This is a genomic window from Spongiactinospora sp. TRM90649, from assembly GCF_029382225.1.
Classification (GTDB): domain Bacteria; phylum Actinomycetota; class Actinomycetes; order Streptosporangiales; family Streptosporangiaceae; genus Spongiactinospora.
This window is the reverse complement of the sequence record NZ_JARLTC010000008.1, coordinates 114,072-315,263: the sequence shown is the minus strand read 5'-3', so window position 1 is coordinate 315,263 and position 201,192 is coordinate 114,072. Positions and strand designations below refer to the sequence as shown.

The window sequence follows — 201,192 nt, the reverse complement described above, 5'->3', positions numbered from 1 at the left end:
CGCCCCGATGTTCGTGGCCCCGCCCATCGCCACCACGGAGACGGCTTCGGCGTCCAGGTCACGCCCCCGGCGCCGGGGGGGGGGGGGGGGGGGGGGGGGGGGGGCGGGCCCCCCCCCCCCCCCCCCCCCCCCCCCACTCCGGCTAGATCAGCGGAAGGCGGCGCACTCCGGTCAGGGTCGGGGTGGGGATGAAGTCCACGGGGTCTTCCGGGTCGGTGCGCAGCGGGTCGAGCCGGTCGAGCAGGATGTTCATCGCGATACGGCCCTCCAGCCGGGCCAGCGGAGCGCCCAGGCAGAAGTGGATGCCCCGGCCGAACGCCAGATGCGGGTTCGGGTCGCGGTGGGGATCGAACGACTCGGGGGCCGGGAACTGCCGGGGATCCCGGTTGGCCGCCGCGAGCCAGCACATCACGATCTGGTCGGCCGGGATCGTCGCCCCGCCGAGCTCGGTCTCGCGCGTGGTGGCGCGGCCGAGGGCGGCGAACGGGGTGAAGAGCCGCAGCGACTCCTCGATGACGGCCGGGACCGTGGTGCGGTCGGCGCGCACCTTGGCCTGCTGGTCGGGGAAGGCGTCCAGGCAGAGCACCGTGTTGCCGAGCAGCATGGTCGTGGTGATGTGGCCGGCCAGCAGGAGCACGATCGCGAAGTTGACCACCTGGGCGTCGGGGAGGCGCTCGCCGTCCACCTCGGCCTCGACGAGCCTGGTGAGCAGGTCGGCGCGTGGCGAGCGGCGGCGTTCGGCGGTGTGACCGGCCAGGTATTCGGTCATCTCCCGCCACGGTTTCATGGTGGCTTCGCGGGTGGCGCTCAGCTCCTCGTCGGTCTGCTCGAACGACATCTTGGCGTCCCGCTGGAACAGTCCGTCCGCCCACTGCTTGAACAGGGCGCGGTCGCTGCTGGGCACGCCCAGCAGTTCGGCGATGACGATGACCGGCAGCGGGTAGGCCAGGTCGCGCACCAGCTCGAACCGCTCCTGCTCGCGCGCCGCGTCGAGCAGTTCGTGGGTGATCGTGGTGATGCGCGGTTCCAGGTCGGCGACGACCTTGCGGGTGAACGCGCTGCTGACCAGTTTGCGTAGCTTGCCGTGCTCAGGCGGGTCGATCTGGGTGATGAAGCCCTCCAGCGACATCTCCTCGTCCGGCATCATGCGCTGGGGGACCAGGCGCATCGTGTCGGAGGAGAAGGTCGCGGGGTCGCTGAGCACCTCGTGCAGCTCCGGGTAACCGTAGACGTTCCAGATCCCGGCTCGGGCGTCGAACTCCACCGGCGGGCCCGATCGGGGGCCGTGCAGCCAGAAGTGCTGTTTCGGGATTTCGTACCTTTCGACGATGTCGGCCATCGCCTCTCCTTGGTTGAGGATCCCTCTACGAGATGTGTGTCAGGAACGACCTGTCACGCTTGCCGACCAGGTTCCTCCCCACTTCGGGGGCCGGACAGGTCGAATGTCGGCAATCTGGCGGCAGGTTCATGGAGAGGTCCGATAACTCGCGATGCTCGGTGCGCCGCATGACGAGCGTGCCGCCGCAAGCGCGGCGGGAGGCGGGGGTGCCACTGCTGGAACGGACCGGGCGCGGCGTCGCCCTCACCCCGGCCGGGATCGCGCTGGCCGAGCACACCGAGACGCGCTGGTCGCGCTCGGCAGCGACCACCCCGGGCTCGACCCCCGGACGCGCTGCGCGAGCGCCGCGACGTGGAGTGGATCGTCGCCTCCCCGGGCACCCTCTGCCCCACCGTGTGTGGAGGGTGTGCAAAGGGCGTGCACGTGGCGGAGAGATCGAGACTAGGGCGTGGTCGCGAATATCGATTATCGATAGATTTCGGTCGTGGCTCGATCGTTGGGAGAAGCGACGGGGAAGTGGACGGTGCCCGCCTTGCGTGTCGTTCTTGGGGCGTTGTTCGCGGGCTCGGTGGTGGTGCAGACGGTGATGGTGCCGTTGCTGGCGATCGACCTCGACGAGCTCGCCGCCGTGTACTCATACCTGCGGACCCCACTGCTGTTCATCATCGTGCTGGGCATGGTGGCGGGGCAGGTCGTCCTCGTCTGCGTGTGGCGGCTGCTGACGATGGTCCAGCGTTCGACGGTGTTCTCGCACGCGGCCTTCCGCTACGTGGACGTCGTGATCGGCGCGGTCCTGGCCGCCGCGGTGCTGCTGTTCGCGCTCGCCGTCGTGCTCGCGCCCGGTGAGCCCGTTCCGCCTGGCATAGTGCTGCTGCTGTGCGGTGGCGTGGTGGCGACCGTGGGGGTGGGGCTCGTCGTGCTGGTGCTGCGGATGCTGCTCGCCCAGGCCGTCGCCCGTGACGTCGAGGCGGCGCGGATGCGGGCAGAGTTGAACGAGGTGATCTGATGCCGATCGTCGTCGACATCGACGTGATGCCGGCCAAGCGGAAGATGTCCGTGGGCGAGCTGGCCGATCGGGTCGGGATCACGCCCGCCAACCTGGCCGTGCTCAAGAACGGCCGGGCCAAGGCGGTGCGGTTCACGACGCTCGCGGCGCTCTGCGAGGTCCTGGAATGTCAGCCGGGAGACCTGCTGCGCTGGGAGTCCGGCGAACTGCTCGGTGAGGAGAGCGCCTGAGCAAGCGGCGCGGGCCGCTGTCGCGCCCTCGTAAGTGGCTCCTGAGCGGGAAGTGCACGGCTGTATGTTCTCGTGGCCATTTTATTGTGACTTTCCGGCGTGGTTCCATTGGGGACGCCGGAGGTAGACGGGAAAACATCGCGCGCCACGGAGGTCCCCCATGCCGAGTGAAACGGAAATGACCGACGACCCGGGCGCCGACCGGGAATCGTTGTTGTTCCTCGTCGATGAGGCGCTGGGATACCTGTCGTCGGCGGCGCTGCGGGCGGTGGCGTCCGCCGGGGTGGCGGACGCGCTCGCCGATGGGCCACTCACCCTAGCTGAGCTGGGAAAACAGGTTGGCGCCGATCCGAGGGCGCTCTATCGCGTGCTGCGCCTGCTGGCCACCCGGGGGATCTTCGAGGAACTCGGCGACGGGCGTTTCCGGCTCACCGAGCGCGGGCGGGCGCTGCGTTCGGACGGGCCGATGTCGGCACGTGCGGCGATTCTCATGCTGACCCATCGGACGCTCTGGCGGCCCGCCGGAGAGATGGAAGGATGTCTGGAAAAGGGCGCCTCGATATTCAATGACCTGTTTGATATGTCATTCTTTGAATATTTCGCTCAGGACGCCCAGGTCGCGATGACCTTCCACAGCGGCATGGCGGCGATGTCGGACTGGGAGAACGCGCCCATCGCCGCCGCCTGTGACCTGCCGGAGTCGGGGGTCGTGGTCGATCTCGGCGGCGGGCTCGGCGGGCTGCTGCTGGAGGTGCTGCTCCGGCGGCGCTCCCTGTTCGGGGTGCTGTTCGACCAGGCGCATGCGCTGGCGGGGCACCGCCTGGGGGCGCGGGAGACCGACGGCCGCTGGGAGGCGATCCCCGGCGACTTCTTCACCGAGGTGCCGCCCGGCGACGTCTACCTGCTCAAGCGCGTCATGCACGACTGGGACGACGACCAGTGCGTGACCATCCTGACCAACTGCCGCCGCGCGATGGCCGACGGCGGCCGGGTCCTGGTGCTCGACGCGGTCATCCCCCCGGGCAACGAGCCCCACCAGGCCAAGGCGGTCGACCTCATGCTGATGGCCTCCCTCACCGGCCGGGAGCGCACGGCGGACGAGTTCGCCCGGCTCTTCGAGGCGGCGGGCCTGCGCCTCGTCCGTGTGGTCCCCACCGGCACGGCCCTGTCCATCGTCGAGGCGGTCGCGGCGGCGACCTGACCAGGCGGACGGCGCGCACAATACGGCGCGCGGCGCGGCATGGCGTCTCACCGTCCGTAGTCATCCGGTGTCTTTTGAGGTCGTTCGATATTGTCCGGAATCCCGGTGAAAGCTCAACCGGCGAGCAGGACACCCGCGTCGATCACGACGAGCGGCCCGCCCGGCCCGCCGAGCCCGGCGCGATGCTCCCGGCCGTCCCGGTGGCCTGATCGAGCCGGTGCTCTTCGACCTCGGGGTGCTGATCGGCCGGGGGGCGGCACGGCGGACGGGTCAGTCGAGGGTGAGGGTCACGTCGTCGGCGTTGACAAACATTACCCGGTGGCCGAACTGGATCTGGTAGTACCTCAGCTTCCCTCGCACCACCTGGTGCGCGGCGGCGTCGAAGGTCACCGCGCGGTAGTACTCGCTGGTCGCCACGCGCCCCACCGTGTACTTCTGCCCCGCCGCGAACGTGTACTGCAGCGGCGTGATCGGCTGTGGCGGGATCCCCGGCGGGTACGCCTCGGGTTCCGGGTAGGCCCTGCCGTAGACCGGGACGCCGGTCTTGCCGGGCTTGGGGGTGACGAGCATTCCCCGCGACGGCACCGCCGTCCGGGCGCCCGGCGGGTTGTGGAACCACGCCTTCTGGCCGAGGTACCAGATCGCCGTCCAGTCGCCCTCGCGCCCGGCGACGGCGTAGCGCTGCCCGGTGGTGGCGCGGGCGCTGTGGTCGTAGACGCTGTAGAGGGAGTCGCCGGTGGGGTGCTTGCCGATGTCCTTGACCAGCGGGGCGTCCTCGCGCGGTTCGGTGCGCAGCCAGACGGAGGCCGAGCCGTGCGGCGGGCAGGCGGCGGTGGGGGCGGCGGGGTCGCAGCCGTAGTAGTAGGGGCGGTTGCTCTCGTAGCCGGGGCGGATCATGACGGACTCGGCCCGCCGTCCGCCCGAGGCGCGCAGCGGCGCGCCGAGCAGGTCGAAGTAGTGCGCCCAGTCCCAGTAGGGGCCGGGGTCCTCGTGCATCCCCTGGACCGTGCCCGGGACGGTGCCGGGCACGTTGTCGTGGCCGAGGATGTGCGCGCGGTCGAGCGGCACCCGGTGCTTGCGCGCCAGGTGGCGCACCAGCTTGGCCGAGGTCCGGTACATCGCCTCGGTGTACCAGGCTCCGCCCCTGGCCAGGAAGCCCTCGTGTTCCAGGCCGATGGCCTTGGCGTTGACGTACCAGTTCCCGGCGTGCCAGGCGACGTCCTTGGCCCGCACGTGCTGGGCGATGTGGCCGTCCTGTGAGCGCAGCGTGTAGTGCCAGCTCACGTAGGCGGGGTTCTGCACGAGCTGGAGCGTGCGGTCGTAGTACTCCTCGGTGTCGTGGACGACGATGTACTCGATCTTCTGGTTCTTCGGCCGGTCGGACAGGTCGTGGTTGCCGTAGTCGCCGTCGCCCTCGCCGAGCTTCTGGTAGGGGGCGGGGATCCATTCGCAGGAGACCGTCTTGGGGCACTCGACGGGGCCGGGGGCCGGGGCGCGCAGGCCGAGCCGTTCCAGCAGCTCGCGCAGCGGCCGGACATCGGGGGCCGAGGCGAGCCGTACGGGGTGCCCGTCGTCCGTCGTGCGCGCGGCGCCGTCGCGGATCACCTGGTAGACCTCGTCGGCGAACGCCCGGGCGGAGCCCTTGTCCGCGGCCCCGGAATAGCGGGCGACCGCGCCGTACCACTGGGCGGGATCGTCGGACGGCGGAGCGCCGAGCCGCCGTTGGTAATCGGCCAGCAGCGCGGCGCCGCCCAGGATGTTGACGGCCGGGTCGGTGCGCAGCGACTCGGGCGACCGGCCGGTCAGCTCGGCGGCGCGCTCCAGGGTCCGCAGCGACTCGGCGGGGACACCGGGTTCGGGAGCGGGGGCCGGGAGGGCGCGAGGGCGGCGCGAGTCGTCGCCACGAGGATCCTCCCTGGACTCGGAGTGATGGGGGCGGGCGGCGGCCGTCGCGTCGGTCAGGTGCATCGGGCCGAACCCGGCGGAGGTGCTGGGCAGGCCCCGGTTGGCGTCCCAGCGCGACTCCAGGTACGAGACCCCGAGCAGCACGCTCTCCGGCACGCCGTGGGCGCGCGCGGCTTCGGCGTAGTCCCGCTGCCGATCGTCCGCGCCCTTGGAGGGGGCGGCGACCGAAACGGAGGAGGCGGGCGGGAGCGGGGCGGACACGAGCACGACGGCCAGCGCGGCGGCAGTCCACGGGGCGGGGCGGAGTCGCATGATGCTCCTCTGCTGGGGGATGCGAATGATCGACGCCGACCACCAGGGTGGGGAGTCCGCCCGCCGATGTCAACGATTTTCTTCTCGCATTGCCATGAGCAGAAGAATTTTTTCATTCCTTGATTCGGCACGTTCCAGCATCGCTGAGCTGCAACAATTTCATACCTGCTGATAACGCTCTTGACGGTTCGTCAAGGAACTCCAGCGCGTGCCGCTATCGTGACGATCCATGGCCCGGTTAGTAAGGCGGGTGCTGGTCCCCGGGTGGATCCGGCGCGCGGCACAGTCCTGGTTCGATGCCCGATACGTCACTCGCGCTGATCACAAAGACGACATCCGCGACTCGTTGTGGGAGGTCAAGGCCGTCGTACGCGAGCTGGCCGAACTCCGCGGCGAGGTCGAGAAACTCAGTGCGCGAATCGCCAGGAGCGCGCCGGACCAGACCCGGATGACCCGCTGGGACGACGCCCACCGCCTCGCGGGCGAGACCGCCTCGGCCATGGACCGCATCCTGCAGAACGAGGTCCTGCTGTGGCAGGCGGTCGACCGCGTGGAGGCGGCCTGCCGGGACGCCGGGTCCACGAAGGGCGACCGGGAAGGTGCTCGGTGAGGGCCACCTGGGCCCCTGACGGAGACGTCTGGAACCTGGGTTTCCGGCTCGACGCCGAAGACTCCATCACCGGGACGGTCACCGACGGCCAGGCCGTCCGGATGGCCACCAACTCGTGCCGGGTGCGGCTGCCCCGCGTGCTGCCCGATGTGCACGCCGACCTGCTGGCGCTGGCCGCCTGGAGCGTCGTCGCCCCCTGGACGGCCAGGCGCGTCGTCTTCGACCGCCCGGTCTCACGCGGCTTCGCCGCAGCCCTGGAACAGGGCTTCGGGGTCGAGGCCGGGCCGGTCGGCGAGACGCCCCGCTCCGGCTCCCGCCTGGCGATCTCCTACAGCGGCGGGGCCGACTCGGTGGCGGTGGCGGCGATGCTGCCCGACGCCCCGCTCGTCCACTTCCAGCGGGTGCCGCACCACCGGGTGCCCAACCGCTGGACCCACTACCGCTCCGACGTGCTGGCCCGGCTGGCGTCCCGCACCGGCAGGGAGGTGGCGATCGTCAAGTCGGACCTGGAGTTCACCCTGTCCGAGCCAAGGCCGGGCTACCCGGAGCACCACGCGGTGGCCGTGGGAGCGCTGCTGCTGGCCGACGGGCTCGACCTGGGCGGCCTCGCCTTCGGCTACGAGTTGGGCTCGCGCTGGCTGGGCGGGGGCCGTTACGTGCACCGGTACACGCCGCACAACCCGATGTGGTCGCCCGGCGGGCGCTGGGGCCGCCTGTTCGCCGCCGCCGGGCTGCCCATGGTGCTGCCGGTCGGCGGCGTCAGCGAGGCGGTGACCATGCGGCTGGCGCTGGCCTCGCCGCTGCGCGACCAGGTCAGGTGGTGCCTGCGCGGCGACGGCGGGCCGTGCGGGGTGTGCGGGAAGTGCCTGTACAAGGAGCTGATCCAGGCCGCCATCGAGCGCCGTCCGATGCGCACCGCGATCACCGCCGCCCGCCCGGTGGCGGCCAAGTGGCAGAAGCCGCCCCCCTATGGCGGCCAGGAGATGATCGAGTACGGTTGCGCCCACGTGCCCGGCATCGAGACCACCCCCTTCGCCAGGGCCGCCGAGTACCTCCGGGCGACCCGCGAGTCCACCGCCTGGCTGGAGCACTGCTACCGCCCGGCCGTCGAGGAGGTCCCCGACCCCTGGCGCAAACAGGTCGCCGACTTCATGGCCGGGGAGGTCGGCTTCATGACGGAGAGCGAGGCACGGCGAGTGGAGAGCTGGGGTCAGCGGACATGAGGGTCTACCTGTCGGTGGACATGGAAGGCGTGACCGGCCTGACCGACCCCGAGGAGATGCGCGCCGGCGGGCGCGGCTACGAGCGCGGGTGCGAGCTGATGACCGCCGACGCCAACGCCGTGATCGGCGGGGTCTGCGCGGCCGGGGCGCGGACGATCCTGGTCAACGACGCGCACGGGTCCACCAAGAACCTGCGCATCGACCTGCTCGACCCGCGCGCCACGCTGGTGCGCGGCCCGGGCAAGCCGATGCGGATGGGCCAGGGGCTCGACAGCGACCACCGGGCGGCCTGCCTCGTCGGCTACCACGCGATGGCAGGGGTCCGCGACGGCGTGCTCAACCACACGTGGATGGGCAAGGAGATCCAGAACGTCTACCTCAACGGCGAGGTGTGCGGCGAGACGCGTGTCGTGGCCGCATACGCCGGGTTCCTTGGAGTTCCCGTGGCGCTGGTCACCGGTGACGAGGCGGTCTGCGCGGAGGCGCGCGAACTGCTGGGAGACGTCGAGACGGTGGCCGTGAAGAAGGGGGTCGACCGGTTCTCGGCGGAGCTGCTGCCGCCGCGCGTCGCCCACGAGCGGATCCTCGCGGCGGCCTGCCGGGCGCTGGAGCGGGTGGCCGACTTCGCGCCCTACCGGGTCGAGCCGCCGTACACGCTGGGCATCGAGTGGAACTCCACGGCCATCGCCGCCGGGTGCGCGCTGATCCCGGGGGTGCGGTCGGCCGGGCCCCGGCACACCGAGTTCACCACCGGCGACTTCGGTCAGATCATGGCGCTGTTCGGGATCTTCGCGATGATCGGCGGTCAGGTCGCCTGCGGCAGCGGGATCTACGGCTGAGCGATGACCGAGGCACAAGGGCTGACCAGGCGTGCCCTGCTGGTCGGTGTGGGAGCGGCGGGCGGCGCGGGCGCCATGTTCGCCGCGATGGGAGCGCTCGGGCTCGCCCCGGGCGAGGAGACCCCGAAGCCGCGGTTCGAGCCGCCGCAGCGGTCCGACTTCCGGCTGACCGGCAGGGCGGCGGCCAAGGTGATCGTGCTGGGCGCCGGGGTCGCCGGGCTGACCTGCGCCTACGAGCTGGGCAAGGCGGGCTACGACTGCACGGTCCTGGAGGCGCGCGACCGGATCGGCGGGCGCAGCCTGACCCTGCGCGGCGGCGACACGGTCACCGACGCCTCGGGTGAGACCCAGCGGGCCGGGTTCGGCGATGGGGTCTACTTCAACGCCGGGCCTGGCCGGATCGCGCAGTGGATGGTCACCATGGACTACTGCCGCGAGCTGGGCGTGCCGATCGAGACGTTCGTCAACAACAACGCCTCGGCCTACGTCTACAACCAGGGGATGGCGGCCCCGGTCCGGGCGCGCACCGCGCGCGCCGACCTGTACGGGTACATCGCCGAACTGCTGGCCAAGGCCACCGACACCGGCGCGCTGAACCGGCGGCTCGACCGCGACGACCGGGAGCGCCTGGTCGAGTTCCTGCGGCGGTTCGGCGACCTCGGCGAACGCCTCGACTACGAAGGTTCGCCCCGGCGCGGATACACCGTGAACCCGGGCCTGACCGAGGGCACCGCGCTGCCGTCGCCGGGGAGCCTCGCCGATGTGCTGGCCGGCGGCATCGGCAGGTCCGTGACCATGGACTTCGGCTACGACCAGGCGACCCCGATGTTCCAGCCGGTCGGCGGCATGGACGGCATCGTGGCCGCCCTCGCCCGGCAGGTCGGCGCGGACCACATCAAGACCGGCATGGCCGTCACCAAGATCACCGATCTGCCGCACGGCGTCGAGGTCGTCTGCGGCCAGACCGTCTTCAAGGCCGACTACTGCGTCGCCGCGCTGCCGCCGAACGTGCTCGCCGGGATCCCGGGAAACCTCGGCGCCGACGTCACCGCCGCGCTGCGCGTGCCCCGCCCGGTCTCGGCCGGCAAGATCGGCCTGGAGTACGGCCGGCGCTGGTGGGAGCTGGACGACCGCATCTACGGCGGCGTAACCGAGACCGACCTCGACATCACCCACATCTGGTACCCCTCGCACGGCTACCACTCGGCCCGGGGCCTGGTCGTCGGCTACTACGCCACCGACGAGAACGCCGTCGCCTACGCCGGGCTGCCGCACCGCGAACGGCTCGCCCGCGCGCTGGCCCAGGGCGAGAAGATCCACGGCCGGAAGTACCGGGAGGAGCTGCTCTCCTCGGTGTCGATCGCCTGGGAGCGCCAGCCGCACATCGGCGGGGGATGGGTGCGCTGGCCGTCGTTCACCGGCGGGTTCGAGCTGCTACGCCGTCCGGCCGGGCGGGTCTACTTCGCGGGAGACTGGCTCACCCACCTCATCGCCTGGCAGGCGGGGGCGATGGAGTCGGCCCGCGCGGTGGTCACCCACCTGCATCGGCGGGTGCTCTCGGCACCTTCCTGAAACCGTGGTGAACCATCCGGGCCTTCTATCCGTTGACTTCACGAGCGGGGGAGCATAGGGAGGGAAAAAGTTCGGTGCTCGTGGGGCGTGGCGACGGCGTAGGGTCATGGCGAGACCTGACGTGGCCGGGCGAGGACGGGGCGGATCCGCGCCGGGGGGCGTGCGGGCGGCGATGCCGCGTGGGCACGCCGCGAATGAACGACGAGAAGGGATGATGTCGCGAGATGGGGCCGGGGAACCTTTCGTGGACATCGGCGGCCGGCAGGACCGACCTGCTGGCCGAGCCGGTGGCCGCCGCCGTCGCGGAACTGGGCGACGAGGTGCGTGTCACCGCGATCGATCCTGAGCTGGCCGACACCGCGGCCTTCTGCGAGCGATACGAGGTCGGCGCCGACGAGTCGGCCAACTGCGTGATCGTCGCGGCCAAGCGCGGCGGCGAGGTCCGTTACGCGGCGTGCCTGGTGCTGGCCACCATGCGGGCCGACGTGAACGGGGTGGTCCGCCGTCACCTGGAGGCGCGCAAGACCTCCTTCGCCCCACAGGACGACGCGGTCCGCCTGACCGGCATGGAGTACGGCGGCATCACCCCGCTGGGGTTGCCCGACGACTGGCCGGTGCTGATCGACGCCGCGGTCGCCGCCCACCCCGATGTGGTCATCGGCAGTGGCCTGCGGCGATCCAAGATCGCCCTGCCGGGGTCCGTGCTCGCCGGGCTGAAATCCGCGGAGGTGCTCGAACTCGCGAACTGAAGCCGTTTCGAGCTTGTCTAATACCTTCGATTGGGAAACCGTTGGGGCCTGCCCGATCGTGGTAATAGCGGGGAATGTGGCCTCGCGGTTCATCTCTGGGGCGGTGTTTGAGCCGGTATGGTGCTTCATGCCATGAATCAGGACGACCGACTAGGACCTTACCGGCTGCTCAGGCGGCTCGGTGAAGGCGGTATGGGTGTTGTCCATCTGGCCGTTGATCGGCAGGGCCGTGAGGTCGCGGTCAAAGCGCTGCGGCCCGAGGTCATGGGCGACGATGTGGCGCGCCGCCGGCTCGCCCGTGAGGTCGAGACCATGCGCCGGGTGCGCAGCGAGTACATCGCCGAGGTCGTCGACGCCGATGTGACCGGTCACCGTCCGTACATCGTGACCCGATACGTTCCCGGGCAGCCGCTCGACGATCTGGTCAAGGAAGAGGGGCCGCTCGGCGCCGCCGCGCTGCTCAAGGTGGCCAGGGGGGTCGCCGTCGCGCTCGCCGCCGTCCACGCGGGCGGCGTCATCCACCGCGACCTCAAGCCGGGCAACGTCATGATCCTCGACGGCGAGCCCGTGCTCATCGACTTCGGCATCGCCCAGGCCGTCGACGCCACCCGGCTGACCCAGACCGGCATGTTCATCGGCACCCCCGGCTACCTCGCCCCGGAGATCATCGAGGGCCAGGAGGCCGGTCCCGAAGTAGACGTGCACGCCTGGGCGGGCACCATGCTGTTCGCGTGCAGCGGCCAGCCGCCCTTCGGCAAGGGCACGCTGGAGATGATCTTCTACAACATCACGGCGGGCAAGGCCAACATCGACGCCGCCCCGCCGGTCATCCAGCCGGTGCTGCGCGCCGCCCTGCAGCGCGACCCGGCCAGGCGTCCCAAGGCCGCCGAACTGGCCGACCAGATCGGCCGGCTGATGCCGAGGGCCGGGGGCCGGCCCCGGATGCCCGACGAGATCACCACGGTCCCCGATGTCACCGCCCGCGACTCCGCCCAGGAAAGGGCACAGGAGCGCAGCCGCGACGTCGCGTGGCGGCCAGGTCAGGGAGAGGGCGACGTTCCCACCCCGCCGGTCGGCCCGTCCCGCTCCCAGGTGCTGCGGCCTGAGCAGGAGCCGCGCAGGCCCGAGCCCTCCCGCGACCACGACTACGTCTCGCTGCTCGGCGAGCAGCCCGGCCCCGACACCGGCGACCCCTTCCCCACCCGGCGCGTGCCGCCGGAGGAGCTGCGCCAGATCCGCCAGGGCGTCGGCGGCCAGGACCGCCCGGCGTGGGACACCCCGACGCAGGGCGACCAGGCGGCCATGCCCACGGGGGCCCAGGGGTGGGACGTTTCCACCCAGGCCGACGCCGCCGCGCGGCCCACCCCGCCACCGGTGGGCACGCCGGTGCCCCCCGGCCGTCCGCATACGCCCGACGGCGATATCCCCACCCAGCGGGTGCGGCCCGGCGACATCCCCGAGTACATCAGGAACTACCCGACCCCCGGGTACAACCAGCCGCAGTACTCCAGCCCGTACGGCCAGCCGAATCCGCAGCCGAATCCGCAACATGGCGCGCAGCCTCCGCAGGGGCCGCCCGGCTACGGCCAGGGCGGATACCCCGGGCAGCAGCAGACGCCCTACGCCCCGCCGTACCCGCAGCAGGGCGGGGCCGGATACCCGGGGCACGGCTCGCAGCAGCCGTCCCAGCAGCCTGTCCAGCAGCAGAGCACCCAGCAGGGCGGTCGTGCGGCGCAGGCCGGGCCCGGCCAGGAGGCCGGGGGGATGCTCCACCCCGGGCAGCGTCCTGGCAACCCGCTGCAACGTTCCCGCGCGTACGGCGTGGCGGCCGTGCTGCTGCTCATCGTGGTGGCGATGGCGGCGATCATCGCCCCGGTGCTGGTCGCGGTGGTGGCCATCCCGATCGCGATCGTGCTGCGCGCCGCCGACATCGCCCAGCCCGCCTTCGGCGACCGCCCGGCAGGGGCGGCGGCGCTCGACGTGGTCCGGGTGTTCACCCAGCCGCTGGCGCTGGCCAAGTCGGCGGGCATCACGCTCGCGCTGGTCCCGTACGCCCTGATCCTGGGCCTTCCGGTGACCCTGCTGCTGACCGTGCTCGTGCAGGGTATGCCTATTGAGAACGCACTGAGCTGGGGCGCGGCGGTCGCGCTCTGGACGATCTGCGCGGGCCCCGGTGTGGAGGGGCCGGGCCGGCAGATGCGCCGCACACTGGCGTCACTGGTCCCGGGGCGGACCCCGGCCACCGTGGTGGCCGGAGTGCTCGCGGGGGTGGCGCTGCTGCTGACCGTGCTGGCGGTCGGCACGGTGAGGGAGGGATCCACGCCCGCGCAGTTCGCACCGATCGGAGTCGACACGGTGACGTCACAACTCAGCGAACTTCGGCACAAGGCGGACCAATGAACTCGGGGGACATCCGCGCACCCGAGATGGTGGGCCGTTACCGGCTGATCCGCAAGATCGGCGAGGGCGGCATGGGCGTCGTCTACCTTGGGGTCGACGACGAAGGCACCGATCTCGCGGTCAAGATCCTGCACCCGCACGTCGCGGCCGACCTCAAGGCCCGCGACCGGCTGACCCGTGAGGTCGAGACCATGCGCCGGGTGCGCAGCCCGCACGTCGCCGAAGTGGTCGACGCGCAGCTCTCGGGGGCGCAGCCGTTCATCGCGACCAGGTTCGCGCCGGGGCGCACGCTGGAGGAGACCGTCCTGACCGACGGCCCCCTGTCGGCCGCCGAGGTCATCCGGCTGGCCAGGGGCCTGTGCGCGGCGCTCGTCGCGATCCACGCGGCCGACGTCATCCACCGCGACCTGAAGCCGGCCAACGTGATCCTGGTCGGCGGCGAGCCGCTGGTCATCGACTTCGGCATCGCCCACCTGGTGAACGCCACCCGGCTGACCCAGACCGGGATGTTCGTCGGCACGCCCGGCTACCTGGCGCCCGAGATCATCCGCGACTCCGAGATCACCCAGGCCGCCGACGTGCACGCGCTGGCCTCCACGGTGTTCTTCGGCGCGACCGGCAAGCCGCCGTTCGGCACCGGCACGTTCGAGTCGGTCTGCTTCAACATCATGAACGGCAACGCGCGGATCGACGACGCGCCTGGCTGGCTGCGCGGCTGGCTGCGCGCGGCGCTGTCGGTGGAGCCGGGCACCCGGCCCTCGGCGCGCGGCCTGCTGCAACTGTCACGTTCCCTGGACCCCACGGTCACCGCGTTCCACGACACCGGGCCGGCGCCGGTGCGCGAGCAGACCCGCGTGCTGGGCGTGGAAGACCCCCGCACCACCGTGGCCCCGCCGCCACCGCCACCGGGCAACGGCACCCGCGTGATCGACCACGAGGACAGCTTCTCCGATCTGCTGCCGCCCGTGGACTACGCGAAGCCGGAACGGCGTCAGAAGGACCGTTCCCAGCGCGCGGCGCCGCCCGCGCCGCCTCCGGCCGCCGTGCCGCCCTACGTCCCGGCGGGAGCGCCGCCGCCCTATCCGGACCAGCGGGTGGCGGGCTACCCGCCGCCGCAGCCGACAGGGCCGCCTCAGCCGTACGTGCCGCCGCCGCAGGCCAAGCCGTACCAGCCGCCGGTCGAGCGACGCCAGCCGTACCGGGTGGGGCATCCGTTGATGGCCGCGCTGCTGCTGGTGAGCCTGGTCGGGGCCGCCCGCATGCTGCCCGTGCTGGTCAGCGCGTTCACGATCGTGCTGGTGCTGTGCCTGCGGGTCGGCGAGCACCTGTTCGGCGACCTCGCCGAGCGGCGCAAGGTGCGCGGCAACAGCGGCGCCGACCCGGTGCTGGCCGTGCTCGGCACTCCCTGGGCGCTGATCAAGGCGGTCTTCGGCACGCTGCTGCACGTGCCGCTGGCGGCGATGTTCGGCATGTGCGTGTGGGGCGTGCTCGCCTACGGCACCGGCATGGGCACCAACCCGTCCGCCGCCTGGGCGGCGAGCGCGTTCTGCGCGGGGCTGTTCGTGCTGCCCGGCGGCGGCAAGCCGCGCAGGGCGGTGGCCAGGGCGCTGACCGGGGTGATCCGCAGCCCCGGGGCCGGCATGGTCGTGGCCATCGCGCTGGGCGCGCTGGCGCTGCTGGTGATGCTCACCGCGTTCGGCACGGCTCCGTCGTTCACGCCGTGGAAGGCGCCCCAGGAGGTCATCGAGAGCCTTCAGGACGAGTTCCGCAGACGCACCGACGGGGCCACGATCGGCGCGGTGGATCTGGTCACCGGCCTGGTCGACGATCTGCTGAGCAGCCTGGGCCTGGGGTTCTTCTCGCCCTGGTCGTGAGACGAGGCCGCGCCCTCCGCCCGAGTCGCGTGCGGCGCGGCCGTATGTGGGGCACGATGAAGATGGCGGAGGGAGTGTCATGGGCGGCCCTGACGGGGAACACCTGGGCGCGTACCGCCTGCTCTCGTCGATCGGAGCGGGCGGGTTCGGAGAGGTCCATCTGGCGCTCGACCCCGAGGGCCGCACGGTGGCGGTGAAGGTCCTGCATCCGCACGTCGCGGCCGACGCGGGCGCGCTGGCGCGGCTGTCGCGCGAGGTGGAGACCATGCGCCGGGTGCGCGGCGACAACGTGGCCGAGGTCCGCGACGCCTCGCTCGGCGGCAGGCGTCCCTATCTCGTCACCCGTTACGTCCAGGGCAGGCCGCTGAGCACGCTGGTCGCCGAGGAGGGGCCGATCGGGGGCGACGGGCTGCTGGCGCTGGCCAGGGGGCTGGCGGCGGCGCTCACGTCCATCCACGGCGCGGGGGTGGTCCACCGCGACCTCAAGCCGGCCAACGTGATCGTCGCGGACGGCGTGCCGGTGGTCATCGACTTCGGCATCGCGCACGCGCTCGACTCCGTGTCGGTCACCGCCTCGGGCGCGGTGCTCGGCACCCCCGGATACCTGGCGCCCGAGGTGATCGAGGGCGCGGAGTCGGGGGCCCCGGCCGACGTGTTCGCGTTCGCGGCGACGCTGGCCTACGCGGCGACGGGGCGCCAGCCGTACGGCATCGGGCCCGCCTCCGCGGTCGCCTACCGGGTGGTCCACCAGGAGCCCGACCTCGACGGCGTGCCCGAGTGGCTCATGCCGCTGCTGCGTGAGTGCCTGGTGCGCGAGCCCGCGATCCGGCCGACGTCGGCCCAGGTCGCCGCGCGCGTGGGCGCCCCGGCCGCGCTCGCCGGAACCCTGGTGGGCGCCGTCCCGCCGGTCGCCTCGGACGGCGGCGGCGGCGCGGGCGCGCCGGGTGTGGCCGAGATCACCGACGTGCACGCGCTGTCCACCCGCCAGGTCGGGCAGGCGCAGCGCCCCGGCCGCACCACGCCGGAAGACGCCAGGGCCAAGCAGGCCGCGAAGGTCCGCACCCGCTGGGTGATCGGGTCGGGCGCGGTGGCGGCGCTGGCCGCGGCGGCGGCGTCGGACAACCTGCCTGAGGTGTCGCTCCTGGTGCTCGCCGCGTACGCGCTCGGGGTGCTCGGCGACGCCGCGGTCGGGCTGCTGTCGCGAGAAGGGCCGCAGCGCAGGCGCGTGGTGATCGACGTCGGCAGCGGGGTCGGCACAGTCCTGCTGTGGCTGGTGCTGAGCAGTGTCTTCAGCACGTTCACGCTGGTGCTGGCGCTCGGCACGGTGGTCTTCGTCCTGCTGGTGCTGGTCCTCGCCGGTTGAGGGCACCCGGTCGCCGTCAGCGGAATAATGTTCGGTATTCTGGTCGTATGTGAGACTGCGCGAGCGGCCTGAACGGTGGGTTTGCCGGGAAGCTACTGCTGGGTAACATAACGGTGGGTGAGGCCGGGGAGCCTACCCGCTGTCGGCCCGCCATTCGTCGCCTGGCAGTCTTGGCAGCGAGAGTGTTGAAGCGCAGCAAACGTGAAAGCGCGAAGTGGGAAATACCGTCCGGAGGCCATGGACCCCATGAACATCGTCGTCTGCGTCAAGCAGGTCCCTGACACGGCGACCGAGCGAAAGCTCAGGTCGGATGACAAGACCCTCGACAGAGACGCCGTGGACGGCGTCATCAACGAGCTCGACGAGTACGCCGTAGAGGAGGCGCTGAAGCTCAAGGAGGCTCACGGCGGCGACACGACGGTGACCGTCCTCACCATGGGGCCCGCCAAGGCGAGCGAGACCATCCGCAAGGCCCTGGCGATGGGCGCCGACAAGGCGGTCCACCTGATCGACGACGCCCTGCACGGCTCGGACGCGTTGTCCACCTCGTATGCGATGGCGCAAGCCCTGGCCAAGACCGGCTTCGACCTGGTCGTGCTGGGCTCGGAGTCCACCGACGCCCGCACCGGCGTGCTGGCCGCGATGCTGGCCGAGCGGCTCGGCGTCCCGCAGCTCACGCTGGCCAAGAAGGTCGAGGTGGACGGCACCGCGATCACCATCGAGCGGGTCGCCGAGTACGGCTACGACAAGGTCCAGGCCACGCTGCCCGCCGTCGTCTCGGTGGTCGAGAAGATCAACGACCCCCGCTACCCGTCCTTCAAGGGCATCATGGCGGCCAAGAAGAAGCCGGTCGAGACGCTCTCCATCGCCGACGCGGACATCGCGGGCGACCAGGTCGGCCTGGCAGGGGCCTGGAGCGAGGTGGCCGAGTTCGCCACCGCCCCGCCGCGCGCGGCGGGCACGATCGTCAAGGACGAGGGCGACGGCGGCACCAAGACCGCCGACTACCTCGCCACCAAGAAGTTCATCTGAGGACGGGGAGTAACGCAACGATGTCGGAGGTTCTCGTTCTCGTCGAGCACGTCGACGGCGAGGTCAAGAAGGTCACCCTCGAACTGCTCGCGCTGGCCCGCACCCAGGGTGAGGCCAGCGCCGTGTGGGCCGGCCCCGGGTACACCCCCGAGGCCCAGGCGAAGCTGGCCGGGCACGGCGCGGAGAAGATCTACGTCGCCGACGCCCAGGAGATCACGGACTTCGTGGTCGCGCCCAAGGCCGAGCTGCTCGCGCAGCTCGTCGCCGAGAAGTCCCCGGCGGGCGTGCTGATCGCCGCCACGCCGGAGGGCAAGGAGATCGCCGGGCGCCTGGCCGTCAAGACCGACTCCGGTGTGCTCACCGACGCGGTGGGGCTCGGCGCGGGCTTCGTCGCCGAGCAGTCCGTGTTCGGCGGCGGCGTCAACGTCAAGTCCAAGGTCGCCAAGGGCACCCCGATCGTCGCTGTCCGGCCCAACTCCGTCGCGCCCGAGCAGGTCGCGGGCGCGGGCGCGGAGGAGCGGGTGAGCGTGGCGCTGTCCGACGCCGCCCGTGGCGCGCGGATCGTGGAACGCGTCAAGGAGGCGAAGGGCGCCCGTCCGGAGCTGACCGAGGCCGCGATCGTGGTCTCCGGTGGCCGTGGCGTCGGCTCCGCCGACGACTTCGCGCTCATCGAGCGCCTCGCCGACGCGCTCGGCGCGGCCGTGGGCGCCTCCAGGGCCGCCACCGACGCCGGCTGGTACCCGCACCAGTTCCAGGTCGGGCAGACCGGCAAGACGGTCTCCCCGCAGCTCTACATCGCGGTGGGCATCTCCGGTGCGATCCAGCACCGCGCCGGCATGCAGACCGCGAAGACGATCGTGGCGATCAACAAGGACGCCGAGGCCCCGATCTTCGAGCTGGCCGACTACGGCGTGGTGGGCGACCTCTTCCAGGTGGTCCCGCAGCTCGCCGACGAGATCGGCAAACGCAAGTAGCTCAGGCCGCCGCCGGTTCCCGCACGGCCTCCGGGCGGGAACCGGCGGCGTCGTCATGCTGAGCGCCGGTCGCGGTGGCCGCCTGCCTGGCGCGCACGCGCGGGAGCAGGCGGGCCGCGACCGCGATCACCACGCCCAGCGCCACCGCCGTGAACAGGGCGGTCCGCAGCGATGCGTGCCCGGACAGGAAGCCGATCACCACCGGCCCGAGCAGCAGGCCCGCGTAGCCCATCGCGCCGGTCTGCGCGATGGCCGGTCCAGGCGAGGTCGTGGCGGTCCCGGCGAGGGACAGCGCGACCGGTGAGATCGTCGCCACCGCGACGCCCACGAACGCCATCCCCGTCAGCGCCAGCGCCGCCGTGGGCGCGCTGATCACAAGTGTGAAGGTGGCCGCCGTCGCGAGCCCGGAGGCCGTCAGCAGGGCGGGTGCGCCGAGGCGGGCGCGGAGCCGGTCACCGGCCAGCCGCCCGGCCAGCATGCCGGCCTCGAAGAGCGGGTAGCCCAGAGCGGCCAGCGCCTCCGGAGCGCCCAGCGAGTCGCGGAGGTACAGCCCGTTCCAGTCGGCGACGGTGCCCTCGACCATGAAGGCGCAGAAGGCGATCACGCCCAGCAGGTAGACCACGGGCGGGACGCGGCGCCTGCCGTCCCTTGAGGGGTCCTTCCGGGCGCGCCGGGGCTCGGCGAGATAGGCGCGGCCCACGATCAGCAGCGGGGGCAGCGTCAGCGCGGCCATCAGGGCCAGGTGCGCGCCGTACGGCAGGCCGGTCCCGATGGCCAGCGTGCCGAGCAGGCCCGCCGAGATCGCGCCCACGCACCAGCCCGCGTGCATGCCGTTCATCAGGTGCCGCCCGGCCGCCCGCTCGACCACCGAGCCCTGCGCGTTCATCGCGATGTCCAGCGTCCCGAAGGCCATGCCGAACGCCGCCGCGGCGGCCAGCAGGGCCGGCAGGTCGGGCGCGAACGCCACGCCGACCAGGGTCGCCGCGCACAGCGGCCCGGCCGCCCGCAGCACCGCGCGGCTGCCCGCGCGGGCCATCACCGAGCGCATCGCCTGCATGGTCACCAGCGCCCCGACACCCCAGGCGAGCAGGACCGCGCCGACCGCTCCCTCGGTCAGCCCGAGCCGATCGGCGAGCGCGGGGATGCGCACGGTGAAGCTGCCGCACAGCAACCCGGCAAGGACGAAGGTGACAATCGCCCCGAAGCGGGCCGTCCTCAGCTCGCGGGTCATCATCGCTCCTTTCCTGAGGTCTTGAAGGTGCTCACGATCGCGTTTCGGCGGTCGTGAAATGGGCACAGAAAAGCAGGTCGCCCGAACGGCCCGGGCCGTGAGGGCGACCACCAATGGGGCGCTCCGACAGTGGGGGTGCTCAGGCGTCAGCCGAGCATCGCCAGCAGGCGCCCCTCAAGATCGCGGTAGTGCTCCGCGGAGTAGAGCTCCGGAGTGTGGGAGGCGACCTCCCAGACCCCCTCGCAGGCCAGCCTGACGACCTCCGACACCGCGGGATCCGGCTCGCCGGCCAGCCCCTCCGAATGCCATCGGGCCATCGCCGCCCGCAGTGGCGCGAGCAGTTCCGGATCACCGGCCGCCCCGGTCACCACCGCCCAGCGGCGCACCCGCCCGGTGCGCAGCACCGCGAACGTCGCGCCCACATAGCGTTTGGTGTAGGTGTCGAGACGGGGAGCCTGCTCGGCCATGAGCTGGTCGAAGTCGGCGATCAGCCGCTCCACCAGGCCCTTGATCAGCGCGTCCTTGCTGTTGAAGTGATAGAGAAGGCCGCCCTTGCTGACGCCGGACGCCTGGGCGACCGCGGCCAGCGTCAGGGCCTGCGCGCCCTGCTCGCCGAGCAGGGCCTCGGCGGCGTCGAGCAGCTCGTTCCTTCTCACCCATTTACTGTACCGTCCGGACGGTACACTAAGCAAACCCGGCAGTTAACCTACGGCTCTTCGCGGCTACTCTTGGGATCGTGCATCTGGCCTATCTCGACCACGCGGCGACCACGCCGATGCGACCCGAAGCGATCGCGGCGATGACCGAGCAGCTTGGGCAGGTCGGCAACGCCTCGTCACTGCACGCCGCCGGGCGGCGCGTCCGCCGGGTCGTCGAGGAGTCCCGGGAGGCCATCGCGCACTCCCTGGGCGCGCGACCCAGCGAGATCGTCTTCACCGCCGGCGGCACCGAGGCCGACAACCTCGCCGTCAAGGGCCTGTACTGGGCCCGCAAGGCCGCCACCGGCGCCGACCGCGTCCTGCTCAGCGCGGTCGAGCACCACGCGGTGCTCGACGGCGCCCAATGGCTCGCCGAGCGCCAGGGGGCCAGGGTGGAACTCCTGGAGGTCGACGCGCTGGGCCGGGTCCACCCCGACACGCTGCGCGCCGCCATCGAGCGCGATCCCGCGAGCGTCGCCATGGTCAGCGTCATGTGGGCCAACAACGAGGTAGGGACGATCCAGCCGCTCCGGGTGCTCGGGGCCATCGCCCACGACCACGGCGTCCCGCTGCACACCGACGCCGTGCAGGCCATCGGCCAGCTCCCCGTGTCGTTCTCCGGCTCAGGAGCCGACGCCCTCACGCTGTCCGGGCACAAGGTGGGCGGTCCGATCGGCGTCGGCGCGCTGTTACTGGCCAGGGGCATCGACCCCGTCCCCGTGCTGCACGGCGGCGGGCAGGAGCGCGACGTGCGCTCCGGCACGCTCGACGCCCCGGCCATCGCCGGACTCGCCGCCGCTGTGACCGCCGCCGTGGCGGGTCAGGAGGAAGAGGCCAAGCGGCTGACCGAGCTGCGCGACGAGCTGATCAGACGGGTGCGCGCGGCCGTCCCCGACGTGGTGCTGAACGGCGACCCCGACGACCGCCTGCCCGGCAACGCCCACTTCTCCTTCCCCGGCTGCGAAGGAGACGCGCTGCTCATGCTCCTCGACGCCAAGGGCGTCGAGTGCTCCACCGGCTCGGCCTGCTCGGCGGGCGTGGCGCAGCCGTCGCACGTGCTGCTGGCCATGGGCACCGGCGCACCGGCCGCGCGCGGCTCGCTGCGCTTCACGCTCGGCCACACCTCCACCGAGGCCGACGTCGACCGCCTGGCCGAGGTCATCGCCCCCGTGGTGGAACGAGCCCGCCGCGCCGGGCTGAGCTGACGCCCAGCCCGCCAGGCCGGAGCGGTCAGGACAGGAACGGGGCGACGGCGGCCCAGCCCGGGTCGTCGTCCACCTCGATCTCGGCCGTGCCCTCCTTCCACGAACTCACCAGCTCACCGGCGCGCTCGGCCACGTCGCTCTCGGAGTCGGTGTAGATGTGCACCTCGCGCTGCCCGCCCGCGGTCACGTGCGCGGCCACGACGGCCGGGCGCTCGGCCAGCGCTTCCGCCAGGCGCTCCTCGAACCCGCGCAGCGCGGCCAGCGACTCGCCCTCAGGCAGCCCGTCGGCGTCGCGGTGCGCGTACGGCAGGCCGATCGCGACGTGCCGGTCGAACAGCGGATGATCGACCTGGCGCAGCGGGTAGCGGACCGTGGCGATCAGCTTGGCGCCGTCGGCCGTGCGGCCCTCCATCAGCGCCCACTGCTCCTCGTCGAACTCGGCGGCCACGTCGGCCACCACGCTCGGCAGGTGCACGGCGGCCACCGCGTCGATCGGCTGGAACGCCGCCGGACGGATCTCGCCCACCCAGCGGGCCACGTCGTCCTCGCCGAGCAGCCAGTCCAGCGCCAGGAGGGTGGCCTCCAGGCGGGTCTCCTCGTCGAGCAGGGTGAAGATCGGGTGGTAGGCGGTGACATCGACCCTCGGCTTGCCGCGCGGGACGTGCAGGCCCATCGTCAGCTTGTCGAAGTCGAACTCGTAGCCGCCGACGTCGACGGACAGCCCGGCGGCCTCCGGGTTGGCCTGCCGGGAGGGATGGAACTCCCACCGCTCGTCGGGCTTCGGCGCGGCCCTGGCCCAGCGGTGCGCCACCGGGCGCACCTCGGGGTCGCCCGCCGCCGTGACCACGAGCGCCTGCTCGGCGTGCCGTCCGGGGGCGATCTCCCACACCAGCCCCGGATGCACCGCCGTCACGGCGGGCGCGATCCGCTCCGCCAGCTTCTCCGAGTCGCCTGCCACCAGCAGCGCGTCGAGCTCAGGACGAGCCGCGTGCCACCAGTCCCAGAATTCGCCGATCGCCTTGGAACGATCGGATCCGGACTCGGACTCCTCGCCCTTGCGGCCGAACAATCGCATGGAGGGAGCCTATCCGCTTTGCATGCGACGCCGGCGCGTCGCGGCTCACCCGCTGGTGACCGGGGTTCTTCCCGACTCGCTCATCCGCTCGTGCCTCGCTCCTTCGCTCCCCGGTCCAGAACCCCGGCGCGGGTTCGCGGTTTGCATGCGACGCCGGCGCGTCGCGGCTCACCCGCTGGTGACCGGGGTTCTTCCCGTCCTGCTCGTTGGAGGGCGGGACCCTTGGGGGGCGGGGGTGGGGATCGGGCGGGTACGCTCGATGGTGTTATGGGACTTCGTGTGCTTGCCGCCATGTCGGGCGGTGTCGATTCGGCGGTGGCCGCCGCGCGTGCGGCGCAGGCCGGGCATGACGTCACCGGTGTGCACCTGGCGCTTTCCGCCAATCCGCAGTCGTACCGCACCGGGGCGCGGGGCTGTTGCACGGTGGAGGACTCCCGCGACGCCCGCAGGGCCGCCGACGTGATCGGGATCCCCTTCTACATCTGGGACATGGCCGAGCGCTTCCACCGCGACGTCGTGGACGACTTCGTGAGCGAGTACGCCGCCGGCCGTACCCCCAACCCCTGCGTGCGCTGCAACGAGAAGATCAAGTTCGCCGCCGTGCTCGACCGGGCACTCGCGCTCGGCTTCGACGCCGTCGTCACCGGGCACCACGCCCGTCTCGCCGACGGCGTGCTGCGGCGCAGCGTGGACGACGGCAAGGACCAGTCGTACGTGCTGGCCGTCCTGACCAGGGAGCAGCTCCGGCACGCCATGTTCCCGCTGGGCGACTCCACCAAGACCGAGGTGCGGGCCGAGGCCGCCGAGCGCGGCCTGACCGTGGCCGACAAGCCCGACAGCCACGACATCTGCTTCATCGCCGACGGCGACACGCGGGGCTTCCTGGCCGAGCGCCTGGGCACCGCCGAGGGCCCCATCGTGGACGCCCTGACCGGGCAGGTCGTAGGCGCCCACAGCGGTGCCTACGCCTACACCGTCGGCCAGCGCAGGGGCCTGGGCATCGACCGGCCCTCCGGCGACGGCCGCCCGCGTTACGTGCTGTCGATCGAGCCGGTCTCCAACACGGTCACCGTGGGGCCGCGCGAGGCGCTGCGGGTCTCTTCGATCGCCTGCGAGCGCCCTGTGTGGAACGGCCCCGAGACGCCCCGCGAGCCCGCCGGGGCGGCCCGGGCGAGTACGGTCCAGCTCCGCGCGCACGGCGAGGTGTACGGCTGCCGCGCCCAGGTCTCCGGCGACACGCTGCACGTCGAGCTGGACACCCCGGCCACGGGCGTCGCCCCCGGCCAGACGGCGGTGCTCTACGACGGCGACACCGTGATCGGCTCGGCGACGATCTCCTCCGCCCTCTGAGGCCCGCCTTCCGGAAGCCCCTAGACGGTCACGCTGTCGCCGAGCTCCAGCCGCCGTAGGTCGGCCTTCTGCTTGTCGGCCTCCATGCCCAGCCAGTTGTCCACCAGTTTCAGGCCGACCTCGCTGTAGAGCGCGTCGTGCGTGGAATACGCGTGCTCGGGGCGGACCTGCCGCAGATAGTTGATCATCTCCGCCAGCTTCAGCCACGGCGCGCCCGTCGGCACGAGCAGCGTGTGCACGTCGGCCCCCGGCGGGGTGAGCGCGTCGCCCGGGTAGAAGACCGCGTCGTCCACGAAGAACCCGACGTTCTGCACCTGCGGCACGTCGGGGTGGTTGACGGCGTGCAGCTCGCCCACCGCCCGCACCCGGAAGCCCGCGGTCTCGAAGGCGTCGCCGTGGCGCACCGCCTGGATCTTCGCCGGGACCTCCGCCTCGGAGAGCTGCCCGGCGACGGCGTCGCACGTCCAGATGGTCAGCTCGGGGTTGGCGCGGGCCGCCGCGCGGAGCCGCTCGGGTTCCATGTGGTCGAAGTGCTCATGGGTGATGAGGACGGCGTCGGCGGCGTCGAGGGCCGACTCCTCGCTGAACGCCCCCGGGTCGATGACCAGGATCTTGCCATCCTTCTCCAGACGCACGCACGCGTGGCCGAACTTCGTTAGTTCCATGGGGCCTACGCTAGCTGCCGTGAGCGACTATCCCTGGAACGAGGCCACGGCGACCGGTGTGGGGTCGCATCCGGGCGAGGATCACCTGGAGGCGATGCGGGTGGTCTTCGGTGAACTGCCCGCGCTGCCGTACCTGCCTGAACTGCCCGAGCGCGGGGTCGGCGCCGACATGGTCGGCCGGGGCGCGTCGATGCTGGTCGAGCTGCCGGTGGAGGTGCAGCCGTCCGGGTGGCGGGTCGCCGACCGGCCGGGGCGCGACGCCCGCAGGGCGCGCGACCATCTGATCAGAGATCTCGACGGCATGGAGGAGGCCGCGCAGGGCTACGTGGGGCCGCTGAAGGTCCAGGTGTGCGGACCATGGACGCTGGCCGCGTCGGTCGAGCTGCGCTACGGCGACAAGATCCTGGCCGACCAGGGGGCGGTGCGCGATCTCTCCGAGTCGCTGGCCGAGGGCGTGGCCGCGCACGTGGCCGACGTCCGCACGCGGGTGCCCGGGGTGACCACGGTGATCGTGCAGCTCGACGAGCCGGGCCTGCCGGGGGTCCTGGCCGGTACGGTCCCCAGCGCCTCCGGCTTCGCCCGGCTGCCCGCCGTCGAGCCCGAGATCGCCGTGCAGCGCCTGGCGACGGTGCTGGCGGCCGCCGGAGACTTCCCGATCGTGCACTGCTGCGCGCCGCGGGTGCCTCTCGGCGTCCTGCGGCGGGCCGGGGCGCGCGGCGTCTCGCTCGACGCCGCGCTGCTGCGGCGGCGCGACGAGGACGAGATCGGCGAGGCCGTGGAGGCCGGCACCGCGCTGTTCCTGGGCGTGGTCCCCGGCACCGACACCCGCCTGCTCGATGTGGGCGTGGTGGCCAAGCCCGCCAGGGAGCTGTGGCGGCGGCTGGGGTTCCCCTCCTCGACGCTGGCCTCCCAGGTCGTGCTGACCCCCGCGTGCGGGCTGGCCGGGGCCTCGCCGCGCTATGCCAGGGCGGCGCTGGCCAAGTGCCGCGAGTCGGCCGTCGTACTCCGCGAAGACCCCGGAGAGTAGCGGCGCGGCGTCCCGGCATTCGCCCAGGGCGCTCGTTGTCGGCGGTCGGCGGTACGTTTCTCCTGTACGTCAGCACAGAGGGGAGTGGTGGCCATGAGCGCCGACGCCGAAGGTGTCGAGACCGGTGCGAGTGCTCCGGCGAGAGAGCGGCACGCCGAGCTGGCCGAGCTGCTCGACGAGGCGAGCTGGCGCTACTACGTGCTCGACGCGCCCACCGCCAGCGACGCCGAGTACGACGGGTGGATGCGTGAGATCCGCGCGCTGGAGGAGGAGCATCCGGCCCTCCGCACCCCCGACTCGCCGACGCAGCGGGTCGGCGCGCCGATCTCCACCGACTTCGCGCCGGTGACCCACCTGCGCCGGATGGAGAGCCTCGACAACGCCTTCACCGCCGACGACCTCGCCGCCTGGACCACCAGGGCGGAGAAGCTGGCCGAGGGCGACGCCGGCCCCTACCTGTGCGAGCTGAAGATCGACGGGCTGGCCGTCGCGCTGGTCTACGAAAAGGGACGGCTGGTCAGGGGCGCCACCCGGGGCGACGGCCGTAGCGGCGAAGACGTCACGCCCAACGTCCGCACCATCCGCGACGTCCCCGACCGGCTGACCGGCCCCGGCGTGCCCGACCTGCTGGAGGTGCGCGGCGAGGTCTTCCTGCCGGTCGAGGGCTTCAAGCGGCTCAACGAGCAGCTCGTCGCGGCGGGCAAGCCGGCGTTCGCCAACCCGCGCAACTCCGGCGCGGGCTCGCTCCGCCAGAAGGACCCGCGCGTCACCGCGCAGCGCGACCTCCGCATGATCGCGCACGGGGTGGGCGTCTGGCAGGGCGGCGAGCCGGAGCCGAGCTCGCAGTCGGAGGTCTATCGGCGGCTGGCCGAGTTCGGGCTGCCGGTCAGCGGCCTCTACCAGGTGGTCACCGGGCTGGCCGAGATCACCGGCTACATCGAGCACTACCGCGAGCACCGCCACGATCCCGAGTACGAGATCGACGGCGTGGTGGTCAAGGCCGACCGGCTCGACGTGCAGCGCGAGCTGGGTTCCACGAGCCGCGCGCCGCGGTGGGCGATCGCGTACAAGTACCCGCCGGAGGAGGTCAACACCGAGCTGCTCGACATCCAGGTGGGGGTGGGGCGCACAGGGCGGGTCACGCCGTACGGCGTGATGAAGGCCGTCGTGGTGTCCGGCTCCACGGTCGAGCGGGCCACGCTGCACAACGCCTCCGAGGTCGTCCGAAAGGGCGTACTGATCGGCGACACCGTGGTGCTGCGCAAGGCGGGCGACGTGATCCCCGAGATCGTCAAGCCGGTGGTCGAGCTGCGCGACGGCACCGAGCGCGAGTTCGTGATGCCCACGCACTGCCCCGAGTGCGGCACCGAGCTGCGCCACATGAAGGAGGCGGACATCGACATCCGCTGCCCCAACGCGCGCTCCTGCCCGGCCCAGTTGCGCGAGCGCATCTTCTTCGCCGCCGGGCGGGGCGCCTTCGACATCGAGTCGCTCGGTTACGTCGCGGCCACCGCGCTCACCCAGCCGCTGCCGCCGGAACGGCCGCCGGTCCGCACCGAGGCCGACCTGTTCGACCTGAAGATCGACGAGCTGCTGCCGATCCGCACCAAGGTCCGCGACGCCCGCACCGGCCTGCCCAAGCTCGACCCGAAGACCGGCGAGGAGAAGGTCGTCACCTTCTTCGCCAACCAGAAGGGCGAGCCCAAGAAGCTCACCGAGGAGCTGATCAAGCAGCTCGACGTCGCCAAGCGGCAGCCGCTGTGGCGGGTGCTGGTGGCGCTGTCGATCCGGCACGTCGGGCCGACCGCCGCGCAGGCCCTCGCCGCCGAGTTCGGCGACCTCGACCGCGTGTTCACCGCCGAGGAGGACGAGATCGCCCGCGTCGACGGCGTCGGCCCGACCATCGCCGCCTCCGTCAAGGAGTGGTACGCGGTCGACTGGCACCGCGAGATCGTGGAGCGGTGGCGGGCGGCCGGGGTGCGGATGGCGGACGACGCCCCCGCCGAACCGGCCGAGCGGCCCGCCCAGATCCTCGCCGGTCTCACGTTCGTCGTCACCGGCACGCTCGCCGACTTCACCCGAGAGGCGGCGGGCGACGCGCTGCGGGCACTCGGCGGCAAGGTCACCGGATCGGTCTCCAAGAAGACGAGTTTCGTCGTCGTCGGCGAGAACGCCGGGTCGAAACAGGAAAAGGCGATCGAGCTGGGCGTGCCCACCCTCGACGAGGCGGCCTTCCGGGTGCTGCTCGCGAAGGGCCCCGATGCCGTCCGGCCCGCGGAGGAGGGCTGACCCACCCCTTTTGGGACGGGTGGTAATAGCGGGGCAATTCTCGCTATCGCGGCTCTGTCTCCGCTTTGCCCCATAAATGTCGCGGCGGGGAGTTATGGTGACCATCATGCGTTTCGGGGGCGCAGGACTTGTGGGACCGCCATCCCATCTCGCCGCCGGGCGGGAACCCCGCGACGGTCATCGAGCGGACAGGAGACAGAGATCGCTTCCATCCATCGCGAGATCGTGATCGACGCTCCACCGGAGACGGTGCAGGGGCGAAGGCGGCGGGTCCCCATATCCTCCGCCGGCACGGCGGGCACTGCCGAAACTTATGGCGACGCCCGAAATAGGTAGACGAAATTTCCGAAATATCAGTCACGCAGCGCAGCCAGTACGTGACGGGATCCGGGTAAATCTCGCTCTCTGTGGGCGGGATATGCGCAAACAGTGACATCCAGGTCAAAAACACCCGTGACTCACCGTACGCAGCCGGTTTCGCGAAGTGGCCCAGAGGTCGTACCCTCCCATAGTGACCTCCTGGGGGTTTCGTTACTCATGACCGACCCGACCGATACACGCGACACCGGACCCCGCGTCGGCTCACCGCTGTGGGCCTACCTGGCGGCCGTCACCACGATCGGCTTCACCACGCTGGCCGTGGCCCTGGCGCTGCTCGAACCCGCGGAGCCGCTGGGGCTCACCGGCGTGCCGCTGTTCTGGGTGCTCAGCGCCCTGGTCGTGCTCGGCGAGCTGCGGCCCGTCGTGGTCTCCTCCTCCTCGGTGGTCAACGGGACGTACCCGTCGGTGATGTTCACCTTCGCGGTGCTGCTGCACTACGGCCTGCCGGTCGCGATGCTGCTGCACGCCGTCGCCGTCCTGGTCAACGGCGTGGTCACCCGCAAGGCCTGGCACCGCGTGATGTTCAACATCGCGCAGGTGACGCTGGCCGGCACGGCCGCCGCCGTGGTGCTGACCACCTTCGGCATCCACCCCGGCCCGATGGCCCCCTACGTGCCCACCGGGGGCGACCTGGGCGTGATCGCCGTCGCCGCCGCCGCCTACTTCCTGGCCCGCGCCATGCTGGTCTGCTGGGCCGTCTCCCTCCACGAGCGGCGTTCGGTGCTGCGCGTGATCAGGGCCACCATCGGCCACCAGGCGCTCGTCTACGCCGGGCTGCTCGGGCTGGCCCCGCTGGTGGTGGTCGTGATGACCCACACGCCCGCGCTGGTCCCGCTGTTCGTCGCGCCGCTGGTCGCGGTCTACTTCACCGCCTCCATGTCGATGCGCCGCGACCACCAGGCCCTGCACGACGGCCTGACCGGCCTGCCCAACCGCAAACTGCTGCTGCTGCGCACCGAGGAGGCCATCGCCGAGGCGCGCGGCGAGGAACGGGTCGGCCTGTTCCTGCTCGACCTCGACCGGTTCAAGGAGGTCAACGACACGCTCGGGCACCCGGTCGGCGACCGCCTGCTGCAGATCGTCGCCCACCGCCTCACCCACAGCGTGCGGCCCGGCGACGTGGTGGCGCGGCTCGGCGGCGACGAGTTCGCGGTGCTGCTGCCGTCGATCAGGGACGCCGCCGCCGCGCGGGAGGTCGCCGCGCGGCTGCGGGTCGCGCTCACCGAGCCGGTGCGGCTGGAGGGCATGACCTTCGACCTCGACGCCTCCGTCGGCATCGCCCTGCACCCCGACCACGCGCCCGACTTCCAGCTCCTGCTGCAACGCGCCGACGTGGCGATGTACCTGGCGAAGGAGGGGCGCACCGGGGTCGAGACCTACGTGGCCGACCGCGACCGCAACTCGCCCGAGCGCCTGCTGCTGCTCGGCGACCTGCGGCGCGGCCTCGACTCCGGCGAGCTGACCTTGCACTACCAGCCCAAGATCGGCCTGGGCACCGGCCGGGTCGTCGGCGTGGAGGCCCTGCTGCGCTGGTCGCACCCGACCCGGGGGCTGATCTCCCCGGCGGACTTCGTCCCGCTCGCCGAACAGTCGTACCTGATGCGGCAGCTCACCCAGTACGTCATCGACGCGGCGCTGAAGCAGGCCGCGCAGTGGTGGGACACCGGGCTCAGGGTGCAGGTCTCGGTCAACGTCTCGGCCCGCGACCTGCTGGACAGCGGCCTGCCCGAGCGCCTGGCCGCCGGTCTCGGCCGGTACGGCCTGCCCCCCACCGCCATCCAGCTTGAGGTCACCGAGCGGATCCTGATGACCGACCAGGCCTACACCGCCGACATGATCCGCGCCCTGGTCGACCTCGGCGTGCCGCTCGCCCTCGACGACTTCGGCACCGGCTACTCCTCGCTGGTGCGGCTGCAGCGGATGGCCGTCTCCGAGGTGAAGATCGACGCCTCGTTCGTGCGCCGCCTGGGCGAGCCCGCCTGCGAGGACACCGCGCGCATCGTGCGCTCGATCATCGACCTGGTGCGCTCGCTCGGCCTGCGCTCGGTGGCCGAAGGGGTGGAGACCGACGAGGTCAGCAGGCGGCTGTCGGAGATGGGCTGCGACGTCGGGCAGGGCTGGTGGTTCTGCGCGGCGATGCCGGCCGCCGACGCCACCGCGTGGCTGCGCAGCCGCCGTACGCTGCTGGCCCCCGCGCAGGGTCCGGCCGCCGTGTTCACCGCCCCGGCGGCCGAGCGGGTCGCCGAACCCGTCGCCGACGGTGAGCCCGCCCGGGCCGCCGTCGCCAAGGCCGGGCTGAACAACGGGCTCACCGACGGCCTGGCCATGGCCGACATCTGGTGAGGCGCCGCCCCGCCTCGCGGTTATCCGGTCGGCCACGGCTGGTCACTGCCCCTAGGATGGCTGTGTCCAATCGCCATTCATGAAACGGGTTAAACGACTTATGTCCGCTATAACCCGCGACGAGGTCGCCCACCTGGCGCGGTTGTCCCGGCTGGCGCTCTCCGATGACGAGCTCGACCACTACGCGTCCCAGCTCGATGCCATCATCGCCGCTGTCGCCAAGGTGCGCGAGGTCGCCGCCGAGGACGTTCCGCCCTCGTCGCACGCGTTGCCGATCACCAACGTCTACCGTCCCGACGAGGTGCGGCCCAGCCTCACGCCCCAACAGGCGCTGTCCGGCGCCCCCGCCGTCGAGGACGACCGATTCCGCGTCCCGCGCATCCTCGGGGAGGAGGCATGAGCCTGATCCGCAAGAGCGCCGCCGAACTCGGCGAGCTGATGGCCGCGGGCGAGGTCTCCGCCGCCGAGGTCACCCGCGCCCACCTCGACCGCATCGAGCAGGTGGACGGCGAGTTGCACGCCTTCCTGCACGTCGCCACCGACGCGGCCCTCGAACAGGCCCGGGCGATCGACGACCGGCGCGCGGCCGGTGAGACCCTCGGTCCGCTGGCGGGCGTGCCCATCGCGCACAAGGACGTCTTCACCACCCGCGACATGCCGACCACGGCCGGGTCGAAGATCCTTGAGGGCTGGCTGCCGCCGTACGACGCGACGGTGACCCGCCGCCTGCGCGAGGCCGGGCTGGTGATCCTGGGCAAGACCAACCTCGATGAGTTCGCGATGGGCTCCTCCACCGAGAACTCCGCCTACGGCGGCAGCCGCAACCCGTGGGACCTCACCCGCGTGCCCGGCGGCTCCTCCGGCGGCTCAAGCGCCGCCGTGGCCGCCTACGCCGCGCCGCTGTCCACCGGCACCGACACCGGCGGCTCCATCCGGCAGCCCGCCGCCGTCACCGGCATCGTGGGCGTGAAGCCGACCTACGGCGGGTCGTCCAGATACGGCGTGATCGCGTTCGCCTCCTCGCTCGACACGCCGGGCCCGTTCGCCCGCAACGTGCTCGACGCCGCGCTGCTGCACGAGGCGTTCTCCGGGCACGACCCGATGGACTCCACCTCCATCGACGCGCCGGTCCCCGGCGTGGTCGAGGCAGCCCGGCGCGGCGACATCGCCGGGCTGCGCGTCGGCGTGGTCAAGGAGCTGGACAACGAGGGCTTCCAGCCCGGCGTCTCGGCCCGGTTCCACGAGACGGTCGAACTGCTGGAGTCGCTCGGCGCGAAGATCGTCGAGCTGTCCTGCCCGTCGTTCACCACGGCGCTGCCCGCCTACTACCTGATCGCGCCGTCGGAGTGCTCCTCCAACCTGGCCCGCTTCGACGCCATGCGCTACGGCCTGCGGGTCGGCGACGACGGCACCCGCAGCGCCGAGGAGGTCATGGCACTCACCCGGGCCGCCGGCTTCGGCTCCGAGGTCAAGCGCCGCATCATGCTCGGCACCTACGCGCTGTCCAGCGGCTACTACGACGCCTACTACGGCCAGGCGCAGAAGGTCCGCACCCTGATCGCCCGCGACTTCGAGGCGGCCTTCCACCAGGTAGACGTCCTGATCTCGCCCACCACGCCCACCACCGCCTTCCCCATCGGCGAACGGGTCGACGACCCCATGGCGATGTACCTGGCCGACCTGTGCACCATCCCGGCCAACCTGGCGGGCAACGCGGCCATCTCCATCCCCTGCGGCCTCGCCGACGAGGACGGCCTGCCGGTCGGCCTCCAGATCATGGCCCCCGTCCTCGGCGACGACCGCTGCTACCGCGTCGGCGCCGCGGTGGAGCGCGCCCTGGAATCCCGCTGGGGAGCACCCCTGCTGGCCAAGGCCCCGGAGCTGAGGAGTTCTCGATGAGCACTGAGACGCTCATGCCGTACGACGAGGCGCTGGGGCGCTTTGAGCCGGTGCTGGGCATGGAGGTCCATGTCGAGCTGGGTACGGCGTCGAAGATGTTCTGCGGGTGCAGGACCGAGTTCGGGGCGGCGCCGAACACGCAGGTGTGCCCGGTGTGCCTGGCGTTGCCCGGGTCGCTGCCGGTGGCGAACGAGAAGGCCATCGAGTCGACGATCAGGATCGGGCTGGCGCTGAACTGCTCGATCGCGTCGTGGTGCAGGTTCGCGAGGAAGAACTACTTCTATCCGGACATGCCGAAGAACTACCAGATCAGCCAGTACGACGAGCCGCTGTGCGTCAACGGTCACCTCGACGTCGACGTGGACGGCAAGGTCGTGCGGGTCGAGATCGAGCGGGTGCACCTGGAGGAGGACACCGGCAAGTCCACCCACATGGGCGGGGCCACCGGTCGCATCCAGGGGGCCGACTACTCGATCGTCGACTACAACCGCGCCGGCATCCCGCTGGTGGAGATCGTCACCAAGCCCATCGAGGGCACCGACCGGCTCGCGCCGGAAATCGCCCGGGCCTACGTGGCCGAGCTGCGCGAGCTGATGCGCGCCCTCGGCGTGTCCGACGTGCGGATGGAGGAGGGCTCGCTGCGGTGTGACGTCAACGTCTCGCTGATGCCGCGCGGCTCCTCCGAGTGGGGCACCCGGACCGAGACCAAGAACGTCAACTCGCTGCGCAGCGTGGATCGCGCGGTCCGGCACGAGATCGAGCGCCAGGCGGCCATCCTCACCGACGGCGGCCGGATCGTGCAGGAGACCCGCCACTTCCACGAGGACACCGGCGGCACGACCTCCGGGCGATCGAAGGAGGAGGCGCAGGACTACCGCTACTTCCCCGAGCCCGACCTGGTGCCGATCGCCCCCGACCCGCAGTGGGTCGAGAGCCTGCGCGAGGGGATGCCCGAGCAGCCCCGGGTGCGCCGGGCGCGGCTCCAGAGCGAGTGGGGCGCCTCCGACCTCGACATGCGGTCGATGCACAACGCCGACGCCATCGACCTGGTCGAGGCGACGGTGGCCGCGGGCGCGCCCGCCGCCGACGCGCGCAAGTGGTGGATGGGCGAGCTGGCCCGCCGCGCCAACGAGGCGGGCACCGGCCTGTCCGAGCTGGCGATCACCCCAGTCCAGGTGGCCAGGGTGTGCGCGCTGGTCGCCGAGGGCGCGGTCAACGACAAGCTGGCCAGGCAGGTGCTCGAAGGCGTGCTGGCCGGCGAGGGCGACCCCGACGAGGTCGTGGAGAGGCGCGGCCTGCGGGTGGTGAGCGACGAGGGCGAGCTGACCGCCATCGTCGACCAGGTCATCGCGGACAACGCGGCCGCGGCCGACAAGGTGCGCGGCGGCAAGATCGCCGCGGTCGGCGCGTTGGTCGGCGGCGTGATGAAGGCCAGCAGGGGCAAGGCCGACGCCGGCCGGGCCCGCCAGCTCATCCTGGAGCGGCTGGGCGTCACCGAGTAGCCCTCTGGGCGGTAAAGGCTGTGGTGGCTCGCCGTACCGCCGGTACGGCGAGCGCCAGCGCCGCTAGGGCCAGGAAGGCCACCGCCACCGGGCTGCCGACCAGCACCGCCGGATCGCCCGCGCCGATGGCCAGCGCCCGGCGGAGCTGGACCTCGGCGAGCGGCCCGAGGATCATCCCGATCACGGCGGGCGCGACCGGCAGCCCGAAGCGCCGCATGCCGTAGCCGATCACGCCGAGCACGTAGAGCACGATCAGGTCCACCCGCGAGGCGTTCAGCGCGTAGACGCCGAGGGCCGCGAACATCACGATCCCCGCGTAGAGGTAGGGGCGCGGCACCCGCAGGACCATCGCCCACGCCGGGGCCAGCGGCAGGTTCAGCACCAGCAGCATCGCGTTGCCCACGAACAGCGAGGCGATCATGCCCCAGACCAGCGCCGGGTCGTGGTCGAAGAGCTGCGGGCCGGGCTGCAGGCCGTACCGCTGGAAGGCGGCGAGCATGATCGCGGCGGTGGCGGAGGTGGGCAGCCCCAGGCTGAGCAGCGGGACGAGCGTGCCCGCCGCCGAGGCGTTGTTGGCGGCCTCCGGCCCCGCGACGCCCTCGATGGCGCCCTTGCCGTACTCCTCGCGGGCGATGCCGCGCGCCAGCCGTCGCTCCGCCGCATACGACAGGAACGTCGGGATCTCCGCGCCGCCGCCCGGCAGCGCGCCGAACGGGAAGCCGAGCACGGTGCCGCGCATCCAGGGCCGCCAGGACCGCGCCCAGTCCGACCGGCCGAGGAACGCGCGGCCCACCGGCACCACGTCGGGCGCGGCGTGACGCAGCCGGGACGCCACGTAGAGCACCTCGCCGACCGCGAACAGCCCCACCGCGACGATCACCACGTCGATGCCGTCGAGAAGCTGCGGGACGCCGAGCGTGAGCCGGGCCTGCCCGGTCTGCTGGTCGATGCCGATCAGGCCGATCGCCAGGCCGACGCCGAGCGAGGCCAGCCCGCGCACGACCGAGCGCGACAGCACCGACGACACGGCGGTGAAGGCGAGGATCGCCAGCGCGAAGTAGTCCTCCGGGCCGAAGGAGATCGCGATGTCCACGACGACCGGGGCGGCGACCACCAGCAGCGCGGTGGCGATGGTCCCGGCCACGAAGGAGCCGATCGCGGCGGTGGCGAGGGCCTGCGCGGCGCGTCCGCGCCTGGCCATCTTGTTGCCCTCCAGCGCGGTGATCATGGACGCGCTCTCGCCGGGCGTGTTGAGCAGGATCGATGTGGTGGAACCGCCGTACATGCCGCCGTAGTAGATCCCCGCGAACATGATGAACGCGCTGGCCGGGGGCACGGTGAAGGTGATCGGCAGCAGGAGCGCCACGGTCATCGCCGGGCCGATGCCGGGCAGCACCCCGACGAGCGTGCCCAGCGTCACCCCGGCGAGGGCGTAGAGCAGGTTGACGGGGGTGAGCGCGGTGGCGAACCCGTCGATCAGCAGGCCGAAGGAGTCCACTAGAGCACCCCCGAGAGCAGCCCGGCGGGCAGGGTCACGCCGAGCCCTTCGACGAAGGCGACGTGCGTGACCACGGAGAGGACGACGGCGAGACCGGCGGCACGGGCACGGCGACGCGCGCCGAGGACGACGGCCAGGCCGAAGAAGAGCAACGCGCCCCCGATGATCCAGCCGAGCAGATCGAGCGTGACGGCGAAGCCCAGGAAGATGCCACTGGTCAGGGCGACGGCCCGAAGGTCGCCGGGGGCGGAGGAGTCCATATCCTCCCCGTGCTCAGGGTCTCCCCGGCCACCGCGCAGCACGTCGATGACATAACAGACCCCGGTCAGCACGAGGGCCACCCCGACGACGACGGGAAAGAACCGGGGCCCGGGCCCAAGCGCGGCCGATGCGGTACCGACCCCTGCGGTACCGACGATCACATAAACCCCAAGCCCCAGCACCCCCACCGCCGGAACCACCTCCACGGCCCACCCCCCACCCCAGAGCGACGGCCGCCACCGCCGGCCCCCCTCGGCCATCCCAGAAGACCCTCCCGGCGCGAGGCCGGGCGCTCCGGAGCGGTCTGGCCCTCTTCCCGGGGGCGGGGAAGAAATTTTGCCGTGTGCCGCTCTCCCCGGCAGGGCGGGAGGGTCTTCGGGGGTGGGGGGCATCAGGAGGCCAGGCCCATTTCGGTGATGATGGTCTTGACCCTCGCCTGTTCGGTGGTGAGGTAGTCGGCGAAGGGGCGGCCGGTTTGGAAGGAGTCGATCCAGCCGTTCTTGCGGATCGCGTTTTGCCAGGTGGGGGAGGCATGCATGCGGGTGACGGCGTCTGTGAGGGACTTGGTCTGGGCTTCGTTCAGGCCGGAGGGGGCGACGAAGCCGCGCCAGTTGGCGAGGATCACGTTGAGGCCGCCCTCCTGGAGGGTGGGGGCGTCCACGTTGGCCAGGCGGGATGGGGAGCTGACCGCGAGTGCGCGCAGGCGTCCTGAGCGCACATGGTCGGCGAACTCGCCGATGCCCGACACCCCGGCCCCGACCTTTTCGCCGAGCAGGGCGTTCAGTGCCTCGCCGCCGCCCGAGTGCGCGATGTAGTTGACCTGTTTCGGGTCGATGCCCGCCGCCTTGGCCATCAGTCCGGCCAGGATGTGGTCGGTGCCGCCCGCCGAGCCGCCCGCGATCGGGACCTTGGCCGGGTCGGCCTTCCAGGCGGCCACCAGGTCGGCCAGCGTCCGGTGCGGCGAGGACGCCGGGACGACCACGATCTCGTACTCCTCGGTCAGCTTGGCGATCGGCGTGGTCTCGGCGAGGGTGACCTTGGACCTGTTCTGCTCGATGGCCCCGACCATCACCAGGCCCATGGTCATCAGCAGCCCGCCGTCGCCCTTCTCGCCCGCGAGCCGGGCCAGGCCGATGGTGCCTCCGGCCCCCGGCACGTTGAACACCTCGACCTTGCGGCCGGGGTCGGCGGCCTTGAGGGCCTGTTCCGCCGTGCGGGAGGTCTGGTCCCAGCCGCCGCCGGGGGCGGCCGGGGCCATGATCCGCAGCGCGGTCGGGCTCCCCGCGCCCTCCGGACGGGCTCCGCACGCGGAAAGGGCCAGTACGGCGAGCGCCAGCGCGGCGAGCCTGCGAATACGCATGGAAACTCCATCGGCGATTGTGCGAATGTGGTGTGGATGCTGAGCGCCGAAGGGGAAACCGTCGAGCCTTTGCGTGTTTGGCGTCGTATTGGCCTTATTGGTCATGAATAGGAGCTATTGGTCGTCGATCGATGCTGCCCATTGCGACGTGGTCGTTATATCCCGCTGCTTGCATGAGAACGGTGGTAGGTGGAGCGCTGCGGCGCGTGCTCAACGCGTCGCTCGGCACGCAACTCTTCTTGCTCCAGATGGTGATCGTCATCATCGCGGTGGGCGGTACCGCCGCGGTCTGGGTGCGGCACACCCGCGACCAGCTCGACCGCCAGTACGAGCAGCGGGCCCTGGCCATCGCCGAGTCGGTGGCGGGGCTGCCCGAGGTACGGGCGGCCTTCGCCGCGCCCCGGCCCGAGACGATCCTGCAGCCGATCGCCGAGGGGGTGCGGCGCGAGACCGGCGCCGACTACGTGGTGATCGCCAACAGCCGGCAGATCCGCTACGCCCACCCCAACCCGGCGCTGATCGGCAAGCGGCTGTCCACCGACGGCTCCCAGGTGCTCACCACGGGGGAGGGCTGGACCGGCATCGAGACCGGCACGCTGGGCCGGTCGGTGCGCGGCAAGGCGCCGATCTTCGACTCGGGCGGCCGGGTGATCGGGCTGGCGTCGGTGGGGGTACTGGAGGCGGAGGTCGCCGACCAGCTCGCCGCCGCGCTGCCGCCGCTGCTGTGGACGGTGCTCGCCGTCCTGGCAGCAGGGTCGGGGGCGGCGGCGCTGATCACCCAGCGGGTCCGCCGTCAGACCTTCGGCCTGGAGCCGCGTGAGATCGCCGCGCTGCTCGAACAGCGCGAGGGGATGCTGCACGGCGTCAAGGAGGGCGTGCTCGCCCTCGACCTGTCTGCCAGGGTGACGCTGGTCAACGACGCGGCCAGGGATCTGCTCGGCCTCGCGGGCGACCCGGTCGGGCGCACGCTGGAGGAGATCCCGCTGTCCGACCGCATCCGCGACGTGCTCGGCGGCGACGATCCCGGCGAGGACCGCCTGGTGCTGCGCCGTGGCCGGGTGCTGGTGCTCAACCGCACGGAGGTGGTCGTGCGCGGGCAGCACCGGGGGTGGGTGGTGACGCTGCGGGACCGCACCGAGCTGGTGCGCCTGGCCGGTGAACTAGACCAGGCGAGCAGCACCACCGAGGCGCTGCGGGCCCAGGCGCACGAGTTCGCCAACCGCATGCACACCGTGGTCGGGCTGCTCGAACTCGGCGAGCACGAGGCCGCCGTCCGGTACATCACCCAGACCACCGAGGCGTACAGCGAGTACGCCGCCGGCATCCGCGAGCGGGTGGCCGAGCCGACGCTGGCCGCGCTGCTGCTGGCCAAGTCCGCCGAGGCGGCGGAGCGCGGGGCGCGGCTGCTGGTCACCGCCGACTCGCGGGTGGAGGAGGACGCCATCGGCGATCCGCACGACGCCGTCCTCGTGGTCGGCAACCTGGTCGCCAACGCGCTGGACGCGCTGGAGACCGCCGGTGATCCGGGCACCGTCGAGGTCTTCGTCCGCACCGACGCCGACGGCCTGCACGTCAGGGTCCGCGACTCCGGCCCCGGCGTCCGCCCGGAGCTCGCCGAGGAAGTGTTCCGAGACGGTTTCACCACCAAGGCCGCCAACTCCGGGCCGCGCGGCCTGGGCCTGGCGCTGACCCGGTCCACGTGCCTGCGCCGGGGCGGCTGGGTACGGGTCCACAACGCCGACGGCGCCGTGTTCACCGCGCTGCTGCCGGTGGCCGAGAGGGAGGCGGCTCGATGATCCGGGTGCTGGTCGTGGACGACGACTTCATGGTGGCCAGGATCCACGCGGGATACGTCGGCAGGCTGGCCGGTTTCACGGTCGCGGCCTGCGCGCACACCGGGCGGGCGGCCATCGCGGCGGTCGAGGAGCACCGGCCCGAGCTGGTGCTCCTCGACATCTACCTGCCCGACATGTCCGGGCTCGACGTGCTGAAGGCGCTGCGCGGGATGGCCCGCCCGGTGGACGTCCTGGTGATCACCGCCGCCCGCGACGTGTCCACCGTGCAGGCGGCCATGCGGGGCGGCGCGGTGAACTATCTGATCAAGCCGTTCACCGCGGCGGCACTGAACGACCGGCTGACCCAGTACGCCGACACCCGGAGGCGGCTGACCGCGCTCGGCCCGGAGGCCGGTCAGGAGGAGGTCGATCGCCTCTTCGGGGCCTCGCGCCCGACCGCCCCGGCCCGTGGCCGGACGGTCTCCGGCGGCCGGGCGGTCCCCGGCCTCCCCAAGGGACTGTCCGCCGCGACCTGCGCACTCGTCGCCGCCGCGCTGCGCGGCAACGGCCCCGACCTGTCCGCCGCTGAAGCCGCCGCGCTGACCGGTCTTTCGCGAGTGAGCGCCCGCCGATACCTTGAGTATCTATGCGTCACGGGACGGGCCGAACTACGCCCGAAGTACGGCACCGCCGGGCGTCCGGAACACCGATACCGTTGGACCGGATGACCCGGCCCAACGTCGTTGATCAATGTCGCTTTTCTGTGACATCAGAGGACAGCCGTGCCGTAGGGTTGCGTGAGGAGAGGCCACGAAGCGAGAGGACGGGGGCGTGCGGAACGCCGGAGCGTCGATAGACCCGCCGACGGACCCGTTCGCTGCTATTCCCCTGCCGACCCCACCGGTCACCAAGGGCAAGTCCGCGAAGGGCGGGAAGGCGAGAGCCTCCAAGCAGCGTCCCGGTGAGTCCGGCACAGGTGGCAACGGCAACGGCCGGAAATTGCCGCCCGGGGTCTCCCCGGACATCTTCGGCCCGTCCGATTCACCGTCGGCCGGCGGCCCGGGCTCCGACGCCCCGGCCGGATCCGGCCTTCCGCCGGTGCCGCCGCCCGCCCAGCCGTGGCCGACCTCGGGCCCGCCCGAGCGCCGTCACCCCGTCCCGCTGCCCGGCTCGTCGAACGGCGCGGAGGAGCCCGGCTCGTTCGGCGGCGGGCCGTCCGTGGAGATCCCGCATCCGGGGCCGCCGCGCCGCAGGCCGCGCCGGGTCGGGTTCGTGGTCGCGGCCGTGGTGCTGCTGCTGGGGCTGGCCTACGCCGTACCCGCGGTGATCATGTCGGGCGCGATCCTGCCGGGCACCACGGTCCTGGGCGTCGATCTCGGCGGCCTCACCGTCAGCCAGGCGGCGGATCGGGTGCGCGAGCGGCTTGAGGAACGCAGCAAGAGGGAGATCCCGGCGCGGGCGCTCGGCGTGCCGTACGAGATCATCCCGGAGCGCGCCGGGCTCGAACTCGACATCGCCAGCACCGTCGGGCAGGCCCCGAGCGGCTTCCCAGGCCCGCTGGAGGTCTGGCGCGGGCTGACCGGCACGACCGAGATCGATCCCAAGGTGACGGTCGACGAGGTGCGGCTGACCGAGGCGGTGGAGGGGCTCGCCAAGAAGATCGACCGCCCGGTGCGCGAGGGCGAGATCCGCTACGAGGGGATCAAACCCAAGATCGAGGTGCCCCGCGACGGCACCGCGCTGGAGCTGAACGCCGCCGCCACCGCGATCAAGGACGGTTACCTCTCCGCCACCCCCGGCCCGATCGATCTGCCGGTCACCGTGGTGCGCCCCAAGGTCACCGCCGAGGAGTTCAAGACCACCGCCGGCATGGCCCGCAAGGCGGTCGCCGCGCCGATCGTGCTCAGCGTGGGCGGCAAGCGCGCCAGGATCCCGGTCACCGTGCTGGCCGCCAACCTCGCCTTCGAGCCCGACAAGCAGGGCGAGCTGCGCCCCTCCTTCGACGCCGAGAAGGCGCTGGCCACGGTCGAGTCCCGGCTGGTCGATCCGTCGAAGGCCCCCGTCGAGGCCCGCTACGACATCGTGGGCGGCGCACCGAAGCTGATCCCCGGCAAGCCGGGCATGGGCGTCGACGCCGACAAGCTCGCCGACGACGTCGAGACGGTCGTCCGCGAGGGCGGCAGCCGTACGATCCCGGTCACGCTCGTCGAGATCGAGCCGAGGGTCAGCGAGGCCGAGGTGCGCAAGCTCGGCATCAAGGAGAAGATCAGCGAGGCCACCACGAACCACCCCTGCTGCGCGCCCAGGGTGACGAACATCCAGACCATCGCCAAGCTCCTGGACGGTCACCTCGTCAAGCCCGGCGAGACGTTCTCACTGAACGAGATCATCGGGCGCCGCGACACGGCGCGCGGCTTCGTGATGGCTCCGCAGATCATGGCGGGACGCCTGGTCAACGATGTCGGCGGGGGCATCTCCCAGTTCGTCACCACGATGTACAACGCGGTGTTCTTCGCCGGGCTGAAAGACGTCAAGCACACGCCGCACGAGTTCTACATCTCCCGCTACCCGGCCGGGCTGGAGTCCACGGTCTCCTACCCGCAGCCTGACTTCCAGTGGCAGAACAACTCCAAGCACGGCGTGCTGATCAAGACCAGCTTCACCTCGACGTCGATCACCGTGACCTTCTGGGGCACCAAGCGCTACGACAAGATCAAGGCGATCTCCTCAGAGCGGCACAGCTTCACCGACTTCACCCGCGAGACCGACGACAAGCCGGGCTGCATTCCGATGGTCGGCCAGCGCGGCTTCACCATCGAGGTCACCCGGGTCTTCTACCAGGGCGACAAGGTGATCAAGCGCGATCCCGCGATCCGCACCGTCTACCGGCCGGAGACCGACGTCAAGTGCACGAGCGCGTCGGGTTCGTCGGGCTCGGCGCCCGACGAACCCGAGCGGACCCAGGAGACCAAGGAGACCGACGACGGCCGCTGAGGTCCGTCCGGCGCTCCGGTCAGCCCGCGGTGGGAACGACCAGGATTCGGTCGTCGTCTCCGGCGGGTGAGCCCCTGCCGTCCTTGTTGCTGGTGCCGATCCACAGCGAGCCGTCCGGGGCGGCGGCGACCGCGCGCAGCCTGCCGTACTCCCCGTCGAAGCGGGCCATCGGCTTGCCCATCGTGCCGTCGGACGCGACCGGGATCTGCCACAGCCGCTGCCCGCGCAGCGCCCCCGCCCACAGCGAGCCGTCCGCGTAGGCCAGCCCGGACGGAGACGCCTCGGAGGTCGACCAGGTCAGCACCGGGTCCACGAACCGGTCCTGCCCGCCGACGCCCTCGACCTCCGGCCAGCCGTAGTTGGCGCCCTTGCGGATCAGGTTGACCTCGTCGAAGGTGTTGGCGCCGAACTCGGTCGCGAACAGCCGGCCGTCCGGATCCCAGGCGAGGCCCTGGACGTTGCGGTGCCCGTAGCTCCAGACCACCGAGCCCTCGAACGGGTTGCCGGGGGCGGGACGCCCGTCCACGGTCATCCGCAGGATCTTCCCGGCGAGCGAGGCCCGGTCCTGGGCCAGCGGACGGTCGCCGACCTCGCCCGTCGTGGCGTAGAGCTGCTTGTCGGGGCCGAACGCCAGGCGTCCGCCGTTGTGGATGCCGCCCTTGGGGATGCCGGACAGGATCACCTTGCGGTCGGAGAGCGAGTCGCCGCTCAGCCGGTAGCGGACGATCCGGTTGTCCTCGGCGGCGGTGAAATAGGCGAACACGTAGCCGTCGGCCGCGAACCCGGGCGAGACCGCCACGCCCATCAAGCCGCCCTCCCCGGAGGCGGAGACGTCCTCGATCGTGCCCAGCGGCTTCACCTCGCCCCGCGGCGTCACCCGCAGCAGCCGCGCCGAGTCTCGTTCGGTCACCAGGGCGTCGCCATCGGGCAGGAACGCGATCGCCCACGGCACGGCCAGCCCGCCGACGAGGGTCTTCACCTCGCCCGGCGACGCCCGCGGGCTCTCCGCGGGTGAGCTCGGCGACGCGGGTGGAGACGGTGTCCTGCCCGTTCCCACCTGTTCCGCCGGGGCGGCCGAACACGCCCCCGCCAACGCCACGGTGGCCACGGCCACCGCGGCACGCATGCCAACGGTCATCGGGGTACCTCCAAGCTCGCATCATTCGCCCAGGTCATACCCGAGGTGCGGGAACCCGGTCCCCCTTCTACGTCTACCGCGCCGGGCAGGTTCCCGTGAGGATCAGCCGCCGGGATTGACCTTTCCGCTGCGTCAACTCCTACGGTCGGAGACAGGACGGCAGGACATTACGGAAAGGAGCATGGCGTGGGGTGGTCGATCGCACAGGTCGCGCGGATGTCGGGGGTGACGTCCCGGACGCTGCGCCACTACCACGAGGTCGGGCTGCTGGAGCCCGCGTGGATCGGCGAGAACGGCTACCGCTTCTACGAGGAGGACCAGTTGCTCCGCCTGCAGCGCATCCTCGTGCTGCGCGAGCTGGGCATGGGCCTCTCGGAGATCGCGGGGATCATGGGCCGGCACACCGACCCGATCGAGGCGCTGCGCGACCACCGTGAACGGCTGCTCGCCCGGCGCGACCACCTCGCGACGGTCATCGCCCGGGTCGAGCACACCATCAGCGAGCTTCAGGAGAGCAAGGAGAAGGGATCCATGCGGAAGATCGAACGACCGGAGAACCTGTTCAGCGGAATCGACGGCGCCCGCTACGCCGAGGAGGCCACCGAGCGGTACGGCGAGCACTGGGCGAACGCCGGGCAGCGCGACCTGGTGGAGTCCGCCTCGCCGGAGGAGATGGAGCGGATGCAGCGGGAGGCGACCGCGGCCATGATCCGGATGGCGGAGCTGATGGTGGCGGGCACCCCGGTGGACGACCCCGCGGTTTTCGCCGAGCTCGACGGTCACTACGCGGCGCTGTCGCGGTCCTGGACGCCCAGCGTGGAGGAGTACACCCGGTTCGGCGAGATGCAGGCCGAGGACGAGTGGTTCCGGCAGGCGTACGAGCAGATCGCGGCGGGTCTCGCGGAGTACCAGCGCGATGCCATGGCCGCCTACGCGAGGGCCCGGCTGAGCTGACGCGGGCCCGCGCCGCCTCGCCGTACGAACCTTGACGGGGGCCGGGGCGGGGTAGGCATGCGGACACGGCGACATGTCCACGTCGCCCGGGGGAGGAGCGAGGCGATGCGGGCCGACATGTGGGCCGACATGGTGGTCAGTGGCATTCCGCTGGCGGAGAAGGCGATCCGCACCATCGTGGTCTACCTGTGCATCGTGTTCCTCCTCCGGGTCGTCGGCAAGCGCGATCTCGCCCAGCTCAACAACCTCGACCTGGTCGTGATGCTGCTGCTGTCGAACGTGGTGCAGAACGCCATCATCGGCAACGACAACTCGGTGACCGGCGCGATCTTCGGGGCGGCGGTCCTGCTGGCGGCCAACACGGCGCTGGCGCGGGCGGCGGCCAGATGGGACCGGCTGGCCGGGCTGCTGGAGGGCCAGGCCACGACGCTCGCCCGCAACGGCCACTACGACATCGACGCGGTGCAGCGGCTCGGGCTGCGGCTCGCCGACCTGGAGGTGGCGATCAAGAAGCAGGGCGGCGGTCACGTGCGCGACACCACGAACGTCACCCTGGAGCCCGGCGGCGCGGTCCTGGTCCGGCTGCGGCCGGAGGAGGAGAGTGCGTCGTCCGGTGACATCGCCGGGCTGGAGGCACGCCTGGATCGCATCGAGCGCCTGCTCGGCGTGCTGGCCGCCCGTCCCCGCTGAGCGTTCCTGGCCGCGCGGAGGAGTGGTCTTCGGATCCCGACATCTGAGAGCTGCTCAGGTTATGCGACCACGACGCCGTATCGCACGGCTATGGTGTGCCTCATGATGATCTGGGTGCCTTCGGTGGAGATAGCCGAAGCAGTGACGGACATCCCCGGCGTGGAGTGCAGGGTCCACGACGGCCGAGACCCGATGCCGCCAGGGGCGGAAGAGGTCGAGGTGCTGGTGCCGCCGCTGATCGCGCTCGCCGACATCCCCGGCATGTTCGCCGCGATGCCCAAGCTCCGGATGGTCCAGACCGTCTCTGCGGGCGTCGAGCCGTACCTGCCGCACATCCCGGACGGTGTGCTGCTGTGCAACGCCAGGGGCGCGCACGACGCGGGGACGGCCGAGTGGGCGGTCGGGGCGATGCTCGCCGTACTGCGGGAGTTCCCCGGCTTCGCCGTCGCGCAGCGCGCGGGGGAATGGACCTACCACCACACCGGGACGCTGGCCGACTCCACCGTGCTGATCGTCGGCTACGGCTCGATCGGCGCGGCCCTGGAACGACGGCTGGCCGGATTCGAGGTCGAGCTGATCCGCGTGGCGCGGACGCCGCGCGAGATGGCCGGGCCCGGCGGCGAGCCGGTTCCGGTGCACGGCGAGGCCGAACTGCCCCGGCTGGTGCCCCGGGCGGACGTCGTGGTGCTGCTGGTGCCCTCGACGCCCGCGACCGCCGCGATGGTGGACGCGGCGTTCCTCGCCCGGATGCGCGACGGCGCGCTGCTCGTCAACGCGGCGCGGGGCCCGGTCGTGGACACCGGCGCGCTGCTGGCCGAGCTGAGATCCGGACGGCTGCGCGCCGCACTCGACGTGACCGAGCCGGAACCACTGCCGCGCGGCCACCCGCTGTGGTCCGCGCCTGGCGTGTTCATCACCCCGCACGTCGCGGGCAGCACGCCCGCCTCGCTGCGCAGGGTGAAAGATCTCGTGTACGCGCAGGTCGCACGGTATGCGGCGGGCGAAAGACCGGTCAACGTGATCACCGGCGCGTACTGAATGGGAATCGGGGCGCTCTCGGCTGAGAATGGATTCCGGACCGTGGCTGCCTCGTGACCTGGAATGCGTACCGTGGCCTTGAAAGTCAGTAAGCAGCGTAGTGAAGCCGCCCGCGGTGTCACACGCGTCGCGGCAGGGCGACGCGACGACGACCGGTCGGCCGGGCTGGTTATCAGATCGGTGACAACTGAACGGTTGTCGCGTCCCGCGTCGGCGGGAGCGCACACACTGTCGATGAGTTGTCGTGGCGTGTTCGACGGCGAGCGCCCCGCGACAGGCCGGCCGAGCTGACCGACCGGAAACAGCCGAACGCAGCCGACCAGACTCCATACACGCGGAACACATTCGGAACACATTCGGATTGGCAGGAACCTTGAGCCGCTGGCGAGATCCACGGGTGCCGCTCACCTCAGCCGCTGTGGCGGGTGCGGCGGGATTCGCGGCCGCGCTCGCGACCGGCGCGTCCGCGGTGGTCGTCGGGGCCGCCGCCGGCGTCACGGCCGCGCTGCTGGCCGTGGTCTCGCTCGTGGTGGCCGCCGGGCGGATCGCCCCTCGCCGCGGCGCGGTGGCGGCCTGGCGCTGGCTGGCCGCCGGCGCGCTCGCCTGGCTGATCGGCGTCGGCCTGCGGCCGGTCGCCGACGACGTGGCCTTCGCCGTCACGTTCGCCGATCTACCCGTACTCGTGGGCACGGTGCTGCTCGCGGGCGGGGCCTGGCTGGCCGCAGGCGCCCGGCCGCAGGGGCACGCGCTGCTGCGCTACATCACCGACTCCTACCTGTGCGCCGCGTCGTTGTTCGTGCTCGCCTGGGTGGTCGTGCTCGGGCCGGTCTACCGCGAGATCGACGACTCGTCGGCGTTCGTCGTGCCGTTGCTGGCGCCCATGGTGTGCCTGGTCGCGGCGTGCGCGGTCGGTCCCGCCGTGGTCGCGGCCCGCGCCCCCGGCTGGCCCGTCGGGCTGGCCGGTCTGGCCGTGCTGGCCGCGACCACCGGCGGCGAGCTGGCCACCGGCGTGGCCAGGCTCGCGGGGGAGGACCCGCCGATCGCCGCGGTGTGGCTCGCGCCGGTGGCGTTCCTGCTGCTGGCCGCGGCCCCGTGGAGCGGCGGCCGGGTGCGCTCGGTCGATGCCCTGGCCGCGCCCGACCCCGAGGCCGTCCCCGACCCCGAGGGCGACAACGACGGCGTGCGGGCCACCGCCGGTCCGGTGGTGGCCGGGCTGGTCGCCGGGGCGCCGCTCACCCTGGTCGCGCTGGCCACCGGCTTCGTGCTCTCCGACGTGATCCGCGGCGGGGTGGAGGCGCCCGTCCCGCTGATCTCCACGGTGATCGCCTCCGTGGTGCTGGTGCTGCTGCTGCGCCTGTTCGTGCTGCTCGCCGAGGGCGCGCGGCTGCGCAGGCTGGTCCGGCTGGGCGAACGGCAACTGCGCGAGCTGGCCGAGAGCACCGGCGACGTGGTGCTGCTCTGCGACCACGAGGGCGTGATCAGCGAGATCGGCGACGCGGTAGAGACCGTGTACGGCTACCGGCCCGCCGATCTCCTGGGCGGCTCGATCTTCGACTACATCCACCCGGAGGACGCCCCGGCCATCCGCGCCGCGCTGCGCGACCTCGAACTCGACGACGACCCCCCCGAGCAGAGCGACGCCTGCCTGATCGCCTGCCGGGTGCGCGCCGCCGACGGCACCTGGCGGCCGACCGAGTCGGTCGCCACCCGCCACCTGCGCGGCGAAGACCTGCTGATGATCAGCGCGCGCGACATCAGCGACCAGGAGGCGCTGCGCAACCAGGTCGCGCACCTGACCTTCCACGACGGCGTGACCGGCCTGCCCAACCGCGCCTACTTCGAGGAACGCACCCGGGAGGTGCTCGCGGGGCGCTCCACCGGGCGCAGCGCGGTGATCTTCCTGGACCTCGACGGCTTCACCGCGGTCAACGACTCGGTCGGCCACGCAAGCGGCGACTACCTGCTCGGGCAGGCCGCGCGGCGGCTGCGCTCGGCCGTCCGCTCCGACGACACGCTGGCCCGCTGGGGCGGCGACGAGTTCGCGGTGCTGGTCGAGTCGAACCTGGAGGCGCAGGCGGTGGTCGATCTGGCGGAGCGGCTGGTGCGTGCGGTGTCGCAGGAGCCGTTCCGGGTCGCCGACCGCGACATCGCGCTGACCGGGAGCGTCGGCGTGGCCTTCGCCGAGGACGGCGTGCCGTCCGCCGACCTGATCCGCAACGCCGACGTCGCCATGGCGCGGGCCAAGGAACAGGGCGGGCGCCGGGTGGAGGTGTTCGCCGCGCACATGCACGCCGACGTGGTCCGCCGTCTGGAACTCGCCGCCGACCTGCAGCGGGCGCTGCTCGACCGGCAGTTCGCGGTGGAGTACCAGCCGATCGTGGACCTGGCGACCTCCCGCGTCACCGCCGTCGAGGCGCTGGTGCGCTGGTGGCGGGGCAGCACGTTCGTGCCGCCTGAGCAGTTCCTCGGCCCCGCCGAGGACACCGGGCTGATCGTGCCGCTGAGCGAGTGGATCCTCCGCGAGTCGTGCCGCGAGGTGGCCGCCTGGCGCGCGTCGTCGTGGGACATCGGCCTGTCGGTGAACCTGTCCGCCCGGCAGATCACCGCGCCCCGGTTCGTGGAGACGGTCTCGGAGGCGCTGGCCGAGAGCGGGCTGCCGCCGAGCGCGCTCACCCTCGAAGTGATCGAGGAGATGCTGGTCGAGGACGCCGAGGAGACCATCACCCGGCTGTCGGAGCTGCGCGAGCTGGGCGTGCGCCTGGCGATCGACGACTTCGGCACCGGATACGCCTCCCTGGCGTACCTGCGGCAGCTCCCCGTGGACATGATCAAGATCGATCCGTCGTTCGTCTCCGGGCTCGGCCGCGACGACACGCTCAGCCTGCTGACCCGCACCATCGTGCGGCTGGGCCACGACCTCGGGCTGATCGTGGTGGCCGAGGGCATCGAGCGTCCCGAGCAGCTCGAACTGCTCCGTGAGATGGGCTGCACCCGGGGCCAGGGCTACCTGGTGGCGCGCCCGATGGCGGCCAGGGGAGTGGCCTCGCTGATCCGCACCAGCCTGCAGAGCACGGCGTGAAATGAAACACCGGTCCGAATGGTGAGACAACTGTCCCACTAAGTTGACATTCTGGTCGCGGGAGCGGCTATGGTAGTTGGCATGCTTCGCAGGAACATTCTCGTAGTACTTCGCTGGCGCGCAGGCCACTAGCGAAGCACTTCGACCTGCGCGCCGCCCCAGCTCCGCCACTCGGTGGATGGGGCGTTTTTTATGCGATCACTCATGCCAAAGATGCTCAGCCACGCAAGGAACGAGCCGATGACCGAACGGATGACAGGTGCGCAGGCCCTCGTGAGGGCGCTGGAGCACGTCGGAGTCGACACGGTGTTCGGGATCCCAGGCGGCGCGGTTCTCCCCGCCTACGATCCGCTGTACGACTCGACCAAGGTCCGGCATGTGCTCGTAAGGCACGAGCAGGGAGCCGGACACGCCGCCGAAGGTTACGCGCAGGCGACCGGCAAGGTCGGCGTCTGCATGGCGACCAGCGGTCCGGGCGCGACCAACCTGGTCACCCCGATCGCCGACGCCTACATGGACTCGGTGCCGATCGTCGCCATCACCGGGCAGGTCGCCAGTCCGCTGATCGGCACGGACGCCTTCCAGGAGGCGGACATCTCGGGCATCACCATGCCGATCACCAAGCACAACTTCCTGATCACCGAGGCGGAGGACATCCCCCGCACGATCGCCGAGGCGTTCCATATCGCCTCCACCGGGCGCCCCGGGCCGGTCCTCGTCGACATCTCCAAGGACGCGCTCCAGGCCACGATGTCCTTCTCTTGGCCGCCGGTCCTGCAGCTCCCCGGCTACCGGCCGGTGACCCGGCCGCACTCCAAGCAGATCCGCGAGGCGGCGAAGCTGATCGTCGAGTCGCGCCGTCCGGTGCTGTACGTCGGCGGCGGCGTGCACAAGGCGCGGGCGTCGGCCGAGCTGTTCCGGCTGGCCGAGCTGACCGGCATCCCGGTCATCACCACCCTGATGGCCAGGGGCACCTTCCCCGACAGCCACCCGCAGCACCTCGGCATGCCGGGCATGCACGGCAGCGTGGCCGCGGTGGGCTCGCTGCAGCGCAGCGACCTGATGATCGCGTTGGGCACCCGCTTCGACGACCGGGTGACCGGCCAGCTCGCCAGCTTCGCCCCGCACGCCAAGGTGGTCCACGCCGACATCGACCCGGCGGAGATCTCCAAGAACCGCCACGCCGACGTCCCGATCGTGGGCGACTGCCGTGAGGTGATCACCGAGCTGATCAACGCGGTGGAGAACGAGTACCGCGACGGCCGCCGCGGCGACTACTCCGCCTGGTGGACCCAGCTCAACGGCTACAAGACCACCTACGCCCTCGGTTACGACGACCCCCACGACGGCACCCTCGCCCCGCAGTTCGTGATGGAGCGGCTGAGCGCGCTGGTCGGCCCCGACGCCTACTACGTCGCGGGCGTCGGGCAGCACCAGATGTGGGCCGCCCAGTTCGTCGGCTACGAGAAGCCTGGGTCGTTCATCAACTCCGGCGGCGCGGGCACGATGGGCTTCGCCGTCCCGGCCGCGATGGGCGCCAAGATGGGCCGCCCCGAGTCGGTGGTCTGGGCCATCGACGGCGACGGCTGCTTCCAGATGACCAACCAGGAGCTGGCCACCTGCGCCCTGGAGGGCGCGCCGATCAAGGTCGCCGTGATCAACAACGGTAACCTGGGCATGGTCCGCCAGTGGCAGACGCTCTTCTACGACAAGCGTTACTCCAACACCGGCCTGCAGGCTCCCAAGCGGATTCCGGACTTCGTGAAGCTCGCCGAGGCGTACGGTTGTGTCGGTCTGCGTTGCGAGCGTGCCGAAGACGTCGACGCCACCATCCAGAAGGCCATGGAGATCAACGACGTGCCCGTCGTGATCGACTTCGTCGTCCACGAGGACGCCATGGTCTGGCCGATGGTCGCGGCGGGCACCAGCAACGACGACATCAAGGTGGCCCGTGACATGGCGCCTGTCTGGGACGCGGAGGAATAGGGATATGAGCAGGCACACGCTCTCGGTGCTGGTGGAGAACAGGCCGGGCGTGCTGGCCCGGGTGGCCGCGCTGTTCAGCCGCCGGGGTTTCAACATCGACTCTCTCGCGGTCGGGCCGACCGAGCACGACGACATCTCCCGGATGACCATCGTGGTCAACGTCGAGGATCTTCCCCTTGAGCAGGTGACCAAGCAGCTCAACAAGCTGGTCAATGTTCTCAAGATCGTTGAGCTGGACACTTCCCAGTCGGTGCAGCGCGAGCTCATGCTCATCAAGGTGCGCGCCGACGGGGAGACCCGCTCGCACGTGCTGGAACTCGTCCAGCTCTTCCGCGCCCGGTGCGTCGACGTCGTGTCGGACGCGGTGACCATCGAGGTCACCGGCACACCCGACAAGCTCGGCGCGTTCATCCGGGTGCTGGAGCCGTTCGGGATCAAGGAGCTGGTGCAGTCGGGCATGGTGGCCATCGGCCGCGGCGCCCGCTCCATCACCGATCGTTCCCTGCGTGCCCTGGACCGCAGCGCGTAGGGCTTGGGGCCCACCGCCCTTCCGCAGTGAAATATGAAAGGTAGTCAATTGACCGAGATCTTCTATGACGACCAGGCCGACCTGTCGATCGTCCAGGGCCGGCACGTGGCCGTCCTGGGATACGGCAGCCAGGGCCACGCCCACGCGCTGTCGTTGCGCGACTCGGGCGTGGACGTGCGGGTGGGCCTGCCGGAAGGCTCCAAGAGCAAGGAGAAGGCCGAGAACGACGGCCTGCGGGTGCTCACCCCCGGCGAGGCGGCCGAGGAGGCCGACCTCATCATGATCCTCGCGCCCGACCACCTCCAGCGCGGTCTTTACGAGGAGCACGTCGCGCCGAACCTGGTCGAGGGCGACGCGCTGTTCTTCGGTCACGGCCTCAACATCCGCTACGGCCTGATCACCCCGCCCGAGGGCGTCGACGTCGCCATGGTCGCCCCCAAGGGCCCCGGCCACCTGGTGCGCCGGCAGTTCTCCGCAGGCCGGGGCGTGCCCTGCCTGGTCGCCGTGGAGAAGGACGCCAGCGGCAACGCCTGGAACCTCGCCCTGTCCTACGCCAAGGGCATCGGCGGCACCCGCGCGGGCGCGCTGAAGACCACCTTCACCGAGGAGACCGAGACCGACCTGTTCGGTGAGCAGGCCGTGCTCTGCGGCGGCGTGTCCGAGCTGATCAAGGCGGGCTTCGAGACCCTGATCGAGGCCGGCTACCAGCCGGAGGTCGCCTACTTCGAGTGCCTGCACGAGATGAAGCTGATCGTCGACCTCATGTACGAGGGCGGCGTCTCCAAGATGTACTGGTCGGTCTCCGACACCGCGGAGTACGGCGGCTACACCCGCGGCCCGCGCGTGGTCAACGCCGAGACCAAGAAGGAGATGCAGCGCATTCTGGGCGAGGTGCAGGACGGCACCTTCGCGCGTCAGCTCGTCGAGGAGTTCGACGGCGGCCAGAAGCAGTTCCGCAGGTTCCGCGAGGAGCTGGCCGAGCACCCGATCGAGAAGACCGGTGCCGAGCTGCGGCCGATGATGAGCTGGCTCAAGGAGAAGTAGAACCGGCTTCCGGGCGTCTCGGGACGCCCGTTGAGTCATACGTACGGCCGGCGCCCTCGACGGGAGGCGCCGGCCGTACGCGTTGGACGCGGCGTCAGTGGCGGGCGAACGCCTGCGTCCAGTAGATGCCACGCGCGCCCTTGACCGCTCCACTGCCGATGTGGGTGAAGGAGCAGTTCTCGATGTTGGCGCGGTGGCCGGGGGAGTTCAGCCAGCCCTTGACGACGGCGGCGGGGGTCGGCTGGCCCATGGCGATGTTCTCGCCCCAGGCCCGCATCGGGGAGAACCCGGCCGCCTTCATGCGGTCGCCGGGGTTCCTGCCGTCCTTGGAAGTGTGCGAGAAGTAGTTCGTCTCGGCCATGTCGGCGGAGTGCCCGCTCGCGGCGACGTGCAGCTTGGCGTCGTGCACCAGCGGCTTGCAACCGGCGGTCTTGCGGGCCTCGTTGGTGAGCCGGACCACCTCTTCCTCGATGGCGGTGCCCACCGAGCCGGACGGCGGAGCGGGCCGGGGGGTCGGCGCGGCCGGGGGAGCGCACCGCAGCCGGGCGCCGCGGGACTTCGCGACGTTGCCCTCCGCGTCGGTGACCACGGTGTAGTAGGTCCGCGCGGTCTTCGAGCAGCGCACGGCGGCGGCGAGCTTGCCGTTGCGCAGGGTCTTGCGCTCACGATCAAGAACGGGGTCGCGCCCTTCGCGGGCCCAGTTGATCTGGACGCGCAGCCGGGAACTGTCCGTGCAGCCGGTGCGGACGCCGACGGCGTGCACCGAGTTCTTCTTCAGAACGGGCTTCACCGCTTTGACGCGGCAGGGGTCGTATCCGGTGGCCTGCGCGGGGGTCGCGGCGGCCTGGGCCGGGGTCGTGCTCAGTACTGCGAGACCGCCGAGGCACGCGAGTGCCCGGATGAGTCTACGCATATGTTCCCTCCAGGTGGTTGACGCCTGTTGGAAACCGCATTCTGGCCTGCGACAAACCGGACATGCTAGGAAATTTGAGAGAATATTGGGGCTCCAGGTAAACCTGTGCACGTCGTCAGGAGTCCCGAACCCCAGGGGACCGCGGCCGCCGTGGCGGCCGGATCCCCGTGCTCATAGGGCCTGCGGGCTCGGCGAGCCCGCGGTCGTGGCGCGATCGGCAGGGCGAGGTGAGCTCAGCAGCGAACCGGTTTCACCCATGAGCATTCGAGATCGCCGGTCTTGTCGTCCAGGCGACGCGCCGGAGCGGCGGGTAGGTCGGTGGGTGTGGTGCGGCTGAACATGGCCAGCCGAACCGCGATGGCGTCTTCAAGATCCTTCGGCGCGCCGGAGAGGTACTGGTTCAGCAGCACCGAGAACACCCGCGGCTCGCCGTCCGCGCTGGTCACGTAGCCGGACAGGGCGGTCAGGCCGCCCGGTGGCGACGGTACCGGTGATCTCGACGACGTTGCCGCCGTGCCGCCGCCGCACCGTCACGTCGGTCGTCGCGCCGGTGGTCGCGCGGTTGACGATCTCGATGTGCCCGGTCTCCGGCGTGGTGGAGACCTCGGCGGGCTTGCCCGCCCCGGAGCCCGGCGCGACCGAGACGATCACCGAGCCCGCGTCGTAGTCGGTGCTCCTCGGGCTCCACGGGAGGATGCGGACATCGCCCGTCAGGCGGCGAGCTGCGGGGGAGAGACGAGGAAGCAGCAGTCGCCGAAGGAGATCTCGTCGCCGGGGCGGACCCTGGCCGGGCCGACCAGGCGCCAGCCGTTCAGCCTGGTGCCGTTGAGCGAGCCGAGGTCGATCAGCATCCACTCGCCCTCACTTTCGCGGCGCAGTTCGGCGTGGACGCGTGAGACGGTCAGGTCGGAGAGCACCAGGTCACAGGCCGAGCCCCGGCCGACGACGTAACGCGGGCGCTCGTCGTCGGGCAGCAGCAGCCGCTGCAGGCGCGGACGCCGCCAGGCGCGCTGCATGCGCGAGGTGAAGTCGGAGGCGGCCCCCACCATGTCGGTGATCACCCGCCGCAGTTTGCCGCGCGGGGGGAGATCGGCGACCAGTTCGTCCAGTTCGCCGCGGCTGCGGGCGCGCAACGCCATGTCCACGCGACCGAGGAACGTGTCGTGGGACAACCGCCCCTCGGCCACACGATCCCGCAACTCGTTGATCGCGCGGTCGCGATCACCGTCGGACGCGCGGGACGAGGGCGGCGTCGAGCTCATGCTCAAAAGTATCGGCCCACGCGGGGTTTCGTGTCCAGAACAACGCCCTGGAGTGGCCTGGCTCGCGGGGTTCAGCGGGCATTCAACCGGATTAAGTGTGGATTCAGGCCGGGTTTAGGTGGTGGCGGCATCACGGTAGGTAACTAGTGACGGGGGTAAATGCGTGAGCTTGTGGGAGTATGTCACGGATCGTGGGGATTTGATCCTTTTCGAGGCGGCGCAGCTCGCCGGCATGGTCGCGCAGTGCGTTCTGGTCGCCACCGTGGTCGGAGTGCTCGCCGGAGTCGTGGCACATCGGCGGCGACCATCCCGCCCGGCCGTCGCCACGGTGGTGGTGCTGTGCGCCGTACCGGCGTTCGTCCTGCTCGGCGTGCTGCTCGTGCTGCCCGGCGCCGCGCCGGGCGTCGCCGTCGTCGCGGTCTACGCCCTCCCGCCGATCGTCCGCAACACCGTCACCGGCCTGTCCGGCGTCGATCCGGCGCTCGTGGACGCCGCGCGCGGGCTGGGCATGAGCAGACGCCGCACGCTGCTGCGCGTGGAGCTGCCGCTGGCCTGGCCGGTGATCCTCGGCGGCATCCGCGTCGCCACCCGGCTGGCCATCGTGGTCGGCGCGGTCGCCGCCTACGCGTCCGGCTCGGGGCTGGGCGAGCGGATCGGCGCCGGGCTCGCCGGCCCGCGCGGCGCGGACACCGCCAACGTCACGGTCAACGTCACGGTCAACGTCACGGTCAACGCCACCCTCACCGGCATGATCGGCATCGCCCTGGCGGCCCTGCTCTTCGAGGCCGGCTACCTGCTGATCGGGCGGCTGACCATTCCCGGAGGAGCCCGTGCGTGAGCGGACGCGGGGGGTGCCGGTCGAGCTGCGCGGGATCACCAAGATCTTCGCGGGGGCGGGCGGGCCCGCCGTCCGGGATCTGCACCTGTCCGTCGCCCCCGGCGAGACGGCGGTGCTGCTCGGTCCCTCCGGCTGCGGCAAGACCACCACGCTGCGGATGATCAACCGCCTCGTCGAGCCGACCCGCGGCGACGTCCTGATCGGCGGTCGCGGCGCCCGCGACATCGACCCCGACCGGCTGCGGCGGGGCATCGGCTATGTCGTACGGCGGACCGGGCTGTTCCCGCACATGACGGTCGCCGCCAACATCGCCCAGGTGCCCCGCCTGCTCGGCTGGGACGCCCGCCGGATCGCCCAGCGGGTGGACGAACTGCTCGCCCTGGTCGGCCTGGAACCCGCCGCGTTCCGTGACCGCTACCCCCGCCTGCTGTCCGGAGGCCAGCGGCGTCGCGTCGGCGTGGCCAGGGCCCTGGCCGCCGATCCGCCGCTGCTGCTCATGGACGACCCGTTCGGCGCGCTCGGCCCGGCCGACCGCCGAAGGCTCCAGGACGAACTGCTCCGCCTCCAGCGCGAGCGCTCCAGGACGATCGTCTTCGCCACCTCCGACGTGGACGAGGCGCTGCGGCTCGGCGACCGGATCGCGGTCATGCGGCGCGAGTCGCGGATCGTGCGCTACGCGCCCCCCTCGGAGATCCTGGCCGACCCCGTGGACGAGTACGTCGAGCGGTTCCTCGGCGGCAGCGCCCCCATGCGGCGGCTCACGTACACCCGGGTCGGCGACATCGACCTCGACCAGGTGCCGCACGGCACTCCCGACACCGACGCCGGACGGCTCCTGCGCGAGGTCGAGGCGGACGGCCGCGGCTACGCGCTGCTCCTCGACGCCGAACGCCGTCCCTGCCGCTGGGTCACCGCCGACGCGCTGCGTGCGTGTGCCGGAGCCCCGGTGGGGGAGGCCCCCGGCGATCCCGGCGTCACCGTGATCAGCGGCGGGACCACCCTCCAGGAGGCCGTCGAGGCCCTGCTCGGCACGAGTGACGAGGTGGTGCCCGTGGTGGGGGGACGGCAGGTCTACGCGGGCGTCGTCTCGCTCGGCAGCGTCCAGCGCGCCATCCGGACGGGCGGCGCCGGTGGTTGGACGGCCGGTGGTTGGACGGCCGGTGGCTAGACGGCCGGGGCGGCCTTGGTCAGCCGGATCTTGGACTGCTTGTGCGGCAGCTTCTCCCAGTCGTCCATGAACCGCCCGGTCAGGTCGTATCGGGCGGCCAGGTCGATCAGCGTCTCGGTGCGGTAATAGAAGTCCTCCCGCAGAACCTGATGCTCCCGGCCCTCCGTGCGGTCGAAGGTGAAGTCGAACCACGCGCCCGGCTTCATGACCCGCCCGACGTGCGCGAAGCACTCCTCGATCACGTGCAGCGGCGAGTGGGAGAAGACGCTGTGCGCGTGCACCACGTCGAAGGTCTCATCGGGCAGGAACGCGAACCGCAGATCCCTGACCGGAGTCAGGTGCGGGAGCTTGTCACGCAGGTCGTACTCGGTCAGCACCTGCTGGGCCGACATCAGGATGTCGGGGGAGATGTCGAGCCCGTAGTAGTTGCCCGGATCGAGGTGCCCGATGAACAACCGCCCCGCCCGCAGGTTGCCGCAGCCGATCTCCAGCATCCGCATGTCGGGCCGCAGGCCGTGCCCCACCAGGTAGTCGAACTGCATCTTCCCCAGCGCCAGCCACCGCTTGTGGGTCTTGCTCCCCACCGCGTCCTCGGGATTGCGGCCCACGTCGGACTTCATGACCGCCCGGTAGTAGCTCACGTGATCGCGGGTCCGCAGCCGCAGCCAGGTGTCCCTGGTGAGACGACGCAGATGCGGCGCGATCTTGCGCGGATTGCGGAACGCGTAGCGGACTTGATGCAGCGGGTTGTTGCGGTTCATGTGCGAACGCCTGTCGTGAGCCGGTGGTGGACGATCGTGAGCACGACCACCACGACCCATCACGCCGGGGACCGGCGGCCAGGGCGGCCGTACCCACAGCGGCATGGTAGGCACGATCACTCCGGTCGGTGGGGCGAATCGCATGCGCTCCGCATTGGGACGGCCCATCGCATATGCCACGAACCCCATCGGCTCCACCAGCCCATACACCCCCTCCGCCGCTCCTCCCCGAACCCCACACCTCCTCCGGCGATTCGATCCACCACCCCACCCCACCCCGCCGAAACCCGTGGTCAGGCCGGGGTTGTAGGTGACGCTGGAGCCGCCGGTGCAGGTGACCGCGTCCGGCACGTACCCGGCCTGGGCGGGCAGCGGCAGCGTGGTGAGTGCGATCCGTTGATGGTGTCGTCGCCGGACGCGCTGGCCGCCGCCGATTCCTATCGCTGCTGGGGGTCGGTGGCGATGGGGGTCAGGACGCCGGTGTGGTGGAGGTGGTCGCGGGCGGCGGAGATGGCCTGCGGCGTGGTGGCGAAGACCCGTCCGGCCTCGTCGAGGCGTTCGATGACGCCGAGGGCGTGCAGGGGACGGTGGTGGCCGTCGCGGATGCCGGAGACGTAGACCAGGATGCCGCGCTGCTGCAACCGTTCGATGGCGTCGCCGAGGACGAGGGCGCCGCTGGCGTCGATGGTGGTGACGCGGGACATGCGGAGGATGATGACGGAGACGTCGGCGACCTTGGAGAGTTCCAGCAGGAAGCGGTGGGCGGCGGCGAAGAAGAGCGGGCCGTCGAGGCGGTAGGCGACGATGTGTTCGGCCAGCAGGTCGTGTTCTTCTTCGGTGTGGCTCTCGGGGAGGTCGGGGCGCAGGGGCATGGCCTCCAAACGGGCGTTGCGGGCGATGGCGCGCAGGGCCAGCACGCCGGCCACGAGGAGGCCGAGGATGACGGCCTGGACCAGGTCGAGTGCCAGGGTGGCGGCGGCGGTCAGGGTCAGGACGATCGCGTCGCCGCGGGTGGAGCGCATCATCGCGAGGACCGAACCGGCCTCGATCATGCGGACGGCGGTGGCGAGGAGCACTCCGGCCAGCGCGGCCAGCGGGATCCTGGCGACCAGGTCGGCGGCGGTGAACACGATCGCGGCCAGGACGGCGGCGTGGGCGAGCGCGGCCAGCCGGGAGGAGGCGCCGGAGCGCACGTTGACGGCGGTGCGGGCGATCGCGCCGGTGGCCGGGACGCCGCCGAACAGTGGCGCGAACAGGTTGGCCAGGCCCTGGCCGAACAGTTCCCGGTCGGGGTCGTGACGGTGGTTGACGCTCATGCCGTCCGCGACCGCCGCCGACAGCAGCGATTCGAGCGCGGCCAGCGCGGCCACCGCGACGGCCGGAGCCAGCAGCGAGCCCAGGGCGTTCATGTCGAGGAAGGACAGCGACGGGGCGGGCAACCCGGCCGGTAGGTGGCCGATCCGCGTCACCGGAAGGTCGGTCAGTTCGGCCAGCACGGTGGCGGTCGCCACGGCGAGCAGGGAGAACGGCACGGTGGGCCGCCAGCGCGCGCCCAGCAGCATCGCACCGGCCACCCCGGCCGCCACCAGCGGCGCCCACAGGCCCGGGTGGGCGGCGAAGTCGAGCACCGCGCGCCAGGCCATCACCACGACCTTCTCGCCGTCCGGGGTCGGCACGCCGAGCGCTGCGGGGATCTGCTGCAGGCCGATCACGCAGGCGATGCCCAGGGTGAAGCCCTCGACCACGGGGGCCGGCACCAGCGCCATGTAGCGGCCGGCCCTGGCCACTGCCAGCACCAGGAGCAGCAGCCCGGCCAGCACGCCGACGGTCAGCACGCCGGAGGCGCCGTGCTCGTGCACGATCGGCACCAGCACCACGGTCATCGCCCCGGTCGGGCCGGACACCTGCAGTCCGGAGCCGCCGAAGACCGCGGCGATCGCGCCGGCGACGACGGCCGTGGCCAGGCCGGCCGCCGCGCCCAGGCCGGAGGAGATGCCGAATCCGAGCGCCAGCGGTAGCGCCACGATCGCGACGGTCAGCCCGGCCAGCAGGTCTCTGCGCGGGTGGTGGGTGATCGAGGCCAGTTCGGCGCGGCCGGGCAGCAGCGCACGCAGGCGGGCGCCGCCCGCCGCGAGGTGGAGGTTCACGCGCCGCGGCTCCCGGCCTGGTCCTGCAGCAGTTCGTCGAGGAGTTCGTGCTGGCCGGTCAGCTTCTCGGTGAGCAGTTCGCGTGCGGCCCGCAGGAGACCGGCGACCCGGCCGCCGGCCAGTGCGTAGACCACCGTCGCGCCGTCGCGCTGTGCGGTCACCATGCCGGAGCGGCGCAGCACCGCCAGATGCTGCGAGAGGCCGGTCGGTTCGACGTCGATCCTGGCCAGCAGGTCGCGCACCGGCATCGGCCCGTCCTGGAGCAGTTCCAGGACCCGGATCCGCACGGGGTGGCCCAGCAGCCGGAACAGCTCGGCCTTGGCCTCGTACAGCGGCACGGACATCATGCCGCTCCGGCTCCCGTTCCCTCTCCCGCCGGGCCGGTGTCGCGGATCTCGGACGGCGACGCCTCCTCGCTCACCACCTGGGCGGCCGTCCTGATGTCCACCCCGTGGGCGGCGGCCAGGCGCCGTACGTCCTCCCACTCACCTTCGGCCACCAGAACCGCGTCGGCGTCGTCGCCCTGGCGGGCGGCCCGCAGCGCCTGCGCGGCCTGCCAGGCCCGCTCCCGGACGGTGGCGGCAAATGCCGTGCTCACGTCACCCCTGCTTTCACCGGCGCCAATGCATCCACGCCAGACGGTCTTGAGCAATTACGATACTTCGCAATTACGATAGCCTCTGGAGCCAGGGGTCGTACAACGGGGGTCCGAGCGGAGCGCAGACCGTTGAGAGCGCAGACCTTGAGAGCGCGCAGCACGACGTTCGCCGTGTCCCGTGCTGGGAGGCGGCGGCGGGCTATGCGTGGCGGGGGCGGGGCGGTACGGGGGTCAGTCGGTGACGTCGGCGCAGACGACGTGGGCGCCGATCTCGATCATGCGGCGTTCGCTGCGCGCGTCCGCCACCCTGGCCATCAGGATCGGGGCCTCGCTGGCGGCGAGTTGCGGCAGCCGGGCGCGGACGCCCCGGTGCAGGTCGCGGACCACGTCCTCGGCCGCCGACATGTGCACCTTGACGTGCAGCATGATGCCCGGCGCGCCCGAGGCGGTGCGCGCCTCGGAGATCCACACGTGGTGGACCAGCGGGTAGTCGGCGAGGATCTGGGCGATCGCCCGGCGCAGCCCTGGCAGGATGGGGTGGGAGCACCGGCGGTAGCCCGGATCGACCTGCTGCATCGGCCCGGACAGGTGCGGGCGCGGCGCCGGGATCCACGACTGGGCGGGCGACGACGTGGACAGCGCGGAGACCGACGCGGGCACCGGTGCGGAGACCGGGGTCTGCGGCGCGCTGTGCACGGTGGCGGCCCGGCTGACCATCGCCATCGCGCCGGTGGCGTAGGCGGTGGGCGCGACGTGCGACATCGCCGGGGTCGGGCCGGTGCGGGTGGCCGCGAGGAAGCGCTGGAGGTCTTCGATCGGGACGGCCGCGGCGGCGGGACCGGCGGCGTCGATCACGACCTCGGCCACCCCGGTGACCCGCTGGATGTCGAGGATCGTGTCGGCGTCGCAGGGGGACAGCGAATGGCTGCCCCGGTGCCGCGCGTAGGTGTGCGGGCTGGTGTAGCCGAGCAGCACGCGATCTCCCGCCTGGGTCGTGCCGAGCACGACAGAGCGGTCAGGGCGTACGGCTACCAGGATTCCGCCATCGGCGAGCGCCGACAGTAGCAGGTGCGGACTGCCGTGCTGGGCGAGCACATCGCCGAGAGTGGGGTTCCCGATGCTCATATGACGAACGATAGGTAGTGAACCACGGCTTATCAGGGTAATCGTGAAGATTCAGTGCGAGCAATACCAAGATAGAGGCTGAACGGGTGGAACGCGGCATCCGTGGGTACGCCCCGTCCCTGTAGCCGCCCCGGCGCGGGCGTACGGCCTGGCCTGCGCGTCTCGGATGCCGGGACTCTCGTGAAAGTGTTCACAAGCGGCGGATAGACTACGTGGCGACCCAAGCCCACCACGCTAAGGACCGTCCTGTGAACAAGCCCGTTGTCCTGGTGGCCGAGGAGCTCTCCCCGGCCGGCATCGCCGTACTCGGTGCGGACTTCGAGGTCCGTCAGACCGACGGAGCCGACCGCTCCCAGCTCCTGCCCGCGCTGGCCGAGGCCGACGCGCTGATCGTGCGAAGCGCCACCCAGGTCGACGCCGAGGCGCTGTCCCACGCGCCCCGGCTGCGCGTCGTCGCACGGGCCGGGGTCGGGCTGGACAACGTCGACGTGGATGCCGCTACCAAGGCGGGCGTCATGGTCGTCAACGCGCCGACCTCCAACATCACCAGCGCCGCCGAGCACACCGTCGCGCTCATCCTGGCCAGCGCCCGCAACGTGGCGCAGGGTCACAGCGCGCTCAAGGGCGGCGAGTGGAAGCGCTCCAAGTACACCGGCGTCGAGCTCGACCAGAAGGTGGTCGGCATTCTCGGCCTCGGCCGGATCGGCCAGCTCGTGGCGCAGCGGCTGCAGCCGTTCGGCGTCGAGCTGATCGCCTACGACCCGTTCCTGCAGCCCGCCCGCGCGGCGCAGATGGGGGTCCGCATGGTGACCCTGGAGGAGCTGCTCGCCGAGTCCGACTTCATCACGGTGCACCTGCCCAAGTCCAAGGAGACCCTGGGCCTGATCGGCGACCGTGAGCTGCATGCCGTCAAGCCCTCGGTGCGCATCGTGAACGTGGCGCGCGGCGGCATCATCGACGAGGCCGCCCTTTACGCCGCGCTGAAGGAGGGCCGGGTCGCCGGGGCGGGCATCGACGTGTTCGCCAAGGAGCCCTGCACCGACAGCCCGCTGTTCGAGCTGGACAGCGTCGTCGTCACGCCGCACCTGGGCGCTTCCACGCACGAGGCCCAGGAGAAGGCGGGCACCCAGGTCGCGCGCAGCGTCAAGCTGGCCCTGTCCGGCGAGTTCGTGCCGGACGCCGTCAACGTCCAGGGCGGGGCCGTCGCCGAGGACGTCAAGCCCGGCCTCCCGCTGGCGGAGAAGCTCGGCCGCGTGTTCACCGCGCTGGCCAGGGAGACCGCCACCAAGCTCGACATCGAGGTGCGCGGCGAGATCGCCGCCCACGACGTGCGGGTGCTGGAGCTGGCCGCGCTCAAGGGCGTGTTCACCGACGTGGTGGAAGAGTCCGTCACCTACGTGAACGCCCCGCTGCTGGCCCAGGAACGGGGCGTGTCGGTCGAGCTGGTCACCAGCATGGAGAGCCCCGACTGGCGCAACGTGGTCACCGTCCGCGGCGTGCTGGCCGACGGCCGCAACGTCTCGGTGTCGGGCACGCTGTCCGGGCCCCGGCAGATCACCAAGATCGTCGAGGTCAACGGCTTCGCCATGGAGATCGAGCCGACCGAGCACCTGGCCTTCTTCGGCTACTTCGACCGGCCGGGCATCGTCGGCATCGTCGGCCGCATCCTGGGCGACCACTCGATCAACATCGCCTCCATGCAGGTCTCCCGTGACGAGAAGGGCGGCCGGGCGCTCATCGCGCTGACGGTGGACACCGCCATCCCGGACGACCTGCTCCCGGCGATGATGTCCGAGATCGGCGCCGACAGCGCCCGTACGGTGGACCTCGCCGACTGACCGCTCGTCCGGGATCGGCTGAGATATCGCTCACAGGGGCGTGCCCGCGCAAGGGCGCGCCCCTGCGTGTTTCAGCCGATGAGCGCGTCCCACTATGTGAGATGTTAGGACATCCAACGAGACGACCCCGGAAACGCGGGGTACTGTTGTCTGGTAATGCGCCAGGTATTCGTAATCCTTACCTGCCGCGACGGGGCCTGATCGAGGCAGGCCGGCGACCCGTCGCGGTGCGCGCGCATGCCGGCCGTCGACCCGCGCGGGGGTCCGTGATCCGGATCCCGCCCCTCGGGCCGGCATCGGGTTCGTGAACTGAACCCGCCTCCCCATCTTTTCCGTCAGTGCCACTTCCGCCAGTGCCGGGGTGCGCTTCGCCGTGCGCCCGGCCGGCCCACACGAGATCGAGAACACGCGATGTACGAGATGTATCCCTGGAACCGTGCCGACGAGGACGACGACGAGGCCACGGACGCGCTGCAGTTCGCCCTGGACCGCCGTGACAACGGGGGTGCCCCCGCACGTTGACCCGTCGCCCGCAACGGGCATGATGGTTTCCCTGTGTACCTCGGACACGGGGGGCGCGGTGTGACACGATGCGTGCAGGCGCGCATCGCTATCGTGAACCGCTGGACTCGATGAGGAGTCAGGACCGATGGACTCACGTACCCATCAGTGGAAGAAGAGCTCCCGCAGCGACACTGCCTGCGTCGAGGTCACCGCCGTGGACTCGGGAGGCTCCAGCCATGACAAGGCCGCCGAGGGCGAGCAGCTCTTCCTGCTCCGCGACTCCAAGAACCCGGACGGCCCGGTCCTCACCTTCACCCCGGCCGAGTGGCACGCGTTCGTGGCCGGAGTGAAGGACGGCGAGTTCGACATCTGACCCTCCCCGCACGGTCCCCGGGCGGCCCCTGAGCGGCCCCTGAGTGGCACCGCACGCGGGTCGGACCCCGCGTCGCGAGGGGCCGGGCTCTAGAGTGGCCTGGTGATCCCGTGGAACGAGGAGGCCCGATGGCATCGGTCGTGAAGATCAACGTCCTGACCGTCCCCGACGACATGCGCCAGGAGCTTGAGCGCAGGTTCGCCGGACGCGCGGGCATGGTCGAAGCGTCCGACGGCTTCGAGTGGTTCGAACTGCTGCGCCCGGTCGACGGCACCGACCGCTACCTCGTCTACACCCGCTGGCGCAGTGAGGACGACTTCCAGCGCTGGCAGAACAGCCAGGCGTTCCAGCGCGGCCACGCCCAGGCGGCCGGGCAGCGCGAGGGCGAGGGGCAGCCCAAGGGGCAGGGCCACGGACCGGCCGCGGCGGGCTCCGAGATCTGGTCCTTCGAAGTCATCGAGACCGCGGGCCCCAAGCCGGCCTGATCTTCTGACACCGAAGCCACCGCACACCCGGCGAAACGGTGGGCCACCTGGGAGCCTGATAACGATGTGGGTGGATTGACGCATGTGACTTGACCGGGGATGTCGGGGTTGGAAAGCATGATCCGCCCCCTTCGTCCGGTCTTGGAAGGAATTGGCGTGTCCCGCCGAACCTTTGCCCTCGTGCTGTCAGCCGCCCTGTTGGTGTCCAGCGGTGGGCCGGTGGTGAGCACAGCGCAGGCGGCGGTCGTGAAACGCACGTCGGAATGCCAGGGCGACTGGCTGCCCGCCACGCCCACCTCCGAGGACGTCATGGCGGGGGAGGTGTCCTTTCTCGGCCTGTCCCCGGTGAAGGTCGGCAAGGACGTCAACTGGCGGTCGGATCCCTACAAAAACCGCTCGTGGAGCATGGTCTTCCACTCGCTGCGCTGGATGGGCAGGCTCGTCGCCGACTACGAGACCAACGGGAACGAGGCCTACCTGCGGCGGGCCCGCGAGATCGCCAAGGACTGGGTGCGGGACAACCCGCGCGGCGGCAGGACCACCAGCCCCTTCGCCTGGCAGGAGCACCCGATCGCGCTGCGCGCGCCCGCGCTGGTGTGCCTGAGCAAGCACGTCAAGGAGGACTGGCTCACCAAGAGCCTGGCCGAGCACGCCCGGATGCTGGCCGACCCCCGGCTGTACGAGAAGGGGCACAACCACGGCATCGACCAGGACATCGCGCTGCTCGGCATCGGCTGCCGCTACGGCCGTTCCGAGTGGTCGAACCTGGCGGTCAAGCGGCTGATCGAGACCGTGGAACTCGACGTGGACGCCCAGGGGGCGCTGCGCGAGCAGGCCCCGCGCTACGCGACCTACGTCCACCAGCGGCTGAAGGTCGCCATCGACGACATCAAGGCGTGCGACCGGAAGGTCCCCTCCCGGATCAGCACCCGGTGGCAGTCGCTTGAGTCGTTCATCGCGCACGCGACGCAGCCCAACGGCTACATGGTGCCGATCGGCGACGGCGGTGCCGACGTGCGCCCGGTGGGCTACGACGATCCTTCGCAGAAGGTGAAGGTCTTCGGCGGGGCCGGATACGTGTTCGGGCGCAGCGCGTGGGACAAGAAGGAGGCGTCCTACTACTCGATCCGGTTCGGCCCGGGCATGAAGTACCACGGGCACGAGGACCACCTCGGCGTGACCTACTACGCGCAGGGCCGAGACGTGCTGGTGGACGTGGGCTTCGACTCCTACGAGAACACGCCCTACCGGCGCTGGACGATGTCGCCCGAGGCGCACAACGTGCCGGTGGTCGCGGGTGCGCCCTTCCGTGGCCGGATGCCGTCCAAGCTGGTCAAGTCCACCACGGGCGGGGACCGGCAGAGCTACCGGCTCACCGACAAGGCGTACGGCGTGGGCCGTACTCGCTCGGTGCTCGTCAACCACGGCGAGGACCTGATGGCGGTGCTGGACCGCGCGGACGGCAAGGGCAAGATCAGCAACATCTGGCACTTCGCCGCCGGGCTCACCGCCGCGCAGCCGAAGAACGGCAGGGTCGTGCTGCGGGAGAAGGGCTTCAAGGCCACGCTGGTGCAGCTCGCGCTGCCGTCCTGCCGTCCGGTGAACGGGCTGCGGGTGGTCAAGGGCGCGACCAGTCCCATCCAGGGCTGGGTCTCGCCGTCGTATCTGAAGAAGACGCCCGCCCCCGCGGTGCTCTCGCCCGCCTCCGCGGACCCGCTGCTCACGATCGTGGTGCCGGGCACGGCCGACCCCGAGGTCTCGTGCTCGGGCGGTAAGGTCAAGGTCGAGACGGCCGACGGGCCGGTGACCTTCACGGCCACCCCCGCCGGCGCGCTCTCCTGAGCGGGGCCGTCGCCCGCTCAGGTACGCCCGTCAGATCACCGGTCAGTCGCCGTCACGGCCGGCGCGGAGCAGCCCGTACGTGACGGCTTGGTCGAGCGCCTGCCAGGACGCCTCGATGATGTTCTCGTCGACGCCGACGGTGGACCACTCGCCGGAGTCGTCGCTGGAGGTGATCAGCACGCGGGTGATCGCGTGGGTGCCGTGGGTGCCCTCCAGGATGCGCACCTTGAAGTCGGTCAGCTCCAGCCTGGCCAGCTCGGGGTAGAGCTGTTCGAGCGCCACCCGGACCGCCTTGTCCAGCGCGTTGACCGGGCCGTTGCCCTCGCCGGTGGCCACGATCCGCTCGCCCTTGGCGTGCAGCTTGACGGTGGCCTCGCTGACGACGTCGCCCCCTGGGCGGCGCTCCACGATGACCCGCCAGGACTCGACCTCGAAGTGACGGCGGCGCCCGCCGCCCACCGTGTCTCGCAGCAGCAGCTCGAAGGAGGCGTCGGCGGCCTCGAAGGTGTAGCCCTTGGCCTCCAGCTCCTTGACCCGGTCGACCAGCTCGCGGGAGTCCTGCGGGGTGAGGGTGTAGCCCAGCTCGCGGCCCTTCAGCTCCACCGACGCCCGGCCCGCCATGTCGGAGACCAGCATGCGCATGTCGTTGCCGACCTCGGAGGGGTCGATGTGCTGGTAAAGGTTGGGATCGACCTTGATCGCACTGGCGTGCAGGCCCGCCTTGTGGGCGAAGGCCGACACCCCGACGTAGGGCTGGTGGGAGTTGGGGGTGACGTTGGTGACCTCGGTGATCGCGTGCGCGACGCGGGTCATGTCGGCCAGCGCCTCGCGCGGCACGAGGTCGAAGCCCCGCTTGAGCTGCAGGTTGGCCACCACGGTGAACAGGTTGGCGTTACCGGACCGCTCGCCGTAGCCGTTGGCGCAGCCCTGCACGTGGGTGGCGCCGGCCTTGACCGCGGCCAGCGTGTTGGCCACCGCGCAGCCGGTGTCGTCGTGGCAGTGGATGCCCACCCGGGCGGAGGTCGCCGCGGCGGCCAGCACGACCTCGGCCAGCTCGTCGGGGAGCATGCCGCCGTTGGTGTCGCACAGCGCCACCACGTCGGCTCCGGCCTCGGCCGCGGTGCGGATGACCTCCAGCGCGTAGGCTGGGTTGGACTTGTAACCGTCGAAGAAGTGCTCGGCGTCGAGGAAGACCCGCTGACCCTCCGCACGAAGGTGAGAAACCGTGTCGCGGATCATCGCGAGGTTCTCCGTGAGAGTCGTGCGAAGGGCCAGCTCCACGTGCCGGTCGTGACTCTTGGCGACAAGGGTCACGACCGGCGCGCCGGATTCGCGCAAGGCGGCTACCAATGGGTCGTCGGCGGCCTTCACTCCGGCCCGGCGGGTCGCGCCGAACGCGGCGAGTTGCGCGTGCTTCAGGTCGAGCTCTGTTCGAGCCCGCCGGAAGAACTCTGTGTCCTTGGGGTTGGCGCCCGGCCAGCCCCCCTCGATGAAGCCGACGCCCAGGCCGTCCAGGTGCCGCGCGACGGTGAGCTTGTCGGCCACCGTGAGGTTCAGGCCCTCCTGCTGGGCCCCGTCGCGCAGGGTCGTGTCATAGACGTGGAATCGGTCGTCGGCCATCGGTTTCGTCTCCTGACGGTCTATGTGTGTCGGGTCTTGATCGCCGCGCGCACGCTCCGGCCAAACAAAAAGACCCCTCACGGACGTGAGAGGTCTGCGCGCCGGCGTGTCCTGATTACGTGCCGGCGCGCCTGCCGATAATGAGCAGACCGTTCTTCATGGTGCTTAGCAGTCTGCCACACTCACCGTCATCTGGCACATTGATCTCGGAATCCGAGACGGCACCGCCGTTCACGAGCCCAGATACGCCAGCCGTACTCTGAGTCTCCGCTCCCACATTCGCCGCGCGCAGCGGACTGCCTGGCCAGCCAGGACAAAGACCGCCGTGGCCGCCGTCAGGACCACGCCGCTGAACAGGCCGTAGGCCAGACGCGAGCGGGTGACGGGCTGCCGTGCCTCCGCCCATACGCGTGCGCGCGGGCCGAGCCCGCCCAGCAGCGCCGACGCGATCCCCGCCGCGCCCATCGTCTGCAGCCTCGGCTGCTGGATCACCAGCAGGCTGGACAGCGCCGCCGCGACGGTCAGCGCGCTGAACATCACCGTCCGCCCGGCCGTCGCCCAGGCCCCGCGAACCGCCTCCTGCCTGTCGTGCCCGGCAGCGAGTTCCTCCCTGTACCGGGCGACCAGCAGCAGGCCGTAGTCGATGGAGAGCCCGAGCCCCAGGAGGTCGACCACGCTGAGCACGGTGTTGTCGATCCGCAGCACCGTGGTCGCCGGCAGCATCAGGCCGAACGACGACGCGATGGTCGCGACCGCCGTGATCACCGGAATTGGTCTCGGCGTCTGTAACGCCCGTCGCCGTTTCCAGGTGGTACTAGGTACAGCCCGGACCAGGGCGAACGACGGCGTGCGGCCGGGGAGCGGTGTGGTTCCCCGGCCGCCGGGCCGTGGTCAGCAGATCTTGTGGACCCAGTCGTGGGCGTCGGGGCGGGAGCCGTACTGGATGCCGACCAGCTCGTCGCGGATCTTGAGGGTCACCGGGCCAGAGCCGCCGTCGCCGACGGTCCAGGCACGGTCGGCGCCCTTCACCGAGCCGACCGGCGTGACCACGGCGGCGGTGCCGCAGGCGAAGACCTCGGTCAGCTCGCCGGACTCGCAGCCCGCCTGCCACTCCTCGATCGAGATGCGGCCCTCCTCGACCCGCAGGCCGAGTTCGCCCGCCATCGCGATGATCGAGTCGCGGGTGATGCCCGGCAGCAGGGTGCCGGTCAGGGCCGGGGTGACCAGCCGGTCGCCGAAGACGAAGAACAGGTTCATCCCGCCCATCTCCTCGACGAAGCGGTGTTCCACCGCGTCGAGCCAGACGACCTGGTCACAGCCCTGCGCCACGGCCTGCCGCTGGGCGACGAACGCCGCCGCGTAGTTGCCACCGCACTTGGCGAACCCGGTGCCGCCGGGGGCCGCGCGGGTGTACTCGGTGGACAGCCACACCGAGACCGGCTTGACGCCGCCGGAGAAGTAGGAGGCGGCGGGGGAGGCGATGACCATGTACTTGTAGTCGCGGGAGGGGTAGTTGACGCCCAGTGCGGGCTGTGTGGCGATCATGAAGGGGCGCAGGTAGAGGCTGTGTCCCTCGGTGGTCGGCACCCAGTCCTTGTCGGCCTGCACGAGCAGTTCGAGCGACTCGACGAAGGCGTCCTCGGGCAGCTCGGGCATGGCCATGCGCAGCGCCGAGGCGTTGAACCTGGCCGCGTTCGCGTACGGACGGAAGGTCGCGATAGAGCCGTTGACCTGCCGGTACGCCTTCAGGCCCTCGAACAGCTCCTGGGCGTAGTGGAAAACGGAGGTCGCGGGGTCGAGGGTGAGCGGGCCGTACGGCATGAGCCGCGCGTCGTGCCAGCCCTCGCCCTCGGTGTAGTCCACGGAGATCATGTGGTCGGTGAAGCTCTGGCCGAACCCGGGGTTCGCCAGTACCTGCTCGCGCTCGGCTACGGTGCGAGCATGGTCTGAGAGCTGCACGTCAAAGCTGAGCTTTTGAGCGGTGGTCATTGGCGAAGGTCCTTCTCTTCGGTGTGGTGTGCCCTGGCTCCATTGTGCGACGGGCCAGGTAACGGGAAACTACTGCATCAACAGGACATCCGGCAGAGCCTGGGCGTGCAGGTTCCGCTGGCCTCGTGGCAGGGGTTCCCGCTCGTGGCGGTGCCCTTGTCGGCCCTTGTCGGCCCTTGTCGGCCTCTGTCGGCCCTTGTCGTTCGCGACGCCGGCCGGTTTCACGGGGTCGTGTCCCGGACGGCAGGTCATCTTTGCCGCTGTCGTGTGCGCGCCGTCGTGCTCGTGCTCGCACGTTCATGCTCGCACGTTCATGCGCTGACATGCGAACGCGCATGGCACCCCTGCCGGGTCGCCATGCGCGTCGGAGAGCGGCCCGGGATTACCCGGCTACTCGGGCGGTGATGTCGTCGCCGATCTGGCGGGTGCCGCGCACGGTGGCGCCGCGCTCGGCGAGGTCGTCCGCCACCGCGCGCTCGACCCTGCTCGCGGCCTCGGCCAGGCCCAGGTGGTCGAGCAGCATGCCGATGGACAGGATGGTGGCGGTGGGGTCGGCCTTGCCCTGGCCCGCGATGTCGGGCGCGCTGCCGTGGACCGGCTCGAACATGCTCGGCGCGGTGCGGTCGGGGTTGACGTTGCCGCTGGCCGCCAGGCCGATGCCGCCCGCGATGGCGGCGCCGATGTCGGTGAGGATGTCGCCGAACAGGTTGTCGGTGACGATCACGTCGAAGCGCTCGGGCTGGGTGACGAAGAACATCGAGGCCGCGTCGACGTGGCAGTAGTCGGTGGTGACGTCAGGGAACTCGGCGGCGACTCGGTCGAACGTGCGCGCCCAGAGGTCGCCCGCGTAGGTGAGCACGTTGGTCTTGTGGACCAGCGTGAGTTTCTTGCGGTCGCGCCCGCGCGCCTTGTCGAACGCGTAACGGATCACGCGCTCCACGCCGTAGGCGGTGTTGAAGGACTCCTGCGTGGCGATCTCGTGCGGCGTGCCGCGCCGCATGGTGCCGCCCGCCCCGGCGTAGGGGCCCTCGGTGCCCTCGCGGATGACGACCATGTCGATGTCGGCCGGGGAGGAGGAGCCCAGCGGGGTCGAGACGCCGGGGAACAGCTTGACCGGCCGCAGGTTGACGTAGTGGTCGAGCTCGAAGCGCAGGCGCAGCAGCAGGTCGCGCTCCAGCACGCCGGGCGGGACGCTGGGGTCGCCCACCGCGCCCAGCAGGATCGCGTCGTAGCCGCGCAGCTCGGCCAGCACCTCGTCGGGCAGGGTCTCACCGGTGGCGTTGTAGCGCCGTGCGCCGAGGTCGTAAGTGGTGGTCTCGACCTTGAGGCCGACCGCCTGGAGCACCTTGAGGCCCTCTTCGACGACCTCGGTGCCGATCCCGTCGCCCGGGATGACCGCCAGGCTGATGCTGCGAGCTTCCATGCCAGTACCATACCGGGTCCGTCTCGCGTCGCGGGCATCTCATCTCACCCTTCGGGACGGAAACCTCGGTGGTTCCTGGCGGTCACCGCACGGGGCGCGGGCGTGACGACGGCTCCTCCAGTTTGAGCCTGACCACCGCGGGCAGGTGCTCCACCTCCAGCGCGTCGCGCATCCTCGGGACGGCGTGCGCGCCCAGATGCCCGCGCAGCTCGTCCAGCCGGGACGTCTCGTCGGCCACCAGCGCCAGCCGTACGCCCGGCGTCCGTTTCGATCCGGTGAGGATGGCCTTGGCGCGGAGCACGGACGGATGGTCGGCCAGCTCCGACTCCAGTGCCCTGGTGATGCCGTCGGCCTCGACGTCCGTCGTGCCCGTGGGCCCTTTGGCGAGACGCAGCCCCGACAGCGTGTCCTTGCGCGCCTGAGCCAGCAGCCAGCGCAGCCCGAGCAGCGCGGCCACGATCGAGATCGCGGCGAGCACCCACCAGGCCCATGGATCGGCCGTGAAGAAGCCCGCCGTCCCGGCGCTGATGATGTACTCGCCGCGCGCCCTGGAACCGAACAGGCCGAGCCCTCTGGCCAGCGCGTACAGCCCCGGGAGCAGCAGCACCAGGCCGCACAGGATGAGGCCCAGGCGGTTGCCCCTGGCGGTCTTACGTTCCATGGCCGCGGCCCTCCCGACGCCTTCCGTGCACCGACACCCTGACGTCGGGCGCGGGCACGGGGGCCAGCGCCGCGATCTTGGCGGTGACGGCCTGCCGTACCACCCGCTCCAGGCGGGGCGCGGCGGTCTGCAACGAGGTCGTGGCGGTGACGTGGACGCGTCCGCGCCGCAGGTGCGCCCGCGCGCCGCCGATCCCGTCCACGCTCTCGGCCGCGCGCTCGATCGCGTGCACGAAGCTGCGCCGCTGCATCCCGATGATCAGATCCCGGTCGCCGGTGCGCAGCGGGACGAACCTCGGCCGCCCCGGGACCAGCGCGATCAGCAGCAGGATCAGGCCGAGCACGGCGGCTATGGCGGCCCCGGTGAGCATCCTCGGGTCGCTCCACGGCGTCCCGGCCGCCCACCGTCCGAACGCCTGGTACGGCACGATGCGCGCCGGATGGCCGGCCAGCGCGGAGATGATCTCGATGGCGGCGATCAGCCCGATGGCCAGGAGCAGCGCGGACACGATGATCGCGGGCCAGACGCGCCGGGGCCGGAACACGTGCGCGGCGGCGCGGTCGGCACGCCTGGACTTCGGCGGCCTGTGCGCCGCGTCAGACGTCTCGGACGTCCCGGACGTCTTTGGGCCGCGTTCCTCGACGGCGGTCATCGCCGCGCTCCTTCGGCGAGTTCCGTGGTTCGCGCGGGGCGCTGCCCGGGGACCATCGAGGTCACCTCGATGTCCACGTGCCCGACGGCCAGGCCGGTCAGGTAGTGCACCCTGGCCGCCACGTGGTTGCGGATCCGGTCCGTGAGCGTGCGCAGCGGGGCCGGATAGGCCACCGACACGTCGAGGCTGAGCATGGCCAGGCCGCCGTCCACGTCGGCCCTGGACCGCTCGTTCCACGGGACGACGCCGCGCCGCCGTACGTCGAGCACGCCCTCGACCTCACGCGCGGCGCCCGCCGCGATCCGCGCCACCACCGCCTCCGGGATGATCGTCCTGCCGCGCCGCTCGGGCGGGACGTCCGTCGCCGGCGTCGCGCTCGTTCGCGTTGTTCGTGCCGTCGCCGTTTGTGTCATCGCCGTCTCACGGCGAACTGCGACAGGTCCACCCGGCCGCCCTCCAGCAGGTGCCCGATCAGCAGGCCGACCGCGCCCAGGACCAGCACCAGTAGGAACGCGCCGAGACCGCCGAACGCTCCGGCGAAGCCGAGCGCCATGCCAACGGCGAGGCCGAGGATCGGCCACAACGGAAATGTGTCCATCTCTGCTCCCTTGAGCGTTCGTTGATGTGTGTGGAAGTCAGGTGGTGACGGTCAGCCGGTCGATGGTCACGTTCACCGGACGGTCCCCGGCCGCGTCCCCGACGGCGCTGCGCACCCGGTCGGCGATCTCCGGCAGCGGCGTGCCGTAGCGGGCGGCGATGGCGATCTCCAACTCGTCGTCGCGCAGGGCCACGCCTCTGATCCGGCCGCCCGGCAGGTAGGTGGCGACGGTGCCGAACGGCCCTCCGGTCAGCTCGGCCACATCCGGCACGTCCAGCACTCGCCGGGCGATGTCCCGGACCACCCGATTGCGCTGATCCGATGCCTCGGACCTGTGCGAACCGGCGAGCCCGGCCTCCGGCGTACGACTGGACGTCGCGGCGACGCCCTGTGCCGACGAGCCCTGTGCCGATGAGCTCTGTGCCGATGAGCTCTGTGCCGGTGACGGGCCGCCCGGTCTGCCCGCCGTCGACGATCGCTCTACCGCGCCTCGTCCCGCCGAGCCGCTCACGTTCACCGGACCCGTGGCTCTTCCTGCTGGTCCCGCTTGCTCTTCTGGTCGGTGTCCGGCTTGTCGTCGCCCGGCATGTGCACGTCGTCCACCCTGATGTTCACCTCGGTGACCTCAAGGCCGCACATGCGCTCGATGGCGGTGATCACGTTCCGGCGCACCGCCGACGCCATGTCCGGGATGGCGACCCCGTAGTCCGCCACCACGTTGACGTCCACGGCCGCCTGCCGTTCGCCGACCTCGACGGCCACCCCCTGGGTCATGGGCCGGTCACCGCCCACCATGCCGCGCACGGCGTTCAGCGCGCGTCCGGCGGATCCGCCCATCTCGTGCACACCGGACACGTCACGCGCCGCCATGGCGGCGATCTTGGCGACGACGGTGTCGGCGATGGTGGTCTTTCCCTTGCCCGACTGCAGCGGCCCGGACTGGCCGGCGTCCTCGCTACGGGCGCGCGGCACCGTTGCTTCTCTCTGCGTGGTCTCGGACACGTCGGTTCCCCCCGGTTCGTGGTGCTTCCCCGGCGCTCTCCAGGCATCCCAAAAAGCGATATATTCACCTATTGCCGCAGCTCACCGCCACAATCCGTACTTGGGGGCATTTTTTCCGCCCCTTTCCATGTCATTTCCCATGAATCAAGCCGGACGAGAATCCATCGGAAACCACGGGTGCCCTGATGGCGGAAAGCACTTGGCGGGATCAGTAGGCTCGTGCCGTACGGCATCCGACTCTGCAGGGACAATCACCAGTGCGCATAGCGAGGTTCACCGCCGGAGAAGGCGTGATGTTCGGCGTGGTCGAGGGGCCGCCCGGCGAGGAGTTCGTCGCGGCCGTCGCGGGCCACCCCTTCGGCACGGTCCAGTTCACCGGCGAACGCCACCCCCTCGCCGACGTACGCCTGGTCGCGCCCATCCTGCCCAGCAAGGTGATCGCGATCGGGAAGAACTACGCCGACCACGCCCGCGAGATGGGGGGCGAGCCCCCGGCCGAGCCGGTGATCTTCAGCAAGCCGTCCACCTCGGTGATCGGCCCCGGCGAGGGCATCGTCTACCCCGGCAAGCTCACCGAGCGGGTCGACTTCGAAGGCGAGCTCGCCGTGGTGATCGGACGGCTGTGCCGCGAGGTGCCCGTCGAGCGCGCCACCGAGGTGATCTTCGGATACACCTGCGCCAACGACGTCACCGCCCGCGACCTGCAGAAGAAGGACGGGCAGTGGACCAGGGCGAAGGGCTTCGACACCTTCTGCCCGCTCGGTCCGTGGATCCAGACCGACCTGGACCCATCCGACCTGGCGATCACCACGACGGTCAACGGGGAGATCCGCCAGAGCGCCCGCACCTCACAGCTCCTGCACGACATTCCCGCGCTCATCTCCTACGTGACCGCGGTCATGACGCTCATCCCCGGCGACGTCATCCTGACCGGCACGCCAGCGGGCGTCGGCCCGCTCGGCGTCGGTGACGAGGTCGGCGTCGGCATCGAAGGAATCGGCACTCTCAGCAACCGGGTGGTCTCCCGTGATTAGGGTTCGTTTCGCCCCGTCTCCTACAGGCATGTTCCACGTCGGCGGCGCCCGTTCCGCGCTGTTCAACTGGGCCCTGGCCCAGCGCGACGGCGGGCGGTTCGTGCTGCGCGTCGAGGACACCGACGCGGCCCGCAACCGGCCGGAATGGACCGAGGGCATCATCTCCGCCCTCGCCTGGATCGGCATCCACGGCGAGAATCCGGTGTTCGAGGGGCCGTACTTCCAGTCGGCCTACGAGCCGCAGCACCGCGAGGCCGTCGCCAAACTGCTCGCCGACGGCAAGGCGTACCACTGCGACTGCACCCGCGAACAGCTCCAGGCCCGCACCGGCTCCGAGCACCGCGGCTACGACGGCCACTGCCGCGAGCGGGGCCTGACCGAGGGAGCCGTCCGCTTCCGCACGCCCGACGAGGGCGTCACCGTCGTCGAGGACGTGATCCGCGGCCGGGTCGAGTTCCCCAACGACGCGCAGGAAGACTTCGTCATCGCGCGCTCCGACGGCTCGCCGCTGTACGTGCTGGCCAACGCCGTCGACGACATCACCCAGTCGATCACCCACGTGATCCGCGGCGAGGAGCACCTGTCCAACGCCGCCCGCCAGCAGTTGCTGTGGCCCGCCCTCGGCGCCACGCCGCCCGTGTGGGCCCACCTGCCGGTGATCGTCAACGAGCAGCGCAAGAAGCTCTCCAAGCGCCGCGACAAGGTCGCGCTGGAGTCCTACCGCGACGAGGGCTACCTCGCCGAGGCGATGGTCAACTATCTGATGCTGCTGGGGTGGGGTCCGGGCGACGACCGCGAGATCATGCCGTGGCCTGCGATGGTGCCGCTCTTCCGCCTGGAAGACGTCAACTCCGCCTCTGCCTTCTTCGACGAGAAGAAGCTCCGCGCCTTCAACGGCGAGTACATCCGGGCCCTGCCGCTGGACGATTTCATCGCCCGCTGCCGCCCCTTCCTCGACCCCTCATGGGACCTCAAGGTCTTCGCCGACATCGCGCCCCTGGCCCAGACCCGCGTCGCGGTCCTCTCGGAGATCCGCGCCAACGTCGACTTCCTGTTCCTCGACGAGCCCGTCTTCGACCAGGCGAGCTGGGACAAGGCCATGAAGAACTCCCCGAGAGAGATCCTCGGCGGTTACCTGGAGCGGCTGGAATCCGTCCCCTTCGACCCCGAGTCCCTCAAAACCGCCCTGGAGGAGGTCGGCGAACAGCACGGCCTCAAGTTGAGCAAGTCCCAGGCCCCGGTCCGCGTAGCCCTCACCGGCCGCACCGTCGGCCTCCCCCTCTTCGAATCCATCCAGGCCCTAGGCCGCCCCCGCACCACCACCCGCCTCCGCACAGCCCTGGCCCGCCTCACCCCCTAACCGTCAAGCGACGGCATGGACCGGGCTACCGCCACTGAGCGTAGAGGCACGCTGGGCGTTCGCGCGGGGCTGGCCGGAGGGGGGCACGAGCAGGGATACCGCACCGGCTCCGTCATCCCCGGCCGGCCGTTGGTGGGGACGCTCGCCGTACATGGGGCACGGCACGTCCTGAATCCAGGGCGGCGACGGGGGCTGGGCGATTTCGGCCGGGGCGTGGTCACCGGCCGGTCTGCTCGGTATCGGCGCTTTCCGCGGGAAGGGCGCGCTGCGCGTGCCCTTTGTGAGGCCGGTCGCCGTACGGCGAGGCGGCCGTCACTTCCACCTCGCCGCCGGGGTGACGCCTTGCGTGCCATACGGCGGGCGGGCGCGCAGCGGTGCGGGTGGGCCTTGCTGGAGGGGAAGACCTGGTGGGCTCATCCGGGGCAGGTCCGGCGTCGACGCCCACCAGGTCGGGCTCAAAAATTCGCGTCAGCCTACCTTGTTCACCCAGATCCGCTTGACGGGCCACGGGGTCAGCCGCACGGACGAGATCTCGCCGGCGGGCCTCCAGTCGCCGGTCATCAGGATCGGGCCCGCGAGCGGGTGCGACTGCTCGACCGCGACGCCGTGCAGACCGGTCCCCCCTGTGCACAGGCTGTAGGCCACGCCGCTGGTGATCCAGGTGGTGCAGCCGGTCGGGGCGGCCATGGCGGAGGAGGGGGCGAGTGCGGCCGCGCCGAGGCAGAGGACCGCCGACCCGGCCACGGTGGCGAGCTGACGACGAAAGCTCATAAAGGGCTCCCTAGAGCAATGGGGGGTGAAGCGAAGGCACGCCTTCTTTTAGGAAAGTTTCCTAAAAAAAGGCTAGATCGCAAGCTCCCGTGAGTCAATGGCCGATCCCTCGGTGACCACTGGGACCGCCAATAGTCATGAACGCCGGTCACCATCGGCCGTCGGCCGGCAGGAGACTCCAACCGAACCGGGCTCAGCGGGGCGGGTTCGTGGCGAAGGGCCAGTCCAGGCCGCCCTTGCCGGGCATACCGAGTCGTGCGATCCGCGCCAGACCGGCACGTACGGTCACGCGCTGCAAGGCGATGTCGGCAGACCGCCGCCTATGCGGCCTCGAATCGGTAGAAGCGATCGAGCACGCTCATCCCGTTTCCCGGTCACCGTTCCGAGCCACGACGACGAGCGTGCGGCCAGCGGCTCATCGCCCGCATGACCTTGATCATCTACGCGGGCATGGCAGCCGCGGCCCTCGCGGGGGCGTGGTGGTACCGGACAGGGAGGGCCGTCCGGTACTCCGCGCCAGGGGTGTGTCAGGACAGGCCGCGGCGGGCCAGCAGTGGGGCGATGTCGGGGGAACGGCCGCGGAAGGACTCGAACGCGACCATGGGGTCGAGGCTGCCTCCCCGGCTGAGGAGTTCGCGGCGGAAGGTGTCGCCGTTGCGGCGCAGCAGCCCGCCGTTCTCCTTGAACCACTCCACCGTGTCGGCGTCGAGCACCTCGCTCCAGATGTAGGAGTAGTAGCCGGCGCTGTAGCCGCTGGCCCAGATGTGGGCGAAGTAGGAACTGCGGTAGCGGGGCGGGACCAGCGGGAGATCGACACCGGCCTGGGCGAGGGCCCGCTGCTCGAAGGACTCCCAGTCGGTCACCTCGCTGTCGCCGCCCTCGGTGTGCCAGGCCCAGTCGAGGAGGGTGGCCGCCAGGTATTCGACCGTGGCGAAGCCCTGATTGAAGCGCTCGGCCTCGATCATGCGGTCGACCATGGCCTGCGGCATCGGCTCGCCGGTCTCGTGATGCCTGGCGTAGTTGACCAGGATCTCGGGCCAGACAGCCCACATCTCGTTGACCTGCGAGGGGTACTCCACGAAGTCGCGCGGGACCGAGGTGCCCGAGAAGCGGGGAAAGCGCACGTCGGAGAACAGGCCGTGCAGCGCGTGCCCGAACTCGTGGAACATGGTGTTGACCTCGTTGAAGGTCATCAGGGTGGGCTCGCCGGGCGGCGGTTTGACGATGTTGAGGTTGTTGACCACGACGGGCTTCTCGTCCATCAGGTGCGACTGCTTGACCAGGCTGTTCATCCACGCGCCGCCGCGCTTGGACTCTCTGGCGTAGAAGTCGCCGAGGAACAGGCCGAGCGGTGCGCCGTCCTCCTCGAACACCTCGAACACCCGCACGTCGGGGTGGTAGCCCCGCAGGTCGGGGCGCTCGGTGAAGGACAGGCCGTACAGCTTGCCCGCGGCGTGGAAGACGCCGTCGCGGAGCACCCGGTCGAGCTCGAAGTAGGGACGCATCCGCGCCGTGTCGAGGTCGAAGCGGGCGTTGCGTACCTTCTCCGCGTAGAAGGCCCAGTCCCAGGGTTCCAGGGCGAAGCCCGCCTCGGCCTGCAACGCCTCGGCCTCGGCGTGGGCGTTGGCCACGGCGGGCGGGACGAGGGTGGCGAGCATGTCGGTCACCGCCTGGGGTGACGGGGCCGTCTGGTCGGCCACGACGTAGTCGGCGTGGTCGGCGTAGCCGAGCAGGCGGGCGCGCTCGGCGCGCAGGCGGGCCATGCGCGTGATGATGTCGGCGTTGGCCTGGCCGCCCCGGCCGATGGACGCCTTGTACAGCCGTTCGCGCATGCCGCGGTCGGTCAGCGAGCCGAGGTCGGGCTGACCGGTGGGCAGGACGAGCGAGATCGCGTACTTGTCCGTGAGACCCCGGGCCTTGGCGGTCTCCGCGGCGCTCTCGGCGGAGATGCCGTCGAGCAGGGCCGCGTCGTCCACCACGACGGTGGCCGCGTTGGTCTCGGCCAGCAGGTTCTGCTCGAACGTGGTGCCCAGCCGGGACAGCTCGTCGTTGAGCTCCATCAGGCGCTTCTTGTCGGCCTCGCTCAGCTTGGCCCCGGCGCGCACGAAGTCGGTGTGATAGCGCGTGAGCAGCCACGCCTCGTCGGGGGCGAGGGTGTCGCGCGCGTCGTAGAGCTTCTTGATCCGCGCGAACAGGGCGGGGTCGAGCCTGATCGTGTCGCTGTGCTTGGCGAGGCGGGGCGTGACCTCTTTCTGGATCTCCCGGATGCCGGGCGTGCTGTCGGAGGAGACCTGGTTGAAGAAGACCGTGGAGACCCGGTCGAGTACCTGCCCCGATCGTTCCAGCGCCGCCACGGTGTTGTCGAAGGTGGGCGGCTCGGGATCGGCCGTGATGGCGGCGACCTCGGCGAGCTGCTCCACCATGCCGCGTTCGAAGGCGGGCAGGTAGTGCTCCTCGCCGATCAGCTCGAACGGGGGCAGGTGGTACGGCAGGTCGCTCGGAGTGTAGAAGGGGTTCGCGGTCAAAGTCGGGTCTCCTCACGCGTGTTCCTGGGATCTATCCTTCCTTACCCGGTCGGTCCCGGACGCCATGCGGGTATTCGTTTTGGTCTCCGGAGCGAAGCTGGGCTATCCTTACCGACGTCGCCGCGAGAGATTCCAGCGAGGATCACCGCGCGGTGGGGTATGGTGTAATTGGCAGCACGACTGATTCTGGTTCAGTTAGTCTAGGTTCGAGTCCTGGTACCCCAGCAAGTGTCTTCCAAGGCGGATGTCCCGATGGACAGCCGCCTTTTTCATTTCAGGCCAGGCCGTCGAGGAAATCGACGATCTTCGCCCCCAAGCAGTCGTATCCGCCGGAGTTCAAAGCGGACGCCGTCGCGTTGTACCCGTCCGATCCGGGACGGACGCCGGCCTCGGTGGGGTTCTTGGTGGAGGAAGGCCAGAACCTGTTGTGGTCTGCGGCGGTCGGCTCCGGCGAGGGGTCGTTCGTCCCGGGAGGCCGTGCGTTCGGCGGACTCGGTCTCGCCCGTGGCGGTGGGCCCCGAAGACGGCGCCGCCCGGATGCCGGTGGGCGGGCCCGGATCGGACCCGCCCGCCGTCCTGTCGGCGCCGCTATGCGGCGACGGTGAGGGTGACAGGAATCTTGAGGACCGGCTGCCGTCCGCTGGTGGAGCGGATGAGGAGTTCGCCGGTGCGGGTGTCGCCGGGGGCCAGGCCGGTGGTGTCGACGGTGAGGGTGAGGGTGGCCGAGCCGTTCCTGAGGAGGCCGCCTTCGGCGGGGGAGACGGTCAGCCGGTCTCCTTCGGTGGTGGCCTCGTAGGGGGTGGGCGCGGTGCCGCTGTTGGTGAGGGTGACGGTCGCGGTCCTGGTGGTTCCGGGCGGGGCGGTCACGTTGATCTCGGTGGGCGCGGCGGTGACCTTTCCGGTGATCAGCGCGCTGTCCAGGGTGGTGACGGCCTGGGCGGTGACGGTCACGTCCTTGAAGGTCGTGCCGTAGTGCTCCTTGGACACCCTGGCGGTGTGGTTCCCGGCGCGGATCTGGCCGGTGAAGGTGCCGTCCTCGCCGGTGGTGAGCGTGGCCACGTGGGGGAACTCGACCGTCGCGCCGGATACCGGCTCGCCGTCGTTCGCGTCGGTGATCTTACCGCGCACCACGCCGTACCGCGGCGTGGTGCCCACCGTGGCCGTGTTCGTTCGCTGACCGCTACGTACGGCTCGTCGCCGGTCTCGCACGTGTAGCCGAACTCGTCACTGCGCGGGGGCAGGTCGAAGTTGCTGGTCAGGTCTCCGGCCACGGTGATCTGCTCGGCGGCCTCGGGGAGGCAGAGGGGAAGGCGGATCTCCAGCCGGTAGGAGCCGTGCGGCAGGGTGAAGCGGTAGCGCCCGGCGGTGTCGGTCCGCATCCTGAACGACGTGCCGGACACGGTGACCGTGGCGCCCGGGAGGGGAACGTTGTCCGTGCTGACGGTTCCCGAGACGTCCCCATGGGGCCCCCGCGCCAGGGTGAAGCCGGCGGTCGCGGCCTGGCCGTCCACGACCGTGACCGTCTGGCCGGCGGCGGGCTCGTGGCCGAGCTTGGCCGCGGTCACCTGGTAGACGCCCGGTACGAGGCGCGGCATGGAGTAGGTGCCGTCACCGTGCCGTTGCCCGCCCCCGCCCGCGACCGGATCTCCGCCTGGCTGCCGGCCCGCTGAGTGTGGACGGCGTCACCGAGGTGGTGCTCGCCGCCGGAGCCGACGCGGGCATCACCGGGCTGCGGCCGACCGCGCTGCGGCACACCCACGCCACCCGGCGCGGATGTCCCGATGGACGGCCGCCTCCTTGATTTCAGGCCAGGCCGTCGAGGATATCGACGATCTTCGCCCACGCCGCGCGTGCGGGGGCGTGCGCGCAGCGGACGGTTCGCACGTTGAAGCGATTGCCCGGGGTGAGGGCGTCGGCCTCTCGGATCATCCGGTTCTGCAGGGCGATCGGGATCAGGCGGTCTTCCGAGTGGCGAATGTAGGTGCGCGGCACGCGGCCCCACGCCTCCTTCCGCCCACGGGCGTCGGCCGTCGCGATCAGCGGCGAATCATCGGGAAGTGAGCCGTTGAGCATCGCCATGAACTCGGCGTCGGAGCCGTCGGCCATCAGCGCGGCCTTGACCGGGCCGAGGAACGCGGGGTCGGCGGTGCGCCAGTTGATCCGCACCGCGCCGATCGTCGCGGGGTCGGCGAGCACCCCGGCCAGGAGCGCGCCGACCTGGGTCGGCGAGCCTTCCGGTGTGGACAGGTAGGAGTCGGCGCTGGGCAGCTCGGTGCAGCAGAAGGCCGAGTCGTATACGAGGTGGTCGATCAGGTCGGGGACGGCGTCGGCGGCCTTGGTGATCGTGACGCCGCCCATGCTGCCGCCGACGAGGATCACGGGACCATGGGCCGCCGCTCGCCGCACCGTGGCCACGGTGGCCTTCACATAGTCGTCGAGGGTGACACCGGCCATGATCGATGGCTCGCTCGCCAGAGCTCGCAGGTCTTGCGGCGCCTGATAGGACGCGCGGAACTGAGTGTCGGCGGACCCGTGGCCGGGCAACTCGACCGCGACCGTGCGGTGGCCGCGCAACGCGAGCTCCGAGTCGGCGGAGGTGCCGCCGTTGGCGCCGGTGACGAACACATATGTGGTCACGCGGCGCTTCCGGGACCCGGTCGCCATGCCCCCGGCACCGGCTCCGGCGACACCCGCGACCCCGGCGAAGGCGGAGGACTTCAGCGCATTGCGGCGTGAGAACTCGTTCATGGCTCAAGGCTGGCAAGTGAAGGCCAGAGCGCGGATCGCCTGATCGGTTCATCGATCGGGGAATGGCTTATCCACCGATCGGTGGATAGCCGACATCCACCGATCGATAGGCCCGCTGGGCGATCCGCGATCGGGCCGATCGGCCGCATGCTCAATGGCATGGCGGTCATCGAAGTACGCAATCTACGTAAAGAGTACGGCCGGCAGGTCGCGGTCGACGATGTGTCCTTCACCGTGGAATCCGGAGAGATCTTCGGAATCCTCGGGCCCAATGGCGCGGGAAAGACGACCACCGTCGAATGCGTCGAGGGATTGCGGCGTCCCGACGCGGGCAGGGTGCGGGTCCTCGGCCTCGACCCGGTCACCGAAGGCCGCCGCCTGCGCCGCCGGATCGGGGTGCAACTTCAGGAGAGCCACATCCCCGAGCGTCTGAAGGTCTGGGAGGCCCTCGACCTCTACGGCTCCTTCTACGAGCGGCCTGCCGACTGGCGTCGGCTGCTCGCCGATTGGGGGCTCTCAGGTAAGCGCGACACCCCTTTCGCCAAGCTCTCCGGCGGCCAGAAACAGCGCCTCTTCATCGCCCTCGCGCTGGTGGGCTCACCCGAGCTGGTCGTCCTCGACGAACTGACCACCGGGCTCGATCCCCAGGCCAGGCGTGACACGTGGGATCTGATCGAGCGGATCAGGGCCGCTGGGGTCACGGTCGTGCTGGTGACCCACTTCATGGAGGAGGCCGAGCGGCTGTGCGACCGCCTCATGGTCATCGACGCGGGCCGGGTCGCGGCGATCGACAGCCCCGCGGGGCTGATCTCCCGCTCGGTCCCGGAACAGCGCGTCCGCTTCCGCCCCTCGATCCCGCTCGACGAGCGCCTGCTCACCGCGCTCCCGGAGGTCACCCGGGTCAGCGTCAACGGCCCGCGCGTGGAGGTCTCGGGCACCGGAAACCTCCTCCACGCGGTCACCTCGGTGCTGGCGCGCCACCAGATCATCGCCACCGACCTCCGCGTCGACCAGCCCAGCCTCGACGACGCCTTCGTCGCCCTCACCGGCACCCGCCCGCATCTTTCTGAAGGTCCCGATCCCGGCCCCGAAGGCCCATCGCCGTCCACCGGCCATCCCTCCCGGTAACTGAGGCATTGAGCTCGCGGCCACCCATTACACGGGCACTCAGGTCGGCCGCTCTGCCAGACCTGACAAATGGAGGAAACGAATGACCGTACTGGTGAAATACGAGTGGAAGCTATTTCTCCGCGATCCGGCCGCGACATTGGTGGTGCTGGTTCTACCGGTCGGAATGGTGGCGCTGTTCGGGGCCATCATGGCACCCGATAACGGGCAGGACGGGATCGAGACCTTCTTTCCCTCGGCGGCGATCGCGCTCGGGCTCGCGCAGCTCGGAATGAACCTGCTGCCGACGACCATGGCGAGTTACCGGGAGAAGGGCGTCCTTCGCAGGATGGCGGCCACACCCGTTCACCCGGCCAGGCTGCTCGGCGCTCAGCTCGCCGTCGGCGTGGCGCTGGCGGTGATCTCGATGGCGCTGGTGGTGGTCGTGGGCGTGGCCGGGTTCGGGTTCGATCTGCCGGCGCGGGTCCCGGCGTTCCTGCTCAGCTTCGTGCTCGGGGTCATGTCGCTCTTCGCCGTGGGCCTCCTGGTCGCGGCGCTGGCGCCGAGCGGGCGCGTGGCGACGGGCATCGGCATCGGGCTCTTCTTCCTGAGCATCGTCTTCGGCGGGATCTTCATGCCGGCGGAGAGCCTGCCCCCGTTCATGGTGAGCGTGGGCGACTACACGCCGCTGGGTGCGTTCATGCAGTCGCTTCGGGCGAGTTGGGCGGGGGCCTGGCCCGAGCCGCCGCATCTGGCGGTGATGGCCGCGGTCGTCCTGGTGAGCTCCCTGCTGTCGGCGAAGATGTTCAGGTGGGAGTAACGGCCTGAACGGCACGGCGGGGGTGATGACGTGGGAATGATGGAGATCAGCTGGCTCGGTCCCGACGAGGGGATGGACGAGGACGGCAAGGGGATGTGGGTCTTACTGGCCCTCGCTTACGGCGTCCTGGTCGTCTCCGTCCTCGCCGCGGTGGCGCTAGGACAGGTCGCCGGGCAGACCTGGCCCCTCGTGCTGCTGGCCGCAGCGTGGCTGCCCGGCATGTACTGGCTCTATCCCCGGCGTCGCACGCACCTGGCACTGGCGATCATCCACTACGCGGGCATCCTGGCGATCGGCGCGGCGCTCGTGGCGACCAGCGTGGCGTTCACCCTCTTCCTGTCCATCGGCTACCCGCTGACCAGCGTGCTGTTCCCGAAACGGGCCGTCATGCTGGGGGTCGCCGCGACCGCGATCGTCACGGTCGTCGCGCAGAGCAGCCCGAGCGGCGAAGGGTTCGGGCAGATCGACCTGATCACGGCCCTGCTGGGGTTGTCCCTGCCGCTGCTGTTCGTCGGCTGGCAGGTCGGCCTGGAGAGCGAGCGCCGCAGGAAGGCCAACGAGCGGCTGCAGGCGGCGCTCGCGGAGAACGCCGGGCTGCACGCCCAGCTCGTCACGCAGGCGAGGGAGGCGGGGGTGCTCGACGAGCGGCAACGGCTGGCCAGGGAGATCCACGACACGATCGCCCAGGACCTCGTGGCGCTGATCGGGCAGCTCAGGGCCGCCGACTCCGCCCACGACGATCATGAGCAGTGGCGCAGGCACAGCGACCAGGTCGCGGTCCTCGCCGGACGCGCGCTCACCGAGGCCAGGCGTTCGGTGCGGGCGCTGCGGCCCGAACCGCTGGAGGACGCGCATCTGCCGGAGGCCCTGGCCGACCTCACCGCCCGCTGGGGCCGCGACGCGGGGATCACCCCCGACTTCGAGGTGACCGGTTCACCGGTCAGGCTGGTCGCGGCGATCGAGGTGACCCTGTTCCGGGTCGCCCAGGAGGCCCTGTCCAACATCGCCAAGCACGCGCGGGCCGAGCGGGTCGGGGTCACACTCTCCTACCTGGACGACACGGTCCTTCTGGACATCCGCGACGACGGCACCGGCTTCGACGACCAGACCACGAGCAGAACCGGCTTCGGCCTGAGCAGCATGCGCCAACGCACCCGCGGCGTCGGCGGCACCCTCTCCGTCGAGAGCGCCGCCGCCCAGGGCACGGCCGTCGCCGTCGCCGTACCAGCGATCGCCGCCGATCCGACCGCACCGACGACCACATTGGACCAGGAATGGCAGCCGGCGATGGGCAATCGGCCGCGGTGGTCTCCTCAGCAGTGAACCCGGCCGATCTGGTCGCTTCGGCGATCACGTGGGATCTGGGGTGACGGTTGGTGGCGGCAGACGGGTGCGGGGTGTTCTCCGTGCGGGCGGCCCCGGCTGATCTGGTTGCTTCCTGGGAGCCGTGTTGGGCCGGTGGCGGCCCCATGCTCTCGTCAGTCGGTGGCGGCCTGTCGGGCGAGAGTGGACCGGTCTGCCGTACTGGTGGTGTGTGGCGGGGCGGGTGCTGCGGGGGGCAGGAGTTATGCGGGCGCGGGAGGTTGGGGGGTTCGTAGGGTTGGGGTGGGTGATGGAGAGGGGGGTGAGGGCGTTGGGTGATGAGGTGGCGATTCGGGTTTTGATTGTGGATGATCATCCGATCGTGCGGGATGGGTTGCGGGCGGCGTTCGCGACTGTGGCTGATATCGAGGTGGTGGGGGAGGCCGGGGACGGTGCCGAGGCTGTTCGGGTGGCGGGGGAGCTGGCCGTCGATCTCGTGCTCATGGATCTGCGGATGCCCGGGATGGACGGCGTGCGGGCCACGCGGCGGTTGCGGGAGGCGGTGCCGGGGACGCGGGTGCTGGTGCTGACGACGTTCGACACCGACGCCGACGTGCTGCCCGCGATCGAGGCGGGGGCGACCGGTTACCTGTTGAAGGACGCGCCCACCGAGGATCTGCTGCAGGCCGTACGCGCCTCGTATCGTGGGGAGACGGTGCTCGCGCCGTCCGTGGCCGGGGTTCTCGTGGGGCGGGTGCGCAAGCCGTCCGCCAGCGCGCTGAGCCCCCGGGAGACGCAGGTGCTCAGGCTCGTCGCCGGTGGGGCGACCAACAAGGAGGCCGCCGCCCGGCTGTTCATCAGCGAGGCGAGCATCAAGACCCACCTGCTGCACGTCTACGCCAAGCTCGACGTGCGTGACCGGGCCTCCGCCGTCGCGGAGGCGTATCGGCGGGGGCTGCTGGACTAGATGGATGACGAGATGCGTGCGCCCGTGCAGGAGTTCCGCGTCAACCGCGACTTCGGCAGGTTCGTGCTGCCGTTCGTCGCCCTGCTGGTGATGTTCTTCCTGGTGACGATGCTCCTGGGCGGGATCTTCACGACGACCGCCATCGGGGGCGTGCTGGTCGGGCTGGCGGCGACGGCGGTCCTGGTCCTGGTGCTGAAGGTGAAGTACGACCGGATGGTCGCGGGCACCGTCGTCCGGTTCTCGCCGTCCGGCGTGGAGCTGGAGGACGCCCTCGGGTTCCGCGTGAGCCTGGCCTGGCCGGACATCACGCGGGTGGGGCGGGTGGAGACGCGGATGGCGAGTCCCCGGAAGGTCGGACGCCCCGGCGGCATGCGTGTGCGCGCCGGGGCGACCGAGGCGCTCGGGTTGATCGGCTGGGGCGAGCGCGTCGTTCCGCGCAGGGTTCCCGGCTGGATGCGCGCCCGGCTCGCGGAGGCTCCCGTGGATCCGCGCACCGGTCGTCCTCAGGTCGCCATCCCGCTCGGCGAGCTCGACCCCGCCTGGCAGGAAGGTGAGATGGGAGCCTGGGTCGCCCGTCACCGCCCCGATCTCCTGCCGGTCAGCGCGTGATCAGCGCGGCGGTCCAGTCGATGTAGGCGGTGGGCAGCGCGGCCAGCGACTCGGCGATCTCCCCGCGCGGCAGGTCGGGCAGCGGCGTCTCGGCGGCCATCCGGCGGCAGCGCTCGATGGTCCGCTCTACCAGGTCGCCGCGCCGCAGGGCGTGCAGGATGTGCTCCACCTCCTCCTCGGTGAGGCGGCGGCCGAGCAGTTCGCGCACGCCGTCGAGGCCGGGCTCGGCGAGCGCCCACAGCAGCGGCAGGGTGTAGACGCCGTGCCGGAGGTCGTTTCCGGCCGGCTTGCCGAGGACGGCGGAGTCGGCGGCCAGGTCGAGCAGGTCGTCGAGGATCTGGAAGACCTGGCCGAACCGCTCGCCGTACACCGCGAGGCCCACCCGCTGCTCGGGCGCGGCGTGCGCGCAGTGCGCCGCCACCAGGCAGCTCGCCCGGAACAGCGACGCGGTCTTGCCGGTGATCGACCGCATCGCGTCCTCGGTGGTGCGTTGCGGGTCGAACAGGCCGGCCGTCTCCTGGAACTGTCCCTCGGCCAGTTCGACGGTGGTGTTGGCGAGGGTCTCGGCGACCGGGCGGGACACGGCGGTGAGCGCCGCGAGCCCGGCCCTGGCCAGCATGAAGTCGCCGATCACCAGGGCCCGGGGGGCGCCCAGTTCGGCGTTGAGGGTCTGGGCGCCGCGCCGTTCCACGGCCTCGTCCATCAGGTCGTCGTGGACCAGCGATCCGGCGTGGATCAGTTCGACGCACGCGGCGCCCGTGATCAGCCGCCGGGTCGGGGCGCCGCCGAGCGCCAGGCCGGTGGCCAGGGTCAGCGCGGGCCGCAGCCGTTTGCCGCCCGCCGACGTGATCCGGCCGGTCGCGTCGTTGATCGCCGCCAGCCGCGAGGAGTTGCTGAGCCGGCGGATGGTCGCCTCCACGCGCCGCAGGCCGTCCCGTACGGGCGCGTGCGCGGTGAGGGTGCCGCCGGGGGAGCCGCCCCGGTGCCGTCCCGCGCCCGCGTCCGAGGTGGGCGGTTCGGGGGCTCCCCGGCTCGCGTGGGTCGCGGGCGTGGCGGACCGGTACGCGCCGCCCGTCGTGGACGCCAGGGAAGCGCCGGTCAGGGGTGCTAAGGGACCGCCGGTCGCGGGCGGGAACGCCGATGGCGAGGCCGTGACGGCGTCAGGCGAAGGGCGGCCGGTGGTCCGGGCGAGATTTCCTGTCATGTCCTCCACGGTGCATCGTGGGGGCTGTGTGTGGGCTGAGACCGGCTGAGTCGTTTCTCAGCTCGGCGGACCCTGGCGCTAACCGTTTTGCCCACCACTTGGGGTGCGGTAGAGTTACTGCCGTCGCCAGGGAAACCGAGCGACACGGGGAGGGTCTCAACGCCCTCCCGATGTATGCGGTCCCGTCGTCTAGTGGCCTAGGACGCCGCCCTCTCAAGGCGGTAACGCCGGTTCGAATCCGGTCGGGACTACTCGCAGCAGCAACACCCCTTGGGAGATCTCCCAGGGGGTTTTTCGCGTTTCCGGGCACCATCACTTGACTGGAGAGCGCTACTATCCAATGATTGGAGAGTGACGCTATCTAACGGGATGAAGATGATCACGCTGCTCGCCGACGGACGCGAAGAACGGATCGAGGGGCTCGTGCTGCCGCACGGCGCGCCGGTCCTGGGATGGGAGCGCAAGCCGCACGGCTGGTGCCGTGGAGACGCCTGCGTCCCGGCCTTCAGGGCGGCGGTGGCCGACGTGCCCGCAGAAGACGGCTCAGCGGGCCCGGGAGTGGATCTGACGGCCTTCGCAGGGCTCCTGGGCCGCGAGGTCGTCACGGACGCCGAGGAGGGCGTGGTGGCCGTCGGGGAGCCCGAGGGGCTGTCGGCGGGAGAGGCTCCCGACTTCACCCTCGGAGACTTCACGTTGTCCGCCCGCCGGGGCACGAAGATCGCGCTGGTGTTCTGGGCGTCCTGGTGCGGCTGCCGCTACGACCTGGCCGCGTGGGACGAACTGCACCGCGAGCTGGCCGGGTCCGGCTTCGCCGTGGTCAGCGTGTCGCTGGACCGCCGCGCCGACGACGCCGCGCCGTGGATCGAGGGGCTCGCGCACACCGCGCTGGTGGACACCGAGGGGCGGGTGTCGGAGCTGTTCAACGTGGTCAACGTGCCCACCGTGGTCTGGATCGGCGAGGACGGCCGGATCGCCCGCCCCCAGGACACCATGACCGCGACCGACACCTTCCGGTCGATGAACGGGCTGTCCTCGGACGCCGCGAAGGCGGCGCTGCGCCGGTGGGTGCGGGAGGGCGAGAGCGGGCTGAGCGCGCAGGCCGTACGGGAGCACCTGCGGGCCTCGACCGCCGCCGAGCGGGTGGCCCGGCTGCACGGCCGGATCGCCGCGTGGCTGTTCCGCCAGGGCCGCCGGGCGGCGGCCGAACGCCACCTCGCGGCGGCGGCGGAACTGGCCCCGCACGACGTGTCCATCCGTCGCGGGCTGATGCCGCTCGCGGGGGTGGACCCGTTCGGCGACGAGTACTTCCGGCTGCGCGAGGAGCTGGAGACCAGCGGCGTCGCGATCTACCGCCCGCTCCCCGACTGGCACCAGGCCGGCTGAGGGGCGGGCGCCCGGCGGTCACCGCCGGGGCCGTCCGGCCACGGCAAGCCCCCACCACCCGACGCCCTGCCCAGGCCCGGCCCCGGTGCCCGAGCGCTTCTCAGGCGCGGTCCGCCCGCGCCGTTACGGCACCGGCCAACGGCCGACGCCCAACCCGCCCAACCGTCATGACGCCAAGGGCCGGAACCCCTGGCGCGAAAACGGGCACAGGCGTCGCCGGCCGGAGCGGGCAGGCGGCGTTCAGTTGGCGTTCAGTTGGCGGAGGAGCGGGCCTTGAAGAGGGCGCGCTTGGCGGCCTTGCCGACCTGGCGGTCGGGGTGGGCCTGCCCGATGGCTTCCAGGAGCTCCTCCAGGTGCGGGTGGGGGACCTTCCAGATGACGTCGAGCAGGTTGCACAGGTCGCCCGCCGAACCGATGTCGTGCAGGCTGCTGACGAACTCCTGGCGCCCGAGACCGGCGGAGATGGTCCACATGTCGAGGATCAGCCATTGCGTATCGGCCTGGGTGGGCTCCGGGGCCTCCTCGACCTCAAGCTGCGTCAGGTGGGTCGCGGCGTAGGGGCGCAGCGAGGAGATCTCCAGGGCCTCCTGCCACGCGGGCACCGCCTGATCGCCGAGCGTGCCGACCATGCTGGCCGCCTGGACCCTGATCAGCGCGTCGGCGTCGTCCTCGGCCGCCGCCTGGAGCAGTTCCCTGGCCGCCTGCGCGGGCTCGCGCAGCTTCATCCACGCGGCGAACTCGGCGTCGGCCTCGTCCTCGGGCAGCTCGGCGCTGAAGGACAGCAGGTCGAGCGCGGTCATGGCGTCGATCGCGGGGCGGGCGTCCACCTCGATGTCGGCGTCGTCGACCAGGTGGACCACGCCCTCGAAGCCGAGGGGGGTCAGGCGAACGTCGTCGCCCTCGACGGTCACGATGCGGTATTCCTTGAGCCAGTCGACCACGGTGGCCAGCGCGTCGCCGTTCTGCTCGGTGGCCGCGGCCCAGGCGTCGGCGCCGAGGTCGTCGAGGTCGGACACCGCCTCCTCCAGCTCGGCGCGCAGCTCGTTCAGGTCGCGCGAGCCCTCGGCCACGAGCAGGCGGACCAGCGCCGCCCTGGTGAGGCCGGACAGCGTGAGGGTGAGCTCCTCGTCGTCGAGCTCCGGGTCGCCGTAGTCGACCGACTGGAGGCCGAGCAGCCAGACGTCGAGCACGTCTTCGTCGTCGTCGAACGGCCAGGCGGCGGTGTCGTCGGCCACGCCGACCGTGTCGTCGCCCTGCGGCAGCAGGAACTCCAGATCGACGGCGAGGTTCCAGACGTTCCACAGCGCGGGGACCCGCTGGGCGAGCGGCGCGTCGTCGTCGCCGGTGGCGGGCGGCGGCTCCGGCAGGCCGGTGGCCGCGAGCGCCTCCTTGATCTCGGCGTCGGTGAGCAGGCTCTCCTCGCCGACCTTGCGCGACGGCCCGACCCAGATCGCGAGGTCACGGGTCGTCGTGAGCAGCGGCACCGCGCGCGCCGCCTCGGCCAGCTCGACGTCGGGCCGCAGCCGGATCGTCGGCAGCCCGCCGATGACGTCGGCGAACGGCTCGAAGTCGCCCAGGCTCTCGGCCTCCTCGGCGTCGTCATCGTCGTCGGAGTCGTAGTCGGCGACCTCGTCCATCGCCTCGGTGAACTCCTCCTCCAGCTCCTCCAGCTCGTCTAGCAGCACGTCGAGCTTGTCGGAGCCCTCGGCCAGGCGGCCGGTCTCGGACATGAAGGTGAGGTAGGCCCGCACGGCGGGGATCATGCCGTCGGCCGCCTCCTGCGGGTCTTCGACGACCTGAGGCATGCGGTCGAGCAGGATGGTGCGGAGGTCTTTGCGCCTCCACCTGCCGATATGGGGGGATGCCGCCAGCCGATGCCAGAGTACAGCGGGCCCGACCAGATCGGGATCGCTGTCGGGCGCGTGCTCAGGCGCCCACAGGATGAACTCTTGGAGCAGGGGACGCAGCTCAGCGGCGGCTGCCTCGATGCGATCTGTCACTCGCCCAGGCTAGTCGCACCGAAGAGCGCTTGCCTCCCCATATCCATTGGCGGACGGCGTCAATTGACGCATTGATCCTGCCCGTTGTACCGACGGGCGGAGGCGATGCGCGGCTCGCGTCAGTTGGCGCGGCGCATGGCCTCGGTGATGCGTTCGGCGGCGGTGACCACGGGGGCGGCGTGGAGGCGGCCGGGGGTGCGGGTGAGGCGTTCGATGGGGCCGGACACGGAAACCGCGGCGATCACCTTGCCGCCCGCGCCGCGGACCGCCGCAGAGACGCTGGCCACGCCCTGTTCGCGCTCGCCCACGCTGTGCGCCCAGCCGCGCCTGCGGACGCTGGACAGGGTGGCGGCGGTGAACTTCGCGCCGCGCAGGCCCCGGTGCAGGCGGTCGGGCTCCTCCCAGGCCAGGAGCACCTGGGCGGCCGAGCCGGCCGTCATGGGCAGGGCGGTGCCGACGGGGACGGTGTCGCGCAGGCCGCTGGCGCGCTCGGCGGCGGCCACGCAGACCCGTTCATCGCCCTGCCGCCGGTACAGTTGGGCGCTCTCTCCGGTGAGGTCGCGCAGTTGGGTGAGCACGGGAGAGGCCACGGCGAGCAGCCGGTCCTCGCCGGCGGCCGTGGACAGCTCTGAGAGCCGGGGGCCGAGCACGAAGCGGCCTTGTGTGTCGCGGGTGACGATGCGGTGGTGTTCGAGGGCCACGGCCAGCCGATGGGCCGTCGGCCGGGCGAGACCGGTGGCCTGCACGAGCTGCGCCAGCGACGCGGGGCCGGCTTCGAGGGCATTGAGCACGAGAACGGCCTTGTCCAGTACGCCGACTCCGCTAGAGTTGTCCATAAGCCGATACTGCAGTCTCGCGATATGAGAAGGCAAGTCAGATAAGTGGGAGGCGAGCCAATGGGTCGCACACTGGCCGAGAAGGTCTGGGAGCAGCACGTCGTGCGGCGTGCCGAGGGAGAGCCCGACCTCCTCTACATCGACCTGCACCTGGTCCACGAGGTCACCAGCCCGCAGGCGTTCGACGGCCTTCGCATGGCGGGCCGCAAGGTGCGCCGTCCCGAGCTCACCATCGCGACCGAGGACCACAACGTGCCGACGCTGCTCGGCCCGATCAGCGACCCGGTCTCGCGCACCCAGGTGGAGACGCTGCGCAAGAACTGCGCGCAGTTCGGCATCCGGCTGCACCCGATGGGCGACGCCGGGCAGGGCGTGGTGCACATCATCGGCCCGCAGTTCGGGCTGACCCAGCCGGGCATGACGATCGTGTGCGGCGACTCGCACACCTCCACGCACGGCGCGTTCGGCGGCATCGCCTTCGGCATCGGCACCTCCGAGGTCGAGCACGTGCTGGCCACCCAGACGCTGCCGTCGTACCGTCCCAAGACGATGGCCATCGAGGTCTCCGGCGAGCTGCCCGCGGGCGTCACGGCCAAGGACCTGATCCTGGCCATCATCGCCAAGATCGGCACCGGCGGCGGCCAGGGCTACATCGTGGAATACCGCGGCGAGGCCATCCGCAAGCTCTCCATGGAGGGCCGGATGACCGTCTGCAACATGTCCATCGAGGCCGGGGCCCGCGCGGGCATGATCGCGCCCGACGAGACCACCTTCGAGTACCTCAAGGGCCGCCCGCACGCCCCCTCCGGGGCCGACTGGGACGCCGCGGTGGAGTACTGGAAGTCGCTGCGCACCGACGACGACGCAGTCTTCGACAAGGTCGTCGAGATCGACGCGAGCACGCTCACGCCGTTCGTGACCTGGGGCACCAACCCGGGCCAGGGCGCGCCGCTGAGCGCCGTGGTGCCCGCCCCCGACACGTTCGACGACCCGATCGCCCGCTCCGCCGCCGAGCGCGCCCTGGAGTACATGGGCCTCCAGGCGGGCACGCCGCTGCGCGAGATCGCGGTCGACACCGTCTTCGTCGGCTCCTGCACCAACGGCAGGATCGAGGACCTCCGGGCCGCCGCCGACGTGCTGCGCGGCCGGCAGGTGGTCACCCGCACGCTGATCGTGCCGGGGTCCATGCAGGTCAAGAAGGCCGCCGAGGAGGAGGGCCTGCACGAGGTCTTCACCGCGGCGGGCGCCGAGTGGCGTGAGGCGGGCTGCTCGATGTGCCTGGGGATGAACCCGGACACGCTGTCGCCCGGCGAGCGCAGCGCCTCGACCTCCAACCGCAACTTCGAGGGCAGGCAGGGCAAGGGCGGCAGGACCCACCTGGTCTCGCCCGCCGTGGCCGCCGCCACGGCCGTGACCGGCCGCCTGACCGCCCCCGCCGACCTGTAACGACCGGTAAGGAACGACACCGACGATGGACGCATTCACCACGCACACCGGGCGCGCCGTGCCGCTGCGCCGGAGCAACGTCGACACCGACCAGATCATCCCGGCCGTGTGGCTCAAGCAGGTCAGCCGGACCGGGTTCGAGAAGGGGCTGTTCTCCGCCTGGCGCGAAGACCCCGCCTTCGTGCTGAACGACCCGGTCTACGAGGGGGCCTCGATCCTGGTCACCGGGCCGGAGTTCGGCACCGGGTCCTCCCGCGAGCACGCCGTGTGGGCGCTTCAGCAGTACGGCTTCCGCGCCGTGATCTCGGCGAGGTTCGGCGACATCTTCCGCAGCAACTCCACCAAGATGGGCCTGCTGCCGGTGGTCCTGCCGGGCGAGACCGTGGAGGAGATCCAGGCCGCGGTGGAGGCCGACCCGGCCACCGAGGTGACCGTCGACCTCGGCGAGCGCGAGGTCCGCTGGGCCGGTCGCGCCGCCGGTTTCGAGATCGACGACTACACGCGCTGGCGGCTGATGGAGGGGCTCGACGACATCGGGCTGACCCTGCGTGCGGCCGACCACATCACGACATACGAGAATGGTCGGCAGTCATGGCTGCCGACCACCGTCTGACCGGACCCGACGGCCCGCGGGCTCATCCCGCGGGCCCGTCCACTCCTGCTCTGAACATCCAGCCCGAACTCGCGGCCGAGTTCGAGGGCGGGAACGAGTTCGAGAGCGAGGAGGAACTGGCGCGGCGGCTGCGTGAGACGCATCGCCGCGTCCGCGCGCTCGGGCTGCCGCCGGAGCGGCGGGACCGGCTGGCGCGCCGTCTGCTGGCCATCTGCGACGTCTCCAAGCGGGACCTGGCCCACGCCGGGGCCCGCCTTTCGGTCTTTCTCCGCGATCTGGCCGTGCTGGAATCCGAATCGCACCCCGCGGGAGGGCCGGAGAGCCTATCGGACGGGGCTTCCGACACGCCGAGTAGGCGAAACTTCGCGCATGGTGATTGAGTCCTGGCTCGCCTTCCCCTAATTTCAAGCGAGAAGGGGTTTGGTGAACCGTTGCCTGGTGTGCTGGAACCCCGTGCCGTTACAGGGGGAGCAACCTAGATGAACAAGCGGGAACTCGTCGATGCCATCGCGGATCGGGTCGGCGACAAGAAGACCGCCAATGAGGCGGTGAATGCCGTCCTCGATGCCATTCAGAAAGCGGTCGCGGGCGGGGACAAGGTCTCGATCACCGGTTTCGGCGCCTTTGAGATGGTGCACAAGCCGGCTCGTACGGCAAGGAACCCTTCGACCGGTGCTCCGATCAAGGTGGCCGAGAGCTGGGCTCCGCGGTTCCGCCCGGGTGCGGATTTCAAGGAGCAGGTCAACGCCGGGGGCAAAAGGGTAAAGAAGAAGTAGACCGGCTCGCGGTATGGGCGCCCGGGGCGATCCACGCCCGGGGCGCCCCGCCTTGTTCCTGGCCCGGCTTGTTCCTGGCCCGGCTCGTTCCAGCCGACGCCCGCCGGGCCCGCCCTAGTCGGGTAGGGGGAAGGTGGACAGGGTGATCGCGGTGATCTCGCCGCCGGTCAGCCGGATGTTGACGCGTTGGCCGGAGCGCAGCAGGCGCAGCGGACCGGCGTCGAACGCCTGGGTGCCGAACGTGAGCACGCTGCCGTCGTCGAGGAAGACCGAACCCGATCGGGTCTCTTGATCGTATGTTCGCACTGTCGCCTGCACACGTTCAGCGTAGACCGGTGGGCGGGAATATGAGCCTGGCGACTTCCGCCGTGCGCGGTCCGACGCCGAGCGACAGGGCGTCGGCCAGGTCGGCGGGGGTGTCCACGTCCCGGCGGACCGAGGGGATGTCGTCACGGTCGAGTTCCTTGGCCCCGCGTCCGAGGTGCCTGGCGCGCGACTCGCCGCCGAACCCGGGCGTGAACGGCGTGCCGGGCAGGGTGCCGTAGAAGGTGGTGCCGACTCCGGCGGCGTCCGGCACGAACGACATCTCGAAGTCCTCGGCTGCGGCGAGCGCGGCGTCCAGTTCGGCGGGGCGCAGCGCGGGGAGGTCGGCCTGGAGGGCCCCGACCGCGTCGCCGGGGGCCAGGCGCACGGCTTCGGCCGCGCCGCGGCGCAGGGCCGCGTTCAGGCCCGCTTGGGGATCGTCCACCACGTGGCCGCCCACGTCGCGCAGCGGCCCGGCGGCCTGGGGGTCGCCGGTGACGACCACGACCCGCGCCACGCGCGGGCAGAGCAGCGCCGCCGACACGGTGTCGCAGGCGATCGCGACGGCCAGGGCCGTGCGGTGCGGCCCCGCCGCCTCGGTGAGCCTGGTCTTGGCCGCGACCAGGGTCTTCACCGGGACCACGAGAGACCAGGCGGAACTTTCCGATGCACGCATACCCTTAAGCATCGCGCCTCGACACCCGCGCGCCGCAACCGGGAGACTTGCGGCGTGCGCCGCCCCGCGTGGACAGGAGGAGCCGATGACCCGCCACGATCGACCTTCGCGCTTTTGGGAGTACGTGGCCGTGGTGCTGATGAAGCCACTGTCACTGGCCCTGATGCGGCGCGACTGGCGGGGGAGAGAGCACATTCCGGGCACCGGCGGGGTGATCATCGCGGCCAACCACCTGTCCTGGACCGACCCCGTGCTGCTCGGGCACTACCTCTACGACAACGGGCGCTGGCCCGTGTTCCTGGCCAAGTCGGGCATCTTCGGGGTGCCGGTGCTGGGCAAGATCGTGGCCTGGCTGCGCACGATCCCGGTCTACCGCGACACCGCCGACGCCGCGAACTCGCTCCGGGCGGCCGAGCGGGCGGTCAGGGGCGGCGCGTGCGTGATCTTCTACCCGGAGGGCACCTGCACGCGCGATCCCAACCTGTGGCCGATGAGCGGCAAGACGGGTGCCGCCCGGCTGGCGCTGGCCACGGGCGCGCCGGTCGTGCCGGTGGCCCACTGGGGCGCGCAGGAGCTGCTGCCGTACGGGGCGAAGCGGCCGAGGCCGTTCCCGCGCAAGACGTTCCACATCAAGGCGGGGCCGCCGGTCGATCTGTCGCGATACGCCGGACGGCCGGCGCACACTGACGTGCTGCGCGACGCCACCGCCGACATCATCGCGGCGATCACCGCCCAGCTCGCCGATATCCGCGGGGAGAAGGCGCCTGACGTCCCGTTCGACAGGAACGCGCCCGACCCGGGCGGCGACGCACCCGAGGGTGGCGAGACGGACACCGGAAGACGCTCGGACGGTTGATCGCAGCGTACGGTAATGAAATGAGCAAAGCCGCCGTTTTCGGGACCGGTTCGTGGGGCACCACGTTCGCGACGATTCTCTGCGCCGCAGGAACGCGGACCACCATCTGGGGCCGTCGTGCCGAGGTCGTCGATGAGATCAACCGGCACCACCGCAATTCCGGCTATCTGCCGGGGGTCGTTCTTCCCGACTCGCTGCGCGCCACGACTGATCCGGCGGAGGCTCTGGACGGCGCCGAGTTCGTGGTGCTCGCCGTCCCCTCGCAGTCGCTGCGCGGCAATCTCGCCGAGTGGGCGTCGGCGATCCCGCCCAGGGCGATCCTGGTCAGCCTGATGAAGGGCATCGAGCTGGGCACCACCAAGCGGATGAGCGAGGTGATCAGGGAGGTCGCGGGGGTTCCCGAGGAGCGGGTGGCGGTCGTGTCCGGGCCCAACCTGGCGCCGGAGATCGCCCAGGGGCAGCCGGCGGCCACCGTCGTGGCCTGCACCGACGAGGTCGTGGCGCAGCGGCTCCAGGAGGCGTGCCACGCGCCGCCGTGGTTCCGTCCGTACACCAACACCGACGTGGTCGGGGTGGAACTGGGCGGGGCCGTCAAGAACGTCATCGCGCTGGCCGTTGGCGTCGCGGTGGGGATGGAACTGGGCGACAACGTGCGGGCGATGATGATGACCAGGGGACTGGCGGAGATTTCCCGGTTGGGTGCGGCTCTGGGGGCAGATCAGCATACTTTTGCGGGTTTGGCTGGAATGGGAGACCTTGTAGCGACTTGTGCGTCACCATTGTCCAGGAACCGCACTTTCGGCGAGAATTTGGGTCGCGGAATGACCTTGGCCGAAGTGATCGCGGCCACCAAGCAGACCGCCGAAGGTGTGAAGTCCTGCGAGTCGGTGCTCGAACTGGCGAGGAAACACGACGTGGAGATGCCGATTACCGAGGTGGTGGTGGGTGTCGTGCACGACGGCCTGAGCCCCGGCGAGGCCGCGATGCTGCTGATGTCGCGGTCGCCCAAGCCCGAACGGTACGGAGTGTGACTTCTTAGTGTGACTGGACCACGACGCGCCCGACGCAGACTCGGTGAGAACACCCGTTCCATCCACCTGCCCCCGCCGGAGAGCCCCGCCCAGTCGACCTTCGGCCAGCCGGTCTGGCGGGCCGCGGCGTGGAACTTCCGCGACTCGGCCGAGTACGACGACGCGCTCGGCGACCGCGCCCCCGGCCACACTCACGGGCGCGTCGACAATCCGACCACGGCCTCCTTCGCCGCGGCCGTGGCCTTCCTGGAGGGCGCGGCGGCGCCCGAGGACGTCGCGGGCCAGGCTTTCGCCTCCGGCATGGCGGCCATCCACGGCGTGTTCATGGCGTTCCTGCGCGCCGGATCGCACGTGATCGCCCCGACCCAGTTGTACGGCGGGACGTTCTCGCTGCTCACCAACGTGCTGAGCAGGTTCGGGGTGAGCGCCGACTTCGTGGACCACACCGACCTCACCCGCGTCCACGCCGCCGTCCGGCCCAACACGAAGATCATCTTCGCGGAGACCATGGCCAACCCGACCATGGCGGTGGCCGACCTGCGCGGCCTCTACCGGATCGCCCGCAGCGCGGGGGCGCTCCTCGTCGTGGACTCCACGCTGGCCACCCCGATCGTCTGCCGCCCCCTGGAGCACGGCGCCGACCTGGTCGTCCATTCGGCGACCAAGTACCTCGGCGGCCACGACGACTCCACCGGCGGGGTGGTGGTCGGCCGTCCCGACCTGATCCACCAGCTTCGCGAGGTCCGCGTCGACACCGGCGGCTCGCTGTCGCCCGACGACGCGTTCCTGCTGCGCAGGGGGATGGAGACGCTGACCCTGCGGGTGCGCCGGATGTGCTCGACCGCGATGGTGTTCGCCGCGTCGCTCGCCAAGCACCCGGCCGTCCGCCGGGTCGACTACCCGGGCCTGCCCGGCCATCCGGGCAACCGGCTCGCCCGCCACCTCTTCGACTCCGGCCCCGAGGGCACCCGGTACGGCGCGTGCGTCACCATCACGCCCACCGGCGGCTACGAGGCGGGGGCCGCCCTCGCCGACGCCCTGCGCCTGGCCGGGATCGGCACCTCGGTGGGCGGCACCCACACCAGGGCGGCGCACGTGGCCTCGACCTCGCACCGCCGTCTCGCCGAGGGCGCGCTGGCCGCGTCGGGCATCGACGCCGGGGCGGTTCGCTTCTCGGTCGGGCTGGAGGACGCCGAGGACCTCATCGCCGATGTGACCAGGGCGCTTGATTCCCTTCGCCCGGTAGGAGCCCAGTAGAGGCACAGTAGTTCGGAGACGTGTCGGCTCGCCGGGTCTGACCGTTGAGGCGGTAGATTCGGGCATCATGAACGAGCAGCGGGAGCCCCGTCCACGGGTCGCCATCGTCTTCGGCGGCCGAAACTCCGAGCACGCGGTGTCACTACTCGGAGCGGGAAGCGTGCTTTCCGTCATCGACCGGTCGAAGTACGACGTGGTGCCGGTGGGCATCGCCCAGGACGGCAGGTGGGTGCTCGCGCCGGGAGACCAGCGGTTCGCCATCGAGGCGACCGTTGACGAGTCGGGTACGGCGCTCGCGCTGCCGTCCGGTGAGGCGTCGCTGGTCGCGCTCTCGCCCGGGAGCATCCCCGTCGAGCTGGGCGCGGTGGACGTGGTCTTCCCCGTCCTGCACGGTCCGTTCGGCGAGGACGGCACGATCCAGGGCCTGCTGGAGATGGCGGGGGTGCGATATGTCGGCTCCGGGGTGCTGGCCAGCGCCGTCGGCATGGACAAGGCGTACATGAAGGCGGTGCTCGGCGCGGCCGGGCTGCCGATCGGCGAGTACGTGGTGATCCGTGACCGAGACTGGCGGCTCGACCGCGACCGGGTGCTGAAGGAGGTCCACGAGCTGGGCCTGCCGGTGTTCGTCAAGCCCGCGCGGGCCGGGTCCAGCCAGGGCATCTCCAAGGCGTCCTCCCCTGAGGAGCTGGAGGCGGCCGTCGAGCTGGCCAGGGAGCACGACCCCAAGGTGCTCGTGGAGGCCGCGATCCCGGGGCGCGAGGTCGAGTGCGCGGTGCTGGAGTCGCTGGACGACGCGCCGCCCCGCGCGAGCCGGCCGGGCGAGGTGCGCGTCCGCGACGACCACGAGTTCTACGACTTCACCGCGAAGTACACCGAGGGGCACATCGACCTCGACATCCCGGCCGGGATCCCGGAGGAGGCGGCCGAGGAGCTGCGCGCCATGGCGGTGCGCGCGTTCGAGGCGCTGGGCTGCGAGGGGCTGGCGCGGGTCGACTTCTTCTACACCCCGGACGGCCGGGTCGTGCTCAACGAGATCAACACGATGCCCGGGTTCACGTCCACGTCGGTGGCGCCGCAGCTCTGGGCGGCCACGGGCCTGCCGTACGCGGGGCTGGTGGACCATCTCATCCAGCTCGCCCTGCGCCGCCCGCCGGGACTGCGCTGAGACCGGAACTCAGGCGGGCAGGGTCTTGGCGATCGGGGCGGACAGTGCCCCGAGCACCTCGCCGGGGTCGTGCGTGCGCGCGATGGTGACCTCGACGTAGCCGCTGCCGGTCACGGCGGTGTAGAGGGTGGGGAGCTTCGGATCGGCGAACCAGCCGACGCCGTTGATCTCCGAGAGGCGGTCGGTCGGGGCCATGGCGGCGGGACGCGGGACACCGCAGCGCAGCGCGATCTCTCCCGCGCCCCACACCGCCACGTAGGGCGACTTCGGCTCGGACTCCACTCGCTCGGCTCCGTCGAGAGTGCCCGGCAGCAGGTCGTTCAGCCGTCGGCACGCGGCGGCGGTCTCGCCCTGCGGGACCGGCGGCTCCACCTGCACGGCGCCGCCGCAGGCGGCGAGCGCGAGCACGGCGACGGCCAGTGTCAGGGTGGCTCTCAGCGGCGTTCTCAACGTGCGGGTCCGGTGGTGTTCTCTCGCTAGATGTGGACGATCGGGCAGGTCAGCGTGCGTGTGATGCCCTCGACCGCCTGGATCTGGGCGACCACGAGCTTGCCCAGTTCGTCAACGTTGTTCGCCTCGGCCCGCACGATCACGTCGTACGGCCCCGTGACGTCTTCGGCCTGGGTGACGCCGGCGATCGAGGCGATCTCCGCGGCCACCGCTGCGGCCTTGCCGACCTCGGTCTGGATAAGGATGTACGCCTGCACCATCACGTCCTCCCGGGCGGGCAGAGCTGGTTGGACCAGCGTTAATCACCTTGAATCAGCTTGGATCAGCGCCGAAGGGCCACCGTACCCTGTGTTGCGGTAGGAGGTGCGTCATCACAGTCGGAGATCTCGGCGAATTCAATGTCGTCGCGCGCATCACAGGGCGTTTGCCACAAGGCCGGGCCGTACTGCTCGGCCCCGGTGACGATGCCGCGCTGGTCAGCGCGCCGGATGGGCGGGTCGTCGTGTCGACGGATCTGTTACTTGAGGGTAGGCACTTCCGCCGGGATTGGTCCAGCGGGTACGACATCGGGCGCAAGGCGGCCGCCCAGAACCTCGCCGACATCGCCGCCATGGGCGCGAATCCGACCGTCCTGGTGGTGGGCCTGGGCCTCCCGGCGGAGACCGAGCTGGCGTGGCTGGACGAGCTCAGTGACGGCCTGCGTGACGAGTGCGCCGTGGTGGGCGCGAGCGTCGCGGGTGGCGACATCGCACGGTCGGAGACGGTGGTGCTCGGCATCACGGCCCTCGGTGACCTGGGCGGACGCCCGGCCGTCACCCGCTCGGGGGCGCGTCCCGGCGACGTCGTCGCGGTGACCGGACGGCTCGGCCACGCCGCCGCCGGCCTGGCCCTGCTCATGGCGGCCACCGCGAGCGCCGAAGGGCCGCTCGTGGACGCGCACCGCCGTCCGCTGCCGCCGTACTCCCGTGGGCCGGAGGCGGCCGCCCTCGGCGCGACGGCGATGCTCGACGTGAGCGACGGCCTGCTGTCCGACCTGGGGCACGTCGCGACGGCCAGCGGCGTGCGCGTGGAGCTGGACGCCTCGGCCTTCGCCGTCCCGGCGTCGCTGCGCGAGGCGGGGGAGACGCTGGACGCCGACCCCCTGGAGTGGGTGCTCACCGGTGGTGACGATCACGCGCTGGCCGCGACGTTCCCGGCGGGAACCGCTCTGCCGCCGCACTGGATGGTCGTCGGAGTGGTCGCCGAAGGCGAGGGGATTCGGGTGGACGGACGCGATCGTGGCTCAGGCGGATGGGACCACTTCGCTGGGTAGTCATGTTTGTGACTATTGTGAACTTTGTGACAAAGAAGTGCTGAAGATGTTATGAAGATGGGCGGCCATGGTTCCCGACAGGAAGGGCTGTGATGGGCCGCCACGGCACAGAAGGATCAGAACCCTCGCGCAGGCGGGGTAAACGCAGGTCGCAGGGAGACGATCTGACGCCCCCGGCAGAGGCGACCGGTCCGTACGAGCCCGTGTCTCCACGCAGGCTCCCCCAGGACGACGCCGCCGAGTGGACCGCCGAGTGGCGGCTGCCCGACGACGAGAACTCGTTCGGCGAACCGCCGGGCCGCCACGAGTGGCCGGAGCTCGCCGAGACCCAGACGGGACAGTGGGGTCCCGGCGACCAGGCGGCCCCGGGGCCGTCCGCCACTCCCGACCCGCTCCCCTCGCAGGGATGGCCCGACGTCACCGGGACGGGTCACACCGCGGTTTATCCAGCCCCGCACATGGGACACGATGAACCGGCGGCGCCCGAATCCATCGAAGGCGACGGGTCCTATCCGCCGGACCGGCGCGCGGTGCCGACCGACCGGCTCGTGTACCCGGCCAGGAGCGCCGCGGGCGGCGAGGACGATCAAGCACCCGCGTTCCCCGGCGAAGAGACCGCGGCCCAGCGCACCGGTTTCCTCGGCTCCGGATGGCAGGGCGATTCCACGACCCCCTCTCCAGGGCCCTACAAGGGGTCGTGGGACGGCGAAGGGGTCGCTCCCGAGCCCAGGAAGCGGGGACGGGTCGCGCTGCTCTCCGTGGCAGCGGTGGTCGCCCTGCTCGGCGGCTCGGTCGCCGGAGTGCAGATCATGACGCGGGCGTCGGAGAGTCCGCAGGTCACCAAGCTCGCGGAGGCGCCCAGCCCGTCCGGGAGCGCCGCGCCGCCGCAGGAGACGGAGGCGGATCCGGAATCGGAGGAGCCGGATCCCACCGAATCCGCGGAAACGACCGCTGAGAAGAAGAGGGACCGGGCCACTCCCACCGTCACGCCGACGGCCGCGCCGCGCCGTACCCAGGCTCCGCGCGTCACGGAGGAGCCGCGTCCGAGGAAGACCAAGCCGCCGAGGGACCGTCTCGACGACCAGGACACTCCGCCGCCGGACGTCAAGACGACCCCCAAGCCCACCGACGAACCGCAGTTCCGCGAGGACCAGCGCCGTACGGCACCGCCGACCGAGCGGCCCACCCTCGTGCCCACCGCCCCGCCGGACGAGAACTCCGTGGACAACCTGCTGGAGGTCGAGGTGGACCTGCTCAAGCAGCGGATCGCCGGATACTCCGCGGGCGTCTCGATCGTGAACGGCTCGGCCGGTGAGCTGGCCGGGGTCACGCTCACCCTGCCGGTGAACGGCAAGGTGACCGGGGTCGAGGGCGCCTCCTGGGAGCAGACCGGCGGCAGCCTGGTCATCCGCTACCCCGGACGGCTCGCCCCCGGAGCCCAGATCGAGCTGGGCTTCAGCGCCCTCGGCAAGATCAAGCTCCCGGCCTCCTGCCAGGCGACGGGAGCGACCTGTCAGGTGAAGTGACCGCGCTCGCCGCGACATGGGAAGGGACCCGGGATCGACGGCCCGGGAACCACCAGTTGAGGTCGCCGAGCAGTTCCATCGCCGCCGGCACCAGGACCAGGCGGACCACCGTGGCGTCGATGAGCACCGCCGCGGCCAGGCCCGCGCCCATGGTGCGCAGCGCGCGGTCGTCGAAGGCGGCGAACGCGGCGAAGACGCAGAACATGATCGCGGCGGCGGCGGTGATCACCCGGGCGCTCGCCGCCAGGCCCTCCGCGACGGCGTCGGCGTTGGCGCGCCCTGAGGCGTACTCCTCGCGGATCCGGGACAACAGGAACACCTCGTAGTCCATGGACAGGCCGTAGGTCACCACGAACAGCATCATCGGCACCCAGGCGTCGATCGGGCCGCTCACCCCGGTGCCGAGCACGTCCCACTGGAAGACCGCGACGACCAGGCCGTAGGAGGCCGCGACCGACAGCAGGTTGACCACAATGGCCTTGAGTGGCAGGACCAGGCTGCGAAACAGCGGAATGAGCAGCAGGAACGACGCGAGCAGCACGGCCCCGACCGTCAACGGCAGCCGGTCGAGGGAATGCTCGGCGTAGTCGACGCCGGCCGCTACCCAGCCGGTCACCAGCACCGGAGCCGGTAGTTCGTCGCGCAGCCGGTGGACCAGCTCGGTGGTGCGCTCGTCCTGCGCGGCCGTCGCGGGGATCACCATGCCGGTCGTGGCGTTCAGCTCGATGGCCTCGGCGACGCCGTCCATGGCGGCGGCCTGCCGTACCGCCGGGCCGATCGGCTCACGCGAGGCCAGCAGGACCGGCGCCTCCGCGCCCGGCCCGAACCCCCGCGAGAGCAGGTCGTGCGCGCGGCGCGTGGTGTCGCTCACCGCCCGGTCGGAGGCGTCGGACCAGCCGAAGCGCAGGTCGGCGGCGGGCAGCGCGAGCACGCCGAGCAGCAGCGCGGAGACCACCAGGGCGGGCAGCGGGCGGCGCTGGATGACCCGGCTCCACCGGTAGGAGAGCCGCCGTTCGGGCCGGTCCCGCTCGGCGCGGCGGCGCGGCAGGCCGAACCGGTCGATCCGCGTGCCGATCCGGCTCAGCAGCGCGGGCAGCAGGGTGAGCGCGGCGAGCATCACCATCAGCACGCCGGAGCCCGCGGCGAGGGCCATCCCGCCGCCCAGCTCGGGGCCGAGGAAGAGGATGCCCGAACCGGTCAAGATCACGGTGAACCCGGCGAACAGCACCGAGCGGCCCGCCGTGTTCATCGCGGTCACCACTGCCTCGGGCACGGGCGTACCGGCGGCCAGGGCCGTGCGGAAGCGGGTCACGATGAGCAGCGCGTAGTCGATGCCGACGCCCAGGCCCAGCATGATCGTGAGGAACACCGCGAAGCTCGGCACGGCGGCGAAGTTCTGCAGCAGGGCGAGCAGCGACACCCCGCAGACCACGCCGACGATCCCGACCAGCAGCGGCAGCGCCATCGCGATCAGCGACCTGAAGGCCAGCAGCAGGATCACCGCGGCGGCCAGCAGGCCGATGCCCTCGGTCAGCCCGCCGGGCGTGACACTGGCGAAGTCGTCGCCGGACAGCTCGACCGTCAGCGCGGGGGCCCCGGGCGGGGGGCGGTAGGAGTCGCGCAGGTTTTTGAGGGGGGCGACCACGCCGGTCCCCTCGTACTCCAGCGGGACGAGGGTGACCGTGCCGTCCGCGGAGATCCGCTCCTCACGGGACCGCACGGTCACGCCGGGCACCGCGTCCACGCGGGCGACGAGGTCGGTGACCGCCCGTCTCACGTCGGGGGCGCGCATCCCCCCGGGGGCGGTGAGGACCAGGGAGCCGACGGGTTCGTCCCCGCGATCCCCGATCAGGTCGGCGGCCTGCTGGGTCTCCGAGCCGGGCATGCTGAAGTCGTCGTCGGACGGCCCCGCCGCGACCGCCGCCCCGGCGATCAGACCGGCGGCCAGAGCAGGCCACGCGAGCGCAACGACCCAGCGGTGACGCACACAGAACCACGCGAGCGCGTTCATGAATCTCATGGCCGATGACGCTAGGAACCGGGACCCGTCCGGGGCGTCCACCCGGCGCGGTCCACCCGCTACCGCGAGCGCGGTACGGCAGGGCGTTCAGAGCCAGCCCGGCCGCACCAGGCCGCTCTCGTATCCGATCACCACGAGCTGCGCCCTGTCGTGCACGGCGAGCTTGGCCATCATCCGGTTGACGTGCGTCTTCACCGTGGCCGGGCTCATGTGCAGGCGCTCGCCGATCTGCGCGTTGCTCAGCCCCTCGGAGACCATGGCCAGCACCTCCCGCTCGCGGCCGGTCAGCGGCCTCAGCCGGTCGGTGCCCGGCGGCGCGGACGGCCTGGCCGCGAACTCCTCGATGAGCCGCCGGGTGACGCCAGGGGACAGCAGCGCGTCGCCCCTGGCCGCCACGCGTACGGCATGGCGCAGCTCCGCCGGTTCCGCGTCCTTGACCAGGAAGCCGCTCGCCCCGGCCCGCAGCGCCTCGTAGACGTACTCGTCGAGGTCGAACGTGGTGACCACGACCACCCGCGTGGCCGTGCCCGCCAGCCGCCGGGTGGCCTCCAGGCCGTCCAGCTCCGGCATGCGGATGTCCATCAGCACCACGTCTGGCCGCAACTCACCGGCCAGGCGCAGCGCCTCGCGCCCGTCGGCGGCCTCGCCGACCACGGTCAGGTCGTCCTCGGTGTCGAGCAGCGCCCGCAGGCCCGCCCGCACCAGCGGCTGGTCGTCGGCCAGCAGGACGGTGATCATGGCGTCGGCTCCGGGGAGGCGGGGGCCAGCGGCAGCCAGGCGGCCACCCCGAAGCCGCCGCGCGTGCCGTCGCCGGTGCTGAGTCTGCCGCCCACGGCGGCCACCCGTTCGGCCATGCCGGCGAGCCCGTGCCCGCCGGTGCCGCCGCCGGGCCGTCCGTCGCCGCCGACCAGGCGGGGGAGGAGCCCGCGCCGTTCGCCCCTGCCGTCGTCGTCGATCTGGACCACCAGGCCGTCCGTCTCGAAGCGCAGGGCCACCCACGCCCGGTTCGCGCCCGCGTGCCGGATCGTGTTGGTCAGCGCCTCCTGGATCACCCGGTAGACCGTCAGGTCGATCGCGGCGGGCAGCGGCCGGGCGGCGCCCGTCACGGAGAGCTCCACCGGCAGCCCGGCCCCGGCGACCAGGTCGGGCAGCCTGCCGGTGCCGGGCACGGGACGGCGGGCCGCCTCCTCGCCCTCCGGCCCGCCGCCGTCGGTGCGCAGGATGCTCAGGATGTCCTTCATCTCCGTCAGGGCCTCGCGGCTGGCCGTGCGGATGACCGTCAGCGCCGCCCGCGCCTCCTCGGGCCCGCCCGCGCGTTCCAGGGCCTCGGCCGCGACGGCGGCGTGCAGCGCGATCAGGGACACCGTGTGCGAGGTGACGTCGTGCAGTTCCCTGGCCACCTTCAGCCGCTCCTCCTGGGCCCGCCGAAGCGCGGCCTCCTCACGGGTGCGCTCTGCCTCGCCCGCTCGCCGTTCGACCTCGGCGGTGTAGGCCCGGCGCGCGCTGGACACCTCGGCGAGCTGCACGACCACGACGACCATCAGCCCCCAGATGAGCAGCGCGACCACGTTCTCCACGCTGCCGCCGAAGTCGTCGCCCGGGTGCGCCGCCAGCACGGCCAGGGCCGGGACCCCGACCAGGAACGCGGCGCCCGGCCAGCCCCAGCGCCTGCGGCCCGCCGAGATGACGGTGAAGATCATGATGAGCGCGGGGGCGGGCCAGAACGCGTAGGCGTAGCCCAGCGCGAAATAGGCGGCGGCGGCCGCGCAGCAGACCACCATGCCGATCTCGGCGCGCTCGCGCCGCCAGAGCAGCCCCAGCGCCGTCGCCGCGAGCAGCGCCCAGCCGATCGGATCGAGCGGGCGGGCGTCCGGCTGGTTGCCGTACGCGAGCACGGACGTGCTGATGACGAGTGCGCCGATCACCACGACCAGGGCGTACCTGTTCATCTCCAGCACCCTAATCCGGGCGGATCATCCCCGGGAATCCTCCGCGCGCGGTAGGCGTCTACCGCATGCGCGGTAGACGGGCGGGAACGGCCCCGGACATGACGAACCCGGCGCTCGCGAAGCGGACGCCGGGCGGTGCTGTGGAGCTCGTGCGGGCTAGCGGGTGACCTTGCCGGCCTTGATGCACGAGGTGCAGACGTTGAGGCGCTTCGGGGTGCTCCCGATCTTGGCGCGCACGGTCTGAATGTTCGGGTTCCAGCGGCGGCGGGTACGGCGGTGCGAGTGCGAGATGTTGTTGCCGAACCTCGGCCCCTTGCCGCATACGTCGCAGACGGAAGCCACGGTATCGCTCCTTAGATCAGTCGATAGGCCCGTGCCGCCGCCTGTGGGGCGAGCCGCGGGCGTGCCGGGACGACCGGCCAGCCTGACAAGGGTATCCGATGTTCACGGGTGCCCGCCAACGCGAACGGCTTCGGGGAACCACGCAACAGGGATACTCTCCCGGCAACCGTAGCGTATCGGCGACGGAGGACACGCCAACATGCTCAAGGTTCTCGACCCTCCGGCGGTGCGCAGGTGGGTCCGGCTCTCCGCCGACGCGCTGGGACGCGCCAGGTCCGAGATCGACTCGCTCAACGTCTTCCCGGTGCCCGACGGCGACACCGGCACCAACCTGCATTTGACCATGCTGTCGGCCGCCGAGGCGGTCGAGGTCCTGCCGGGAGACGCGAGCGCCGAGAGCGTCTGGGCGGCCCTTTCCAGGGGCGCGCTGGTGGGCGCGCGCGGCAACTCCGGCGTGATCGTCAGCCAGGCGCTGCGCGGGCTGGCCGAGATCCTGCGGGCCGCCGAGGGAGACGGAGCGGACCTGCGCCGGGCCCTGGCCAGGGCCGCCGAGCTGGCCCGAGACGCCGTGGCCCATCCGGTGGAGGGCACGGTGCTGACCGTGCTCGCCGCCGCCGCGTCGCCGGGCGGCGGGGGAAACCTGGCGGAGGTCGCCAGGTCGGTGGCGGAAAGGGCCGCGAGCGCCGTCCGCCGCACCCCGGACCAGCTCGGCGTCCTGGCGCGCAACGGCGTCGTGGACGCGGGTGGCGCGGGACTCGCGGTGATCCTGGACAGCCTGGCGGCGGTGGTGACCGACGTCTACACCGAGCGGGTGGACATACCCAGGCGCTCTCTGCCGGCCGTACCGGCCGAGGACGCCGAGGGTCGCGGCTACGAGGTGATGTACCTGCTCGACGTGGACCCCGCCGACCACGCCGCCGTGCCCGCGCTGAAGGACCGGCTGGACGCGCTGGGCGACTCGCTGGTGATCGTGGGCGGCGAGGGACTGTGGAACGTGCACGTCCACGTGGACGACGCCGGAGCGGCGATCGAGGCGGGCATGGCGGCGGGCCGGCCCTACCGGATCAAGGTGACGTGGCTGGGCGCGGACGGAGGCCCCCAGCGGCACGCGCGGGAGGGCACGGCGGGGCGGGGCGTGGTCGCGGTGGCGGCGGGCGACGGCCTGGCGGCGCTGTTCGAGCAGGCCGGGGCCGTCGTGGTCAGGAGGGAACCGGGCGGCGGCGTGTCGCTCCCGGCGCTGCGGGAGGCCATCGCGAGGGCCGGGTCCGAGGTGGTGGTGCTGCCCAACGACGTCGCCGTGCGCGAGGTGGCCTCCGCCGCCGCCGTCGAGGCCAGGGAGCGGGGCGTGACGGTCGGCGTGCTGCCCACGAAGGCGTCGGTGCAGGGGCTGGCGGCCCTCGCCGTCCACGACCCGCTGCGGCGCTTCGACGACGACGTGGTGGCCATGGCCGACGCCGCCGGGCATACCAGGCACGGCCACGTCTGGGTGGCCGACAGGGAGGCCGTGACCAGCGCGGGCGTCTGCCGTCCCGGCGACGTCCTCGGGGTGGTGGACGGCGACGTCGCCGTGATCGGGACCGCGCTCGCGCCGACCGCCGTGGAGGTGACCCGCCGGATGCTGTCCTCGGGCAGCGAGCTGGTGACCCTGGTCGCGGGCGAGGACGGCGCACCGCTGGTGACCGCCGTGCGCGACCATCTCGGGGAGATTCGCCCCGATGTGGAGGTCGTGGTCATCGAAGGAGGTCAGGGCGGATACCCCCTGCTGGTCGGCGTCGAATAGCGCGTCGGGTGAAGTTGTCGGCCGGGCACGGTAGAACTGGGTGGCGTGACGCGTTTCGACGAGCCGCTGGGGCGGGCCCTCGATCCGAAGACGGCGAAGCTCTTGGAGAGCTCTCTCGGCCTGTCCACGGTCGGCGACCTGCTGCGCCACTACCCCCGCCGATACGCCGAGCGCGGCGAGCTGACCGAGATCGACGCCCTTGAGGTCGACGAGCACGTCACCATCGTGGGCGAGGTCACGCGCACCATGCGCAAGCCGATGCGCAACAAGTCCGGCACCTGGCTGGAGGTCGAGGTCGCCGACGCCCGGCAGAGCCGCATCTACCTGTCGTTCTTCGGCAAGGCGTCGCACGCCGTCGAGTCGCGGCTGCAACCGGGACGGCGCGGCATGTTCGCCGGGAAGGTCGGCAGGTTCGGCACCCCGGCCAGGCCGCGCTGGCAGCTCGCCCACCCCGACTTCGAGATGTTCGACGAGAGCGAGGGGGAGGCGAGCGCCGAGGAGTTCGCCACCGCGCCGGTGCCGATCTACCCGGCGGGCAAAGACCTCACCTCGTGGGTGATCCGGCGGGCCGTCGGCCTTCTCCTCGACACGCTCGGCCCGCTCCCCGACCCGCTGCCCGCCGAGCTGCGGGCCAGGGAGGGCCTGGCCGGGCTGGCCGAGGCGCTGGTCGCGATCCACCGCCCGCGCGACTTCGCCGACGTCAACCGGGCCCGCAAGCGGCTGAAGTTCGACGAGGCGTTCGTGCTGCAGGCGGTCCTCGTGCGCCGGCGCATGGCCGCCGCCTCGTGGCCTGCCAAGCCGCGCCCCCTCGTGGCCGACGGGCTGCTCGCGGCGTTCGACGAGCGCCTGCCGTTCGCGCTCACCGAGGGGCAGGCCGAGGTCGGCGAGGAGATCGCCGCCGACCTGGCCACCCCGCACCCGATGCACCGGCTGCTGCAGGGCGAGGTCGGCGCGGGCAAGACCGTGGTGGCGCTGCGGGCGATGCTCCAGGTGGTCGACGCGGGCGGCCAGGCCGTCCTGCTCGCGCCCACGGAGGTCCTGGCCCAGCAGCACCACAGGTCGATCGTGGACATGCTCGGCGACCTCTCGGCGGGCGGCCTGCTCGGCGGCACGTCCGTCGCGCTGCTCACCGGGTCGATGGGGGCGCAGGCGCGGCGCACGGCGCTGCTCGACGCCGCCTCCGGCGCGGCGGGCATCGTGATCGGCACCCACGCGGTGCTCCAGGAGCGCGTCCAGTTCGCCGACCTCGGCCTGGTGGTGGTCGACGAGCAGCACCGCTTCGGCGTCGAGCAGCGCGACGCGCTGCGGGAGAAGGCCGGAGACACCCGCCCGCACGTGCTGGTCATGACGGCCACGCCGATCCCGCGCACGGTGGCCATGACCGTCTTCGGCGACCTTGAGGTCTCCACCCTCAGCCAGCTTCCCTCCGGTCGCGCGCCGATCAGCAGCCACGTGGTCCCGGCGGCGGAGAAGCCGCACTACCTCGACCGCACCTGGGAGCGGATCCGCGAGGAGGTCGGCCTGGGCAGGCAGGTCTACATCGTGTGCCCCAGGATCGGCGAGCAGGAGGGCGACGAGGGCGACCTCGCGCCCGCCGACGCCTCCGGCGCGGCCGACGAGCGCCGCCCGCCGCTGGCGGTGACCGAGGTGGCCCCGATGCTGGCCGGCGGCCCGCTGTCGGGCCTGCGCGTGGAGGTCCTGCACGGCCGTCTCGACCCCGAGCTGAAGGACGCGGTGATGCGGTCCTTCACCGACGGCGAGATCGACGTGCTGGTGGCCACGACGGTGATCGAGGTCGGCGTCAACGTCCCCAACGCCTCGGTCATGGTGATCATGGACGCCGACCGCTTCGGGGTGTCCCAGTTGCACCAGCTCCGCGGCCGGGTGGGCCGGGGCGGGCTGCCCGGCCTGTGCCTGCTGGTCTCCGACTCGCCGTCGGGCACTCCCGCGCGGGGCCGTCTCGACGCCGTGGCGGCGACCCTCGACGGTTTCGAGCTGTCCCGCGTCGACCTGGAGCAGCGCCGGGAGGGCGATGTGCTGGGCGTGGCCCAGTCGGGCCGCAAGTCGTCGCTGCGGATGCTCCAGCTCCTGCGCGACGAAGACGTCATCGCCACGGCGCGTGACGGCGCGGTGGCGCTGCTGAGCGACGATCCCGACCTGTCGGGCCATCCGGTGCTCAGGTCCGAGATCGACAAGCTGACCGCGGACGAGCGCGCGGAGTTCCTGGAGAAGACCTGACCGCCCGATCGGGCGAGACGCTACTGCGTGAGAGTGACCCAGGGCCCAGCCGCGGGGACGGCCTCCCCCCGAATGCCGTCCCCGGCTGGGCCCACCCTCGGGTCAGGTGCCGAGGGTACCGGCGTGCGGAAGGGCTCACGATCACGCCGGTCGGCCTCCCCCTGGGTCACCTGAAGGCCGCAGCACTCATCATGCGGGTGACCAGGGCGGATGTGAACGACCCTTGGAGATTCCTCGACGCTCCTTGCGTACTTCATTGCGCTGGGGGGCCCGGTTTTACGACCTCGCGCGGTCCGCTCTCGGCGGGCTTTGCGCCCGGGGCCGCCGGCGGGCCTCGCTAGATTGGGGACCATGATGCGGGTGATCGCGGGAAGCGCCGGTGGCAGGCGGCTGGCCGTCCCCGCGGGCAGGGGGACACGGCCGACGAGCGACCGGGCGCGGGAGGGCATCTTCTCCTCGGTCGGCTCGATGCTCGGCCCGCTCACCGGCGCGCGGGTGCTCGACCTGTACGCCGGATCCGGCGCGGTCGGGCTGGAGGCGCTCTCCCGGGGCGCGTCGCACGCGCTGCTGGTGGAGTCCGACGCCAAGGCCGCCAGGGCGATCAAGGCGAACATCGCGGCGCTCGGGCTGCCGGGGGCGGAGCTGGCGGTGGACAGAGTGGAGCGGGTGGTGGGCCGCGAGTGCGCGGGCGAGCCGTACGACTTCGTGTTCGCCGACCCGCCGTACGCCGTGGGCGGGCAGGAGGTGACCCTGGTCCTGGCGCGGCTCGGCGAGAACGGCTGGCTGGCCCCGGGGGCGCTGATCGCGGTAGAGCGGGAGACACGCGGGCAGGACCTTGAGTGGCCCGCTGACATCGACAAGGAGAGGGCCCGTCGATACGGTGAAGCGACGGTTTGGTACGGTCGCGCAGCCGGGAACCCGTAACCGTGGGGGTGCGCCTTGCGCCGTGTCGTATGTCCGGGGTCGTTCGACCCAGTGACCAACGGTCACCTCGACATCGTCGGCCGCGCGTCACGATTGTACGACGAGGTCGTGGTCGCCGTCCTGATCAACATAGAGAAGAAGAGCCTGTTCACGGTCGAGGAGCGCATCGACATGCTCCAGTCCGTGACCAAGGAGTACGGGAACGTCCGGGTGGACAAGTTCCATGGGCTGCTCGTCGACTACTGCAAGCAACATGAGATCCAGGCCATCGTCAAGGGTCTGCGAGCCATCAGCGACTTCGACTACGAGCTGCAGATGGCGCAGCTCAACTACCGCATGTCGGGTGTGGAGACGCTGTTCATGTCCACCAACCCGGAATTCTCCTTCCTGTCCTCCTCAAGGATCAAGGAGATCGCCCGCTATGGCGGAGATGTATCCGGGCTGGTCCCGGACCTCGTGCACCGGCTCTTGGTGGACCGTCTCAGAGGCTGACCTGCGGCTGGTATTCTTTCTCATCGGCCTTGCACGACGGCGGTGATTCGCCATGCCACATGAGAGCAGGATGACTACCCGCAGCCTCGACCCCCGCGCCCCATGGGTGATCTCTACCCATGACCTGGGCCGGAGGCCGGGTTCCATGCGGAAGTTCACCCGAACTCTGCCGGCTCCGGCGGATCTGGCCATCGACATGATCGGCGTCCCCAAAGACGCCGATGTCGAGCTGGACATCCGGCTCGAAGCGGTTATGGAGGGCGTGCTCGTCACGGGCACCGCGTCGGTCCCCCTCAGCGGGGAGTGCGCACGGTGCCTGGAGCCCCTGACCTCGCGGATCGAGGTCGGGTTCCAGGAGCTGTTCTTCTACTCCGCCGAAGACGCCGCCGAGGACGATTCGCTCCTCGACGGCGTTCTGCTCGACCTTGAGCCGACGTTCCGCGACGCGGTGGTCCTCGCCCTGCCGCTCAGCCCGGTCTGTCAGGAAGACTGCCCGGGGTTGTGCGTGGAGTGCGGGGTCAGGCTGGCCGAGGCCGGTCCCGACCACCGGCACGACGTGATCGACGCCCGCTGGGCGGCGTTGCGGGACCTGGTGCGAGACGACGAGCAAGACCAGCACGACGAGCAAGACCGGCAAGACAGGCAAATCAACGACGATCAGGAGGGCTGACGTGGCCGTCCCCAAGCGGAAGATGTCGAGGAGCAACACTCGCTCCCGCCGCGCCCAGTGGAAGACCACCGCGGTGGCGCTCGTGGACTGCCCGCAGTGCAGGCAGCCCAAGCGTCCCCACATCGCGTGCCCTTCCTGTGGCACCTACAACCGCCGTCAGGTCATCGAACCGTCGGCCTGATCGCCCCATGTGCTGACGCGTGTCGCCGACCGGGAGCCGGACAGAAGGTCTCCGGTCGGCTTCGGCGTCGGCGCGAGCGGTGGCTGACTCGCCCGCGGCCGTGGTGGACGCCGGGGTCTGCCGGATCCCTCCCGGCGCCCACCACGTTCTCGGGCATCCGCTTCCCTCACGCCACCGCGACCCGGATGACGCGACCGTCATCCGGGTGTAACCGGTACCGCGGAGGAGGAAGACGTGGGCGCAGCACCCAAGCCGGTGGCCGTCGAGGTCGCCAGAGACGAACTTGAGCGGGTCCTCGATGTCAGCCTGGACACGGGAGTGCTGGAGCGCGCGCTGACGCACCGCTCCTACGCGTACGAGAACGGCGGGCTCCCCACCAACGAGCGCCTGGAGTTCCTCGGCGACTCGGTGCTCGGCCTGGTCGTGACCGACACGCTGTACCGCAACCACCCCGACCTGCCCGAGGGGCAGCTCGCCAAGCTGCGCGCGGCCGTGGTGAACATGCGCGCGCTCGCCGACGTCGCCCGCGACCTGAAGCTCGGCAGGTTCCTGCGGCTGGGCAGGGGCGAGGAGGGCACCGGCGGGCGGGACAAGTCCTCGATCCTGGCCGACACGCTGGAGGCGCTGATCGGCACGGTCTACGTGGACAAGGGCCTCGACGAGGCGTTCCGCGTGGTGCACCGGCTGTTCGACCCGCTGATCGCACGCTCGGCGTCGCTGGGCGCCGGTCTCGACTGGAAGACCTCGCTGCAGGAGCTGACCGCCTCGGAGGCGCTCGGGGTGCCCGAGTACCACGTCGAGGAGAGCGGCCCCGACCACGCCAAGTCCTTCACCGCCGTGGTGCGGGTCGGCGGCGAGGAGTACGGCTTCGGCTCCGGCCGCAGCAAGAAGGAGGCCGAGCAGCAGGCGGCCGAGGCGGCGTGGAACCGCATCCGGACGCTGCGCCGGCCTCCGGAGCAGGCAGCGGGCTGACCGCGCCCGGCGGCGCGGAGAAAGGGCGCGAGCATGCCCGAGCTACCAGAGGTCGAGGTCGTACGGCGAGGCCTGTCGCGGTGGGTCGCCGGCCGTACGATCTCCTCCGCCGAGGTCCTGCACCCCAGGGCCGTCCGTCGGCACGTCCCCGGCGCGGAGGAGTTCGCCGGGCGCCTGGCGGGCCAGTCGGTGGACGGCGCCGAACGCCGGGGCAAGTACCTCTGGCTGCCGCTCTCCGGCGGCCGTGAGGCGCTCATGGCGCACCTGGGGATGAGCGGGCAGCTTCTGATGACCGACCCCGCCTCGCCCCCGGAGAAGCATCTGAGGGTCCGCGTGGGCTTCGCCGACGACGGTCCCGAGCTGCGGTTCGTCGACCAGCGCACGTTCGGTCACCTGCTGGTCACCGACATGGCGCATCTGGCCAGGCCGGTGCCGTCGCCGATCGTGCACATCGCGCCCGATCCGCTGGAGGAGTCCTTCGACGACGAGGACTTCACCCGCCGCCTGCGGGCCAGGCACACCGAGGTCAAGCGGGCCCTGCTGGACCAGTCGCTGATCAGCGGGGTGGGCAACATCTACGCGGACGAGGCGCTGTGGCGGGCGGGCCTGCACTGGGCGCGGCCGACGGAGCGGCTGACCCGCCCGAAGATCGCGGAACTGCTGCACGCGACACGGGAAGTGATGATCGAGGCCCTGGATCAGGGGGGCACCTCGTTCGACAGTCTCTACGTCAACGTGGACGGCGAGAGCGGCTACTTTGCCAGGTCGCTCGCCGTCTATGGCAGAAGGGATGAGCCCTGCCGGCGCTGCGGCGCGCCGGTGATCCGGGAACCTTTTATGAACCGGTCTTCCTACAGTTGCCCTCGTTGTCAACCCCGGCCCAGGCGGCGCGCATGAGTGACTCGGTGCGACTGACGGCATGGGTCAGAGGCCACGTCCAGGGGGTCGGATTCCGCTGGTGGACGCGCTCGCGCGCGCTGGAACTCGGGCTCAGGGGGCATGCGAGGAACATGCCGGACGGCCGGGTCGAAGTGGTAGCGGAGGGTGATCGGAAGGCGTGCGTCAAGCTGCTGGCGGTGCTCAGGGGTTGCGACACGCCGGGCCGGGTCGATGGAGTGATTGAGCGGTGGAGCGAACCTAGAGGTAGTTCGGTTGGGTTTGAGGAGCGATAGCGCCTTCCGCTATACCCCTCAAATGCGGTACATTTATACGTCGGGAGTGCCCACTGGGGCATGAGGCAGAGCGTTCAACTTGACCGCTCTTCGCACCGGTGCGACTCTTGATAAGAACCACGCGCACCCCTCCCGCGGCATGAAGTGCGCGAACCAGTCTGGTCACTCAGCGTGGAGGACCCTTTACCATGGCGAAGGCTCTACTCGGCCACGTCGGTGGTCCTGATCCTCGAATGGTCTCGGAAGTGCGCCGTCTCCAGCAGCGCATCCGTGACCTGGAGGCAGAGCTCATCCGGCTCCAGGCACAGAACGACGCCCTCTCGGCGCAGTCCCAAGAGGAGGCGTTCACCCGCCTGCAGGATCGCGAACCGGCCCTCACCTGAGAGGTCCGGGGCATCACAAAACCGTCTAGGGACGCCTCGGGGAGGCGTCCCTCGTCATTTCCACCCCCATGAGTCCTCGGCTTCTCGACGGGTAGTGGCGTTTCGGCGCCGAGATCCCCGCCGCGCGGTGCACCATGGAACCCATGCGCCGGGAGACCGGTAGTCTGCCCGCTAGCCGCGGCGAGCCGAGGAGGGGACACCCGGATCCGTGTATCTGAAGACCCTCACCCTGCGCGGCTTCAAGTCCTTCGCCTCCGCCACCGCCCTGCGCTTCGAGCCGGGCATCACCTGTGTGGTCGGCCCCAACGGCTCTGGCAAGTCCAACGTCGTGGACGCGCTGGCCTGGGTGATGGGCGAGCACAGCGCCAAGTCGCTGCGCGGCGGCAAGATGGAAGACGTCATCTTCGCCGGCACCTCCTCGCGGGCCCCGCTGGGCCGCGCCGAGGTCACGCTGACCATCGACAACACCGACGGCGCGCTGCCGATCGACTACACCGAGGTCACGATCAGCCGCCTGATGTTCAGGTCCGGCCAGAGCGAGTACGCCATCAACGGCGACACCTGCCGCCTGCTCGACATCCAGGAGCTCCTGTCCGACTCCGGCATCGGCCGTGAGATGCACGTCATCGTCGGGCAGGGTCAGCTCGACGCGGTGCTGCACGCCGGGCCCGAGGAGCGCAGGGCGTTCATCGAAGAGGCCGCGGGCGTGCTCAAGCACCGCAAGCGCAAGGAGAAGGCGCTCCGCAAGCTCGACGCGATGCAGGCCAACCTGACCCGCGTGCAAGACCTCGCCACCGAGCTGCGCCGCCAGCTCAAGCCGCTGGGCAGGCAGGCCGAGATCGCCAGGAAGGCCGCGGTCATCCAGGCCGACCTGCGCGACGCCCGGCTGCGGCTGCTCGCCGACGACGTGCTGATCCTGCGAGAGACCCTGGAGCGGGAGGCGGCCGACGAGGCGGCGGTGCAGGCCCGCCGTACGCAGGTCGAGACCGAGCTGGCCCAGGGGCAGTTCCAGGAGACCGAGCTGGACGCCGCCGAGAGCGCCGCCCAGCCGCGCCTGCGCACGGCGCAGGAGACCTACTTCCGCCTGTCCTCGCTGAAAGACCGGCTGCGAGGCCTCTCCGGGCTGGCCGCCGAACGCCACCGCCACGCCTCCGACGCCGCCGCCGTGGACCGGCGCGGGCGCGATCCTGAGGACTACGAGCGCGAGGCCGCCGAGATCCGCGAGCACGAGCGCGTGCTGGCCGAGGAGCTGGAGACCGCTCAGGAGGCCCTGGAAGGCGCTGTGGCGCAACGTCAGGCCGCGGAGGGTGCCCTGGCCGCCGAGGAGCGCAGGCTGGCCGACGCGGCCCGTGCGGCGGCAGACAGGCGCGAGGCGCTTGCCAGGCTGCGCGGCCAGGTCGGCGCGGTGCGCAGCCGCGCCGCCGCGGCGAGTGACGAGATCGGCCGGCTGACCGCCGCGCTGGCCGAGGCCGGGCAGCGAGCCGAGCGGGCCCAAGCCGAGCACGACGCCGAGGAACTGGCCCAGCCGGGCGCCGACCCGGAGCTGGCGAGCGAGCTTGAGGTCGCCATGGCCGGGGTCGAGGTGGCGCGCGAGGCCGTCGAGACCGCACAGGAGGCCGTGGCCGGAGCCAGAAGCGGGCTGGAGGCCCCACGGGCCGCCCTCGCCGGGGCCAGGTCCGCCGTCGCCGCCGCCCGCACCGCCGACCAGGAGGCCCAGCGCGCCATCGCCGCGCTCCAGGCCCGCCGCGACGCCCTTGAGCTGGGCCTGGCGCAGGGCGCCGACGGCGCGGGGGCGCTGCTGTCGGCCGGGCTCGACGGCGTGCTCGGCCCGCTCGCCGCGCTGATGACCGTTCGCCAGGGCGCGGAGCCCGCCATCGCCGCCGCCCTCGGCGGGGCGGCCGACGCCGTGGCGCTCGCCTCCCTGCCCGAGGCGATCGGCGCACTCGACTTCCTGCGCTCAGGTGGCGGCGGCCGGTCCACGATGGTCGTCTCCGCCCCGTCCGCCGGGCCGGTCCGCCCGCCGGTGCCCGGCGAGTGGGCGCTCGACCTGGTCACCGTCCCCGACGCGCTGCGCGGCACGATGGCCGCGCTGCTCGGCGACGTCGTGGTGGTGGACGACCTCGCGGCGGCGGGGAAGGTCGTGGAGAGCCGCCCCGAACTGCGCGCGGTGACCCGCGACGGCGATCTCGTCGGCGCCCACCTGGCCAGCGGCGGATCCTCGGTCGGCGGTTCGGCGCTGCAGGTGCGCGCCGTCCTCGACGAGGCCGTGGACGACCTCGAACGCGCGGTCGCCACCGCCGAGACCACCGCCGAGGGCCTGGAGGCGGCGGTCGCCGCCGAGCACGAGGCCCAGGGCGCGGTCGAGGCGGCCGAGGCCCGAGTGACCGACGCGCAGGCCGGGGTGAGCGGGGCCCAGAGCGGCCTCAGCGCCGCCCAGGCGGCGCTCGACACCGTCCGTGGACGGCAGCGGGAGTCCGACCAGCGGGCCGCGGCGGCGGCCAGGAGGCTGGCCCAGCTCGCGGCGGCGGCCGAGGCGGCCCGCGCCGAGAGCACGCGCCTGGCCGGCAGCGTCGGCACGGCCGAGCAGGCCCGCGACCACGAGGCCGCGGGCGTGGCCGAGCTGGAGGAGCGCCTGGCCCAGGCGGAGACGGCCGACGAGTACGAGGTCGAGCCGACCACCGAGATCCGCGACGAGCTGGCCGCCACCTGCGAGGTCGCCAGGCAGACCGAGATGGAGACCCGCCTGACCGTCCGCACGGCAGAGGAGCGGGTGTCCGGCATCGCGGGCCGCGCCGACGCCCTGATGCGCGCCGCCGGACGCGAGCGCGCCGAGCGGGCCAACGCCGCCGCCGAGCGGGCCAGGCGCAGACGCCAGGCGGCGGTCGCCCGGTCCGTGGTCGAGGGCGCCGAAGTGGTCCTGAGCAGGCTGGAGTCGTCCATCGCCCAGGCCGCCGAGGAGCGCGAGGAGGCCGAGCGGGCCAGGGGCGAGATCGACACCGCGCTGAAGGCGGTGCGCCTGCGCGTCCGCGAGCTGGGCGGCGAGCTGGACAAGCTGGTCAACCGGGTGCACGGCAGCGAGGTGGCCCGCACCGAGCAGCGGCTGCGGCTGGAGCAGATGGAGGCGCGGGCGCTTGAGGAGTTCGGCGTCGAGCCCGACTCCCTGGTCGCCGAGTACGGCCCCGCCGTGCCCGTGCCCGCCGATCCCGAGCCGGTGCCCTACGTCCGCGAGGAGCAGGAGAAGCGCGCCAAGGTCGCCGAGCGGCAGATGACCCAGCTCGGCAAGGTCAACCCGCTGGCGCTCGAGGAGTTCGCCGCGCTTGAGGAGCGCCACGCCTTCCTGACCTCCCAGCTCGAAGACCTCAAGAAGACCAGGCGCGACCTGATGCTGGTGGTCAAGGAGGTGGACGAGCGGGTCGAGCAGGTCTTCGCGGCGGCCTACGAAGACGTCGCCCGCGAGTTCGAGACGATCTTCTCCAGGGTCTTCCCCGGCGGCGACGGCAGGCTCATGCTCACCGACCCCACCGACATGCTCACCACGGGCGTCGAGGTCGAGGCCCGCCCGCCGGGCAAGAAGGTCAAGCGGCTGTCGCTGCTGTCGGGCGGCGAGCGGTCGCTGACCGCCGTGGCCTTCCTGATCTCCATCTTCAAGGCGCGTCCCTCGCCGTTCTACGTCATGGACGAGGTCGAGGCGGCCCTCGACGACACCAACACCCAGCGGCTGCTGACCCTGTTCGAGGAGCTGCGCCAGAGCTCCCAGCTCATCGTGATCACCCACCAGAAGCGCACCATGGAGATCGCCGACGCGCTCTACGGCGTCTCCATGCGCGGCGACGGCGTCACGCAGGTGGTCAGCCAGCGTCTCCGCGAGCGCGAACCGGCCTGACCGCCGCCACGTGAAACCAGGCCGCCGCCGTGACAGGGCCGTTTGCACACTCCGAGGACCGTGGCCCCGCTCTCGGCGAGTCCGGCGATGAGATGTCCGCCGAGCTGCCCGCAGGCCCCGGTGACCAGCCGGCGTTCTCGCCCGGGCTCCACGCCCACCTCCTGTTACTCGGCTGTCGGAGGGGAATCGTGTGAATCGCCCGGTCCGATACGTTTCTTCCGGGACCGAGTACGGCCAGCGGCTCCCGCGAGCGGAGTGAGCGCCACGAACAGGGATCTGTAAAACTAGCTGGCGTGGAAGGTTACCTCGGCATCATAGTGATCGTTGTCGTCGTCGCCCTGCTGGCGGCCGGCGGTCTCTTCTTCCTGTTCAAGCCCGGTGGCAAGGGCGCTCCTCCGGCGCCGCCCGCTCCCCCCGAGGAGAAGAGGGAAGAGGAGCGAAAGCCCCCCGCCGCGGTTGAGGAGGGGGCGACCACCACGGTCCCGCCACCCGCCCCCGTGGTGGAGGCGCCACCGCCGGTCAAGCCCGAGGTGGAGGTCCCGCCGCCGTCGGCCGGCCGGATGGTCCGCCTGCGGGCCCGGCTGGCCAGGTCGCAGACCGCGCTGGGCAAGGGCCTGCTGGAGCTGCTCTCCCGCGACCGGCTCGACGACGAGACCTGGGAGGAGATGGAGGACACCCTCATCACCGCCGACGTCGGCGTCGGCCCGGCCAGGGCGATGGTGGAGGAGCTGCGCACCAAGGTCAAGGTGCTCGGCACGCGCACCCCGGCCGAGGTCAAGGCCCTGCTGCGGGAGCAGCTCCTCGACCAGGTGGGCACCGGCCTCGACCGCACCCTGCACACCACGCCGCACGGCGAGCGCCCGGCCGTGGTGCTCGTGGTCGGCGTCAACGGCACCGGCAAGACCACCACGACGGGCAAGCTGGCCCGCGTGCTGGTCGGCGACGGCAAGAAGGTCGTGCTGGGCGCGGCCGACACCTTCCGCGCCGCCGCCGCCGACCAGTTGCAGACCTGGGGCGAGCGGGTAGGCGCCGACGTCGTGCGCGGCCCCGAGGGCGGCGACCCCGCGTCGGTGGCCTTCGACGCCACGGCCAGGGGCATCGAGGAGAAGGCCGACGTGGTGATCGTCGACACGGCAGGCCGCCTGCACACCAAGACCGGCCTGATGGACGAGCTGGGCAAGGTCAAGCGGGTCATCGAGAAGAAGGCCACGGTCGATGAGGTCCTGCTGGTCCTCGACGCCACCACCGGCCAGAACGGCATGCGCCAGGCGCAGGTCTTCGCCGAGGTCGTCGCGGTCAGCGGAATCGCGCTGACCAAGCTCGACGGCACCGCCAAGGGCGGCATCGTCATCTCCGTGCAGCGCGAGCTGGGCGTGCCGGTCAAGCTGGTCGGTCTCGGCGAGGGCGCCGACGACCTGGCCCCGTTCGACCCCGAGGTCTTCGTGGACGCGCTGCTGGGCGACTAGCCGGTCGCCCCCCGCTCAGGTGACCGACGGCGCGGCGTGCCTGACGCCGATCGGCACCACCAGCGGCGTGCCCGCGACCGGGTCCGGGATGACCTTGGCCGCCAGGTCGAAGACGTGCAGCAGCAGCTCTTCGGTGAGCACCTCGTGCGGGTCGCCCGAGGCCACGATCCGGCCGGCGCGCATGGCGACGAGCCGGTCGGCGTAGCGGGCGGCCAGGTTCAGGTCGTGCAGCACCATGACGATGGTGCGGGCGGTGTCGCTGTGCAGCCGCCGCACCAGCTCCAGCACCTCGACCTGGTGCGCCAGGTCGAGGAACGTGGTCGGCTCGTCGAGGAGCAGCAGGTCGGTGCCCTGGGCCAGGGCCATGGAGATCCAGGCCCGCTGGCGCTGCCCGCCGGACAGCTCGTCCAGCGGGCGTTCGGCCAGGTCGAGCAGGCCCGTCATGGCCAGGGCCTCGCTCACCGCCGACTCGTCGTCCGACGACCACTGGCGATACCAGGTCTGGTGCGGGTGGCGTCCCCTGGCGACCAGGTCGGCGACGGTCAGGCCCTCGGGGGCGCTGGGTGACTGCGGCAGCATGCCGAGGATCTTGGCGACCTCGCGGGTGGGGACGCGGTCGATGCGCTTGCCGTCGAGCAGCACCTCGCCGCCGGTCGGCTTGAGCAGCCGGCCCAGCGCGCGCAGCAGGGTCGACTTGCCGCAGCCGTTGGGGCCGATGATCGTGGTGACCGTGCCGGGCTCGATGCCCAGGTCGAGCCCGTCCACCACGACGCGGTCGCCGTAGGCGAGCGTGACCCCCGCGGCCTGAAGTCTCATGTGCGTGCCTCCCGGCGTGCGCGGATCAGCAGGTAGATCAGATAGGGCGCGCCCAGTACGGCGGTCACCACGCCCGCGGGCAGTTCGACGGGGGAGAAGAGGGTCCGGGCGATCAGATCGGCCCCGGTGGCGAGCACGCCGCCGACGACCGCGGAGACCAGCAGCGGCGGCTGGGCCATCCCGGCGAGCCGCAGCGCGATCTGCGGCGAGGCGAGCGCGACGAACGCGATCGGCCCGGCGGAGGCGGTGGCGACCCCGGCCAGCAGCACCGCGGCCAGGATCATCAAGGTCCTGGCCAGGTCGCTGCGCACGCCCAGGCCGACGATCGTCTCGTCGTCGAAGCGCAGCGCGCCAAGCGACCTGGTGCCGAGCAGCGCGGCGGGCACCAGTACGGCCAGCGCCAGCCCGACCGGCGCCACGTGCTCCCAGCCGCGCCCGTGCAGCGAGCCGCTGATCCAGGTCATCGCCCGGGTGCTGTCGTTGACGTCGCCGATGGTCAGCAGCCAGAACTTGAGGTTGGTGAACACCGCCGACACGCCGATGCCGACCAGGACCAGGCGGTAGCCGTCCAGGCCGCCGCGCCAGGCCAGCAGGTAGACGGCGAGCCCGCCGACCAGGCCCCCGGCCAGGGCGACGACGGGGACGCCGACGCCGGCGAGCACGCCGCTGGCCCCGCCGTACATGCTGCCGGTGGCGACCATCACGGCCACCACCGTGACGCTGGCGCCGCCGGTCACGCCGAGGATGTCGGGGCTGGCCAGCGGGTTGCGGGCGATGGCCTGGGTGATCGCGCCGGACATGCCGAGCGCGGCCCCGACCAGCGCCCCGGTGAGCGCGCGGGGGAGCCGCAGCTCCATGATCACGAAGTTCGTGGTGCCGTCGCCGGTGATCCCGCCGATCACCTCGGCCAGGCTCAGCGGCAGGTCGCCGATCCGCATGTTCAGCGCCATCAGCAGCGCGAGCACGGCGAGCCCGGCCAGGGTGACGGCCACGGCGCGGGGGCGCAGCGGGAAGGACGCGCCGCCCACGCGGACGGCCCTTGGGGCGAGGAGGCTCGCCGGTTTCACAGCCGCACCGGCTTCCTGCGCCTGACCAGCGCGATGAAGAACGGGGCCCCGATGAGCGCCAGCACCACGCCGACCTCCAGTTCGCCCGGCCTGGCCACCATGCGCCCGATCACGTCGGCGAACAGCAGCAGGGCCGCGCCGATCAGCCCGGAGTAGGGCAGCAGCCAGCGGTGGTCGGGGCCGGACAGCGGCCTGGCGAGGTGCGGGACGACCAGGCCCACGAAGGCCACGGCCCCGCAGGCCGCCACGGAGGCCCCGGTGAGCAGGGTGACCGCGGCGACGCCGACGGCGCGGGTGAGCGCGATGTTCCGGCCGAGCGCGCGGGCGACGTCCTCGCCGAGGGCGAGCGCGTTCAGGCCGGGCGCGTTGGCCAGCGCGAGGATCAGCCCGGCGGCGATGAACGGCAGGACCTGCCAGACGACGGCGTCGCCGCGCGCGGCGATCGAGCCGGCCTGCCAGAACCGGAAGGTGTCCATGGCCCGCTCGTCGAGCAGCACGATCGAGGAGGTGAGGGCGTACAGGAAGGCGCTGACGGCGGCTCCGGCCAAGGCCAGCGTGACCGGCGTGGGGCCGCCGCGCCCGCCCACCATGCCGAGGGCGAAGACGCCGACGCTGGCCGCCAGGGCTCCGGCGAGGCCGAACCAGATGAAGGCGTACAGGTTGCCGACGCCGAGCCCGACGATGGCCAGGACCATGGCGAAGGCCGCGCCGTGGGTGACGCCGAGCAGCCCGGGATCGGCCAGCGGGTTTCGCGTGTGCCCCTGCATGAGCGCCCCGGCGACGCCGAGCGCGATTCCGGCGAGGACGCCGAGCGCGGTGCGCGGGACGCGCAGGGTGCGGATGACGATATCGTTCTCGCTGCCGCTCGGAGCGGTCAGCGCCCGCAGCGAGTCGGCGAGCGGCACGGTCTTGGCCCCGATGGTGATGCTGAGCACGACCGCGACGGCCAGCGCCGCGAACAGCGCGAGCAGCACGATCGCCCGGCGCCGCCGGATGGCGCGGAGGGGGCGCGCCGGGCTCGCCTGACGCGGCGGCGCGGTGCTGCTCACCCCTTGCTCCTCTCATCCGGACCCCAAGGAGTATGCCAGCTAAGGAAAAGCTAATCTAAATGAGGTTAGCCTTACCTTTGCACTTACCCCGAGAGGAAAAAGCCGATGAGAGTGACACGCGCCCTGGTCGCGTGCCTGACTGGAGTCGTGCTGAGCGCCGGCCTTGCGGCATGCGGATCGAGCACCACCGAGACGGCGTCCACCACCACCCTCGGTCCGACGGCATCCTCCGGAACGGCCGCCGCCTACCCCCGCACCGTGAAGCACGCCATGGGCGAGACCCAGATCCCCGCCCAGCCCAAGCGGGTGGTGGCGCTCGACCAGAGCTTCGTGGACGCGGTGCTGAGCTTGGAGACCGAGGTCGTGGGCTACACGACCTACCGGGCCATCGACGAGAAGCTGCCCGACTACCTCGGCGCCTCCCTGCAGCGCCACGGCAGCGCCGCCAAGGCGGTGGGCACCCTGGAGGCCCCGAGCCTGGAGCAGGTCATCGCGCTGAAGCCGGACCTGATCGTCTCGGCCAAGGTGCGCCACGAGGCGCTCTACGAGAAGCTGTCGAAGATCGCCCCCACCGTGTTCAGCGAGACCACCGGGGCGATCTGGAAGGACAACCTGCGGCTGATGGGCCAGGTCCTCGGCAAGGAGGACCTGGCCGAGACCAAGATCAAGGACTACGAGACCCGGGCCGCCGCGATCGGTGAGTCGATCAAGGCCAAGACCGGCGGCGAGCTGCCGACCGTCTCCGTCGCCCGGTTCGCGGGCGAGCCGACCGTGCGTCTCTATGTGGAGAAGTCCTACTCGGGCGTGGTGCTCAAGGACGTCGGCTTCCCGCGTCCCGCCGACCAGCCCACCAGCGACCAGATCGCGGTCAACCTCAGCCAGGAGAACATCGCCCAGCTCGACGCCGACCACATCTTCGTGACGGTCTATCCCGACCCCGCCGTGGACGAGATCAAGCAGAAGTTCGAGTCGAACCCGCTGTGGGGCAAGCTCAAGGGCGAGAAGCACGAGGTCAACGACCTGACCTGGATGAGCGCGGTGGGCATCCTGGGCGCGGGGACGATCCTGGACGACGTGGCCAAGCTCTTCGAGGTGGACCCGGCCACCAGCGGCTCCCCTAGCGGCTGAGGAAGGCGCGCAGGCGGGTGAGGTGGGGGCGGATGTCGATGCCGCGCGCGGACAGCCAGTCGTCGCTGTCGTAGGAGGCGCGGTAGCGTTCGCCCCCGTCGCAGATCAGCGTGACCACGCTGCCCCGCTCACCCGCCTGCCGCATCTCGTCCAGGATGCCCACGGCGGCGGCCACGTTGGTGCCGGTGGAGCCGCCCACGTCCAGGCCGGTCACCTCGCGGACCCATCGCATGGCCGCGATGGACAGCGCATCGGGCACCTGGATCATGCGGTCGATGACCGAGGGCAGGAACGACGGCTCCACGCGCGGCCTGCCGATGCCCTCGATGCGCGACCCGGCCGCCGTGGTGGAGCGTTCCCCGCTGATCCAGGCGGGGTAGAAGGCCGAGCCCTCAGGGTCCGCCACGGCCAGGCGGGTGGGGTGACGGCGGTAGCGGATGTAGCGCCCGATGGTGGACGAGGTGCCCCCGGTGCCGGCGCCGACCACGATCCAGGCGGGCTCGGGGTGCGGCTCCATCTCCATCTGCTGGAAGATCGACTCGGCGATGTTGTTGTTCCCGCGCCAGTCGGTGGCCCGCTCGGCGTAGGTGAACTGGTCCATGAAGTGGCCGCCTGTCTCCGCGGCCAGTCGGTGCGACTCGTCGTAGATCGCCGACGGGTCCTCGACCAGGTGACACTTGCCGCCGTAGAACTCGATGAGGGCGATCTTCTCCGGTGAGGTCGAGTCCGGCATCACGGCCACGAACGGCAGGCCGAGCAGCCGGGCGAAGTACGCCTCGCTGACGGCGGTCGAGCCGCTGGACGCCTCCACGATCGTGGTCGCCGGACCGATCCAGCCGTTGGCCAGGCCGTACAGGAACAGGGAGCGGGCAAGTCGATGTTTGAGTGAACCCGTTGGGTGGACCGACTCGTCTTTCAGGTAGAGGTTTAGCCCCCAGCGCGCGGGCAGCGGAAAGACGTGGAGGTGAGTATCGCAGCTTCTATGTGCGTCGGCCTCGACCCGCCGGATGGCTTCGGCCATCCATTCGCGGGCCTCGGGGTCATGACGATCGACGTGCTCCATGACGACCACGGTAGCCGTAGTGCAACAGGTGTGATGCTGGCCACACTTTGCACTGAATCGAGTAAAGAGTGTTACTCTAATGAGACTTGCCTGGCCGTGGGCGTGAGTACGACCGCCACGTGCCCGAGTAACGCTAGGCCCCCTGAGCAGGAAAGACTCTTAACAAAGCCGTTACGGCCTGCCTGGGACCATTGCGAAGCAGCCAAAAGGACCGGAGGGCAAGCCATGCCCGAGGCCGGATGGTTACGGGGGGAAGAGTACGAGGGGGATTGAACATGATCTCTATGACCGAAGAGCAGCGCCAGGCGTGGTTCGAACGCGACGTCGTTCCAGTGACCGCGCAGCTCTACGCTTCCGCGATGCGCCTGACCCGCAATTCGGCCGACGCCGAGGATCTCGTCCAGGAGACGGTGGCCAAGGCCTACACCTCGTACCACCAGTTCCGCGAGGGCACCAATCTCAAGGCCTGGCTGCATCGCATCTTGACCAACAACTTCATCAACGACTACCGCAAGAAGCAGCGTTCGCCCAAGCTGTCGGCGACTGAGGACATCGAGGACTGGCAGCTCGCCGCCGCCGAGTCCCACATGTCCACGGGGTTGAAGTCCGCCGAGGCCGAGGCGCTGGACGCGCTGCCGGACAACGTGGTGATGAACGCGCTGCGCTCGCTGCCCGACGACTTTCGCGAGGCGGTCTACCTGGCCGACGTCGAGGGATTCGCCTACAAGGAGATCGCCGAGCGGATGGGCACGCCCATCGGCACCGTGATGTCCCGGCTGCACCGCGGCCGCAGGCAGCTGCGCGGCATGCTGGAGGGCTACGCCCGTGAGGTCGGCGCGCTGCGCGTGCCGGTCGCCGTGGCGTGACCCTCCGGGGGCGGCGGCGTCGCCGCCCCCTCATCAGCGACGATTCGGCAGGATCATGTACAGGCGGACCCGCAGCACCCCATCGGTGATGCGGGTCTCGACCAGGTCGCAGAGCTGACGGCTGATCCACAGGCCGTAGCCGCGCGGCGACTCCGGCCGCGGCGGCAGGAAGCCGGGCAGCGGCACGTCGAGTCGTCCGCCGGGATCGAGCACCTCGCAGATCAGCTCGTCGCCCGAGGCCCAGATCGACACCGAGCCCGTGCCGCCGCCGTGTTCGACGGTGTTGGCGGCGATCTCCGACACGCTGAGCACCAGGGAGCCGACCGTGTCCCGGTCGAGCCCGGCGTTCTCGCCCGCCGCGGCGACGGCCTGCCGGACCATGCTCAGGTCGCGCTCGCCGAACGGGACCGTGATCCGGGCGGGCGGCGGCTCTGTGAAGGGCAGCTCGTCCCCGCTCAGCAGGAAGCTCTTCGGCGGTACGTAGCCCTCACTGGCGCGGAGGCCGTCGCCGCCCAGGGTCCACGGGTGGGCGCGCATGGCGTCGTCCAGCACCTGCGGCGGGGTGGCCAGCCGGTCGTACAGGCACAGGGCCACGATGGGCGCGTCGGCGAAGGCCAGGTTGATCGCGGCCTCGTATCTGACCCACTCCCGCAGGTCGCGGGCGCCCCGGCCGAGCCAGACCGGCTCGCCGATGAGCAGCGTCTGCCGCTTGGCCCACGGTTCGGCGTACTCGTGATAGGCGGTCAGGGTGCGGGCCGGGTGGGTGTACCAGGTGTTCCGCAGCCGCCGATCGACCCGGCCGGCGTCCTCGCCGAGCCGTTCGGTCAGCATGTCGTGCCTGTTCTGCCCGGTCACTACGAGGATGTCGTGGCCCTCGCGCAGCGCCTCGACGATCACCGGCAGGACGAGCCGCAGCCAGCTCTCATCGGAGTCGTACGGCGCGGCGATATGCGCGAACGACCCTGACGCGAAAACTGCCCGTTCGGGCTGCACGGGGATGAACGTAACAAGTGCTGCTAATACTGACAACGTCACCCCCCCTCAGTAGGGGGAGGTCACCCCGCCGCGATCAGGGCGACCGCCGCCAGCGCGGCCACCACGCCCACCGTCTGAGTGGGATGCAGCCGCTCCCGCAGCACGTATCTGGCCAGCAGGATCGTGGTCGCCGGATACAGCGAGACCAGCACCGCGACCAGGCTCAGCAGCCCGCGCTGGGCGGCCAGCAGGTAGAGCACGTTGGCGGCCATGTCCAGGACCCCGGCGACCACGATCGTGGGCACCGCCCCGCCGCCCGGCCGCAGCGTGCGCCCGGTGGCCAGGGCCAGCAGCGCGACCAGGGTGATCGAGGCGAACCTGGCCCCCATCAGCGGCCAGATCCCGGCCTCGGCCGGGGCCTGGGCCAGCAGGATGAAGAACCCGCCGAACCCCGCCCCTGCCGCGAGCGCGGCCAGCAGCGGGCCTGTCGACTCCCGTACGGTGCCGCCGCCGGGGGCACGGCTCACCATCAGCACCGAGACCAGCGCGAGTGCCACCCCCGCGAGCGCGAGCGCCTCCGGCCGCTCGCCGGACAGCAGGCCGAACAGCACGGGCATGGCCGCCGAGGTGGTGGCGGTGGTCGGCGCGACCACGGACATCGTGCCCCGGGCCAGCGCGCGGTAGAACAGCACCAGCCCCGCCGCGCCCATGATGCCCGCCGCCATGCCCCACAGCAGCGCGCCGGCGGACGGCGTGCCGGGCAGCGCGCCCGCCAGGGCCGCGATGAAGCCCAGCCCGGCCACCTGGGACAGCACCACGACGGCGAGCAGGCGGGAGCGCCTGGTGGCCAGCCCGCCGAAGAAGTCGGCGGCACCGTAGACCAGCGCGCACGCCGTGGCCAGGACGACTACGTTCACGAGGGGACTCCGGTTCATTTCATTGCACCGCTAGTACAACGAAGTACACCACCACCGTGCAATCCATTGCAAAGTCTTTTCACTACAATGCACTCATGGCCGACGACAACGGCGCCCTCGCCGCGGCGATCGCCAACAACGTGCGGGCGCAGCGCGCCTATCGCCGGATGACCCTCGACGAGCTCTCGGCCCGGTCGGGGGTGAGCCGCGGCATGCTCGTACAGGTCGAGCAGGCCAGGACCAACCCCAGCGTGTCCACGCTGGCCAGGATCGGCGGCGCGCTCGGCGTCACCGTGGCCCGACTGGTGGAGGTCGCCGACACCCCGGTGGTCCGGGTAGTGGGCGCGTCCGGCGTGGTCACCTTCAAGCACGGCGAGGGGGCGGCGCGGCTGCTGGTCGGCACCGACGCCCCGGCGATCCTCGAACTGTGGGACTGGCGGCTCGCCACGGGGGAGCACCACGACGGCGACGCGCACCCGCCGGGCACCAGGGAGATGCTCACCGTGATCGACGGCGAGCTGGTGCTGACCGTGCTCGGGCAGGAGTACCACCTCGCCACCGACGAGGCCGTGCTGTTCAGCGCCGACCGCCCGCACCGCTACGCGGCGGGGGGCGATTCGGGCTGCCGGTTCATCATGGTCGTCACCGAACCCCCGTCCGACCTGTTCGACCACCGGTGATACCCGTACGCCTGATTACGATCGGATAGCAACCACGTAAGAATGCAGTCATAGGACGCGATGGTGGGTAAATCACTCTCTGTGCAACACGCGGGGACTGGCCGCTGGTGAGTGAAGCCGCCGCGGCGATGGGCAAGCTCCGGGCCGAGCTGACCGGTCTAGGAGTCACCGACGCGTACGAGGTCTGCGACGAGTCCACGCTCTCCGTGTGGATCGGCCTGGTGGTGTGCTTCCGCGACGGCGACTTCCGCTGGCGCGAGGGAACGGTCCGCCACCACCATCCGGGCAGTGATCCGGTCGGATGTGCGGTGCGGGTGGCGCGTCGCTACGCGGAACTGCAGGCCGATGTCCCACCATGGTGGGAAGACCTGGCCAGGATTCTGCGGGGGGAGTCGGCACAGGATTATCCGTGACGCCCCGCCGCGCTTTCCGGGAGAGCCATGCTGCGGGGGATGCTTGTGACGCTGGGGCTCGCCCTGGCGATCTGCGGCCTGGCGGTGGGGAACGTCTCCGAGCCCGCCCGGCCCGTGAGCGGGCGCGGGGGCGGCGGCTCCCTGGGCACCCACCGGCCCGGCGAACTGGCCGAGCAGATCGGCGGGCGGGCGCTGGCGGCCAGACTGGCCCGGGTCCAGCCCGACTGGCCCGCCCGCCGCGCCGTCTTCCGGCCGCGCCCGATCGACTGCGCCGAGCTGAAGTGCGTGGCGCTCACCTTCGACGACGGGCCCTACCGGTACACCGGCAGGCTGCTGGACATGCTGGCCAGGCACGAGGCCAGGGCCACGTTCTTCGTGGTCGGCCGGATGGTCGACGCCGGGGGCGCCGACGACCTGCGGCGCATGGTCGCCGAAGGCCACGAACTGGGCAACCACTCCTGGGACCACGCCATGCTCACCGACATGCGGCGCGAAGGGGTGGAGGCGGAGCTGCAGCGAACCCAGCGGCTGGTCCGGCGGGTCACCGGCACGGACATGCGGATCATGCGTCCGCCGTACGGCGCGACCGACCGCACGGTCTCCCGCGTGGCGCGCGGCTACGGCCTCTCGCAGATCCTGTGGGACGTCGACACGGTGGACTGGCGCGACCGGCAGCCCGCCCTGGTGGCCCGGCGCGTCGGCGCGGCGGGCCCCGGCACCATCGTGCTGCTGCACGACATCCACTCGACCACGGTCCGGGCCGTCCCGCGCGTGCTGGCCAGGCTGGACCACGAGGGCTACACCTTCGTGACCGTGTCGGAACTGCTCGGCGAAGGCGTGCCCGGCCCCGGCGGGCGCTATCCGATGCGGAACGAGGAAGAGCTCAGAAGGGCGGCCAGGCGCTCGTAGCGGGCGGGGCCTGCGGGCGATCTCGGCGTCAGCCGCCGCGCTTGGCCCGCGCCGTCGCCCGCGCCCGCGCCGAAGAGTCGAGGACGACCTTGCGGATACGCACGGTCTCCGGGGTCACCTCCACGCATTCGTCCTCACGGATGAATTCGAGCGCCTGCTCCAGCGACAGCACCCGCGGCGGGATCACCTTCTCGGTCTCCTCCGACGTGGAGGCCCGCATGTTGGTGAGCTTCTTCTCCTTGGTGATGTTGACGTCCATGTCGTCGGCGCGGGAGTTCTCGCCGATGACCATGCCCTCGTAGACGTCCGTGCCCGGCCCGACGAACAGCGAGCCGCGCTCCTGGAGGTTGGTCATCGCGAACGCCGTCACCGACCCCATGCGGTCGGCCACCAGCGAACCGGTGGCGCGGGTGCGCAGCTCGCCGAACCACGGCTCGTAGTCCTCGAAGACGTGGTGGACCAGGCCGGTGCCCCGGGTCTCGGTCAGGAACTCGGTGCGGAAGCCGATCAGGCCGCGCGCCGGGACCAGGAACTCCATCCGGATCCAGCCGGTGCCATGGTTGGTCATGTGCTCCATACGGCCCTTGCGGACCGCCAGGAGCTGCGTGATCGCGCCCAGGTACTCCTCGGGGCAGTCGACCGTGAGGCGCTCGACCGGCTCGTGCACCTTGCCGTCCACGACCCGGGTGACCACCTGCGGCTTGCCGACGGTCAGCTCGTAGCCCTCGCGCCGCATCTGCTCGACCAGGATGGCCAGCGCCAGCTCGCCGCGCCCCTGGACCTCCCAGGTGTCGGGGCGCTCGGTGGGCAGCACCCGCAGGGACACGTTGCCGACCAGCTCGCGGTCGAGGCGGTCCTTGACCATGCGCGCGGTGACCTTGGCGCCCTTGACCCGGCCGACCAGCGGCGAGGTGTTGGTGCCGATGGTCATGGAGATGGCGGGCTCGTCGACCGTGATCAGCGGCAGCGGGCGCGGGTCGTCGGCGTCGGCCAGGGTCTCGCCGATCATGATGTCCGGGATGCCGGCGATCGCGATGATGTCGCCGGGACCGGCCTGCTCGGCGGGCTTGCGCTCCAGCGCCTCGGTCATCATCAGCTCGCTGATCTTGACCCGGTCGACGGAGCCGTCGGTGCGGCACCAGGCGACCTGCTGGCCCTTCTTGATCGTGCCCTGGTGGATGCGGCAGAGCGCGATCCGGCCCAGGTAGCTGGAGGCGTCGAGGTTGGTCACGTGCGCCTGCAGCGGGGCCGCCGGGTCGAACAGCGGCGCCGGGATGGTCTCCATGATCGTGGTGAACAGCGGTTCGAGGTCGGGGGCGTCGGGCATGCCGCCGTCGTCGGGCCGCGTCAGGCTGGCCCGCCCGGCCTTGGCCGAGGCGTAGACGATCGGGAAGTCGATCTGCTCCTCGGTGGCGTCGAGGTCGAGGAACAGCTCGTACGTCTCGTCCACGACCTCCTTGATCCGCGCGTCGGGACGGTCGACCTTGTTCACGCACAGGATGACCGGCAGCTTGGCCGACAGCGCCTTGCGCAGCACGAACCTGGTCTGCGGCAGCGGTCCCTCGGAGGCGTCGACCAGCAGGACCACGCCGTCCACCATGGACAGGCCGCGCTCGACCTCGCCGCCGAAGTCGGCGTGGCCGGGGGTGTCGATGATGTTGATGGTCATGTCGCCATGCCGGACCGCGGTGTTCTTGGCGAGAATGGTGATGCCCTTCTCGCGTTCCAGGTCACCGGAGTCCATGACGCGGTCTTCGACGTCCTGGTTGGCGCGGAACGCCCCGGACTGCCAGAGCATGGCGTCAACCAGTGTGGTCTTGCCGTGGTCGACATGCGCGATGATCGCGATGTTCCGCAGGTCGTCGCGGCTGTTCAAAGGCATGTTGGAGTCTCGCTCTGTGATCGGGAATCGGCCGCGGGCCCGTGCGGCACATCCCATTTTAGTTGATCCCGGCCACAACTTCGGTGCCTGCCGGGGCAGGCCCCCGGCAGGGCGTTCACGGAGGGCCGGTTTCTAGACTCGTTTCATGCCCCTTGCCGCGAACTATCGCGCCATGCTGCGCACCAAGGACGGCGTGCGGCTCGACGCCGCGCACACGCCTGGGGCCTCCGATCTGTGCCTGGTGGTGGCGCACGGATTCACCGGATGCTGGCGGGAGCCCACCGCCCGGGGCATCGCCCACGTGCTCAACAGGTTCGGCGGGGTGTTGTGCTTCGACTTCAGGGGGCACGGCAGGTCGGGCGGCACCTCCACGGTGGGCGACCTTGAGGTGCTCGACGTGGACGCGGCGGTGCGGCACGCGAGGAGCATCGGCTACACGCGGGTCGCGGTGGTCGGGTTCTCGATGGGCGCGGCGGTCGCCGTACGGCACGCGGGCCTGCACGGAGGCGTGCAGGCCGTCGTCGCCGTCAGCGGGCCCGCCCGCTGGTACTACCGGGGCACCCGTCCCATGCGGCAGGTGCACTGGGCCATCGAACGCCCGTTCGGCCGGTTCCTGGCACGTGTCGCGAAACACACCAGGATCGCGCGCGGGCCGTGGGACCCGATCCCGCTCGCGCCGTACGAGGCGGCGGCGCTGATCACCCCCACGCCGCTGCTCGTCGTGCACGGCGACGCCGACTCGTTCTTCCCGGTAGAGCACGCCCACCAGCTCTTCGAAGCGGCGGGCGACCCGAAGGAGCTGTGGATCGAACGCGGCTACGGGCACGCCGAGACCGCGGCCACCCCCGGGCTCATCCGGCGCATCGGCGGATGGATCCGGACGACACTTACCGAGGCTTGAACAACCGGGACGGTTCACTCCACCCGGCTGCGGCAATCCTCACAGGGTTCACCTGGGGAGGGCCGATGCGGAGCATCTACGTTGCGGGGGTCGGCCCGAAGGACGGGCGTGACGTCGTCGAGCTCGGGCTGATGGAACTGCTGTCACACCGCGTGGAGCGGATCGCCGTCAGCCGGCCGATCGCGTGCGCGGGAGATGGCGACGATCGCGGCGTGGAACTGCTCCGCAGCCGCTACCAGGTGGCCGGATACGCCCGGGGCATGACGCGTGAAGAGGCCGCGGAGATCCCCGAGGAGAAGCTGGTCGCCCGCCTCGCCGACGGCGTGCGCACGGCGGGGGAGGGCTGCGACGCGCTGCTGGTGCTGGGCGTCGGCGACGCCGTGCCGGGGCGCGACGACCTGGACGCCTACCTGGCCGCCGAACTGGACGCCCCGGTGGTCGTGGTGATCGGCGGCGGCGGCCTGCGCGCCGAGCAGGTCGCGGCGGCGCTGCGCGCCTCGCACGCGACCTTCGCCAGGCACGGCTGCCGGGTGCTCGCGATGATCGCCAACCGGGTCACCCACGCCGGTTCGATCCCCGCGGACCTGCCGGTGCCCTGGTACGTCATCCCGGAGCACCCCCGCCTGGCCGCGCCCACCGTACGGCAGGCCGCGGAGGCCGCGCGGGCCACCCTGGTGCAGGGCAACGCCGAGGGCATGCTCCGCGACGTGCTCGGCTTCGTCTTCGGCGGCGCGACGCTCCCGGTCTTCCTGGACCACCTGCGCGACGGCTCCCTGGTGATCACCCCGGGCGACCGGGCCGACGTGCTGCTCGGGGCCCTCGCGGCGGGCGCCGCCGGGACCGCCCGCCCGGCCGCGGTGATCCTCACGCTCGGGGAGAAGCCGCCGCCCAACGTGCGCGGCCTGACGGCACGGCTCACGCCCGAGATCCCGGTGCTCTCCGCGCCCACCGACAGCTTCGCGGCGGCGGCGACGCTCTCCGGCCTCACCGGGCGGATCACTCCGGACAACCCGCGCAAGGTCGAGCTGGCGCTCGGGCACTTCACCGCGCACGTGGACACGGCGGCGCTGGCCGCGCGCATGGAACTCGCGCCGACGGGCGGGATCACGCCGCGGATGTTCACGCACCTGCTGGCCGTCCACGCGGCCGAGGTGCGCAGGCACATCGTGCTGCCGGAGGGGGGCGACGAGCGGATCCTGCGGGCGGCCGACGCGGCCGTGCGCCGGAAGATCGCCGAGGTGACCCTGCTGGGCAGGCCGGACGAGATCCGGCGGCGGGCCCGGGTGCTTGGGCTGGACCTGCACGCCGTACGGGTCATCGACCCGGTCACCTCGCCGCTGCGGGAGACCTTCGCCGAGACGTACGGCATGCTGCGCGAGCACAAGGCCATGTCGCACCGCAGGGCCAGGGACGTGCTGAGCGATCCGGTCTTCTTCGGCGCGATGATGGCGCAGACCGGCATGGTCCACGGCATGGTCACGGGGGCCACCCACCCGACGGCGGGCACGCTGACCGCCGCCTTCCAGATCATCCGCACCGAGCCGGGCGCGGGGGCGGTCTCCTCGGTGTGCTTCGCCTGCCTGCCGCGGCAGGTGCTCGTCTACGCCGACTGCGCCATCCATGACGAGCCGGACGACTCACGGCTCGCGGACATCGCGATCGCCTCGGCCGCCACCGCCGCGCGGTTCGGCATCGAGCCGAAGGTCGCCATGCTGTCGTATTCGGCCGGGCCGTACGGGGCGGGCGCGGACGCCGAGAAGGTGCGCAGGGCCACCGAACTGGTGCGGACGCGCGCGCCGGAGCTGTCGGTTGAGGGGCCGCTGCACTTCGACGCGGCCGTGGACGAGCGGGTCGCGGAGGTGAAGGCCCCGGGCTCAGAGGTCGCCGGGCGGGCCAGCGTGCTGGTCTTCCCCGACCTGGACAGCGCGGAGAGCGCCTGTACGGCGGTGCGCCGGTCGGCGGGCGGCCTGGTGATCGGCCCGGTGTTCCAGGGGCTGCGCCAGCCGGTCAACGACCTGCCGCGCAACGCGAGCGTGGACGAGATCGTCAACCTCATTGCGATCACCGCGATCCAGGCTCAGGGTGGTATCCGTAGAAGTACCGATCAATAACACCGAACCTTTTTCGTATTAAGGGCGTCTACCTTCAGCGTACGGAACGAATCCACCGGGAGAACCCGAGAGTGCCGAGGCGGCGAAGCCGCGGCCCCCTGGGGAGATCATGGTGGGGCCGGAGGCCCGAGCCCAGCGTCGCGGGGGCGCGCTGGGTTGGGCTCACCGGTGCGTCCTTGCTGCGGCGCGCGGATCCCCCGTCACTGGTTCCGCGCGCCGCGCTCGGTCATCCGAGCCGCGCGATCGACTTGTACTCCAGGTAGGAGGCCAGGCCCTCGGGGCCGAGCTCGCGGCCGAGCCCGCTGGCCTTGAAGCCGCCGAAGGGCGCGCAGGGGTCGAGGGTGTTCATGATGTTCACGCCGTAGGTGCCCGCGCGGACCCGGCGGGCGATGTCCACGCCGCGCTCGGTATCGGACGTCCACACGGTTCCCGACAAACCGTAGTCACTGTCGTTGGCGATGCGGACGGCGTCGTCCTCGTCGTCGTACGGGATCACCGTGAGCACCGGGCCGAAGATCTCCTCACGGGCGATCCGCATGTCGTTGGAGACCCCCGCGAAAACGGTGGGGGAGACGTACCACCCCCGGCTGTGGCCGGCGAGCCCGCCGGGCCCGCCGACGACCGGCTTGGCGCCCTCCTCGACCCCGGCGCGCAGGTAGCCCTCCACGCGGTCTCGCTGCCGGGCGCTCACCAGCGGCCCGATGCCGGTGACCGGGTCCGCCGGGTCGCCCACCCGCTGTGCGGCCACCATCTCCGCGAAGGCCGAGACCACCTCGTCGTAGCGCCCGCGCGAGGCGAGGACGCGCGTCTGCGCCACGCACGCCTGCCCGTTGTTCATCAAGCAGGCCACGGACAGGAAGCCCATCGCGGACGGCAGGTCGCAGTCGTCGAGCACGATCGCCGCCGACTTGCCACCCAGCTCCAGGCCGCAGCGCTTGAGCCGCTCGCCGCAGATCGCGCCGATCCGCCGCCCGGCGGCGGTGGAGCCGGTGAAGGCCACCTTGTCCACGCCGGGGTGGGACACCAGGTGCTCGCCCGTCTCGCGCCCGGCGGGCACGATGTTGACCACGCCCTCCGGGACACCCGCCGCGATGATCATCTCGGCCAGCAGGTAGGAGTCGAGCGGCGTCTCCGGCGCGGGTTTGACGACCACGGCGCACCCGGCGACGAGGGCCGGGGCGAGCTTGCTCATGATGACGAACTGGGGGACGTTCCACGGGACGATGGCGGCGACCACGCCGACCGGCTCCCGCCGTACGGTCACCGGGCCGAACAGGCCGGGGCGCTCGTCCTCGACCTCGTAGGTCGCGCCGAGGCCGGCGTAGTAGCGGAGCATGCCGAGCGGCTGGGGGGCCTGCGCCATCCGGGAGAAGGTGATCGGCGACCCCATCTCGGAGGTGATCAGGTCGGCCATCTCGCCCTGCCGGGCCTCGTAGAGGTCGGCGAGCCGTCCGACGACGGCCGCGCGCTCGGCCATGGTCATCCTCGGCCAGGGGCCATGGTCGAACGCCCACCTGGCGGCGGCCACCGCCCGGTCGACGTCGGCGGGGGTGCCGTCGGGGACGCGGCCGACGGGCTCCTCCGTGTGCGGGGAGATCACCTCGATGGTGCCCGTGCCCGCCGGGGCCACCCAGTCGCCGCCGATGAAGAGCCGGTCGTGCTGGAGCATGTCTGCCTTCCCTCCTGCGATGGGATGACCGAATCATGTTCTGGGAACGGCGGTCAAGCGGATCCGGAATTCCCGCCAAAGGCGCTCAGACTATGACAAAGCTCTTGATACGGGTCACAGGTTGACCCGTTCAGGTGGCAGCCCTCAAGATCACCTCCTATAGTTTCGGTGCGTCTGCGCGGAAGTCGTTCCCGAGGGGAGGATGGCGTGAAACCAGGCCGCCGTCCCGCCGCACTGACGGCCGTCCTCGTCGCGCTCCTGCTCGCGCTCGCGCCCGCCGCCACCACCGCCGCACGGGTCGCCGAGCCCAAGCCGCAGTCGGACCTCAAGAAGCTCACCGCGCAGGCCGCCGCCCTCAACAAGCGGTACCGGGGGCAGATCCAGGACCTTGAGGAGGTCCGGGTCCAGGCCAAGAAGGCCAACGACAGGGCCGGGGGCCTCAGGCGGAGGCTCGCCGACGCCGAGCGCGAGGTCACCACCATGGCGCAGACCACCTACATGGGCGGCACCCTCGACTCCGCCCGGCTGCTCGGCGCCCCGAACGGCACCTCGTCCGTGCTCGGCCCCGCCGCGATGATGTCCTACCTGGCCAGCGAGCGGGCCAGGAAGCTCGAACGGGTCAAGGAACTGGTCGCCGACTCCAAGAAGGCCAGGAAGGAGGCCGACAAGAAGATCAGCGACCTGGAGGACGAGATCGAGACCCTCAAGCGCAAGCGCAGGTCCATCGAGAAGCTGATGGCCAAGTACGGCTTCCAGACCCCTGGGGGCAGTGAGGGCCTGACCTCCCGGATGACGTCGGTCCGCAACGCCATCCTCGCGGAGTTCCCGATGCCGTACGGCTACGGCTGCCTGCGGCGCGGCGACCCCGGCGAGCACGGCAGCGGCCGGGCGTGCGACTTCATGGTGAGCCGGGGCGTGATGCCCGGGCAGATCGACAGCGAGCGCGGTGACGCGCTGGCCAAGTGGTGCATCGAGAACGGCCCGCGCATCGGCATCATGTACATCATCTGGAAGCAGCGTTACTACGATGTGCGCACAGGTGCCGGCTGGCGTCCCATGTCGGATCGCGGTGGCATCACGCAGAACCACATGGACCATGTACATGTTTCGGTGTTCTAGTCATTTTCGCCAGGATTCTAGGCACTTCTACGTACATTTCGATGGTTTTTCACCCTTGTACGTGACTTCTGGGACACGATGACCCTTTCTACCGACATGATGTCGTCATGACGAACGTCTCCGGAGAAACGTTGCGCCGCCGCCCAGCCCAACGGCGCAGCCTGGAACGCGTGGAGCGGATGCTGGACGAGTGCGCCCGGCTACTCGACGAACAGGGATATGAAGCCCTGACCACCAAGGAGGTCGCCAAGCGGGCCGAAGTGCCGATCGGCACTTTCTACCAGTTCTTTCCTGACAAGCAGGGACTGGTCCGCGCACTCGCGCTCCGCAACCTTGACGCGTTCCTCGACCGGATCACCGCCCGGCTCGCCACCGCCGAGCTGTCCCACTGGACCGACGTGGTCGATCTCGCGATCGACGAGTTCGTCGGCATGAAGCGCACCACCCCCGGCTTCGCCGTCGTGGACTTCGGCGAGGTGCTCGCCGCCCCCGGAGGGCCGGTCCTGCGCGGCACCGAGCGGATGCTCGACGCCGCGCTGGAGAACAACGTCGTCGTGGCCGACCGGCTGCGCTCCCTCACCATCGAACGGGCCGGCGCCCCCGCCGGGCCCAACCTCGACCGCGCCCTGCTGGTCGCCGTCGAGGCCGCCGACACCGTGCTGAAACTCGCCTTCCGCGCCGACCGCGACGGCGACCCCGACCTCATCGCCGAGTGCAAGCACCTGGTCCGCCGCTACCTGTCGGACCATCTGCCCTAGGCGACCGGCTCAGGCCTGGCTCGGGCCGGTTCAGACCGGTTCGTCGAGCCGTGCCCGGATCTTGTCGTCGAGGCGCAGGTCCGCCGCGCCCAGCGCCTCGTCGAGCTGTGCCATCGAACTGACCCCGACGATCGGCACGACCGAGGGCTCCCCGCCCATCAGCCAGGCAAGCACGACCTGATTCGGCGAGGCCCCCAGCTCCCGGGCGGTCTCCCCGAGCACGGCGAGACGGCGGGTGGTGCCCGGATGGTGATAGATCTCCTGCATGGGCCGATCATCCGGACGCGTGTAGGCGCCGCCCAGCAGCGTCGTGTAGGCCCACAGCGTCAGATCGGGCTCCTCACGCACGTAGTCCAGCGTCTCGCTGCTCGCCAGGCGATGCGTGGTGTCGGGAACGACCCCCGGGCGGGGCCGCAGGTAGCTGTAGCGGAGCTGCACGTGGGTGTAGACGGGCCGGCCGTTCGCCCTGGACGACGCCCGCGCCCGCTCCAGCCGCCAGGTGGGCAGATTGCTCGCCCCGATCTCACCCACCTTGCCCTGGACGGCCAGCTCGGCGAACGCCCCCAGCGTCTCCTCCATCGGGACGGACCGGTCCTCGATGTGCGCCCAGTACAGGTCGACCCGATCGGTCCGCAGCCGCCGCAGGCTCCCCTCGATCGCCTTCCTGATCGTGTCCCCGGCCAGCCCCTCGGCCGAGTCGAGCGTCCGATCACCGGGGATCGTCGGCCGCGCCCCGCACTTCGTCCCGAGGACGATCCGGTCCCGGATCCCACGCGACTCCAGCCACGCGCCGATCGTCTCCTCGCTCTCGTCACCGGTACGGCCTTCGTGCCAGAAGGGATAGTTGTTGGCGGTGTCGAGCCTGGTGCCACCCGCTTCGACGAAGCGGTCAAGGATCGCGAACGACTCGTCCCTGCCCACGGTCGTCCCGAACGGAATCGTGCCCAACGCCATCTGGATCTCGGTCATCCCCCAACCCTGACCGCTGGAGCGCCCTCTAGGTCAACCCCCCCAACCTCCGTCGGCAGCCCCCACTCCTCGCCTCACGGGAGGGAGCCGTGACGCGCACGCCCGACCGCCCTCGCTGCGCTCGGACGTACTTCCCAAGCGCGCTCCGCGCGCAAAGGTTTTCGCTTCGCTCGGTCGCCTTTCCGTGCCGGGCTTCGCCCGGCGCTTTCGCCAACAGTCGGCCGCTTAGCGATGAATTCAATCGTTCCAAATTAACGAAAGTAACCGACCAATTCACATGTCATTCAAGGCCCGATATGCCTTCGTAGGCATGTGGCCGTGGATCTACTCGTCTCATGATCCACAGGACTCTCGGTATGCCTCTCGACGGCCGGCCACCTGCCGGGCTTCTACAACGAGTGACGCCCTCGGCGGCGCGCCACCGGCTCGACGGCGCCGGCCGTCCGCCCTCCATCGCCTCCTGGGTTCGCACCGCCTGCCGGCCGGAGCGATCACGCCGAGCGGGTCGCTCCGGCGAAGGGCCTGGCTCCTGCGACCGACCAGAAGATCGTTAGGCCGTGGACGGGCTCTGAGCGTTTCTGGAGCGGTGTGCCGCTACGTTGACCCTGTTCGCGCAGGTCAAGGAACAGAATCTGCGACGCCCGTTGCGTGAGGTGTCGACGTAGACGGTCTCGCAGCCGGTCCTGTCGCAGCGCCCCAGCCGGCGGCCGTCGGAGAACGATATGGCCATGGCCAGTCCGCCCGCCGTGGTGTCCTTGGCCCTGGAGACGATGTCGGCGTCTATGGAGAAGAAGTGCAGGTGCGGCTCGCGGCCGTCGTGCGCGCTCACGTGCGGCTTCGACGCGGTGATCTGCAGCAGATCGTTGATCAGGCGGATCTGGGTGTCCTGGTCGAGTTCACCGAAGACGGGGGCGAGTCTGTGCCGCCACTCACCCAGTTCACGGGCCTGGGCGTGCGTGAGCCTGGTGCGGAGCATGCCGTGCTCCGACAGCGTCACCGCGAGCACCTCCGGGGTGAATTCGGTGGCGTTGACCAGGGCGGCGGCCAGCTCGGCGCCGTTCCCCCCGTAAGCATTGAAATGCATAAGGCCATTACAGCACGTTGGAGTCATGCACTCTGGAGACCAGCACGACCCCATGACTCTCTGCGTCGTCTCATCGCATGTCACCTCCGAAGGCGTGGTCACCTACCTGCGCTGCGAATGCGGTGTGTGGGAGATCCGCACGGCCCGGCAGGAGCTGATCAGAGCCATCTCGTGACCGTGGAGCCCCGCCGGAGGCGGTGAGGGCGGGCACGGTCGACCCGCCCTCACGCCGGCCTCGAAGCGCCCCGAGAACTCCGGAGCCTCAGCCGTTGCCCAGGGTGTGCTCCAGAAGGGGAAGCAGCCGGTCCCAGTGGCGCTTCAGCCCGGCGGCGTTGAACGCGTCGGTGTCGGCCATGGTGAAGCCGTGGACGGTGCCGGGATAGATCTCGGAGGTGTAGCCGACGCCTGCGGCGTCCAGGGCCTGGTTGAGCTCGCCGAGCGCCTCGGGCGTCAGGTCGCCAGTGCCGCTCGCCGCCGTCGGGGAAGGCGGCGAACGCGTCGGCCTGGCCGTCCGCGGTGGGAATCCGCAGCGTCTTGATGGGCATGAACTCTCCTGTCGTGTGGTCGATGTGCCGAGCCTGAGATCAACACGACGGGAGGCGGTGCCCGTGCGGCGGCGCGAGCTCCTCGATCGAACAGCGGGCCCGCACCGGCCCGTACGGCGCTCAGAAGGGCACCGGGTCACCGATCCGTGTGTGGCGCGAAGCCGTCCCGGTAGTCACCCTCCCAACATAGACCACAGCCCCGATCATGCTGATGATCCGGTGATCACCTGGCCGGCGATCCGCAGAACTCTCGGTATGCATCTCGGAGGCCGGCCGCGTCGGCGTCGGCGGAGTCCACTTCCCAGGATGGAAGATCAGCACCGAAGGCGTGGGCGCCGCCTGAGCCCTCGGTGGAGGGGCGAAACACTCGGAGAGGGTGCCGGACATTTATCGGGGTGTTCGGACGCCTTGGTATGAGGAGAGCCATCCGTGAGCCATCCACCGGGAGCGCGAGACCGCTTGGAAGCGATCTACACCGCGCACTACCCGGCCATTCACCATTACGCCGCCCGGCGTACCGACTCGCCCGACGATACGGCGGACGTGATCTCTGAGACGTTTCTCACCGCCTGGCGGCGGATCGCCGAGGTGCCCGAGGGGGAGGCGGCCCGGCTGTGGTTGTACGGCGTGGCGCGCCGCGTTCTCGCCAACCAGCGGCGGGGGGAGTCGCGTAGAGCGGGGCTGGCGGCGCGGCTCAAGGACGAGTTGTCGGCCGCGCGGCCGGCCGCGGCCGTTGAGGACGACGGCCGGCACGACCGAGTACGGGCGGCGTTCGACGAGCTGTCCGCCCGTGATCGGGAGGTGCTCGCGCTGGCCTTCTGGGAGAAGCTGACCGGCCCGGAGATCGGCAAGGTGCTCGGCTGTACGGCGACCGCGGCGCGCATCAGGTTGCACCGGGCGCGCAAGCGGCTGGCCGTCGGGCTGGGGCTGACGGAACAAGGACAGGCGATCGCGGAACCGAGAGGAGAGAGCCTGTGAGCAAGATCGGCCGGATGGTGGGCGCCATCGACCCCGCGCCCCACGCGCCCGAAGCGGGGGAGGGGGCGCGGGAGCTGTTCAACGAGATCGTCGCGACGCCGGTCGAGGCGCGTCGCAGGCCGCGCTGGCCGGTGCTGATCCCCGCCGCCATGGCGCTTGGGACGGCGGCCGCCCTCGCGGTGGCCTTCCTCCCCGCCGACGCGCCGAGCGGCATCGCGCCCCCCGCCGCGCTGGCGTTCCAGCGCTCCGGGGGCGACTGGATCGTCACCGTCAAGGACCTCTACGCCGATCCCGAGCGCTTCACGGCCGAGTTCAAGGCCCGCGGATTCGACGTAGGGCTGTCGGTCGGGCCGGGCTCGCCGAGCATGGCCGGCCAGGTCACGAATCAGGAAATCTCCGAAGGAGCCAACATCGCCGAGGACTCGGTCGACTGCGACCTTCCCGGCGGACGGTGCGTGCTCTCCTTCCGCATCCCCGCCGAGTTCAAGGGCAGCGCGCGGATCTTCTTCGCCCGCCCGGCCAAGCCCGGCGAGCAGTACGAATCCGCCGGTGACGTCGACGCCACAGGCGAACTGCTGCACTGCGTCCCGTTCCGCGGCATGACCGTGGACAAGGTGCGGGCGGCGCTGGCCGAGCGCGACGGCACGATCGAGGAGTTCAGGGTGAGCGACCGGTCCAAGCCCGCCAAGCAGGTCCCGGGCGACTGGTTCGTCATGGACGCGGTGCCGACGGCCCCGGGAAAGGTCATCGTCTGGGCGCAGCCGGAACGGATGAAGTCGTCTCCCGCGCTGTCCGCGCACATCCGGAAGCAGATGACCGGCTGCCCCGCGAACTGACCGAAAACATTCGCCTTTAGTGGAAAATTTCTCCTATAGTGGAGCCATGGATGTCGGTGGGCTCGGGGTTCGGCTGCGGGAGCAGCGGCGGCGGCGCGGGTTGAGTTTGGATGAGCTGGCGGGTCTCAGCGAGATCAGCCGGAGCATGATCTCGGCCGTCGAGCGAGGAACGAAGCTGCCTACCGTGCTGGTCCTGGCCCGGCTGGCCACCGCGCTCGGGGTCACCGTGTCGCGGCTGCTGGGCGAGGAGCAGCCCGACAGGGTGATCACGTTGCGGGCCAGGGAGCAGCCCGCGATTCGTGATGAGACCGGTTGGCAGCGGCGGATCCTGTCGCCGAATCTGCCCGGGGTCGAGTTCGAGTTCATCCGCACCACCGTGCCGCCGGGGGTGCTGGTCGGCGCGTTCGCCGCGCACGCCCCCGGCTCACGTGAATACCTCGCGGTCGAGACGGGACGGCTGACGGTGACGCTCGACGGCGTGACCCACGAGGTCGACACCGGTGACGCCCTCTACTACGCGGGCGACTGCGTGCACGCCTTCGCCAATCCCGGCGACGTCGAGTGCGTCTACTACACCGCGATGCACGTGCCCGTCCACGATCATCACGTAGCGCTGGAGGACCTGTGAGCGAACCGTCCATCCGCCCGCTCGACCCGGAGTTCCTGCCTCAGTCGCCGGGCGACTACACGCACGGCACGCTGGTCACGGGCGCGCGCCGTACGGTGTTCGTGAGCGGACAGGTGCCCTGGGCGGAGGAGGGCAAGGTCCCCGAGGACTTCGAGACGCAGTGCCGGATCGTCTGGCGCAACGTGCTCGGGGTGCTGGCCGAGGCCGGGATGGGGGTGCGCAACCTGGCGAAGGTGACCACCTACCTGTCGGATCGCGAGTACCGAGCGGCGAACGGGCGCATCCGCAAGGAGGTGCTGGGCGACCACACGCCCGCGCTGACCATCATCATCACCGACATCTACTCCGAGGAGTGGCTGCTGGAGATCGAGGCGATCGCCGTCGACTGACGGCACGCGCGGCCGGTGCTGGAGCTTGACCTGGAGCCCACTCCAGGTGCGAAGCTGCCTTGGTGGAGATGTACACACCGGCTCAGGCCGTCGAACGGACCGGGTTCAGCCTCGACACCCTGCGCTACTACGAGCGGATCGGGCTCCTGGAGCCGGTCACCCGCAACGCGGCGGGCCAGCGGCGCTTCTCCGAGCGCGACATCGGCTGGCTGGGCATGGTCAGGTGCCTGCGCGACACCGGGATGCCGATCGCCGAGATGCTCAGGTTCGCCAAGCTGACCCGGGCGGGCGACCACACGATCACCGACCGGGTCGCCGTGCTGGCGGAGCACGACCGGCGGGTGGAGGCGGAGATCGGCAACCTCAGGGACCAGCAGCGGGCCATCCAGAGCAAGATCTCCTGGTATCGCCGGGTGCTGGAACTCGACGGTCCGGAGGAGCACGCCGAGCGGGCAGAGGAGCGCCACGCCGTCCCAGTCTCGTGAACCAGCGCGTGAACAGTGGAGCCGGGGAGCCGGTCTATGAAGAACTGCGGTTCCCGTGCAGGTCGGCGAGGCCGGCCAGGATGCGGTCCAGGCCGAACCGGAAGTCCTCGGCGGTGTAGCCGATGTCGGCGGTGACCGCCTCGTCGGTGAGCAGACGGCAGAAGGCGGGATAGCGGTCCACGGTCATGACGCCGCTCAGCGTCCGGAAGTACTCCGCGCCGGGGAGGGCGATCTCCTGCGCCCAGGGGTGCGCGGTGGCGCTCGCCGCGGCGTTCGCCGTGACGGGCGTCGCGGGCCTGGTCGCCCTGGCCGGGTTCGCGATCGACTCGCCGGAGCTCATGGGCACGGTCGCGCCGGTGGCCTGGGGGCTCGCGCCGATCACCGCCGGGGCGCTGCTGCCCCGCTGGCTGCGGGCCGTCGGCACGCGTTCGTGAACGACGCTTTTGGCGGGGCGGTTACGCGGAGCGGAGGCGGGCTTTTCGGTCGGGTTGTTAGACCAGACCTAATGGGGGGTTAGTGGGCCGGAGGGGGCATGGCGGGGCGGATGGACGTGCCGTTGCGCCGCGTGGTGGTCGGTTGCGCGGTGCTGATGTTCGCGCTCCTCGTCCAGGTGAGCCATCTCCAGACGTTCGGCGCCGACGCGCTCCGCCGTGACCTGCGCAATCTGCGCACGCAGATAGAGCGGTTCGACCAGCCGCGCGGGGAGCTGCTGGCCAGGGGCGGCGGGGTGCTCGCGACGAGCGTGCGCGAGCGCGGGCGGTTCGGATATCGGCGGGTGTATCCCGGCGGCGCGGTCTACGCGCCGGTGACCGGACACCTGTCGCTGTTCGCCGCCACCGGCATGGAGGGGGCGCGCGACGCCGTCCTGTCCGGCGCCGATCCGCGCGTGCACGTGCGGGCGCTGCTCGGCGACCTCGGGCACGCCGCCGCCTCCATCCGGCTGACCGTGGACGAGCGCGCGCAGCGGGCCGCCTACCAGGCGCTGCGCGACACGGGACGCCGTGGGGCGGTCGTCGCCCTGGACCCGGCGACGGGGGCGATCCTGGCGCTGGTCTCCTTCCCCTCCTACGACCCGAACCGGCTGGCCACGCACGATCCGCAGGCGCTCTCCCGGGTGGAGTCGGCGCTGCTGGCGGACGACGCCTCGCCGCTGATGAACCGCGCGCTGAACCGGTCGTATCCCGTCGGACCGGCGCTCGGCATCATCAGCCAGGCGGCGAGACTCACCGGCGGCGCGCTGTGGCGGCAGGCCATGGGGTTCGGGTTCAACTCCGGCGGCCTCTACATCCCGCTGTGGGTGTCGCCCAGCGTGTTCCCGGGGAAGGGGGCCAGGGCGACGCCGCTGGAGATCGCCATGCTGTCGGCGGCGGTGGCCAACGGCGGGGTGCTGATGCGGCCCCATCTGGTGCGCGAGATCCGGATGCACGACGGCACGGTGCTGGAGGAGACCACGCCCATGCTGTACCGGTGGGCGATGCCCGCCAAGGTGGCGCGGGCGGTGGCCCGGACGATGACGCGGAAGGCGAAGCGCGGCGGGCCGGGCACGGCGGCCGTGGAACTGCCGGGGGAACCGGCGGTGGCGACCGGGTTCGCCCCTTCGGGCAAACCGTACGTGGCGGTGGGGGTGACGCTGGAGCCGGAGCGCGAACAGGACACCGCGAGGGCGCGGCGGGACCGGGACGACGCCGCGTCCGTAATCAACGCGGTGCTGGGCGCGATGACGAAAGACTGATGCGGAACGCGGTCACATGGACGGCCGGCCCTCCGATTCGCGACGGGCCGCGTCGGGGGCGTACGCCTGCGCCTGGAGGGTGTAGAGGTCGGCGTAGATGCCGTCGAGGGCCATCAGGTCGGCGTGGGTGCCCTGCTCGGCGACCTTGCCGTGGTCGAGGACATAGATCCGGTCGGCGTAGCGGACGCTGGCCAGCCGGTGGGTGATCAGCAGCACGGTGCGCCCGTCGGCGTGGCGGCGTACCCGTTCGAACAGGGCGTGCTCGGCGCGGGCGTCGAGGGCGGCGGTCGGTTCGTCGCAGATGAGCAGCGCGGCGTCGCGGTGGAAGCCCCTGGCCACCGCGATGCGCTGCCACTGGCCGCCGGACAGCTCCTTGCCGTCCTTGAACCGGCGGTCGAGCAGCGTGGCGTAGCCGGCCGGCAGGTCGGCGATCACCTCGTCGGCCCCGGCGACCTCGGCGGCGGCGAGCAGCGCGGGCTCGCCCTTGTCGGTGCCCATGGTGATGTTGTGCCGGGCGGTCAGCGGCCAGCGGGTGTGGTCCTGGGCGATGACGGCGATGCGGGAGCGCAGCGCGTGCGGTTCGATCAGGGCGAGGTCGGTGTCGTCCCAGCGGACGTGCCCTGAGTCGGGCTCGTAGAGGTTCGCCAGGATCTTGGCGAGGGTGGTCTTGCCCGAGCCGTTCTCGCCGACCAGGGCGACCACCTCGCCCTGGTCGATGTGCACGGACACCCCGCGCAGGGCGGGGACGTCGGCGGCGGGGTAGGTGAACGTGACGTCTTCGACGGAGATCCGCTCGAAGAAGTGCGGGGCGTCGCTGGGGCGCTCCCGCCCGATCCTGGACTCGGCCTCGGCGCAGAAGTCGAGGAAGTCGGTGAAGTAGAGACCCTCCTCGTAGAGCCGGTTCGTGGCGAACATGAGGGTGTTCAGGGAGGACTGGCCGGACCGGATGGCGAGGACGGCGGTGCCCGCCACGGCCAGCGGGACCGCGCCGGCGATCAGCAGCAGGCCGAGCACGACGTAGACGATGCCGGTGCCGATGCCCCCGAGGGCCTCGCCGACCAGGCGGGCCAGCATCTGCTTCCTGGCCAGGCGGAGCATCACGCTCTGCTCGGCCCTGGCGACCGCGTCGTACATGCGCATCAGGAAGCCGCGCATGGTGAACGAGCGGACCTCTGCGGCCGGTTCGCGGTCGGCCAGCAGGGCGGCGATGATCCATTTTCGGCGGTGCGCGGGGATCAGCGCGTACATCGTGGTGTAGCGCATCCGCGCCGAGCGGACGGCGGCCCAGGCGTCGGGCACGACGGCCAGCACCAGCAGCGGCAGCAGCGCGGGGTGCAGCACGCCGAGCACCCCGGCCACGGCGGCGATGCCGATGACGCCGGTGAGCACGTTGATCGTGGTGCCCACGACGGAGTCGGCGGTGCTGACGCCGCGCAGCCGGGCGCGCTGGAGGGAGTCGTGGAAGTCGGGGTCGTCGTAGGCGACCAGATCGACCCGGCTCGTCACGCCGTACAGGCGCTCTTCGGCGATCCGGCTCACCTGCGGGTCGAGCCGGGACTGCGCCCAGCCCGCGCCCGCCTGGAGGGAGGTGCGGATCACGGCGGCCCCGGCGACCATGGCCAGCGCGGGCAGCGCGGCGGTGATGCGCTCGGGGGTGGGGCCCGCGGAGAACAGCGCCTCAAGGACGCCGGTGGTGGCCAGCAGGCCGAACGCGGTGAACACCCCGCCGAGCAGGCTCAGCGCCACGGTGGCGAGGGTGTCGCGGGGGCTGGCCTGCCAGGCCATCCGCACCGCCTGGGCGACCAGGGACGGCAGGCGCCTGGCCACGGTGAGGAAGCCCACCCCCATCATCCGCTCGCCGTGGGCGAACCAGTCGGGGGCGGCCAGTTCGCCGAGCCCATCGATGTGATCAGGGTGATCAGGGGTGTCGGGGTGAGCGGGGCGGACGGCGCCGTCGCTCACGCCGTCTGCTTCGCCATCTCTTTCAGCCGGTTGCGCGGGAGGGCGGCCCATACGCTCAGTGTGACCCGCGTCACCGACAATTCGCCACGCGTTATCGCGGGATCGGTACGGCCGGGCGCGGCGGCCCCATCCACATGGACGGGACGCGCCGGGAGTTCCATGGATGGATCAGGGCAGGCCACGTAGGTCAGCACGACCCGACCCCGGTGTCATATCGCCAGCTCGTGGAGTGCAGCAGCAGATCGTGCTCCCCGGCCCCCGCGAGGGCTCCGGCAGCAGCGTCGGGATGCACCGACGGCGCCAACGGCCCGTGGACGCGCCGATAGGCGATCTCAGCCGGGCCGCCGCCGCTCAGCAGCAGCACCTCCACGACCACTTGCGAGGACATTGCAACAGCATAAGAGACCCACTAGCGGTGGGGTCAGTCGGTGGAGCGGGTCCAGGTGACCGTGAGTTCGTCGCGGTCGCCGAAACGGGCCAGGTGTCTCGCCACCACGTCTTCGACCTTGTCCAGGTCGTCGGGGGTGGGGGCGGCGGCGCGGAGGGCGAGTGAACCGGGGTGGGCCGTCAGTTCGCACTGGCCGTAGGCGAACGTCAGCAGGCCCTCGGTCTCGGTGTGGTCGGCCTGGATCTTGCGGCCCAGGTGAGAGCAGAGCTGCTTCAGGTAACGCTCGGGGCGGTCGGTGGTCACGTTGGCGGTCGATTCCATGGAGATCTCCCCCTGATTCGGCGGTACGAGTCCGACCATATCCGTCGCGCCGTAACCAATCCCCAGGACCCGCGTCCTCCCGCACCGGCCGGCCCGGCCGCCGAGCCCGCGCGCCCGGTCGCGCTGAGGGCGGGGTGAGCGGGATGGAACTGGCACTGATCGGCGGTCCGCCGCCTGCTGTCCACGCTGCGCCGGGCCGACGGCGTGATCCTGGCGACCCCGACCTACCACGGCGGCATGTCGGGGCTGCTGAAGAACGCGCTGGACTACGTCGAGGACATTTCCGCCGACACGCCCGCCTACCTGGAGGGACGTGTCGTCGGGGCGGTGGCGGTGACCAACACCGGGCGGGTGTGCCCGACGCTGGTCGTCCGGTCGAGTCTCAGAGGGCGGTGGCGGGTCCGGCCGCGCGCGTGGCGCGCAGGTCGGCCTCGACGCGGGCGGCCGTGGCCAGCAGCGGCGGCAGCAGGTCGCGGCGGGCGGCCGCAACGCTCGTCCGGCTGGCGTGCGTGGACAGATTGACCGCCGCGACCACCGTGCCCGCCCGGTCTCTGACCGGCGCGGCGATCGACCGCAGTCCCTCCTCCAGCTCCTGGTCCACCAGCGCCCAGCCCTGCTCGCGCACCCGGGCCAGCTCCTCCGCCAGCCCGGCGGGCGAAGTGATGGTCCGCCCGGTCAGCGGGCGCAGGTCGGCGCGGGCCAGCCGCTCCGGCAGGTCGGCCCGCCAGGCCAGCAGCACGCGTCCCATCGAGGTCGCGTGGGCGGGGAAGCGGGTGCCGATGCTGATGGCGACCCGCATGATCCGGCCGGTCGCCACCCTGGCCACGTAGACGACGTCGGCGTCGTCCAGCACGGCCACCGAGGCCGACTCGCGCACCTCGGCGACCAGCCGTTCCAGGTGCGGGGTGGCGACCTCGGGCAGCGACAGCCCGGACAGGTAGGCGTAGCCCAGCTCCAGCACCCGGGGCGACAGCGCGAACACCCGCCCGTCGGTGCGCACGTAGCCGATGTCGACGAGCGTGAGCAGGAACCGCCGGGCCGCGGCGCGGGTCAGCCCGCTGGCGCGGGCCACCTCGCTCAGCGTCAGCTCGGGGGTGTCCGCGCCGAAGGCGCGGATCACCGCGAGCCCGCGCGTGAGCGACTGGACGTGCTCGGGCGCGCGCTCGGCGGCGGCGACGGCGGCGGAGTCAGCCGGATCCGGCATCGGCGTGTTCCGAGAGGACGGCCTGCGCGATGGCGAACGCGCGATTGGCGGTGGGCACCCCCGCGTAGACGCCGGTGTGCAGGAGCACCTCCTTGATCTCGTCGGGCGTCAGCCCGTTGCGCAGCGCCGCCCGCACGTGCATGGCCACCTCGTGCTCGTGGCCGAGCGCGGTGAGCACGGCGAGCGTGACGCAGCTACGGGTGCGGCGGTCCAGCCCGGGGCGGGTCCAGATCTCCCCCCAGGCGTAGCGGGTGATGAAGTCCTGGAAGTCGGCGGTGAACTCGGTGGTGCGGGCGGTGGCCGCGTCCACGTGGTCGTCTCCGAGTACGGCGCGGCGCACCGCCTCGCCCTCGGCCCTGCGGTCGCGGTGATCCATCGTCAGTCCTTTCCGAAGTGGTCGAGCAGGTGCGCCCGCACCTCGTCCGGACGCTCGACGGCGGCCAGGTGCGAGGCGCCGGGCACGGTCACCATCTCGGCGCCCGGCACTCGCCCGGCGATGGCCAGCCCGTGCGAGGGCGGCGTGACCGGGTCCTCCTCGCCGGAGATGACGAGCGTCGGCGCGGTGATCGAGCGCAGGTCGCCGGTGAGGTCCATCTCCCTGATGGCGGCGCAGCAGGCGGCGTAGCCGTCGGCGGGCTGCGCGGCCAGCATCGCCCGGTAGGTCTCGGCCACGTCGGGCCGCCGCTCGCGGAACTCCGGGGTGAACCAGCGGCCGAGCGCGGCGTCCGCGATGGCGGCGGTGCCGTCCGACAGCACGGTGGCGATCCGGTCGGTCCACGTCTCCGGCGGCCCGAGCCGGGCCGAGGTGCACAGCAGCGCCAGGCTCGACACCCGCTCGGGAGCGTGCGCGGCCAGCCACATGCCGGTCATCCCGCCCAGCGACAGGCCCGCGAACCGGACGCGGTCCAGGCCCAGGTGGTCGAGCAGGCCGAGCACGTCGCCGCCGAGGTCGTCCAGCCGGTACGGCCCGGCGGGCACCGGCGAGCGGCCGTGCCCCCGGTGGTCGTATCTGATCACCCAGTAGTGCTCGGCCAGCGCGGGCACGACGGCGTCCCACATGGCCGTGGTGGTGCCGAGCGAACTGGACAGCACGAGGGCCGGAGCCTCCGGGTCGCCCGCCGCTTCGTACCAGGGAATGATCACAGGTTCTCCTTCTCGCCGTGCGCCGCCAGCGCCCGGTCCACGAACACCCCGGCCGAGCCGAGGTAGCCGGCGGGATCGAGCGCGGCGTCGATCTCGCCGGGGGTCAGCGGCACCGCGTCGTCGGCGATCAGGACCTCGCGCAGCGGCGTGCCCTCGGCCAAGGCGCGGGCGCAGGCGGCGTCCACCGCGGCACGGGCGTCCGATCCGCCGCCCAGCCTCGCGACGACGCTCTCGGCCAGGGCGAGCCCGCCCGTGGCCGTCAGGTTGGCGCGCATCCGTTCGGTGTCCACGTGGAGTCCTTCGAGGATCTCGCGCGCCCAGGACGCGGCCGAGCCGGTCAGCCGCAGCAGGTCGGACAGGGTCTCCTGCTCGGCCTGCCAGGTCCCGGCCGCGCGTTCGTGCTCGTGGGCCATCCCGGCCAGCAGCGTGGCGACGAGCCCGGGGACCCGGTGCGAGTTGGCCAGCACGGAGACCGCCCCCACCGGGTTGCGCTTGTGCGGCATCGCGCTGGAGCGGCCCCGGCCCGGCGCGGTCGGCTCCGCGACCTCGGCCACCTCGGTCTGGGCGAGCAGGGTGACATCGGTCGCGATCTTGGCGAGTACCCCGGCCACGGTGCCGAGCGCGCCCGCCAGCTCGGCAACCGGGGTCCGGTCGGTGTGCCAGGGGACGACCGGCTCGTCCAGGTCGAGTTCGGCGGCGAAGGCGGCGATCACCTCGGGGCCGGGAACGGGGAGCGCCGACAGGGTGCCGGCGGCTCCGCCGTACTGGACGGGCAGGCGCGGCGTGGTGAGCCGGGCGCGGGCGGCGTCGAGCGCGGTCAGCCAGCCCGCCGCCTTGAGCCCGAAGGTGGTCGGCACAGCCTGCTGCAGGAGGGTGCGGCCGGGCATCACGGTGTCGCGGTGCCGGGCCGCGAGGACGGCGCAGGCGTCGGCGGCGGCGTCGAGGTCGGCCCGCAGCGGCAGCAGCGCGCCCTTGGCCACCAGCATCGCGGCGGTGTCCAGGATGTCCTGGCTGGTGGCCCCCAGGTGGGCGGCGCCCCGGTGCTCGGCGGGCAGCAGCCCGCGCAGCGCGGCCACCAGCGGGATCACCGGGTTGCCCGCGGGCCCCTCCGCCTCGGCCAGCGCGTGCAGGTCGAACCGTTCAGGACGGCAGGCCCCCGCCACCGCGTCAGCCGCCTCGTCGGACAACAGCCCGATGCGGGCCTGCGCGGCGGCGAGCCCCGCCTCGGCGTCGAGCATCGCGGCCAGCCACGCCGCGCCGGACACCTCGCCGGGAACCCCGCCCCTGGCGAACGTGCCCGCGAAGACCCCTTCCACGTTCAGCAACCCTCCAGCACGACCGCGAGGCCCTGCCCGACGCCGATGCAGATGGCGGCCATGCCGTAGCCGCCGCCCCTGCGGTGCAGCTCCCAGGCCAGCGAGCCGAGGACGCGCGCGCCCGAGCAGCCGAGCGGGTGGCCGATCGCGATCGCCCCGCCGTTCGGGTTGACGATCTCCGGGTCGAGGTCGGGCCATTCGGCCAGGCAGGCCAGGGACTGCGCGGCGAACGCCTCGTTCAGCTCCACCACGGCCAGGTCGGACCACGCCAGACCGGCGCGCTTGAGCGCGGTCCTGGCGGCCTCGACGGGGCCGATGCCGAACAGGTGCGGCTCCACCCCGGCGGCGGCCCGCGAGACGATCCGCGCCAGCGGCCGCTTGCCGGCCCGCGCCGCGCCCGCCTCGTCGCCGAGCAGCAGCGCGGCGGCGCCGTCGTTGAGCGGGGAGGAGTTGCCCGCGGTGACCGTGCCGTCGCGGCGGAACACCGGGCGCAGCCGGGCCAGCGTCTCCATCGTGGAGTCGGGCCGTATGCTCTCGTCTCGGTCGAGGTCGAGGTCGGCGATGGGCACGACCTCGTCGGCGTAGACGCCGCGCTCCCAGGCGTCGGCGGCCCGCCGGTGGCTGCGCACCGCGAAGGCGTCCTGCCGCTCGCGGCTCAGCGAGTAGCGCTCGGCGAGGATCTCGGCGCCCTCGCCGAGGGCGACGGTCCACTGGTCCGGCATCCGCGGGTTGACCATCCGCCAGCCGAGCGCGGTGTCGTGCAGCGTCTGTGGCCCCCGCTCGTACGGCCGCGCGGGCTTGGCCATCACCCACGGCGCGCGGCTCATCGACTCCGAGCCTCCGGCGACGACCAGCGACGCGTCGCCGACCGCGACGGCGCGGGAGGCCGCGATCGCCGCCTCCAGCCCGGACCCGCACAGCCGGTTCACGGTCGTGCCGGGCACCGTGACCGGCAGCCCGGCCAGCAGCACGGCCATCCGCGCGACGTTCCGGTTGTCCTCGCCGGCGGCGTTGCTCGCGCCGAGGAACACGTCGTCGATGGCGGCCGGATCCAGGCTCGGGGCCCGCCCGGCCACCGACCGCACGACGTGCGCCGCCAGGTCGTCGGGCCGCACCCCGGCGAGCGCGCCGGAATGCCTGCCGATGGGCGTGCGTACTGCGTCGAGCACGTAGACGTCTGCGGTCACCGTCGCTCCTCGTTCGTTGTGTGCGCCTGATGAATGATTGTACGGATGCCGAACGGGCCGCCTCTTGGCGGGGTACGGGGCGAGGGCGTGCCCGGAATTCCGTCTGATACAACCACTTCAGTGGATGTCGACCAGGCCGCACCTGCCGCGAACCGGCGAACCGCCGGGACCATCCTGCTGATCGCCGGTCTCCTGCTGGCGTCCGTGAACATGCGCCCCGCCATCGCGGGCGTGTCGCCGCTGCTCGGCGAGATCATGGCCGACCTGGGTCTCACCCCCGCCGCCGGCGGGGCGATCACCACGGTCATGGTCGTCTGCCTCGGCGTGGTCGCGCCGCTGGCCCCGCTGCTCGCCGGGCGGATCGGGCTGGACCGCACGCTGCTGGCCGGGCTGCTGGTACTGACCTTCGGAGTGCTGCTGCGCAGCATGGACGGCACGGTCGCGCTCTACGCGGGCGCGGCCCTCGCGGGCACCGCGATCGCGATCATGAACGTGGTCATGCCTGGCGTGGTCAAACTGCACTTCCCCGACCGCGTCGGCCTGTTCACCTCCCTCTACACCTCCGGGCTCGTGCTGGGCGCCACGGCGGCCTCCGGGCTGATGGTGCCGCTGGAGCACGCCACCGGGGCCGGGTGGCGCGTGGCGGTCGGCTCGGTCGCGGTCCCGGCGATCGTGGCCACGCTGGTCTGGCTGCCGCAGGCCGTCCGGCGCCCGCACCTGTCCGCCCGCCAGGGGCACGGGGGTTACCGCGCGCTGCTCTCCCGCCCGAAGACCTGGTACGTCACCGTCTTCATGGGCCTGCAGTCGCTCACCTTCTACGTGATGCTGGCCTGGCTGCCGACGATCTTCACGGACGCCGGGCTGCCCGCCGACCAGGCCGGATATCTGCTCAGCCTGACGAACCTGGGCCAGGTCATCGCGACGCTGACGGTTCCCGCGCACGCGGGCCGGGCGCGTGGCCAGGTGCCGCACCTCGTGGCGGCCTGCGCGCTGACCATGGCCGGATACCTGGGCGTACTGATCGCCCCGACCACCGTCCCGTGGCTGTGGATGGTCGTGCTGGGGCTCGGCCAGGGCGCGTCGCTCGCGCTGGCCCTGCTGATCATCGCGCTGCGCGCCCCCGACGCCGGATCGGTCACCGCGCTGTCGGCCGTGGCGCAGACCTTCGGCTACGTGCTGGCCGCGCTCGGGCCGCTGCTCATCGGACTGCTCTACCAGGTCTCGGGCGGCTGGACGCTCCCGCTCACCGTGGGAACCGCTGTGGTCGTCGTGCAGCTTGTGGCCGGTGTACTCGCCGGACGGCCGTCCCCGTAGTAACTTAGGAAACGCTTACTAAGGTGAGCCTTTCCTAAAGGTGGGGCGTCTTCCTCGGGGGGATCATGACGGTGACCCTGGCAGAGCCGCTGGCCGGCCTGCGCGAGCTGCTTGAGCTGATGGCGGCGGAGCGCGGCGGCGTGCTCGGCGTGCCGCCCGCCCTGACCGCCGATCCGGCCGAGGAGGGCTGGGTCCCCGCCGCCGCGCTGACCCGCGAGCCGTACGACCGGCTGGCCCGGCTGATCGACGAGGTCGCGGTCGTGTCCAGTGCTCCGCGCCACGTCAAGGCGGCGCTGTTGTGGAAGACCTACGGCTACTGGCACACCGTCCCGATGGCCCTGGGCTGGGCGCTGAACCGGCGGGTGCCGATCATGCCGTTCGACGAGACCTGCTTTCGCGTCTCCGAGGCGGGCGTCACGGTCGCGGCCACCTCGATCCGCACCGCCGTGCTGCCCGGCGACCCGCTGGCGGGCGAGCCGGGCACGATCGTGGTGGACGACCTGGGTGCGGCGATCAGGCAGGCGCTGCTCGACGGGCAGCGGCCGTTGATCAAGGCGATCGGCGGGCTGACCCGGGTGGGGGAGCGCAACCTGTGGGGCTCCACCGCCGAGGCGCTGGCGCACCCGGTGATCGCGTTCGCCAGGGTGCTGCCGCCCACGGCGCGGGCCGCCGACCTGCTCGCCGCGGTGGGCAAGCCGGTGGACGGCCTGCTCGACTTCAGCGGCGACGGTTACCGGCGGCGCACCTGCTGCCTGTGGATCACGCTGCCGGACATCGACGAGCCCTGCGCCACCTGCTGTGTGTCCGCGGGTAGCGCGGAGAACACCTGATCTTCATTCACGGGCCGTACGTTCCCGGCCATGAAGACCCTCAAAGCCCTCGCGGCCGGTGCGCTGGCCGTCCTGCTGGGCGGTAGCGTCGCCGGTGTGCTGCTTCGACCCGAGACCGCCGCCGCCGACCGGCGCGGCCCCGACGCCATCGTCATCGGCCACCGTGGCGCGAGCGCGTTGCGCCCGGAACACACGCTGCTCTCCTACGAGACGGCCATCGCCCTGGGCGCCGACTTCATCGAGCCCGACCTGGTCTCCACCAAGGACGGCGTGCTGGTCGCCCGGCACGAGAACGAGATCTCCGGCACCACCGACGTGGCCGCGCGTCCCGAGTTCGCCCCCCGCAGGGCGACCAAGACGATCGACGGCGTGCCGGTGACCGGCTGGTTCACCGAGGACTTCACCCTGGCCGAGCTGCGCACGCTGCGCGCCAAGGAGCGGCTCCCCGACCTGCGCTCGGGCAACACCGCCTACGACGGCCTGGCCCTGGTGCCGACCTTCGAGGAGGTCATCCGGCTCGCCCAGCGGCACGGCGTCGGGGTCTACCCCGAGACCAAGCACCCGACCTACTTCGACTCCATCGGGCTGTCCCTGGAGGAGCCGCTGCTCGCCACCCTGGCGGCCAACGGCTGGCGCAACGCCAGGGACCGCGTCTACATCCAGTCCTTCGAGACCGCGAACCTGCGCGACCTGCGCAAGAAGACCCGCCTGCCGCTGATCCAGCTCGTGTCCGCGACCGGCGCCCCCTACGACCGGGTGGCGGCGGGCGACCCGCTGACCTATGACCAGCTGCTCACCCCCGCCGGGCTGCGCGACGTCGCCGGCTACGCCGACGGGCTCGGCGTCGACACCCGCAGGATCGTGCCCACCGGGCCGGACGGCCGGCTGCTGCCGCCCACGACCCTGATCCGCGACGCGCACAAGGCGCGGCTGGCCGTCCACACCTGGACGATCCGTGACGAGAACTCCCAGCTCCCGCTCGACCACCGCACCGGCAACCCGGCGAGCCCGGCCTACGCCCGCGCCACCGGCGACGTCACGGGGTGGCTCAACCGCCTGCTCGACCTGGGCGTGGACGGCGTGTTCGCCGACAACCCCGGCACCGCGCGGGCCGTGCTCGCCGCGCGGTCGGCCCGCTGAACGCGACGCTCACGCCACCTGGACGTCGTCCATGGGGCGCAGTTCGTCGGCGTAGCTGACCGACACCCGGCGCATCACGCCGGTGTCGCTGATGGAGTACTGGCCGAGCCGCCACAGCGGCGGGGAGTAGGCGTGGATCGACACGCTGCCGTGCGTCGCGCCGGTCAGACGGTGGATGTGGTCGGGGCCGAACGAGAACGAGGCCCCGGCCGACACCTCCGTCTCCAGATGCTCCCCGCCGATCCTCGGGTTGCACTCCTTCAACGCCCCGGTGACCACGTGCACGGCCCCCGACGAGATGTCGTGGTCGTGCCAGCCGGTGTCGTCCTCAGGTCGCCAGCACAGCAGCCAAACGTCCACATAGGCGTCACGGTGCAGCGAAGCGTAGTGCCGTCCGTCGCCGTCGTCTGGAAAGTCCACATGGGCGGCCCAGGTCGCCGGGTCGGCGGCCAGGGTGTCCACCAGCTCGCGCAGCTCCCTGCGGTCGAGGTTCCGCTCGGGGATGTCCTCGAAGGGCGTCGGATCAACGGCGGGCGCGGTCTCAACGGCCTGGTGGCCGCTCTGGGCGTGTCTCATGTCCGGTTCCTCTCCGGTCTCAAACGCAGGTCGCAATCGAGGGATAGCCGAGCAGCCGCCGTGGATTGGCGGTGCGGATGGCGTGGTCGGCGGCGGCCCCGAGGCCGGTCTCGGGTGCCGTGGCGTACGGCCGGTCGGAGCCGTTGACCACGACGTCCACGCCCAGTTCGCGGATCACCGCGTCGATGGCGCGCGGGCCGTAGGAGGAGGTCTCGACGAAGGTCAGGGGATCGACCCGGCCGCGTCCGGATCCGCCCCTGGCCAGCAGGCGCTCGCCGTGCAGCGGGGCCAGCCCGGCCAGCAGGGCGAAGCAGACGCGCAGCCGGGGATGGCGGGGCCTGCCGTGGGCGTGCCAGGCGTACCAGGCGGCGTGCATCTGCTGCACGTAGGTGACCACGGCGGGCCACCAGCCGGGACCCTCGGCCGGTGTCCCGTCGTGGCGCGCGGCCGGGCCCGGGTGCACGAACAGCGGCCGGTCGCGGTCGGCGAGCGTGTCGAGCAGCCTCGCCACCCGCTCCAGGCCCTCGGCCCCCTGGACGGCGGTCGCCGGAAGCTGGAGGCCGACCAGGCCGCTCGCGAGGTCCTTCTCCAGGCGGCCGGGGTCGGGATCGTCCACGCAGGTCGCGGCCCAGGCGCGGAAGGGGCGGGGGAGTGCCGACGCGTCCTCGTGGTACGCCTCGATGATCGGCCACGCCTCGGTGGCAGGCAGGTGCTCGATACCGAGCGGGCTGGACAGCGACACCAGGGCGATGTCGAGGTCGTGGTCGGCGGCGGAGCGCCGGGCGAGGTCGTGGGTCGCGGGATCGACGGTGAACGGCGGCTCGCCGTCGAGGTGGAGCGTCCAGCCGTCCAGGTACGGCGCGGCGTGGCGGCGGCGCAGCGCGTCTGTGAACGCGGGCGTCCACAGATGTTGGTGCACGTCCACGCTCATCTGGTCACCTCCAATCCCTAATTCCCTACTGATAATATAGGCAATCCTCGTCAGGCGTGCACGGGGGGCATGTGAAACGGTTCAGTGATTCGATTCAGTGAATCGCTTCACCTCCGGAGTGTCAACCCTGACGGGGCACCCCTGCTCGGCGCGGAAGCGCCCCACGGGCACCTGTTCGACATAAGCTTGCGAGGTGACGCAGCCGCGCAAGAGAGCCACGATCCGCGAGGTGGCCAAGGCCACCGGCCTCTCCCCGGCCGCAGTGTCCTACGCCCTGCGCGGCCTCCAGGTCTCCGACGAGACCATCGAGCGCGTCCGGCAGGCCGCCGCCGAACTGGGCTACGAGGCCGACCCCATCGCGCGGGCCCTGGCCAGCGGCAAGACCGGGATGATGGGCCTGCTCTGCGGCTCACTGGAAGACCTCTGGCAGCAGGCCCTCGCCGTCGGCATCGGCAGGGCGCTCAAGGACAACGACCGCTACGCGCTCATCCTCGATGCCTCCGGCGACCCCGGCCGCGAGCGCACCCTCGCCCAGCAGCTCCGCGACCAGCGGGTCGACGGCCTGATCGTGCAGCCGGTCGATCCCGCCGCCGAGTTCTGGGCCGACCTGTGCGCGAGCCTTCCCGTGGTCGCCATCGGCGACGCGCTCGCCGGGGCCAGCACGGCGGGCGAGGTCGTCTTCGACAACCGCCGTGGCACCACCATGGCCCTGGAGCACCTGCGCGGCAACGGGCACCGGCGCATCGCGGTGCTCACCCCGACCATGGCCAGCACCCCCGACCGCCCGGCCGACGTTCATGTCACCGCCGAGGCGGTCCGCCTCGGGCTCGACGTCGAACTGGTCACCGCCCCCCAGTCGCTGGGCGGCGCCACCGAGGTCGCGCACCGCCTGCTGGGCGGCGGCGACCCGCCGGGCGCGGTCTTCTGCTTCGCGGACTCCATCGCCTACGGCGTCTACGCGGCGGCCGCGGAGCGCGGGCTGCGCATCCCCGGCGACCTCTCGGTCATGGGGTACGACGACCACCCGATGTCCGGGCTCCTCCAGCCCGGCCTCACCACCGTCAACTGGGACATCGACGGCATCGTGCGCGCCGCCGTGCGGCTGGTGATCGCGGCCACCGACGGCGCCACCCGGCGGCGCCGTATCGTGCAGGCTCCCGAGCTGCGTGAACGGGGCTCGGTGGGCCGGGTGAACTGACCCGGAGAACGGGCCCGGAAAGCAGGCGGCCCGGAAAGCGAGCGGCCCGGGCGAGGCAGGGGCCTCACCCGGGCGGCGGCCCGTGGGGTATGGGTCAGTCGGGGAGGATCAGGTCGAGCAGCCAGCTCACCACGCCGACGATCAGCGCGCCCCACAGCGCGCTGACGAATCCCTCGACATGGAACGCCAGCCCGAGCTGCTGGGCGATCCAGCTCGTCAGCAGCATCAGCCCGGCGTTCACCACGAGGGCGAACAACCCCAGCGTGAGGATGTAGAACGCGCAGCCCAGAGTGTGAATGATCGGCTTGAGAACCGCGTTGACCAGGCCGAAGATCAGTGCCACGCCCAGCAGGGTGAGCACCATCGTGGTGTTGGTGTCACCGGAGACGGTGATCCCGCTCACCAGTTGGGTGGCCACCCAGAGGGCGGCGGCCACCACGATGATTTTGAGGATTATTTTCACGCTGAGGCATCCTCCCACGTGCGATCGGCGAAGGGGTATAGCCGAGGGAAAGCGATACCCGGCCCGGTTCATGACCTAGTAAAGGCTTTCCCCGCCTCCGACCCTATGTGGTCGGGCCCCGCCGGTCGGGCCGGTCGCAGGGGTTAACAGGGGGACATCACGGGTAATGCTGCGTGATCACCACGACGTCAGGGAAGGCACGGAGAGGGGGTGGGCATGAGATGGAAGCGGACAGTCTGGAGTCGCTCTCGGCCAGGGAGCTGCACGATCGCGCGGTGCACTATGCCGTGCGGCACGGTGACCTCGGCTTCCTGTGGGACCTGTTGAAGGCGATACCGGCCGCCGAGGCGGCTACCGGTCACGGTGATGAGACGGCCAACGACCTGAGCAAGATCTCCGCGTTGCTGAGCGACGCGATGGTCTCGGGCGAGGGGCGCCTGGGCGAGGCCCTACGCCCGATTTACATCGACTACCTGGGAAAACATCCTGATGCTTGACAGCGCCCGCGACTCGAGGCCGTGCGTCAGCCCGCCATCGCGGTACCGGCGGCGGCGCCGTACTCCATGAGGCCGGGAGTGCCCGTCGTACGGCCGTCCCGCTCGACGAGCAGGACGTCGTACGGCCCGGCCGCGCCGAGCCGCTCGGCGAACCGCCTGGCCGGCATGGGCGGCATCGCGCGCAGCGCGGCGGCGTAGCCGCACGCCGCCCCCAGGTCGGGGCCCACCACCGTGACCGACCTGCGGGCGCCCTCATGGGCCGTCGCCACAGCCAGGTCGTGCGCGAAGAGGACCTTGCACACCTGCTCGTCTCTCGGGTCGCGGATCCCGATCCGCCAGTGCGCCCCCGGCCTGGCCGAGCCGCGCACCCGCACGGCGGTGCCCACGTTGACGCAGTGGTCGACCGCGCCCGCCACGCTGAGCGCCCGCGAGATCCGCTCCACCGCCCAGCCCCGCACGTACACCGCCGGGTCGTCGAAGTATCCCCCCGTGGCGTCGCGCATCTCGGCACAGCGTTCCAGGACCTCGGTGAGCTCGGACGTGTGGTCGCCGGACGCGCGCTCCGTCAGGTCGGCCGCACCGCCGTCGGCCACGTCGAACGTGCGGTCCACCCAGCGCAGCCAGGCGAAGGCGTCGTCGAGCACCGGGGACAGCTCTCGGGCCGGCAGTGCCGTGCGGACGTCCACGCTGACCGGAAGTCCCATCACCTGCTCGACGCGGGCCGTACCGGGAAACGCCATCGTGTCCACTCCTCCCCTAGCGGTCATGGGGTCAGCATGGCAGGTGGGGCGTAATGCCGTGCTAAGCGTTTTGAGTACTGTTGAACAATGGCGATCGTCAACGTGGAACGAACCGGCGACGACGGGTTCGTGGCCCGCAACGACCGTGGGGCCGAGATCAAGGTCGGCGGCCCTGACGAACCGGGCGCGTTCACTCCCGTGGAACTGCTGCTGGCCGCCGTCGGCGGCTGCAACATCGTCACCGTCGAGCCGCTCACCGCGCAGCGCGGCCACCGGCTGGTCCGCCTGGCGATGACCGTCCAGGGGGAGAAGGCCGAGGCCAACCTGCTCGGCCCGGTGACCATCACCTACGACGTCGAACTCCCCGAAGGCGACCCCAAGGCGGACGAGGTCTTCCGCGCCGTCGCCCAGCGGGTCGAAGACCGCCACTGCACGGTGAGCCGCTCACTGAGGGAGGGCACCGAGGTACGCCTCGTGCTCCCGGGGTAGATCCCCTGGCGTGCTCGACTGGGGGGAACGGCACGGCAGGGCGATCGACGTGGGGGTGGCGTGCTGCCTGTTCGCGCTGGCCGTGCTCACCCACCCGATCGGCGGCTGGCACGGCCTGCCCGGGATGCCGGGCGAGGAGGCGCTGCCCCGCGGTGCCGCCGACTTCGCGTCCCACGCGGTCCTGACCGCGCTCGCAACGCTCCCGCTCGCCGTGCGCCGCCGCCGTCCGTGGCCGGTGTTCGCGGTCGTGATCGCCGCGAGCGTCGGCGTCGAACTGCTGCACCCGATGCCGCCCGCCGTGTTCCTGGCCTGCCTGCTCGCGGTATACACCGTGGTCAGCCGGGTATCCACGGTGCAGGGGATCGTCGCCGGGGTGCTCGCCCTGGCCGTGCCCGCCGCCGCGCTGATCCGCTACGGCCCGCGCGAGTGGATGCTCGCGGTCGTGCTCGCGACGTTCAGCGCGTGGGGGCTCGGCTGGGTCATCCCCGGGCAGCGGCGGCTCAACCGGGAGCTGATCGAGCACGAGTGGCTGGTCAGGGAGGCGGCGGAGCAACGCGCCTCGATGGCGGTGCTGCGCGAGCGGGCCCGGCTGGCCAGTGAGATACACGACGTGGTGGGGCACGCGATGAGCATTGTGGTGCTGCGGGCGGGAGTGGCCCGTGAGGTCTTCGACCGCGACCCCGACGAGGCGCGGCGGGCGCTCGGCGCGATCGAGGAGGCCGCCCGGACCGCGATGACCGACCTGCGCAGGCTGCTCGACGTGCTCAGCCGTCCCGAGGAGCGCGAGGAGTACGGCCCGCAGCCCGGACTCGCCGACATCCCCGGGCTCATCGAGCGGATGCGCGCCGCCGGAGTCGACGCCGAGCTGCGGATGACCGGCACGCCGCCCTACGAGGACCGCACGGTGGAGCTGTCGGCCTTCCGGATCTGCGAGGAGGCCCTGGTCAACGTGCTCAAGCACGCCGGGCGCACCCGAGCCTGGGTCCGCGTGGACGCCGGGCCCGACATGGTGCGCGTGCGCGTCACCGACGCCGGTCCCGCCGGTCACGGGCGTCCCGACCGGCGGTTGCGGGGCGGGCGGGGGCTGCGGTTCCTTGGGGAGCGCGCGGCGTTCGTCGGGGGGACGCTCACGGCGGGGGAGCGCGCGGAGGGCGGCTTCGAGGTGCGGGCGGTCCTGCCGTACGGGAAGGCCGGCGGGTGAGCGGGATCCGCGTCCTGGTCGCGGACGACCAGGAGCTGATCAGGGGCGGCCTGGTCGCGCTGATCCGCGCGCAGGACGACATGGAGGTCGTCGGCGAGGCCGCGGACGGCGAGCGGGCGCTGGCCGAGACCGAGCGGGCCGGGCCCGACGTGGTACTGATGGACATCCGGATGCCGGTGATGGACGGCATCGAGGCCACCCGGCGCATGCCGTCAGGGGTGCGGGTGCTCGTCCTGACCACCTTCGACATAGACGAACACGTGTTCGAGGCTTTGCGTGCCGGAGCGGCCGGGTTCCTGCTCAAGGACACGCCGCCGGCCGAGCTGATCGACGCGATCCGCACGGTGGCGGCGGGGGAGGCCCTCCTCGATCCCACGGTCACCCAGCGGCTCATCGACGCCTACGTGAGCCGGCCGGCCACGCCCTCCGCCCCATCGTGCGAGCGCCTGGACGACCTGACCGAGCGTGAGACCGAGGTGCTCAGGCTGGTCGCCCAGGGCCTGTCGAACCGGGATATCTCCGCTCGGCTGCACGTCTCGGATGGTACGGTCAAGACCCATCTCAACCGGGTCATGGGCAAGCTGGGCCTGACCTCGCGTGCGCAGGCCGTCGTGGTGGCCTATGAGAGTGGCTTGGTCATACCTGGTCAACCCTGGGTGTAGCCCGAAAATCAACCCCTGGATGACGAGCTCATTGCCCCTGCGTCTGTACTGTTGAAGACAGGTCAACGGGCCAAAGGCCCAAGACATGGACTTTTCTCCAGAGTGGATGCGATGGGGGAACGCATCCACCGGCGACCTGCCGGTTTCCGGGGGGAGGAACCGGCAGATCGCAGTAGATCGGGGTCGGGTGGTTTTGGGGGAAACCGCCCGGCCCCGCATCATGTCCGGACCTCGGCTAGCGCTCGCTCAGCCGTCCGACGCCGCCGAGCGCCCCGGCCCCGCCGGGGGCGACCATCGTGACATGCCCGTCGGAGCGCCAGTCCTGGAGCGCCACGATGCCGGGCTCCAGCAGGTCGAACCCCTCGAAGAACACGCCGATCTGCTCGGCCGACCGCGACGTGGCGGACGAGTTGGTCCGGCTGTAGATCTTCGCCCGCCGGCGTTCCTGCTCCTCGGTCAGCTCGGGCAGATAGGCGTGGGAGACCGCCAGGTAACTGCCGGGCACGAGCGCGTCCCGCAGCGTCCGGACGATGCCGGTCGCCATCTCGTCGTCGATGACGAAGTGCAGCACCCCGAGCATCAGCAGCCCGACGGGCCGGGAGAGGTCGAGATGACGGCGGACGTCAGGATGATCGAGCAGCGCCCACGGGGACCGCATGTCGGCCGCGACCGCGACCACGCCCTCGTTCTCCACGAGCAGCGCCCGCGCGTGCGCCAGCACGATCGGATCGTTGTCCACATAGACGACCCGCGCCCCGGGGATCACATCCTGGGCCACCTGGTGCACATTGCGCTGCGTGGGCAGACCGGCGCCGATGTCGAGGAACTGGTCGATCCCCTCCTGGGCCAGCAGCGTGACCGCCCGGTCGAGGAACGCCCGGTTCTCCCGGGCCACGTCCCGGACGTTGGGCATCATCTCGACGATCTTCGCTGCGGCGTCGCGGTCGGAGGCGAAGTTGTCCTTACCCCCGAGGTAGTAGTCGTACATCCGGGCCACACTGGGAACCGAGGGGTCGACTCCCGGAGGTACCTCGATCTCCTCCACTACACTCCTTGCTGAATAGCACGTTCTGTGGAGATCGTAGAACTCCAGGCCCTTGCGTCGCCATAACCACCGATATAACGCACATCTCGGTTGGAACACGGGTCCCACCGCCGACGATGTGCGACCGCCATGCCCGTGCTGCTACAGTTACACCCGTCGCAAGCGCCGCTAGCTCAGTTGGTTAGAGCAGCTGACTCTTAATCAGCGGGTCCGGGGTTCGAGTCCCTGGCGGCGCACCCCGACAAAAACCCCAGACCGATCGCGGTCTGGGGTTTTTCCTTTCTCGCGGGTGCCTCGTGGCACTCGCGGCGGCAGCGACGTCGCGACCTGACGTCGCGCCGGCGGGTCAGGGCTCGACGTGGCGGTCGGCGGCGGTGAGGGCCTCGTCGAGGATGTCCAGGCCGAGTTCGGCCTCGGCCTCGGTGGTGTTGCACGGGGGCACGACGTGCAGGCGGTTGAAGTTGGCGAAGGGCCACAGGCCGCGCTTCTTACAGACCGCGACCACGTCGTTCATCGGGGCGTTCTGGGCGCCGGTGGCCGCGTACGGCACCAGCATCTCCCGGGTGTCGCGGTTTCTGACCAGTTCCAGGGCCCAGAACACGCCCAGGCCGCGGACCTCCCCGACGGACGGGTGCTTCTCGGCCAGCCGTCGCAGGCCGGGGCCGAGGACGCGCTCGCCGAGACGGGCGGCGTGGCCCACCATGTTCTCCTCTTCCATGGCGGTGATGGTCGCCACGGCGGCGGCGCAGGCCAGCGGGTGGCCGGAGTAGGTGAGGCCGCCCGGATAGGGGACGTCCTGGAAGGCGGACGCCACCCGGTCGCCGATGAGCACACCGCCCAGTGGGACGTACCCGGAGTTCACCCCCTTGGCGAAGGTGATCAGGTCGGGCGTCACCGACCAGTGATCGACGGCGAACCACGCGCCGGTCCTGCCGAAGCCGGTCATCACCTCATCGACGATCATGATGATGCCGTGCTCGTCGCACAGCCGCCGGACCCCCGCCAGGTAGCCGTCCGGGGGCACCAGGATGCCGGGCGTGCCGGGGATGGGCTCCACCAGCACCGCCGCGATGGTGGACGGCCCCTCCAGGGCGATCACCTGCTCCAGGTGCTCCAGCGCGCGAGCGGACTCCTCCTCTTCCGTGGTGGCGTGGAACGGCGAGCGGTAGAGGTAAGGGCCGAAGAAGCGCACGACCCCGGCCGCGCCGGTGTCCGTGGCCCAGCGGCGCGGGTCGCCGGTCAGGTGCATGGTGGTGTGCGTGGCCCCGTGGTAGGACCGGTAGGCGGCCAGCACCTTCGGCCGCCCCGTGACCACCCGGGCCATCCGCACCGCGTGCTCGTTGGACTCCGCGCCGCCGTTGGTGAAGAACACCCGGTTCAGGTCGCCGGGCGCGCGCCCGGCGACGAGGCGTGCGGCCCGGCCGCGCTTGTCGTTGGCGAAGGCGGGCGCGACCGTGCACAGCTCGGCGGCCTGCTCGGCGATCGCGGCCACCACCTTCGGGTGGCGGTGCCCGATGTTCAGGTTGACGAACTGGGAGGAGAAGTCCAGGTACCGGTTGCCGTCGTAGTCCCAGAACCAGCGGCCCTCGCCGCCGGCCACCGGCAGCGGGTCGATGTGGCGCTGGGCCGACCACGAGTGGAAGACGTGGTCGCGGTCGTCGTCGCGTACGGACCGGGCCGTGCTCGGCTGTTGCGTGCTGGTCATCGTGGATCTCCCTCGCGCGCGAAGTAGTTGATGTCGGCGGTGATGGCGTCGATGGGGCGGCCCCGGGCGGCGCGCTCGGCCAGCGCGGCGTTGCGGCGCCGGCTGCGGTCGGACAGCGGCAGGTTCCCGGTCCGGTAGAGGCGGATCGCGCCGCTGTCGTCGCGGGCCGGGATCACCTCGGAGCGGGCGTGTACGCTGGCGCTGAACGGGATGTCCAGGCGGCCCGAGGCGAAGGCGCGGACGATGCCGTCGGCCAGGTCGGAGGCCGCCAGCACCGGTTCGACCAGCTCGGCGACCTCCCGCTGGATCCAGTCGGCCTCCTCCTCGACGCGTGCCTGGTCGAGCCGGACGAAGTCCAGCAGTTCGTGGGATCCCATCGCCGCCACCCGGATGCCCTCGGCGTTGGCCGCCGTGTCGGGGATCCCGAGCGCCTCCTGACGGGTCTTGCTGATGACCTTGGTCGCGCCGCCGAGCCGGGCGGTGATCCCGCCGTACAGGACGAGGGCCTCGGCGTCGGCGCGCCGCGCGGGGAACACGCCCATGAATTCGTGCAGCACCGGGTGGACGGCCACGCCGTCCGGCAGGTAACGGCGGGCGAGCGTGCGGATGGACCGGAGCGCGGCCACGTCCTGGTGCACCTCACCGCCCTGGGGGTAGGCGATGGACAGGCACCGGACGCCGGACCGGGCGGCGGCGACCGCCTCCAGCATGGTCACCGCCAGACTGATCGACGGTGGGACCAGGACGGCGGTCAGCGTGCCGAACAGCTCACGGTCGATCACGACGCCCTCGGCGGCCAGCCGTCCGCAGGTGTCGTCGAGCTGCCGCCAGGACTCCAGCGAGACCCGCAGCGGCACGTCCTTGGAATAGGGCAGGTTGTAGCCGATGCCGCCGCCCTCGAACGAGGTGATGCCCGAGGCGAGCGCGACGGCGAACAGGTCCCTGGCGTCGGGGGAGCCGTGCCGTACCTCCAGGGGCACGTCCACGGTCCGGGTCAGCTCCCTGCCGCGCCGCCAGCCGTGCGCGACCAGCGGGTAGCCGTTGAGCCGCGCCGGGTCCTCCGCCAGCACGCGGGCGGCGGTGTCGAACTGCCGCAGGCGGGTGTGGGAGTCGATGGTGATCGACAGCATCCCCGGGCCCGCCTCGGCGAGCCCGGTGAGCAGCGCCCTCATCGGCCCGTGGCCGCCGACGCCGCAGCGCGGCTGCACGAACGGACGTCCGGCGGCGTCGGCCGCGCGCAGCGTCTCGTCCGCCCGGTGGCGGACCCGGCGCAGCCCGTCGACGACGTCGGGCCATGCGGGGACGGCGCCGGCCGTGGCCGGCGCCACCTCCATCTCACCCCACTGGTTCATCGGCCCGCGCCTTCAGGGGAATTCCGGTGCGCGCCGCGAGCAGCAGGTCGAGCAACAGCGGCAGCTCGCCCGGATCCTCCACCAGGTGGTCGACGCCGAGCGCGCGCAGCCGCGCGTGGTCGTCCGCGCTCTTGTGGCTGCCGACCGACAGGTTGCCGCCCAGCACGACCGGCAGCCGCAGGCGTCCCGCCGCCCGCAGCTCGGGCAACGCGGCCAGATCGGTGCGGGCGTGCCCGTTCAGGCTGCCGACGATCACCGCCTCGGCCTCGGGATGGGCGTCGCACGCGTCGGCGAAGTCGGCGAGCGGGGTGCACACGCCCAGGTTCACCACCGTGAACCCGTGTTCGCGAAGCTGCATGGCGATCAGATGGTTGGCGACCGCGTGGGCGTCGCTCTCCGCCACCCCGAGGATGACGGTTCGTTCGTTGGGGTTCGGCATGGCCGGCTCCTCAGTGGTCGAAAGCGGTTCAGTCGTCGAAGGCGGTGAACAGCTCCCGCTGGTTCACCTGGGCGAGGCGGGCGGGGTCGTAGTAGCCGGGATCGGCGGCGGCCAGCGAGTCGAACACGGTGTTGATCGCGGGCACCAGCCCGCCCCACACCGACTTGTACGGCGGCCACCCGGCGTGCCCGGCGTCGATGTCGGCCTGGCGGGCGTGGATGTACCGGGCCCAGCCGGGGTCCATCGGGCGCCGGTGGTGGTAGTCGTGGCAGATGGTGTCGCCGGTGAGCACCAGGTAGCGGCAGGGGAAGTGCACCGTGACCAGCCGCAGCCACCATCGGGCCCAGGCGCGTCGGCTCCCCGGCCCCGGGCGCGGCGGTACGTCGCCGAAGAAGATCGAGTTGGTCAGCCCGGCGAAATGCTCCTTGCTGCGCTGCTCCTGCTCCCCACGGGGCGGGAAGGTGTGCTTCACGCACAGCCGTAACGTGTTGCTCACCTGGAAGAACACGGTCAGCGGCAGGAGCCAGGCGAGCAGCAGCACCGGCCAGGCGTTCAGCCAGGCCGCGAGCGCGAACGGCACGGCGTGCCCTGCCACCGTCGCCACGCGCTCCCGGCGGCTCGCCTGCTGCCAGTACGAGCGCAGCCGCGCCCAGAAGAACCTGGCGTGATACCGGGGAGAGACCAGCTTGGCGATCACCGTCCGCCACATCCGGCGGCGGGTCATCCCCGGATCGAGCCCGAGCCCGATGAGGAACGCCTGCACCGTGGGGTCGCGCAGGGTCATGTGGTGGCGCGCGTGGTGCTCGGCGACGTGCTCGGTCTTGTACCGCTCGAAGCTCTGCACCAGCAGCAGCCCGGCGATCAGCCTGCCGAGCACGGCGTCGGCGCGGGCCCGCCGCCACATGTTCCGGTGGGCGCACTGGTGGTAGATCATCATTCGCAGGTTGCGCGCGCCGTGCAGGGTGACGGCCCAGCCCGGCACGAGCAGGACCAGCCACCACCCCGCCGCCAGCACCGCCCCGGCCGACAGCGCCGTGCCCAGCACGAGCGAGGCCGACGACGTCACCAGGTGCGTGGTCGGGGTGAACGGCATCGGCCGCTCACCGGGATACGGCTTGCCGATGAGCAGGGTGAGCGGGCGGAACCGCGGCATCGCGGCCCGGATCTCGTCGTCGCGGGAGTACGCCGCCGGGGTCGGAGGCGCGCCGGTCCCTCGCGCCATGGTCGTTTCCGTGGTCACCTTGATCATTCCTTCAGGCGGGCAAGGCGGCGGACTCGACCTTGTCGGCCGTCGCCAGGACGTCGTCCAGGACCTGGTCCAGCTCTCCGGGCTCGGTGGCCGGGTTGAGCAGCATGAGCTTGAGGTAGACGGGCGCGGTGCCGTCGTCCCTGCGGACCCTGCTGCGCGCCAGCAGCGCGCGGCCGTCGAGCATGAGCTGCCTGCGCAGCGTGCCGGTGAAGGCGTCCACCTCGCCGTCGCCCGCGGCGTCCCTCGGAATGTACCGGAACAACACGGTGGAGACGGCGGGCGTGGCGGCCAGCTCCAGGCGGGGCTCGGCCTCGACCCGGCGGGCGGCGTGCAGCGCCAGCTCGTGGCAGCGCTCGACCATCCGGCCCAGCCCCTCACGGCCGAGGACGGCCATCGTGGCCCGCACCTTCAGCGCGTCCACCCGCCGGGTGGCCTGGATGGAGTCGCCGTACAGGCCCACGAAGCCCGCGTCCACGTCGTCGGTGTTGTTGAGGGTGGTGGCCGCCGCCGACAGGTGCCGCAGCGAGGCGCTCTCGCGGACCAGGAAGACGCCGGTGGAGGCGGGCGTCCAGCCGAACTTGTGCAGGTCCATGGTCACCGAGTCGTACTCCTCGATCCCGGCGAGCATGGGGCGCATCCGGTCGGAGAACAGGACGCCGCCGCCGTAGGCCGCGTCGGCGTGCGACCAGATCCCGTGCCGGCGGGCGACCTCCGCGATGGCCGGGAGGTCGTCCACCCAGCCCTGGTCGGTCGCGCCCGCGCAGGCGATGACCGCCGCCGGGATCACGTCCTCGGGCAGGCCCGCGATCGTGTGCTCCAGCGCGTCGGGGTACAGCCGCCCCAGCGCGTCGGACGGCACGCGCACGATGGCGTCCTCGCCGAGCCCGACGATGCCCACCGCCCGTCCGAGGGAGAAGTGGGTCGCGTCCGTGCACAGGACCACCGGCCGCACGCCCAGCCCGGCGAGCCCCGTGGAGAACGGCACCCGGCCGACCCGCCGGTGTGCCACGTTGTCGCGGGCGGTGAGCACGGCCATCAGGTTGGAGATGCTGCCGCCCGCCGTCAGGGTGCCTCCGGCCTGCGGCCCGTAGCCGACCAGCGCGGCCAGCTCGGCCACCACGTGGCGCTCCAGCTCAAGCGCGAACGGCCCGCTCTCCCAGGCGTGCAGCGACTGGTTGAGCGTCGCCGTCACCAGCTCGGCGGCGGCGGCCACCGAGGCGGGCGGGCACTGCATCCGCGCGACCGCCGCCGGGTGGGCGATGTCCACCGACCATTCGGCGTAGGCGCGGACGAGGTCGGTGAAGACGGCGACCGGGTCGGCGGCGGGCCGTCCGGGCAGGGGGGAGGTCAGGACCTCCCGTGCGAACTCGCGCGCCGCCTCGGGGCCGCCGGGGGCCACGGGTCCCGTGCGGGCGGCGGCCACCTCGGTGAGGACGTCGATCGCGGCGTTCGTCAGGACGCGCAGGTCGGCCAGGCCCTCGATGCTGCCGGCGGGGGGTGGGATGTTGACCATGGGTTCGCTCCTCGGTCGGCGAATCGGCTGACGTTCTGAGCGAACGGGCGGCGACTATGGTCGGTCTTTTCACCCGCTATCGGGTCATATCCCGCCCCTGGTCACGGCTTCAGTCACTGATCTGGGCGGGTGCCCAGGTCGCGTGACAGCGCTGCCTGAAAGAGCCGGGCCGGGAGCACCGGCGCGCCGTAGGCGGGTTCCCGGACCCGGACCACGACCGGCCCTGCGGCCCGGACGGCCGACGGCGGCCACGTCAGCAGGTCGCCGAGGTCCCGCTCGCCGGGCAGCGGCCGATCGGCGAACACGCGGGCCGTCCCGGCGGGCCCCTCCCGTGGTTCCCCGGCCTCGATCAGCACGTGGCGAGGGGAGAGCGGACGCTGCACGCGGCCGTGGCTGATCACGATGTCGGAGCCGTGGAAGGCCGCCTCCGGGCTCGGCGCGTACCCGGCGCGGACGCCGTGGGCGTCCAGCAGGTCCGTCAGCAGGGGATCGGGCGGGCGCTCGCCGTGCAGCACCACGTGGGACAGGTCGGGCAGTGCCCGGCAGAGCATGGCCAGGTAGTCCACGCCGCCGCCCTCGACGACCAGGCCCGCGACGACCACCCCGGGCGGGATCAGATGATGCGCCGTGGCGGCGGCGACGGTCGCCCCCCACAGCGTGGCCAGCCGTTCCGGCGGCGTGATCCGCACGCCGCCCCCGGTCAGCGCCAGCGCGACCCCGCCCGGCCCCGGCGCGGCCCGCGCCGGAGCGGGACCCGCCCGGCCGGAATACCGGCGGGCGAGCGCCCGATGCGCCATCTCTATGGGGTCGCAGTCCTGCACGACGGCCCAGAGCTCATGATCGTCGAGTTCGAGATAGTCGGTGGGCACGTGGACAAGCATTGGACGAACCGATATCAGCGCACTTTTGTGCCGATATCGAAATGCAAGGCATAAATTTGTGGATGCGGAATGGGATGGCCGCGCAATAGGACCCACACGATTCCCGGCCCCCGCCCGCCCGATATCCGCCCTACCAGGTCATCGGGGTCGTCAGGCGCTTGGGCGCATGACGAGGCGGAGGCCGGACTCGTCGTGGTGGGGGTGTGTCCGGATGGCCGGATCTTCCACCGGGAGGCGGTCGAGCACGCGGTCCGGCGGCGGGTCGGTCTGCCGGGGGCGCTGGCCACGTAACCGGCCGAGGGCCAGGGTCGCCCTGCTCTGCCACAGGCGCACGCCCATCCGGGCGAAGATCTCCTCTGCCGACTCCACCAGCGGGATCGCCTGCGGCACCTTGCCCCGTACGTGCTCCAACTCCGCCAGGGTGAGCGCGGCCCGGCCCTCCACGATCCGCTCGCCGATGTGCTGGGAGATCTGCCGGGCCTGGGCCAGGGCCTTCTCGGTGCCGGCCAGCCGTCCCTGGCGCAGCCGCGCGTCGCCGAGCCCGAGCAGCGCGTTGGCCTCGCCGGTGTGGTCGGCGATCTCCCGGGTGATCCGCAGCACCTGGTAGAACACGTCCTCCGCCTGCTCGGCCTTGTCGGTGCGCAGGTAGTAGTCGCCGAGCCGGCGCAGCACCCTGGCCTGCACGTGGCGGCAGCCCAGCGCGTCGCTGGTCTCCTTGGCCTCGGCCAGCAGCATCCCGGCCGCCTGGGTGTCGGAGGCGTCCAGTTTGAGCTGCGCCATCCCGCTCAGCACGTCCGCGCACGCCACGTCGTCGCCGACCGTGCGGAACAGCGTGAGCGTGCGCTCGTAGGCCGCCGCCGCCTCGCCGGACTCCCCGTTGAGCCGGTGCAGCACCGCCAGGTTGCGCAGCGCCAGAGCCTGCCCGCGCTGGTCGCCCTCCGCCCGGAACAGCTCCAGCGCGCTGTCCAACTGGGCCCGCGCGCCCGCGAGCGAGTACAAGGTCAGGTCGAGGGTGCCCAGCGAGTACAGCATCGCCGCCTCGCCCCGCCGGTCCCCGGCCGCCCGGGCCGCCTGCAGGGCCAGGGTGCCGGTCTCCCACCAGTCGTCGAAACGGGTGTGGCGCTCGAAGAACGTCGCCGAGGTCAGGGCGAGGTCCCAGCACACCTCGTGGAAGCCCGCCGACGCGGCCAGGCGGATCACCGCCACCATGGCCGAGCGCTCGGCCGTCCACCAGGCCGTGGGGTCCGCCAGCAGCAGATCGGTGTGCTGGGCGGGCAGCGCCCAGCGGACCGCCGCCCCGTGCAGGACGCCGTGGTCCCCGCCGTACTCCCTGCGGTGGGCCTCGCCCACCAGCTCCAGCCACGCGCCCAGCAGACGCCGCATCACGGTGTCGCGGCACCCCGGGGCCTCCTCGGCCAGGAACCGCTCTCTCGCGTAGACGCGGACCAGGTCATGGAGGCGGTAGCGGATGCCGTCCCCCGCGGTGGTCGTCGCCTCCACCAGATGGACGTCGACGAGCTGGTTCAGCACCTCGGCGGCGTCGTCCGGGGCGGCGTCCAGCAGCGGCGCGGCGACCCAGGATCCGATGTCGGGGGCGGGGAGCACGCTGAGCCTGCGCAGCAGCCGCCGCGCCGGAAGGTCCAGGCTGGCGCAGCTCGCCTCGATGCTGCTGCGGACCCGCAGCTCGCCGTACACCAGCTCGTCCAGGATGCGGGTCTCGCTGCGCAGCCGTCCGACCAGGTCGAGCAGCCGCCAGTGCGGACGGGAGGCCAGCCGGGCGGCGGCGATCCGCAGCGCCAGCGGCAGGTGCCCGCACAGGCGGGCCAGCGCGGCGGCGCTCTCCGGCTCGGCCGACACCCGCTCAGGGCCGATCACCCGCCCCAGCATCTGGATGGCGGTGTCCGTGTCGAGGGTGGGCACGTCCACGTGCTCGGCGCCCGGCAGCCCGCCGAGCCGGGCGCGGCTGGTCACGATGACGGCGTTCCCCGCGCCGACCGGGATGAGCGGGGCGATCTGCTCCTCGTCCGCGGCGTCGTCCAGGACGATCAGCATCCGGCGGTCGGCCAGCCGGCTCCGGTACGCCTCGGCGCGTTCGACCCCCGTGGACAGCGACCGTTCCCGGGCTCCGAGCGCGCCCAGGAACCTGCTGAGCACGTGCGTCGGGCACTCCGGGTCGGCGGAGCAGCCCTGGAGATTCACGTAGAGCTGCCCGTCCGGGTAGTCGGGGGCCAGGTCGTGCGCGAGCCGCATGGCCGTCGTGGTCTTGCCGACGCCGCCGGGGCCGGAGACCACCAGCACCGGCGGGGCGCCGGGCGTGGAGGCCGCGTTCCGCAGGCGGGCGCGCATGTCGTCGAGCAGCGCGTGCCGTCCGGTGAAGTCGGCGACGTCGGGCAGCAGCAGCCGGGGGACGGCCCGCGCCGGAGCGGACGGCCGGGGCGTCCACCCCGGCACGCCGCGCGGCTCGCAGAGCGAGGTGTCCTGGACGAGGATCGCGTGCTGGAGCCCGCGCAGTTCCTCGCCCGGCTCGATGCCCAGTTCGTCGATGAAGACCTGCCGGGCGCGCTGGTAGCGCTCCAGGGCCTCGGCCTGCCGGCCCGACCGGTAGAGCGCGAGCATCAGATGGGCCTGCAGCCGTTCGCGCAGCGGGTAGCGGGCCACGAGGTCGGTCAGCTCGCGGACCAGCGACTCGTGGCGGCCCAGCACCATGTTCAGCCGGATGCGGTCCTCGATCGCGGCCAGGCGCTTCTCGTCCAGCCGGGTCCGGACCGCACTGACCAGGCGGCCGTCGAGACCGGCCAGCGCGTCGCCCCGCCAGAGCGCCGACGCCTCGTCCAGGCAGTGCGCCGCGCTGACCAGGTCGCCCTGCTCGGACAGGCTCCACGCGCGTCCGGCCAGGTCCTCGAAGCGCTGCAGGTCGATCGCGCCCACCGGGACTTCGAGCGCGTATCCGGGCGGACGGGTGACCAGGACATGGCGGTACCCGATGCCCTCGAACATCCGGCGCAGCTCGGAGACGCAGATCTGGATCTGGCCGCGTGCCGTGCTGGGCGGATCGTCGTCCCAGATCGCCTCGGTGATGCGATCGACGGCGACCGGGCGACCGGCCTCCACGCCGAGCATCGCGAGCATGATCCTGGATCGGCGGCTTCTGATCCGGATGGTCCTTCCACGGGCCCCGACCTCCACCGGGCCGAGCACGCGCAGCTCGATCTCCCGCTCCATCTCGCGCCCGATCTCCCGCGCGACCGGTTCCGGCACGCCGGGCATTGCAGTGCTCTTCACGAGTCTCATCGCCACCGCTGCCGCCGCCTCAGCCCTCGACGGCCTCTCGCGAGACCAGGTCCCGTTTCGCTGATCGGGCGCGACGCCGTGGGGGGACGGGGGCCTCGCTCGTGGTGACGTCGGTGCGTGTGCGCTGCAGGTCGATGAGCGCGACGAGCAAGATCACCCCGGCGGCGATCTGGGCGAAGGTGAGCCGCTGGCCGAGCCAGGACCAGGCCAGGACGGCGCCGAAGAGCGGCTCCAGCGAGATGTTCACGGCGGCCACGGTGACGCCGACGCGGGCCGTCCCCCAGGAGAACAGCAGGAACGGCACGAGCGTGCCCAGCACGCCCACGCCGACGGCGGCGAGCAGCAGCCCCGGGCTGTTCGACAGCGCGGGCACGCCCTGCGTGACCTGGTAGCCCGCCCACAGCAGCCCGGAGATCGCGAACGCCCAGGTGTTGGCGGTCAGCGCTCCGCACGCGGCGGCGGCCTTGCCGCCGAACGCGGAGAACGCGGCCACGGCGGCGGCGGTGATCAGCCCGAAGGCGACCCCCGGCAGGTCGATGAGGTGCAGCGGCGCGGTCGGCAGCTCGACCACGAAGGCCACGCAGACCAGCGCGACGACGAGCCCCGCCACGACGCGGACGGCGGGCGGGCGGCGCGTGGCGAGCACGCTCCAGGCGATGACGAACGCCGGGGCGAGGTTCTGCAGCACGAGCGCGACGGCGACCGGTAAACGACTGATCGCCAGGAAGAGTCCCGCGTTGGCCACGGCCACCGACAGGCCGAAGCCGACGATCGCCACCCACGCCCCGCGCGCCGGGGGCGGGGCCGGGCGCGCGGCGCGCCGCCGCCAGGCGAGCAGCAGGGCGAGCCCGGCGAGCGAGGTCCAGGTGCGGACGGCGACGACCTCCAGCGGGTCGGCGCCCGCGTCGAAGAGGGCACCCGCCACGGTTCCCCCGAGTCCCCACAGCCCCGCCGCGACCACGACGGCGAACAGCCCCCCATGCCGAGCAAGGGGCCCCCGTACGAGCTTTTCGATCATCTCCGCACCTCTCAGCCGGCTGGGATTCAGCTCTCCACTGCCCTGGGTGATAACCGCTAAACTAATTAGATGGTTATGCACAGCGCGGCTCCGCGCAAGCGGCAAGAAGCACCCGGTGCACTGGAACTGGTGCGTGATTTCGTGAACACCCGCGACCTGGAACACCAGGTAGACGCGCTCTCCGACCCGGCCGGCATGCACGAGTGGCTGCGAGAGCGAGACCTGATCGGCATCGGCGCCCCGCCCGTGACGGAGGCCGAGTGGCGGCAGGCGATCGAGGCCCGCGAAGCACTCCGCGCCCTGGCCCTCGGCAACACCGGCCGCCCCGTCGACCCGGGCGCCCCCGTGGTGCTCAACCGCCTATCAGGCGACGCCGACGTCCGGCTCAGATACCGCCAGGACGGCACCATGCTCCTGGAACCCGCCTCCGGCGGCGGCCCCCGCCGAGCCCTCGGCCACATCCTCGCCATCGCGGGAACCGCCGCCCTCGCGGGCACCTGGCTCCGCCTCAAGGTCTGCCCGGCGGAAGACTGCCTCTGGTGCTTCTACGACCACTCCCGCAACCGCTCCGGCACCTGGTGCCAAATGGCCGAATGCGGCAACCGGGCCAAGGCCCGCACCTACCGCGACCGCCACCGCCTGACCCCCGAGTAACCCCAGAAGTGCGTCAGGCCGGGCAGGTACCCCGGCTGAAACCGGACCACTCCGCCGACGGGTGGCGTGCCGTCGGCGGAGTGGGTCATCGACGGCGTTGGTCTCGGTGGCCGGTGATGTCGCGGCCGGTGACCACGGTGTTCTCGGCCTCAGCGACGACCCTGCCGGAGAGCATCAGCAGCGCGCCGAACGGATGGTTGCCGTGCTCGCGGGCCAGGGCCGCCAGGCGGATCGCGGCCAGCAGGTGCTCCCGGTCGGCCGGGCCGAGCGCCGTCAACTCAGCCGGTCTTCTCGAAGAACTCGCGGATGTCGGCGACCAGCGCCTCCGGCTCCTCCAAGGACAGGAAGTGGCCGCCCTTGCCGAGCTCGGTCCAGCGCACCACGTTGTCGTCGCGCTCGGCCCAGCGGCGGACGGCGACGTCGTGGGCGGAGACCAGTACCGCCGTCGGCACGGTGCCGCGCGCCGGAGCCGCCCACTCCTGCTGCTCGCCGTCCGCCGACCAGCCGGAGGCGCTGATCTCCTCGTAGTAGAGCTGCGCCGCCGACCCGGCCGTGCCGGTGAACCAGTACACCGAGACGTCGGTCAGGATGCGGTCACGGTCGATCGCCTCCTCGGGCAGGCAGTCCTCGGGCATGGTCAGCTCCTTGAACTTCTCCACGATCCAGGCGAGCTGGCCGACGGGGGAGTCATGCAGGCCGTATGTCACGGTCTGGGGGCGTTTGGAGTTGCACTGGAGATAGCCGTCGTTGAAGTTCTCCATGCGCTCCCAGCGTTCCTGCTCGACTTCGCTGAGGCCGTCCATCTCGCCCTCCACCCCCATCGGGACCGTGACCAGCGCGTTGAAGTGCATGCCGAGCACGTTCCGAGGGTGGCGCAGCCCGACCTGGCGGCCGACCCAGGCGCCCATGTCGTAGCCGTGCACGCCGTAGCGAGCGTAACCGAGCCGGGACATCACCACCGCCAGCGTGTCGGCCACCCGCGGCGCGTTCATGCCGGGTCCGTCCAGCGGGGTGGAGAACCCGAAGCCCGGCAGTGACGGGATCACCAGATGGAACGCCGACGACGGGTCGCCGCCGTGCGCCCGGGGGTTGGACAGGGGGCCGATGACGTCGAGGAAGTCCACGACTCCGCCGGGCCATCCGTGCAGGAGCAGCAGCGGCACGGCGTCCGGCTCGGGCGAGCGGACATGCAGGAAGTGGATGTTCTGACCGTCCACCTCGGTGCGGAACTGCGGGTGCTCGTTAAGCTCCGCCTCGTGTACCCGCCAGTCGTAGCCGGTGCGCCAGTGCTCGGCGAGCCCCTTCAGGTAGTCCACCGGCACGCCGCGCGCCCAGCCGACCCCGGGCAGCTCGTCGGGCCAGCGGGTGGCGGCCAGCCGGACGCGCAGGTCGTCGATCTGATCCTGCGGGACGTCGATGCGGAAAGGGTGAACACTCTCGTGCGGGTTCGTCATGTCCACGACGGTAGGAGGCCCTTAGGAAAGGATCGGTCCTAAGCGTGTGGCATTCTCGTGGGCATGCTGGAGACCTCCGCGCGGCTGCTCAAACTGCTGTCACTGCTGCAGACCCACCGCGACTGGTCAGGAACGGAACTCGCGCACCGCCTCGGCGTCACCACCCGGACCGTCCGCAGAGACGTGGAACGGCTGCGCGAACTGGGTTATCCGGTGCTGGCCACCCAGGGCACCGCCGGGTACCAGCTCGGGGCCGGAGCCGCGCTGCCACCGCTGCTGCTCGACGACGACGAGGCGGTGGCCGTGGCCGTCGGGCTGCGCACGGCGGCGGGCGGCTCGGTGGCCGGCATCGAGGAGACCTCGGTGCGGGCGCTCACCAAGCTCGAACAGGTGCTGCCCGCGCGGCTGCGGCACCGGGTCAGCACGCTGCACGCCGCGACCGTGCGCGTCGCCGCGGCCGGGCCCAAGGTGAGCCCCGACACCCTGATGGCGATCGCCGACGCCTGCCGGCGGCGGGTGGGGCTGCGCTTCGACTACACCAGCCCGCACGGCGGGGACACGGTCAGGTCCGTCGAGCCGCACGGTTTGGTCAGCTTCGGGCGGCACTGGTATCTCGTCGCCTGGGACACGGGCCGCGTCGACTGGCGGGCCTTCCGGGTGGACCGGATGGCGCTGCGCTCTCCCGCCGGGGCGCGCTTCTCTCCCCGGACCCCGCCCGGCGGAGACGCCGCGGCCTATCTCGCCGACCGGCTGTCCACGCGGGCGTGGCCCTGCCAGGCCACGGTGATCCTGCACGAGCCCGCCGAGAGCGTCGCCGCCCGGATCTGGCCGGGCATGGGCGTGGTCGAGGCGGTGGACGAGCGGAGCTGCCTGCTGCACGTCGGCGCGGACGACGCGGCCGCGCTGGTGTGGATGATCATCACGGTGGACGTCGCGTTCACCCTCCCCGAGGGGCAGCCGGAACTCGCCGACGCCCTCCGCGCCCAGGCGGCCCGCTGCCTGGACGCGGTCGGCGGCGAGTGAGCGGGGGTCAGCCCCGGGTGGAGCGGCCGGCGTAGTCGCGCAGGCGGTCGGCGGCCGTGCCGAGGTCGGCGGCGGCCGTCGCGCAGGCCGCCAGGTGGGCGGCCACCGACTCGCGGAGCCAGGCGGGCGCCGCGCCACCGGCCGTCAGCTCGGTCTCGACCGCGCGCAGGCGCTCGGCGCAGTCGTCGAGGGCGCGGGCGTCGTCGCGCAGGGTCGCGGCGTGGACGGCGATCTCGCTGGGGGGCATGGAACCTCTCGTTCGGTCGGGGCGGGTCTGCCGCCGGGCAGGGAGACGCCGGGGTCGCGGAGCGAGCGGCGGCGGGGGGACGACACGCACCACAGCGGGCGCGCGCCGTCGAGGCCGAGGTCGCGCAGCAGGCGGGCCAGGGGGTGGGAGGAATCGCCGACCGTCAGGCGCGCCCACGGGGCGGGGTGGGCCCGCGCCCGGCCACGGGCGCGCACGCTGGAGCGCAGCGTGCGGCCCGCCGTACGGGTGTAGGCGACCTGGTCTCGCGCCGGGACGGGCACGCCGGGGCCGAGCAGCCCGCGCAGCGTCAGCACCCGATCGCCCGGCTCGCCCACGGTGATCAGCGTCGCACCGCCACTGAGCCGGAACCCGACCGCCAGCGGGTACGGCTCGGCCCCCCACAGCCCGCGTTCCACGGCACGGCGCACGTCGTCGCCGTCGGGCCCGGAGTCGGCGTCCACCACGCACCCCACGAGGTAGTCGCCCGACCGCCGCCGATCGGCTCGCCGGGTGAGGTCGAGCCACCCCCGCATGCCGTCGACCCCGGCGGGCGAGAACGGCCCGGGCACCACGACGCCGACCTGAAGCTCCCGGTGGCCGCCCAGCGAGGTGCGGCGGTTCCAGGCCGCGTGGATCACCACCAGCGCGTGCCGGCCGACGCGGACGGCGGGCCCGAGACCCGCCCCGCCGAGGAGGCGGCCCGCCGCGGCGGGGTCGGCGGCGAAGCAGGCCGTCAGCGCGCCGCCCTCGTGACACCGGACGGGCACCTCCGGCGCGCCCGTCTCCGGGCCGAGCGGGTAGGTGGGCACGGTGAGGAAGGGGAAGTCGCCCGGCGTCTCGTTCTCGTCGAACAGCAGGTAGACCTGGGTGCGCACGACGCGCCCCGCGTACGCCGCGAGCCGCCGGTCGATGTGCGCCCGCTGCTCGGGCAGGTCGGCGGAGAGGTTGGCGATGTAGCGCTCGACGCTGTGGCACAGCGGGAACATGTGGGTGGGGTCGTCGTAGTCCACGACGTACCACTCGGGGTGTAGATCGGCGCACACGCCCGGGCCCTGCCCGTCCAGGGTCGGGATGATGTCGTGCTGGTTGGTGACGCTCGCCACCCACGTGCGCGGGTCGGCCGGGGTCTTGAAGTCGATCGGCGAGCCGACCGCCACCGCGTGCGTGACCGTGTGCCGGGCGCAGAACTCGCGGTCCTGAGCCAGGTTGAGCACGGCGGCGCCGCCCGCGCTGTGCCCGACGAGCGCGACCTCCGCCCCGGGCGGCAGCCGGTAGTCGTCGATCGCCATGGCCAGCGCCCGGCTGTAGGGGCTGCTCGCCAGCACGGAGGTGCTGAACGCGCCCAGGATGTCCTGCGGCGAGTCGTCGTCCACCCGGCTCGCCCGGATGCCCGGGGCCTGCACGACGAAACGGACCACGCCGTCGGCCCCCTGGACGCTCTGGATCAGCACCCGGCCCGTGTTGCCCAGCACCGCGATGTTGCCCAGGAATCCGAGCAGCGACCCCTGCGCGCTCAGCCGCGCCGCCTCGCCGGGGGACGGCTCGACCCGCCGCGCGGCCCCCTCGCCCCGGTCGAGCGCGGCGACCAGGCGGTTGCTCACGCCGGTCAGCGGGTCGGCGGTGGCGTAGCCCTTCCCGGTGGCGATCAGCCACGCGGTGGCGTCGTTCAGCGGGTTCTCGTCGAGCAGCGCGCGCAGCGCGAGCACCTCGCCGAAGACCGGGGCCAGCGCGCTCAGCGCGCGCACCGAGCCGCGGTCCCTGAGCAGCGCCCGCAGCGCGCGCACGGCTTCGAGGTCGCGGTCGGCGGCGGCCGCCTCGATGAGCCTGGTCAGCATCGGGTCGCCGGTCAGCTCGGGGTGGTCGAGCGCCACCGCGGCGATGCGCAGCCGCAGCGACGTGGCCAGCACCCGCACGGCCAGGCTCTCCGCCCCGGCCATGGAGCCGAGCCTGGCGGCGAGGGTGGCCAGCCTGCCGCCCGCCGGGGAGTAGCCGAGCCCCCGGGCGTCGGTCACCGCGTGGGCCAGGGCCCGCTGCGCGCGCAGGCCCGCCACCGGGGCGCGGCGCAGCGCGGCGGGCGAGACGGAGCCGCCGAGCGCGGTGGTGGCGTGCACGGCGGCGGCCTGGATGGTCTCCGCGATCTCCACGAGATCGCGGGCGGCGGCCCGCAGCGCGGCGGCCCGCGCCGACGTCACCGCCTCGTGCGACGGCCCGGCCGGTGTGGTCACGACGTGCCCCCGCGCGACATGCTGACGAGGCGCGGACGCGGATCCTCGGGGACGTTGCGGTGCAGGACGTCGGACAGCGAGCGGGTGGTGGCGATCACGCGCAGGCCGCACGGGGAGAAGGTGGCCGCGTTGAACACCCGTGGCGCGAGCAGCGGGTTGGTCAGCGCCTGGGAGAAGGCGTCGACCGCGATGATCTTCGTGAGCAGCGGCGGGAGGATCGCCTCGGGCGACCCCGGCTCCTCGGCGAACATGCCGACATAGAGGTCGATGTCGTCGACGCCCCGGTACCGCTCGCGCAGCGCGTCGCTGACCCGGGGGTCGGCGTTCACGTGCTCGAAGCGGCGGATCCTGGGGAACCGGCAGTGCTCGCGGTAGCTGTTGTAGGGGGCCAGGCCGAGCGTCCGCGACGCCTCGACGCTGGCGATGTCCACCTCGCGCAGCACCGGGTCGGTGTTGAACAGGCCGATCCGGCCCGCCCGCTGCCTGGACGCCTCCTCGAACAGCGTGCCGAGCCCCGGCCCCGGGATCAGCGCGCTGCCCATCAGGGTCTGGGCCATCGGCAGGTCACGGCCGCCGACCCGCAACCGGGAGGGGATGAGCTGATGCCAGCGGTAGACGAGGTTGAACTCCACCGACGCCCAGTTCTCGCGGAACCAGGGGGCGTGGGCCAGCCGCGCCGACAGCCCGGAGTCGAGCCTGAACCGGAAGTGGTAAGGGGTGATGTGGTTGACGTACTCCTCGATCACCAGCTTGATCAGCAACACGATCAGGATGTTGCGCGCCGTCTGGAACAGCCGCTCGTCGTCCCACTTCGGGTAGTTCGCGGCCAGCAGCCCGGCCACCCGGTTGTGCTCGCGCAGGAACAGCACGGTCAGCATGGTGAAGCCGATCTGGGTGTTGCCCCGGTCGCTGCCGGTGGCGAACAGGGTGTCGCGCAGCGCGGTCGGCATCTCCTCGAAGCGGATCATCCGCAGCGCCGCGAACTCCGGCTTGATCTCCCCGTTCTCGCACAATAAAGGCGGGAATTCCCCGCCGCCGATGGACCGGCTCTTCAGCCGCCCGCCCTCGAACGTGCGCAGCGCGGCCGTGGCCGTGGCGTCGAGGCCGTAGAGCTGGTTGAGGTCGATCTGGTGGTTGGAGGTGTTCTTGCGCGGATCGCGCGGCGGGCTGGACTGGCCGCGCAGGAACCCGTCGGTGAACCACTGGGCGAAATAGGCGAACAGCACGGTCGAGCGCGGGCAGGGGATCATCGCGTCGCCCCTGGTGAACAGGTCGGCGGCGTGCGCGGACGACGGCCTGCGGGTGTCGTCGCCCGCCATCGGGGGAACGTGCCTGCCGCTGTAGGTGCGGTCGGTCAGTGAGGCCCACGAGGTGTAGTCGGACATCGTGCTCAGCGGTTCGGGCCTGGGCGGCATCTCGCGGACCGCCGCGTCGATGAGCAGCGCGTTGAGACGGCGGCGCACCGGCCCCACCGCCTGGACCAGGTCCCAGAACGGCCGCCCGCCGGTCAGGGCCAGGAAGCGCAGCCGGTTGGCCGCGCCGTCGGTCATCGCGCTTCGGGCCGTGCTTCCCCGGCCCACCCGGCCCACCCGGCTCACCCGGCCTCCCCGAGGCCGATCACGAACCGGTCGGGGAAGACGCCGTGGGACCGGGCGATCTCGCCCTCGGGCGGCGGCAGGGGCCGCACGCCGGGACGGCGCAGCAACCGCCGCAGCGGCTCACAGATGATCACCCTGGCCGGATGGACGCCCAGGCACGAGTGGTGACCGTGCCCGAAGAACAGGTGGTGATGGCCGGGGCGCCCGAGGCGGAACTCGTCCGGCTCGGGGACCACCTCGGCGTCGAACACGGCCGAGGCGGGCGCGGCCAGCACGAACGTGCCCGCCCTGATCAGCGTGCGGCGCGGCGTGCCCGCCGCCAGGACGTGGTCGCGCGCGCAGACCCTCGGCAGCAGCTTGAAGAACGGGCTGAACCGCAGCGCCTCCCAGACGTGGGCGTCGAAGCGGCCCGGATCGGGCTCCGCCGTCGCCGCGACCGCCTCCGCGAGGACCTGCGGGCGGGCCAGGAGCTGTTCCAGCGCCTCGACCATCGCCCCTGGCCCGCTCTCCACGAACCCGAGCGGCAGCCCGGCCATGTTGATCAGGATGCGCTCGTCGGCGGGCGCGAGCGGGCCGGGCAGCGAGGTGGCGACGAGCCGGGCGAAGACGTCGTCCGGCGCGGTCTCGCCCGCCGCGCGGGCGGCCCTGCGGGAGGCGAGCGCGGCGCCCAGGTAGGCCATCAGCTCCGCGCCCGCGCGGTGCCCGGCCTCCTGGACCGCCGGGTCGCCCTGGTAGTTGGCGAACCCGTCGGCGATCACCGCCCTGGTCCAGCCGGACAGCACGCCCGGCGCGGGGCCGGGCAGGCCGAAGTAGTCGGCGCACACACCGAGCGCGACCTTCCTGAACACGTCGTGGACCAGCTCGACCCGGCCGTGCGGCAGCGCGGCGTCGAGCGCCTCGTCGGTGATCCGGCCAGCCAGCTCGCGCACGCGCGCGGCGTCGGCGGGCGGCAGCATGACCCGCATCAGGGCCTTGTCGGCCCAGTTCATCGGGGTGGCGTCGCGGCTCAGCATGAACGGGCCGCCGAGGGCCGCCTCCAGTCGCGGCCCGAAGGCGCGGACCGTGAAGACCTCTTCGCGGGAGAGCACCTCGGTGACGTCGGCGTGGCGGGTCACGACGGTGAAGGCGGGCGTGACGAACACCGGCCGGCGCTCGCGCAGCTCGGCGAACAGCGGGCGCCACTCGCCGCGCAGCCAGCCCTGCACCAGGCCGATCGCGGCCGAGGGGTCGCGGGCGAACGCCTGGTCGTAACGGCCCAGGTAGCCGCCGGTCGCCACCTGCTCGACAGCGCTCAATGCCGCCTCACTTCCCGCGCTCGGCCCGGACGGGGCCGCCCGGGTGCGGACACAATCTAGGGGCGCGGGACGACCTTGCCTCATGGCTACCGAATGCAGTCTTGTGGCTCCTTTCAGTAATCATCGTATTACTCTCCGGCCACTGTCGTCACCGGTGGTCACGGCCGTTCAATGAGGGGCGTGCCCTCGTCACCCGCCCAACGACCAGCCCAGCGACAGAGCCCGGCTCCGGCGGAGACGGTGCAGCTCACCGCCGGCCGCCGCACGGCGTATCTGATCGTCCTCGTCGTTCTGCCCGTCGTCGCGCTGTTGCTGGCGGTGCCCGCCGCCTGGGGCTGGGGCGTCGGCCCGCGCGACGTGGTGCTCGCCGTGGTGATGTACCTGGTGAGCATCTTCGGCATCGCCATCGGCTACCACCGGCTCTTCACCCACCGGGCCTTCCGGTGCGCCAGGCCGCTGCGCGTCGCGCTCATGCTGGCGGGCGGCATGGCCGTCGAGGGCCCGGTGTCCCTCTGGGCGGCCGAGCACCGCCGTCACCACAAGTACGCCGACCGCGAGGGCGATCCGCATTCCCCGTGGCGCTACGGCGACTCCGGCCTGGCCCTGCTGCGCGGCCTGCTGCACGCGCAGGTCGGCTGGTTCTACACCGCGCGGCGCCGCTCCGACCGCCGGCACTGGGTGCCCGACCTGCTCGACGACCCCGACGTCCGGCGGTTCGACGCCGCCTACCCGGCGGTCATGGCGCTGTCGTTCGCGCTGCCCGCGGCGGCGGGCGGCCTGTGGTCGATGTCCTGGCAGGGCGCGTGGACCGCGCTGTTCTGGGCGGGCCTGGTCCGCTACGCGGTGGTGCACCACGTCACCTGGTCGGTCAACTCGATCGCGCACACCTTCGGCGACCGTCCGTTCCGGGCGCGCGACCGCTCGTCCAACGTCGGGTGGGTGGCGCTGCTCACGCTGGGCGAGGGCTGGCACAACTGGCACCACGCCGATCCCACCTGCGCCCGGCACGGCGTGCTGCGCGGGCAGCTCGACCCGAGCGCCCGGCTGATCCGCTGGTTCGAGCGGCTGGGGTGGGCCCACCACGTGCACTGGCCGAACCCGGCGCGTCTCGCCGACCTCCGCGCGGGTCCGGAAAGCCCTTCCCTGCGGTGATTTGTGCAGAGTTTCTCGGCAGATGGGTAGTGGGCGCCGGTATTGTTCCGAGCGACTTCACGACCGGGAAGGTGCCAGACCTTGGTGGACACCGACGAATACGCGGCCACGTTCAAACTCGTAGACGCCGACGGCGACGGCCGGATCTCGGCGGCCGAGCTCCACGCGCTGATGCGCACCATGGGCTCGCCGATCACCGAGGAGCGGGCGGTGGAGGCCGTGCGCGCCGCCGACGCCGACGGCGACGGCCTGATCTCGCTTGAGGAGTTCGCCGTCTTTCTGAGCACGCACCGGGTGAGCTGACCCCGGTGGCCGGGGCGGGCGACGTTTGGCCTCGTCCGCCCTGGTAACGCATACCGCATGGGAAACGCCGGCCTGACCCGCCATCTCGTGGCGGGCGCCGCCGCCGGGGCGGCCGGCACCACCGCGCTCAACACTGTGAGCCATCTCGACATGGCGGTGCGCGGGCGCTCGGCCGGCTCACTGCCGGAAGAGGCGGCCGGTGTGCTCGCGGACCTGACCGATCCGCGTACCTGGGGCGTGGCGGGGTGGGTCGGCGACGCCGTCCCGTACCTCGGCTACGCGCTGGCCACGGTCGCCACCTTCGACCTCATGCGCCCGCGCCGCCGCTGACTCTGTCTAGACGCGTCTAACGCCACCTCAAAGGACTCAAAGGAATGGTCCGGGGTGCCCGCGGCGTCTCGACGCGCCCGCCTTCGCCTCCGTACGGTGACCATAGGGACTTTTGCGCGTACGGAGAGTGACATGCCGGGAATCATAGACGCCGTGCGCGTTGGACGTCGACGCCGTCATGGCTGACGGTTCGGGCAAGGCCCTCGCGGCCGCACTGCGCGGCGCGCTCGTCACCGCGCTCGGCCGGATCGTCGGCGAGCTACAGGAGGCCGCCTCCTTCAACGGGCTCGGCTCCGCCGGTCCTGAGTGGGAGGGCACCGCGCTGGCGGGCAAACTGCTCGCGCCGCTGGGCGACATCCCCGTGAACGACCCGCTGGCCGCCCTGACGCTGCGCGGCCTGCGGGCGCTGACCGGCGGAGCCGACGGCCTCGGCGCGGAGCTGCACGGCTGGAAGTCCGACGGCGTGCCCGGCATCGCCTACGCCGCCCGCACCGGCGGGGGCTTCGCCTTCGCCGTCCACGTCACCGGCACGGGCGCGGACGTCCGCGTCGGGCTCACCGCCTCGGGCGCGCAGCCCGACGCCGTCGCGGCCGACCTGGCCGAGGGCTGGACCATGACGGTGACCGGTCTCGCCGACGGCGTCTTCGACATGAGCATGGGCGCGGACGGCTCCGTCGATCCGGGCTCCACCACCGACGGCGGCTTCCTCCGCGTCGAGTTCACCCGGCCCGACCAGGGCAGACGATACGGCGTCCCCGGAGGGCCGGGGGTCAGGCTCGGCGCGATCGTGTTCGGCGGCGAGGTACGGGCCGAGGCGGGCGCGCTGCGGCGGCACGGCTGGGCGCGCAACACCGGCGGCTCCGTGGAACTGGTGCCCGGCGGCCTGTCCGCCCTGCTCGGCGGCCTCGGCCCGCTGCCGCTGGCGATGGACCTCGGCATGGACCCCGACCAGGGGATCTCGCTCCTGGGCAACCCGGCGCTCACCGTCCGGCTGCCGGTGGCCAGGGCGGCCCCCGGCCTGCGGCTCGACGGCCTGGACATCGCGTTCCGGCTGGACCCGCCGTCCGGCACGAGCGTCACGCTGACAGTCGGCGTCCGCACGGCCGTGACCCTCAGCCTGCCGGGCGCGCCCGTCACCATGCGGTTCGAGGGCCTCGGGCTGGAGCTGCCGTTCGCGTTCGGCGACGTGCCGGTGCCCGGCATCGGCGACCAGATCGCGCCGCTCGCGCCGACCGGCGCGGGAGTCCGGCTCGACCTGCCGGTGGTCAAGGGCAGCGGATTCCTGATCGGCCGCGGCGAGGGGGAGTACGCCGGAGGGATCTCCGCCGCCATCCCGCCCATGTCCGTGACGGCCTTCGGCGTGCTGGGCATGAGCCCGCCGTCCTTCATCGCGATCCTCGGCGCGACGTTCCCGCCGCCGGGCATCCAGATCGGCTTCGGCTTCGCGGTCAGCGGCATCGGCGGCGTGGTCGGGGTGAACCGCCGGGTGGACCGCGACGCGCTGCTGCGCGCGGTGGAGAACGGCACCGCCGCCGCGCTGCTGTTCCCGGCCGACCCGGCCGCCGCCGCCGACGCGGTGGGCCGGGCCCTGCCCGAGATCTTCCCCGCCGCCAGGGGCTGGGTCGTCGCCGGGCCGATGTTCCAGGTGAGCTGGGGCGGGCGGCTGGTCACGGCGTCGGTGGCCGTGCTGGTGGAGATCGGGGCCCGGCAGCGGCTGACCGTCCTGGGCAAGCTGGTGATGGCCATCCCCGACCCGCTGGCCCCGCTGATCCTCATCCAGGTCACCTTCGCCGGGCAGTTCGACCCCGGCGAGCCCAGCGTGCTCATCGTGGCGAGCATGACCGGCTCCCACATCGTGGGCGTGCCGCTCACCGGCGACGTCTGCCTGCTCACCAGGGGCGGCGCGGACCCCGAGTTCGTGCTCAGCGCGGGCGGCTTCCACCCGGCGTTCACCCCGCCGCGCGGCGTGCCGCCGCTGCAGCGGATCGGCACGGACATGTCGCCGCTGCCGTTCCTGGAGCTGCGCTGCGAGGCGTATCTCGCGCTGACCACCAACACGCTGCAGTTCGGCGCGCGGCTGGAACTGGTGGCCCAGGTCGCCAAGTGCGGGATCCGCGGCCACCTCTCGCTCGACCTGCTGCTGCAGTTCGAGCCGCTGCACTTCATCGCCGACGTGAGCGTCGGCGTCGCGCTGACCGTGTTCGGCGAGGACCTGGTCGGCGTGGCGCTGAGCCTGCGGCTGGAGGGGCCCGCGCCGTGGCACGCGCGCGGGCGGGGCGAGGTCGATCTGTTCCTGTTCAGCGTGCCGTTCAGCTTCGACGAGACGTGGGGCGCGCTGCCCCCGGCGCCGCTCGCGGCGCGCGATGTGGGCCAGGAGCTGAAGCGGGCGCTCGAATCGCCGGGAGCGTGGACGGCCCACCGGCGGGCGGACGCGCCCGCCGTCCTGGTGCTCACCGGCGAGGCCGACCAGCGCGTCGCGCGCGGCGACCTGGTCGATCCGTACGGCGCGATCACCGTACGGCAGAGCGTGGTGCCGTTCGGCATCGACATCGACCGGTTCGAGCGCGTCCCGCTTGCCGCACGGCAGCGCTGGGACATCGCGGACCCCCAGCTCGGTGATCGGCCCGCGCGCCACCAGAACGACGTACGCGATCGTTTCGCGCCCGCGCAGTTCCTGGGGATGAGCGACGACCAGCAGCTCGCCCGTCCCTCCTTCGAGTACTACAAGTCGGGCTTCGACCTGTCGGGCGAGGCGGTCGAGTTCCCGCCCATGGTGGAGCACACCATCGGCTTCGAGACCAGCGTGTTCGCCGACGAGATCAGCCCTCCCGAGATCCTCGCCTCCCGGCTGGTCCAGAACATGGACGTGCTGCTGGCCGCCGCCGCGGTGACCCGTCTCGCGGACTCCATGTGGTGGCCGCCGCCGGAGGACACCGTCCGGGTGAGTGAGGAGCCGCCGATGGCGGTCGTGTCCGCCTGGTCGATGAGCGAGGTCTCGACCGAGGCGACGGGGATGACCTCGGCCGAGATGCACGACGCGCTCGCCGGTGCGGGCCCAGGCCTGATGGTGGTCCAGGCGTGGGAGGTGGCCGGCTGATGGCCGATCTGAGTTTCGGCGCCTGGGCGCACAGCTCCATCGGGGCGGCGATCGAGCGGGTGGACGACGGCGGGCCGCTGAGCCCGGCCGAGTTCGACGTGAGCGTGCGACTGACGGGGCCCGGCGCCGGCGGGCGTGTCGGCCGCGCCAAGCCGTTGCGGATGCTCGGACCCGGCGGCGTGCAGGCCATCGACGCTCGGTCGGTGCGGCGCGTCTTCCCCGCCGCGGGGGCCGCCGACGCGTTCGGCAACGACATGGCCGCGGTGGAGCTTTCCCCGCCGGAACTGCCCTGGCTGCTGACCCCGGCCGCCCCGTTCCGGGGCCCGGGCAACGGACGGCTGCGGCCGTGGATCGTCCTGGTCGTCGTGGACGCGGCGAACGCCTTCGACCCCGCCGCCCGGCCGCTGCCCCGCCTGGTGGTCGCCACCCGGGAACTGCCCGACCTCACCGACTCGTGGGCCTGGGCGCACGTGCAGTCGTCCCCCAACGGCGAGGAGATGATCGCCCGGCTGCTGTGCCCCCGGCTGCTGCCGGACGACCGGCGCTACCGCGCCTGCGTCGTGCCCGCCTTCCAGGGCGGTGTGGCGGCGGGGCTCGGCGTCACGGGCGAGCCGACCGAGAGCCTCGCCCACGCCTGGGGGATCGGCACCGGCGAGGAACAGGTCACGCTGCCCGTCTACTACTGGTGGGAGTTCGGCACCGGTCCACCGGGCGACTTCGAGGATTATGTCCGCCGCCTGCGGCCGGTGGAGTCCATGGCCGGGATGGGCGGGCACGACGTCGACATCTCGGAGCCCTGGCCGGGCATGCCCCCGCTGGCGGGCACCGACGGCCCGCTCGTCATCCGGGTGGACGGCGTGCTGCGCCCGCCCACGGAGCAGATGGCGCCGCCCGAGGAGCTTCCCTTCGAGACGCTCAGCGACCTGCGCACCCGGCTGTCCAAGGAGCTCGCCGTACCGGCCGACCGGCTGGAGGGCACGCACGATCCCGGTGACGTCACCGGCGCGGTGGCCCCGCCGATCTACGGCGGAAAGCACGCGGGCTTGGACCGGGTGGAGCCCAGCCCCGAACTGCCGCTGCCCGATCTCGGCTGGACCACCGAGCTGAACCTCGAACCCCCGTTCCGGATCGCCGCCGCGCTCGGCGCGGACTACGTGCGCGCCCATCAGGAGGAGCTGATGGCGCGGGCCTGGGACCAGGTCGGCGCCATCCGCGAGGCCAACCGCAGGCGCGCCATGGCCGAGCTGTCCGCCGAGGTCGCCGCGTCCCTGCACCGGCGGCACGTGGCCACGCTCGCCCCCGGCGAGCTGGTCACCCTGGCGGCGCCGGCGTCGGCGCGCACCCGCACGGCCGAGGAGGGCGGTCCGACGCTCGCCCTGGAGATCACCGCCAGCCCGCTCGCCGACGCCGCCGCCTCGACGGGCTTCGCGCGGCTGATGCGGCCCTCCGGGCACATCGCGCGCCGCACCACGGCCGGCATCGACTCGGTCGTGACCAAGGGGCTGATGGGCCAGGCGACGGTCGCCGTGCCAGATCCGGTGCTGCCACGGCAGACGTCCGACCGGCCGAGCCCCGAGCGCGCGGCCCGGCAGATCGTCATGCTCGACGCGGTCCGCAAGGTCGCCGGCGTCAACGATCTGGGCGCGGCCGGGGCGATGGTGAGCGAGCGGCTCGGCGCGATCGGCGGCCTGGACGCCATCGCCTTCGAGCCGCGCGAGGTGGACACGATCGCCGGTGTCCTGGTCGACCAGATGGAGGTGGTCGGCCAGAGCTTTCAGGCCCTCGCCGAGACGGATTTCAGCTCGGCGGCGGCCGGTGACGGCCGGATGCTCACCGCGACCGGCGTGCAGATCGCCCCGGACGTCCTCACCGGACGGCTGGCCTCCGCCCTGCACCCCGGCGAGGGGATCGTCCGCCGCCTGAACGCGTGTCTCAGCGTGCCCGGCGCCATCGACCAGCCGGGCCTCGCCCCGCTGATGAGTCACCCGGTCTTCGCCGCGCCGATGTCCCTGGCGATGCTGGCGGAGACGCCGGAGTGGCTGCTGCCCGGCCTGGGCGACTTCCCCGCCGAACGGGTCGGCCTGCTGCAGTCCAACAACCGGTTCATCGAGAGCTACCTGGTCGGTCTCAACCACGAGATGATGTCCGAGCTGCTGTGGCGCGAATACCCCACCGACCAGCGCGGCAGCCCGTTCCGCCGGTTCTGGCCGCAGCCCGGCTCCGACTCCGACGTGCCACCGCTCACCGACTGGCACACCAGCCTGGGCATGCACGGCAACTTCATCCAGGACCTGACCGTGCTGCTGGTGCGCGGCGAGATCGTCCGCAGGTTCCCTGACATGGTCGTCACGGCGGTCCGCGCCGTACTGCCGGAGGGCGCGACCCGGCCCACGCCGAGCACGGTGCCGGAGGACGTGTCGCACCCGCTGTTCACCCTGCCGCTCGACCCGGCCACCGCCGCCTACGCGTTCGCGGTGCCGCCAGGCGAGCTGACCGCCCCGGTGAGCGCCGAGGCGCCGGGCTGGTTCATGGTCTTCCAGGAACACGACTACCGGATGCGCTTCGGCTTCGACGTGGCCAACGAGACCTTCGGCAAGTGGGACGACCTGGACTGGCCCAGGGTCGATCCCACCAACCGGGGTTTCGCCGTGGCCGGCACCGACATCACCGCGCCCGGGGAGAACCCGCTGAACCTGGTTTGGGGCTCTGGCGCGGATTCCACTCACATCGCCAGGATCGCGCTGCAGAAGCCGTTCAGCGTCGCCATGCACGCCGCTCTGCTCCTCGGAAGGGGACGGGGATGACCCCGACCGAACTCGCCCGCCTCCGGCTGGCCATCGCCGCGCGGCGGCGCGACGCCGACCGGCAGCGCCGCCGTGAGCACGACCAGGCCGCCCACCTCGCCGCGTTGCAGCGGGAGCTGGCGTTGCTCGGACCGGAGTCCGAACAGCACCCCGGGCTCGGCGACGAGGTGGCCCGCGCCGAGGACGACCTGAACACGATGCGGCTGGAACTGCTCATAGCGGAAGAGGCGTACGCCGCGGCCCCCGGGGCCTACGACGAGGCGGTCGCCGCCGAACCTGCGATCTGGGCCGACGACCGGCCGGTGCCGCTGCTGCTGACCCCGGTGCGCCTGGAGGCCGTCCACTCCCAGGTGGCCGGTTCGGCGCAGCTCCTCCTGCGGGTGTACCCCGACGACGTGCACGTGGACGCGCACGAGGAGGGGCTGACCGCGGTCGAGCGCGAGGCCGGTCAGCGCTACTGGACGGCCGTCGCCGCGCCCGAGGCCGACGACGCTCTCCGCGCCGCCGCCTGGGCGGAGCTGGTGGCCCGGCTCGGCTCCGCGCGGGCCGCCTGGGCGCTCGAAGCGCTCAGGCCGGGGGCGCCGGAGCCCGCCGCCCGATCCGGCACCTGGACGCGGGCGGCCCGCACCATGTTGCTTCCGGACCGCTTCGTCTTCTCCGCCTACAACGAGGGCGAGGACGGGCTCCGGCTCGCCTGGCGCGAGGAGGGCGCCGACATCCCCGACGACCTCAAGCTGGGCTTCGCGCCGCCGCAGGAGGGCGTGACGCGCACCGACGGCCTGCCCTGGGACCCGGACAGCCGATGGCTCGTGGACTTCGGGAGGGCCGTCGAGAACGGGATGGGCCTGGCGGTGCCGCTGCCGGAGAACGACGAACCCTACGATCTGCTGACCGCCGTCGGCGTGATGGCGGGGCTGGACCCCGAGACCGCCGCCGCCCGCTGGCAGGCGGCGCTGCTCGCCCACCGGTTCGGCGACGGCCTGGCGTTCCTGCCCACCCGGACGCCGACCAACAACACCCTGGCCACCCGCAGCGGCTGGCGGTCGCATCCCGAGCCGCGCCCGCCGGAGGAGATCGACCGGCAGCGTGAGCAGTACGACCCGGCGGGCCCGCAGGCGGCGGCGCGCGCCGCCCGCGCCTTCGGCGTTGACGGCGCGGAGGTCCTGGCCGCCGTGCAGGACGCGCTCGGCGACGACGACGGGCCGGACCTGACCCGGCTGCACCACGCGTTCGGGCTGTACTTCGCGCTGTCGCTGCTGCTGCGGCCCTATCCGCCGTCGACCGAAGCCCGTGACGACATGGTCGTGCCGCCCGACGTCACCGACCTGGTCGCGCACTTCACCGACCACGTCCGCAGCCGGGGGACGCTGCCGACGCTGCGGGTGGGCCGCCAGCCGTACGGCGTGCTGCCCGCCTCGTCGTTCGACCTGTGGCGCGGCGACGTGACCGACCCCCGGCTCACCGGGCACCTGCTGTCGGTCACCAGCACCCTGGAGGACTCGTTCCCGAGCGCGGTCCAGGTCGGCGCGGGCGAGGACCAGGACGCCGTGATCCTCGACCTGCTCAGCCGCACCCCCGCCGCCGAGCGCATGGTGGACACCATGACCAGGCCCGTGGAACTGGGGCAGGCGCAGGTGGACGAGCCGCCGCCCTCCGTGGTGGGCTCGGTGCCCCCCGGGTCGCGCGCCGAGCAGTTTCACCTGCCCGACGAAAGCGGCAAACCGCCACGGCCGGTCCTCGGGGATCCCTCCGAAAACGTCAAGGCCGTGCTCGCCGCCCGCCCGCTGGCCGAGCTGCTGCGCCTGGCCGACGAACGGCAGGCCGCGCTGGACGCCTCGGCCGACGCCGACCAGACCGCCCTCGACGCCCGCAGGACCGAACTCCAGGACGCCCTGGCGCCGTTCATCGAGTCGCCCGACCCCGACACGTTCCACAGCATCTCCTGGCGCGTCTTCGAGAACCTCGTGCTGCTGATCCAGCAGAACCGGCGGATGCGCGACGATCAGGCGGCGACCCCGGAAGAGCAGGCGTTCCTGCCGGTGGCGCTGGAGAGGACCCGAGAGCTGGCCGCCGCCCTGGTCGAGCTGGAACCGCGCGCCGAGACCGATCTGCCGGGGCTCGACCGGCTCATGTTCGAGGTCTTCGACACCGTCGGCCACCGGGTGGACGCCTGGATCACCTCCTACGCCGACTCCCGGCTGCGGCGCATCAGGGAGAGCGAGCCCACCGGCCTGCGCCTGGGGGTCTACGGCTGGCTGACCGACGTGCGGGACCCGGGGACCGGCCCGGAGAGCGACGGCTACATCCTGGCGCCGTCCCTTCAGCACGCCGCGACCGCCGCCGTGCTCCGGGCGGGATTTCGCGCCCACTCGGACAAGGCGGCCTTCGCCGTCGATCTACAGTCGTGGCGGGTCCGGGCCGCGCGGGAGATGATCGACGGCATCCGCACCGGCCAGCCGCTGTGGGCGCTGCTCGGCTACCGCTTCGAACGCGGCCTGCACGAGGCGCAGTTGGACCAGCTCATCGACGACTTCCGGCTGGCGTATCCGCCCTCGCTGGCCGTCGTCCCCGGTACCGGCACCCCGGGCGCGGCGACGAGCGTCGAGGCCCGCAACGTGGTGGACGGCCAGCGCCTGCGCATGGCCCAGCCCGCCGAAGGCCAGGAGGGGCTGCTCGACCAGCTCCCGCCGGAGCAGCGCCAGGTCGTGGACCGGCTGATCGCCGAGCTGGACGAGATGGTGGACGCCGGCGGTGACCTGCTGGTGGGCGAGAGCGTCTTTCATCTGGTGGGCGGCAACCCGCTGCGCGCCGGTTTGTCGGCCGACGCCATCGGGCGCGGCGACCGGCTCCCCGGGGAGTTCGACCTCGTCCGTACCCCGCGCGGGGCCACCACCGTCGCCCACCACGTCGGCGTGCTATGCCCGTCCGGGGGCGGCGTCACCGGGTGGAACGACGACCGCGCGCTCGCCGTCCTGGAACCTGCGGTGGAGGGCTGGTGCCGCGCCCGGCTCGGCCCCGCCGGCGACTGGCGTTTCGGCGGGGGCGGCCGCATGGGCGAGGGGGTCGGGCTGGACGCGCTCGGCTGGTGCGCGCTCGACGTCGTCGGCGCGGCGCGCGCCGCGCCCGGCGGATCCCCGCTCATGGACGCCCTGCGGCAGGCAGGGGTGGAACTCGACGAGCCGAGCGTCGAGCGCGCCCGTGAGCTGGGCCTGCTGTGCGAACGGCTGCGCGCCCTGCTGGCCTCCGCGACGCCCCTGCTCACCGGGCACTTCGACCTGACGGCCGAGCCCTACGCGCTGGCCGACCTCGACGGGCTCGGCGCCAGGGCCGGGACCTGGCTCGCCGCCGTCGCGGCGGCTCGCCAGACGCTGGCCACCGCCCTGGCCCCCGAGCGGCCCGACCCCGCCGCGGTCGGCTCCGCGCTCGCGCCCCTGGCCGCGCTCGGCGTCGCCGCCGCCCTGCCCGACCCGGGCGCCGATCCCGTCGGCCAGGGCGGGAAGGTGCTGGCGATGATCGATCCGGACACCGTGCAGCCGCCGCCCCCGCCGCCGTCCCGCCCCGCGGACGCCGACGCCTGGGTGCGGGACACCACGTCGCGGGTGCGCGTCCTTGCGGGCGACCACATGCAGGTCGTGCCCGTGCTGAACACGGCGCCGCCCGGACCCGACCGGGTTCCGGCGGGAGCCGGTCCCGACGAGATCGGCGACTGGCTGCGCGGGATCGCGCGGATCCGGCCGACGGTCGCCACGCTTGAGGAGACGCTGGTGGCTGGGATCGTGCTGGCGGAGCGGCCCGAGGGCGACGTCACGGCCACCCAGACGCCGTTCGCGCCGGGCGCGAGGTGGGTGGCCACGGCGCCCGCGGTCCAGGGGGACCGACCGCCCGTCCGCGCCACTCTGGTGCTGCACCACGACGGCCCGCCGGAGGGCGAGGAGTGCGCCGGGCTGGTCATGGACACCTGGAACCAGGCGGTGCCCCGCCCGAGCGGGGCGAACGGGCCGGAGGAGATCGCCGCGCTGGCGTTCCACCACGACCGTCCGGGGGCCCGCGCGCCGCAGGCGCTGCTGCTGGCCGTGCCGCCCGACCTGGACCGGCCGTGGCGGATGGAGGACGTGCACGGCGTCGTCGAGGACACCCTGCGGCTCGCGGTCATGCGGACCCTCGACCTGATCGACGTGCCCGCGCTGCGCGGGCTGCTGCCCGTCCCCGGAGCGGAGTGAGGCGATGGAGCGATACGAGACGATCCCGCGCGCGGGCGGCGTGGAGGAGGGGCTGGCGGCCCGGGTCCACGACCCGTTGTGGCTGCTGGCCCGCCAGTGGCAGTTCGGCGAGTTCACCGCGGAGGACGCCGCCTCCGCCGCATGGGTGGACCTGACGGCGGAGATCCACCTGCTCGACCGCTGGCGGCCGATCGGGGAGGATGCCGACCGGCCGTACGACCGGATGACGGAACCGCTCGAACGGCTCATCGAGCAGGAGGTCGAGTCGCGGCCCGACCCCGGGCTGCGCGTCGCGGGCGGCCTGCGGCTGCGCCGCGCGCTGCTGGACGCGGGCCACGGCGACCTGTTCGCCCTGTTCGTAAACGCCTGCCCGTTCCCGGTGGACGGCAAGCCGCCCCCGCCCGCCGAAGGCGGCATACCCGCCAGGATCCGGTCGCGGCTGCCCGACGGCGCCGCGCTGGCCGGTCCGCTGGCCCGCCTCGCGGACCCGGCGCAGCGGGCGGACGAGGCGGCGAACCTCGGCCTGTCGTCCGCCGGGGCCGACACGATCGCCCCGTTCGCCGCCGACTGGCTCGCCTGGTGGAACGCCCGCGCGCCCAAGGCGTCCGACGACGCCATGCCCGTGCGCCCCGAGACGTGGGACGTGCACCGGCTGGAGTACGCCTTCGAGCTGGGCGCGGCCTCGTTGCCCGACGTCAGGCTGCGCGCGACCGGTCACCCCGGCGGGCGGCTGGAGTGGTGGGCGGCCGACGCCGTACCGGGCGCGGCCACGCCGCCCGAGGGAGCGCCGCTGACCCTGACCGACGTCCGCGCCGTTCCCACCCCGGCGCGCTTCGGCGGCATGCCCGTGCCCAGGTTCTGGGAGTGTGAGGACGCCGGGTTCGACCCGGGCGGCATCGACGCCGCCCCCAGCGACCTGGGGCGGCTGCTGCTCACCGCGTTCGTCACCTACTCCGGCGAGGACTGGCTGATGCTGCCGGTGCGGCTGCCCGTCGGCAGCCTCACCCGCGTGACGGGCTTCCGGGTGACCGACGTCTTCGGCGGCAAGCGCGTGCTGGACCCGGCGGGCGCCGCCGACGACGGCTGGAGCCTGTTCACGCTCACCGACGCCGCCGGGCCGTCCGAGCCCGGCCGCGAGCGGCCCACGTCACCGTGGTTCTTCCTGCCCCCCGCGCTGCCGGACGCCCTGGACGGCCCGCCGCTGGAGTCGGTGCTGTACCTGCGCGACGAGATGGTCAACCTGGCCTGGGCGGTGGAGCCGACGGTCCCCGACGACGCGGGCGGCGTCATCGATCGGTTCGCCACGGACCCGCCGCCGCCGGAGTCCGCCCCGCTGCCGCCTGGAAGCCCGCCGCGCTACCGGGTCGAGACGTCGGTGCCGCTCAACTGGTATCCGCTGGCCCCGGAGAAGCTCGCGGACCAGGAGTCGATCCTGCTGCGCCTGGTACCGCTGGTCCGGGGCGACGACCCGGAGGGGAAGCCTCGGGAGCCGCTCGGTGAGCTGCTGACGGAGGGCGACGGGGGCGGCGTGTGGCTGTACGAGGAGGAGGTGCCGAGGGCGGGCACCGCCGTCAGCCGCGCGGCCCGGCAGGCGCGCTGGCACGACGGATCCACACATTTCTGGACGACCCGTGTCAAGGGAACAGGCGGTGGTGAAGGCTCCAGCGGCCTGCGTTTCGACATCCTGGAACCCTAACCGGCGATTCGCGCCCCGGATGCTCATCTTTTCGGCACCATCGGGAAACTCCTCCATCAACTTGTCGTCATGCACGCCCGTC

General features: G+C 71.9%; 187 protein-coding genes, 3 tRNA genes and 1 pseudogene. 108 read left to right on the top strand and 83 right to left on the bottom strand.

All coding sequences use genetic code 11. The annotated features are described in order from the left end of the window. Positions 1-142: 142 nt before the first annotated feature. On the bottom strand, positions 143-1,339 hold the full coding sequence (locus P3X83_RS12515; protein WP_277305159.1) for a cytochrome P450: 1,197 nt from the start codon (positions 1,337-1,339) through the stop codon (positions 143-145). Between the two features lie 532 nt (positions 1,340-1,871). Here P3X83_RS12515 and P3X83_RS12510 point away from each other — a divergent pair. The 3 genes from P3X83_RS12510 to P3X83_RS12500 all read left to right on the top strand — a co-directional run bounded on the left by P3X83_RS12510 (position 1,872) and on the right by P3X83_RS12500 (position 3,776). After that, positions 1,872-2,345 carry a DUF2975 domain-containing protein gene (locus P3X83_RS12510; protein WP_277305158.1) on the top strand — a complete coding sequence of 158 codons (474 nt, stop codon included), beginning with the start codon at positions 1,872-1,874 and terminating at the stop codon, positions 2,343-2,345. Continuing rightward, entirely contained in the window at positions 2,345-2,575 is a 231-nt protein-coding gene (locus P3X83_RS12505; RefSeq protein ID WP_277305157.1) for a helix-turn-helix transcriptional regulator, read from the top strand. The genes P3X83_RS12510 and P3X83_RS12505 overlap by 1 nt, the downstream gene beginning before the upstream one ends. Before the next feature lie 178 nt (positions 2,576-2,753). Next, positions 2,754-3,776 carry a methyltransferase gene (locus P3X83_RS12500; RefSeq protein WP_277305156.1) on the top strand — a complete coding sequence of 341 codons (1,023 nt, stop codon included), beginning with the start codon at positions 2,754-2,756 and terminating at the stop codon, positions 3,774-3,776. A 270-nt stretch (positions 3,777-4,046) separates the two neighbouring features. Here P3X83_RS12500 and P3X83_RS12495 read toward each other — a convergent pair whose 3' ends face one another. Continuing rightward, a complete protein-coding gene (locus tag P3X83_RS12495; RefSeq protein WP_277305155.1) occupies positions 4,047-5,993 on the bottom strand; it encodes an N-acetylmuramoyl-L-alanine amidase in 1,947 nt (648 codons plus the stop codon). A 229-nt stretch (positions 5,994-6,222) separates the two neighbouring features. Between P3X83_RS12495 and P3X83_RS12490 the strand changes: the two genes are divergently transcribed. The 10 genes from P3X83_RS12490 to P3X83_RS12445 all read left to right on the top strand — a co-directional run bounded on the left by P3X83_RS12490 (position 6,223) and on the right by P3X83_RS12445 (position 18,629). Continuing rightward, positions 6,223-6,603: a hypothetical protein gene (locus P3X83_RS12490; RefSeq protein ID WP_277305154.1), complete on the top strand. Its 381-nt coding sequence runs from the start codon at positions 6,223-6,225 to the stop codon at positions 6,601-6,603. Then, on the top strand, positions 6,600-7,826 hold the full coding sequence (locus tag P3X83_RS12485; protein ID WP_277305153.1) for a DUF6395 domain-containing protein: 1,227 nt from the start codon (positions 6,600-6,602) through the stop codon (positions 7,824-7,826). The genes P3X83_RS12490 and P3X83_RS12485 overlap by 4 nt, the downstream gene beginning before the upstream one ends. Further along, positions 7,823-8,665: a M55 family metallopeptidase gene (locus P3X83_RS12480; RefSeq protein WP_277305152.1), complete on the top strand. Its 843-nt coding sequence runs from the start codon at positions 7,823-7,825 to the stop codon at positions 8,663-8,665. The genes P3X83_RS12485 and P3X83_RS12480 overlap by 4 nt, the downstream gene beginning before the upstream one ends. Positions 8,666-8,668: 3 nt before the next feature. Further along, positions 8,669-10,237 (top strand): FAD-dependent oxidoreductase, encoded by a 1,569-nt coding sequence (locus P3X83_RS12475; RefSeq protein ID WP_277305151.1) that lies wholly within the window; start codon positions 8,669-8,671, stop codon positions 10,235-10,237. A gap of 224 nt (positions 10,238-10,461) precedes the next feature. Then, entirely contained in the window at positions 10,462-10,986 is a 525-nt protein-coding gene (locus tag P3X83_RS12470) for a YbaK/EbsC family protein (RefSeq protein ID WP_277305150.1), read from the top strand. A gap of 117 nt (positions 10,987-11,103) precedes the next feature. After that, the gene (locus P3X83_RS12465) at positions 11,104-13,386 is read left to right on the top strand and encodes a protein kinase (protein WP_346742703.1); all 2,283 of its coding nucleotides are present in this window, start codon (positions 11,104-11,106) and stop codon (positions 13,384-13,386) included. Beyond that, the gene (locus P3X83_RS12460) at positions 13,383-15,260 is read left to right on the top strand and encodes a serine/threonine-protein kinase (RefSeq protein ID WP_277305148.1); all 1,878 of its coding nucleotides are present in this window, start codon (positions 13,383-13,385) and stop codon (positions 15,258-15,260) included. The genes P3X83_RS12465 and P3X83_RS12460 overlap by 4 nt, the downstream gene beginning before the upstream one ends. Before the next feature lie 79 nt (positions 15,261-15,339). Beyond that, positions 15,340-16,623, top strand: coding sequence for a serine/threonine-protein kinase (locus P3X83_RS12455; RefSeq protein ID WP_277305147.1), 1,284 nt, complete (start codon positions 15,340-15,342; stop codon positions 16,621-16,623). 246 nt (positions 16,624-16,869) lie between these two features. Continuing rightward, positions 16,870-17,655, top strand: coding sequence for an electron transfer flavoprotein subunit beta/FixA family protein (locus tag P3X83_RS12450; RefSeq protein WP_277305168.1), 786 nt, complete (start codon positions 16,870-16,872; stop codon positions 17,653-17,655). A 20-nt stretch (positions 17,656-17,675) separates the two neighbouring features. Then, entirely contained in the window at positions 17,676-18,629 is a 954-nt protein-coding gene (locus tag P3X83_RS12445; RefSeq protein ID WP_277305146.1) for an electron transfer flavoprotein subunit alpha/FixB family protein, read from the top strand. A gap of 1 nt (position 18,630) precedes the next feature. On the opposite strand, the gene P3X83_RS12440 is transcribed toward P3X83_RS12445, so the two are convergent. Next, the gene (locus tag P3X83_RS12440; RefSeq protein WP_277305145.1) at positions 18,631-19,860 is read right to left on the bottom strand and encodes an MFS transporter; all 1,230 of its coding nucleotides are present in this window, start codon (positions 19,858-19,860) and stop codon (positions 18,631-18,633) included. Positions 19,861-20,006: 146 nt separating this feature from the next. After that, positions 20,007-20,516 (bottom strand): TetR/AcrR family transcriptional regulator, encoded by a 510-nt coding sequence (locus tag P3X83_RS12435; RefSeq protein WP_277305144.1) that lies wholly within the window; start codon positions 20,514-20,516, stop codon positions 20,007-20,009. A gap of 86 nt (positions 20,517-20,602) precedes the next feature. On the opposite strand from P3X83_RS12435, the gene P3X83_RS12430 reads away from it, so the two are divergent. Beyond that, positions 20,603-21,763, top strand: coding sequence for a cysteine desulfurase family protein (locus tag P3X83_RS12430; RefSeq protein ID WP_277305167.1), 1,161 nt, complete (start codon positions 20,603-20,605; stop codon positions 21,761-21,763). Between the two features lie 25 nt (positions 21,764-21,788). Here the strand turns inward: P3X83_RS12430 and P3X83_RS12425 are convergent, their stop codons facing one another. Then, a complete protein-coding gene (locus P3X83_RS12425; RefSeq protein ID WP_277305143.1) occupies positions 21,789-22,838 on the bottom strand; it encodes a DUF695 domain-containing protein in 1,050 nt (349 codons plus the stop codon). Positions 22,839-23,105: 267 nt separating this feature from the next. On the opposite strand from P3X83_RS12425, the gene mnmA reads away from it, so the two are divergent. Continuing rightward, positions 23,106-24,188 carry a tRNA 2-thiouridine(34) synthase MnmA gene (gene mnmA, locus P3X83_RS12420; RefSeq protein ID WP_277305142.1) on the top strand — a complete coding sequence of 361 codons (1,083 nt, stop codon included), beginning with the start codon at positions 23,106-23,108 and terminating at the stop codon, positions 24,186-24,188. Positions 24,189-24,208: 20 nt separating this feature from the next. On the opposite strand, the gene P3X83_RS12415 is transcribed toward mnmA, so the two are convergent. Then, on the bottom strand, positions 24,209-24,853 hold the full coding sequence (locus tag P3X83_RS12415; RefSeq protein ID WP_277305141.1) for an MBL fold metallo-hydrolase: 645 nt from the start codon (positions 24,851-24,853) through the stop codon (positions 24,209-24,211). On the opposite strand from P3X83_RS12415, the gene P3X83_RS12410 reads away from it, so the two are divergent. The 6 genes from P3X83_RS12410 to gatB all read left to right on the top strand — a co-directional run bounded on the left by P3X83_RS12410 (position 24,852) and on the right by gatB (position 34,294). Continuing rightward, positions 24,852-25,880: a methionine synthase gene (locus tag P3X83_RS12410; protein ID WP_277305140.1), complete on the top strand. Its 1,029-nt coding sequence runs from the start codon at positions 24,852-24,854 to the stop codon at positions 25,878-25,880. The genes P3X83_RS12415 and P3X83_RS12410 overlap by 2 nt on opposite strands. 93 nt (positions 25,881-25,973) lie before the next feature. After that, positions 25,974-28,169, top strand: a complete 2,196-nt coding sequence (ligA, locus tag P3X83_RS12405) for an NAD-dependent DNA ligase LigA (RefSeq protein WP_277305139.1) — start codon at positions 25,974-25,976, stop codon at positions 28,167-28,169. Between the two features lie 537 nt (positions 28,170-28,706). Next, positions 28,707-30,893, top strand: coding sequence for an EAL domain-containing protein (locus tag P3X83_RS12400; RefSeq protein WP_277305138.1), 2,187 nt, complete (start codon positions 28,707-28,709; stop codon positions 30,891-30,893). A 100-nt stretch (positions 30,894-30,993) separates the two neighbouring features. Further along, the gene (gatC, locus tag P3X83_RS12395) at positions 30,994-31,293 is read left to right on the top strand and encodes an Asp-tRNA(Asn)/Glu-tRNA(Gln) amidotransferase subunit GatC (protein ID WP_277305137.1); all 300 of its coding nucleotides are present in this window, start codon (positions 30,994-30,996) and stop codon (positions 31,291-31,293) included. Then, entirely contained in the window at positions 31,290-32,792 is a 1,503-nt protein-coding gene (gene gatA / locus P3X83_RS12390) for an Asp-tRNA(Asn)/Glu-tRNA(Gln) amidotransferase subunit GatA (RefSeq protein ID WP_277305136.1), read from the top strand. The genes gatC and gatA overlap by 4 nt, the downstream gene beginning before the upstream one ends. Next, complete coding sequence (gatB, locus tag P3X83_RS12385) at positions 32,789-34,294, top strand: Asp-tRNA(Asn)/Glu-tRNA(Gln) amidotransferase subunit GatB (protein ID WP_277305135.1); 1,506 nt, start codon at positions 32,789-32,791, stop codon at positions 34,292-34,294. Before gatA ends, gatB begins: the two co-directional genes overlap by 4 nt. On the opposite strand, the gene P3X83_RS12380 is transcribed toward gatB, so the two are convergent. From P3X83_RS12380 to P3X83_RS12370, 3 genes are all read right to left on the bottom strand, one after another. Next, positions 34,284-35,792 carry a tripartite tricarboxylate transporter permease gene (locus P3X83_RS12380; protein ID WP_277305134.1) on the bottom strand — a complete coding sequence of 503 codons (1,509 nt, stop codon included), beginning with the start codon at positions 35,790-35,792 and terminating at the stop codon, positions 34,284-34,286. The two genes, gatB and P3X83_RS12380, sit on opposite strands and share 11 nt — an antisense overlap. Further along, positions 35,792-36,313, bottom strand: a complete 522-nt coding sequence (locus tag P3X83_RS12375; protein WP_277305133.1) for a tripartite tricarboxylate transporter TctB family protein — start codon at positions 36,311-36,313, stop codon at positions 35,792-35,794. Before P3X83_RS12375 ends, P3X83_RS12380 begins: the two co-directional genes overlap by 1 nt. Before the next feature lie 131 nt (positions 36,314-36,444). Further along, a complete protein-coding gene (locus P3X83_RS12370; RefSeq protein ID WP_277305132.1) occupies positions 36,445-37,413 on the bottom strand; it encodes a tripartite tricarboxylate transporter substrate binding protein in 969 nt (322 codons plus the stop codon). Positions 37,414-37,586: 173 nt separating this feature from the next. On the opposite strand from P3X83_RS12370, the gene P3X83_RS12365 reads away from it, so the two are divergent. The 3 genes from P3X83_RS12365 to P3X83_RS12355 all read left to right on the top strand — a co-directional run bounded on the left by P3X83_RS12365 (position 37,587) and on the right by P3X83_RS12355 (position 42,182). Further along, entirely contained in the window at positions 37,587-39,209 is a 1,623-nt protein-coding gene (locus tag P3X83_RS12365) for a sensor histidine kinase (protein ID WP_277305131.1), read from the top strand. Further along, entirely contained in the window at positions 39,206-39,916 is a 711-nt protein-coding gene (locus P3X83_RS12360) for a response regulator (protein WP_277305130.1), read from the top strand. The genes P3X83_RS12365 and P3X83_RS12360 overlap by 4 nt, the downstream gene beginning before the upstream one ends. Before the next feature lie 103 nt (positions 39,917-40,019). Next, positions 40,020-42,182 (top strand): VanW family protein, encoded by a 2,163-nt coding sequence (locus P3X83_RS12355; protein WP_277305129.1) that lies wholly within the window; start codon positions 40,020-40,022, stop codon positions 42,180-42,182. A gap of 19 nt (positions 42,183-42,201) precedes the next feature. Here the strand turns inward: P3X83_RS12355 and P3X83_RS12350 are convergent, their stop codons facing one another. Next, a complete protein-coding gene (locus tag P3X83_RS12350) occupies positions 42,202-43,320 on the bottom strand; it encodes a PQQ-dependent sugar dehydrogenase (RefSeq protein ID WP_277305128.1) in 1,119 nt (372 codons plus the stop codon). A gap of 186 nt (positions 43,321-43,506) precedes the next feature. Between P3X83_RS12350 and P3X83_RS12345 the strand changes: the two genes are divergently transcribed. The 7 genes from P3X83_RS12345 to ilvC all read left to right on the top strand — a co-directional run bounded on the left by P3X83_RS12345 (position 43,507) and on the right by ilvC (position 52,640). Next, positions 43,507-44,274, top strand: coding sequence for a MerR family transcriptional regulator (locus P3X83_RS12345; RefSeq protein ID WP_277305127.1), 768 nt, complete (start codon positions 43,507-43,509; stop codon positions 44,272-44,274). Between the two features lie 105 nt (positions 44,275-44,379). Beyond that, complete coding sequence (locus tag P3X83_RS12340) at positions 44,380-44,964, top strand: YetF domain-containing protein (RefSeq protein WP_277305126.1); 585 nt, start codon at positions 44,380-44,382, stop codon at positions 44,962-44,964. 102 nt (positions 44,965-45,066) lie between these two features. Continuing rightward, on the top strand, positions 45,067-46,002 hold the full coding sequence (locus P3X83_RS12335) for a 2-hydroxyacid dehydrogenase (protein WP_277305125.1): 936 nt from the start codon (positions 45,067-45,069) through the stop codon (positions 46,000-46,002). A 397-nt stretch (positions 46,003-46,399) separates the two neighbouring features. Beyond that, positions 46,400-49,081 (top strand): GGDEF domain-containing phosphodiesterase, encoded by a 2,682-nt coding sequence (locus P3X83_RS12330; protein WP_277305124.1) that lies wholly within the window; start codon positions 46,400-46,402, stop codon positions 49,079-49,081. A gap of 213 nt (positions 49,082-49,294) precedes the next feature. After that, positions 49,295-51,067 carry an acetolactate synthase large subunit gene (locus P3X83_RS12325; RefSeq protein WP_277305166.1) on the top strand — a complete coding sequence of 591 codons (1,773 nt, stop codon included), beginning with the start codon at positions 49,295-49,297 and terminating at the stop codon, positions 51,065-51,067. A 4-nt stretch (positions 51,068-51,071) separates the two neighbouring features. After that, a complete protein-coding gene (gene ilvN, locus P3X83_RS12320) occupies positions 51,072-51,596 on the top strand; it encodes an acetolactate synthase small subunit (RefSeq protein ID WP_277305123.1) in 525 nt (174 codons plus the stop codon). Between the two features lie 33 nt (positions 51,597-51,629). Beyond that, on the top strand, positions 51,630-52,640 hold the full coding sequence (gene ilvC / locus P3X83_RS12315; protein ID WP_277305122.1) for a ketol-acid reductoisomerase: 1,011 nt from the start codon (positions 51,630-51,632) through the stop codon (positions 52,638-52,640). A gap of 94 nt (positions 52,641-52,734) precedes the next feature. On the opposite strand, the gene P3X83_RS12310 is transcribed toward ilvC, so the two are convergent. After that, positions 52,735-53,553: a CAP domain-containing protein gene (locus P3X83_RS12310; RefSeq protein ID WP_277305121.1), complete on the bottom strand. Its 819-nt coding sequence runs from the start codon at positions 53,551-53,553 to the stop codon at positions 52,735-52,737. Between the two features lie 233 nt (positions 53,554-53,786). Then, entirely contained in the window at positions 53,787-53,999 is a 213-nt protein-coding gene (locus P3X83_RS12305; RefSeq protein ID WP_277305120.1) for a hypothetical protein, read from the bottom strand. Positions 54,000-54,028: 29 nt separating this feature from the next. Between P3X83_RS12305 and P3X83_RS12300 the strand changes: the two genes are divergently transcribed. Further along, positions 54,029-54,220: a hypothetical protein gene (locus P3X83_RS12300; protein ID WP_277305119.1), complete on the top strand. Its 192-nt coding sequence runs from the start codon at positions 54,029-54,031 to the stop codon at positions 54,218-54,220. A 43-nt stretch (positions 54,221-54,263) separates the two neighbouring features. Here the strand turns inward: P3X83_RS12300 and P3X83_RS12295 are convergent, their stop codons facing one another. Further along, on the bottom strand, positions 54,264-54,815 hold the full coding sequence (locus P3X83_RS12295; protein WP_277305118.1) for a DUF1707 and FHA domain-containing protein: 552 nt from the start codon (positions 54,813-54,815) through the stop codon (positions 54,264-54,266). A gap of 199 nt (positions 54,816-55,014) precedes the next feature. On the opposite strand from P3X83_RS12295, the gene P3X83_RS12290 reads away from it, so the two are divergent. Then, a complete protein-coding gene (locus P3X83_RS12290; RefSeq protein WP_277305117.1) occupies positions 55,015-55,653 on the top strand; it encodes an ABC transporter permease subunit in 639 nt (212 codons plus the stop codon). Continuing rightward, positions 55,646-56,821, top strand: coding sequence for an ABC transporter ATP-binding protein (locus tag P3X83_RS12285; RefSeq protein ID WP_277305116.1), 1,176 nt, complete (start codon positions 55,646-55,648; stop codon positions 56,819-56,821). The genes P3X83_RS12290 and P3X83_RS12285 overlap by 8 nt, the downstream gene beginning before the upstream one ends. Here P3X83_RS12285 and P3X83_RS12280 read toward each other — a convergent pair. From P3X83_RS12280 to P3X83_RS12260, 5 genes are all read right to left on the bottom strand, one after another. Further along, positions 56,818-57,582 carry a class I SAM-dependent methyltransferase gene (locus P3X83_RS12280; RefSeq protein ID WP_277305115.1) on the bottom strand — a complete coding sequence of 255 codons (765 nt, stop codon included), beginning with the start codon at positions 57,580-57,582 and terminating at the stop codon, positions 56,818-56,820. The two genes, P3X83_RS12285 and P3X83_RS12280, sit on opposite strands and share 4 nt — an antisense overlap. Positions 57,583-58,019: 437 nt before the next feature. After that, entirely contained in the window at positions 58,020-59,729 is a 1,710-nt protein-coding gene (locus P3X83_RS12275; protein ID WP_277305114.1) for a SulP family inorganic anion transporter, read from the bottom strand. Then, positions 59,726-60,073, bottom strand: a complete 348-nt coding sequence (locus tag P3X83_RS12270) for a metalloregulator ArsR/SmtB family transcription factor (protein WP_277305113.1) — start codon at positions 60,071-60,073, stop codon at positions 59,726-59,728. Before P3X83_RS12270 ends, P3X83_RS12275 begins: the two co-directional genes overlap by 4 nt. Next, a complete protein-coding gene (locus tag P3X83_RS12265) occupies positions 60,073-60,327 on the bottom strand; it encodes a hypothetical protein (protein ID WP_277305112.1) in 255 nt (84 codons plus the stop codon). Before P3X83_RS12265 ends, P3X83_RS12270 begins: the two co-directional genes overlap by 1 nt. Positions 60,328-60,558: 231 nt before the next feature. After that, positions 60,559-61,452 (bottom strand): hypothetical protein, encoded by an 894-nt coding sequence (locus P3X83_RS12260; RefSeq protein WP_277305111.1) that lies wholly within the window; start codon positions 61,450-61,452, stop codon positions 60,559-60,561. A gap of 248 nt (positions 61,453-61,700) precedes the next feature. On the opposite strand from P3X83_RS12260, the gene serA reads away from it, so the two are divergent. The 4 genes from serA (at position 61,701) to P3X83_RS12240 (ending at position 66,494) form a co-directional block, all read left to right on the top strand. After that, positions 61,701-63,290, top strand: a complete 1,590-nt coding sequence (serA, locus tag P3X83_RS12255) for a phosphoglycerate dehydrogenase (protein ID WP_277305110.1) — start codon at positions 61,701-61,703, stop codon at positions 63,288-63,290. A 649-nt stretch (positions 63,291-63,939) separates the two neighbouring features. Further along, the gene (locus P3X83_RS12250; protein ID WP_277305109.1) at positions 63,940-64,167 is read left to right on the top strand and encodes a DUF397 domain-containing protein; all 228 of its coding nucleotides are present in this window, start codon (positions 63,940-63,942) and stop codon (positions 64,165-64,167) included. Positions 64,168-64,295: 128 nt separating this feature from the next. Beyond that, a complete protein-coding gene (locus P3X83_RS12245) occupies positions 64,296-64,652 on the top strand; it encodes an antibiotic biosynthesis monooxygenase (RefSeq protein WP_277305108.1) in 357 nt (118 codons plus the stop codon). A 246-nt stretch (positions 64,653-64,898) separates the two neighbouring features. Next, entirely contained in the window at positions 64,899-66,494 is a 1,596-nt protein-coding gene (locus P3X83_RS12240) for a heparinase II/III family protein (RefSeq protein WP_277305107.1), read from the top strand. Positions 66,495-66,536: 42 nt separating this feature from the next. Here P3X83_RS12240 and cimA read toward each other — a convergent pair whose 3' ends face one another. From cimA to P3X83_RS12190, 10 genes are all read right to left on the bottom strand, one after another. Then, on the bottom strand, positions 66,537-68,114 hold the full coding sequence (gene cimA, locus P3X83_RS12235; protein ID WP_277305106.1) for a citramalate synthase: 1,578 nt from the start codon (positions 68,112-68,114) through the stop codon (positions 66,537-66,539). 231 nt (positions 68,115-68,345) lie between these two features. Next, a complete protein-coding gene (locus P3X83_RS12230; RefSeq protein WP_277305105.1) occupies positions 68,346-68,879 on the bottom strand; it encodes an MMPL family transporter in 534 nt (177 codons plus the stop codon). A 126-nt stretch (positions 68,880-69,005) separates the two neighbouring features. Continuing rightward, positions 69,006-70,103: a branched-chain amino acid aminotransferase gene (locus P3X83_RS12225; RefSeq protein ID WP_277305104.1), complete on the bottom strand. Its 1,098-nt coding sequence runs from the start codon at positions 70,101-70,103 to the stop codon at positions 69,006-69,008. A gap of 382 nt (positions 70,104-70,485) precedes the next feature. After that, positions 70,486-71,526 carry a 3-isopropylmalate dehydrogenase gene (locus P3X83_RS12220; protein ID WP_277305102.1) on the bottom strand — a complete coding sequence of 347 codons (1,041 nt, stop codon included), beginning with the start codon at positions 71,524-71,526 and terminating at the stop codon, positions 70,486-70,488. 82 nt (positions 71,527-71,608) lie between these two features. Next, entirely contained in the window at positions 71,609-72,187 is a 579-nt protein-coding gene (locus P3X83_RS12215; RefSeq protein WP_277305101.1) for an alkaline shock response membrane anchor protein AmaP, read from the bottom strand. After that, complete coding sequence (locus P3X83_RS12210; RefSeq protein WP_277305100.1) at positions 72,177-72,839, bottom strand: DUF6286 domain-containing protein; 663 nt, start codon at positions 72,837-72,839, stop codon at positions 72,177-72,179. Before P3X83_RS12210 ends, P3X83_RS12215 begins: the two co-directional genes overlap by 11 nt. After that, entirely contained in the window at positions 72,836-73,252 is a 417-nt protein-coding gene (locus P3X83_RS12205; protein WP_277305099.1) for an Asp23/Gls24 family envelope stress response protein, read from the bottom strand. The genes P3X83_RS12210 and P3X83_RS12205 overlap by 4 nt, the downstream gene beginning before the upstream one ends. Further along, on the bottom strand, positions 73,249-73,437 hold the full coding sequence (locus P3X83_RS12200; RefSeq protein WP_277305169.1) for a hypothetical protein: 189 nt from the start codon (positions 73,435-73,437) through the stop codon (positions 73,249-73,251). Before P3X83_RS12200 ends, P3X83_RS12205 begins: the two co-directional genes overlap by 4 nt. A 37-nt stretch (positions 73,438-73,474) precedes the next feature. Beyond that, positions 73,475-73,741 carry a hypothetical protein gene (locus P3X83_RS12195; protein WP_277305098.1) on the bottom strand — a complete coding sequence of 89 codons (267 nt, stop codon included), beginning with the start codon at positions 73,739-73,741 and terminating at the stop codon, positions 73,475-73,477. Between the two features lie 209 nt (positions 73,742-73,950). Further along, positions 73,951-74,409, bottom strand: coding sequence for an Asp23/Gls24 family envelope stress response protein (locus P3X83_RS12190; RefSeq protein ID WP_277305097.1), 459 nt, complete (start codon positions 74,407-74,409; stop codon positions 73,951-73,953). Between the two features lie 287 nt (positions 74,410-74,696). On the opposite strand from P3X83_RS12190, the gene P3X83_RS12185 reads away from it, so the two are divergent. Both P3X83_RS12185 and gltX read left to right on the top strand, forming a co-directional pair. Beyond that, the gene (locus P3X83_RS12185) at positions 74,697-75,473 is read left to right on the top strand and encodes a fumarylacetoacetate hydrolase family protein (RefSeq protein WP_277305096.1); all 777 of its coding nucleotides are present in this window, start codon (positions 74,697-74,699) and stop codon (positions 75,471-75,473) included. Between the two features lie 28 nt (positions 75,474-75,501). Then, positions 75,502-76,833, top strand: coding sequence for a glutamate--tRNA ligase (gene gltX / locus P3X83_RS12180; protein WP_277305095.1), 1,332 nt, complete (start codon positions 75,502-75,504; stop codon positions 76,831-76,833). Positions 76,834-77,301: 468 nt separating this feature from the next. Here gltX and P3X83_RS12175 read toward each other — a convergent pair whose 3' ends face one another. Together P3X83_RS12175 and P3X83_RS12170 are read right to left on the bottom strand one after the other, a co-directional pair. Further along, positions 77,302-77,604: a hypothetical protein gene (locus P3X83_RS12175; protein WP_277305094.1), complete on the bottom strand. Its 303-nt coding sequence runs from the start codon at positions 77,602-77,604 to the stop codon at positions 77,302-77,304. Positions 77,605-78,131: 527 nt separating this feature from the next. Then, positions 78,132-80,129: a M3 family metallopeptidase gene (locus P3X83_RS12170; protein ID WP_277305092.1), complete on the bottom strand. Its 1,998-nt coding sequence runs from the start codon at positions 80,127-80,129 to the stop codon at positions 78,132-78,134. Between the two features lie 153 nt (positions 80,130-80,282). Between P3X83_RS12170 and P3X83_RS12165 the strand changes: the two genes are divergently transcribed. Beyond that, positions 80,283-80,354: transfer RNA gene (locus tag P3X83_RS12165), tRNA-Gln, on the top strand. 363 nt (positions 80,355-80,717) lie between these two features. On the opposite strand, the gene P3X83_RS12160 is transcribed toward P3X83_RS12165, so the two are convergent. Further along, on the bottom strand, positions 80,718-81,284 hold the full coding sequence (locus P3X83_RS12160; protein WP_277305091.1) for a PEGA domain-containing protein: 567 nt from the start codon (positions 81,282-81,284) through the stop codon (positions 80,718-80,720). A gap of 305 nt (positions 81,285-81,589) precedes the next feature. Here P3X83_RS12160 and P3X83_RS12155 point away from each other — a divergent pair, with 305 nt between their 5' ends. Both P3X83_RS12155 and P3X83_RS12150 read left to right on the top strand, forming a co-directional pair. Beyond that, positions 81,590-81,799 (top strand): hypothetical protein, encoded by a 210-nt coding sequence (locus P3X83_RS12155; RefSeq protein WP_277305090.1) that lies wholly within the window; start codon positions 81,590-81,592, stop codon positions 81,797-81,799. 2 nt (positions 81,800-81,801) lie between these two features. Beyond that, the gene (locus P3X83_RS12150) at positions 81,802-81,930 is read left to right on the top strand and encodes a hypothetical protein (protein ID WP_277305089.1); all 129 of its coding nucleotides are present in this window, start codon (positions 81,802-81,804) and stop codon (positions 81,928-81,930) included. A gap of 2 nt (positions 81,931-81,932) precedes the next feature. On the opposite strand, the gene P3X83_RS12145 is transcribed toward P3X83_RS12150, so the two are convergent. Beyond that, positions 81,933-82,877, bottom strand: a complete 945-nt coding sequence (locus P3X83_RS12145; protein WP_277305087.1) for an alpha/beta hydrolase — start codon at positions 82,875-82,877, stop codon at positions 81,933-81,935. A 159-nt stretch (positions 82,878-83,036) separates the two neighbouring features. Here P3X83_RS12145 and P3X83_RS12140 point away from each other — a divergent pair, with 159 nt between their 5' ends. The 5 genes from P3X83_RS12140 to P3X83_RS12120 all read left to right on the top strand — a co-directional run bounded on the left by P3X83_RS12140 (position 83,037) and on the right by P3X83_RS12120 (position 87,682). Next, positions 83,037-84,005 carry an ABC transporter ATP-binding protein gene (locus P3X83_RS12140; RefSeq protein ID WP_277305086.1) on the top strand — a complete coding sequence of 323 codons (969 nt, stop codon included), beginning with the start codon at positions 83,037-83,039 and terminating at the stop codon, positions 84,003-84,005. A gap of 82 nt (positions 84,006-84,087) precedes the next feature. Continuing rightward, positions 84,088-84,804, top strand: a complete 717-nt coding sequence (locus P3X83_RS12135; protein WP_277305084.1) for an ABC transporter permease — start codon at positions 84,088-84,090, stop codon at positions 84,802-84,804. 39 nt (positions 84,805-84,843) lie between these two features. Beyond that, positions 84,844-86,127 carry a sensor histidine kinase gene (locus P3X83_RS12130; protein ID WP_277305083.1) on the top strand — a complete coding sequence of 428 codons (1,284 nt, stop codon included), beginning with the start codon at positions 84,844-84,846 and terminating at the stop codon, positions 86,125-86,127. Positions 86,128-86,416: 289 nt separating this feature from the next. Next, the gene (locus P3X83_RS12125; RefSeq protein ID WP_277305081.1) at positions 86,417-87,073 is read left to right on the top strand and encodes a response regulator transcription factor; all 657 of its coding nucleotides are present in this window, start codon (positions 86,417-86,419) and stop codon (positions 87,071-87,073) included. 12 nt (positions 87,074-87,085) lie between these two features. Next, a complete protein-coding gene (locus P3X83_RS12120; RefSeq protein ID WP_277305080.1) occupies positions 87,086-87,682 on the top strand; it encodes a hypothetical protein in 597 nt (198 codons plus the stop codon). On the opposite strand, the gene P3X83_RS12115 is transcribed toward P3X83_RS12120, so the two are convergent. After that, complete coding sequence (locus P3X83_RS12115; RefSeq protein WP_277305079.1) at positions 87,672-88,886, bottom strand: polyprenyl synthetase family protein; 1,215 nt, start codon at positions 88,884-88,886, stop codon at positions 87,672-87,674. The two genes, P3X83_RS12120 and P3X83_RS12115, sit on opposite strands and share 11 nt — an antisense overlap. Positions 88,887-89,064: 178 nt before the next feature. Between P3X83_RS12115 and P3X83_RS12110 the strand changes: the two genes are divergently transcribed. Together P3X83_RS12110 and P3X83_RS12105 are read left to right on the top strand one after the other, a co-directional pair. After that, a tRNA-Glu gene (locus P3X83_RS12110) sits at positions 89,065-89,137 on the top strand. 100 nt (positions 89,138-89,237) lie between these two features. Then, positions 89,238-90,269 carry a TlpA disulfide reductase family protein gene (locus P3X83_RS12105; protein ID WP_277305078.1) on the top strand — a complete coding sequence of 344 codons (1,032 nt, stop codon included), beginning with the start codon at positions 89,238-89,240 and terminating at the stop codon, positions 90,267-90,269. 251 nt (positions 90,270-90,520) lie between these two features. Here the strand turns inward: P3X83_RS12105 and P3X83_RS12100 are convergent, their stop codons facing one another. Together P3X83_RS12100 and P3X83_RS12095 are read right to left on the bottom strand one after the other, a co-directional pair. Further along, on the bottom strand, positions 90,521-92,269 hold the full coding sequence (locus P3X83_RS12100) for a hypothetical protein (protein ID WP_277305077.1): 1,749 nt from the start codon (positions 92,267-92,269) through the stop codon (positions 90,521-90,523). A 119-nt stretch (positions 92,270-92,388) separates the two neighbouring features. Next, positions 92,389-93,105, bottom strand: coding sequence for an IclR family transcriptional regulator (locus P3X83_RS12095; protein WP_277305076.1), 717 nt, complete (start codon positions 93,103-93,105; stop codon positions 92,389-92,391). Positions 93,106-93,165: 60 nt separating this feature from the next. On the opposite strand from P3X83_RS12095, the gene leuC reads away from it, so the two are divergent. The 4 genes from leuC to P3X83_RS12075 all read left to right on the top strand — a co-directional run bounded on the left by leuC (position 93,166) and on the right by P3X83_RS12075 (position 95,940). After that, entirely contained in the window at positions 93,166-94,551 is a 1,386-nt protein-coding gene (leuC, locus tag P3X83_RS12090) for a 3-isopropylmalate dehydratase large subunit (protein ID WP_277305075.1), read from the top strand. Positions 94,552-94,576: 25 nt separating this feature from the next. Further along, on the top strand, positions 94,577-95,164 hold the full coding sequence (leuD, locus tag P3X83_RS12085; protein ID WP_277305074.1) for a 3-isopropylmalate dehydratase small subunit: 588 nt from the start codon (positions 94,577-94,579) through the stop codon (positions 95,162-95,164). After that, entirely contained in the window at positions 95,143-95,544 is a 402-nt protein-coding gene (locus tag P3X83_RS12080) for a hypothetical protein (protein ID WP_277305073.1), read from the top strand. Before leuD ends, P3X83_RS12080 begins: the two co-directional genes overlap by 22 nt. Before the next feature lie 99 nt (positions 95,545-95,643). Continuing rightward, positions 95,644-95,940 carry an HU family DNA-binding protein gene (locus P3X83_RS12075; RefSeq protein ID WP_277305072.1) on the top strand — a complete coding sequence of 99 codons (297 nt, stop codon included), beginning with the start codon at positions 95,644-95,646 and terminating at the stop codon, positions 95,938-95,940. A 114-nt stretch (positions 95,941-96,054) separates the two neighbouring features. Here P3X83_RS12075 and P3X83_RS12070 read toward each other — a convergent pair whose 3' ends face one another. Together P3X83_RS12070 and cofC are read right to left on the bottom strand one after the other, a co-directional pair. Then, on the bottom strand, positions 96,055-96,258 hold the full coding sequence (locus P3X83_RS12070; protein ID WP_277305071.1) for a hypothetical protein: 204 nt from the start codon (positions 96,256-96,258) through the stop codon (positions 96,055-96,057). Positions 96,259-96,262: 4 nt separating this feature from the next. Then, entirely contained in the window at positions 96,263-96,919 is a 657-nt protein-coding gene (cofC, locus tag P3X83_RS12065; protein WP_277305070.1) for a 2-phospho-L-lactate guanylyltransferase, read from the bottom strand. A gap of 85 nt (positions 96,920-97,004) precedes the next feature. Here cofC and P3X83_RS12060 point away from each other — a divergent pair, with 85 nt between their 5' ends. The 4 genes from P3X83_RS12060 to P3X83_RS12045 all read left to right on the top strand — a co-directional run bounded on the left by P3X83_RS12060 (position 97,005) and on the right by P3X83_RS12045 (position 101,228). Beyond that, positions 97,005-97,775: a lysophospholipid acyltransferase family protein gene (locus P3X83_RS12060; RefSeq protein ID WP_277305068.1), complete on the top strand. Its 771-nt coding sequence runs from the start codon at positions 97,005-97,007 to the stop codon at positions 97,773-97,775. 20 nt (positions 97,776-97,795) lie between these two features. Then, entirely contained in the window at positions 97,796-98,806 is a 1,011-nt protein-coding gene (locus P3X83_RS12055; RefSeq protein ID WP_277305067.1) for an NAD(P)H-dependent glycerol-3-phosphate dehydrogenase, read from the top strand. Positions 98,807-98,815: 9 nt separating this feature from the next. Continuing rightward, positions 98,816-100,063, top strand: a complete 1,248-nt coding sequence (locus tag P3X83_RS12050; protein WP_277305066.1) for an aminotransferase class I/II-fold pyridoxal phosphate-dependent enzyme — start codon at positions 98,816-98,818, stop codon at positions 100,061-100,063. 67 nt (positions 100,064-100,130) lie between these two features. Beyond that, a complete protein-coding gene (locus P3X83_RS12045) occupies positions 100,131-101,228 on the top strand; it encodes a D-alanine--D-alanine ligase family protein (protein ID WP_277305065.1) in 1,098 nt (365 codons plus the stop codon). 9 nt (positions 101,229-101,237) lie between these two features. Here P3X83_RS12045 and P3X83_RS12040 read toward each other — a convergent pair whose 3' ends face one another. Next, complete coding sequence (locus P3X83_RS12040) at positions 101,238-101,678, bottom strand: DUF3515 domain-containing protein (protein ID WP_277305064.1); 441 nt, start codon at positions 101,676-101,678, stop codon at positions 101,238-101,240. A 26-nt stretch (positions 101,679-101,704) separates the two neighbouring features. Then, on the bottom strand, positions 101,705-101,938 hold the full coding sequence (locus P3X83_RS12035) for an Lrp/AsnC ligand binding domain-containing protein (protein WP_277305063.1): 234 nt from the start codon (positions 101,936-101,938) through the stop codon (positions 101,705-101,707). Between the two features lie 86 nt (positions 101,939-102,024). Here P3X83_RS12035 and P3X83_RS12030 point away from each other — a divergent pair, with 86 nt between their 5' ends. Continuing rightward, on the top strand, positions 102,025-102,990 hold the full coding sequence (locus P3X83_RS12030; RefSeq protein ID WP_277305165.1) for a thiamine-phosphate kinase: 966 nt from the start codon (positions 102,025-102,027) through the stop codon (positions 102,988-102,990). A 203-nt stretch (positions 102,991-103,193) separates the two neighbouring features. Then, positions 103,194-104,516 carry a hypothetical protein gene (locus tag P3X83_RS12025; RefSeq protein ID WP_277305062.1) on the top strand — a complete coding sequence of 441 codons (1,323 nt, stop codon included), beginning with the start codon at positions 103,194-103,196 and terminating at the stop codon, positions 104,514-104,516. On the opposite strand, the gene P3X83_RS12020 is transcribed toward P3X83_RS12025, so the two are convergent. The 4 genes from P3X83_RS12020 to rpmB form a co-directional block, all read right to left on the bottom strand. Next, positions 104,464-106,536, bottom strand: coding sequence for an MMPL family transporter (locus tag P3X83_RS12020; protein WP_277305061.1), 2,073 nt, complete (start codon positions 106,534-106,536; stop codon positions 104,464-104,466). The two genes, P3X83_RS12025 and P3X83_RS12020, sit on opposite strands and share 53 nt — an antisense overlap. 87 nt (positions 106,537-106,623) lie before the next feature. Next, positions 106,624-107,274, bottom strand: a complete 651-nt coding sequence (locus tag P3X83_RS12015; RefSeq protein ID WP_277305059.1) for a response regulator transcription factor — start codon at positions 107,272-107,274, stop codon at positions 106,624-106,626. After that, on the bottom strand, positions 107,271-108,485 hold the full coding sequence (locus P3X83_RS12010) for a histidine kinase (RefSeq protein ID WP_277305058.1): 1,215 nt from the start codon (positions 108,483-108,485) through the stop codon (positions 107,271-107,273). Before P3X83_RS12010 ends, P3X83_RS12015 begins: the two co-directional genes overlap by 4 nt. Positions 108,486-108,641: 156 nt before the next feature. Continuing rightward, positions 108,642-108,827, bottom strand: coding sequence for a 50S ribosomal protein L28 (gene rpmB / locus P3X83_RS12005; protein WP_111166017.1), 186 nt, complete (start codon positions 108,825-108,827; stop codon positions 108,642-108,644). A gap of 199 nt (positions 108,828-109,026) precedes the next feature. Between rpmB and P3X83_RS12000 the strand changes: the two genes are divergently transcribed. From P3X83_RS12000 to ftsY, 12 genes are all read left to right on the top strand, one after another. Beyond that, the gene (locus tag P3X83_RS12000) at positions 109,027-110,607 is read left to right on the top strand and encodes a DAK2 domain-containing protein (RefSeq protein WP_277305057.1); all 1,581 of its coding nucleotides are present in this window, start codon (positions 109,027-109,029) and stop codon (positions 110,605-110,607) included. Between the two features lie 45 nt (positions 110,608-110,652). Next, positions 110,653-112,845, top strand: a complete 2,193-nt coding sequence (gene recG, locus P3X83_RS11995) for an ATP-dependent DNA helicase RecG (protein ID WP_277305056.1) — start codon at positions 110,653-110,655, stop codon at positions 112,843-112,845. A gap of 351 nt (positions 112,846-113,196) precedes the next feature. Continuing rightward, complete coding sequence (gene rsmD / locus P3X83_RS11990) at positions 113,197-113,769, top strand: 16S rRNA (guanine(966)-N(2))-methyltransferase RsmD (RefSeq protein ID WP_277305054.1); 573 nt, start codon at positions 113,197-113,199, stop codon at positions 113,767-113,769. Between the two features lie 15 nt (positions 113,770-113,784). Continuing rightward, on the top strand, positions 113,785-114,261 hold the full coding sequence (gene coaD / locus P3X83_RS11985; protein WP_277305053.1) for a pantetheine-phosphate adenylyltransferase: 477 nt from the start codon (positions 113,785-113,787) through the stop codon (positions 114,259-114,261). A gap of 70 nt (positions 114,262-114,331) precedes the next feature. Further along, positions 114,332-114,931 (top strand): YceD family protein, encoded by a 600-nt coding sequence (locus P3X83_RS11980; protein WP_277305052.1) that lies wholly within the window; start codon positions 114,332-114,334, stop codon positions 114,929-114,931. 1 nt (position 114,932) lies between these two features. Next, positions 114,933-115,112, top strand: coding sequence for a 50S ribosomal protein L32 (rpmF, locus tag P3X83_RS11975; RefSeq protein WP_277305050.1), 180 nt, complete (start codon positions 114,933-114,935; stop codon positions 115,110-115,112). A 306-nt stretch (positions 115,113-115,418) separates the two neighbouring features. Further along, positions 115,419-116,084: a ribonuclease III gene (gene rnc, locus P3X83_RS11970; RefSeq protein WP_277305164.1), complete on the top strand. Its 666-nt coding sequence runs from the start codon at positions 115,419-115,421 to the stop codon at positions 116,082-116,084. Positions 116,085-116,117: 33 nt separating this feature from the next. Then, positions 116,118-116,981: a bifunctional DNA-formamidopyrimidine glycosylase/DNA-(apurinic or apyrimidinic site) lyase gene (gene mutM, locus P3X83_RS11965; protein WP_277305049.1), complete on the top strand. Its 864-nt coding sequence runs from the start codon at positions 116,118-116,120 to the stop codon at positions 116,979-116,981. Beyond that, positions 116,978-117,256, top strand: a complete 279-nt coding sequence (locus tag P3X83_RS11960) for an acylphosphatase (protein ID WP_277305048.1) — start codon at positions 116,978-116,980, stop codon at positions 117,254-117,256. Before mutM ends, P3X83_RS11960 begins: the two co-directional genes overlap by 4 nt. A gap of 188 nt (positions 117,257-117,444) precedes the next feature. Next, positions 117,445-117,639 (top strand): hypothetical protein, encoded by a 195-nt coding sequence (locus P3X83_RS11955; RefSeq protein WP_277305047.1) that lies wholly within the window; start codon positions 117,445-117,447, stop codon positions 117,637-117,639. A 208-nt stretch (positions 117,640-117,847) separates the two neighbouring features. Then, complete coding sequence (gene smc / locus P3X83_RS11950) at positions 117,848-121,522, top strand: chromosome segregation protein SMC (RefSeq protein WP_277305046.1); 3,675 nt, start codon at positions 117,848-117,850, stop codon at positions 121,520-121,522. Positions 121,523-121,815: 293 nt separating this feature from the next. After that, on the top strand, positions 121,816-122,988 hold the full coding sequence (ftsY, locus tag P3X83_RS11945) for a signal recognition particle-docking protein FtsY (RefSeq protein ID WP_277305045.1): 1,173 nt from the start codon (positions 121,816-121,818) through the stop codon (positions 122,986-122,988). 15 nt (positions 122,989-123,003) lie between these two features. Here ftsY and P3X83_RS11940 read toward each other — a convergent pair whose 3' ends face one another. The 3 genes from P3X83_RS11940 to P3X83_RS11930 are packed head-to-tail and all read right to left on the bottom strand — an operon-like array spanning position 123,004 to position 125,920. Further along, positions 123,004-123,804, bottom strand: a complete 801-nt coding sequence (locus P3X83_RS11940) for an ABC transporter ATP-binding protein (RefSeq protein WP_277305044.1) — start codon at positions 123,802-123,804, stop codon at positions 123,004-123,006. Beyond that, positions 123,801-124,871, bottom strand: a complete 1,071-nt coding sequence (locus P3X83_RS11935) for an iron chelate uptake ABC transporter family permease subunit (protein ID WP_277305043.1) — start codon at positions 124,869-124,871, stop codon at positions 123,801-123,803. The genes P3X83_RS11940 and P3X83_RS11935 overlap by 4 nt, the downstream gene beginning before the upstream one ends. Then, a complete protein-coding gene (locus P3X83_RS11930) occupies positions 124,868-125,920 on the bottom strand; it encodes an iron ABC transporter permease (protein WP_277305042.1) in 1,053 nt (350 codons plus the stop codon). The genes P3X83_RS11935 and P3X83_RS11930 overlap by 4 nt, the downstream gene beginning before the upstream one ends. Positions 125,921-126,025: 105 nt before the next feature. Here P3X83_RS11930 and P3X83_RS11925 point away from each other — a divergent pair, with 105 nt between their 5' ends. Continuing rightward, complete coding sequence (locus P3X83_RS11925) at positions 126,026-127,048, top strand: iron-siderophore ABC transporter substrate-binding protein (protein ID WP_277305041.1); 1,023 nt, start codon at positions 126,026-126,028, stop codon at positions 127,046-127,048. On the opposite strand, the gene P3X83_RS11920 is transcribed toward P3X83_RS11925, so the two are convergent. After that, positions 127,038-128,111 (bottom strand): PLP-dependent cysteine synthase family protein, encoded by a 1,074-nt coding sequence (locus P3X83_RS11920; RefSeq protein WP_277305040.1) that lies wholly within the window; start codon positions 128,109-128,111, stop codon positions 127,038-127,040. The genes P3X83_RS11925 and P3X83_RS11920 overlap by 11 nt on opposite strands. Before the next feature lie 275 nt (positions 128,112-128,386). On the opposite strand from P3X83_RS11920, the gene P3X83_RS11915 reads away from it, so the two are divergent. Further along, positions 128,387-128,977 carry a sigma-70 family RNA polymerase sigma factor gene (locus tag P3X83_RS11915; protein WP_277305039.1) on the top strand — a complete coding sequence of 197 codons (591 nt, stop codon included), beginning with the start codon at positions 128,387-128,389 and terminating at the stop codon, positions 128,975-128,977. Between the two features lie 33 nt (positions 128,978-129,010). Here the strand turns inward: P3X83_RS11915 and P3X83_RS11910 are convergent, their stop codons facing one another. Together P3X83_RS11910 and P3X83_RS11905 are read right to left on the bottom strand one after the other, a co-directional pair. Continuing rightward, the gene (locus P3X83_RS11910) at positions 129,011-129,970 is read right to left on the bottom strand and encodes a sensor histidine kinase (RefSeq protein ID WP_277305038.1); all 960 of its coding nucleotides are present in this window, start codon (positions 129,968-129,970) and stop codon (positions 129,011-129,013) included. Positions 129,971-130,032: 62 nt separating this feature from the next. Beyond that, positions 130,033-130,869: an EamA family transporter gene (locus P3X83_RS11905; protein WP_277305037.1), complete on the bottom strand. Its 837-nt coding sequence runs from the start codon at positions 130,867-130,869 to the stop codon at positions 130,033-130,035. 95 nt (positions 130,870-130,964) lie between these two features. Here P3X83_RS11905 and P3X83_RS11900 point away from each other — a divergent pair, with 95 nt between their 5' ends. The 3 genes from P3X83_RS11900 (at position 130,965) to P3X83_RS11890 (ending at position 132,871) form a co-directional block, all read left to right on the top strand. After that, on the top strand, positions 130,965-131,549 hold the full coding sequence (locus P3X83_RS11900; RefSeq protein ID WP_277305036.1) for an XRE family transcriptional regulator: 585 nt from the start codon (positions 130,965-130,967) through the stop codon (positions 131,547-131,549). 107 nt (positions 131,550-131,656) lie between these two features. Beyond that, entirely contained in the window at positions 131,657-131,962 is a 306-nt protein-coding gene (locus tag P3X83_RS11895) for a hypothetical protein (RefSeq protein ID WP_277305035.1), read from the top strand. 39 nt (positions 131,963-132,001) lie between these two features. Then, a complete protein-coding gene (locus P3X83_RS11890; protein WP_277305034.1) occupies positions 132,002-132,871 on the top strand; it encodes a polysaccharide deacetylase family protein in 870 nt (289 codons plus the stop codon). A gap of 28 nt (positions 132,872-132,899) precedes the next feature. Here the strand turns inward: P3X83_RS11890 and typA are convergent, their stop codons facing one another. Further along, a complete protein-coding gene (gene typA, locus P3X83_RS11885; protein WP_277305033.1) occupies positions 132,900-134,753 on the bottom strand; it encodes a translational GTPase TypA in 1,854 nt (617 codons plus the stop codon). A 145-nt stretch (positions 134,754-134,898) separates the two neighbouring features. On the opposite strand from typA, the gene P3X83_RS11880 reads away from it, so the two are divergent. Further along, entirely contained in the window at positions 134,899-135,654 is a 756-nt protein-coding gene (locus P3X83_RS11880; RefSeq protein WP_277305032.1) for an alpha/beta fold hydrolase, read from the top strand. Positions 135,655-135,719: 65 nt separating this feature from the next. Beyond that, positions 135,720-137,765, top strand: a complete 2,046-nt coding sequence (gene pta / locus P3X83_RS11875; RefSeq protein ID WP_277305031.1) for a phosphate acetyltransferase — start codon at positions 135,720-135,722, stop codon at positions 137,763-137,765. Between the two features lie 226 nt (positions 137,766-137,991). Here the strand turns inward: pta and P3X83_RS11870 are convergent, their stop codons facing one another. Then, positions 137,992-139,434 carry an aldehyde dehydrogenase gene (locus P3X83_RS11870; protein WP_277305030.1) on the bottom strand — a complete coding sequence of 481 codons (1,443 nt, stop codon included), beginning with the start codon at positions 139,432-139,434 and terminating at the stop codon, positions 137,992-137,994. A 207-nt stretch (positions 139,435-139,641) separates the two neighbouring features. On the opposite strand from P3X83_RS11870, the gene P3X83_RS11865 reads away from it, so the two are divergent. Together P3X83_RS11865 and P3X83_RS11860 are read left to right on the top strand one after the other, a co-directional pair. Continuing rightward, positions 139,642-140,553 (top strand): hypothetical protein, encoded by a 912-nt coding sequence (locus P3X83_RS11865; RefSeq protein WP_277305029.1) that lies wholly within the window; start codon positions 139,642-139,644, stop codon positions 140,551-140,553. A 107-nt stretch (positions 140,554-140,660) separates the two neighbouring features. Further along, complete coding sequence (locus P3X83_RS11860; RefSeq protein ID WP_277305028.1) at positions 140,661-141,311, top strand: TetR family transcriptional regulator; 651 nt, start codon at positions 140,661-140,663, stop codon at positions 141,309-141,311. 30 nt (positions 141,312-141,341) lie between these two features. On the opposite strand, the gene P3X83_RS11855 is transcribed toward P3X83_RS11860, so the two are convergent. Beyond that, a complete protein-coding gene (locus P3X83_RS11855; RefSeq protein WP_277305027.1) occupies positions 141,342-142,280 on the bottom strand; it encodes an aldo/keto reductase in 939 nt (312 codons plus the stop codon). Between the two features lie 550 nt (positions 142,281-142,830). Beyond that, on the bottom strand, positions 142,831-143,364 hold the full coding sequence (locus tag P3X83_RS11850; protein ID WP_277305026.1) for a CGNR zinc finger domain-containing protein: 534 nt from the start codon (positions 143,362-143,364) through the stop codon (positions 142,831-142,833). A 25-nt stretch (positions 143,365-143,389) separates the two neighbouring features. Here P3X83_RS11850 and P3X83_RS11845 point away from each other — a divergent pair, with 25 nt between their 5' ends. Further along, a complete protein-coding gene (locus tag P3X83_RS11845) occupies positions 143,390-143,539 on the top strand; it encodes a hypothetical protein (RefSeq protein ID WP_277305025.1) in 150 nt (49 codons plus the stop codon). Positions 143,540-143,626: 87 nt separating this feature from the next. Here P3X83_RS11845 and P3X83_RS11840 read toward each other — a convergent pair whose 3' ends face one another. Continuing rightward, positions 143,627-144,049, bottom strand: coding sequence for a dienelactone hydrolase family protein (locus P3X83_RS11840; RefSeq protein ID WP_277305024.1), 423 nt, complete (start codon positions 144,047-144,049; stop codon positions 143,627-143,629). A gap of 289 nt (positions 144,050-144,338) precedes the next feature. Between P3X83_RS11840 and P3X83_RS11835 the strand changes: the two genes are divergently transcribed. From P3X83_RS11835 to P3X83_RS11815, 5 genes are all read left to right on the top strand, one after another. Continuing rightward, positions 144,339-144,887 carry a sigma-70 family RNA polymerase sigma factor gene (locus P3X83_RS11835; protein ID WP_277305023.1) on the top strand — a complete coding sequence of 183 codons (549 nt, stop codon included), beginning with the start codon at positions 144,339-144,341 and terminating at the stop codon, positions 144,885-144,887. After that, positions 144,884-145,723 carry a hypothetical protein gene (locus tag P3X83_RS11830; protein WP_277305022.1) on the top strand — a complete coding sequence of 280 codons (840 nt, stop codon included), beginning with the start codon at positions 144,884-144,886 and terminating at the stop codon, positions 145,721-145,723. The genes P3X83_RS11835 and P3X83_RS11830 overlap by 4 nt, the downstream gene beginning before the upstream one ends. A 46-nt stretch (positions 145,724-145,769) precedes the next feature. Beyond that, complete coding sequence (locus tag P3X83_RS11825; RefSeq protein WP_277305021.1) at positions 145,770-146,351, top strand: XRE family transcriptional regulator; 582 nt, start codon at positions 145,770-145,772, stop codon at positions 146,349-146,351. Next, positions 146,348-146,740, top strand: coding sequence for a RidA family protein (locus P3X83_RS11820; protein ID WP_277305020.1), 393 nt, complete (start codon positions 146,348-146,350; stop codon positions 146,738-146,740). Before P3X83_RS11825 ends, P3X83_RS11820 begins: the two co-directional genes overlap by 4 nt. 68 nt (positions 146,741-146,808) lie before the next feature. Further along, positions 146,809-147,225: a MerR family transcriptional regulator gene (locus P3X83_RS11815; protein WP_277305163.1), complete on the top strand. Its 417-nt coding sequence runs from the start codon at positions 146,809-146,811 to the stop codon at positions 147,223-147,225. Between the two features lie 34 nt (positions 147,226-147,259). On the opposite strand, the gene P3X83_RS11810 is transcribed toward P3X83_RS11815, so the two are convergent. Continuing rightward, positions 147,260-147,412, bottom strand: a complete 153-nt coding sequence (locus P3X83_RS11810; protein ID WP_277305019.1) for a hypothetical protein — start codon at positions 147,410-147,412, stop codon at positions 147,260-147,262. On the opposite strand from P3X83_RS11810, the gene P3X83_RS11805 reads away from it, so the two are divergent. Together P3X83_RS11805 and P3X83_RS11800 are read left to right on the top strand one after the other, a co-directional pair. Next, a complete protein-coding gene (locus tag P3X83_RS11805) occupies positions 147,411-147,659 on the top strand; it encodes a hypothetical protein (RefSeq protein WP_277305018.1) in 249 nt (82 codons plus the stop codon). The two genes, P3X83_RS11810 and P3X83_RS11805, sit on opposite strands and share 2 nt — an antisense overlap. A 98-nt stretch (positions 147,660-147,757) precedes the next feature. Next, entirely contained in the window at positions 147,758-148,957 is a 1,200-nt protein-coding gene (locus tag P3X83_RS11800; RefSeq protein ID WP_277305017.1) for a penicillin-binding transpeptidase domain-containing protein, read from the top strand. Positions 148,958-148,969: 12 nt separating this feature from the next. Here the strand turns inward: P3X83_RS11800 and P3X83_RS11795 are convergent, their stop codons facing one another. Genes P3X83_RS11795 through P3X83_RS11780 form a run of 4 tightly spaced genes read right to left on the bottom strand, consistent with a single transcriptional unit; the run spans position 148,970 to position 151,628 of the window. Further along, the gene (locus P3X83_RS11795) at positions 148,970-150,919 is read right to left on the bottom strand and encodes an ABC transporter ATP-binding protein (RefSeq protein WP_346742702.1); all 1,950 of its coding nucleotides are present in this window, start codon (positions 150,917-150,919) and stop codon (positions 148,970-148,972) included. Continuing rightward, entirely contained in the window at positions 150,916-151,113 is a 198-nt protein-coding gene (locus P3X83_RS11790) for a hypothetical protein (protein WP_277305016.1), read from the bottom strand. The genes P3X83_RS11795 and P3X83_RS11790 overlap by 4 nt, the downstream gene beginning before the upstream one ends. Further along, positions 151,107-151,307, bottom strand: coding sequence for a hypothetical protein (locus P3X83_RS11785; RefSeq protein WP_277305015.1), 201 nt, complete (start codon positions 151,305-151,307; stop codon positions 151,107-151,109). The genes P3X83_RS11790 and P3X83_RS11785 overlap by 7 nt, the downstream gene beginning before the upstream one ends. 33 nt (positions 151,308-151,340) lie before the next feature. Next, positions 151,341-151,628 (bottom strand): DUF2218 domain-containing protein, encoded by a 288-nt coding sequence (locus P3X83_RS11780; RefSeq protein WP_277305013.1) that lies wholly within the window; start codon positions 151,626-151,628, stop codon positions 151,341-151,343. Between the two features lie 174 nt (positions 151,629-151,802). Between P3X83_RS11780 and P3X83_RS11775 the strand changes: the two are divergent. After that, a pseudogene (locus P3X83_RS11775) lies at positions 151,803-151,958 on the top strand (NAD(P)H-dependent oxidoreductase); the annotation flags it as partial. 52 nt (positions 151,959-152,010) lie between these two features. Here P3X83_RS11775 and P3X83_RS11770 read toward each other — a convergent pair. The 5 genes from P3X83_RS11770 to P3X83_RS11750 are packed head-to-tail and all read right to left on the bottom strand — an operon-like array spanning position 152,011 to position 156,478. Further along, complete coding sequence (locus P3X83_RS11770) at positions 152,011-152,832, bottom strand: IclR family transcriptional regulator C-terminal domain-containing protein (protein ID WP_277305012.1); 822 nt, start codon at positions 152,830-152,832, stop codon at positions 152,011-152,013. Further along, positions 152,816-153,208 carry a 4-carboxymuconolactone decarboxylase gene (gene pcaC / locus P3X83_RS11765; RefSeq protein ID WP_277305011.1) on the bottom strand — a complete coding sequence of 131 codons (393 nt, stop codon included), beginning with the start codon at positions 153,206-153,208 and terminating at the stop codon, positions 152,816-152,818. The genes P3X83_RS11770 and pcaC overlap by 17 nt, the downstream gene beginning before the upstream one ends. Positions 153,209-153,210: 2 nt before the next feature. After that, the gene (pcaD, locus tag P3X83_RS11760) at positions 153,211-153,975 is read right to left on the bottom strand and encodes a 3-oxoadipate enol-lactonase (protein WP_277305010.1); all 765 of its coding nucleotides are present in this window, start codon (positions 153,973-153,975) and stop codon (positions 153,211-153,213) included. Then, entirely contained in the window at positions 153,972-155,291 is a 1,320-nt protein-coding gene (pcaB, locus tag P3X83_RS11755; protein ID WP_277305009.1) for a 3-carboxy-cis,cis-muconate cycloisomerase, read from the bottom strand. The genes pcaD and pcaB overlap by 4 nt, the downstream gene beginning before the upstream one ends. Positions 155,292-155,293: 2 nt before the next feature. Next, a complete protein-coding gene (locus P3X83_RS11750; RefSeq protein ID WP_277305008.1) occupies positions 155,294-156,478 on the bottom strand; it encodes a thiolase family protein in 1,185 nt (394 codons plus the stop codon). 120 nt (positions 156,479-156,598) lie between these two features. Between P3X83_RS11750 and P3X83_RS11745 the strand changes: the two genes are divergently transcribed. The 3 genes from P3X83_RS11745 to P3X83_RS11735 all read left to right on the top strand — a co-directional run bounded on the left by P3X83_RS11745 (position 156,599) and on the right by P3X83_RS11735 (position 159,762). Continuing rightward, a complete protein-coding gene (locus P3X83_RS11745) occupies positions 156,599-157,792 on the top strand; it encodes an MFS transporter (protein ID WP_277305007.1) in 1,194 nt (397 codons plus the stop codon). Positions 157,793-157,863: 71 nt separating this feature from the next. Then, positions 157,864-158,622, top strand: a complete 759-nt coding sequence (locus P3X83_RS11740; RefSeq protein ID WP_277305006.1) for a hypothetical protein — start codon at positions 157,864-157,866, stop codon at positions 158,620-158,622. A gap of 30 nt (positions 158,623-158,652) precedes the next feature. Then, on the top strand, positions 158,653-159,762 hold the full coding sequence (locus P3X83_RS11735) for a glycerophosphodiester phosphodiesterase (protein ID WP_277305005.1): 1,110 nt from the start codon (positions 158,653-158,655) through the stop codon (positions 159,760-159,762). 9 nt (positions 159,763-159,771) lie between these two features. Here the strand turns inward: P3X83_RS11735 and P3X83_RS11730 are convergent, their stop codons facing one another. Next, on the bottom strand, positions 159,772-160,338 hold the full coding sequence (locus P3X83_RS11730) for a cysteine dioxygenase family protein (protein WP_277305004.1): 567 nt from the start codon (positions 160,336-160,338) through the stop codon (positions 159,772-159,774). 19 nt (positions 160,339-160,357) lie between these two features. Then, a complete protein-coding gene (locus P3X83_RS11725; protein ID WP_277305003.1) occupies positions 160,358-161,269 on the bottom strand; it encodes an amidohydrolase in 912 nt (303 codons plus the stop codon). A 193-nt stretch (positions 161,270-161,462) separates the two neighbouring features. On the opposite strand from P3X83_RS11725, the gene P3X83_RS11720 reads away from it, so the two are divergent. Beyond that, positions 161,463-162,467 (top strand): LacI family DNA-binding transcriptional regulator, encoded by a 1,005-nt coding sequence (locus P3X83_RS11720; protein WP_277305002.1) that lies wholly within the window; start codon positions 161,463-161,465, stop codon positions 162,465-162,467. Positions 162,468-162,561: 94 nt separating this feature from the next. Here the strand turns inward: P3X83_RS11720 and P3X83_RS11715 are convergent, their stop codons facing one another. Further along, positions 162,562-162,930: a phage holin family protein gene (locus P3X83_RS11715; protein WP_277305001.1), complete on the bottom strand. Its 369-nt coding sequence runs from the start codon at positions 162,928-162,930 to the stop codon at positions 162,562-162,564. 221 nt (positions 162,931-163,151) lie between these two features. Here P3X83_RS11715 and P3X83_RS11710 point away from each other — a divergent pair, with 221 nt between their 5' ends. After that, positions 163,152-163,427, top strand: coding sequence for a hypothetical protein (locus P3X83_RS11710; RefSeq protein ID WP_277305000.1), 276 nt, complete (start codon positions 163,152-163,154; stop codon positions 163,425-163,427). Positions 163,428-163,453: 26 nt separating this feature from the next. On the opposite strand, the gene P3X83_RS11705 is transcribed toward P3X83_RS11710, so the two are convergent. Continuing rightward, positions 163,454-164,194 carry an FAD:protein FMN transferase gene (locus P3X83_RS11705; protein ID WP_277304998.1) on the bottom strand — a complete coding sequence of 247 codons (741 nt, stop codon included), beginning with the start codon at positions 164,192-164,194 and terminating at the stop codon, positions 163,454-163,456. A 60-nt stretch (positions 164,195-164,254) separates the two neighbouring features. Between P3X83_RS11705 and P3X83_RS11700 the strand changes: the two genes are divergently transcribed. Genes P3X83_RS11700 through P3X83_RS11690 form a run of 3 tightly spaced genes read left to right on the top strand, consistent with a single transcriptional unit; the run spans position 164,255 to position 166,519 of the window. After that, positions 164,255-164,656 (top strand): OsmC family protein, encoded by a 402-nt coding sequence (locus P3X83_RS11700; RefSeq protein WP_277304997.1) that lies wholly within the window; start codon positions 164,255-164,257, stop codon positions 164,654-164,656. A 10-nt stretch (positions 164,657-164,666) separates the two neighbouring features. Continuing rightward, entirely contained in the window at positions 164,667-165,857 is a 1,191-nt protein-coding gene (locus P3X83_RS11695) for a histidine kinase (RefSeq protein WP_277304995.1), read from the top strand. Next, the gene (locus tag P3X83_RS11690; RefSeq protein ID WP_277304994.1) at positions 165,854-166,519 is read left to right on the top strand and encodes a response regulator transcription factor; all 666 of its coding nucleotides are present in this window, start codon (positions 165,854-165,856) and stop codon (positions 166,517-166,519) included. Before P3X83_RS11695 ends, P3X83_RS11690 begins: the two co-directional genes overlap by 4 nt. Before the next feature lie 235 nt (positions 166,520-166,754). Here the strand turns inward: P3X83_RS11690 and P3X83_RS11685 are convergent, their stop codons facing one another. Beyond that, positions 166,755-167,564, bottom strand: a complete 810-nt coding sequence (locus tag P3X83_RS11685; protein ID WP_277304993.1) for an SAM-dependent methyltransferase — start codon at positions 167,562-167,564, stop codon at positions 166,755-166,757. 162 nt (positions 167,565-167,726) lie between these two features. Between P3X83_RS11685 and P3X83_RS11680 the strand changes: the two genes are divergently transcribed. Next, positions 167,727-167,800 (top strand) — tRNA-Lys (locus P3X83_RS11680). A 110-nt stretch (positions 167,801-167,910) separates the two neighbouring features. Here P3X83_RS11680 and P3X83_RS11675 read toward each other — a convergent pair. From P3X83_RS11675 to P3X83_RS11640, 8 genes are all read right to left on the bottom strand, one after another. Continuing rightward, positions 167,911-169,269, bottom strand: coding sequence for an aspartate aminotransferase family protein (locus tag P3X83_RS11675; RefSeq protein WP_277304992.1), 1,359 nt, complete (start codon positions 169,267-169,269; stop codon positions 167,911-167,913). Further along, entirely contained in the window at positions 169,266-170,621 is a 1,356-nt protein-coding gene (locus tag P3X83_RS11670) for a methylaspartate mutase (protein ID WP_277304990.1), read from the bottom strand. The genes P3X83_RS11675 and P3X83_RS11670 overlap by 4 nt, the downstream gene beginning before the upstream one ends. Further along, positions 170,605-171,060, bottom strand: a complete 456-nt coding sequence (locus P3X83_RS11665; RefSeq protein WP_277304989.1) for a cobalamin-dependent protein — start codon at positions 171,058-171,060, stop codon at positions 170,605-170,607. Before P3X83_RS11665 ends, P3X83_RS11670 begins: the two co-directional genes overlap by 17 nt. Positions 171,061-171,088: 28 nt before the next feature. After that, positions 171,089-172,300 carry a fatty acid desaturase gene (locus P3X83_RS11660; RefSeq protein WP_277304988.1) on the bottom strand — a complete coding sequence of 404 codons (1,212 nt, stop codon included), beginning with the start codon at positions 172,298-172,300 and terminating at the stop codon, positions 171,089-171,091. A gap of 13 nt (positions 172,301-172,313) precedes the next feature. Beyond that, the gene (locus P3X83_RS11655; RefSeq protein ID WP_277304986.1) at positions 172,314-173,822 is read right to left on the bottom strand and encodes a pyridoxal-dependent decarboxylase; all 1,509 of its coding nucleotides are present in this window, start codon (positions 173,820-173,822) and stop codon (positions 172,314-172,316) included. A gap of 113 nt (positions 173,823-173,935) precedes the next feature. Further along, positions 173,936-174,691, bottom strand: coding sequence for a hypothetical protein (locus tag P3X83_RS11650; RefSeq protein ID WP_277304985.1), 756 nt, complete (start codon positions 174,689-174,691; stop codon positions 173,936-173,938). 162 nt (positions 174,692-174,853) lie between these two features. Next, positions 174,854-177,985, bottom strand: a complete 3,132-nt coding sequence (locus P3X83_RS11645) for a BTAD domain-containing putative transcriptional regulator (RefSeq protein ID WP_277304984.1) — start codon at positions 177,983-177,985, stop codon at positions 174,854-174,856. A 28-nt stretch (positions 177,986-178,013) separates the two neighbouring features. Then, a complete protein-coding gene (locus tag P3X83_RS11640; protein ID WP_277304983.1) occupies positions 178,014-179,012 on the bottom strand; it encodes a DMT family transporter in 999 nt (332 codons plus the stop codon). Positions 179,013-179,081: 69 nt separating this feature from the next. Between P3X83_RS11640 and P3X83_RS11635 the strand changes: the two genes are divergently transcribed. Beyond that, positions 179,082-179,666, top strand: coding sequence for a CGNR zinc finger domain-containing protein (locus tag P3X83_RS11635; RefSeq protein WP_277304981.1), 585 nt, complete (start codon positions 179,082-179,084; stop codon positions 179,664-179,666). An 85-nt stretch (positions 179,667-179,751) separates the two neighbouring features. Here the strand turns inward: P3X83_RS11635 and P3X83_RS11630 are convergent, their stop codons facing one another. After that, entirely contained in the window at positions 179,752-179,943 is a 192-nt protein-coding gene (locus tag P3X83_RS11630; protein WP_277304980.1) for a hypothetical protein, read from the bottom strand. 1 nt (position 179,944) lies between these two features. Further along, positions 179,945-181,120 carry an epoxide hydrolase family protein gene (locus P3X83_RS11625; RefSeq protein ID WP_277304979.1) on the bottom strand — a complete coding sequence of 392 codons (1,176 nt, stop codon included), beginning with the start codon at positions 181,118-181,120 and terminating at the stop codon, positions 179,945-179,947. Positions 181,121-181,183: 63 nt separating this feature from the next. On the opposite strand from P3X83_RS11625, the gene P3X83_RS11620 reads away from it, so the two are divergent. Further along, positions 181,184-182,143 carry a WYL domain-containing protein gene (locus P3X83_RS11620; protein ID WP_277304978.1) on the top strand — a complete coding sequence of 320 codons (960 nt, stop codon included), beginning with the start codon at positions 181,184-181,186 and terminating at the stop codon, positions 182,141-182,143. A 7-nt stretch (positions 182,144-182,150) separates the two neighbouring features. On the opposite strand, the gene P3X83_RS11615 is transcribed toward P3X83_RS11620, so the two are convergent. Genes P3X83_RS11615 through P3X83_RS11600 form a run of 4 tightly spaced genes read right to left on the bottom strand, consistent with a single transcriptional unit; the run spans position 182,151 to position 187,508 of the window. After that, positions 182,151-182,390, bottom strand: coding sequence for a hypothetical protein (locus P3X83_RS11615; RefSeq protein WP_277304976.1), 240 nt, complete (start codon positions 182,388-182,390; stop codon positions 182,151-182,153). Beyond that, the gene (locus P3X83_RS11610) at positions 182,288-184,615 is read right to left on the bottom strand and encodes a hypothetical protein (protein ID WP_277304975.1); all 2,328 of its coding nucleotides are present in this window, start codon (positions 184,613-184,615) and stop codon (positions 182,288-182,290) included. Before P3X83_RS11610 ends, P3X83_RS11615 begins: the two co-directional genes overlap by 103 nt. After that, complete coding sequence (locus P3X83_RS11605) at positions 184,612-186,213, bottom strand: peroxidase family protein (protein WP_277304974.1); 1,602 nt, start codon at positions 186,211-186,213, stop codon at positions 184,612-184,614. Before P3X83_RS11605 ends, P3X83_RS11610 begins: the two co-directional genes overlap by 4 nt. After that, positions 186,210-187,508: a cytochrome P450 gene (locus P3X83_RS11600; RefSeq protein WP_277304973.1), complete on the bottom strand. Its 1,299-nt coding sequence runs from the start codon at positions 187,506-187,508 to the stop codon at positions 186,210-186,212. Before P3X83_RS11600 ends, P3X83_RS11605 begins: the two co-directional genes overlap by 4 nt. Before the next feature lie 240 nt (positions 187,509-187,748). Here P3X83_RS11600 and P3X83_RS11595 point away from each other — a divergent pair, with 240 nt between their 5' ends. From P3X83_RS11595 to P3X83_RS11565, 7 genes are all read left to right on the top strand, one after another. Then, positions 187,749-188,660 (top strand): acyl-CoA desaturase, encoded by a 912-nt coding sequence (locus P3X83_RS11595; RefSeq protein WP_277304972.1) that lies wholly within the window; start codon positions 187,749-187,751, stop codon positions 188,658-188,660. An 81-nt stretch (positions 188,661-188,741) separates the two neighbouring features. Then, complete coding sequence (locus tag P3X83_RS11590; RefSeq protein ID WP_277304971.1) at positions 188,742-188,963, top strand: EF-hand domain-containing protein; 222 nt, start codon at positions 188,742-188,744, stop codon at positions 188,961-188,963. A gap of 57 nt (positions 188,964-189,020) precedes the next feature. Then, positions 189,021-189,293, top strand: a complete 273-nt coding sequence (locus P3X83_RS11585; protein WP_277304969.1) for a hypothetical protein — start codon at positions 189,021-189,023, stop codon at positions 189,291-189,293. A gap of 178 nt (positions 189,294-189,471) precedes the next feature. Further along, positions 189,472-192,390 carry a DUF6603 domain-containing protein gene (locus tag P3X83_RS11580; RefSeq protein ID WP_277304968.1) on the top strand — a complete coding sequence of 973 codons (2,919 nt, stop codon included), beginning with the start codon at positions 189,472-189,474 and terminating at the stop codon, positions 192,388-192,390. Next, positions 192,390-195,194, top strand: coding sequence for a hypothetical protein (locus tag P3X83_RS11575; protein ID WP_277304967.1), 2,805 nt, complete (start codon positions 192,390-192,392; stop codon positions 195,192-195,194). Before P3X83_RS11580 ends, P3X83_RS11575 begins: the two co-directional genes overlap by 1 nt. After that, positions 195,191-199,414 (top strand): hypothetical protein, encoded by a 4,224-nt coding sequence (locus tag P3X83_RS11570; protein ID WP_277304966.1) that lies wholly within the window; start codon positions 195,191-195,193, stop codon positions 199,412-199,414. Before P3X83_RS11575 ends, P3X83_RS11570 begins: the two co-directional genes overlap by 4 nt. A gap of 4 nt (positions 199,415-199,418) precedes the next feature. After that, complete coding sequence (locus P3X83_RS11565) at positions 199,419-201,110, top strand: hypothetical protein (protein WP_277304965.1); 1,692 nt, start codon at positions 199,419-199,421, stop codon at positions 201,108-201,110. The last annotated feature ends 82 nt before the right edge of the window (positions 201,111-201,192 follow it).

Excerpts from the sequence above, each read along its gene's own strand:
- P3X83_RS12515 (WP_277305159.1), bottom strand. The coding sequence starts at position 1,339 with ATGGCCGACATCGTCGAAAGGTACGAAATCCCGAAACAGCACTTCTGG.
- P3X83_RS12505 (WP_277305157.1), top strand. The coding sequence starts at position 2,345 with ATGCCGATCGTCGTCGACATCGACGTGATGCCGGCCAAGCGGAAGATG.
- P3X83_RS12500 (WP_277305156.1), top strand. The coding sequence starts at position 2,754 with ATGACCGACGACCCGGGCGCCGACCGGGAATCGTTGTTGTTCCTCGTC.
- P3X83_RS12495 (WP_277305155.1), bottom strand. The coding sequence starts at position 5,993 with ATGCGACTCCGCCCCGCCCCGTGGACTGCCGCCGCGCTGGCCGTCGTG.
- P3X83_RS12490 (WP_277305154.1), top strand. The coding sequence starts at position 6,223 with ATGGCCCGGTTAGTAAGGCGGGTGCTGGTCCCCGGGTGGATCCGGCGC.
- P3X83_RS12480 (WP_277305152.1), top strand. The coding sequence starts at position 7,823 with ATGAGGGTCTACCTGTCGGTGGACATGGAAGGCGTGACCGGCCTGACC.
- P3X83_RS12475 (WP_277305151.1), top strand. The coding sequence starts at position 8,669 with ATGACCGAGGCACAAGGGCTGACCAGGCGTGCCCTGCTGGTCGGTGTG.
- P3X83_RS12470 (WP_277305150.1), top strand. The coding sequence starts at position 10,462 with ATGGGGCCGGGGAACCTTTCGTGGACATCGGCGGCCGGCAGGACCGAC.
- P3X83_RS12465 (WP_346742703.1), top strand. The coding sequence starts at position 11,104 with ATGGTGCTTCATGCCATGAATCAGGACGACCGACTAGGACCTTACCGG.
- P3X83_RS12460 (WP_277305148.1), top strand. The coding sequence starts at position 13,383 with ATGAACTCGGGGGACATCCGCGCACCCGAGATGGTGGGCCGTTACCGG.
- P3X83_RS12455 (WP_277305147.1), top strand. The coding sequence starts at position 15,340 with ATGGGCGGCCCTGACGGGGAACACCTGGGCGCGTACCGCCTGCTCTCG.
- P3X83_RS12450 (WP_277305168.1), top strand. The coding sequence starts at position 16,870 with ATGAACATCGTCGTCTGCGTCAAGCAGGTCCCTGACACGGCGACCGAG.
- P3X83_RS12445 (WP_277305146.1), top strand. The coding sequence starts at position 17,676 with ATGTCGGAGGTTCTCGTTCTCGTCGAGCACGTCGACGGCGAGGTCAAG.
- P3X83_RS12440 (WP_277305145.1), bottom strand. The coding sequence starts at position 19,860 with ATGACCCGCGAGCTGAGGACGGCCCGCTTCGGGGCGATTGTCACCTTC.
- P3X83_RS12425 (WP_277305143.1), bottom strand. The coding sequence starts at position 22,838 with ATGCGATTGTTCGGCCGCAAGGGCGAGGAGTCCGAGTCCGGATCCGAT.
- mnmA (WP_277305142.1), top strand. The coding sequence starts at position 23,106 with ATGGGACTTCGTGTGCTTGCCGCCATGTCGGGCGGTGTCGATTCGGCG.
- P3X83_RS12410 (WP_277305140.1), top strand. The coding sequence starts at position 24,852 with ATGGGGCCTACGCTAGCTGCCGTGAGCGACTATCCCTGGAACGAGGCC.
- P3X83_RS12415 (WP_277305141.1), bottom strand. The coding sequence starts at position 24,853 with ATGGAACTAACGAAGTTCGGCCACGCGTGCGTGCGTCTGGAGAAGGAT.
- ligA (WP_277305139.1), top strand. The coding sequence starts at position 25,974 with ATGAGCGCCGACGCCGAAGGTGTCGAGACCGGTGCGAGTGCTCCGGCG.
- P3X83_RS12400 (WP_277305138.1), top strand. The coding sequence starts at position 28,707 with ATGACCGACCCGACCGATACACGCGACACCGGACCCCGCGTCGGCTCA.
- gatC (WP_277305137.1), top strand. The coding sequence starts at position 30,994 with ATGTCCGCTATAACCCGCGACGAGGTCGCCCACCTGGCGCGGTTGTCC.
- gatA (WP_277305136.1), top strand. The coding sequence starts at position 31,290 with ATGAGCCTGATCCGCAAGAGCGCCGCCGAACTCGGCGAGCTGATGGCC.
- gatB (WP_277305135.1), top strand. The coding sequence starts at position 32,789 with ATGAGCACTGAGACGCTCATGCCGTACGACGAGGCGCTGGGGCGCTTT.
- P3X83_RS12375 (WP_277305133.1), bottom strand. The coding sequence starts at position 36,313 with ATGGCCGAGGGGGGCCGGCGGTGGCGGCCGTCGCTCTGGGGTGGGGGG.
- P3X83_RS12370 (WP_277305132.1), bottom strand. The coding sequence starts at position 37,413 with ATGCGTATTCGCAGGCTCGCCGCGCTGGCGCTCGCCGTACTGGCCCTT.
- P3X83_RS12365 (WP_277305131.1), top strand. The coding sequence starts at position 37,587 with ATGAGAACGGTGGTAGGTGGAGCGCTGCGGCGCGTGCTCAACGCGTCG.
- P3X83_RS12360 (WP_277305130.1), top strand. The coding sequence starts at position 39,206 with ATGATCCGGGTGCTGGTCGTGGACGACGACTTCATGGTGGCCAGGATC.
- P3X83_RS12350 (WP_277305128.1), bottom strand. The coding sequence starts at position 43,320 with ATGACCGTTGGCATGCGTGCCGCGGTGGCCGTGGCCACCGTGGCGTTG.
- P3X83_RS12340 (WP_277305126.1), top strand. The coding sequence starts at position 44,380 with ATGCGGGCCGACATGTGGGCCGACATGGTGGTCAGTGGCATTCCGCTG.
- P3X83_RS12335 (WP_277305125.1), top strand. The coding sequence starts at position 45,067 with ATGATGATCTGGGTGCCTTCGGTGGAGATAGCCGAAGCAGTGACGGAC.
- P3X83_RS12325 (WP_277305166.1), top strand. The coding sequence starts at position 49,295 with ATGCTCAGCCACGCAAGGAACGAGCCGATGACCGAACGGATGACAGGT.
- ilvN (WP_277305123.1), top strand. The coding sequence starts at position 51,072 with ATGAGCAGGCACACGCTCTCGGTGCTGGTGGAGAACAGGCCGGGCGTG.
- ilvC (WP_277305122.1), top strand. The coding sequence starts at position 51,630 with ATGAAAGGTAGTCAATTGACCGAGATCTTCTATGACGACCAGGCCGAC.
- P3X83_RS12310 (WP_277305121.1), bottom strand. The coding sequence starts at position 53,553 with ATGCGTAGACTCATCCGGGCACTCGCGTGCCTCGGCGGTCTCGCAGTA.
- P3X83_RS12295 (WP_277305118.1), bottom strand. The coding sequence starts at position 54,815 with ATGAGCTCGACGCCGCCCTCGTCCCGCGCGTCCGACGGTGATCGCGAC.
- P3X83_RS12280 (WP_277305115.1), bottom strand. The coding sequence starts at position 57,582 with ATGAACCGCAACAACCCGCTGCATCAAGTCCGCTACGCGTTCCGCAAT.
- P3X83_RS12270 (WP_277305113.1), bottom strand. The coding sequence starts at position 60,073 with ATGTCCGTGCCGCTGTACGAGGCCAAGGCCGAGCTGTTCCGGCTGCTG.
- P3X83_RS12260 (WP_277305111.1), bottom strand. The coding sequence starts at position 61,452 with ATGAGCATCGGGAACCCCACTCTCGGCGATGTGCTCGCCCAGCACGGC.
- P3X83_RS12250 (WP_277305109.1), top strand. The coding sequence starts at position 63,940 with ATGGACTCACGTACCCATCAGTGGAAGAAGAGCTCCCGCAGCGACACT.
- P3X83_RS12245 (WP_277305108.1), top strand. The coding sequence starts at position 64,296 with ATGGCATCGGTCGTGAAGATCAACGTCCTGACCGTCCCCGACGACATG.
- cimA (WP_277305106.1), bottom strand. The coding sequence starts at position 68,114 with ATGGCCGACGACCGATTCCACGTCTATGACACGACCCTGCGCGACGGG.
- P3X83_RS12225 (WP_277305104.1), bottom strand. The coding sequence starts at position 70,103 with ATGACCACCGCTCAAAAGCTCAGCTTTGACGTGCAGCTCTCAGACCAT.
- P3X83_RS12220 (WP_277305102.1), bottom strand. The coding sequence starts at position 71,526 with ATGGAAGCTCGCAGCATCAGCCTGGCGGTCATCCCGGGCGACGGGATC.
- P3X83_RS12215 (WP_277305101.1), bottom strand. The coding sequence starts at position 72,187 with ATGGAACGTAAGACCGCCAGGGGCAACCGCCTGGGCCTCATCCTGTGC.
- P3X83_RS12210 (WP_277305100.1), bottom strand. The coding sequence starts at position 72,839 with ATGACCGCCGTCGAGGAACGCGGCCCAAAGACGTCCGGGACGTCCGAG.
- P3X83_RS12205 (WP_277305099.1), bottom strand. The coding sequence starts at position 73,252 with ATGACACAAACGGCGACGGCACGAACAACGCGAACGAGCGCGACGCCG.
- P3X83_RS12200 (WP_277305169.1), bottom strand. The coding sequence starts at position 73,437 with ATGGACACATTTCCGTTGTGGCCGATCCTCGGCCTCGCCGTTGGCATG.
- gltX (WP_277305095.1), top strand. The coding sequence starts at position 75,502 with ATGTTCCACGTCGGCGGCGCCCGTTCCGCGCTGTTCAACTGGGCCCTG.
- P3X83_RS12175 (WP_277305094.1), bottom strand. The coding sequence starts at position 77,604 with ATGAGCTTTCGTCGTCAGCTCGCCACCGTGGCCGGGTCGGCGGTCCTC.
- P3X83_RS12155 (WP_277305090.1), top strand. The coding sequence starts at position 81,590 with ATGGGGCCCCCGCGCCAGGGTGAAGCCGGCGGTCGCGGCCTGGCCGTC.
- P3X83_RS12145 (WP_277305087.1), bottom strand. The coding sequence starts at position 82,877 with ATGAACGAGTTCTCACGCCGCAATGCGCTGAAGTCCTCCGCCTTCGCC.
- P3X83_RS12140 (WP_277305086.1), top strand. The coding sequence starts at position 83,037 with ATGGCGGTCATCGAAGTACGCAATCTACGTAAAGAGTACGGCCGGCAG.
- P3X83_RS12135 (WP_277305084.1), top strand. The coding sequence starts at position 84,088 with ATGACCGTACTGGTGAAATACGAGTGGAAGCTATTTCTCCGCGATCCG.
- P3X83_RS12130 (WP_277305083.1), top strand. The coding sequence starts at position 84,844 with ATGGAGATCAGCTGGCTCGGTCCCGACGAGGGGATGGACGAGGACGGC.
- P3X83_RS12125 (WP_277305081.1), top strand. The coding sequence starts at position 86,417 with ATGGAGAGGGGGGTGAGGGCGTTGGGTGATGAGGTGGCGATTCGGGTT.
- P3X83_RS12120 (WP_277305080.1), top strand. The coding sequence starts at position 87,086 with ATGCGTGCGCCCGTGCAGGAGTTCCGCGTCAACCGCGACTTCGGCAGG.
- P3X83_RS12115 (WP_277305079.1), bottom strand. The coding sequence starts at position 88,886 with ATGACAGGAAATCTCGCCCGGACCACCGGCCGCCCTTCGCCTGACGCC.
- P3X83_RS12095 (WP_277305076.1), bottom strand. The coding sequence starts at position 93,105 with ATGGACAACTCTAGCGGAGTCGGCGTACTGGACAAGGCCGTTCTCGTG.
- leuC (WP_277305075.1), top strand. The coding sequence starts at position 93,166 with ATGGGTCGCACACTGGCCGAGAAGGTCTGGGAGCAGCACGTCGTGCGG.
- leuD (WP_277305074.1), top strand. The coding sequence starts at position 94,577 with ATGGACGCATTCACCACGCACACCGGGCGCGCCGTGCCGCTGCGCCGG.
- P3X83_RS12080 (WP_277305073.1), top strand. The coding sequence starts at position 95,143 with ATGGCTGCCGACCACCGTCTGACCGGACCCGACGGCCCGCGGGCTCAT.
- P3X83_RS12075 (WP_277305072.1), top strand. The coding sequence starts at position 95,644 with ATGAACAAGCGGGAACTCGTCGATGCCATCGCGGATCGGGTCGGCGAC.
- cofC (WP_277305070.1), bottom strand. The coding sequence starts at position 96,919 with ATGCGTGCATCGGAAAGTTCCGCCTGGTCTCTCGTGGTCCCGGTGAAG.
- P3X83_RS12060 (WP_277305068.1), top strand. The coding sequence starts at position 97,005 with ATGACCCGCCACGATCGACCTTCGCGCTTTTGGGAGTACGTGGCCGTG.
- P3X83_RS12055 (WP_277305067.1), top strand. The coding sequence starts at position 97,796 with ATGAGCAAAGCCGCCGTTTTCGGGACCGGTTCGTGGGGCACCACGTTC.
- P3X83_RS12045 (WP_277305065.1), top strand. The coding sequence starts at position 100,131 with ATGAACGAGCAGCGGGAGCCCCGTCCACGGGTCGCCATCGTCTTCGGC.
- P3X83_RS12035 (WP_277305063.1), bottom strand. The coding sequence starts at position 101,938 with ATGGTGCAGGCGTACATCCTTATCCAGACCGAGGTCGGCAAGGCCGCA.
- P3X83_RS12020 (WP_277305061.1), bottom strand. The coding sequence starts at position 106,536 with ATGAGATTCATGAACGCGCTCGCGTGGTTCTGTGTGCGTCACCGCTGG.
- P3X83_RS12015 (WP_277305059.1), bottom strand. The coding sequence starts at position 107,274 with ATGATCACCGTCCTGCTGGCCGACGACCAGCCGCTGGTGCGGGCGGGC.
- P3X83_RS12010 (WP_277305058.1), bottom strand. The coding sequence starts at position 108,485 with ATGAACAGGTACGCCCTGGTCGTGGTGATCGGCGCACTCGTCATCAGC.
- P3X83_RS12000 (WP_277305057.1), top strand. The coding sequence starts at position 109,027 with ATGCTCAAGGTTCTCGACCCTCCGGCGGTGCGCAGGTGGGTCCGGCTC.
- rsmD (WP_277305054.1), top strand. The coding sequence starts at position 113,197 with ATGATGCGGGTGATCGCGGGAAGCGCCGGTGGCAGGCGGCTGGCCGTC.
- P3X83_RS11980 (WP_277305052.1), top strand. The coding sequence starts at position 114,332 with ATGACTACCCGCAGCCTCGACCCCCGCGCCCCATGGGTGATCTCTACC.
- mutM (WP_277305049.1), top strand. The coding sequence starts at position 116,118 with ATGCCCGAGCTACCAGAGGTCGAGGTCGTACGGCGAGGCCTGTCGCGG.
- P3X83_RS11960 (WP_277305048.1), top strand. The coding sequence starts at position 116,978 with ATGAGTGACTCGGTGCGACTGACGGCATGGGTCAGAGGCCACGTCCAG.
- P3X83_RS11955 (WP_277305047.1), top strand. The coding sequence starts at position 117,445 with ATGGCGAAGGCTCTACTCGGCCACGTCGGTGGTCCTGATCCTCGAATG.
- P3X83_RS11940 (WP_277305044.1), bottom strand. The coding sequence starts at position 123,804 with ATGAGACTTCAGGCCGCGGGGGTCACGCTCGCCTACGGCGACCGCGTC.
- P3X83_RS11925 (WP_277305041.1), top strand. The coding sequence starts at position 126,026 with ATGAGAGTGACACGCGCCCTGGTCGCGTGCCTGACTGGAGTCGTGCTG.
- P3X83_RS11920 (WP_277305040.1), bottom strand. The coding sequence starts at position 128,111 with ATGGAGCACGTCGATCGTCATGACCCCGAGGCCCGCGAATGGATGGCC.
- P3X83_RS11915 (WP_277305039.1), top strand. The coding sequence starts at position 128,387 with ATGATCTCTATGACCGAAGAGCAGCGCCAGGCGTGGTTCGAACGCGAC.
- P3X83_RS11900 (WP_277305036.1), top strand. The coding sequence starts at position 130,965 with ATGGCCGACGACAACGGCGCCCTCGCCGCGGCGATCGCCAACAACGTG.
- P3X83_RS11890 (WP_277305034.1), top strand. The coding sequence starts at position 132,002 with ATGCTTGTGACGCTGGGGCTCGCCCTGGCGATCTGCGGCCTGGCGGTG.
- typA (WP_277305033.1), bottom strand. The coding sequence starts at position 134,753 with ATGCCTTTGAACAGCCGCGACGACCTGCGGAACATCGCGATCATCGCG.
- P3X83_RS11880 (WP_277305032.1), top strand. The coding sequence starts at position 134,899 with ATGCCCCTTGCCGCGAACTATCGCGCCATGCTGCGCACCAAGGACGGC.
- pta (WP_277305031.1), top strand. The coding sequence starts at position 135,720 with ATGCGGAGCATCTACGTTGCGGGGGTCGGCCCGAAGGACGGGCGTGAC.
- P3X83_RS11870 (WP_277305030.1), bottom strand. The coding sequence starts at position 139,434 with ATGCTCCAGCACGACCGGCTCTTCATCGGCGGCGACTGGGTGGCCCCG.
- P3X83_RS11860 (WP_277305028.1), top strand. The coding sequence starts at position 140,661 with ATGACGAACGTCTCCGGAGAAACGTTGCGCCGCCGCCCAGCCCAACGG.
- P3X83_RS11855 (WP_277305027.1), bottom strand. The coding sequence starts at position 142,280 with ATGACCGAGATCCAGATGGCGTTGGGCACGATTCCGTTCGGGACGACC.
- P3X83_RS11850 (WP_277305026.1), bottom strand. The coding sequence starts at position 143,364 with ATGCATTTCAATGCTTACGGGGGGAACGGCGCCGAGCTGGCCGCCGCC.
- P3X83_RS11845 (WP_277305025.1), top strand. The coding sequence starts at position 143,390 with ATGCACTCTGGAGACCAGCACGACCCCATGACTCTCTGCGTCGTCTCA.
- P3X83_RS11825 (WP_277305021.1), top strand. The coding sequence starts at position 145,770 with ATGGATGTCGGTGGGCTCGGGGTTCGGCTGCGGGAGCAGCGGCGGCGG.
- P3X83_RS11815 (WP_277305163.1), top strand. The coding sequence starts at position 146,809 with ATGTACACACCGGCTCAGGCCGTCGAACGGACCGGGTTCAGCCTCGAC.
- P3X83_RS11805 (WP_277305018.1), top strand. The coding sequence starts at position 147,411 with ATGACGCCGCTCAGCGTCCGGAAGTACTCCGCGCCGGGGAGGGCGATC.
- P3X83_RS11810 (WP_277305019.1), bottom strand. The coding sequence starts at position 147,412 with ATGACCGTGGACCGCTATCCCGCCTTCTGCCGTCTGCTCACCGACGAG.
- P3X83_RS11800 (WP_277305017.1), top strand. The coding sequence starts at position 147,758 with ATGGCGGGGCGGATGGACGTGCCGTTGCGCCGCGTGGTGGTCGGTTGC.
- P3X83_RS11785 (WP_277305015.1), bottom strand. The coding sequence starts at position 151,307 with ATGTCCTCGCAAGTGGTCGTGGAGGTGCTGCTGCTGAGCGGCGGCGGC.
- P3X83_RS11780 (WP_277305013.1), bottom strand. The coding sequence starts at position 151,628 with ATGGAATCGACCGCCAACGTGACCACCGACCGCCCCGAGCGTTACCTG.
- P3X83_RS11770 (WP_277305012.1), bottom strand. The coding sequence starts at position 152,832 with ATGCCGGATCCGGCTGACTCCGCCGCCGTCGCCGCCGCCGAGCGCGCG.
- pcaC (WP_277305011.1), bottom strand. The coding sequence starts at position 153,208 with ATGGATCACCGCGACCGCAGGGCCGAGGGCGAGGCGGTGCGCCGCGCC.
- P3X83_RS11735 (WP_277305005.1), top strand. The coding sequence starts at position 158,653 with ATGAAGACCCTCAAAGCCCTCGCGGCCGGTGCGCTGGCCGTCCTGCTG.
- P3X83_RS11730 (WP_277305004.1), bottom strand. The coding sequence starts at position 160,338 with ATGAGACACGCCCAGAGCGGCCACCAGGCCGTTGAGACCGCGCCCGCC.
- P3X83_RS11725 (WP_277305003.1), bottom strand. The coding sequence starts at position 161,269 with ATGAGCGTGGACGTGCACCAACATCTGTGGACGCCCGCGTTCACAGAC.
- P3X83_RS11710 (WP_277305000.1), top strand. The coding sequence starts at position 163,152 with ATGGAAGCGGACAGTCTGGAGTCGCTCTCGGCCAGGGAGCTGCACGAT.
- P3X83_RS11705 (WP_277304998.1), bottom strand. The coding sequence starts at position 164,194 with ATGACCGCTAGGGGAGGAGTGGACACGATGGCGTTTCCCGGTACGGCC.
- P3X83_RS11700 (WP_277304997.1), top strand. The coding sequence starts at position 164,255 with ATGGCGATCGTCAACGTGGAACGAACCGGCGACGACGGGTTCGTGGCC.
- P3X83_RS11675 (WP_277304992.1), bottom strand. The coding sequence starts at position 169,269 with ATGACCAGCACGCAACAGCCGAGCACGGCCCGGTCCGTACGCGACGAC.
- P3X83_RS11670 (WP_277304990.1), bottom strand. The coding sequence starts at position 170,621 with ATGAACCAGTGGGGTGAGATGGAGGTGGCGCCGGCCACGGCCGGCGCC.
- P3X83_RS11665 (WP_277304989.1), bottom strand. The coding sequence starts at position 171,060 with ATGCCGAACCCCAACGAACGAACCGTCATCCTCGGGGTGGCGGAGAGC.
- P3X83_RS11655 (WP_277304986.1), bottom strand. The coding sequence starts at position 173,822 with ATGGTCAACATCCCACCCCCCGCCGGCAGCATCGAGGGCCTGGCCGAC.
- P3X83_RS11640 (WP_277304983.1), bottom strand. The coding sequence starts at position 179,012 with ATGATCGAAAAGCTCGTACGGGGGCCCCTTGCTCGGCATGGGGGGCTG.
- P3X83_RS11635 (WP_277304981.1), top strand. The coding sequence starts at position 179,082 with ATGGTTATGCACAGCGCGGCTCCGCGCAAGCGGCAAGAAGCACCCGGT.
- P3X83_RS11625 (WP_277304979.1), bottom strand. The coding sequence starts at position 181,120 with ATGACGAACCCGCACGAGAGTGTTCACCCTTTCCGCATCGACGTCCCG.
- P3X83_RS11620 (WP_277304978.1), top strand. The coding sequence starts at position 181,184 with ATGCTGGAGACCTCCGCGCGGCTGCTCAAACTGCTGTCACTGCTGCAG.
- P3X83_RS11615 (WP_277304976.1), bottom strand. The coding sequence starts at position 182,390 with ATGCCCCCCAGCGAGATCGCCGTCCACGCCGCGACCCTGCGCGACGAC.
- P3X83_RS11585 (WP_277304969.1), top strand. The coding sequence starts at position 189,021 with ATGGGAAACGCCGGCCTGACCCGCCATCTCGTGGCGGGCGCCGCCGCC.
- P3X83_RS11580 (WP_277304968.1), top strand. The coding sequence starts at position 189,472 with ATGGCTGACGGTTCGGGCAAGGCCCTCGCGGCCGCACTGCGCGGCGCG.
- P3X83_RS11575 (WP_277304967.1), top strand. The coding sequence starts at position 192,390 with ATGGCCGATCTGAGTTTCGGCGCCTGGGCGCACAGCTCCATCGGGGCG.
- P3X83_RS11570 (WP_277304966.1), top strand. The coding sequence starts at position 195,191 with ATGACCCCGACCGAACTCGCCCGCCTCCGGCTGGCCATCGCCGCGCGG.
- P3X83_RS11565 (WP_277304965.1), top strand. The coding sequence starts at position 199,419 with ATGGAGCGATACGAGACGATCCCGCGCGCGGGCGGCGTGGAGGAGGGG.